The organism is Uliginosibacterium sp. TH139 (assembly GCF_002855595.1).
GTDB classification, from domain to species: domain Bacteria; phylum Pseudomonadota; class Gammaproteobacteria; order Burkholderiales; family Rhodocyclaceae; genus Uliginosibacterium; species Uliginosibacterium aquaticum.
This window is the reverse complement of record NZ_PKRR01000001.1, coordinates 229,291-454,402: the sequence shown is the minus strand read 5'-3', so window position 1 is coordinate 454,402 and position 225,112 is coordinate 229,291. Positions and strand designations below refer to the sequence as shown.

The 225,112-nt window shown below is 63.2% G+C and carries 225 protein-coding genes and 1 tRNA gene (2 of these 226 running past the window's edge); 109 read left to right on the top strand and 117 right to left on the bottom strand.

Annotated elements, in window-relative coordinates; translation table 11 throughout:
- Positions 1-873, bottom strand: partial view of a putative acyl-CoA thioester hydrolase gene (locus C0V76_RS02130; protein WP_101940696.1) — the 5' portion only. 393 nt of this gene lie to the left of the window's left edge; only the first 873 of its 1,266 coding nucleotides appear in the window; it begins with the start codon at positions 871-873; its stop codon lies beyond the left edge, outside the window.
- Between the two features lie 242 nt (positions 874-1,115).
- Here C0V76_RS02130 and ydiK point away from each other — a divergent pair, with 242 nt between their 5' ends.
- The 8 genes from ydiK to yecR all read left to right on the top strand — a co-directional run bounded on the left by ydiK (position 1,116) and on the right by yecR (position 12,636).
- The gene (gene ydiK / locus C0V76_RS02125) at positions 1,116-2,228 is read left to right on the top strand and encodes an AI-2E family transporter YdiK (RefSeq protein ID WP_101940695.1); all 1,113 of its coding nucleotides are present in this window, start codon (positions 1,116-1,118) and stop codon (positions 2,226-2,228) included.
- A 12-nt stretch (positions 2,229-2,240) separates the two neighbouring features.
- A complete protein-coding gene (locus tag C0V76_RS02120) occupies positions 2,241-3,962 on the top strand; it encodes an autotransporter assembly complex family protein (RefSeq protein ID WP_101940694.1) in 1,722 nt (573 codons plus the stop codon).
- On the top strand, positions 3,962-7,762 hold the full coding sequence (locus C0V76_RS02115; RefSeq protein ID WP_101940693.1) for a translocation/assembly module TamB domain-containing protein: 3,801 nt from the start codon (positions 3,962-3,964) through the stop codon (positions 7,760-7,762). The genes C0V76_RS02120 and C0V76_RS02115 overlap by 1 nt, the downstream gene beginning before the upstream one ends.
- 150 nt (positions 7,763-7,912) lie before the next feature.
- Positions 7,913-8,926, top strand: a complete 1,014-nt coding sequence (gene dusB, locus C0V76_RS02110) for a tRNA dihydrouridine synthase DusB (RefSeq protein WP_101940692.1) — start codon at positions 7,913-7,915, stop codon at positions 8,924-8,926.
- Positions 8,923-9,159 (top strand): helix-turn-helix domain-containing protein, encoded by a 237-nt coding sequence (locus C0V76_RS02105; protein ID WP_101940691.1) that lies wholly within the window; start codon positions 8,923-8,925, stop codon positions 9,157-9,159. Before dusB ends, C0V76_RS02105 begins: the two co-directional genes overlap by 4 nt.
- A gap of 55 nt (positions 9,160-9,214) precedes the next feature.
- Complete coding sequence (purH, locus tag C0V76_RS02100) at positions 9,215-10,810, top strand: bifunctional phosphoribosylaminoimidazolecarboxamide formyltransferase/IMP cyclohydrolase (protein WP_101940690.1); 1,596 nt, start codon at positions 9,215-9,217, stop codon at positions 10,808-10,810.
- Between the two features lie 160 nt (positions 10,811-10,970).
- Entirely contained in the window at positions 10,971-12,239 is a 1,269-nt protein-coding gene (gene purD / locus C0V76_RS02095; RefSeq protein WP_101940689.1) for a phosphoribosylamine--glycine ligase, read from the top strand.
- 67 nt (positions 12,240-12,306) lie between these two features.
- A complete protein-coding gene (gene yecR, locus C0V76_RS02090) occupies positions 12,307-12,636 on the top strand; it encodes a YecR family lipoprotein (RefSeq protein WP_101940688.1) in 330 nt (109 codons plus the stop codon).
- A 62-nt stretch (positions 12,637-12,698) separates the two neighbouring features.
- Here yecR and C0V76_RS02085 read toward each other — a convergent pair whose 3' ends face one another.
- A complete protein-coding gene (locus C0V76_RS02085; protein ID WP_101941022.1) occupies positions 12,699-13,616 on the bottom strand; it encodes a hydrogen peroxide-inducible genes activator in 918 nt (305 codons plus the stop codon).
- A gap of 235 nt (positions 13,617-13,851) precedes the next feature.
- On the opposite strand from C0V76_RS02085, the gene C0V76_RS02080 reads away from it, so the two are divergent.
- Entirely contained in the window at positions 13,852-15,306 is a 1,455-nt protein-coding gene (locus C0V76_RS02080) for a DegQ family serine endoprotease (protein WP_101940687.1), read from the top strand.
- Between the two features lie 72 nt (positions 15,307-15,378).
- Here C0V76_RS02080 and C0V76_RS02075 read toward each other — a convergent pair whose 3' ends face one another.
- The 9 genes from C0V76_RS02075 to C0V76_RS02035 all read right to left on the bottom strand — a co-directional run bounded on the left by C0V76_RS02075 (position 15,379) and on the right by C0V76_RS02035 (position 23,878).
- The gene (locus tag C0V76_RS02075) at positions 15,379-16,074 is read right to left on the bottom strand and encodes a transposase (RefSeq protein WP_101940686.1); all 696 of its coding nucleotides are present in this window, start codon (positions 16,072-16,074) and stop codon (positions 15,379-15,381) included.
- A 7-nt stretch (positions 16,075-16,081) separates the two neighbouring features.
- On the bottom strand, positions 16,082-17,209 hold the full coding sequence (locus tag C0V76_RS02070; RefSeq protein ID WP_101940685.1) for a deoxyguanosinetriphosphate triphosphohydrolase: 1,128 nt from the start codon (positions 17,207-17,209) through the stop codon (positions 16,082-16,084).
- Positions 17,210-17,211: 2 nt separating this feature from the next.
- The gene (aroB, locus tag C0V76_RS02065) at positions 17,212-18,294 is read right to left on the bottom strand and encodes a 3-dehydroquinate synthase (RefSeq protein ID WP_101940684.1); all 1,083 of its coding nucleotides are present in this window, start codon (positions 18,292-18,294) and stop codon (positions 17,212-17,214) included.
- Entirely contained in the window at positions 18,276-18,812 is a 537-nt protein-coding gene (locus C0V76_RS02060; protein WP_303564058.1) for a shikimate kinase, read from the bottom strand. The genes aroB and C0V76_RS02060 overlap by 19 nt, the downstream gene beginning before the upstream one ends.
- Before the next feature lie 90 nt (positions 18,813-18,902).
- Entirely contained in the window at positions 18,903-21,035 is a 2,133-nt protein-coding gene (gene pilQ / locus C0V76_RS02055; protein ID WP_101940683.1) for a type IV pilus secretin PilQ, read from the bottom strand.
- Entirely contained in the window at positions 21,032-21,562 is a 531-nt protein-coding gene (locus C0V76_RS02050) for a pilus assembly protein PilP (protein WP_254048175.1), read from the bottom strand. The genes pilQ and C0V76_RS02050 overlap by 4 nt, the downstream gene beginning before the upstream one ends.
- An 8-nt stretch (positions 21,563-21,570) precedes the next feature.
- On the bottom strand, positions 21,571-22,215 hold the full coding sequence (locus tag C0V76_RS02045; RefSeq protein ID WP_101940682.1) for a type 4a pilus biogenesis protein PilO: 645 nt from the start codon (positions 22,213-22,215) through the stop codon (positions 21,571-21,573).
- Complete coding sequence (locus tag C0V76_RS02040) at positions 22,212-22,805, bottom strand: PilN domain-containing protein (RefSeq protein ID WP_101940681.1); 594 nt, start codon at positions 22,803-22,805, stop codon at positions 22,212-22,214. Before C0V76_RS02040 ends, C0V76_RS02045 begins: the two co-directional genes overlap by 4 nt.
- Positions 22,802-23,878 (bottom strand): pilus assembly protein PilM, encoded by a 1,077-nt coding sequence (locus tag C0V76_RS02035; RefSeq protein ID WP_170022233.1) that lies wholly within the window; start codon positions 23,876-23,878, stop codon positions 22,802-22,804. Before C0V76_RS02035 ends, C0V76_RS02040 begins: the two co-directional genes overlap by 4 nt.
- A gap of 217 nt (positions 23,879-24,095) precedes the next feature.
- Here C0V76_RS02035 and C0V76_RS02030 point away from each other — a divergent pair, with 217 nt between their 5' ends.
- Positions 24,096-26,387: a penicillin-binding protein 1A gene (locus C0V76_RS02030; protein WP_101940680.1), complete on the top strand. Its 2,292-nt coding sequence runs from the start codon at positions 24,096-24,098 to the stop codon at positions 26,385-26,387.
- A gap of 1 nt (position 26,388) precedes the next feature.
- On the opposite strand, the gene cyaY is transcribed toward C0V76_RS02030, so the two are convergent.
- Complete coding sequence (gene cyaY, locus C0V76_RS02025) at positions 26,389-26,721, bottom strand: iron donor protein CyaY (protein ID WP_101940679.1); 333 nt, start codon at positions 26,719-26,721, stop codon at positions 26,389-26,391.
- A gap of 56 nt (positions 26,722-26,777) precedes the next feature.
- On the opposite strand from cyaY, the gene C0V76_RS20415 reads away from it, so the two are divergent.
- The 3 genes from C0V76_RS20415 (at position 26,778) to C0V76_RS02010 (ending at position 32,611) form a co-directional block, all read left to right on the top strand.
- The gene (locus C0V76_RS20415; RefSeq protein ID WP_101940678.1) at positions 26,778-26,897 is read left to right on the top strand and encodes a lipoprotein; all 120 of its coding nucleotides are present in this window, start codon (positions 26,778-26,780) and stop codon (positions 26,895-26,897) included.
- 200 nt (positions 26,898-27,097) lie between these two features.
- Positions 27,098-29,356: an EAL domain-containing protein gene (locus tag C0V76_RS02015; RefSeq protein WP_254048174.1), complete on the top strand. Its 2,259-nt coding sequence runs from the start codon at positions 27,098-27,100 to the stop codon at positions 29,354-29,356.
- Between the two features lie 39 nt (positions 29,357-29,395).
- Complete coding sequence (locus tag C0V76_RS02010) at positions 29,396-32,611, top strand: PAS domain S-box protein (RefSeq protein ID WP_101940676.1); 3,216 nt, start codon at positions 29,396-29,398, stop codon at positions 32,609-32,611.
- Here the strand turns inward: C0V76_RS02010 and C0V76_RS02005 are convergent, their stop codons facing one another.
- The 8 genes from C0V76_RS02005 to C0V76_RS01970 form a co-directional block, all read right to left on the bottom strand.
- A complete protein-coding gene (locus C0V76_RS02005) occupies positions 32,612-33,529 on the bottom strand; it encodes a DMT family transporter (RefSeq protein ID WP_158239109.1) in 918 nt (305 codons plus the stop codon).
- Positions 33,513-34,280 (bottom strand): SDR family oxidoreductase, encoded by a 768-nt coding sequence (locus C0V76_RS02000; RefSeq protein ID WP_216821621.1) that lies wholly within the window; start codon positions 34,278-34,280, stop codon positions 33,513-33,515. Before C0V76_RS02000 ends, C0V76_RS02005 begins: the two co-directional genes overlap by 17 nt.
- The gene (locus tag C0V76_RS01995) at positions 34,277-34,885 is read right to left on the bottom strand and encodes a thiol:disulfide interchange protein DsbA/DsbL (RefSeq protein ID WP_101940674.1); all 609 of its coding nucleotides are present in this window, start codon (positions 34,883-34,885) and stop codon (positions 34,277-34,279) included. The genes C0V76_RS02000 and C0V76_RS01995 overlap by 4 nt, the downstream gene beginning before the upstream one ends.
- Positions 34,886-34,919: 34 nt before the next feature.
- On the bottom strand, positions 34,920-35,480 hold the full coding sequence (locus C0V76_RS01990) for an SPOR domain-containing protein (RefSeq protein WP_101940673.1): 561 nt from the start codon (positions 35,478-35,480) through the stop codon (positions 34,920-34,922).
- 100 nt (positions 35,481-35,580) lie between these two features.
- Positions 35,581-36,237, bottom strand: coding sequence for a carbonate dehydratase (gene can / locus C0V76_RS01985; RefSeq protein WP_101940672.1), 657 nt, complete (start codon positions 36,235-36,237; stop codon positions 35,581-35,583).
- 52 nt (positions 36,238-36,289) lie between these two features.
- Positions 36,290-37,006, bottom strand: a complete 717-nt coding sequence (gene rph, locus C0V76_RS01980) for a ribonuclease PH (RefSeq protein ID WP_101940671.1) — start codon at positions 37,004-37,006, stop codon at positions 36,290-36,292.
- Positions 37,007-37,207: 201 nt separating this feature from the next.
- A complete protein-coding gene (locus C0V76_RS01975) occupies positions 37,208-38,137 on the bottom strand; it encodes a PP2C family serine/threonine-protein phosphatase (protein WP_101940670.1) in 930 nt (309 codons plus the stop codon).
- On the bottom strand, positions 38,134-39,087 hold the full coding sequence (locus C0V76_RS01970; RefSeq protein ID WP_101940669.1) for a serine/threonine-protein kinase: 954 nt from the start codon (positions 39,085-39,087) through the stop codon (positions 38,134-38,136). Before C0V76_RS01970 ends, C0V76_RS01975 begins: the two co-directional genes overlap by 4 nt.
- 87 nt (positions 39,088-39,174) lie before the next feature.
- Between C0V76_RS01970 and C0V76_RS01965 the strand changes: the two genes are divergently transcribed.
- From C0V76_RS01965 to C0V76_RS01940, 6 genes are all read left to right on the top strand, one after another.
- Complete coding sequence (locus C0V76_RS01965) at positions 39,175-40,041, top strand: YicC/YloC family endoribonuclease (protein ID WP_101940668.1); 867 nt, start codon at positions 39,175-39,177, stop codon at positions 40,039-40,041.
- A 3-nt stretch (positions 40,042-40,044) separates the two neighbouring features.
- Positions 40,045-40,653: a guanylate kinase gene (gene gmk, locus C0V76_RS01960; protein WP_101940667.1), complete on the top strand. Its 609-nt coding sequence runs from the start codon at positions 40,045-40,047 to the stop codon at positions 40,651-40,653.
- A 17-nt stretch (positions 40,654-40,670) separates the two neighbouring features.
- Positions 40,671-40,877 carry a DNA-directed RNA polymerase subunit omega gene (rpoZ, locus tag C0V76_RS01955; protein ID WP_101940666.1) on the top strand — a complete coding sequence of 69 codons (207 nt, stop codon included), beginning with the start codon at positions 40,671-40,673 and terminating at the stop codon, positions 40,875-40,877.
- 100 nt (positions 40,878-40,977) lie between these two features.
- A complete protein-coding gene (locus C0V76_RS01950; RefSeq protein WP_101941017.1) occupies positions 40,978-43,176 on the top strand; it encodes a bifunctional (p)ppGpp synthetase/guanosine-3',5'-bis(diphosphate) 3'-pyrophosphohydrolase in 2,199 nt (732 codons plus the stop codon).
- Between the two features lie 26 nt (positions 43,177-43,202).
- Positions 43,203-43,388, top strand: a complete 186-nt coding sequence (locus C0V76_RS01945) for a DUF3460 family protein (RefSeq protein WP_101940665.1) — start codon at positions 43,203-43,205, stop codon at positions 43,386-43,388.
- 66 nt (positions 43,389-43,454) lie between these two features.
- Positions 43,455-44,831, top strand: a complete 1,377-nt coding sequence (locus tag C0V76_RS01940) for an exonuclease domain-containing protein (protein WP_101940664.1) — start codon at positions 43,455-43,457, stop codon at positions 44,829-44,831.
- Positions 44,832-44,834: 3 nt separating this feature from the next.
- On the opposite strand, the gene C0V76_RS01935 is transcribed toward C0V76_RS01940, so the two are convergent.
- From C0V76_RS01935 to C0V76_RS01925, 3 genes are all read right to left on the bottom strand, one after another.
- A complete protein-coding gene (locus C0V76_RS01935; protein WP_101940663.1) occupies positions 44,835-45,698 on the bottom strand; it encodes a DMT family transporter in 864 nt (287 codons plus the stop codon).
- 12 nt (positions 45,699-45,710) lie between these two features.
- A complete protein-coding gene (locus C0V76_RS01930) occupies positions 45,711-46,616 on the bottom strand; it encodes an EamA family transporter (protein WP_101940662.1) in 906 nt (301 codons plus the stop codon).
- A 63-nt stretch (positions 46,617-46,679) separates the two neighbouring features.
- On the bottom strand, positions 46,680-47,408 hold the full coding sequence (locus C0V76_RS01925; RefSeq protein WP_101940661.1) for a YebC/PmpR family DNA-binding transcriptional regulator: 729 nt from the start codon (positions 47,406-47,408) through the stop codon (positions 46,680-46,682).
- A gap of 122 nt (positions 47,409-47,530) precedes the next feature.
- Here C0V76_RS01925 and C0V76_RS01920 point away from each other — a divergent pair, with 122 nt between their 5' ends.
- The 3 genes from C0V76_RS01920 to C0V76_RS01910 all read left to right on the top strand — a co-directional run bounded on the left by C0V76_RS01920 (position 47,531) and on the right by C0V76_RS01910 (position 51,465).
- Positions 47,531-48,187 (top strand): hypothetical protein, encoded by a 657-nt coding sequence (locus C0V76_RS01920; RefSeq protein ID WP_101940660.1) that lies wholly within the window; start codon positions 47,531-47,533, stop codon positions 48,185-48,187.
- 128 nt (positions 48,188-48,315) lie between these two features.
- Complete coding sequence (locus C0V76_RS01915) at positions 48,316-49,845, top strand: helicase HerA-like domain-containing protein (RefSeq protein ID WP_101940659.1); 1,530 nt, start codon at positions 48,316-48,318, stop codon at positions 49,843-49,845.
- A gap of 174 nt (positions 49,846-50,019) precedes the next feature.
- Positions 50,020-51,465, top strand: coding sequence for a lipopolysaccharide assembly protein LapB (locus C0V76_RS01910; protein WP_101940658.1), 1,446 nt, complete (start codon positions 50,020-50,022; stop codon positions 51,463-51,465).
- A 65-nt stretch (positions 51,466-51,530) separates the two neighbouring features.
- On the opposite strand, the gene C0V76_RS01905 is transcribed toward C0V76_RS01910, so the two are convergent.
- Positions 51,531-52,994, bottom strand: a complete 1,464-nt coding sequence (locus tag C0V76_RS01905) for a rhomboid family intramembrane serine protease (RefSeq protein WP_101940657.1) — start codon at positions 52,992-52,994, stop codon at positions 51,531-51,533.
- Positions 52,995-53,076: 82 nt separating this feature from the next.
- Between C0V76_RS01905 and C0V76_RS01900 the strand changes: the two genes are divergently transcribed.
- From C0V76_RS01900 to C0V76_RS01885, 4 genes are read left to right on the top strand one after another with little or no spacing between them, the layout of a single operon-like run.
- A complete protein-coding gene (locus tag C0V76_RS01900) occupies positions 53,077-54,219 on the top strand; it encodes an Eco57I restriction-modification methylase domain-containing protein (RefSeq protein WP_371459958.1) in 1,143 nt (380 codons plus the stop codon).
- Between the two features lie 43 nt (positions 54,220-54,262).
- Positions 54,263-54,718, top strand: a complete 456-nt coding sequence (locus C0V76_RS01895) for a thioesterase family protein (RefSeq protein WP_101940656.1) — start codon at positions 54,263-54,265, stop codon at positions 54,716-54,718.
- A 2-nt stretch (positions 54,719-54,720) separates the two neighbouring features.
- Entirely contained in the window at positions 54,721-55,608 is an 888-nt protein-coding gene (locus tag C0V76_RS01890; protein ID WP_254048173.1) for a DMT family transporter, read from the top strand.
- A 1-nt stretch (position 55,609) separates the two neighbouring features.
- Positions 55,610-56,506, top strand: a complete 897-nt coding sequence (locus tag C0V76_RS01885; RefSeq protein ID WP_101940655.1) for a DMT family transporter — start codon at positions 55,610-55,612, stop codon at positions 56,504-56,506.
- Here the strand turns inward: C0V76_RS01885 and C0V76_RS01880 are convergent.
- The 4 genes from C0V76_RS01880 to C0V76_RS01865 all read right to left on the bottom strand — a co-directional run bounded on the left by C0V76_RS01880 (position 56,443) and on the right by C0V76_RS01865 (position 59,972).
- A complete protein-coding gene (locus C0V76_RS01880) occupies positions 56,443-57,381 on the bottom strand; it encodes a cation diffusion facilitator family transporter (RefSeq protein WP_101940654.1) in 939 nt (312 codons plus the stop codon). The two genes, C0V76_RS01885 and C0V76_RS01880, sit on opposite strands and share 64 nt — an antisense overlap.
- Before the next feature lie 170 nt (positions 57,382-57,551).
- Positions 57,552-58,001: a CBS domain-containing protein gene (locus C0V76_RS01875; protein WP_101940653.1), complete on the bottom strand. Its 450-nt coding sequence runs from the start codon at positions 57,999-58,001 to the stop codon at positions 57,552-57,554.
- A gap of 122 nt (positions 58,002-58,123) precedes the next feature.
- The gene (locus C0V76_RS01870) at positions 58,124-59,020 is read right to left on the bottom strand and encodes a DMT family transporter (RefSeq protein ID WP_173893958.1); all 897 of its coding nucleotides are present in this window, start codon (positions 59,018-59,020) and stop codon (positions 58,124-58,126) included.
- A gap of 52 nt (positions 59,021-59,072) precedes the next feature.
- Positions 59,073-59,972, bottom strand: a complete 900-nt coding sequence (locus C0V76_RS01865; protein ID WP_101940652.1) for a LysR family transcriptional regulator — start codon at positions 59,970-59,972, stop codon at positions 59,073-59,075.
- A gap of 96 nt (positions 59,973-60,068) precedes the next feature.
- Here C0V76_RS01865 and C0V76_RS01860 point away from each other — a divergent pair, with 96 nt between their 5' ends.
- Both C0V76_RS01860 and C0V76_RS01855 read left to right on the top strand, forming a co-directional pair.
- A complete protein-coding gene (locus C0V76_RS01860) occupies positions 60,069-61,274 on the top strand; it encodes an MFS transporter (protein ID WP_101940651.1) in 1,206 nt (401 codons plus the stop codon).
- Positions 61,274-61,489 (top strand): hypothetical protein, encoded by a 216-nt coding sequence (locus C0V76_RS01855; protein ID WP_143707325.1) that lies wholly within the window; start codon positions 61,274-61,276, stop codon positions 61,487-61,489. The genes C0V76_RS01860 and C0V76_RS01855 overlap by 1 nt, the downstream gene beginning before the upstream one ends.
- Before the next feature lie 49 nt (positions 61,490-61,538).
- On the opposite strand, the gene C0V76_RS01850 is transcribed toward C0V76_RS01855, so the two are convergent.
- Positions 61,539-62,648, bottom strand: a complete 1,110-nt coding sequence (locus tag C0V76_RS01850; RefSeq protein ID WP_101940649.1) for an EAL domain-containing protein — start codon at positions 62,646-62,648, stop codon at positions 61,539-61,541.
- A 191-nt stretch (positions 62,649-62,839) separates the two neighbouring features.
- Positions 62,840-64,207 carry an MATE family efflux transporter gene (locus tag C0V76_RS01845; protein ID WP_101940648.1) on the bottom strand — a complete coding sequence of 456 codons (1,368 nt, stop codon included), beginning with the start codon at positions 64,205-64,207 and terminating at the stop codon, positions 62,840-62,842.
- Positions 64,208-64,361: 154 nt separating this feature from the next.
- Between C0V76_RS01845 and C0V76_RS01840 the strand changes: the two genes are divergently transcribed.
- Together C0V76_RS01840 and C0V76_RS01835 are read left to right on the top strand one after the other, a co-directional pair.
- Positions 64,362-65,678, top strand: coding sequence for a pectate lyase (locus tag C0V76_RS01840; protein ID WP_101940647.1), 1,317 nt, complete (start codon positions 64,362-64,364; stop codon positions 65,676-65,678).
- Between the two features lie 72 nt (positions 65,679-65,750).
- Positions 65,751-66,617 carry a TIGR02285 family protein gene (locus C0V76_RS01835; protein WP_101940646.1) on the top strand — a complete coding sequence of 289 codons (867 nt, stop codon included), beginning with the start codon at positions 65,751-65,753 and terminating at the stop codon, positions 66,615-66,617.
- Positions 66,618-66,643: 26 nt separating this feature from the next.
- On the opposite strand, the gene C0V76_RS01830 is transcribed toward C0V76_RS01835, so the two are convergent.
- The 4 genes from C0V76_RS01830 to C0V76_RS01815 all read right to left on the bottom strand — a co-directional run bounded on the left by C0V76_RS01830 (position 66,644) and on the right by C0V76_RS01815 (position 72,069).
- The gene (locus C0V76_RS01830) at positions 66,644-67,075 is read right to left on the bottom strand and encodes a hypothetical protein (protein WP_143707324.1); all 432 of its coding nucleotides are present in this window, start codon (positions 67,073-67,075) and stop codon (positions 66,644-66,646) included.
- Positions 67,076-67,214: 139 nt separating this feature from the next.
- Positions 67,215-68,678 (bottom strand): M12 family metallopeptidase, encoded by a 1,464-nt coding sequence (locus C0V76_RS01825; protein ID WP_158239108.1) that lies wholly within the window; start codon positions 68,676-68,678, stop codon positions 67,215-67,217.
- Positions 68,679-69,003: 325 nt separating this feature from the next.
- A complete protein-coding gene (creD, locus tag C0V76_RS01820) occupies positions 69,004-70,350 on the bottom strand; it encodes a cell envelope integrity protein CreD (protein WP_101940643.1) in 1,347 nt (448 codons plus the stop codon).
- 210 nt (positions 70,351-70,560) lie between these two features.
- On the bottom strand, positions 70,561-72,069 hold the full coding sequence (locus C0V76_RS01815) for an efflux transporter outer membrane subunit (protein ID WP_254048172.1): 1,509 nt from the start codon (positions 72,067-72,069) through the stop codon (positions 70,561-70,563).
- Between the two features lie 39 nt (positions 72,070-72,108).
- Between C0V76_RS01815 and C0V76_RS01810 the strand changes: the two genes are divergently transcribed.
- The 6 genes from C0V76_RS01810 (at position 72,109) to C0V76_RS01785 (ending at position 79,955) form a co-directional block, all read left to right on the top strand.
- Complete coding sequence (locus tag C0V76_RS01810) at positions 72,109-72,726, top strand: TetR/AcrR family transcriptional regulator (RefSeq protein WP_101940641.1); 618 nt, start codon at positions 72,109-72,111, stop codon at positions 72,724-72,726.
- Positions 72,727-72,813: 87 nt separating this feature from the next.
- Entirely contained in the window at positions 72,814-73,938 is a 1,125-nt protein-coding gene (locus C0V76_RS01805; protein WP_101940640.1) for an efflux RND transporter periplasmic adaptor subunit, read from the top strand.
- Entirely contained in the window at positions 73,935-77,039 is a 3,105-nt protein-coding gene (locus tag C0V76_RS01800) for an efflux RND transporter permease subunit (protein WP_254048171.1), read from the top strand. Before C0V76_RS01805 ends, C0V76_RS01800 begins: the two co-directional genes overlap by 4 nt.
- A gap of 39 nt (positions 77,040-77,078) precedes the next feature.
- Positions 77,079-77,885 (top strand): oxidoreductase, encoded by an 807-nt coding sequence (locus C0V76_RS01795; protein WP_101940639.1) that lies wholly within the window; start codon positions 77,079-77,081, stop codon positions 77,883-77,885.
- A 46-nt stretch (positions 77,886-77,931) separates the two neighbouring features.
- Positions 77,932-79,368, top strand: a complete 1,437-nt coding sequence (locus tag C0V76_RS01790) for a DHA2 family efflux MFS transporter permease subunit (protein ID WP_101940638.1) — start codon at positions 77,932-77,934, stop codon at positions 79,366-79,368.
- 41 nt (positions 79,369-79,409) lie between these two features.
- A complete protein-coding gene (locus tag C0V76_RS01785; RefSeq protein WP_101940637.1) occupies positions 79,410-79,955 on the top strand; it encodes a PaaI family thioesterase in 546 nt (181 codons plus the stop codon).
- A 246-nt stretch (positions 79,956-80,201) separates the two neighbouring features.
- Here the strand turns inward: C0V76_RS01785 and creC are convergent, their stop codons facing one another.
- Positions 80,202-81,632, bottom strand: a complete 1,431-nt coding sequence (gene creC / locus C0V76_RS01780; protein ID WP_101940636.1) for a two-component system sensor histidine kinase CreC — start codon at positions 81,630-81,632, stop codon at positions 80,202-80,204.
- A complete protein-coding gene (gene creB, locus C0V76_RS01775; protein WP_101941012.1) occupies positions 81,629-82,309 on the bottom strand; it encodes a two-component system response regulator CreB in 681 nt (226 codons plus the stop codon). The genes creC and creB overlap by 4 nt, the downstream gene beginning before the upstream one ends.
- Before the next feature lie 152 nt (positions 82,310-82,461).
- On the opposite strand from creB, the gene C0V76_RS01770 reads away from it, so the two are divergent.
- Positions 82,462-83,250 (top strand): NPP1 family protein, encoded by a 789-nt coding sequence (locus C0V76_RS01770; RefSeq protein ID WP_101940635.1) that lies wholly within the window; start codon positions 82,462-82,464, stop codon positions 83,248-83,250.
- Positions 83,251-83,275: 25 nt separating this feature from the next.
- On the opposite strand, the gene C0V76_RS01765 is transcribed toward C0V76_RS01770, so the two are convergent.
- The 3 genes from C0V76_RS01765 to gatB all read right to left on the bottom strand — a co-directional run bounded on the left by C0V76_RS01765 (position 83,276) and on the right by gatB (position 85,846).
- On the bottom strand, positions 83,276-83,923 hold the full coding sequence (locus tag C0V76_RS01765; protein WP_101940634.1) for a glycine zipper 2TM domain-containing protein: 648 nt from the start codon (positions 83,921-83,923) through the stop codon (positions 83,276-83,278).
- Between the two features lie 162 nt (positions 83,924-84,085).
- On the bottom strand, positions 84,086-84,358 hold the full coding sequence (locus C0V76_RS01760; protein ID WP_143707323.1) for a hypothetical protein: 273 nt from the start codon (positions 84,356-84,358) through the stop codon (positions 84,086-84,088).
- Positions 84,359-84,394: 36 nt separating this feature from the next.
- Positions 84,395-85,846, bottom strand: coding sequence for an Asp-tRNA(Asn)/Glu-tRNA(Gln) amidotransferase subunit GatB (gene gatB / locus C0V76_RS01755; protein ID WP_101940632.1), 1,452 nt, complete (start codon positions 85,844-85,846; stop codon positions 84,395-84,397).
- A 111-nt stretch (positions 85,847-85,957) separates the two neighbouring features.
- Here gatB and sbcB point away from each other — a divergent pair, with 111 nt between their 5' ends.
- Positions 85,958-87,388, top strand: a complete 1,431-nt coding sequence (sbcB, locus tag C0V76_RS01750) for an exodeoxyribonuclease I (RefSeq protein ID WP_101940631.1) — start codon at positions 85,958-85,960, stop codon at positions 87,386-87,388.
- A 124-nt stretch (positions 87,389-87,512) separates the two neighbouring features.
- Here the strand turns inward: sbcB and C0V76_RS01745 are convergent, their stop codons facing one another.
- The 5 genes from C0V76_RS01745 to C0V76_RS01725 all read right to left on the bottom strand — a co-directional run bounded on the left by C0V76_RS01745 (position 87,513) and on the right by C0V76_RS01725 (position 90,438).
- Entirely contained in the window at positions 87,513-87,740 is a 228-nt protein-coding gene (locus C0V76_RS01745) for a hypothetical protein (protein WP_216821619.1), read from the bottom strand.
- Positions 87,741-87,857: 117 nt separating this feature from the next.
- Complete coding sequence (locus tag C0V76_RS01740) at positions 87,858-88,790, bottom strand: alpha/beta hydrolase (protein WP_101940630.1); 933 nt, start codon at positions 88,788-88,790, stop codon at positions 87,858-87,860.
- 108 nt (positions 88,791-88,898) lie between these two features.
- Positions 88,899-89,114: a hypothetical protein gene (locus tag C0V76_RS01735; protein WP_101940629.1), complete on the bottom strand. Its 216-nt coding sequence runs from the start codon at positions 89,112-89,114 to the stop codon at positions 88,899-88,901.
- Entirely contained in the window at positions 89,111-89,713 is a 603-nt protein-coding gene (locus C0V76_RS01730; RefSeq protein WP_101940628.1) for a TMEM175 family protein, read from the bottom strand. Before C0V76_RS01730 ends, C0V76_RS01735 begins: the two co-directional genes overlap by 4 nt.
- Before the next feature lie 23 nt (positions 89,714-89,736).
- Complete coding sequence (locus tag C0V76_RS01725; protein ID WP_101940627.1) at positions 89,737-90,438, bottom strand: rhamnogalacturonan acetylesterase; 702 nt, start codon at positions 90,436-90,438, stop codon at positions 89,737-89,739.
- 179 nt (positions 90,439-90,617) lie between these two features.
- Here C0V76_RS01725 and C0V76_RS01720 point away from each other — a divergent pair, with 179 nt between their 5' ends.
- The 3 genes from C0V76_RS01720 (at position 90,618) to C0V76_RS01715 (ending at position 91,626) form a co-directional block, all read left to right on the top strand.
- Entirely contained in the window at positions 90,618-90,974 is a 357-nt protein-coding gene (locus C0V76_RS01720) for a NirD/YgiW/YdeI family stress tolerance protein (RefSeq protein WP_101940626.1), read from the top strand.
- A gap of 27 nt (positions 90,975-91,001) precedes the next feature.
- Positions 91,002-91,145: a hypothetical protein gene (locus C0V76_RS19825; protein WP_158239107.1), complete on the top strand. Its 144-nt coding sequence runs from the start codon at positions 91,002-91,004 to the stop codon at positions 91,143-91,145.
- A 73-nt stretch (positions 91,146-91,218) separates the two neighbouring features.
- The gene (locus C0V76_RS01715; protein WP_101940625.1) at positions 91,219-91,626 is read left to right on the top strand and encodes a hypothetical protein; all 408 of its coding nucleotides are present in this window, start codon (positions 91,219-91,221) and stop codon (positions 91,624-91,626) included.
- A gap of 48 nt (positions 91,627-91,674) precedes the next feature.
- On the opposite strand, the gene C0V76_RS01710 is transcribed toward C0V76_RS01715, so the two are convergent.
- Positions 91,675-93,309, bottom strand: coding sequence for a PAS domain-containing methyl-accepting chemotaxis protein (locus tag C0V76_RS01710; protein ID WP_101941010.1), 1,635 nt, complete (start codon positions 93,307-93,309; stop codon positions 91,675-91,677).
- A 395-nt stretch (positions 93,310-93,704) separates the two neighbouring features.
- Between C0V76_RS01710 and C0V76_RS01705 the strand changes: the two genes are divergently transcribed.
- Together C0V76_RS01705 and C0V76_RS01700 are read left to right on the top strand one after the other, a co-directional pair.
- On the top strand, positions 93,705-94,202 hold the full coding sequence (locus tag C0V76_RS01705; protein ID WP_101940624.1) for a LexA family transcriptional regulator: 498 nt from the start codon (positions 93,705-93,707) through the stop codon (positions 94,200-94,202).
- A gap of 104 nt (positions 94,203-94,306) precedes the next feature.
- Entirely contained in the window at positions 94,307-94,750 is a 444-nt protein-coding gene (locus C0V76_RS01700; protein WP_101940623.1) for a hypothetical protein, read from the top strand.
- 14 nt (positions 94,751-94,764) lie between these two features.
- On the opposite strand, the gene C0V76_RS01695 is transcribed toward C0V76_RS01700, so the two are convergent.
- Both C0V76_RS01695 and C0V76_RS01690 read right to left on the bottom strand, forming a co-directional pair.
- Positions 94,765-95,340, bottom strand: coding sequence for a DUF5610 domain-containing protein (locus C0V76_RS01695; RefSeq protein ID WP_101940622.1), 576 nt, complete (start codon positions 95,338-95,340; stop codon positions 94,765-94,767).
- 198 nt (positions 95,341-95,538) lie between these two features.
- On the bottom strand, positions 95,539-96,933 hold the full coding sequence (locus tag C0V76_RS01690) for a right-handed parallel beta-helix repeat-containing protein (RefSeq protein WP_101940621.1): 1,395 nt from the start codon (positions 96,931-96,933) through the stop codon (positions 95,539-95,541).
- A gap of 300 nt (positions 96,934-97,233) precedes the next feature.
- On the opposite strand from C0V76_RS01690, the gene C0V76_RS01685 reads away from it, so the two are divergent.
- Complete coding sequence (locus C0V76_RS01685) at positions 97,234-97,686, top strand: DUF441 domain-containing protein (protein WP_101940620.1); 453 nt, start codon at positions 97,234-97,236, stop codon at positions 97,684-97,686.
- 31 nt (positions 97,687-97,717) lie between these two features.
- Here C0V76_RS01685 and bla read toward each other — a convergent pair whose 3' ends face one another.
- Entirely contained in the window at positions 97,718-98,572 is an 855-nt protein-coding gene (gene bla, locus C0V76_RS01680) for a class A beta-lactamase (RefSeq protein WP_158239106.1), read from the bottom strand.
- A gap of 221 nt (positions 98,573-98,793) precedes the next feature.
- Between bla and pelA the strand changes: the two genes are divergently transcribed.
- The gene (gene pelA / locus C0V76_RS01670; RefSeq protein ID WP_158239105.1) at positions 98,794-100,518 is read left to right on the top strand and encodes a pectate lyase; all 1,725 of its coding nucleotides are present in this window, start codon (positions 98,794-98,796) and stop codon (positions 100,516-100,518) included.
- 75 nt (positions 100,519-100,593) lie between these two features.
- On the opposite strand, the gene C0V76_RS01665 is transcribed toward pelA, so the two are convergent.
- The 4 genes from C0V76_RS01665 to polA all read right to left on the bottom strand — a co-directional run bounded on the left by C0V76_RS01665 (position 100,594) and on the right by polA (position 106,722).
- Positions 100,594-101,619, bottom strand: a complete 1,026-nt coding sequence (locus C0V76_RS01665; RefSeq protein ID WP_216821618.1) for an alpha/beta hydrolase — start codon at positions 101,617-101,619, stop codon at positions 100,594-100,596.
- Between the two features lie 121 nt (positions 101,620-101,740).
- On the bottom strand, positions 101,741-102,796 hold the full coding sequence (locus tag C0V76_RS01660) for a serine endopeptidase (RefSeq protein WP_101940617.1): 1,056 nt from the start codon (positions 102,794-102,796) through the stop codon (positions 101,741-101,743).
- Between the two features lie 150 nt (positions 102,797-102,946).
- Positions 102,947-103,933 carry a hypothetical protein gene (locus tag C0V76_RS01655; RefSeq protein ID WP_101940616.1) on the bottom strand — a complete coding sequence of 329 codons (987 nt, stop codon included), beginning with the start codon at positions 103,931-103,933 and terminating at the stop codon, positions 102,947-102,949.
- Between the two features lie 2 nt (positions 103,934-103,935).
- Complete coding sequence (gene polA, locus C0V76_RS01650) at positions 103,936-106,722, bottom strand: DNA polymerase I (RefSeq protein ID WP_101940615.1); 2,787 nt, start codon at positions 106,720-106,722, stop codon at positions 103,936-103,938.
- Positions 106,723-106,835: 113 nt separating this feature from the next.
- Between polA and C0V76_RS01645 the strand changes: the two genes are divergently transcribed.
- From C0V76_RS01645 to C0V76_RS01630, 4 genes are all read left to right on the top strand, one after another.
- Complete coding sequence (locus C0V76_RS01645) at positions 106,836-107,564, top strand: TIGR00730 family Rossman fold protein (protein ID WP_101940614.1); 729 nt, start codon at positions 106,836-106,838, stop codon at positions 107,562-107,564.
- A gap of 101 nt (positions 107,565-107,665) precedes the next feature.
- Complete coding sequence (locus C0V76_RS01640; RefSeq protein ID WP_254048170.1) at positions 107,666-108,022, top strand: hypothetical protein; 357 nt, start codon at positions 107,666-107,668, stop codon at positions 108,020-108,022.
- Positions 108,019-108,369 carry a hypothetical protein gene (locus tag C0V76_RS01635; RefSeq protein WP_101940613.1) on the top strand — a complete coding sequence of 117 codons (351 nt, stop codon included), beginning with the start codon at positions 108,019-108,021 and terminating at the stop codon, positions 108,367-108,369. Before C0V76_RS01640 ends, C0V76_RS01635 begins: the two co-directional genes overlap by 4 nt.
- Positions 108,370-108,387: 18 nt before the next feature.
- Positions 108,388-109,377 carry a Gfo/Idh/MocA family protein gene (locus C0V76_RS01630; protein ID WP_101940612.1) on the top strand — a complete coding sequence of 330 codons (990 nt, stop codon included), beginning with the start codon at positions 108,388-108,390 and terminating at the stop codon, positions 109,375-109,377.
- A gap of 65 nt (positions 109,378-109,442) precedes the next feature.
- Here the strand turns inward: C0V76_RS01630 and C0V76_RS01625 are convergent, their stop codons facing one another.
- Entirely contained in the window at positions 109,443-109,928 is a 486-nt protein-coding gene (locus C0V76_RS01625) for a nucleoside 2-deoxyribosyltransferase (protein ID WP_101940611.1), read from the bottom strand.
- A 123-nt stretch (positions 109,929-110,051) separates the two neighbouring features.
- Positions 110,052-110,951 carry a recombination-associated protein RdgC gene (locus tag C0V76_RS01620; RefSeq protein ID WP_101940610.1) on the bottom strand — a complete coding sequence of 300 codons (900 nt, stop codon included), beginning with the start codon at positions 110,949-110,951 and terminating at the stop codon, positions 110,052-110,054.
- A gap of 87 nt (positions 110,952-111,038) precedes the next feature.
- Between C0V76_RS01620 and C0V76_RS01615 the strand changes: the two genes are divergently transcribed.
- Positions 111,039-111,251 (top strand): hypothetical protein, encoded by a 213-nt coding sequence (locus C0V76_RS01615; protein WP_101940609.1) that lies wholly within the window; start codon positions 111,039-111,041, stop codon positions 111,249-111,251.
- Entirely contained in the window at positions 111,248-111,496 is a 249-nt protein-coding gene (locus C0V76_RS19820; RefSeq protein ID WP_158239104.1) for a hypothetical protein, read from the top strand. The genes C0V76_RS01615 and C0V76_RS19820 overlap by 4 nt, the downstream gene beginning before the upstream one ends.
- Here the strand turns inward: C0V76_RS19820 and C0V76_RS19815 are convergent.
- Positions 111,490-111,678, bottom strand: coding sequence for a hypothetical protein (locus tag C0V76_RS19815; protein WP_158239103.1), 189 nt, complete (start codon positions 111,676-111,678; stop codon positions 111,490-111,492). The genes C0V76_RS19820 and C0V76_RS19815 overlap by 7 nt on opposite strands.
- 45 nt (positions 111,679-111,723) lie before the next feature.
- Between C0V76_RS19815 and murB the strand changes: the two genes are divergently transcribed.
- The gene (gene murB / locus C0V76_RS01610) at positions 111,724-112,746 is read left to right on the top strand and encodes a UDP-N-acetylmuramate dehydrogenase (protein WP_101940608.1); all 1,023 of its coding nucleotides are present in this window, start codon (positions 111,724-111,726) and stop codon (positions 112,744-112,746) included.
- Here the strand turns inward: murB and C0V76_RS01605 are convergent.
- Complete coding sequence (locus C0V76_RS01605; RefSeq protein ID WP_101940607.1) at positions 112,743-112,916, bottom strand: oxidoreductase-like domain-containing protein; 174 nt, start codon at positions 112,914-112,916, stop codon at positions 112,743-112,745. The two genes, murB and C0V76_RS01605, sit on opposite strands and share 4 nt — an antisense overlap.
- Positions 112,917-112,990: 74 nt before the next feature.
- Here C0V76_RS01605 and C0V76_RS01600 point away from each other — a divergent pair, with 74 nt between their 5' ends.
- The 5 genes from C0V76_RS01600 to purU all read left to right on the top strand — a co-directional run bounded on the left by C0V76_RS01600 (position 112,991) and on the right by purU (position 115,807).
- Positions 112,991-113,449 carry a hypothetical protein gene (locus C0V76_RS01600; protein ID WP_101940606.1) on the top strand — a complete coding sequence of 153 codons (459 nt, stop codon included), beginning with the start codon at positions 112,991-112,993 and terminating at the stop codon, positions 113,447-113,449.
- An 80-nt stretch (positions 113,450-113,529) separates the two neighbouring features.
- Positions 113,530-114,150, top strand: a complete 621-nt coding sequence (gene thrH, locus C0V76_RS01595; protein ID WP_101940605.1) for a bifunctional phosphoserine phosphatase/homoserine phosphotransferase ThrH — start codon at positions 113,530-113,532, stop codon at positions 114,148-114,150.
- A 37-nt stretch (positions 114,151-114,187) separates the two neighbouring features.
- On the top strand, positions 114,188-114,580 hold the full coding sequence (locus C0V76_RS01590) for a hypothetical protein (protein ID WP_101940604.1): 393 nt from the start codon (positions 114,188-114,190) through the stop codon (positions 114,578-114,580).
- Positions 114,581-114,583: 3 nt separating this feature from the next.
- The gene (locus C0V76_RS01585; RefSeq protein WP_101940603.1) at positions 114,584-114,943 is read left to right on the top strand and encodes a 5-carboxymethyl-2-hydroxymuconate Delta-isomerase; all 360 of its coding nucleotides are present in this window, start codon (positions 114,584-114,586) and stop codon (positions 114,941-114,943) included.
- Between the two features lie 3 nt (positions 114,944-114,946).
- Positions 114,947-115,807 carry a formyltetrahydrofolate deformylase gene (purU, locus tag C0V76_RS01580; protein ID WP_101940602.1) on the top strand — a complete coding sequence of 287 codons (861 nt, stop codon included), beginning with the start codon at positions 114,947-114,949 and terminating at the stop codon, positions 115,805-115,807.
- Positions 115,808-115,893: 86 nt separating this feature from the next.
- On the opposite strand, the gene C0V76_RS01575 is transcribed toward purU, so the two are convergent.
- The 4 genes from C0V76_RS01575 to C0V76_RS01560 all read right to left on the bottom strand — a co-directional run bounded on the left by C0V76_RS01575 (position 115,894) and on the right by C0V76_RS01560 (position 120,415).
- A complete protein-coding gene (locus C0V76_RS01575) occupies positions 115,894-117,543 on the bottom strand; it encodes a pectate lyase (RefSeq protein ID WP_101940601.1) in 1,650 nt (549 codons plus the stop codon).
- A gap of 199 nt (positions 117,544-117,742) precedes the next feature.
- Positions 117,743-119,218: an ammonium transporter gene (gene amt, locus C0V76_RS01570; RefSeq protein ID WP_101940600.1), complete on the bottom strand. Its 1,476-nt coding sequence runs from the start codon at positions 119,216-119,218 to the stop codon at positions 117,743-117,745.
- Between the two features lie 19 nt (positions 119,219-119,237).
- On the bottom strand, positions 119,238-119,576 hold the full coding sequence (glnK, locus tag C0V76_RS01565; RefSeq protein ID WP_101940599.1) for a P-II family nitrogen regulator: 339 nt from the start codon (positions 119,574-119,576) through the stop codon (positions 119,238-119,240).
- Positions 119,577-119,629: 53 nt separating this feature from the next.
- Positions 119,630-120,415: a TorF family putative porin gene (locus C0V76_RS01560; protein ID WP_101940598.1), complete on the bottom strand. Its 786-nt coding sequence runs from the start codon at positions 120,413-120,415 to the stop codon at positions 119,630-119,632.
- A gap of 269 nt (positions 120,416-120,684) precedes the next feature.
- Here C0V76_RS01560 and C0V76_RS01555 point away from each other — a divergent pair, with 269 nt between their 5' ends.
- The 7 genes from C0V76_RS01555 (at position 120,685) to C0V76_RS01525 (ending at position 125,196) form a co-directional block, all read left to right on the top strand.
- Complete coding sequence (locus C0V76_RS01555) at positions 120,685-120,936, top strand: accessory factor UbiK family protein (RefSeq protein WP_101940597.1); 252 nt, start codon at positions 120,685-120,687, stop codon at positions 120,934-120,936.
- A gap of 53 nt (positions 120,937-120,989) precedes the next feature.
- A complete protein-coding gene (locus tag C0V76_RS01550) occupies positions 120,990-122,492 on the top strand; it encodes a YifB family Mg chelatase-like AAA ATPase (protein ID WP_101940596.1) in 1,503 nt (500 codons plus the stop codon).
- Positions 122,493-122,542: 50 nt separating this feature from the next.
- Entirely contained in the window at positions 122,543-123,442 is a 900-nt protein-coding gene (locus tag C0V76_RS01545) for a hypothetical protein (protein ID WP_101940595.1), read from the top strand.
- Between the two features lie 69 nt (positions 123,443-123,511).
- Entirely contained in the window at positions 123,512-124,051 is a 540-nt protein-coding gene (locus C0V76_RS01540) for a DUF2628 domain-containing protein (RefSeq protein WP_101940594.1), read from the top strand.
- A gap of 79 nt (positions 124,052-124,130) precedes the next feature.
- A complete protein-coding gene (locus C0V76_RS01535; protein WP_101940593.1) occupies positions 124,131-124,511 on the top strand; it encodes a hypothetical protein in 381 nt (126 codons plus the stop codon).
- Positions 124,508-124,894 (top strand): YchJ family protein, encoded by a 387-nt coding sequence (locus C0V76_RS01530; protein ID WP_101940592.1) that lies wholly within the window; start codon positions 124,508-124,510, stop codon positions 124,892-124,894. The genes C0V76_RS01535 and C0V76_RS01530 overlap by 4 nt, the downstream gene beginning before the upstream one ends.
- Complete coding sequence (locus C0V76_RS01525; protein ID WP_101940591.1) at positions 124,891-125,196, top strand: hypothetical protein; 306 nt, start codon at positions 124,891-124,893, stop codon at positions 125,194-125,196. The genes C0V76_RS01530 and C0V76_RS01525 overlap by 4 nt, the downstream gene beginning before the upstream one ends.
- A gap of 24 nt (positions 125,197-125,220) precedes the next feature.
- Here C0V76_RS01525 and queC read toward each other — a convergent pair whose 3' ends face one another.
- The 10 genes from queC to C0V76_RS01475 form a co-directional block, all read right to left on the bottom strand.
- Entirely contained in the window at positions 125,221-125,901 is a 681-nt protein-coding gene (gene queC, locus C0V76_RS01520) for a 7-cyano-7-deazaguanine synthase QueC (protein ID WP_101940590.1), read from the bottom strand.
- A 104-nt stretch (positions 125,902-126,005) separates the two neighbouring features.
- Positions 126,006-126,401, bottom strand: coding sequence for a group II truncated hemoglobin (locus C0V76_RS01515; protein ID WP_101940589.1), 396 nt, complete (start codon positions 126,399-126,401; stop codon positions 126,006-126,008).
- Positions 126,402-126,413: 12 nt separating this feature from the next.
- Positions 126,414-127,439 (bottom strand): RNA 3'-terminal phosphate cyclase, encoded by a 1,026-nt coding sequence (gene rtcA / locus C0V76_RS01510; RefSeq protein WP_101940588.1) that lies wholly within the window; start codon positions 127,437-127,439, stop codon positions 126,414-126,416.
- Positions 127,440-127,571: 132 nt separating this feature from the next.
- Positions 127,572-127,898 (bottom strand): low molecular weight protein tyrosine phosphatase family protein, encoded by a 327-nt coding sequence (locus C0V76_RS01505; RefSeq protein ID WP_101940587.1) that lies wholly within the window; start codon positions 127,896-127,898, stop codon positions 127,572-127,574.
- Positions 127,895-128,713: a nucleotidyltransferase domain-containing protein gene (locus tag C0V76_RS01500; RefSeq protein ID WP_101940586.1), complete on the bottom strand. Its 819-nt coding sequence runs from the start codon at positions 128,711-128,713 to the stop codon at positions 127,895-127,897. Before C0V76_RS01500 ends, C0V76_RS01505 begins: the two co-directional genes overlap by 4 nt.
- A 152-nt stretch (positions 128,714-128,865) precedes the next feature.
- Positions 128,866-129,561, bottom strand: a complete 696-nt coding sequence (locus C0V76_RS01495; RefSeq protein ID WP_101940585.1) for a hypothetical protein — start codon at positions 129,559-129,561, stop codon at positions 128,866-128,868.
- 3 nt (positions 129,562-129,564) lie between these two features.
- A complete protein-coding gene (locus C0V76_RS01490; protein WP_101940584.1) occupies positions 129,565-130,782 on the bottom strand; it encodes an RtcB family protein in 1,218 nt (405 codons plus the stop codon).
- 11 nt (positions 130,783-130,793) lie between these two features.
- Positions 130,794-131,204 carry a zinc-ribbon domain containing protein gene (locus C0V76_RS01485; protein WP_101940583.1) on the bottom strand — a complete coding sequence of 137 codons (411 nt, stop codon included), beginning with the start codon at positions 131,202-131,204 and terminating at the stop codon, positions 130,794-130,796.
- A gap of 75 nt (positions 131,205-131,279) precedes the next feature.
- Positions 131,280-132,419, bottom strand: a complete 1,140-nt coding sequence (locus C0V76_RS01480) for a slipin family protein (RefSeq protein ID WP_101941007.1) — start codon at positions 132,417-132,419, stop codon at positions 131,280-131,282.
- Between the two features lie 261 nt (positions 132,420-132,680).
- Positions 132,681-132,751 (bottom strand) — tRNA-Ile (locus C0V76_RS01475).
- 326 nt (positions 132,752-133,077) lie between these two features.
- Between C0V76_RS01475 and rtcR the strand changes: the two genes are divergently transcribed.
- The gene (rtcR, locus tag C0V76_RS01470) at positions 133,078-134,673 is read left to right on the top strand and encodes an RNA repair transcriptional activator RtcR (protein ID WP_101940582.1); all 1,596 of its coding nucleotides are present in this window, start codon (positions 133,078-133,080) and stop codon (positions 134,671-134,673) included.
- On the opposite strand, the gene C0V76_RS01465 is transcribed toward rtcR, so the two are convergent.
- Positions 134,660-135,238, bottom strand: a complete 579-nt coding sequence (locus C0V76_RS01465) for a 5-formyltetrahydrofolate cyclo-ligase (RefSeq protein WP_101940581.1) — start codon at positions 135,236-135,238, stop codon at positions 134,660-134,662. The two genes, rtcR and C0V76_RS01465, sit on opposite strands and share 14 nt — an antisense overlap.
- 68 nt (positions 135,239-135,306) lie before the next feature.
- On the opposite strand from C0V76_RS01465, the gene C0V76_RS01460 reads away from it, so the two are divergent.
- The 4 genes from C0V76_RS01460 (at position 135,307) to C0V76_RS01445 (ending at position 138,804) form a co-directional block, all read left to right on the top strand.
- Complete coding sequence (locus C0V76_RS01460; protein ID WP_158239102.1) at positions 135,307-137,259, top strand: lytic transglycosylase domain-containing protein; 1,953 nt, start codon at positions 135,307-135,309, stop codon at positions 137,257-137,259.
- Between the two features lie 121 nt (positions 137,260-137,380).
- A complete protein-coding gene (locus C0V76_RS01455) occupies positions 137,381-138,019 on the top strand; it encodes a glutathione S-transferase family protein (protein ID WP_101940579.1) in 639 nt (212 codons plus the stop codon).
- A complete protein-coding gene (locus tag C0V76_RS01450; RefSeq protein ID WP_101940578.1) occupies positions 138,019-138,417 on the top strand; it encodes a VOC family protein in 399 nt (132 codons plus the stop codon). Before C0V76_RS01455 ends, C0V76_RS01450 begins: the two co-directional genes overlap by 1 nt.
- A 3-nt stretch (positions 138,418-138,420) precedes the next feature.
- Entirely contained in the window at positions 138,421-138,804 is a 384-nt protein-coding gene (locus C0V76_RS01445; RefSeq protein WP_101940577.1) for an RNA-binding S4 domain-containing protein, read from the top strand.
- 81 nt (positions 138,805-138,885) lie between these two features.
- Here the strand turns inward: C0V76_RS01445 and C0V76_RS01440 are convergent, their stop codons facing one another.
- From C0V76_RS01440 to dksA, 3 genes are all read right to left on the bottom strand, one after another.
- The gene (locus tag C0V76_RS01440; RefSeq protein WP_101940576.1) at positions 138,886-139,761 is read right to left on the bottom strand and encodes an AEC family transporter; all 876 of its coding nucleotides are present in this window, start codon (positions 139,759-139,761) and stop codon (positions 138,886-138,888) included.
- 148 nt (positions 139,762-139,909) lie between these two features.
- Positions 139,910-141,133 carry an STAS domain-containing protein gene (locus C0V76_RS01435; RefSeq protein WP_143707321.1) on the bottom strand — a complete coding sequence of 408 codons (1,224 nt, stop codon included), beginning with the start codon at positions 141,131-141,133 and terminating at the stop codon, positions 139,910-139,912.
- Between the two features lie 83 nt (positions 141,134-141,216).
- Positions 141,217-141,624: an RNA polymerase-binding protein DksA gene (gene dksA / locus C0V76_RS01430; protein ID WP_101940574.1), complete on the bottom strand. Its 408-nt coding sequence runs from the start codon at positions 141,622-141,624 to the stop codon at positions 141,217-141,219.
- Between the two features lie 141 nt (positions 141,625-141,765).
- Between dksA and ybgC the strand changes: the two genes are divergently transcribed.
- The 9 genes from ybgC to C0V76_RS19810 all read left to right on the top strand — a co-directional run bounded on the left by ybgC (position 141,766) and on the right by C0V76_RS19810 (position 147,841).
- Positions 141,766-142,197, top strand: a complete 432-nt coding sequence (gene ybgC / locus C0V76_RS01425; protein WP_101940573.1) for a tol-pal system-associated acyl-CoA thioesterase — start codon at positions 141,766-141,768, stop codon at positions 142,195-142,197.
- Positions 142,194-142,871, top strand: coding sequence for a protein TolQ (tolQ, locus tag C0V76_RS01420; protein ID WP_101940572.1), 678 nt, complete (start codon positions 142,194-142,196; stop codon positions 142,869-142,871). Before ybgC ends, tolQ begins: the two co-directional genes overlap by 4 nt.
- A 3-nt stretch (positions 142,872-142,874) precedes the next feature.
- Positions 142,875-143,285, top strand: a complete 411-nt coding sequence (gene tolR, locus C0V76_RS01415; RefSeq protein ID WP_101940571.1) for a protein TolR — start codon at positions 142,875-142,877, stop codon at positions 143,283-143,285.
- A 20-nt stretch (positions 143,286-143,305) separates the two neighbouring features.
- Positions 143,306-144,118: an energy transducer TonB gene (locus C0V76_RS01410; RefSeq protein WP_254048169.1), complete on the top strand. Its 813-nt coding sequence runs from the start codon at positions 143,306-143,308 to the stop codon at positions 144,116-144,118.
- Positions 144,115-145,416 carry a Tol-Pal system beta propeller repeat protein TolB gene (gene tolB / locus C0V76_RS01405; RefSeq protein WP_235943840.1) on the top strand — a complete coding sequence of 434 codons (1,302 nt, stop codon included), beginning with the start codon at positions 144,115-144,117 and terminating at the stop codon, positions 145,414-145,416. The genes C0V76_RS01410 and tolB overlap by 4 nt, the downstream gene beginning before the upstream one ends.
- 51 nt (positions 145,417-145,467) lie before the next feature.
- Positions 145,468-145,995, top strand: coding sequence for a peptidoglycan-associated lipoprotein Pal (gene pal, locus C0V76_RS01400; RefSeq protein ID WP_101940569.1), 528 nt, complete (start codon positions 145,468-145,470; stop codon positions 145,993-145,995).
- Positions 145,996-146,067: 72 nt separating this feature from the next.
- The gene (gene ybgF / locus C0V76_RS01395; protein WP_101940568.1) at positions 146,068-146,838 is read left to right on the top strand and encodes a tol-pal system protein YbgF; all 771 of its coding nucleotides are present in this window, start codon (positions 146,068-146,070) and stop codon (positions 146,836-146,838) included.
- Positions 146,839-146,840: 2 nt separating this feature from the next.
- Positions 146,841-147,494, top strand: a complete 654-nt coding sequence (gene queE, locus C0V76_RS01390; RefSeq protein ID WP_101940567.1) for a 7-carboxy-7-deazaguanine synthase QueE — start codon at positions 146,841-146,843, stop codon at positions 147,492-147,494.
- A gap of 182 nt (positions 147,495-147,676) precedes the next feature.
- Positions 147,677-147,841, top strand: coding sequence for a hypothetical protein (locus C0V76_RS19810; protein ID WP_158239101.1), 165 nt, complete (start codon positions 147,677-147,679; stop codon positions 147,839-147,841).
- 215 nt (positions 147,842-148,056) lie between these two features.
- Here C0V76_RS19810 and C0V76_RS01385 read toward each other — a convergent pair whose 3' ends face one another.
- The 4 genes from C0V76_RS01385 to C0V76_RS01370 all read right to left on the bottom strand — a co-directional run bounded on the left by C0V76_RS01385 (position 148,057) and on the right by C0V76_RS01370 (position 155,189).
- Complete coding sequence (locus C0V76_RS01385) at positions 148,057-149,430, bottom strand: efflux transporter outer membrane subunit (RefSeq protein WP_254048168.1); 1,374 nt, start codon at positions 149,428-149,430, stop codon at positions 148,057-148,059.
- A 2-nt stretch (positions 149,431-149,432) separates the two neighbouring features.
- Positions 149,433-151,388, bottom strand: coding sequence for a MacB family efflux pump subunit (locus C0V76_RS01380; RefSeq protein ID WP_101941005.1), 1,956 nt, complete (start codon positions 151,386-151,388; stop codon positions 149,433-149,435).
- 105 nt (positions 151,389-151,493) lie between these two features.
- Complete coding sequence (locus C0V76_RS01375) at positions 151,494-152,816, bottom strand: efflux RND transporter periplasmic adaptor subunit (protein ID WP_254048167.1); 1,323 nt, start codon at positions 152,814-152,816, stop codon at positions 151,494-151,496.
- Between the two features lie 393 nt (positions 152,817-153,209).
- A complete protein-coding gene (locus tag C0V76_RS01370) occupies positions 153,210-155,189 on the bottom strand; it encodes a UvrD-helicase domain-containing protein (RefSeq protein ID WP_101941004.1) in 1,980 nt (659 codons plus the stop codon).
- A 266-nt stretch (positions 155,190-155,455) separates the two neighbouring features.
- Here C0V76_RS01370 and C0V76_RS01365 point away from each other — a divergent pair, with 266 nt between their 5' ends.
- A complete protein-coding gene (locus C0V76_RS01365; protein WP_101940565.1) occupies positions 155,456-155,968 on the top strand; it encodes a hypothetical protein in 513 nt (170 codons plus the stop codon).
- 94 nt (positions 155,969-156,062) lie between these two features.
- Here the strand turns inward: C0V76_RS01365 and C0V76_RS01360 are convergent, their stop codons facing one another.
- Positions 156,063-157,307, bottom strand: coding sequence for a TIGR03862 family flavoprotein (locus C0V76_RS01360; RefSeq protein ID WP_101940564.1), 1,245 nt, complete (start codon positions 157,305-157,307; stop codon positions 156,063-156,065).
- Between the two features lie 340 nt (positions 157,308-157,647).
- Between C0V76_RS01360 and C0V76_RS01355 the strand changes: the two genes are divergently transcribed.
- From C0V76_RS01355 to C0V76_RS01325, 7 genes are all read left to right on the top strand, one after another.
- Positions 157,648-158,625 (top strand): DmsE family decaheme c-type cytochrome, encoded by a 978-nt coding sequence (locus C0V76_RS01355; protein WP_254048166.1) that lies wholly within the window; start codon positions 157,648-157,650, stop codon positions 158,623-158,625.
- Between the two features lie 16 nt (positions 158,626-158,641).
- Positions 158,642-160,804 carry an MtrB/PioB family decaheme-associated outer membrane protein gene (locus C0V76_RS01350; RefSeq protein ID WP_101940563.1) on the top strand — a complete coding sequence of 721 codons (2,163 nt, stop codon included), beginning with the start codon at positions 158,642-158,644 and terminating at the stop codon, positions 160,802-160,804.
- Between the two features lie 65 nt (positions 160,805-160,869).
- Positions 160,870-161,796 (top strand): cytochrome c3 family protein, encoded by a 927-nt coding sequence (locus C0V76_RS01345; protein ID WP_158239100.1) that lies wholly within the window; start codon positions 160,870-160,872, stop codon positions 161,794-161,796.
- The gene (locus C0V76_RS01340; RefSeq protein ID WP_101940561.1) at positions 161,789-162,460 is read left to right on the top strand and encodes a cytochrome b/b6 domain-containing protein; all 672 of its coding nucleotides are present in this window, start codon (positions 161,789-161,791) and stop codon (positions 162,458-162,460) included. Before C0V76_RS01345 ends, C0V76_RS01340 begins: the two co-directional genes overlap by 8 nt.
- A 31-nt stretch (positions 162,461-162,491) precedes the next feature.
- A complete protein-coding gene (locus C0V76_RS01335) occupies positions 162,492-162,830 on the top strand; it encodes a c-type cytochrome (protein ID WP_101940560.1) in 339 nt (112 codons plus the stop codon).
- 219 nt (positions 162,831-163,049) lie between these two features.
- Positions 163,050-165,101, top strand: coding sequence for a phosphate acetyltransferase (gene pta, locus C0V76_RS01330; protein ID WP_101940559.1), 2,052 nt, complete (start codon positions 163,050-163,052; stop codon positions 165,099-165,101).
- 132 nt (positions 165,102-165,233) lie between these two features.
- Complete coding sequence (locus tag C0V76_RS01325) at positions 165,234-165,635, top strand: hypothetical protein (protein ID WP_143707320.1); 402 nt, start codon at positions 165,234-165,236, stop codon at positions 165,633-165,635.
- A gap of 89 nt (positions 165,636-165,724) precedes the next feature.
- On the opposite strand, the gene C0V76_RS01320 is transcribed toward C0V76_RS01325, so the two are convergent.
- Positions 165,725-165,991 carry a DUF2917 domain-containing protein gene (locus C0V76_RS01320; protein ID WP_101940557.1) on the bottom strand — a complete coding sequence of 89 codons (267 nt, stop codon included), beginning with the start codon at positions 165,989-165,991 and terminating at the stop codon, positions 165,725-165,727.
- A 106-nt stretch (positions 165,992-166,097) separates the two neighbouring features.
- Here C0V76_RS01320 and gcvA point away from each other — a divergent pair, with 106 nt between their 5' ends.
- Entirely contained in the window at positions 166,098-167,042 is a 945-nt protein-coding gene (gene gcvA / locus C0V76_RS01315; RefSeq protein ID WP_101940556.1) for a transcriptional regulator GcvA, read from the top strand.
- A gap of 175 nt (positions 167,043-167,217) precedes the next feature.
- Here the strand turns inward: gcvA and C0V76_RS01310 are convergent, their stop codons facing one another.
- The 3 genes from C0V76_RS01310 to ybaL form a co-directional block, all read right to left on the bottom strand.
- A complete protein-coding gene (locus tag C0V76_RS01310; protein WP_101940555.1) occupies positions 167,218-167,721 on the bottom strand; it encodes a DUF6622 family protein in 504 nt (167 codons plus the stop codon).
- 125 nt (positions 167,722-167,846) lie between these two features.
- Positions 167,847-168,266, bottom strand: coding sequence for a helix-turn-helix domain-containing protein (locus tag C0V76_RS01305; RefSeq protein ID WP_143707319.1), 420 nt, complete (start codon positions 168,264-168,266; stop codon positions 167,847-167,849).
- A 226-nt stretch (positions 168,267-168,492) separates the two neighbouring features.
- The gene (gene ybaL / locus C0V76_RS01300; protein ID WP_101940553.1) at positions 168,493-170,181 is read right to left on the bottom strand and encodes a YbaL family putative K(+) efflux transporter; all 1,689 of its coding nucleotides are present in this window, start codon (positions 170,179-170,181) and stop codon (positions 168,493-168,495) included.
- An 83-nt stretch (positions 170,182-170,264) separates the two neighbouring features.
- Here ybaL and C0V76_RS01295 point away from each other — a divergent pair, with 83 nt between their 5' ends.
- The 4 genes from C0V76_RS01295 (at position 170,265) to C0V76_RS01280 (ending at position 172,850) form a co-directional block, all read left to right on the top strand.
- The gene (locus C0V76_RS01295; protein ID WP_101940552.1) at positions 170,265-170,561 is read left to right on the top strand and encodes a helix-turn-helix transcriptional regulator; all 297 of its coding nucleotides are present in this window, start codon (positions 170,265-170,267) and stop codon (positions 170,559-170,561) included.
- A gap of 111 nt (positions 170,562-170,672) precedes the next feature.
- Positions 170,673-171,698 carry an ACR3 family arsenite efflux transporter gene (gene arsB / locus C0V76_RS01290; RefSeq protein ID WP_101940551.1) on the top strand — a complete coding sequence of 342 codons (1,026 nt, stop codon included), beginning with the start codon at positions 170,673-170,675 and terminating at the stop codon, positions 171,696-171,698.
- A 117-nt stretch (positions 171,699-171,815) separates the two neighbouring features.
- Positions 171,816-172,235: an arsenate reductase (glutaredoxin) gene (gene arsC / locus C0V76_RS01285; protein WP_101940550.1), complete on the top strand. Its 420-nt coding sequence runs from the start codon at positions 171,816-171,818 to the stop codon at positions 172,233-172,235.
- 51 nt (positions 172,236-172,286) lie between these two features.
- On the top strand, positions 172,287-172,850 hold the full coding sequence (locus C0V76_RS01280) for a sigma-70 family RNA polymerase sigma factor (RefSeq protein WP_101940549.1): 564 nt from the start codon (positions 172,287-172,289) through the stop codon (positions 172,848-172,850).
- A gap of 26 nt (positions 172,851-172,876) precedes the next feature.
- On the opposite strand, the gene C0V76_RS01275 is transcribed toward C0V76_RS01280, so the two are convergent.
- Genes C0V76_RS01275 through C0V76_RS01265 form a run of 3 tightly spaced genes read right to left on the bottom strand, consistent with a single transcriptional unit; the run spans position 172,877 to position 178,653 of the window.
- Positions 172,877-174,343 carry an efflux transporter outer membrane subunit gene (locus tag C0V76_RS01275; RefSeq protein WP_305798468.1) on the bottom strand — a complete coding sequence of 489 codons (1,467 nt, stop codon included), beginning with the start codon at positions 174,341-174,343 and terminating at the stop codon, positions 172,877-172,879.
- Positions 174,340-177,474 (bottom strand): efflux RND transporter permease subunit, encoded by a 3,135-nt coding sequence (locus C0V76_RS01270; protein ID WP_101940548.1) that lies wholly within the window; start codon positions 177,472-177,474, stop codon positions 174,340-174,342. Before C0V76_RS01270 ends, C0V76_RS01275 begins: the two co-directional genes overlap by 4 nt.
- A 12-nt stretch (positions 177,475-177,486) precedes the next feature.
- A complete protein-coding gene (locus tag C0V76_RS01265; RefSeq protein ID WP_101940547.1) occupies positions 177,487-178,653 on the bottom strand; it encodes an efflux RND transporter periplasmic adaptor subunit in 1,167 nt (388 codons plus the stop codon).
- Positions 178,654-178,805: 152 nt separating this feature from the next.
- On the opposite strand from C0V76_RS01265, the gene C0V76_RS01260 reads away from it, so the two are divergent.
- On the top strand, positions 178,806-180,200 hold the full coding sequence (locus tag C0V76_RS01260; RefSeq protein WP_216821616.1) for an ATP-binding protein: 1,395 nt from the start codon (positions 178,806-178,808) through the stop codon (positions 180,198-180,200).
- Positions 180,197-180,910, top strand: coding sequence for a winged helix-turn-helix domain-containing protein (locus C0V76_RS01255; RefSeq protein WP_101940546.1), 714 nt, complete (start codon positions 180,197-180,199; stop codon positions 180,908-180,910). Before C0V76_RS01260 ends, C0V76_RS01255 begins: the two co-directional genes overlap by 4 nt.
- Here C0V76_RS01255 and C0V76_RS01250 read toward each other — a convergent pair.
- From C0V76_RS01250 to C0V76_RS20160, 3 genes are all read right to left on the bottom strand, one after another.
- Positions 180,897-181,763, bottom strand: coding sequence for an NAD(P)-dependent oxidoreductase (locus C0V76_RS01250; RefSeq protein WP_101941000.1), 867 nt, complete (start codon positions 181,761-181,763; stop codon positions 180,897-180,899). The genes C0V76_RS01255 and C0V76_RS01250 overlap by 14 nt on opposite strands.
- Before the next feature lie 2 nt (positions 181,764-181,765).
- Complete coding sequence (locus C0V76_RS01245) at positions 181,766-182,278, bottom strand: polyketide cyclase (protein WP_101940545.1); 513 nt, start codon at positions 182,276-182,278, stop codon at positions 181,766-181,768.
- Between the two features lie 144 nt (positions 182,279-182,422).
- Positions 182,423-183,292: a LysR family transcriptional regulator gene (locus C0V76_RS20160; protein ID WP_101940544.1), complete on the bottom strand. Its 870-nt coding sequence runs from the start codon at positions 183,290-183,292 to the stop codon at positions 182,423-182,425.
- 100 nt (positions 183,293-183,392) lie between these two features.
- Here C0V76_RS20160 and C0V76_RS01235 point away from each other — a divergent pair, with 100 nt between their 5' ends.
- Both C0V76_RS01235 and C0V76_RS01230 read left to right on the top strand, forming a co-directional pair.
- Entirely contained in the window at positions 183,393-184,094 is a 702-nt protein-coding gene (locus C0V76_RS01235; protein WP_101940543.1) for a type 1 glutamine amidotransferase domain-containing protein, read from the top strand.
- Between the two features lie 75 nt (positions 184,095-184,169).
- Complete coding sequence (locus tag C0V76_RS01230; RefSeq protein ID WP_101940542.1) at positions 184,170-185,273, top strand: NADH:flavin oxidoreductase/NADH oxidase; 1,104 nt, start codon at positions 184,170-184,172, stop codon at positions 185,271-185,273.
- Between the two features lie 96 nt (positions 185,274-185,369).
- Here the strand turns inward: C0V76_RS01230 and C0V76_RS01225 are convergent, their stop codons facing one another.
- Together C0V76_RS01225 and C0V76_RS01220 are read right to left on the bottom strand one after the other, a co-directional pair.
- Entirely contained in the window at positions 185,370-186,278 is a 909-nt protein-coding gene (locus C0V76_RS01225; protein WP_101940541.1) for a LysR family transcriptional regulator, read from the bottom strand.
- A 21-nt stretch (positions 186,279-186,299) separates the two neighbouring features.
- Positions 186,300-186,812 (bottom strand): disulfide bond formation protein B, encoded by a 513-nt coding sequence (locus tag C0V76_RS01220; protein ID WP_158239099.1) that lies wholly within the window; start codon positions 186,810-186,812, stop codon positions 186,300-186,302.
- A gap of 190 nt (positions 186,813-187,002) precedes the next feature.
- Here C0V76_RS01220 and C0V76_RS01215 point away from each other — a divergent pair, with 190 nt between their 5' ends.
- A complete protein-coding gene (locus C0V76_RS01215; RefSeq protein ID WP_158239098.1) occupies positions 187,003-187,938 on the top strand; it encodes a DMT family transporter in 936 nt (311 codons plus the stop codon).
- Here C0V76_RS01215 and C0V76_RS01210 read toward each other — a convergent pair.
- From C0V76_RS01210 to crcB, 6 genes are all read right to left on the bottom strand, one after another.
- Entirely contained in the window at positions 187,923-189,077 is a 1,155-nt protein-coding gene (locus C0V76_RS01210; protein WP_101940539.1) for an HPP family protein, read from the bottom strand. The two genes, C0V76_RS01215 and C0V76_RS01210, sit on opposite strands and share 16 nt — an antisense overlap.
- Before the next feature lie 123 nt (positions 189,078-189,200).
- Positions 189,201-189,542: a hypothetical protein gene (locus C0V76_RS01205; protein WP_101940538.1), complete on the bottom strand. Its 342-nt coding sequence runs from the start codon at positions 189,540-189,542 to the stop codon at positions 189,201-189,203.
- Positions 189,543-189,560: 18 nt separating this feature from the next.
- Positions 189,561-189,791: a thioredoxin family protein gene (locus C0V76_RS01200; RefSeq protein WP_101940537.1), complete on the bottom strand. Its 231-nt coding sequence runs from the start codon at positions 189,789-189,791 to the stop codon at positions 189,561-189,563.
- Positions 189,792-189,803: 12 nt separating this feature from the next.
- Positions 189,804-190,847, bottom strand: coding sequence for a permease (locus tag C0V76_RS01195; protein WP_101940536.1), 1,044 nt, complete (start codon positions 190,845-190,847; stop codon positions 189,804-189,806).
- A 66-nt stretch (positions 190,848-190,913) separates the two neighbouring features.
- A complete protein-coding gene (locus C0V76_RS01190) occupies positions 190,914-191,231 on the bottom strand; it encodes a DUF190 domain-containing protein (RefSeq protein WP_101940535.1) in 318 nt (105 codons plus the stop codon).
- A 67-nt stretch (positions 191,232-191,298) separates the two neighbouring features.
- A complete protein-coding gene (crcB, locus tag C0V76_RS01185; protein WP_101940534.1) occupies positions 191,299-191,682 on the bottom strand; it encodes a fluoride efflux transporter CrcB in 384 nt (127 codons plus the stop codon).
- An 89-nt stretch (positions 191,683-191,771) separates the two neighbouring features.
- On the opposite strand from crcB, the gene C0V76_RS01180 reads away from it, so the two are divergent.
- Positions 191,772-192,203, top strand: a complete 432-nt coding sequence (locus C0V76_RS01180) for a copper chaperone PCu(A)C (RefSeq protein WP_101940533.1) — start codon at positions 191,772-191,774, stop codon at positions 192,201-192,203.
- Between the two features lie 304 nt (positions 192,204-192,507).
- Positions 192,508-194,061, top strand: a complete 1,554-nt coding sequence (locus C0V76_RS01175; protein WP_173893957.1) for an amino acid permease — start codon at positions 192,508-192,510, stop codon at positions 194,059-194,061.
- Positions 194,062-194,149: 88 nt separating this feature from the next.
- Here C0V76_RS01175 and C0V76_RS01170 read toward each other — a convergent pair whose 3' ends face one another.
- From C0V76_RS01170 to C0V76_RS01160, 3 genes are all read right to left on the bottom strand, one after another.
- Complete coding sequence (locus C0V76_RS01170) at positions 194,150-194,338, bottom strand: LysR substrate-binding domain-containing protein (protein WP_254048165.1); 189 nt, start codon at positions 194,336-194,338, stop codon at positions 194,150-194,152.
- Between the two features lie 57 nt (positions 194,339-194,395).
- Complete coding sequence (locus C0V76_RS01165) at positions 194,396-195,256, bottom strand: TylF/MycF/NovP-related O-methyltransferase (RefSeq protein ID WP_101940530.1); 861 nt, start codon at positions 195,254-195,256, stop codon at positions 194,396-194,398.
- A 210-nt stretch (positions 195,257-195,466) separates the two neighbouring features.
- Complete coding sequence (locus tag C0V76_RS01160; protein WP_101940529.1) at positions 195,467-196,384, bottom strand: LysR family transcriptional regulator; 918 nt, start codon at positions 196,382-196,384, stop codon at positions 195,467-195,469.
- Between the two features lie 94 nt (positions 196,385-196,478).
- Between C0V76_RS01160 and C0V76_RS01155 the strand changes: the two genes are divergently transcribed.
- On the top strand, positions 196,479-197,480 hold the full coding sequence (locus C0V76_RS01155; protein ID WP_101940528.1) for a sodium-dependent bicarbonate transport family permease: 1,002 nt from the start codon (positions 196,479-196,481) through the stop codon (positions 197,478-197,480).
- An 11-nt stretch (positions 197,481-197,491) separates the two neighbouring features.
- Here C0V76_RS01155 and C0V76_RS01150 read toward each other — a convergent pair whose 3' ends face one another.
- Genes C0V76_RS01150 through C0V76_RS01140 form a run of 3 tightly spaced genes read right to left on the bottom strand, consistent with a single transcriptional unit; the run spans position 197,492 to position 200,670 of the window.
- The gene (locus C0V76_RS01150; RefSeq protein ID WP_101940527.1) at positions 197,492-198,547 is read right to left on the bottom strand and encodes a chemotaxis response regulator protein-glutamate methylesterase; all 1,056 of its coding nucleotides are present in this window, start codon (positions 198,545-198,547) and stop codon (positions 197,492-197,494) included.
- Positions 198,548-198,554: 7 nt separating this feature from the next.
- Entirely contained in the window at positions 198,555-200,294 is a 1,740-nt protein-coding gene (locus C0V76_RS01145; RefSeq protein WP_101940526.1) for a chemotaxis protein CheA, read from the bottom strand.
- Positions 200,295-200,316: 22 nt separating this feature from the next.
- A complete protein-coding gene (locus C0V76_RS01140; RefSeq protein ID WP_328824907.1) occupies positions 200,317-200,670 on the bottom strand; it encodes an STAS domain-containing protein in 354 nt (117 codons plus the stop codon).
- An 89-nt stretch (positions 200,671-200,759) separates the two neighbouring features.
- Here C0V76_RS01140 and C0V76_RS01135 point away from each other — a divergent pair, with 89 nt between their 5' ends.
- The 3 genes from C0V76_RS01135 to C0V76_RS01125 all read left to right on the top strand — a co-directional run bounded on the left by C0V76_RS01135 (position 200,760) and on the right by C0V76_RS01125 (position 203,479).
- The gene (locus C0V76_RS01135; protein ID WP_158239097.1) at positions 200,760-201,626 is read left to right on the top strand and encodes a fused MFS/spermidine synthase; all 867 of its coding nucleotides are present in this window, start codon (positions 200,760-200,762) and stop codon (positions 201,624-201,626) included.
- A gap of 4 nt (positions 201,627-201,630) precedes the next feature.
- Positions 201,631-202,839 carry a radical SAM family heme chaperone HemW gene (hemW, locus tag C0V76_RS01130; protein ID WP_101940523.1) on the top strand — a complete coding sequence of 403 codons (1,209 nt, stop codon included), beginning with the start codon at positions 201,631-201,633 and terminating at the stop codon, positions 202,837-202,839.
- 148 nt (positions 202,840-202,987) lie between these two features.
- On the top strand, positions 202,988-203,479 hold the full coding sequence (locus C0V76_RS01125; protein ID WP_101940522.1) for a GNAT family N-acetyltransferase: 492 nt from the start codon (positions 202,988-202,990) through the stop codon (positions 203,477-203,479).
- 63 nt (positions 203,480-203,542) lie between these two features.
- Here the strand turns inward: C0V76_RS01125 and C0V76_RS01120 are convergent, their stop codons facing one another.
- From C0V76_RS01120 to rpmH, 14 genes are all read right to left on the bottom strand, one after another.
- Positions 203,543-204,334, bottom strand: a complete 792-nt coding sequence (locus C0V76_RS01120; protein WP_101940521.1) for a polysaccharide lyase family 7 protein — start codon at positions 204,332-204,334, stop codon at positions 203,543-203,545.
- A 17-nt stretch (positions 204,335-204,351) separates the two neighbouring features.
- Entirely contained in the window at positions 204,352-204,750 is a 399-nt protein-coding gene (locus C0V76_RS01115) for a hypothetical protein (protein WP_101940520.1), read from the bottom strand.
- A 30-nt stretch (positions 204,751-204,780) separates the two neighbouring features.
- Positions 204,781-205,113, bottom strand: coding sequence for a cupin domain-containing protein (locus tag C0V76_RS01110; protein WP_101940519.1), 333 nt, complete (start codon positions 205,111-205,113; stop codon positions 204,781-204,783).
- 322 nt (positions 205,114-205,435) lie between these two features.
- Positions 205,436-206,290, bottom strand: coding sequence for a ParB/RepB/Spo0J family partition protein (locus C0V76_RS01100; protein ID WP_101940517.1), 855 nt, complete (start codon positions 206,288-206,290; stop codon positions 205,436-205,438).
- 13 nt (positions 206,291-206,303) lie between these two features.
- Positions 206,304-207,074, bottom strand: a complete 771-nt coding sequence (locus tag C0V76_RS01095) for a ParA family protein (RefSeq protein WP_101940516.1) — start codon at positions 207,072-207,074, stop codon at positions 206,304-206,306.
- Between the two features lie 4 nt (positions 207,075-207,078).
- Positions 207,079-207,705 carry a 16S rRNA (guanine(527)-N(7))-methyltransferase RsmG gene (gene rsmG / locus C0V76_RS01090; protein WP_101940515.1) on the bottom strand — a complete coding sequence of 209 codons (627 nt, stop codon included), beginning with the start codon at positions 207,703-207,705 and terminating at the stop codon, positions 207,079-207,081.
- A complete protein-coding gene (mnmG, locus tag C0V76_RS01085; protein WP_101940514.1) occupies positions 207,702-209,609 on the bottom strand; it encodes a tRNA uridine-5-carboxymethylaminomethyl(34) synthesis enzyme MnmG in 1,908 nt (635 codons plus the stop codon). Before mnmG ends, rsmG begins: the two co-directional genes overlap by 4 nt.
- A 141-nt stretch (positions 209,610-209,750) precedes the next feature.
- Positions 209,751-210,503, bottom strand: a complete 753-nt coding sequence (locus C0V76_RS01080) for a TSUP family transporter (protein ID WP_101940513.1) — start codon at positions 210,501-210,503, stop codon at positions 209,751-209,753.
- Positions 210,504-210,527: 24 nt separating this feature from the next.
- Positions 210,528-210,860 (bottom strand): hypothetical protein, encoded by a 333-nt coding sequence (locus tag C0V76_RS01075; protein ID WP_101940512.1) that lies wholly within the window; start codon positions 210,858-210,860, stop codon positions 210,528-210,530.
- A 1-nt stretch (position 210,861) separates the two neighbouring features.
- Entirely contained in the window at positions 210,862-212,214 is a 1,353-nt protein-coding gene (mnmE, locus tag C0V76_RS01070) for a tRNA uridine-5-carboxymethylaminomethyl(34) synthesis GTPase MnmE (RefSeq protein ID WP_101940511.1), read from the bottom strand.
- Positions 212,189-213,916 carry a membrane protein insertase YidC gene (yidC, locus tag C0V76_RS01065; RefSeq protein WP_101940998.1) on the bottom strand — a complete coding sequence of 576 codons (1,728 nt, stop codon included), beginning with the start codon at positions 213,914-213,916 and terminating at the stop codon, positions 212,189-212,191. The genes mnmE and yidC overlap by 26 nt, the downstream gene beginning before the upstream one ends.
- A 42-nt stretch (positions 213,917-213,958) precedes the next feature.
- Positions 213,959-214,168 (bottom strand): membrane protein insertion efficiency factor YidD, encoded by a 210-nt coding sequence (gene yidD / locus C0V76_RS01060; protein WP_101940510.1) that lies wholly within the window; start codon positions 214,166-214,168, stop codon positions 213,959-213,961.
- Entirely contained in the window at positions 214,165-214,566 is a 402-nt protein-coding gene (rnpA, locus tag C0V76_RS01055; RefSeq protein ID WP_254048164.1) for a ribonuclease P protein component, read from the bottom strand. Before rnpA ends, yidD begins: the two co-directional genes overlap by 4 nt.
- A 2-nt stretch (positions 214,567-214,568) precedes the next feature.
- Positions 214,569-214,703, bottom strand: a complete 135-nt coding sequence (gene rpmH / locus C0V76_RS01050) for a 50S ribosomal protein L34 (protein ID WP_018604832.1) — start codon at positions 214,701-214,703, stop codon at positions 214,569-214,571.
- A gap of 272 nt (positions 214,704-214,975) precedes the next feature.
- Here rpmH and dnaA point away from each other — a divergent pair, with 272 nt between their 5' ends.
- The 7 genes from dnaA to C0V76_RS01015 all read left to right on the top strand — a co-directional run.
- Positions 214,976-216,400, top strand: a complete 1,425-nt coding sequence (gene dnaA, locus C0V76_RS01045) for a chromosomal replication initiator protein DnaA (protein ID WP_216821615.1) — start codon at positions 214,976-214,978, stop codon at positions 216,398-216,400.
- 640 nt (positions 216,401-217,040) lie between these two features.
- Positions 217,041-218,144 carry a DNA polymerase III subunit beta gene (gene dnaN / locus C0V76_RS01040; RefSeq protein ID WP_101940509.1) on the top strand — a complete coding sequence of 368 codons (1,104 nt, stop codon included), beginning with the start codon at positions 217,041-217,043 and terminating at the stop codon, positions 218,142-218,144.
- A 2-nt stretch (positions 218,145-218,146) separates the two neighbouring features.
- On the top strand, positions 218,147-218,539 hold the full coding sequence (locus tag C0V76_RS01035) for a hypothetical protein (protein WP_101940508.1): 393 nt from the start codon (positions 218,147-218,149) through the stop codon (positions 218,537-218,539).
- Between the two features lie 43 nt (positions 218,540-218,582).
- Positions 218,583-221,060, top strand: coding sequence for a DNA topoisomerase (ATP-hydrolyzing) subunit B (gyrB, locus tag C0V76_RS01030; RefSeq protein ID WP_101940507.1), 2,478 nt, complete (start codon positions 218,583-218,585; stop codon positions 221,058-221,060).
- Positions 221,061-221,144: 84 nt separating this feature from the next.
- Entirely contained in the window at positions 221,145-222,779 is a 1,635-nt protein-coding gene (locus C0V76_RS01025; protein WP_101940506.1) for a type I restriction-modification system subunit M, read from the top strand.
- A 42-nt stretch (positions 222,780-222,821) separates the two neighbouring features.
- The gene (locus tag C0V76_RS01020) at positions 222,822-224,000 is read left to right on the top strand and encodes a YhcG family protein (protein WP_254048163.1); all 1,179 of its coding nucleotides are present in this window, start codon (positions 222,822-222,824) and stop codon (positions 223,998-224,000) included.
- Positions 224,001-224,028: 28 nt separating this feature from the next.
- On the top strand, positions 224,029-225,112 hold the 5' portion of the coding sequence (locus tag C0V76_RS01015) for a restriction endonuclease subunit S (RefSeq protein ID WP_216821614.1). The gene runs 107 nt beyond the window's last position; only the first 1,084 of its 1,191 coding nucleotides appear in the window; its start codon is at positions 224,029-224,031; its stop codon lies beyond the right edge, outside the window.

Here is a 225,112-nt window from a genome sequence, read left to right as displayed (position 1 = left end):
ACAGCGCTGGAACACGGCGCTGGCACTGCCGAACACATAGTCGGTATCGCCTTCGATGTAGCACTCGGTCGCCAGCAGGCGGGCATCGCGATCACGGGCGTAAGCGCCCATCGCATTGGCGGCACGCGGGGCCTCGCCGGCATTGCAGAAGAAGGTGTCCTGCCGGCTGATCAGGCGCAGGCCTTCGAGCTGGCAGCGATCGCCATCGCTGCGCAGGGCCACGGCCTGGTGAGTGCTGCCATCCACCGTGTCGAGCTGGCTGTTCACGATGCTGAAATTCTTCAGCTGCAGATCGCTGGCCTGGCTCCAGAACACGGCCGCGCTAGGCGTGTCGATGCTCTTGCCGTCCGGACGCCCGGCGCAGGCCTGATACATATGCCAGGCCGGATCTCCGGGCTGGAATTCAGCGGCCGGATTCACGCGCTGAATGTACTCCGCCACCGTCATACGCGAATCGAGGCATAGCTCGATGCGCACGTCGGAGCCATGGCAGCCGCAGCCGACGAGGCTCAGTGGCGGTGCAAAGGCCGGGATGTAGACCGCTCCGCAATACACGCCGGGCAGGATGTGGATGTACTGACGCTCGATGCGGCCACTGCGGATCGCCGCATTCACTGCGGCCTGCACACTGGCATGACTGCCGCCGGGGCCGACGACGAAATCGGCACGCGAATCGGCAATGGCGGCGGGCCGCCAGGGGCCGTCCGGCGCGGCGTGCAGGCCGCCCTCGGCGAAATACGCCGTCGGCACGAACGCCGCCGCTTCCGCCGCACTGAGCTGAGGACGCTGCGCCGTGTTGGGCGGGCTCAATCGCCCGGCAATTCCGGGCAAGGCATCCCGGTGCGCGAGTTCGGGAGAGGCAAGGTGATTCATGAGGGGAAATACTCCAGCGTCAGGCCACGCCGGAAGTGAAGGCATGATACCGGTCGCAACCCTAGCATCGGCAGTGGTATTGCTCAAGGCTTCGAACCAACACTTTTGATCCGCGTCTGCAAATTGATGTAGCAGCGCCAACGCCCGGCCGCTGCGGCTGTGCACCATGCGGGCAGCAGCGCCTACAGCCGATTCGCTTATCATGGAACACTCGTCCATTGCCATCCAGCCGGAGCGCCCCCATGCCTGCCTTTCCGCCCCGCCGTGATCTCGCCCAGATGCTCCTGAGCGTTACCCTCACGAGCGGCCTGCTGCTCGCTTCGCTGTGGGTGCTGTCGCCCTTTCTGCTGGCCCTGACATGGGCGACGATGATCGTCGTGGCATCCTGGCCACTGATGCTGCGCCTCGAACAATGCCTGTGGGGGCGCCGCAGCCTGGCCGTACTGACCATGATCGGCGGACTGCTGCTGGTGCTGTTCCTGCCCTTCATGGCTGCCATCACCACCCTGCTCGATAATTCAGACCGTCTGATTGCCCTGCTCAGCAACTTCGATGGCGAGCACATTCCCAGCGCCCCAGGCTGGCTCGGCAGCATTCCTCTGGTGGGCGAACGCCTCGCCGAGCTGTGGGCACAGATCGCTGCGCTGGGCGTGAAGGGCCTCACCTCCAAGCTGGTGCCGCACCTGGGCAGCCTCAGCAAATGGTTCGCCGCCAAGATCGGCGGCCTGGGCCTGATCCTGCTGCAGATCCTGCTCGCCATCGTGCTGGCCGCCATTCTCTACATGAACGGCGAAGCCACGGCCAGCGCCCTGCGCCGCTTCGCCCACAAGCTCGGCGGCAGCCGCGGCGAAAGCATGCTGGAGCTGGGGGCCGGTGCCATCCGCGGAGTGGCGCTGGGCGTTGGCGTCACCGCCGTGGTGCAGGCCCTGCTCGGGGGCATCGGTCTGCTGATCGCGGGCATCCCGCTGGCTCCGGTGCTCACCGCCCTGATGCTGATCCTGTGCATTGCCCAGCTGGGCGTGCTGCCGGTGCTGGCGCCGGCCGTGATCTGGCTCTACAGCAGTGATCAGAGCGGCATGGGCACTTTCCTGCTGGTGTGGATGCTGATCGTGGTCAATCTCGACAATGTGCTGCGCCCCTGGCTGATCCGACGCGGTGCGGATCTGCCCTTGCTGCTGATTCTCGCCGGCGTCATTGGCGGCTTGATGAGCTTCGGGCTGCTCGGCATCTTCCTTGGTCCATTGCTGCTGGCAATCAGTTACACCCTGGCCGGCTCCTGGCTGACCGAAGACACTGCGCCGACGTCGGACGCCCCGCTGCTGCCCGAGCCCCCCGCTCCGCCGGTCACGGACTGAACCCGGCCGCGCATGATCTTCCCGCCGCACCCGACATGCCGCCTGCTCGCCGGCCTGCTCGCCCTGTGCTGGGCCGGCGCGGCCGGCGCGGCGCTACAGATCGAAGCCGATGCTGAGCTGCTGCCGCTGCTGCAAACCCATCTCGAATATGACGCAGACGAGATCGCGCGCGGCGGCGAATGGCGTGAGGCGCAGCAGCACAGCCTGCTGCGCCAGGCGCGCGACCTGCTGGCCACGGCCGGCTACTTCAGCCCGCAGCTGAGCGGCGAAGACCAGGGCTCAGATTTGCTGCTGAAGGTGGACAGTGGACCGCGCAGCCGCGTCAGTGCAGTGGACATCCGCGTAGAAGGCAACCTCAGCCCGGAAGAGCTCGAGCAGATCCGCGCGAGCTGGCTGCTGCCGGTCGGCGCCGCCTTCACGCAGAACGACTGGGATCGCGCCAAAACGGCTCTGCTGGCCCGCCTCGGCAGCGAGGCCTTCCCCGACGCCCGCCTCGCCAGCAGTGATGCCGAGGTGGACCCGGCCAGCGCCAGCGTACAGCTGAGCCTCGTGTTGCGCAGTCAGGCGCGCGTGCTCTTCGGCGCCATCCACTACAGCGGCCTGCAACGCTATTCCGAGAATCTTGCCGCACGCTATGCCATTGGCGTGAAACAGGGTGATCCCTTCAGCACCGACGCGATGCTGGAGCTGCAGCAATCCCTGCAGCGCACACCCTATTTCTCGACCGTGCAGCTGGAGCTGCAGCCCCCCGCGGCCGACAGCCCCGAGCCCCAGGTACGCGACGTGCTGGTGCGCCTCACCGAGCGCGAAGCGCATGCGCTGAGCAGCAGCGTCGGCTACAGCTCCAACACCGGCGCCCGCGTCGGCCTGGCCTTCGATACCGCCGACCTGTTCGGGCGCGGCTGGGAAATGCACACCGGCGCGGACATCGAGCAGCGCCGCCAGGCCGCCTTCGTGGACGTGTTCATGCCGCGTACCCGCTTCGGCGCCAACTACGGCGTCGGCGGTGGCATGGAGCGCTCGGACATCGAGAACCTCTACACCGAGTCCACCGCCTTCGGCCTGATCCGCACCCACTCGCGCGGCGCGCTGGAAATGCGTGACACCCTCAACTGGCAGGCCGAGACCCAGTCCAGCCCGGACCGCGACACCCAGGACAACCGAGCCATCACGCTCAACCGCATGTGGTCCTGGCGCCATCTCGATTCCGCCACCGCCCCGCGTCGCGGCGTGGCCCTGATGGGCCAGCTCGGTGGCGGCATACGCCCCACCCGGCCCGATGAAGGCTTCTTCCGTCTCCACGGTCGCGGTCACTACTACCTGCCCGTCGGCAGTGTCGACACCCTGGCCCTGCGCACCGAGCTCGGCGCCACCCTCACCCACGAAACCGAGGGCATCCCGAGCGACTGGCTGTTCCGCACTGGCGGCTCGCAATCGGTGCGCGGCTACCGCTACCAGAGCCTCGGCATCCAGGAAGGCAGCACCGTGTACGGTGCGCGCTACCTCGCCGTAGCCAGCGTCGAATACACCCACTGGTTCGGCCCCAGCTGGGGCGCGGCGAGCTTCATCGACCTTGGTGACGCGCGTGATGCCCTCGGCGACTTCCGCCTCGCCCGCGGCATCGGTTTCGGCCCGCGCTGGCGCAGCCCGGTCGGCCCGCTGGCGCTGGACCTGGCCTGGGGCGAACGCGAGCACGAATGGCGCGCCCACTTCTCGCTGGCGATTCCGTTCTGATGTCCAGACGCCCACAGCCCCGCCTCTTCGCTGCCGCGCTGCGCCATGTGCTGTGGACCAGCGTCGCCAGCGCCTGCGTGCTGGCCGGCACCGTGGCCTGGCTGGTGGCCAGCGACAACGGCCTGCAGACCCTCGCCCGCGCGGCGCAAGGCCTCGTCCCCGGCCTGCAGCTGCAAGGCCTGCACGGCCGCGTGCTGGGCCCGCTGCAGCTGGCCAGCCTGCGCTGGCGGGGTGCCGGCGGCAGCCGCCTCGAAATCGACGCCCTGAACCTCGCCTGGCAACCTGCAGCCCTGCTGCGCGGCCAGGTCGAGATCGAACTGCTGCAGGCCGCCCGCCTGCACTTCACTCCGGGCACCGGCGACGACAGCCCGCTGCAGGCACCGCAGATCCCTGCCTCGCCCGTAGTCGTGACGATCCAGCGCCTGGCCCTCGGCACGCTCGAAGTCGCCGGCCTACCCGCCGCCCTGCAGGGCCTTGAAGCCCAACTCGCAGCCGACAAGGCCGGCTATCACCTGCAACTCGCCAATCTGCGCAGCCAGCGCCTCAAACTCAGCGGCGAAGCCCGCCTCGCCGCGCCCGCCCCGCACACCCTCACGGCGCGCCTGCAACTTGAACAGCAGGGCGAACAGGCCTTCGTGCTGCACGCCAGCGCCACCGGCGAACTGAGCGCCCTGCAATTGCAGCTCAAGGCCAGCGGCAGCGTTGCCGGCGCCGGCCAGCTCCAGCTCGAGCCCTTCAAGCCCCAGCCTCTGCGGGCCGCCGAACTGCAACTGCAGGGCCTTGATCCACACAGCTGGTTCGCAGCCGCCCCCGAAGCCCGCATCGACATTGAAGCCCACAGCGATGCACAGGATTTCCGCCTCGACGCCCGCAACCAGCGCCCGGGCCTGCCCGAACGCGGCCTGCTGCCACTGCAGCGCCTGAGCCTCGCCGGCCGCTGGCAGAACGAACGCCTGAGCCTCAGCCACTGGCTGCTCGATCTGGGCCGCGCCGGCCAGCTCGCGGGCACCGGTGAATGGCAGGCGGGCCTGCTCGACCTGGCCGGCCGCATCAGCGCCCTGAACCCCGCCGCACTGCACTCGAAGGCCTTGCCGGCGAGCCTCGGCGGACACTTCAGCAGCCGCCTTGCGGCCGGCGAGCAAGCCCTCGATCTGCAACTTGCCGACGCGCGTCTGCAGCTCAACGCCCGCGCGCGCCGCGATGCCCGCGCCATCCGCCTCGAAACGCTGGCGCTCTCCAGCGGCCCGGCCCGCCTGCACGCCAGCGGCCAGCTCGACCAGGCCTCAGGTGAATTCAGCCTGCAGGGGCACATGGAGCAACTCAATCTGGCCCGCTTCGCCGCCCTGCCAGTCACCCACCTGAACGCCCAGCTCAGCGCGCACGGCCGCCTCGGCCCCGCGCTACGCGCCGAAGCCAGCTTCAGCCTGCAGGATTCCAGCGTGGCAAACCACGCCCTGAGTGGCGAAGGCCAGCTCATCTTGGCGGGCGAGCAACTGGAAATCCGCCGCCTGCAGCTCCTGGCCGGCGACAACCGCCTCGATCTGCATGGCCGCCTCGGCCAGCGCGGCGACCTGCTCGAATTTGCCCTGAACGCACCGAGCCTGGAGCAGCTCGGGCTCACCGGCAGCCTCACGGCCCAGGCGCGCCTGCATGGCACGCTGGCCGCCCCGGCGCTGGAGCTGCAGGCCAGCAGCCCGCAGCTCGGCGTGCCGGGCTACGTCCAGCTGGAACAGCTCACGGCCGTGCTGAATTTCTCGCCACAGCCAACCGCCCCGCTGCGCCTGAAGCTGGATCTGAGCCGCCTGCAGTTGCCCGGCCAGAGCGCCATCGAAGCGCTCAGTGCCCGCATTGACGGCAGCCTGCAGCAGCATCGCGCCAGCCTCGGCGCGCGCCAAGGGCCGATGGCCGTGCAGATCGCGGCGGAAGGCTCAGCCGACCGCCCGGCACAGGTCTGGCAAGGCCAGCTGAGCCAGCTCAGCCTGGACGGCGCGCCGCTGCCGCTGCAACTCGTCAGCAACGAGGCCCTGCGCGTCTCCGCCCAAGGTCTGCAACTGGGCCGCAGCAGCTTCCGGCTCGGTGAAGCGAGCCTCGATCTCGCCGCGCTGGACTGGCTGGCCGGCCAGCTGCACAGCCGCGGCAGCCTGCAGAACCTGGCCCTGGGCCCGCTCCTGAAACTGCCGGGCGACTTGCGCATCGGCGGCGACTGGGATCTCCACTACCCGCCGGTGCAGCCCGGCCGCCTGAGCCTCGCGCGCAGCAGTGGCGATCTGCAGCTGGCCGACGGCCGTAAGCTGGGGCTCGACACGCTGGAAGCAAGCGCCCGCATCGACAGCCCGCGCAGCAGCCTGCAACTGAGCGCTCACAGCCAGCTGGCCGGCCAGCTCAAGGCCAGCCTGAGCGTGCCCAGCGGGCCGGACGCCGCAGCGCTGGCGCAGCGTCCGCTGCAAGGCCAGGCCGAGCTGAGCCTGCCAGACCTCAGCGTGCTCTCAGCCCTGTTCGGCCGCACGCTGCGCGCCAGCGGCAGCCTGCACGGCCAGGCCAGCCTCGCCGGCAGCCTGCAGGACCCGCAATGGCAGGCCCGCCTGCAGGGCACGGCACTTGGCCTGCAATGGCCGGACACCGGTCTGTGGCTGGACAAGGGCGCGCTCGACCTTGAACTCGCCGGCGAGCAGCTCAAGGTAAGCCAGCTCCACTTCGAAGCCCCCCATCGCGCCCTGCCACGCGATCCCCGCCTGCCGCTGGAGCGCCTCACCGCACAGCCCGGCAGCCTTGAGGCCAGCGGCACGCTGAACCTCGCCAACGGTCGCGGTGACCTGGCCCTGAGCGCCGAACGCGTCGGTGTGATGCAGAAGCCGGGCAGCTGGCTGCTGCTCTCGGGCCAGGCCGAAGCCCGCGTCGAGGAAGAGCGCTTGACCCTCAGCGGCCAGCTCAAGGCCGATGCCGCGCGTTTCGAAATGCCGCCGGCCAGCCGACCTCAGCTTTCGGACGACGTACGCATCCGCGGCAAGGAAGTGCGCAAGCCCTCCAGCTACGGAGTCCGTATTGACCTCAGCGCCGATCTGGGGCCTGCCTTCTACTTCAAAGGCGCCGGCCTCAACACACGGCTGGCCGGCGAGCTGCGCCTCAGGAGCAACGAGACCGACCCACTGCGCGTGAATGGCTCGGTGGACGCCAGTGGTGGCCTCTTCGAAGCCTACGGCGCACGCCTGAACATCCGCCGCGGCCTGCTCAATTTCGTCGGTCCAGTCGGCAACCCGGGCCTCAACATCCTCGCCCTGCGCAGCAGCCCCACGGTGGACGCCGGCGTCGAAGTCACCGGCAGCCTGCAGAAGCCGAGACTGCGACTGGTCTCCGAACCAGATCTGCCGGACCAGGAAAAACTCAGCTGGATGCTCTTCGGGCGCGGCCCCGACCAGGGCTACACCGGCACCGACGCCAGCCTGCTGGTTTCGGCCGCCGCAGGCCTGCTCGGCGACACTCAGCTCGTGCGCACCCTCGGCATCGACCAGTTCGAGATGCGCTCGGGTTCGCTCAGCGGCAGCAGCAACGGGCGTGGCAGCCGCATCGCCAGTACCGGCGGCTTCAGCACCAACAGCACGGAGACAAATGACCAGATCCTCAGCGTCGGCAAGACCCTCTTCAACCGCTTCTCCATCGCCTACGAAGAATCCATGCTCGACGCCGGCAGCGTCGTGAAGCTCAGCTACCGCCTGTCACGCGCCCTGACCCTGGTCGGCCGCACCGGCAGCGACAACTCACTGGACCTACACTACGCCCTGCGCTTCGGGCGCAGCAAGTAGACGCGGCGCCCTCTGCCTGCCTGCGTGCAACACCACTTGTTGATACGCCACATTTGCTGCGCAAAAAGTAAGCAATCCTCACCGCGCTTCGGGTAGAATCGCGCCCCTTCCCTGCTCCATTTCTGCGCAGCGCCGCGCCTGCCCGTCGCCATGCAATTCGCTGGATTCCAGTTACAAAACAACCTCTTCCTCGCGCCCATGGCTGGCGTGACGGATCGCCCCTTCCGCCAGCTGTGCAGGCAGCTCGGTGCGGGCCTGGCCGTGTCTGAGATGGTCACCTCCAACGCACTCCTCTACGCCAGTAACAAGACCCGCCGGCGCACCGACCACGCCGGCGAAACCGGGCCGATCTCGGTACAGATCGCAGGCTCGGACCCGGCTATGATGGCTGCCGCCGCCCGCCACAACCGCGATCACGGCGCGCAGATCATCGACATCAACATGGGCTGCCCGGCCAAGAAGGTCTGCAATGTGGCCGCCGGCTCGGCCCTGATGCGCGACGAGGCGCTCGTCGCGCGCATCCTCGAAGCCGTGGTGGCGGCCGTGCCGGAGTTGCCGGTCACGCTCAAATTCCGCACTGGCTGGGACCGCGAGCATCGCAACGCGCCGACCATCGCGCGCATCGCCGAGGAGTCCGGCATCCGCCTGATCGCCATCCATGGCCGCACCCGCGCCGATCTCTACATGGGCGAAGCCGAGTACGACACCATCGCCGCGGTGAAATCACGCGCCGGCATCCCGGTGATCGCCAACGGCGACATCGATTCGCCGCAGAAGGCGAAACTCGTGCTCGATCACACCGGTGCCGACGGCGTAATGATCGGCCGCGCCGCGCAAGGTCGACCGTGGATCTTCCGCGAGATCGCCCACTACCTCGCCACCGGCGAAACCCTCGCCGCCCCTGCGCTGGCCGAGATCCACGCCATCTGCCGCAGCCATCTGGCTGAGCTGCATGCCTTCTACGGCGAACTCGGCGGCGTACGCGTGGGCCGCAAGCACATCGGCTGGTATACCAAGGGCATCGCCGGCGCGCAGGTCTTCCGCCAGCACCTGAACCAGCTCGAAACGCCGCAGGAGCAGTTCGACGCCATCGACGAATTTTTCATCCAGCAGGCACCCAGCCTGCAAGACGACAACAATCAGCCTGAGGCATTGGCCGCATGAACAAGAAAAACGATATCGCTCTGTGTGTGACACAGGCACTCGATCGCTACTTTGCCGATCTGGACGGTGAGAAACCCGTCGACATTTACGACATGGTCATCCGCCAGGTGGAACGCCCGCTGCTCGAATCGATCATGGGGCGGGTCAGCAACAACCAGACCCAGGCGGCCGAACTTCTTGGCATTACCCGCAACACCCTGCGCCGCAAGCTGACCGATCACGGTCTGCTCTGAATCTGCTACGCATCCACGTCCGAATCTCCACTCTTACGCTCTACAGGCCCACACCATGAAAGTCACCCAAGCCCTCCTCAGCGTCTCCGACAAGACCGGCGTAGTCGAGTTCGCGCGCGAACTCGCCGCCCTCGGCGTCGAACTCCTGTCCACCGGCGGCACCGCCAAGAGCCTGCGCGATGCAGGGCTGGACGTGACCGACGTGGGTGACTACACCGGCTTCCCCGAAATGCTCGACGGCCGCGTCAAGACCCTGCATCCGAAGGTGCATGGCGGCATCCTCGCCCGCCGCGATCTGAAGGAGCACCTCGACACCATCGACGCGCACAACATCCCGCGCATCGATCTGGTGGTGGTGAACCTCTACCCTTTCCAGGCCACGGTGGCCAAGGAAGGCTGCACCCTGGCCGACGCCATTGAAAACATCGACATCGGTGGCCCGACCATGGTCCGCGCCGCAGCTAAGAACCACGGCAACGCCTGCGGTGGTTGCGGCATCGTGACCGAGCCGAGCGACTACGCTGCGATTCTTGCCGAGCTGAAGTCCAACGCCTGCACCCTTTCGCACAAGACCCGCTTCGAGCTGGCGCGCAAGGCCTTCACCCACACCGCGCGTTACGACTCGATGATCGCCAACTGGCTGACCGCCGTCGATGCCGATCAGCTCAACGAAGCCGCCGCCCCGGTGCGCGCCGAGTACCCGACCCGCCTGCAACTGGCTTTCGACAAGGTGCAGGACCTGCGCTACGGCGAAAACCCGCACCAGACCGCCGCCTTCTACCGCGATCTGGCCTCGCCCGCCGGCGGCATCGGCAGCTACACCCAGCTGCAGGGCAAGGAACTCTCCTACAACAACATCGCCGACTCTGATGCGGCCTGGGAATGCGTCAAGGCCTTCGATACCTCGGCTGTTGCCTGCGTGATCGTCAAGCACGCCAACCCCTGTGGCGTGGCGCTCGGCGCCAGCGCCGAAGAAGCCTATCGCAAGGCCTTCTCGACCGACCCGACCTCGGCCTTCGGCGGCATCATCGCCTTCAACGCCGAAGTCGACAAAGCCACGGCCGAAGCCATCTCCGGTCAGTTCATGGAAGTCTGTATCGCCCCGTCCTACACCGCCGAAGCGCTCGAACTGCTGGCCGTGAAGAAGAACGTGCGCGTGTTGACCTGCCCGCTCGGCAAGATCAGCCAGACCGACTACAAGCGCGTCGCCGGCGGTCTGCTGGTACAAACCTACGACGACGCAGTGCTGACCGAAGCCGACCTGAAGGTCGTCACCCAGCGTGCCCCAACACCGAAGGAAGTCAGCGACCTGCTCTTCGCCTGGCGCGTGGCCAAGTACGTGAAGTCCAACGCCATCGTGTATTGCAAGGACGGCATGACCGTCGGCGTCGGCGCCGGCCAGATGAGCCGCGTGGATTCGGCCCGCATCGCCAAAATCAAGGCCGAGAACGCCGGTCTGGTGATCCCGGGCTGCGTGGTGGCATCCGACGCCTTCTTCCCGTTCCGTGATGGTCTGGACGTGCTGGCCCAGGCCGGCGCCACCGCCGTGATCCAGCCGGGTGGTTCGATGCGTGATGCGGAAGTGATTGCTGCGGCCGACGAGCAGAACGTCGCCATGGTGTTCACCGGCTTCCGTCACTTCCGCCACTAAGAAGCCGTAACAAAATGGTTCTGGCGTTGTTGCGCTGCCTTGCCGTACTGAATGTACTGTCTGCGGCAGCGCGTCTAGCCAGAACCGCGTTGCTCCATTTTGTTCCAGCTTCCCGCCGCGTCAGGGCTCAAGTCCTTCTATTTCATAAATCAAAGTCACCATGAAAATTCTCGTTATCGGTTCCGGCGGTCGTGAGCACGCCCTGGCCTGGAAGCTGGCCCAGTCGCAGCGCATCCAGAAGGTCTATGTAGCGCCGGGCAACGCCGGCACCGCTACCGAGCCCGGTCTGGAGAACGTTGCCGCTAACAGCATCCCGGAATGGATCGCCCTGGTTCGCCAGGAAGGCATCGGCCTCACCGTGGTGGGCCCCGAAGCACCGCTGGCCGCCGGTGTGGTGGACGCCTTCCGCGCCGAGGGTCTGCCGATCTTCGGGCCGACCAAGGCCTGCGCCCAGCTCGAATCCTCCAAGGATTTCGCTAAGCAGTTCCTGATCCGTCACGGCATCCCCACCGCCAAGTACCAGACCTTCTCCGACGCCGCACTAGCCCACGCCTACGTGGATCGCGAAGGTGCACCGATCGTCATCAAGGCCGATGGCCTCGCCGCCGGCAAGGGCGTGGTCGTCGCCATGTCGCTGCAGGAAGCGCATGAAGCCATCGACATGATGTTGCTCGGCAACAAGATGGGCGACGCCGGTGCGCGCGTGGTGATCGAGGAATTCATGGCCGGCGAGGAAGCCAGCTTCATCGTGATGGCCGACGGCAAGCACGCGCTGGCCATGGCCACCAGCCAGGATCACAAGCGCCTGAAAGACGGCGACGAAGGCCCCAATACCGGCGGCATGGGCGCCTACTCGCCAGCGCCGGTGGTGACGCCGCAGATCCACGCCCGCGTGATGCGCGAAATCATCAACCCGACGCTGGCCGGCATGACCGCCGACGGCCTGCCCTACAGCGGCTTTCTGTATGCCGGCCTGATGATCGACGAAGCCGGCGCGCCGCGCGTGGTGGAGTTCAATTGCCGTTTCGGCGACCCCGAAACCCAGCCGATCATGATGCGTCTGAAAACCGACCTAGTCGAACTGATCGAGGCCGGTATTGCCGGCAAGCTCGATACCGCCGAAGCCGACTGGGACCGCCGTGTGGCGCTGGGCGTGGTGCTTGCCGCCGGTGGCTACCCGGATGATCCGAAGAAGGGTGACGTGATCTCAGGGCTGGATGCCAAGGTGGAGGATGCCCATGTGTTCCATGCTGGCACCACCCTGCGAGACGGCAAGGTAGTCTCCAGTGGCGGTCGCGTGCTGTGTGTGACCGCACTTGGCGACTCAGTGAAGGAAGCGCAGACCCGCGCTTACGAGCTGACCAGCCAGATCCAGTTCGACGGCATGCAGTACCGCCGCGACATCGGGCACCGCGCCATCAAGCGCTGAAGCCAGGATCAGACCTGCAGTGCGCCCACCGCGCACTGCGCCGCATATTCACGACGGGGGTTGGAAGATGCACAAGAAGGTGAAGGTATTGGGCGCAACGGTTTTCGGCCTGCTCCTGCTGGCCGCCTGTGCCACGCTGGATCAGAGCGACTTTCTGCGTAGCGGCGGCAGCAAGGATGCCGGTTTCGTCGAAATCTCCTGGGATCAGACCCGCATCGACAATGGCAAGGGCGCCAGCACTGGCAGTCTTAATGAAGCCAGCGCCGCATGTCGCGAATGGGGCTTCACTGGCGGGGCAGAACAACCCATGAGCCAGCCCGAAGAGCGCTGCGTGTCGCTGCGCGGAATGGGCTGCGGGCGCTTCGTGATGAGCCAGAAGTTCCGCTGCCTGCGCTGAGCGCTTGTGCGTGAGAACGGCTGACCCGCCCGGGTCAGCCCTGGCTCACGCCGGCCAGCCGTTCAGCCGCGTACCGGCATGGCGCCGGGCAAGCCACTGTCGAGGATTGCCGCGCGCAAGAGGTCGATGACCTTGGTGCGCGGGTAAGTCACCCGCCAGGCAATCGCCACCCTCCGCGTCGGCTCCGGCGCGGCAAAGGGCCGGATAGCCACCAGCTTCTGGCTATCCACCAGCGGGTCAGCTGCCGAGCTCGGCAGCACCGTCACCCCCAGTCCAGTCGCCACCATGTGGCGGATGGTCTCCAGCGAACTGCCTTCCATGGTCTTTTGCAGACCCGTGCCATGAGCACAGCGCGGGCAGGCTTCCAGCACCTGATCGCGAAAACAGTTGCCGGCCCCCAGCAATAACAGCGGCTCTTCCTGCAGCTTGGCAGTCGTCAGGGCTTCTTCCTTCACCCAGGGATGCGCTGCGGGCATCACCACGCGGAAGGGTTCGTCATACACGGCCTGGGTCACGATGCCTTGCTCGGCAAAAGGCAAGGCCAGGATGGCCACGTCGATTTCCCCCTTCTTGAGCTGATCAGCGAGACGATGGGTGTAGTTCTCCTGGATCATCAGCGGCATGCGCGGCGCGCGCTCAGCCAGCAGCGGAATCAGCGAAGGCAGCAGGTAAGGCGCGATGGTGTAGATCACGCCTATGCGCAAGGGGCCGGACAAGGCATCGCGCCCGGCCTCGGCCAGATCGCGGATCTGGCTCGCCTCGCGCAACACGCGCTCGGCCTGCTCGACGATGTGGCGGCCAATCTCGGTAACTTTCACGTCCACCGCGCTGCGCTCGAAGAGCAGCACACCGAGCTGTTCCTCAAGTTTCTTGACGGCCACCGACAGGGTCGGTTGGGAGACATGGCATTTCTCGGCAGCACGCCCGAAATGGCGTTCCTGCGCGAGCGCGACGATGTAACGCAGATCTGTGAGGGTCATGGGAATGCCCGGCTCCGGAATCCGGCTAAAGCGCATGAATAGGATTTTCCAATTATATGCACTCCGCTAGATAGCTTGCTTGATCGATGTCGACCGGACTTGAAGTTTCTGCAGGCCACCCCACTTTTTGTAAGCGGATGTAATCGGTGGAACCTCTCCCGACCCGCACAGTCCGACACTTCGCGCTACAACAAAGCGCTCGTCATCCCACAAACCCTCATTCCCGGAGGACCCGATGCGTCGTTCCTTCTTCCGCGCAAGTCTCGTGGCCAGCGTCGCCACCGTTGCGTTTACCGGCTGCCTGCAAGAGTCCGGCATGCCCTCGTCCCACGCCAGCACGCCGGCCGTCAGCCCGGCCGCCGTGAGCGCAGCCCGCGCCGGCCTGCCCGACTTCAGCGGGCTGGTCGAAGCCATTGGCCCGGCTGTGGTCAACATCAGTGTTACCAGCATCGAAAAGCCCAGCCGCGGCGGCTTTCCGATCGATGAGAACGATCCCTTCTTCGAATTCTTCCGCCGCTTCGGCATTCCTGGTCAGGGCCAGGGTCAGCAAGCGCAACCACGCGTGCAGCAAGGCGTCGGTTCGGGCTTTATTCTGAGCGCAGATGGTTACATTCTGACCAACGCCCATGTGGTGGACGGTGCCAGTGAAGTCACGGTCAAGCTCACCGACAAGCGCGAATTCAAGGCCAAGGTGATCGGTGCGGACAAGCGTACCGACGTGGCCCTGATCAAGATCGATGGCAAAAACCTGCCTACGGTGAAGACCGGCAATCCCGATGCCAGCAAGCCCGGCCAGTGGGTGATCGCCATGGGTTCGCCCTTCGGCCTGGAGAACACGGTGACGGCCGGCATCATCTCGGCCAAGGCACGCCGCCTGGATGGCGACAGCTATGTCAATTTCATCCAGACCGACGTGGCCATCAACCCCGGCAATTCCGGCGGCCCGCTGATCAATCTGGATGGCGAAGTGATCGGCATCAATTCGCAGATCTACTCGCGCTCCGGCGGCTACATGGGAATCTCGTTCTCAATTCCGATCGATACCGCCTTGAAGGTGAAGGAGCAGTTGCAGAAGCACGGTAAGGTTTCGCGCGGCCGCCTCGGGGTGGTGATTCAGGGAATGGACAAGGATCTGGCCCAGTCTTTCGGTCTCGACAAGCCTAGCGGTGCGCTGGTGAACTCGGTCGAGCCCGGTGGCCCGGCGGACAAGGCCGGCCTGCAGGCGGGTGACATCATTCAGCAGGTGGATGGTGCAAAGGTGGAAGACTCCACGGATCTGCCGCGCATCATTGGTGAGCGCAATCCGGGTGACTCGGTGAAGCTCAAGGTATGGCGCGACAAGACCAGTCGCGACCTCAGCGTGAAGCTCGGCGAACAGGCCAGCGAGCGCGTTGCGGTGAACAACGATGATGCGGCCACACCGGGCGGCAAGCTGGGTCTGGTGGTACGCCAGCTCAATGCTCAGGAAGCACGCCGCAGTGGTGTGACGGCCGGGCTGCTGGTCGAGGAAGTTTCGGGTGCGGCGGCCAAGGCCGGTATCCGTCAGGGCGATCTGATCCTCGGCGTGAGCAACCAGAAGGTCACCAGCGCTGAACAACTGCGCAAGGCTGTTGAAGCAGCAGGCAAGAACGTACCACTGCTGATCCAGCGCGGCGAAAACCAGCAATATGTAGTGGTTCGCCTGAACTGATTTTGTCTCCTCCCCGGCAGAGTGCAGGACGGGCTCTGTGTTGCAACGGCCGCCGCAAAGCGGCCGTTTTTTTCACCCCTCCAACGGCTTCTTGCGCGGACGCCCCTTGGGCAAGGGGCTCAGGCGCCGGTTGGGGCTCAGCTCCCCACCCGCCAGCGGCAACTCACCCAGCATCCAGCCCCGGTTGGCGGTATAGCGGATAGCATCCAGCTCATCCAGCGGCGTACCGGCCTCCAGCAAAGCACGATAGGCCGCCTGGCGTTCAAAGGGCGTATTGCCTAAGGCCCAGTAGCGCGCATGGTCGGTAATGAGTGGATCCGGCTCAAGACCGAGGTGATGGCGGCAGCTGGACCAAGGGTAATGCTCGGCGCTGGCCGCATGTCCCGCCCGCAGCGGATTCAGTTCGATATAACGGCTGGCCGCCAGCAACCAGTGCATGGGTTCAATCACGGTGGAACGGTAACGCCCCTCCCACAAGGTACCGCTGCGCAGATGGCGATCATTAAACCAGCGTACATAGCGCCGGCCAAGACGCTGCATCATGTTGCCCGCAGCGCCCTCGTCGGGCGGGGTGATCAGCAGGTGAGCATGATCGGGCATCAGTACATAGGCATGCAACGCGACACCAGCCTCGCGGGCAGCCTCGCGCAGGTGCAGGCGATACTGCTGGAAGTCCGTCTCGTCGAGAAAGACAGGGGCTCGATTATTGCCACGCTGCAGCACCAGCTGTGGCATGCCTGGAATGTAGAGGCGCGGCAGGCGGCTCATGGGTGTTCTATTTGCCGTCGGCCAGCGAGAAGAGACGGCGGTGTTCTTTCATTGCGTAGCGATCAGTCATGCCCGCGATATAGTCAGCAATTGAGCGCGCCTTGTCGTCCCGAGCCATGGCCTGATACTGCGGCGGCAACAAACGGGTGTCCGCCATGAAAAGCTCGAACAAATCGGCAATGATCCGCCTCGCCTTGCTCATCTCGCGCAGCACCTGATAGTGCCAGTAAAGGTTATCACGCAGAAACTGCTGCAATTGTTGCAACTCACGGCCCATCGCTGGCGAGAAAGCCACCAGCGCGGAGGCACTCCGTACATCGTCGAGCGTGGAGATGCCATTAGCATCAATATTGGCGCGAGTCTGTTCGATCAGGTCGACGGCTTGCGCATTGATCATGCGCCGCACTGTTTCGTGGATCAGGCGTCGGCCGGCCAGTGCGGGATAACGCGCCCTCACTGCTGCACTATGCCGTGCAAAGGCCTCGACATGCTCCAGTTGCTCAAGCGTCAGCAGACCAGCGCGCAAACCGTCATCCACGTCGTGGTTGTTATAGGCAATGGAGTCGGCCAAATTGCACAGTTGCGCTTCCAGCGAAGGCTGCTGCTTCTCTATAAAGCGCTGCCCCAGCTCACCAAGCTTGTGAGCGTTGGGCAGAGAGCAGTGCTTGAGGATGCCTTCGCGGGTCTCATACATCAGGTTGAGGCCGTCGAACTCCGCATAGCGCTCCTCAAGCTGATCAACGATGCGTAGGGACTGCAGGTTGTGCTCGAAACCGCCATGGGGCTTCATGCAATCGTTGAGTGCGTCCTGCCCCGCATGGCCGAAAGGCGTGTGGCCCAGATCGTGTGAGAGCGCGATGGCTTCGACCAGATCTTCGTTGAGCGCCAGCGATCGTGCCAGCGAACGGCCAATCTGCGCCACTTCGATGCTGTGGGTCAGGCGGGTCCGGAAGAGGTCGCCTTCGTGATTCACGAAAACCTGAGTCTTGTACTCCAAGCGTCGAAATGCGGAGCAATGGATGATGCGATCACGATCGCGCTGGAATTCACTGCGCGCGCTCGGTGCCGCCTCGCACACCTGGCGTCCGCGGCTGTTGGCCTCGCCGACGGCATAGGGCGCAAGTGGGATCTGCATCGTCAAGCGCAGCAGCTGTCGATGGCTGCGGCGATATCCTCGAGTGAGGCGGAGTCGTGAATGACGCCTTTCCCGACCTGCTGCAACAGGATCAGACGCAAACGCCCCGCTTCAACTTTCTTGTCATGACGCATCAGCTCGATGTAGCGCTCGGCGCCGAGCTTTGGCCCCACGGAGGGCAGACCGGCGCGTTCCAGAATGCGCCGCACGCGCGCCACATCAGCTGAATTCAACATCCCCAGGCGTGCAGAAAGCTCTGCCGCCATCACGGTGCCCGCCGCCACGGCTTCACCGTGCAGCCACACGCCAAAGCCCAGACCGGCTTCGATGGCGTGGCCGAAGGTATGGCCCAGATTCAGCAGGGCGCGCTCGCCTTGCTCGGTCTCGTCTGCCGCCACAACCTCGGCCTTGTTGATGCAACTGCGCTCGACGGCGTAGGCCAGCGCAGCCGGATCCCGTGCCAGCAAGGCATCCAGATTGGCTTCCAGCCACTCCAGGAAAGGCAGGTCGCGAATGAAACCGTACTTAACGACCTCGGCCAGGCCAGCTTTGAGCTCCTGTTCAGGCAGAGTCTGCAGGGTGTCGATATCTGCCAGTACCAGTTTCGGCTGGTAGAAGGCGCCGATCATGTTCTTGCCTAGCGGATGGTTGATGGCCGTCTTGCCCCCCACCGAAGAGTCGACCAAGGACAACAGGGTGGTCGGAATCTGGATGAAAGGCACCCCACGCTGGTAGGTTGCAGCCGCAAAGCCGGTCATGTCACCAATCACGCCGCCGCCGAGGGCGATCAGGGTGGTCGAGCGCTCACAGCGCGCGCCCAACAGACCATCAAAGATCAAGTTCAGGGTCGGCCAGTCCTTGTGCGCCTCGCCATCCGGCAGCACGATTTCGGTCAGGCTTACGCCGGCGGCCTTCAGGCTGTTGCGCAGAGTGGCCAGATGCAGAGGCGCAACCACTTCGTTGGTCACAATGGCCGCACGCGAAGTCTTCAGATAAGGCACAAGCAGATCAGCCGAGGCCAGCAGGCCACGTCCGATCCGGATCGGATAGCTACGCTCAGCCAGCGCTACGTTGACAGTTCGCATCGTTTTTCCCATTCAGCAAGGATCTTGCTCACCGCAGTCTGTGAGTTCAGGCGCGAGCCATCAATCACCAAGCCGGCGATTTCCCGGTACAGCGGATCACGTTCAGTACGCAAGGCATTCAGTTTGGCCGCCGGATCCGCAACCTGCAGCAGCGGACGATTGGTGTCGTGGCGGGTACGCTCAAGCAGGATATGGGTCGGCACATCCAGATAGATCACCCAGCCAGACTCCTTCATGCAACTGCGGTTGACCGGGTCAAGCACAGCACCACCGCCAGTGGCCACCACCACGCCACCTTCTTGCGCCAACTCGGCAATCACCTGCGTCTCACGGCGACGAAAACCCGCCTCACCCTCGAGTTCGAAAATGATCGGGATCCTTACGCCAGTGCGGTGGACGATTTCATGGTCGGAATCATAGAAGGCACGCCCCATGCGACGCGCCAACTGGCGCCCGATGGTGGTCTTGCCCGAGCCCATCAGTCCGACCAGATAAATGTTGGCTTGAGTGGTATTCACGCACCGATTTTAACAGCGCCGCGATTGCTACCGGCAAGAAAAAACCCGCCGGACCATCAGGTGCGGCGGGTTTGTGCGAAGCCTAAAGACTCAGCGCGAAACGACTTGATCGGTCAGAACCTTCGGCGTGATGAAAACCATCAACTCGACCTTCTTGTCGCTCTTTTCGTCATTGCGGAACAGATAACCCAGCACAGGGATATCGCCCAACAGCGGCACCTTGGTCACTACACCGCTGGTGGTCTGCTGGAAGATACCGCCGATTACCACAGTGCCGCCGTTCTCAACCAGAACCTCGGTCTTGACGTGCTTGGTATCGATCGCCACGCCAGCACCCGTAGCGATAGAGGTGTTCGGGGTGTCCTTGTTGATATCCAGCGACATCGCCACGCGCCCATCAGGCGTGATCTGCGGCTTAACCTTTAATGACAGGTTGGCCTTACGGAATTGCACCGAGGTAGCACCGGAACTGGTGGCGTTTTGGTACGGAATTTCCACACCCTGTTCGATCAAGGCTTCGATTTGATCGGCCGTCATGACTCGCGGACGAGACACCACACGACCACGGCCATCAGCCTCCAGTGCCGAAATTTCAAGATTCAGGAATCGGGTAGCGGCGCTGTTCCAAAGAGTCAGGGCGAACTGACCGGCTGACTTGCCAGCAATTGAAGATGCTGGGTTGTTGAAGCTAAGTGAATCCGTTAAGAAATCTGGAGTGTCCGCCACTTGACCAGTTTGATATCCCGTTGCGACGGAGCTCCCACCCAAGTTATAGCGGCCAGCAGCGCTACTGGTTGTATTGACACCGAATCGTGCCCCCAAATTGCGGCTGAAACCATCTTCTGCCTCAATGATCTGTGCCTCGATCAGCACCTGGCGCGCAGGAAGATCGATATCTCCCAGCATCCGACGCACATCATCCAGACGCTGAGCCGTATCTGTCACGATCAGCTTGTTGCTGCGCTCATCCATGATCACGGCGCCACGCTTGGACAGGATGGTCTTTTCCTTGTCCTTCAGGATTCCATCAAAAATGGCCTTAGCGCTGTGGTAATTGATCTGGAAGGTCTCGGTGCGCAGCGGCTCAAGATCGTTAATCTGCATCTTGGATTCGAGCTCAAGTTTCTCGCGCGCAGCAAGCTCTTCACGTGGCGCAATCCAGATCACATTGCCGTTCTTGCGCAGGTCCAAACCCTTGGCCTGAAGGATGATTTCCAGCGCCTGATCCCAAGGCACGTCCTTCAAACGCAGGGTCAGGGAACCAGTCACTGAGTCACTGGTAATGATGTTGAAATTGGTGAAGTCAGAGATAACCTGCAGCACCGAACGCACATCGATATTCTGGAAATTCAGAGAGAGCTTCTCACCCGCATATTTCACGGCACGGGAACTGCCCTGTACCAGTTTGCGCGGATCCTCCTGACTGGGCTTCACCTCCAGCACGAACTGGTTATCAGTCTGGTAAGCGTTGTGCTCCCACATACCAGTCGGGGTGATGGTCATGCGCACCGCTCCGCCCTGCTGGATCGTCGTGACATTGGTGATCGGCGTGCCGAAATCAGTCACGTCAAGGCTCTTGCGCAAACGATCTGGCGCCGAAGTCTTGAGAAAATCAACAATCAGCTTAGTGCCGGACTGACGAATATCAATCCCGGTATTGGCGTCTGACAGATCAATGACAACACGACCTTCGCCATCCTTGCCGCGGCGGAAATTAATGTCTCGAATCGAATGCGTGTCGGGACCACCCTTTTGCTCAGCAAAACGAGCGGTTGTCGTTGCCTCCGGCGATTTGGCCGTGGCCACAGCCAGATTGATCAGCAACTCGCGGCCCTCGATTTTCGTGTCGTAAGCCAGAGGGCGCAGCAAGTTGATAACCAAACGGGTGCGATCGGCGACCTGAACGATATTCACGCTGCGAACATCTCCCTCACCGATAGTCTGGGCGGTCTTGCCCGTACCATTCGAAGTCGAGGGCAGATCGATTGCTACGCGTGCAGGATTCGACACACTGAAACTGCCAAGCTGACCTTCCAGTGGCTGCTTGAGGGTCACCTTGAGAGTGATGCCCGTGGCAGACTGGACTGCTTGAATAGACTCAATACTGTTTTTGGCTTCGGCAGCAGCGGCGGCCGGCGAGCCCTGCGCGCTGGCAGTGCCACTCGCAACGATGCCAACGAGCACACACAATACCGGCGCAATCAGACGCGTTACGGTTTTCATTTCTTCGTCTCCTGCTCTTGCAGCTGCATGGTGCTGAAACGCTCGATCCAGTCGCCGTTGGCGTCCTCGATCAGCTCTTTCAACGTGAGGTCGTTTTCGGTGATTTTGGTCACCACTCCAAAGTTCTGGCCCAGATAATTACCCGCACGAACCTGATGAATGGTCTTGTCCGCCTTCACCAGCGCAACCGGCTTACCATTCATCAACATCATGCCGACCATGTTGAGCGTCTCGAGAGGATAGGATTCCAGCGGTTCGCGGCGGCGCGTGTCATTGCGCGGACTGGCCTTCCCGCCCCGCTTCTCGGGCTCCAAACGACTCGCCTGAAAGGGGTCAACCTGGCCCACCACCTCGTATTCCACTACTGGGAACTGAGTCAGTTTGGGCAAAGGCTGTATCTTGCCCTGCATGCCCTGAGTCTCGTTTGCCATCCAGGCACGCAGATCCTGATGCTCATCGCTGCTGCAAGCACTCAGCAAAAGAGCAAAAGACAGAATCAGCCAGACAGGTTTCATGATTTTCTTCATCCCTGGCCTCAATTCTTCTTCTCGCCAGCCTTGGAACGCTTCTGTTTGGCCACTTCCTCGTCATCAAGATAACGATAGGTAACGGCAAAAGCATCCATCTTCAGCTGCCCATCCTTACCAGGCGCCACGTTAAGGTCGCGCAAGGTCACGATCCGCGGCAGCTTGGCCACATCACTCACGAACTGTCCAAGGTCATGATATGACCCGGTAATCGCAAGAGCGATCGGCAGCTCGGCGTAAAAGTCTTTGATGGCCTCCTGGCCCGGCTTCCACAATTCGAATTGCAAACCTCGACCGCGACCAGCCTGGTTAATGTCGATCAACAAGGTTTCCATCTCAGACTTGTTCGGCAACTGCTTGAGCAACGCACCAAACTGACGGTCCATCTCGGCCAATTGCTTGCGGTATTCATCAAGGTTAACCGCCTGACGCTTCTTGCCGAGCCACTCATCCTTGAGCTTGACCTCTTCCTGCTGAGCCTGCTCCAGCTGCTCCAGCTTGCCCTTCCAGTCAAACCACCAACCAGCAGCAATCACGGCAGCAAGAATCAGTACCAGAGCTAGAACCTTGGGCGCCAGCGGCCAGACACCAGGGTCGTTCGGGTCAAGCTGACGGAAATCGCTGATGATGCGATCGAGGCGAATATCTTTCATGACTTGCCCCCCGCAGCAGGCGCTTTTGCTGCATCCACACCCTCAATTGGCGCACGTTCGATGCTGACCCCCAGGATGAACTCGCCCACCTGACGCCCCTTGTAACTAACAGCCTTGATCTCCTGCAGCATCGGCCGCTCAAAGATCGGTGAAGCGTCAAGGTTGCGCATCAACTGGGAGACACGGGCATTAGATTGCGACAAGCCGACAAACACGATCCCGTTGCCGGTCTGCTTGACGGACTTGAGGAATACCCCTTCCGGCATCTGCTTGACCAATTCGTTGAATACCGTAACCGTCTCGGTCCGGTTTCCTTGCAGGGATTCGATTACCTGCTTGCGTGCCAGCAGCGATTGGGTCTGCTCCTTTAGGCGCGCAATTTCAGCGATTTCCTTGTCGAGAGAAGCAATCTCGCGCTTGAGGAAGTCATTGGAGGAGTTCTGTGCGTCGATCTGGCTGCCGATCAGGGTGCTGCCGACAAACCATACCGCGGCGCCCGCCAGAACCATCAGCACAGCGAGACTAATAAACTGCTGACGACGGTCTTTGCGCGCCTCTTCACGGTGCGGTAACAGGTTGATGCGAATCATGCGTCAAACCTCCGCAAAGCCAAACCGCATGCGACAAGCAAGGCGGGCGCCTCGGCAGCCAGATTTTTGGGGCGTACGCGCTGCGAAAGCGCCATCCCTACAAAAGGATTGGCCACTTCGGTCGTGACCTGAGTCCGCCCGGCCACAATCTGGTCAATACCCGGAATCACGGCACAGCCTCCGGAAAGAATGATGTGGTCAACCTGATTGAACTGGGTCGAAGTGAAGAAAAACTGCAAGGCACGCGAGATCTCAAGCGCCACGCTTTCACTGAACGGCCGCAACAGATCGTGCTCGTAGTTTTCCGGCAAGCTGTTAGAACGCTTGGCAGATTCAGCTTCCTCTGTACTCATGCCGTAACTGCGGGAAATATCCTGAGTCAGCTGATTGCCGCCGAATGCCTGCTCACGCGAATACAGAACATTCTCATCGCGCAGGATGGTGACCTTCATCATCTGCGCGCCGATATCCACCAAGGCAACAACCTTACCCCTACCCGCCTCAGGCAGACGACGCTTGATCAGATCGAAAGCAGCTTGCGAAGCGAAAGACTCGACGTCCATCACCGTAGCCTTGAGACCTGCGGCCTCAGCAGCAGCCACACGATCCTCAACCTTCTCCTTGCGAGAGGCTGCGATCAACACTTCGACTTCATCCGCGCCTGTATTGGCGGAACCAAGCACCTGGTAATCAAGATTGACTTCTTCGATCGCAAATGGAATGTACTGGTTAGCCTCAGACTCAACCTGAACCTCCATTTCCAACTCACGCAGGCCCGCGGGCAAAGTAATCTTCTTGGTGATCACGGCCGCAGCCGGCAAGGCCAACGCGACCTGGCGAGTAGAGGAGCCCAGGCGTTTCCAGGCGCGCCGGATGGACTCTGCCACCGCTTCAAGGCTGGCAATATTGCCATCCGTGACGGCATCGCGCGGAAGCGGCTCAATCGCATAGCGCTCGAGCCTGTACTGGTTCGAGCCCGCTTCGGCCAATTCCACCAATTTGACTGCGGAAGAGGAAATGTCCAGCCCTATCAAGGCTTTCGATTTTCCTCCCAGCAAGGTTTTGATATCCATAACGTCTGGCTGTCCTCTAAATATCGTTAAGAATCAGATACTTGGGCGCATTTACAATAAATTACTTTAAATCCTAACAGTAACTCGCGATACAAGTAAAGCATATGGACGCCGAACGGTAGGCAGCCTGGCGCGAAAGACAACTCCGTCCGTCCTGCGCTTCAAGCCCGCTCCGACAGGGCCGCATATAATCGCCCTTCAAACAATCGGGGCCACCATGCGAAACCGCCTGCTCATCCTTTGTCTTGCTGTAATGCTCGGACTGCCTTTGCTGGCAGCCGCAGGGATTGCTGTTGCAGCTGCCTTTGCCTGGCCGCAACTGCCGTCGCTTGAGGCTCTGGCTGATTACAAGCCACGTATTCCTTTGCGCATCTATACCTCGGATGGCGCACTGATTGGGGAATTCGGCGAGGAACGTCGTACATTCGTCGCCATACGGGATGTGCCAGAGGGTCTCAAGCACGCCATCCTAGCAGCGGAAGATGATCGTTTCTTTGAACACGGTGGTGTCGATATTGCCGGTCTGATGCGCGCAACCCTGTTGAATCTGGTCGGAAGCAGCAAGCAGGGCGGTAGTACGATCACCATGCAGGTCGCACGCAATTTTTATCTGAGCCGCGAGAAAACAGTCAGTCGCAAGCTGTATGAAATCCTGCTCTCTTTCAAGATAGAGCAAAGTCTGAGCAAGGATCAGATTCTTGAGGTCTATATCAACCAGATCTATCTGGGCCAGCGTGCCTATGGCTTTGCTGCAGCGGCACAAACCTATTTTGGCAAGGATCTGCAAGCGCTCAGCAACGCCGAATTCGCAATGCTCGCTGGATTGCCCAAAGCACCATCCCGCTACAATCCGGTAGTAAACCTATCACGCGCGACAGAGCGCCAGCACTATGTACTTCGCCGCATGCGCGAACTGGGCTTCATTGATGAAAAAGCACTTGAGCAAGCACGTGGCGAGCCCCTACGTCTGGCTCAGGGCCGCCATGCAGTTCAGGCCGCAGCACCTGCCCTACATGCCGAGTTCGTCGCCGAAATGGCCCGCCAGCTAGCCTACGAGCAGTTCAAGGATGACGTTTACAGTAGCGGTATCAAGGTCATCACCACCATCAGCAAACTCGACCAGCAGGCCGCCTACGAGGGGCTACGGCGCGGCTTGATCGACTACGAACGCCGGCATGGCTACAGAGGCGCCGAAGGCAGGGTCGATCTGGCGCAACTCAAGGCCGAAGGATCGGAGGAAACACTGGAAGATCTGATCGAGCCATTCCCGGACCTGGACGAGATGCGTGCAGCCATCGTGCTGGAAGCTTCGCGCCAGAAACTGGTGGCCTATCTGCGGGGCGGCGAGCAGATCGAGATCAGCGGCGATGCGCTCAAATACCCGACGCCCATGATGGCGGAGAATGCGGCTCAGGCAAAACGCGTGTCCCCCGGGGCAGTTATCCGGGTGGCGAAATACGCCAAGGGCTGGCAGGTTGTACAGCCGCCACAGGTTGAAGGTGCCTTCGTGTCACTAGATCCACGCGACGGCGCCATCAAATCGCTGGTGGGCGGCTTCGATTTCAATCGCAACAAGTTCAACCACGCCACCCTGGCCTGGCGTCAGCCTGGCTCCAGCTTCAAACCCTTCATTTTCTCGGCGGCTATCGACAAGGGCTTTACGCCTGGCAGCGTATTCGATGATGCACCCTTGAGTTTCTCCGCGGAGCAGACGGGCAGCCAAGCATGGAATCCAGGCAACTACGATGGTAAGTACGAAGGCCCGATGAGCCTGCGTACTGCCCTAGCGAAGTCCAAGAACATGGTTGCCATCCGAGTGCTGCAAGCGATCACGCCGGCCTACGGGCAGGATTACGTAACCAGTCGTTTCGGTTTCGACCCGGTCAAGAATCCTCCCTACCTGACCCTGGCTCTGGGCTCCGGCGCCGTCACCCCCTGGCAGATGGGAGCTGCTTACTCGATCTTCGCCAATGGGGGTTATCGCATCCGCCCCTATATCGTGAAGGAAATGCTCGACAGTGAAGGGCGGGTGCTGGCGAAGGTTGAACCGCAGCGCGCGGGTAGCGACGAATCCGAACGCGTACTGGATCCGCGCAATGTTTACCTTTCGGACCTGATGATGAAGGACGTGGTCCGTCGCGGCACGGCCGGCAAGGCGATGGCACTGGGCCGGGGCGATCTTGCAGGCAAGACCGGCACGACCAACGAGTATGTCGACGCCTGGTTCTGTGGCTACCAACCCAGTCTGGTCGGCATTGCCTGGGTGGGTTTCGACCAGCCCAAGAAGCTTGGCTCAGGTGAAACTGGTGGTGCGCTGGCACTCCCGATCTGGGTCGACTACATGCGTCGCGCTCTCAAGGACAAGCCGGAGCAGTATCTCGCGGCGCCGGAGGGCCTCGTCGAGGTCAAGCCGAGCTTCGAGCGCGAAGGACCGGACTACATCTACGCTGAACATTTGCCGCAGGCAGCGACACCTGAGGCGTCAGCCCCGGCAGCTGCCCCGGAGTAAGTCACGACAGGAGCTGAACCCGCTCTCCCGCCTGTTCGCTGATCAGGCGGGAGAGCATGGCGTACAGCTCGGCACCATCACGCGTTCCAACCCACTGTTCGCCCTCACTACGGAAATGAAAACCACCGGAGCGTGCGGCCACCCAGATCTCACGCGCCGCGGCATGGCGATTGATGATGATCTGGCTACGGTTGTCGAACTCCAGCTTGAGAATGCCGCCTTCCTGAGGCTCCAGATCGATATCCACACCCGCCGCCTCGGCGGCCTGCTCAATGCTGGCCTCCAGCCTTGCCAGCACCGCCTCGGCCAATGCCAGGAATTCCGCTTCGTCCATACTGCTGCACTCCTTGTTAAGATGGGCGCCCATCTCCCTGTCTGTGTCCGGATACCATGCGCCCGATGATTCTTCTCGCCTTCCTGAGCCTGAGCTTGGCTGCCTGTGGCATCAAGGGCCCGCTTGAGCACCCCCCGGCGCAACGCCCTGCCCCGACTCAGTTCGCGCCTGCCTGAAGCATTCTAGCGACTTCTGCCCTTGCGGGCAGATGCATACCAGGACGGCGCGCAGCCAGTCCTGCACCAGGTGCTCAGTGGTAGAAAGCAGCTCAGACCCTGCCTGAGGCTTCAAGTCCGGCCTAGCGTGGGCCGATAAGCATTGATAGCCCCGGAAGTCTGGTCTTCCGCGCGCTACAAGCAAGCTACGGGAGACGATCGTGGTAGACAAGGCTGCTGACGACGAGCTGGTATTTGCCGGAGACCCCGGGCCGGAGCGGGCTGCCCCGAGAATCCCTGCCAACAATACCCCCTGGCGCATCCTGATCGTTGACGACGATCCGGATGTGCACACCACCACCACGTTTGCACTGCGCGGCACCGATATCCTCGGCTGCCCACTGACCTTTCTGCATGCTGATTCCGCCGCCCAGGCGCGTGACCTGCTGGCGCGCGACCGCGACATCGCGGTGATCCTGCTCGACGTGGTGATGGAGGAGGAAGACTCCGGCCTGAAGCTCGTACGCACCATCCGCGATGAATTCGGCATGGGCGAGACCCGCATCATCCTGCGCACCGGCCAGCCCGGCTACGCACCAGAAATGGATGCGATCCGCGACTACGACATCAACGATTACAAAACCAAGTCTGAACTCACCCGCAACAAGCTGTTTACCGCCCTCACCTCAGCTGTTCGCTCGTATCGCCAGATCCGCACCATCAATGCCAATCGGCGTGGGCTGGACATGATCGTGCGCGCAAGCGGCGAGTTGCTGGCCTTGTCCGGCATCCGCAACTTTGCCGCCGGTGTGATTACCCAAATGTCAGCCCTGCTCGGCGTACAACCCGAAGGCCTGATCTGCGTGCAGCGCCCACCCGAACTCGAAAGCGGTGAGGACAGTACCGTAGTGATCGCAGCAGCCGGGCGCTATGCCTCGCTGATCAATCTGCCACTCGACGAAATCGGGGACGAGCGCGTACACCGCGCCCTGGATCGCTGCCTCGACGCAGGCCATCACATTTTCGCCGAAGACTGCACCACCCTCTTCTTCGGCAGCCGCACCCAGCGCAACATGGCGGCCTATCTGGACGCACCACTGGCCGTGGATGACAGTTGCCGTCAGCTCCTCGAGGTGTTCTGCGCCAATATCTCGATCGGGCTGGAAAACACCCTGCTGTTCTCTCAGTTGCACGACTACGCCTATTTCGATTCGCTGACCGGCCTGCCCAACCGCCGCAGCCTCATCAACAAACTCGACGAACGCCTGCTTGGCGGCGAGCGTGGCCGCTACACCCTGGCACTGCTTGATCTCGACGGTTTCGCCGAAAGCAACGATGCTCTCGGTCACCAGTATGGCGACGAGTTGCTCAAGGCTGTCGCCGAGCGCCTGCATGGCGCCCTTGGTTCCCAGTGCGTACTGGCCCGTCTGTCGGCCGACACCTTCGCCATTCTTGGCCAGATCGAGCAATTGCTGCCGGCCAACCTGCAGGGGCTGTTCCGCGAGGCCTTCCTGATCCAGCAGCAGGAACTGATGATTTCCGCCACGATGGGTATCGCACATCTGGCCGATATCGATGGCAATGGCGCAGAAGCGCTCAAGAGCGCCTACCTCGCCCTGCGTCGCGCCAAGGTACAGGCACGCGGCGAATATGTATTCTTCACGCGCGACATGGCGCTGGAAATCCGAGAACGCTCCAAGCTGATGCAGGCCCTGCGCGTAGCGATCGAGCGCCAGCGCCTGTTCTTGTGCTATCAACCACAGATTTCGCTGCACAGTGGTCAGGTCTGCGGCATCGAGGCGCTGCTGCGCTGGCGTGCAGAGGATGGTCGCCTGATCGAACCCGCCCGCTTCATCCCGATTGCCGAGCACTCAGGCATGATCGTCGGCATTGGAGAATGGGTCCTGCGCATGTCCTGCTTCCAGCAAGCGGAGCTCGCGCGCCACGGCTACCCGCAGTTGTCGATGGCCATCAACGTTTCAGTCAGCCAGCTCCGCCACCCGCGCTTCCTTGCCACCCTGCAGTCGGCGCTGCATGACAGCGGAGCCAGTCCGCAGTTGATTGAACTCGAGATCACCGAGTCGATGGCCATGGAGGAAGCTGATTTTCTCGCCCGTACGCTGGAGAGCATCAAGGCCCTGGGGGTGAAGATCGCAGTGGACGACTTCGGCACGGGCTTCTCCTCGCTCTCCTATCTGCAACGGCTGCAGGTGGACCGGCTCAAGATTGATCGCACCTTCGTCGGCGAGATCGGTAGCAACGAGCGTTCGCGGCGAATTCCCGAACTGGTCATCCAGCTCGGACACAAGCTGGATCTCTCAGTGCTTGCCGAAGGCGTCGAAACAGCCGAGCAGGCCAACATCCTGCGCGAACTGGGTTGTGACGATGCTCAGGGCTACCTGTATGCCCGCCCGATGGAGCCTCAGCATCTGGTCGAATGGCTACGCAATCACGGAGCCCGCAATGACGCAGCGGACTGAGCCCGCTGCGTCCGACCGCTGGAGGGTTCCGGTTTGAACATGACCGTCCGCCGCGCTGTCGTCACGGCCGTCCTGCTGGGCATGCTGCTTCCTGCACTGGTGGTCGGTTTCTACCTGGCCCGCGTCTCATACGCCGACAAGCTTCGCAGCGAGGTAGCTCTGACTTTGCAACACGATGCCGACGTCATTGCACTGGGTGTGCGCGAAAGCCTGTGGGCGCTCGACAGCGAGTCCGCTGCAGCGCTGGTCGAAGCCGTGATGAAGGAGTCAGCGCTAGTCACCGTCGAGATTCTCGACCCCCACCTCGGCCGCTTCGTATTCCGCGAATTTCCGGAGCGCCGCGAGGGCGTGGTGCACGTTCTCGAGCGTCAGGTCATGCACCGTGGTGAAACTATCGGCCGGGTGCGCATCGAACTCTCCGAAGCGCCTCTGCGCAGCGCCCTGCTCAACCAGATCCTCGGTTTTGCCAGCCTGCTGGCGCTGCAGGTGATCATCAGCGTCATACTGATCCTGGTCGTGCTGCAACGCCGTGTCGGCCGCCCGCTGCTGAGGCTCGGTGAGGAAGCGGTATCGCTGGCGCGGGGCGAACTCGACAAGCCGATCATTCCCTCACGCCGCGACGAAATCGGCGATGTAGAAGCCCAGCTCGAGGTCACTCGCCAGGCACTGCAGGGCTTGTTCCACACACTGGAGCAGAAGAACCGGGCGCTGGAGGTCGACCTGCGCGAACGCATGCGGGTCGAGGCGGCCCTGCGTGATCGCGAACAGCGTCTGCGCACCCTGGTCGAACAGAGTCCATTGGCAGTAATCGAGTTCGATCTTGGCTGGCACATCCTGGACTGGAACGAAGCTGCCGTGCGCATCTTCGGTTGGCGCCGGGAGGAGGTGCTCGGACGCCATGCCGGCATGCTGGTGGCCAACAGCAAGGACGCACGCGATAATCTGAGCGTTAACCAGCTGCTCGAACGCAGCGTGGCCAGCCCACACATCAAACTCGCCTGCAAGCGTTCGGATGCAGCCGGCGTAACCTGCCAGTGGTACAACAGCCTGATCCGCGACAGCGCCGGCACCGGTCAGCGCATCGTCGCAATGGTTGAAGACATCACCGAGCGTCAACGCTCGGACGACGAAATCCGCCGACTCGCCACTGTGGTACGCCTGACCAGCAACCTTGTGGCCCTCACCGACGCCAGCGGACGCATCGAATGGATCAACCATGCCTTCGCCGAACGCTGCTCCGGCCACGCTAGCGAGGTACGCGGACAGGCGCTGGTCGACGTGCTGCAGGCCCAGGAGCTGACAGGCGAAACTTCGCGGGCCTCGGCCATCGAAGCGGCAATGAACAACGGGCGCCATCTGACCGAACTGGAGATGCCCTGCCGCGGGCAGGACGGGCAGAGCTTCTGGGTATCCCTGGAGTTGCAGCCGCTGCGCGACGACAACGAACAGATCATCCAGTGGGTTGCCCTGATGACCGACGTCACCGAGCGCCGTCACACCACTGATGCGCTGCGGGCCATTGCCCGCCTTGGTGGCGAACTGAGTCCGGGCATGTTTCTCGAGCAACTGCTTGGCGTGATCGCACGCGGCTGCGGGGCCCAGGCCGCCTATTTGGCTACCCATACCCGCGACGGCGTGGACATCAGTGCCAGCCTCTGCGCACCGGGCTGGTCGCTAGTGGGGGGGCATCACCCGGGCCGTACCACGCTGGCCGCCTATGCCGAGCGCACCGGCGCCCTGCTCCTAAATACGGGGGCCTATGAAGCGATATCACGCGACGCCGTGAGCTGGGGCTGCAGCCTCACCCAGGCCCTGATTCTCGAGCCCGTGGTGGACAGCCAGCAGCAGGTCAGCGGCCATCTGGCCCTGCTTTTCGACTCCCCTCTGGTTGCCACCGAAGCAGCCCAATCCCTCGCCGCACTCGGAGCGGCACGCGCCAGCACCGAGTTCCAGCGCCTGCTGACGCTTGAAGCGCTGCGTCACAGTGAGCAGAAATTCTCATCGATCTTCCAGTACTCGCCGATCCCGATCGGGGTCCTGCGCCGCAGCGACAGCGTCTGCCTCGACGTGAATCCGAGCTTCCTGCAGAACTTCGGCTACCCGCGCAATGAGGTCGTCGGTCAACCTGTTCTGGCCACCCCGATCTATACCGATCAGCGCGAGCGTGAATGGGTATTGCAGTTGCTGAACGAGGCAGGCGAAGTATCGGGTGCGGACATGCGCCTGCGCACCTGCGACGGAGAGATCCGTGACTGCCAGATCTATGTACGCCAGATCAGCATGGATGAAGAGCCCTGCCTGCTGGTGGCCACCGTGGATGTCACCTCCCTGCTCGAAGCACAGCGTCAGGTGGAAGAGCTCAATCAATCGCTTGAGAAGCGCGTCACCGAGCGCACCCATGACCTGGCCACTACCAATGCCGAACTGGAAAAAACCCTTGAACGCCTCAAACGCACCCTGGACGAACTCGTGCGCTCCGAGAAGCTTGCCGCGCTGGGCTCGTTGGTAGCCGGAATCGCCCACGAACTCAACACCCCCATCGGCAACAGCCTGATGGTAGCCAGCACGTTGCACGACGTGAACCAGAGTTTCCGCGAACAGATGGAGGCCGGCCTGCGCCGCTCCACGCTGGATAACTACGTCGCCGAGTCCGAATCCGCTGCCGACATCCTGTTGCGCAACCTGCAGCGTGCTGCCGAGCTGATCAGCAGCTTCAAGCAGGTAGCCGTAGATCAGACCAGCTCACAGCGTCGCCGCTTCGAACTGGCGGAGGTCGTCAGTGAAATCGTCGTCACCATGCAGCCGGTATTCCGCAAGACCAGCCACAGCATCGAAACCGAGATCCCGGCCGGCATCAGCCTCGACAGCTATCCGGGCCCGCTCGGCCAGGTCATCGCCAACCTGCTCAACAACACCATCCTGCACGCCTTCGAAGGCCAGGAGCGTGGCACGGTACGGCTGCGCGCCGAACTCGATGGCGCCGGGGGGGTCATCTTCACCTGTCAGGATGATGGCATCGGGATTCACGCCAACAACCTGCGGCGCATTTTCGATCCCTTCTTCACCACCAAGCTTGGACGCGACGGCACCGGGCTGGGCCTGAACATCGTGCATAACATCGTCACCGGCATTCTCGGTGGCGAAATCACGGTGGACAGCAGCCCTGGACAAGGCAGTTGTTTCCGTATCTGCATCCCACTCAAGGCCCCCGCACAGGAGGACACGCTAGTGCCTCCCAAAGCCAGCGCAGCCTGATCAGGTGTGCGCGGCCCGGTTCACCCACATCACCCCGGCCACCACCAGCAGGCCACCTCCCAGGCTTGACCAGACCAGGCTTTCGCCCAGCAGCATCACCGACAACAGCACGCCGAACACCGGCACCAGATTGGTGAACTGCGTAGCGCGCGCTGCGCCGATCACGGCCACGGCTTGCGAATACCACACGAAGGCTAGTGAAGTCCCCAGCAGCCCCATGTAAGCCAGCGCCAGCCAGGCCTGCCAGCCCAATGCGGGCCAACCCGTCGCCACCAGCTCCCCACTGGCTGGCACGGCCAGCAGCAGGGTGCCGCACAGGATGGCAAAGAAAGTCATCGACAACGCCTCGAAGCCGCGCGCGTAGTAACGCATCACAAGGGTGTAGACCACCCAGGCCACCACCGCCCCGAAGATGAACAGCTCGCCCTGCCCCACCGCACCATGCAGCAAGCCCGCCAGATCACCGTGCGACACCACCAGCACCGCCCCGCAGAAGGACAGCAACACCCCGCTGATCTGCCGAGCTGACCAAACAGCGCGATTGAGCCATTGCACCGTGCACAGGGTTATCACTGGGCTGGCGGCCACCAGCAAGGCCGCGCGGCTGGCTGCTACCTGAGCGAGCCCGGCAAAGAAACCGGCGTTGTAAGCAAAGATGCCACTCGCACCCAGCGCCAGCGCGACACCCCACTGGCGCCGATCCGGCCAGTACAGGCGCTGACCTGTGCTAAGTGCATACAGCAGCAGGCCGAGCAGGGCAAAACAGAAACGCAGGGTCGCCGCCAGAAAGTGCGGCATGCTCTGGGCCAGGAAACGTCCCGCAATAAAAGTACCGCCCCAGAAAAAAGTGGTCAGCACCAAGCGAAGGTAAAGACCACCGGGCACAGCCTGCTTCATCTGCTCAGAGCTTGAGGCCACGTGGTTTGCGCCCGGCGCGGGCTGCAAAACGGTCATACAGAAAACTCGGCAACGCGGCCAGCAGGCGCGCCACGATGGCCATCTGCCAGGGAATCGTGGCCCGCGCGGGTGCGCGCTCAATGGCCCGGATGAAGCGTCGGGCGGCCTCGTCCGCATCAATGATGAAGGGCATACGATACGTATTCACATCGGTCATCGGCGTCCGGATATAGCCGGGGCGGATTTCGCTCACCTTGACTCCCGTGCCCCGCAACTCGACCCTCAAGCTCTCCAAATAGCGGCTGGCGGCCGCCTTGGAAGCACTGTAGGCCCCGGCACCAGGCAGACCACGCACCCCCGCCACCGAGGAGATACCGACCAGCTGACCGCGCCGCTCACGCCGCATCGGCACAATAAAAGGCTGAAAGGTAGCCACCATGCCCAGCAGATTGGTGCGCAGGATACCGTCGAACACAGCCAGATCGCCCTGCTCCTCGCTGAGCGTGCCAGCAGACACGCCCGCGTTGGCAATCACGACATCCGGCACACCAAACCGCGCCATGAAACTGCGTGCGGCAGCAGCCAGCTCCTCAGGACGGGCCACGTCAGCCACCAGCACCAGATGTTCGCCCGGCAGGCTGGCGCACAAGGCTTCGAGCGCCTCGCCACGGCGCCCAAGCAAGCCCAGGCTCGCCCCCCTTGCGGCATAAGCGCGCGCCAGTGCGGCGCCGATGCCACTGGAGGCGCCGGTGATGAAGACCTTCAGACTCACTTGCCGGCGCGGACCTTGGCGATCAGGCCATCCACAGTGCTCAGGCCAGCAGGATCACCGCCTTCAACCAGATACTTGCCGGCCACCACCAGATTCGGCACCGACATGACCTTGTAGCTCACCGACATCTGTTCAGCACGCTTGTACTGAGCATCCACGCTGAACGAGCGCCAGGTGTCATTGAATTTCTTGACGTCCACGCCCTTCTTGGCGAGCCAGTCATTGCGCACCTTTTCATCTTCCAGACGGATGCGATCCTTGTGTACCGCCTCGAATACTGCCGGAGTCAGATTGTCAGCTTGTCCCAGGGCACTCAGGGTGATGTACAGACGCCCCAGTGCGGCCCATTCGGCACGCCCGAAAGAAACCGGCACCTTCTTGACCACCACGTCCGGCTTCTGCTGGGCACGCCACTTAACCAGCAGGGGCTCAAAATTGCTGCAGTGCGGGCAGCCGTAGGAAAAGAACTCGATCACTTCGATCTGGCCGGCCGGTAGGGTTGGCTGCGGCGGGCTGAGTTCCTTCACGCCCTCGGCATGAGCAATCAGGCTGGCACCGGCGAGAAGGCCGGCGAGAAGGACTTTGAGGGTGCTACGACGTTGCATGCTGGGTCTCCGGATAGGCTGGGATGAGTGCGGTTCAGGGCTTGGCCTTGACTACACTGGCTTCGATTCCTTCTGTGAGCAAACGGGCGCGCATCGCGTCCGTTGCATCAGGCGTGGCGAAAGCGCCAAGCCTCACGCGATAGAAAATGCCCTTCTCGGACAGATCTACGCGCTGAACGTTCGATTCGATGCCGAGCAAAGCCAATCTGGCCTTCAGATTGTCGGCGTCAGAGGGATTCTGGAAGGCGCCAGCCTGCAGGAAAATCTTGTCCGCAGCAGGCGCCTCCGCCGGCTTGTTGCTGACCGGAGCCGAAGCCGCCTCGCCACCAGGCAGAATCTTGTAGAAATCGTACTTGGGCTTTTCAACCGGTGCATCGCCCGGTTTTCCCGGCAGCGCGATCGGCGCGCTCTGGGCTGCCGGCGCACTGGCGGCAGGACGCGGCGCCTGCTCGACCTTGGTCACAAAAGGCTTGGGGCCGAAATTGATGTAGAGCGCCACGCCGGCAGCAATCAGCACGCCGATCAGCAAGCCAACCAGCAGCCCTGAAGCCGTACTGCCGCGCTGCGCGTGACGGAAACTGATTTGACTGGACATTCAGGAACCCCTGGGAAAATTTCGCCGAGTATAACCGCAGCTCATGCCCGGCTTGCGCCACGGGGCCGGGCGGCACCGCCACCCGGCACGAAAGCCACATTCAGCTGCGCTGCATGATCTGAGCGACGGTGGCCTCATACACATCATGGGCATCATCTTCTCGCAACAGATTGCTGCCCAGTTCGCTGACGATACCGTCGGCGAGCCCGTAGATCCAGCCATGCACGGCCACATCTTGACCCCGCGCCCAAGCGTCCCGCAGCACCGTGGTTTCACTCACATTGAGCACCTGCTCGGCCACATTGAGTTCGCACAGGCGCTCGCAACGCTGCAGCGGGTCGTCGATCCCAGCCAGCCAGCTGCGGTACTTGTCACGCACGTCCTGAACATGACGCAACCAGTTGTCCGCCAAGCCCACGCGAACGTTATCCATCGCCGCACGCACCCCACCACAACCATAGTGCCCCACCACCAGAATGTGCTTTACCTTCAGCACGTCGACTGAATACTGGATCACGGACAGGCAGTTCAAGTCGGTGTGCACCACCACATTGGCGATATTCCGGTGCACGAAAACTTCACCCGGGGCCAGACCGATGATCTCATTGGCCGGCACGCGGCTGTCCGAACAGCCGATCCACAAAAACTCCGGGCTCTGCTGCTGAACCAGACGGGAGAAATACTCCGGATCGTTATCGCGCTCCTTCTGTGACCAGGTGCGGTTGCGTTCGAAGAGTTCGCTCGGTGAAATGCTCATGGGCAGATTCAAAAAAATAGACCGGGTTCGGATTCTAACGCGGCCCGAAAGTTCAGGCCGCGACAGCGGCCTTCTGGAGCTCGACCAACTGCGCAATACCCGCACCCGCCAAGGCCAGCAGACTGTCCAGCTCGGCACGCGCAAAAGGCGCGCCTTCTGCCGTACCCTGCACTTCGACGAAGCCGCCACTGCCCGTCATCACCACATTCATGTCGGTATCGCAGGCAGAATCTTCCGGGTAATCCAGATCCAGCACCGCTTCGCCCTCGAACACGCCCACCGAGATCGCTGCCACCCAGTCCTTCAGTGGGCTGTGCGCCAGCTTGCCGGCAGCCACCAGTCCCTGCAAGGCATCGTACAGCGCCACACAGGCGCCGGTGATAGAGGCCGTGCGCGTCCCGCCGTCAGCCTGCAGTACATCGCAGTCGATGGTGATCTGACGCTCGCCGAGCGCCTTCAGATCAACCACCGCACGCAGACTGCGGCCAATCAGACGCTGGATTTCCTGGGTGCGGCCACTCTGCTTGCCCTTCGCCGCTTCGCGGGCCATGCGGGTGTGCGTGGAGCGCGGCAGCATGCCGTATTCCGCAGTAACCCACCCTTCACCCTTGCCACGCAGGAAGGGCGGCACGCTCTCTTCAACGCTGGCGGTGCACAGCACCTTGGTGTTGCCGAACTCGATCAGCACCGAGCCTTCGGCGTGGCAGGTGTAATTCCGGGTGATGCGCACATCGCGCAGCTGGTCGGGGAGGCGGTTGGAGGGGCGCATGATGGAATATCAGAATTGTTGAAAGGTAGAAAACAGGCGGCGCAAAGCGTTTCGCTTCGATTGCGCCCTACGAAAACGCCAAGGCTGTAAATGAGGCAGCCGGCGTAGCGAGCGGACGGCGACTGAAAGGAGAAGCGCAGCCGTACTAGAGTACGGCGAGCATCGCAGTTTCAGGCCCCGTTCGCGCAGTAGCCGGACGCCTTATTTACCCGGGTCGAACTTGGAATACTTCTGGATCGCGAGGTTGATCTCGTCGATCGCCTTCTCGATATCCGAGTCGCTCAGGCTGCCAGCTTCATGATGGCGGCCCCGGGCGAAACCTTCCATCTTGGTGGTGATGCCATCGGCCGGCATGGTCTCGGTGGAGATCGTCGAAGCCTGCTCATCGGCGTAATCATCATGCCAGCGCATGGACAGCATCGACAGGTTGTCACAGGTCAGCCCGCCCTGGCTCTCGGCCAGATCCAGCAGGCGGGGCGAGGTATCGAGGATATTGCTGTCGCCGAGACGGTCGATGAAATCCTCATTGGTGAGATTGCCCCACACTCCGTCGGTACACATTACGAGCAGGTCGTTAGCAAACAGCGGCACCGGCGAGGAAAACTCGATCTGCGGTGAGTGGGTGCCGCCCAGGCAGCTGAAGATACGGTTGCGCGCCGGATGGCGGGCAGCGGCCTCTTCGTCGATCAGGCCCTGATCAAGCATCATCTGCAGACGCGAGTGATCCTTGGTCTGCTGGGCAATCCGGCCACGGCGGATCAGATAAAGGCGCGAATCACCGGCGTGCGCCCAATACGCCACGCTGTTCTGGATCAGGCAGGCAACGATGGTGGTGCGTGGCGCTTCCGGCAGGCTTTTGTCGAAGGCGTAGTCCTGGATTGCGGCATGGGCATTCCCGAGGCAACGCGAGAGGAACATCAGTTCGTCCTGCACCAGCGGCTTGGCCGCACGCTGGAAGGACTCGATGATGTACTGCACAGCGATCTGGGCAGCAATCTCGCCGTGCAGATGCCCCCCCATGCCATCAGCCACCACCAGCAGCAAGGATTCGCGTGTATAGCTGTAGGCCACCCGATCCTGATTGTTGGGGCGGGCACCGGGGCGGCTTTCCTGGTAGATCGTGAACTTCATGCTTTACCTGTAAGGGCTCGCAGGCGGTGCATCACCTTGCCGAGCACGGTCGTAGGTGCCTCATGGGCGATGAAGCGGGTACGGGTGAGGAGTTCCTTCTGCAGTGCATACACGCTTTGCGGGCGTTGCAGCGGATCGAGATTGAGGCACCAGTCGATCGTCTGCAGCAGATGAGGGGAGTACTGACCGGGCCAGCGTTTGACGGCCGGCTCCATCAGGTCTTTCTTGAGGCGTTCATCCGAGCGCTGGGGTGCGACACCCGCCAGGCAGGCATACATCGCCGCACCAGTGCTATAGATGTCACTCCAAGGACCGAGGTGTTCGCGATCATTGAACTGCTCGGGCGGCGCAAAACCCGGGGTATACATCGGTTTCAACATCGGCTGGTCCTGCGCCAGGGTCTGGCGGGCAGCGCCGAAATCGAGGAGCACCGGCGTGCCATCGTTACGCAGGTAAATGTTGGAAGGCTTGATGTCGAGGTGCAGCAGCTTGTGCGAGTGCACTTCACGCAGGCCATTGAGCATGCGGGTGAACACGCCGCGAATGAAACGCTCCTTGATATGCCCCTTGTTGCGCTGGATGAAGTCCTGCAGGGTACGGCCGCGCTCGAACTGCATGACCATGTACACAGTGCCGTTGGCGCGGAAGAAGTTCAGCACCCGCACCACATTCGGATGCATCAGCTTGGCGAGCGAGCGCCCTTCCTCGAAGAAGCACTTCATGCCGTAACGGAAGGCGGCCTGATGCTCCTCATCAATCTGCGGCTCAATCTCGCCGCCCTTGCGCAGCGCCAGCGAGTTCGGCAGGTATTCCTTGATCGCGACCGGCTTGCCGTCCTGATCCGTCGCCAGATAGACGATCGAAAACCCGCCCAAGCTGAGCTGTTGCTCGATACGGTATTGCTCCAGCTGAAAGCCGGGCGGCAGGGCGCTATTAACTTGAGACGGCATGTATCCGGGCGTTATGATCCGCGTTCAATCAATTCTCAGGCTTTGGCTGCGGCAAGTAAAGGCGGTCGCCTGTCCAGGAAAGTTCCCATGGTATTCAGCATGACCGGCTACGCCGCGCTTTCGCGCGACGTGGGCAAAGCTTCTCTTCAGATCGAACTGCGTAGCGTGAATTCCCGCTACCTGGATCTGGCGTTCCGCATCGTCGAAGATCTGCGCTTTGCGGAGCCTATCGTCCGCGAACAGATCAACGCCAGCGTATCACGCGGCAAGATCGAATGCCGCATGAGCTTACAGGCGGTGGCAAGCGGAAACAGCGGGCTTTCCATCAACGGCGACATGCTGGAACAATTGCGCGTCGCACAAAACCGGGTCCGTGAAAGCTTCCCGGATGCCAGTCCGCTGTCCACTGCAGAGATCCTCCGCTACCCTGGCGTGCTCGCCGAGGAAGGCCTGGATCATGAGCGCCTCACCGCTGCCGTGCATGAGATTGCCCGCGCTGCACTGGGCGAACTGCGCGCTTCGCGGGCCCGCGAAGGCGAGAAGCTGGTGGCCATGCTGCGCGAGCGTGTCGGCCTGATCCGCGAGCGCGTGGCCGTAGCCGCCCCAATCGTGCCAGCCGCCGTAAGCGAATACCGCGAGAAGCTCACCACGCGCCTGCGCGAAGCAGTGGCCTCGCTGGACGAGGACCGTATCCGCCAGGAAGTGACCCTGTTTGCGCAACGCGCTGACGTGGCCGAAGAAATCACCCGCCTGAACGCCCACCTTGACGAAGTCGAACGCGTACTCGGCAAGGGCGGTGCCGTCGGCAAGCGCCTGGACTTCCTCATGCAGGAGCTCAATCGCGAAGCCAACACCCTCGGCTCGAAGGCCGTCTCGCCTCAACTTACGGAGATTGCGGTCGATCTCAAGGTCTACATCGAGCAGATGCGCGAACAAGTGCAGAATCTGGAGTAAGCCATGTCCGGTAGCCTCTTCATCGTCGCCGCGCCTTCCGGTGCCGGCAAGACCACCCTGGTGCGCGCCCTCCTTTCGCGCGATGCGGCCGTGCGCCTGTCTGTCTCCTTCACCACCCGTGCACCGCGCGAAGGCGAGGTGAATGGCGTGCATTACAACTTCACCAGCTCGGCCGACTTTCTTGCCCGCCGCGATCGGGGTGAATTCCTGGAGTGGGCCGAAGTTCATGGCAATTTCTACGCCAGCTCGCGCCCCTGGCTGGAGGAACAGCTCGCCGCCGGGCATGATGTGTTGCTGGAAATCGACTGCCAGGGTGCGGCCCAGGTGCGCAACATTTTCCCGGACGCGGTGAGCATTTTCATTCAACCACCGAGCTTCGACGTGCTCGGCAAACGCCTGCGCGGGCGTGGTACGGACAGCGAAGAAGTCATCGCGCAGCGCCTTGCGGCGGCCGAGGACGAAATGCGTCAGGTAGATCACTTCGACTACGTTATAATTAACAATGACTTGCAGGTCGCGCTCGACGAGCTGTGCTGTGTCGTGCGCTGTGCACGGTTGCGCACCGCAGTTGTCCGAGCGCGCCACCCGCTGAGTTTTCTCCCCGCTGTTTGACGAAAAAGGATTCCGCCATGGCCCGCATCACGGTCGACGACTGTCTGCACATGATCTCCAACCGCTTTGAACTGACCCTGGCTGCAACCTACCGCGCCCGCCAGCTCACCGCCGGCAACACCCCACTGGTGGAAGCCGGACGCGACAAACCCACCGTCGTGGCCCTGCGTGAAATCGCTGCCGGCAAACTCGGCCGCGAACTGCTCACCCGCAGTCAGTCCTGAGCCCCACAGGGGCCTGTCGCCAGCACCCGGAGAGCAATCGATGGAGCCCAGGCCTCTTGCCCCACTCAGCCCGCCGCAGCCGGCCCTGCCCACCTCGGGCATGTTCGGCGCAGCGGCTGACAACGGCTTCGACGAAGCCGTAGAGTTCGCCCGCCTGCGTACCCAGGCTGCACGCTATCTCAAACCCGAAGATGTCGAACGTCTCGAAGCTGCCTTTGAGCTGGCTTCGCATGCTCACGCCGGGCAGTTCCGCATCAGCGGAGAGCCTTATGTCTTCCATCCGCTGGCTGTAGCGGAAACCCTAGCCCAGTGGCACCTCGATGCCCAGGCCCTGATCGCCGGCCTGCTGCACGACGTGATGGAAGATTCGCACGTCACCAAGTCCGACATCGAAGGACAGTTTGGCAAGACGGCCGCGGAGCTGGTCGATGGTGTCTCCAAACTCGACCGCATCGAATCCCAGACTTATCAGCAGGCCCAGGCCGAGAACTATCGCAAGATGTTCCTCGCCATGGCCCGCGACGTACGCGTGATCCTGATCAAGCTGGCCGACCGCCTGCACAACATGCGCACGCTGGACGCCGTGCGGCCGGACAAGCGCCGCCGGATTGCACGCGAAACGCTGGAAATCTTCGCTCCAATCGCCAATCGCCTGGGCCTCAACACGCTCTACCGTGAGCTACAGGAACTGGCCTTCAAGAACACCCACCCGATGCGCTATCGCGTGCTGGGCAAGGCTCTGCGGGCCGTGCGTGGGGATCAGCGCGAGCTGATCATGCGCCTGATGACCAGCATCCGTGAACGCATGCCGGTCTGGGGCGTGGATGCCGAGGTGTATGGGCGCGAGAAGCATCTGTTCGGCATCTATCGCAAGATGCTCGAGAAACGCCTCAGTTTCGAGCAGGTGCTGGATATCTACGGCTTCCGCATCCTGGTCAAGGACATCCCCGGCTGCTACCTCGCCTTGGGCGCCCTGCATGAGCTTTACAAGCCGGTGCCGGGCAAGATGAAGGACTACATTGCCCTACCCAAAGCTAATGGCTACCAGTCCCTGCATACCACGGTGATCGGCCCCAACGGCCTGCCGGTGGAAGTACAGATCCGTACCAACGAGATGCACGCCGTAGCCGAATCCGGCGTGGCTTCGCACTGGCTGTACAAGGATGGCACGGCGCAATCCCTGTCCGATCTGCAGCACAAAACGCACAACTGGCTGCAATCCCTGCTCGAGCTGCAATCCACCTCGGGCGACTCTTCCGAATTCCTCGAGCACGTGAAAATCGACCTGTTTCCGGGCGAAGTCTTCGTGTTCACCCCGGCCGGGCAAATCCGCAACCTGCCGCGCGGCGCCACCGCCGTCGATTTCGCCTACTCGGTTCATACCGATGTGGGCAACCGCTGCGTGGCCTGCCGCATCAACGGCGAGCTGCGCCCTCTGCGCAGCGAGCTCAAGAATGGCGACCAGGTCGAAATCACCACTGCCCAGCATGCCCACCCGAATCCGGCTTGGCTCTCGTATGTACGCACTGGCAAGGCACGGGCCGAGATCCGCCACTTCCTGAAGACCGTGCATCAGGAAGAGGCCACTCATCTAGGTGAGCGCCTGCTCTCGCAATCTCTGCGGCACATCGGCCTGCACCTGTCGGATATCGGCACCACGGCCTGGGATCGCTTCCTGAAGGAGTTCTCGTGCAAGCTGCGCGAGGAGATCTTCACCGACATTGGCCTTGGCAAGCGCCTGGCCGCGATGGTGGCGCGGCGCCTGGCCGACCTGCAGGAGGAGAAGGCCATCAGTGACGGCGAAACACCGGCCCGCCCGCGCACCCCCACTCCGGTGCTGATCCAGGGTGGCGAGGGCATGGCGATACAGATGGCGCGCTGCTGCCGGCCAATCCCGGGCGACCCGATCGTGGGCCTGCTGCGCAAGGATCAGGGGCTAGAAGTACACCTCAACGATTGCCCGGTGCTGACCCGCAATCACTCCTCCGAGCGCGACCGCTGGGTGGACGTGGAGTGGGAGGCTGGCGGCGATCGCCTGTTCGATGTCGGCATCCGCGTGCTGATCCACCATCGCCGTGGCGTGCTGGCCCGCGTGGCCTCGGCGATCGCCGATCAGGAAGCCAACATCCAGAATGTGAACATGGAAAGCGAGCATGGTGGCGATACCATCATCCACTTCACCATCCAGGTAAAGAACCGCCCGCATCTCGCACGCATCATGCGCGCGGTGCGCCACATCCCGGATGTGGTGCGCATCGTGCGCGACCGCAACGGCGACAAAGCCGCCGAAAAACGCTGACCCCCAAGAAACAGAGAGAGAAGACCATGCCCTACGTTTCCGAATTCACCCAGTTCATGAACAGCTGGCTCGAGCAGCATCCGGAAGAGCTGCAGGAAAAGCAGAAAGGCCGCGCCCTGTGGTGGGACAAGCCGCAAGCGCCCGCTGAGCAGCAGGCCAATGCCGAATCGAAAGTGGCGCAAAAAGCCTATCCGTATTTCTCTCAGGAATGATGTTTGCGGGAGTGGCAAGTCGGGCCTCATACGCTCCGATCCACTGCTCCCCATGCCCGACACCGCATGCATTTCCCCCGCCTCGCCATCGTCGACCTCGAAACCACCGGCGCCGACCCCAGCCGTGACCGCATCACCGAGATCGCAATCCTTGTCGTTGAGGACGGAGAACTCATCGAGCAGTGGAGCAGCCTGGTCAATCCAGGCATGCCGATCCCGGAACGCATCCAGGAACTGATCGGCATCACTGACGCGATGGTGGCCGATGCGCCGGGCTTCTCGGCGCTAGCCGAGAGCGTGCGCGAGAAGCTCGCGAATGCCGTTTTCGTCGCCCACAACGCACGCTTCGACTACAACTTCCTGCGTGCCGCCTTCGAGCAACTGGGTCTCGCCTGGGATGCACCGGTGATGTGCTCAGTGAAGTTCTCGCGGGCCCTCGACCCGGAGTTCGCCAAACACGGGCTGGATGCCATCATCGCGCGCCATGGCTACACCATCGATGCCCGCCACCGCGCACTGGATGACGCGCGCATCGTCTGGCAATTCCTGCAGGACGCACGCGGGCGCGCCGACAGCGAACGCCTGCAGCGCGCCTGGGACAAGGCCTTTGCCACCAGCAGCGTGCCACGCCTGCCGATCGGCGATCTCGAAGCCCTGCCGGACAGCCCCGGCGCTTACGTCTTCCGCTCCACCACCGGGCAGGTGCTGGAGATTGGTCGCGCTCGCGATCTGCGCTCACAGGTGCTGGGTTTCTTCACCGCCGGGCGCGCCAGCGCCAAGAACAAGAAGATCGCGGCAGCAGTGCATGACGTGGCAAGCTTCCCCTGCGCTGGCGAATTCGGCGCCCAGCTCAAAGAGTTGCAGCTAGCCCGCGAATTGCGCGAGCAGCCGGCCACTGCCGCGTTTGGCTGGCGCTGGCTGCGCCACAGCCTGAAAGCGCCGGTACTGGAACTGGCCGATCTGAGCGGCACGGACCCGGCCGGCTGGACCGACATCTCCGGCTGCTTCCGTGGCGAACGCGAAGCACGCACCGCGCTGCAGGAGCTGGCCCGCCAACACAAGCTGTGCGCCAGCCGGATCGGTCTGGAAGTGGGTGGTGGCCCTTGTCAGGCAGTACATCTGGGGCGTTGCCACGGCGTCTGCGTGGGCCGCGAAGACACCCGCGTACACGATCTGCGCCTGGCGACCGTGATGGCAGCCCTGCGCCTCACGGCCTGGCCCTGGCGTGGTGCTGTACTGCTGGCGGAAACCCATGAAGGCACTCAGCGCAGTGAAGTCCAGGTCTTCGATCACTGGTGCCGCCTCGGCAGTGCCTGCGACGAGACCACTCTGGCCGAACTGCTGGCCAGCCCACCGCCCCGCCGCTTCGATGCCGACGTCTACCGCATGTTGACGCGTTGGCTCAATGTGCCCGGCAATCAGGCGCGCATCCAGCCGCTCTGAGACTCAGCTGGCGCGGGCGCGCCACACCCCGAACGCGCCCAGCGCCATGCCCAGCAGGGCCAAGGCTCCGAGGCGTTCGTCAAACAGTAGCCAGGCGCACAAGGCCGTCACGCCCGGGGTGAGATAGAACAGGCTCGTCACCTTCACCACCGAGCCGCGCCGGATCAAAAGATTCAGCACGCTGATCGACGCCACCGACAGCATCAGCACCAGCCACAGCAGCGCGAACCAGAAACTACTCGTCCACTCGATGCTGCGCGGTTCAAAGCTGAGGGCCAACGGCAGGGTCACCAGCAGGCTGGCGGCAAACTGGATCACCGCCCCGCTGCGCAGATCGAAATGCGGGCAGAAACGCTTCTGGTACAGCGTGCCCAAGGTGATGCCCAGCAACGCAATCACCGCCGGCCACAATGCTGACCATTGCCAGGCCTGATTGAGGCCGGGGTTGCGGCTATTGCTCACCACCAGCAGCACACCGATGAAACCCAAAGCCAGGCCTTGCCACTGGCGGCCAGTGACCCGTTCGCCCAGCAGAATGCCAGCCGCCAGCGCGGTGAGGATGGGTTGCAAGCCCACGATCAGGCTGGTCAGCGCTGCTGGCAGACCTTGCTGGATGGCCACGAAAACCCCGCCCAGATAGGTCGCCTGGATCAGCACACCCGCCACCGCAATGTGCAGCACCCGGCGCGGATCGCGCGGCCAGGGCGCCCGGAAGATCAACGCCGCCAGCCCCATGAAGACGATCACCAGCACATAGCGGGCGCTCAGGAAATGCAGAGCATCGGCATAAGGCAGACCAAATTTCGCACCGATGAAACCGGTACTCCAGAGCAGGACGAAGACGGGGGCCAGCAAACGTTCAAGCATGATGATTCCGGTTCAGGATTGGGTCAGCAGCAGCACGCCCAGCGCAATGCAACTTGCGCCGAGCAGGCGGATGGGGGCATCGCGCTCGCCCAGCAGATGGCCGCCCAGCAAGGCAGCAAAGAGCATCGACAACTCACGCGCCGGTGCGACCTGCGACAGCGGCGCCATGGTCGCTGCGTACAGGACCATGACATACGACACCGGAGAAATCGCGCCGACCAGCAAAGCCGGCTTCCACATCTGGCGCCAGTACGCCGGCAGGCTCATCACGGCTTCACGCTGCGTCAGCAGCATCAAGCCCAGCAAGAGTGGCAAGCGCGCCAGGTTCCCCAGGTAGTCGAGCAGGATCGGCGACACCGCTGCATGCTTGACGGCATAGCCATCCAGCAAGGAATAGGCGCCAATGAAAATGCCCGTCAATACGCCGTACGCGAGACCGGCGCGCAGCCGTGCCTGCTCGGACACCGAATCGGTTTGGGCGCGCAGCCTGCTCAACAGGGCGGGGCCCCCCGCAATCAGCAAAGTGCCGCCAACAATTCCCGCCACCCCGAACCAGCCCAGCGCACGCAGGCTCTCGCCCATGAAACTCGTTGCAACGAGTGCCGTGATCAGCGGCCCGGTGCCGCGCGCCAGGGGGTACACCACCGACAGATCACCCAGCCGATAGCCCCGCAGCAGGCACAGGTAATAGACGATGTGAAGCACGCCACTGGCGACGATCAGGGCCCACTGCAGCGCTCCGTAAGCACCGGCATCGCGCCAGGCCATGAAGCCCCCCAGCGGTGCCCACACCACGGCCAGCGTCAGGCAGGTCAGCACGGCAAAGCGGGCGTCGCCGCCGGATTTCTTGGCAATCAGATTCCAGCTGGCATGAATCAGAGCGGCCAGCAGAACGAGCAGCAACGGGGTCAGGGGCATTCGGCTTCCAAACAAAAGGCGGCGCAGAATGCGCCGCCTTCCGGGCAAAGCATGAACGAGGGATCAGGCTTCGTCCATCACTGCGGACGTATACACATCCTGCACGTCGTCGAGGGATTCCAGCGCATCGAGCAGCTTCTGCATGCGCACGCTCTCCTCCGCCCCCAGTTCGGTTTCGTTCAGCGCCTTCATGGTGACTTCGCCGAATTCAGCCTTGAAGCCTGCAGCCTCAAGCGCCTCCTTCACCGCCGTGAATTCCCAGGGCCCGGTGATGACTTCGATCGAACCGTCGTCATTGGTCACCACATCTTCGGCACCGGCTTCGAGGCCGGCCTCCATCAGCGCATCTTCATTCGTGCCCGGGGCAAACAGCAAGGTGCCGCAGTGCTTGAACTGGAAGGCCACGCAGCCATCGGTGCCCATGTTGCCACCGTACTTGGAAAAGGCATGGCGTACATCCGCCACGGTGCGCACCTTGTTGTCGGTGAGGCAGTCCACGATCACTGCGGCGCCAGCAATGCCGTAACCTTCGTAGCGCGCTTCTTCATACACCACGCCTTCGAGCTGCCCAGTACCGCGCTTGATGGCGTTTTCGATGTTGTCCTTGGGCAAGGACTCGGCCTTACCCTTTTCCACGGCCAGGCGCAGGCGCGGATTGCTGCCCAGGTCGCCGCCGCCCAGTTTGGCGGCAACAGTGATTTCCTTGATCAGCTTGGTGAATACCTTACCCCGCTTGGCATCCTGACGCCCCTTGCGGTGCTGGATATTGGCCCATTTGGAATGACCGGCCATGGTGCTCCCCTGTTAAATTAGGCTGGATTTGCAAAGGTCCGGATTATACAGCCGCCTATCAGTCAGCCAGCCGAAGGAGCAGGGGTTCCCTGCTAGATTCAGTTCATCCGCCGGAGAAAGTCATGAAAACCCTGTTCCACCTGTTCGCCAGCCTGCTGCTGTGTCTGGGCAGCGCCCAAGCGCTGGCCGCCCCCACCGTTAACTTCAGCTTCGCCGGCTGCACCGACGGCATGAATCGCCCGGTCGCCAGCAAAGCAGATCCGGCCCTGCCCCAACTGGTCGACGTCCTGCTGCTGGAAGGCAACCGGGTGATCGCCTACAACCCGAGCCTGATGCCGCAATTACTGCCCGAAACCCGCGCCTTCTTTTATGCCCACGCCTGCGCGATCACCCGCCTGGGCCAGCCGATTGATCGCGAGCGCAGTACTGAGCAGGTCAAGCGCGCCGACTGCTGGGCCTTCGACACCCTGCAACGCTCCGGCCTGCTCAAAGGCAACGCCGGTGTCGAAGCCATCCAGAGCGATCTGGAGCTCTCGCCGGAAGTCTGGCCGCTGGTGCCGGGCCCGGCACGCAGCCTGGAACTCGCCGGCTGCTCCGGCGCCCAGCCCGCCAAGGCCAAGGCAAAAACAAGCGGTAACGCACTCAAGCTCGATGCGCCGAATGCCACGCCACAGTGGAACAACTGCACCCTGGCGTGCGGCAACAAGCTCTACAGCTGTGGCCGCGCCGCAAACTGCCAGAGCGCCTTCGAACAATGCACGGCGAGCTGCAAGGAATAGCCGCTCGTATCCTCCCGGTTTCCCCCCTTCTGGGCGCGTTCATCGCGCCCGTTTTTTTTGCAGTCTGCAACAGCGGGGATTACATTCCGCAGGTATCAGTACGCTCACTCTTTCCGAGGCCAGAATCCATGTCCAAGCCCCTCGTCATTGCCCGCAGCGGAGAACTTGATCTTGCCCTGCTGCCCCAGTTTGCCAACCGCCACGGCCTGATCACCGGCGCCACCGGCACCGGCAAGACAGTCACCCTGCAGAAGCTGGCCGAGTCCTTCGCTGGCATCGGCGTGCCAGTCTTTTTAGCCGACGTGAAGGGCGATCTTTCCGGCATCGGCGCAGCGGGCGAACTCAAACCCAAGCTCAAGGAGCGCCTGGATGCGCTGGGCGTGACGGACTGGGAGCCCGCAAAATTCACCACCACACTGTGGGACGTGTTCGGTGAGCAAGGCCACCCGGTGCGCGCCACCATTTCGGACATGGGTCCGCTGCTGCTGGCCCGCCTGCTGTCACTGAACGAGACCCAGGCCGGTGTGCTCCAGATCGTGTTCAAGGTCGCCGATGACAACGGCCTGCTCCTGCTGGACCTCAAGGATCTGCGCGCCATGGTGCAGTGGGTCGGCGAGCACGGTCGCGAGTTGACCACCGACTACGGCAACGTCTCCGCCGCTAGCGTCGGCGCGATCCAGCGCGGCCTGCTCACGCTGGAAGAGCAAGGTGGCGACAAGTTCTTCGGCGAGCCAATGCTCAACATCGCGGACCTAATGCAGACCGACCAGCAGGGCCGCGGCGTGATCAACATCCTCGCCGCCGACAAGCTCTACAACTCGCCCAAGCTATACGGCAGCTTCCTGCTGTGGCTGCTCGCCGAGCTGTTTGAAAACCTGCCCGAGGCGGGGGATCTGGAAAAACCAAAGCTGGTGTTCTTCTTCGACGAGGCCCATCTGCTGTTCTCGGATGCGCCGGAGGCCTTGGTCGACAAGATCGAGCAGGTCGTGCGCCTGATCCGCTCCAAGGGCGTGGGCGTGTACTTCGTGACCCAGAACCCGCTCGATGTGCCCGAGAAAGTCCTCGGCCAGCTTGGCAACCGGGTGCAGCACGCGCTGCGCGCCTTCACCCCGCGCGACCAGAAAGCCGTCAAAGTCGCCGCCGAGACCATGCGCGCGAATGCGAAGTTCAGCACCGAAACCGCGATCATGGAGCTTGGCGTGGGCGAAGCCCTGCTCTCCTTCCTTGACGCAAAGGGCACACCCGCCATCGTCGAGCGAGCCTTCGTGCTGCCACCGGCTTCGCGCATCGGTCCGCTGACGCCGGACGAGCGCAACGCCGCCATCAACGGATCGTTGGTGTATGGCGCCTATGAAGAAGCACTGGATCGCGAATCGGCTTATGAAAAGCTGCGCGCCGGTGCCGGCGCAGCCCCCGCGACAGGCGCTGCCCCCGCCGGCAGCCCGGCGCCCGGCGCCCCAGCCGGGCAAGCGGGCGGAGGTCTGCTTGATGGCGCGCTCGGCGAGATCCTCTTTGGCAAGACCGGCCCACGCGGCGGTCAGCACGACGGCCTCGTACAGACCGCCGCCAAGACCCTGACCCGCACCATCAGCAGCTCCATCGGCCGCGAGATCGTACGCGGCGTGCTGGGCTCCATTCTGGGCGGCAAGCGTCGCTGAGCTCAGTCCGGGGGGCCAGAGCCTCTGGGCAAGGCATCAAAAGCCCCTGCCGAAATCATGGCCGGGGCGTGAAATTTGCAGCATCTCGCACCGGAATGCCCCTAAGCCAAGTGGGCAGGGTGGCATCTGCTAGGCATAATCCGGGGTTTACCGGATTCGCGCGGAGCGCACAGCATGGTTAGCAGCACCTCTTCCCTGATTGCGCCGTTCTGGACCCGCGTGCCGCGCTTTTTCCTGTTCCCGCTGCAACCCTCCGCCCTGTGGCGTGTGCTGGTATTCGCGGCCATCCCGGCACTGGGTGCCTTCGGCACCAGCCCCGGCGCACTGGTCGTGCTGATCGGCGGCCTGTCCCTGCTGGCCTGGGTCTTCCTGCTGCGCTTCGGCAGCCGCGTGCTGCACGAAACCTCGGTCGGGCGCCTGTCGGTGTCGGATTACTCGCCCCTGCCGGACGATTCGCTGGCCCACATGCCCTACAAGATCATGGCCCTGTTCGTGATCCCGGCCTTCTTCGTCGGCCTGATCGCGGCGCTGCTGGGCGAAACCATGGGCATGTTCGCCAACTTCGCAGTCACCGTGGTGACCCCGGCCGCGCTGATGGCCATGGTGGTCAGCCGCAGTCTCGGCACCGGTCTGAATCCGGCCGCCAGCTGGGATGTCATGAGCGGCGTCGGCAAGCCCTATGCGCTGCTATGCGTGTTCCTGTTCTTCCTGTCAGCCGGACAGATGTTCCTCGTCATGCAGATGGGCGAAGCCAAGCTGCTGCCGCTATTCATGAAATGGCAGGCTCTCCAGGCGGCTGCCCAGCAGGCCTTCCAGGCGCAGGATGAAGTGGCTTTCGAGGCTGCCATGGAAGGCATCCGCAACTTCTTCCCGGCCATCAAGCCAACCCTGGCGGGCGTGATCTGGCTGATCACGGCAGTCGCCATGCACTTCACCCTGATCGCCTTCAACATGCTGGGCTATGTGCTCTACCAGTATCACGAGGCGCTGGGGCTGGAAGTGGAAGTGCTGCCGGGCCGGCGCGGCAAGGCCCCGGTGAAGTCGCAAAGCGATGAGGAATCCGAGCGCATCGCGGCCTTCATTGCAGAGGGACAGATCGATCAGGCGCTCGAAGTCGCTTACGAGGCGCAGCGCCTTGATCCGCAGAATATCGCCGCGCAGGAGCGCTACAACAAATTACTGCACCTGGCAGGCAAGGATGATCGCCTGATCAACCACTCACTGCGCCTGATCCCGCTGATGTTGCGCAACGCCCAGGGCAAGGGCGCGCTGGAGGCCTGGCAGCGCTGCCGCGAGCGCCAGCCCGAGTTCCGGCTGGAAGAGGCCAGCCACGTGCTGCAGCTGGCCGAAGCCGCCCGTGCCAATCGTGAGCCGAAGCGTGCGATGGACATCCTCAACGGCTTCGACAAGCAGTTCCGCAATCATCCTCTGCTACCCGAAGTGTATTTCCTCGGGGGCAGCATCCTCTGCGACGATCTGCACAAGGACGAGCTGGCCGACAAGTTCCTGCTGACCCTGTGCAACCGCTATCCGCAACACCCGCGCGTGGAAGAGGCGCTGCGCCTGCGCGACATCATTCGCCGCATGCGCAAGAACGCGGCTTCAGCCCCCGCAGCTTGAGAAGTCGGGCCGGCTTCGGCCGGCGTAGCCCGGCGAGGTAACAGGAGCTGCGGCTGCAGCCCCACCTACATGGGCTTTGCGCTGCGTAGCTGAGCAATCTCCATCGCGGGCTGCAAGGCCCCACCTGCACGCAAGACCTGCACGCAGCGAGCCAGGATCACATCCAGCCCCGGATGCGCCGGTGCACTCGCCTGCAGCAGGCGGGCGCAACGTTCCAGCTCCGGCAGGCTGCGACTTTCAGCAAAGCGCTCGATCAGCACGGCGATCAGCTCGGGCGCCAGTTGCGGCCGCGGCTTGGCCTGCTTGAGGTATTCCGTGAAGCATTCGCGCACCAGGGTCTGGCTGGCTGCATCCTGACCCTTGCTGGCCAAGGCGCTGGACACGATGGCGTGGTACTCGGCACTGGCAGGCGCCAGCCGTGCCACATTGAGGCTCTCGCGCAACAAGTCGACGCGACTGCCAGCTTCCCGCGCCACCCGCGCGTAGGCACGCCGGGCATCGTCGAAACGCTGCGCAGCCATCAGGCGGCGCGCTTCGAGCACGGCCAGTTCGGCCGCCGGGCGTGGCGCCGGCTTGCCGTCCGCCGTTTCCTCATCGCTCCCCTCCTCGTCTACCGCCTGCAGCCGGGCCAGAGCGGCGCGGCGTAGCGGCAGCACCAGCAAAGCCCCCGCCAGCAGGCCACCGAAGTGCGCGCCATAGGCCACGTTGGAGCTGCCGGAGAACCACACGAACTGGATCGCCTCATTGGCCAGCCAGAGCGGCAAAGCCAGCAAGGCGGGCGCACGCACCACGTCGAAGTAGAAGAAGACGAAGTAGAAGAAGGGAATCCGGCGCATGCCCAGCAGCACCGCAAAAGCGCCCATCACGGCCGATATCGCGCCCGAAGCGCCGACCAGCGAACCGGCCGCGCCAGACATCAGCAGCCAGTGCATGCCCACCGCGCCGAGCCCGCCAAGCAGGTAGACGACGAGGAAGGGCACGGTACCAAGCAGTGCTTCCACCGCCGGTGCGATCAGGATCAGCACCACCAGATTGCCGGTAATGTGGCCCAGATCGCCGTGCAGGAACTGGTGGGTAATGGCGGTGTACCACTTCGGATGCTCACCGTCGAAAGAGAAACGTTCGGTGAACAGGCGCGCCTGCATGGCCTCGAACTGGTGACGGGCACGCAGCCAGTCCTCGTACTGCAGATGGGCATCGGTGACCACCTCCCCGGCATGCAACGCACGCATGAACTTGTCGTCGGCTTCCATCATGCGCAGGGCGGGGAACAAGGCCTTGGCCTGCTTCATGGCCTCGAGGCGCTTGAGCTTCTTGCTCTCGCCCTCCTTGCGCAGATGGGCTTCAAAGGCCGGCAACTCGATGTTCGGCAGTACGCTGCCGGCGTAGTAGTCGACCATCAGCTCGTAGCGCTTCTCGTCCCGCGATTGCAGGGCGAAGAACACGAAGAGATTGATCAGCACCAGCAGGATCACCCCCAGCGGCAGGCGCGAGCGGGTGAGGCGGGCTATCCAGGGCATCATGAACATGGTGACGGCATTCTACCGGCTGGCGCGCCGGGGGGCTCGCCCACGCGAGTAGAATGCGCGCTTTGCTTCGCGCACCACCGCCGTGCCCTTCCACCCCGTCGAACATTTTGGTCAGGTCTTCACGCCACCCGCCGTGGTGACGCAGATGCTGGCCTTGCGGCGCAATCGCGGTCGGGTGCTGGAGCCTTCCTGTGGCGACGGCGCCTTTGCAAACGCATTGCCGGGCTGCGTAGCGATCGAGCTGGATGGCCGGGTGGCCCCAGCCGGCGCCCTGCAGATGGATTTCTTCGCCTACCCGCCAAGCGAGAAGTTCGACACCATCATCGGCAACCCGCCCTATGTGCGCTATCAGGACATCCTGCCCGAGACTCGCGCCCGGCTGGACATGGCGCTGTTTGATTCGCGCAGCAACCTCTACCTGTTCTTCATCGAGAAGTGCATCCGCCATCTGGCACCCGGCGGCGAGCTGATCTTCATCGTGCCGCGCGACTTCATCAAGCTCACCGCGGCGCGCAAGCTCAACGCCTGGATTTTCGAACAGGGCACGATCACCGATTTCATCGAGACTGGCGACAGCGGCATCTTCGGTGCCTACGTGCCGAACTGCGCGATCTTCCGTTTCGAGAAGGATCGCTTCGACCGCCGCCTGCACGACGGCCGCCGTTTCGCGCTGGTCGACGGCCAGCTGATGTTCCTGCGCGGCGAATATGCCCTGCCACTGGCCAGCCTGTTTGACGTGAAGGTGGGTGCGGTCTCCGGCGCGGATGCGATCTTCACGCACCCGGAAGGCAATCTCGATTTCGTCTGCTCGCGCAGCATCGAAACCGGCGAAACCCGGCGCATGTTCTACGAGATCCAGCACCCCCACCTCGAGGCTCACAAAGCGGCGCTGCTAGCCCGCCGCATCAAGCCCTTCGACGAAAGCAACTGGTGGCGCTGGGGCCGGCGTCATCCGGTAAGCGATGCACCACGCATCTATGTGAACGGCAAGACGCGCCGCGCCCAACCCTTCTTCACGCATCCCTGCCGGAATTTCGATGGCTCCATCCTGGCCCTGTTCCCGCACCATGCCGGGCTGGACCTCGACCGCGCCATCGCGCTGCTCAATACCGCCGTCGACTGGCAAGAGCTGGGCTTCGTCTGCGACGGGCGTTTCCTGTTCACCCAGCGTAGCCTGCAGACCTGCCTGCTGCCGGAGGCCTTCAGCGAACTGCTGCCGGCTTGATGCATGGCACAATACGTGCCGGTATGTCTTTCCCCCGCCGGCCATGACCCGCATCTACCGCCATCGCTTCACGGTTCCGCCCGAATCCATCGACATGCTCAAGCATGTCAATAACATCGAATACCTGCGCTGGATGCAGGATGTGGCGATTGCTCACTCCACCGATCTGGGCTGGCCGATGGAGCGCTACTTCAAGGAGCGCTGCAGCTGGGTGATCCGCTCGCACTTCATCGAATACCTGCGCTCTGCCGTGCTGCATGACCCGATCACGCTGCTGACCTGGGTGGCTGGCGTAGGCGAGCGCAGCAGCACGCGCAAATACCTGTTCTGGCGTGAGAGTGACCGGCAGGTGCTGGCCCGCGCCGAAACCGCCTGGGTCTTCATCGACCTCAAGAGCGGTCTGCCGATGCCCATCCTCGACTCGGTACGCGCCAGCTTCCCGGTGGTCGAGGAAGACGGCGAGGCCGCAGAGATCGACGCCTTGCTGGGCAGCAGCTGAGGATGTTCACGCGACGCCTGAATCGCCCAGCCGCGATCGCGGTGATGCTGCTCTGCACCCTGCTGTGGAGCATTGCCGGCGTGCTCACGCGCCATCTGGATGCGGCCCGCAGCTTCGAGGTGACCTTCTGGCGCAGCGCCTTCTGCGCGCCCTTCGTGATCGCCGCGCTGGCCGCCACCAACGGCCATGCCGCCCTGGCCAGCCTGCGCCGGCCGAGCCGCTCGCTGCTCGCCTCGGGGCTGATGTGGGGCATCACCTTTTCCTGCTTCATGCTCGCCCTGACCCTCACCAGCACCAGCAACACCCTGGTCGTGAGCAGCGCCACCCCGCTAGTGACCGCCCTGCTGGCCTGGCTGGTGCTACGCGAGCGAGTGGCGCTGGCGACCTGGCTGGCCATTGCTTTGGCCGTTGGTGGAATGGCCTGGATTTTCGCCGGCGGGGTCGCCGCCGGTAGTGCACGCGATCTGCTCGGCATGGGCGTGGCTTTCGTGGTGCCGCTGGCGGCCTCGACCAACGTGATCCTCTTCAAGCGTTCCGGGCATGCCGTGGATCTGGTGCCGGCGGTATGCCTCGGCGCCTGTTTCTCGGCGCTGGCCATGCTCCCATTTGCCTGGCCGCTAGAGGCTACGGCGCACGATCTGCTGATCCTCGCCAGCCTCGGCTTCTTCCAGTTGGGTCTGCCCTGCATGCTGATGGTGGTCGCCGCGCGCAGCCTCGCGGCACCACAGATTGCCTTGCTGGGGCTGCTCGAAGCCCTGTTCGGACCGCTATGGGCCTGGCTCGGTGCCGGCGAAGTGCCCTCGATGGCGACCCTGCAGGGCGGCAGCGTGGTCATCGGCGCACTGCTGCTCAACGAGCTGCAGGCCTGGCTGCGTACGAAAAACCGCTGACATGCTGCGTCTGACCCAGGCTTCCGGTTTCGCCTTCGCCGTACTCGGTGCGGTGTGCTTTTCCTTCAAGGCAATCTTCGTCAAGCTGGCCTACCGCTACGGCGTGGATGCCGAAACCCTTCTGGCGCTGCGCATGGGTTATGCCCTGCCCTTCTTCATTGCGATGGGCATCTCGGTATCACGGCGCGAACCACGCCCGCTCTCGCGTCGTGATCTGGGCATGCTGGGGGTGCTGGGCCTCACCGGCTACTACCTCGCCAGCTATCTGGATTTCCTCGGCCTGCACTACATCACGGCTGCGCTGGAACGCCTGATCCTGTTCATCTACCCGACCCTGGTCGTGATCCTCTCGGCAGTGTTCCTGAAAAAACCGATGGCCCGTGCGCTGTATCTGCCGATGGGCCTGTGTTATCTGGGCATCGCGCTGGCCGTGGGCCATGATCTGGATCCGGCCCACGCTGGCAGCAATGTGCTGCTTGGCTGCGCGCTGGTCTTCGGCAGCACACTTTCGTATGCGCTATACCTGATGCTCAGCGGCGAGGAGGTGAAGACCCTCGGAGCAACGCGTGTCGCGGCCTTCGCCTCGACCATCGCTTGCCTCCTGAGCCTCGCCCAGTTCGCCGTGATGCGGCCCTTGGCGAATCTCATCCAGCCCTGGCAGGTACATGCGCTGGGCCTCGCCATGGCACTGGTGTCGACGGTGCTGCCGATCTGGCTAATCGCGGTGGCCATGCGCCGCATTGGCGCCGGCCCCACCTCGATGATCGGCACCCTCGGCCCGGTGCTGACCATCCTGTTCGGCTGGATCTTCCTTGGTGAGTCGCTGGGTACGATTCAGCTCGTCGGCGCAACGCTGGTCATTGCCGGCGTGCTGCTGATCGGGCGCAAGAAGGCCTGATCGCTACAGGCACAACCGGGCTTGCAGGGATCGGCATGGATCAGCACCTTGGCGTGCTCGACGCTACGCACGATCTCTGACTCCAGGCGGTCGCACAGGACATGCACATTCTCCAGCGTGGTGTGGCGGTGCAGGCGCACATGCAGGTCAACATGGCGGATCTTGCCGGACTGGCGCGTACGCAGCTCGTGGTAATCGATGAAATCCTGCGCATGGCGAGACAGTGCCGCGTGGATCGCCTCGATCTCTTCTTTCGGCAGGCTGGCATCGATCAGCGGCGCGAAGGCCTTGGCGATCAGCTCGACCGCTTCTTTCAGGATGAACAGCGCCACGGCGATCGCCACCAGCGGATCAAGCTGATGCCAGCCGGTCGCCCAGATCGCGGCCAGGCCGAACCCCACGCCGAGTGAGGTGTACACGTCGGCCTTGAGGTGCAGGGCGTCCGCTTCCAGCGCCATCGACTGCTCTTCACGCGCCACCTTGTAGAGCTGGTGCGCCACCAGGGTGTTGACCAGGGCCGACACGAACATCACTGCCACGCCCCAGCCCACCGCCTGCATCGGCTCGGGGCTGCCCAGCTTGTGCACCGCTTCAATGATGATCCACAGCGCGGCCACCACGATCAGCACGCCTTCAATCACGCCCGACACGTTTTCGAACTTCTCGTGACCGTAAGGATGATCCTCATCAGGCGGTACATCGGCCAAGCGCACGGCGAAGAAGGCAATCACCGCCGCAACCAGATCCATCATCGAATGGATGGCTTCGGAAATAATCGACACCGAGCCGGACAACACCCCTGCCGCCAGCTTGAGAACGATCAGCAGGGTATTGGAAGCAACGGAAAGGAGGGCGACGTTCTTCTTGCGACTCATGGGGCACACGCTTGAATTTGAGCGGCGGCGATTATCCCACCGCTTGACTCAAAAAACCCGGCCACCATCAAAATTAATCAATAAAATCAACGCTGTATTGAGAATCAGACTCATCTTCAGGGCAAAACAAAGGCCGCCCGCGGGCGGCCCTGAGTGGCGGATGACGAAACTCACATGCCAGGCGCGATATCCCCCGAGATGTAGCCGGCCAACTGCTTGATGGTTTGCTGCTGCTGATCGATCACGGCCTTCACCGCATCGCCGATGGTGACGATGCCGATCAACTGGCCACGCTCCACGACCGGCAAGTGGCGGAAGCGGTTCTCGGTCATGATTGCCATCACGTCATCCACTGTCTGCGAGGGCGAGATGGTCAGCAGGTTCTGGGTCATCAGGTCGCCAATCCGCGTGTCCTTGGAGCTGCGGCCCTGCAGGATCAGTTTGCGAGCGTAGTCGCGCTCGGTGAAGATCCCCACCAGGCGCTCGTTCTCGAGCACCAGCACGGCACTGACATCCTTGCTGGACATCAGCGTCAGGGCATCAAAAACCGTAGAGGCCGGGCTCACGGAAATGATCTGGGCGGACTTCTTGCTGTCGAGAATCTGGCGGACTGTGGTCATGGTCGGGCTCTCTGGACGGTTTTTTGGGGCCGCACACTGCGGTGCGTATGGCTACTTTAGCGCGGAACGCCGCACATTGCTCAACCTGCCCGAATCGTCCGCGCTGACTGGCGCTGGCGACTTCAGGCGCGCCGCGTAGAGATGAAAATCCCGCCGATGATCAGGCTCATACCCGCCAGATGGTAGAGCCGGGGCGCCTCGCCGAGGAACAGCGCTGACAGCAGTGGCGTAGCCACCGGCATCAGGTGGATGAAGAGGCCGGCCGTAGCCGCGCCCACCTGGGCCACGGCACGATTCCAGAAGACATAGCCGAGAAAGGCCGGAAAGATGCCGGTATAGGCCATGCCAGCCAGCGCTCCGGCCGAAAAATGAATGTTGCGCCCTTGCGCCAGCTCCCACAGGTAGAAGGGCGCCAGCCCCAGCACGCCGATGGCGGTGAGCAAGGCCAGCAGCAGCATCGGCTCCAGCCCGGCCGGGCGGCGCGTCAGCAGCAGAGTGTAAGCCGCCCACACGAAGACCGAGACCATGATCCACAGGTCGCCCGGATTGAAGCTCAGGCCCAGCAGGCGGGCGAACTCGCCATGCGCCACGATCACCAGCACACCTAGCAGCGAGGCGCCAAGGCCTAGCAGCGCACGCCCATGCACCGGTTTGCCGAGAAAACCCCAGCCGAGCACCAGGATCACCACCGGGATGAAGGAGTTAAGCAGCACGCCATTGGTGGCCGTGGTGTATTGCAGGCCCAGATAGGCCAGGGTGTTGTAAGCGGTAATGCCCAGCAGGGCCAGGATCAGAAGGATCGGCCAGTGCTCACGCAGCGCGGGCCAGGCCTGAGCGCGACAGGGCCAGGCAAATGGCAGGGTGCAGGCAAAAGCGATCACCCAGCGCCAGAAGGCCAGTGCCACCGGCGGCACATCGGCCCGCAAGCCACGCCCGACCACCCAGTTGCCGGACCAGAACAGAACCGTCAGGACCAGCAGGAGCAGCGGTTGATCGAGGCGACGCAGCAGCGCAGGCATGATGGCGGACGGACAGTCAGGGGCCGTGATTGTTGCACAGGCGCGCGCCGCCTCAACCGAGCAGACGCACCGTGTCGCGCATAGCCTCGACGAAAGCGCGCAGCTTGGCGGGATAAAACGCGGCATAGGGATAGGTGACATATACCGGCAGCGGTGCGCCATGCCACTCCGGCAACAGCTGGATCAGCTCGCCACTGGCGAAGGAGTCGCGCAACAGCCATTCCGAGGCCAGCACCACGCCGACCCCCAGCAGCGCGGCATTGCGCATGGCGTAGAGGCTGTCGGTGGTGACGCGGGGCTCAATCGCCAGCAGATGAGTCTCACTGCCACGCTGCAGGCGCACCTCCTTGCGGTAGAAGGGCAGCAGTGCGAGCCAGGGCAGTTCGGCCAGGGCTTCCGGCGTTTGCGGCAGGGCACGTCCGGCCAGCAGGGCCGGCGCGGCGGCCAGCACCCGCGGCACTTCGCCGATGCGGATAGCCACCGCAGCAGGATCGCTGACTTCGCCAACGCGGACCGCGCAATCGATCCCTTCGGCAACAAAGTCCGGCGGCGTGTCATGCAGCAGCCATTCAACCGACACGCGCGGATGGCGCGCCAGGAAAGCGGCCATTGGCCCGATCAGGTGATTCTGGCCGAAGGCATGCGGCACCACTACGCGGAGCAGGCCTTGCGGCTCATCCACCGCGCCACGCAGATCGGATTCGAATTCGCTCCAGGCCAGGGCCAGTTCCCTGGCTCGGGTGTAATAGCGCGCGCCGGCCTCAGTCAGGCGCAAAGCATGGGTAGAACGCAAGATCAGGCTCAGGCCCAGCGAGCGCTCGAGCGCCTGTAGCCGACGGCTGATGGTCGGTTGGCTGGTATTCATCTGCGCAGCCGCCGCGGACAGGCTGCCGGCTTCAACGATGCGGATGAAGGTCTGGGTCAGCAGCAAACGGTCGGGCGAAGTGCTCATGCACGAAATGTATAACAGTTCTGCACAACATACGTCTTCCGTGCTTTACGGCTACACGACACACTCTGCCCACCCCTTCCCCACCCCAAACGCATCATGACCCCCCCTGCTTCCTCCACCACCGCCGATGGCCTGGTTCTCCCGCGCGGACTCGACAACATGCTGGTCGTGCTGCTCGCCTGTGCGGCGGGCCTGACCTGCGCCGCCCTGTATTACAACCAGCCCATCCTTGGCCTGCTGGCCAGCGAGCTGGGCGCCTCGCCCGCCGCTATCGGCCGCATCCCGACCCTGACCCAGATCGGCTACACGATCGGCATCCTGCTGCTGGCACCACTGGGTGACCGTTATGACCGCCGCCGGGTGATCCTGGTGAAACTGGTGGTCCTGGCCGCCGGCCTGTTCGCCATGGCCATGACCCAGTCCCTGCTCCAGCTCTGCGCCGCCAGTCTGGCCATCGGGATCGCGGCTTCGGTGGCACAGGACTGCGTACCCGCCGCGGCCACGCTGGCCCCCGAAGCGAAGCGCGGCAAGATCGTCGGCCATGTGATGATGGGCCTGCTGCTGGGCATCCTGCTCTCGCGCGTGGTCTCCGGCACGGTCGCTGCGGCCTTTGGCTGGCGCAGCATGTTCATTGCCGCGGCCCTCACGGTGCTGGGCCTTGCCGTAATCATGCAGCGCCGCCTGCCGGCCTTCGCGCCCACCACCCGCGAACCCTATCTGCGCCTGCTCGGTTCGCTGGTGACGCTCTGGCAGCGCCATCCCGCGCTGCGCCGCGCGGCACTGGCCCAGCTGTGCCTGTCCGCCGCCTTCAGCGCCTTCTGGTCAACGCTGGCCGTGATGCTGTTACAGCCACCCTTCGGATTCGGCAGCGCCATCGCCGGCGCCTTCGGCCTGGCGGGTGCCGTGGGTGCCCTGGCGGCCCCCCTGGCCGGGCATTTTGCCGACCGCCGCGGACCCGAGCCGGTCACCCGCGCGGGCGCCGTGCTGGTCATCGCAAGCTTTGCCGCCTTTGCCACCGCCCCGCATAACCTTGGACTGCTGATCGCCGGCACCCTGCTCTTCGATCTGGGCGTCCAGGCCGCGCTGATCGCGCACCAGAGCATCATCTACGGGCTGGAGCCGGCAGCCCGCAGCCGCCTCAACGCGGTGCTGATCGGCGGCATGTTCGTGGGCATGTCAGCCGGTTCGGCCATCGGCAGCCTGGCACTGGCACACGCCGGCTGGCGCGGGGTTGCGCTCGTCGGCCTGATCTGTGGCGTCGCTGCGCTGATCACCCGACTGTGGCCGGCACGCCACGCCTGATGGGCGACTTGTCCGGCAAGAAAATCACAGATGGCTACTCAAGCGTGCTCGACGCGGACAACTCGCGCTGGGTCGGAACCGGCGGTCAGGATACCTACCGCGAGAATGGCTACAGCATCATCGCCCGGCACGCCTACGATGCCACGACGGCCAATGACGCGCCGAAGCTGCTGATCAGCGATCTGAAATTCTCGGGTGGCTGGCCAAGCTACTGAGGCCACAGGCCTGGAGACACGCCGTGCCGGCCGCGCGGCGTTTTCACACTCAGAACTGTTCGGCCGGAATCGGCTTGCCGGTGAGAAAGCCCTGGATCAGCTGGAAGCCCATTTCGCGGCAGATCTCGGCCTCGGCCTGCATTTCGATGCCTTCAGCCAGCGGCACCGAACCCAGATCCAGCACCAGCTTGACGAGATCACTGACCACGCGGCGCTTGCGCGGGCTGGCGAGATGGATGTCGTGTACCAGGCCCATGTCGAACTTCACGAAGTGCGCCGGCGCATCACCCAATTCGTTGAGGCGGGCCTGACCGGCCCCGAAATCGTCATACGCAAAACGCACGCCGATATCCTTGAACTGAGCCGTCAGCTCGCGCAGGCGATTGAGATCCGTCACCGCGGTTTCATGGATCTCCACCACCAGATCCAGCTCGGGCATGCTCTGGCGCAACTCGATCAGCGAGGCGAAAAACTCCGCGCTGAAGGTTTCCTTGGGATGGGTGTTGGCAAACAGGGGAAAACCCAGCAGGCGCGGTGCGATGCTGGCAATGCCGAAGCGGCGGAAAGCCCGCGACAGCTCCACTTCACGATCAAGCGAACTGGCCAGTTCGAACAGGCGGATCGGCGAGGGCGGCAGCAGGGGATGATTGGCACGCCCGAGTAGTTCGTAGGCGAAGATCGAGTTGTCGATCGCACTGACGATGGGCTGGGCGGCGCCGGAGAGACCGTGACCATCGAGCAGCTCCATGAACTCGGCCTCGTTCGGCACGAAGTACTCGGACAGCAGCATGCCATTGGGCACCAGCATGGTCCGCATGTCATTGGCGGTGATGACCTGAGCCTGCTCCGATTCGAGCTCGCGCTGACGCAGGCGGAATTCGGCCGTGCCGAAGTGGATGATGTCATGCTCCTTAAGCAGGCGAGAGCCTTCCACCCGTTCACGGTTCACGAAGCTGCCATTGGTGCTGTTCAGATCCGTGAGGCGCAACAGACCGCTGATATCGCGGGTCAGCATGGCGTGATGGCGCGACAGGCCCAGGGTGGTCACCACCAGCTCGTTCTCGGAGTCGCGGCCAACACGGAAGGGCAGCGCATTCACGGTATACGTGATGTGCGAGCCATCCGCGGCGATCGACTCCAGAAACCACTGCTTTTCCACGCATCTCTCCATTCGGGGCGGGCAGGCTTAGGTCCGCCTCATTCAGTGTGTGCAGCAGCCTTCAGGCAACCGCAGCTTTCACCCGTAAGGGTAGCGCCATCAGGCCTTCCGGCAACGACCGTTCAGCCTGTTGACACAGATGCAGGTAAGCAAGCTTGAAGCCCGGCTGATCTCCCTTCGTCGCCCCGCACTCAGGCCGCCAGACGCCGCCCGCGCCAGCGCCCGCTACCAAGACGCCATAGGTATAGCGCGCTGCGCAGCAGCCAGTCGGTGAACATGCCCAGCCACACCCCGACGATGCCCCACCCCAGCAGCAGGCCGAACACATAGCCCAGCAGGATGCGGAACAGCAGCATGCCGATGATGGTGGTGATCATCGCGAAGCGCGCGTCACCCGCACCGCGCAGGCCGTTGGGCAGGATGAAGGTGGTCGGAAAGGCGATCAGGAAGGCGCAGTTGAGCCACACCAGCACACTGGTCTGGTGCTGCACGGCCGCTTCGGTGGCGTAGAGACTGACCACCGTCGGCACCAGCGGGCTGAAAACCAGCGCGATGGCGGCCGTCACGCACCAACCCAGGCGCAGCATGTAGCGCATGCTGGCGGCAGCCGCATCCTCGTCGCCGCGGCCAACAGCCTGCCCGACCAGGGTGGTGCTGGCCACCGACAGGGAATTGCCGGGGATATTCATGATCCCGGCGATCGAGAACGCGATGTAGTTGGCCGCCACGGCCACCGGCCCAAGGCTCATCACCACCACCTGCACCAGCAGCTTGCCGCCGTTGAAGGCCAGCGACTCGACGCTCGCCGGAATCCCGATGGAATACAGCGAGCGGAGCAGACGCGTATCGAAGCGGAAGCTGAGCCAGCCCTGCTGCGGAAACAGCGGCCCGCTGCGACGCCAGGCCCAGATCAGGAAGATCACTCCGCCCAGGCGCGCCAACCACTGGGCAAGCCCCGCCCCGAGCACTTCGAGGCGTGGCACACCAAGCGTGAACCAGCCGGTGTGCAGCTCGAAACCATAGATCAGCGCATAACCGAGCAACACATTGAGCAGGGTGACCAGCGAATTGACCTGCATCACCAGACGCGTATCGCCCGCGCCGCGCAGCACGCCACAGGCCAGCAGGGTCAGTGCAGTCAGCGGATAGGTAGCCGCGGCGCACAGCAGGTATTGGTGCATGTGCTCCACCATCACGCTGCTCGCCCCCGGATACAGCAAGGCCAGCAGCTCGCGCGCCCACAGCCCGGCCGCCGCTGCGACCAGCAGTGCCATCAGCAGGCCCGAGGCCAGCGCCTGCTGGGCAGCGCCCGCAGCCCGCTCGCGCTGCCCACCACCGATGCACTGCGCCACAACCACCGTCGCCCCGATGGCCAGCGCCGAGAACAAGGAGCTGACCACCAGCGTGAAGGCTTCAACGTTACCGATCGACGACACCGGCTCACTGCCCAGGCGCGCCGCCATGATTGCGCCGAGGCTGCCCAGCAGATTCACGAACAGCTGCTCGACCAGCACCGGGGCGGCGAGCTTCCAGACTTCAGGACGAATCAGCCGCGACATGCCCGCGCCACCCAAAAAAACGAAAGTCCAGACCTTAGCGCAAAGCAGCCTGACGGGTGCTGCCTGATGTCAGACAAACTCGCGGGAAAACGCCCTCGCCTCGCCCTGTCATTCCTGTTCCAATGGCGCATCCCATCCTGTTCCCGGTTACATCATGTTGCTCAAGCCGATTGTTACCGTACTTCTCGCCGCCATCCTGATCCCTGCCGCCCAGGCCCTGCCGGCCTTTCCCGGCGCCGAAGGCTTTGGCGCCAACGCCTCGGGCGGGCGCGGCGGCAAGGTGATCTACGTCACCAACCTCAAGGATTCGGGCAGCGGCAGCCTGCGCTGGGCGCTGCTCGGCTGGGGCGCGCGCACCATCGTGTTCAAGGTGGGGGGCGAGATCCAGCTGGAGTCGCCGCTCAAGATTGATGGCAGCAACGTCACCATCGCCGGCCAGACAGCCCCGGGCGACGGCATCACCCTGCGCGGCGCACCGCTGATCATCAGCGGCAGCAACATCATCGTGCGCTACCTGCGGGTGCGCATGGGCTCCACCGCGCGCGGTGAACATGACGCGGTATCGATCACTGACGGCCACGACATCATCCTCGATCACCTGTCGGCAAGCTGGTCGATCGACGAAACCCTCTCGCCCTCCGGCCCGATCCGCGACATCACGATCCAGTGGAGCATCATCAGCGAGAGCCTCAATTACAGTCACCACAAGAAAGGCGCCCACGGCTACGGCAGCCTGCTGCGCGCTACTGGCGGAGTGAGCCTGCACCACAATCTGTGGGCCCATCACCGTGGCCGCAACCCGCGCTTCGGCGACAACTACGGCGGAATGTTCAATCCCACCCCGACCTTCGACTTCCGCAACAACGTGATCTACGACTGGGGTGACTACGCCAGCGGGATGGTCGATGGCGACATCCGCGTCAACTACGTGGCCAACTACCTCAAGCCGGGGCCGGACACCAAGCTGCTGCAGGCCGTGACCTTTACCGACGGCGTCGGCCCGAAGACCCGTTTCCACGTCACCGACAACCTCTTCGAAGGCCACCCCGAACTCTCCGACCCCGAAGGCGGGCGCTTCTTCGGCTTGTCCACCGGCGAAGCCGTCAACCGCCACACCCTCAGCAAGGACGCCTTCGCCGCGCCGCCGCTCACCACCCAGAGCGCCTCCGAGGCCTATGCCCTGGTCCTTTCCAAGGCCGGCGCCAGCCTCGCCCGCGATGGTGTGGACCAGCGTGTCATACAACAGGTACGCAGCGGCACCGGACGCCTCATCAATGATCAGGAAGATGTCGGTGGCTGGCCGGCCTTGGCGGGTGGCCCGGCCCCGCTGGACAGTGACGAAGACGGCCTGCCGGATGAATGGGAAAACGCTCATGGCCTTGACCCACAGAACCCGAAGGACAGTGCCGCCCCGCACGCCAGCGGCTACACCTGGCTGGAGGTCTACCTGAGCGAGCTGGCAGCGCGCTGAGCCGACCCGCTGAAGCAACGACGGCGGCGGGGCGACGGCTCAAGAAAGCGGCCGTCCTGCCGGTAAGTTCTGATGCGCCGGATTTCCTACGCCCTCTTTCTCAGCCTTGTAAGCCTGCGCCTTGCTGCGGCCGAAAGCGTGAGCTGGTGCCAGTTCGATCTGCCGCCGATGTATATCGCCAGCGGCCCGGAAGCCGGCAGCGGCATCGTGGACGGGCATGCCGCTTTCCTGATGAGCAAGATGCCGGAGTTCGAGCATAAGTGGCAATACTCCAACATTGCCCGCGCCCAGGCCGACATCAAGGCCGGCCACCCACTCATCTGCGGCGGTTTGCAGCGCAACGCCGAGCGCGAAAGCTACATGCTCTTCGCCGAACCCTTCTACGCCAGCACCGCGCCGCAGCTGATCCTGCCGAGCAGCCGGCGCGCCAGCCTCAAGCCCTGGCTCAACGCCGCAGGTGAGGTGAAACTGAGTCAGGCCGTGAGCGCCAGTGGCCTGACCCTCGGCATCAGCAGCGGTCGCTCCTACGGCCAGGCCATTGACGAGCAACTCGGCGCCCTGCGCAATCACCCCGCCATCATCAGCCGCCCCGCAGCCGACGACGTGGGCGAAGGCCTGATCCGCATGATGCAACTGGGCCGGCTCGACATGGCCATCGCCTTTGGCAGCGAACTGCGCATCTACCGCCAGCATTACCCCAACCCGGCGGACCCGCTGGTCACGCTGCCTATCGCCGGCATGCCGCGCCTGATCCCGGCCTACTTTGTCGCTCCGCAAACCGACTGGGGCCGCCAGATGATCGCCCGCATCAACGCCTTGCAACGCCAGTACTGGAACGATCCGGATTTCCGCCGCAGCGCCTTCCTGCGCCAGGATGCCGAAGGCCGCAAACGCACCGAGGCCTATCTGCGCGAGCTCGATCCCAGGCGCAAACGCTGAACCCGGTGTCTTGGCGGTCGAGCCGCTCAGCGCCAGCGTGAAGGCAGGGGCGCGGCTTCGTAACGGGTAGCAGGCAAGGCGTCGAACTCGATCTGCAGCGCCTGCATCGTGGCCGGCTCACCAACTGGGCAGGTTGATGCGGCCTCTGCACCACAACGGCCGGCATGGCTGCGCTGACCCTGAAGAAGGATGTAGGCCGTGAAGTAGTAGCGCTCGCCGGCCTGGTACTGGCGAGCCTGGCCAAGACTGAAAGGCAGACGGGCTTCCGCGCCCCGGACATGGGCTGGGAGCGGCAAGCTGCGGCGCTCGATGAGCTCAGCCGCCCGATCCGGCGGGCCGATGCGGTAAAGGCTCAGCTCCAGCTCACTGACCGGGAAATCTTCCAGCGCCGTCGCGATGCGAGCCTCGCCCTGCAGCCAGGGCAAAGCATCCGGCGCGGCATTGAGACAGGCCGACATGCTCAGGCACACCGCCGGGAGAAGGATCCTGCGCAGAAAGCTGACCATGGGTGCATTCAATCCATTCTTCATTCAAGAGCCGGAACTGCAGTGTTGCCGTAATCGCGGCCAGGCTCAAGCGCCCGGCCGCATACGGCGTTCAGCGCACCGTGAGCGTCACGGCAAAACTACTCATCCGTCCACTGGCCGCTGTCGCGTAGAGGCGGATGGTCGAAGTGCCGCGGCGCACTGGCGTCACCGTCAGCCACTTGTTGCTGGCGCTGCTGCCGTTGGCGAGACGCAGGCCACTGATGCCCACCACCGTCGTATTGCTGATGCTGGCCGCATAGCGGATGCTGCCGCTGAGCTCAGCCGGCGTGCCTGCCAGGGTAAAGGCAAAGGCACCGGTCTGGCCCAGATTCACGGTCAGCGCAGAATTGGCCGGGGTAATCACGAAGGCCTGGCTGGCAGTGCTCGACGCGCTGGAAGCACTACGCGACGAACTGCTGGCACGGCTGGAAGACACGCTCGAAGCGCTGCTCGCACTCGACGCACGGCTGCTCGCTGCCGAGGATGCCGCAGCAGCAGATGAAGCGCGTGACGAAGAGGACGCAGCGCGGGACGAAGCGGCGCTCGACGAGACACTGCTTGAAGAGCTGCTGGAAGAACTGCTGCCCGGATAGTAGTGGTTCAGCGCAGCGATGTCGCCCGTACTCAGGTTGGTCGAATTGCCAAAGGAATTCAGGCCAACGCTGCTGGAGACCGGCACCATGGTGGGTTGGCCGTTGCTGGAGAAGGCATAGGCGTCGTAATGCATGATCGAGGCGAAATCATAGGCCCCGAAGGCATCGGCGCTGGTGGCGGGCAACTTGTCGAAGTTGTACTCCATGCCACTGCTGATGTTGGCGACGTTGATGGTGAGGTGCTGATCCCGGTCCGAACGCTGATGCTCATGTTGCCAACCCAAAGCGTGCATGACTTCGTGGGCAACAACGAATGAATACTCGCAGCCCGAACCCAGCGAAATATCCTGCTTTCCGCCAATCATGCCCACATAAGACCAGCAGCCACTGCCGGCGGTGAAGTTCACATAGTTGCTCTCCGCCGTCCGGGGCACGAAACGGATTGCGCTGCGCCCGCTGATCATGGCCAGACCATCCGTGATGGCCTGACGGCCCTTGGCATTCATCGAAGCATCGATGACGTAGTAAAGAACATTGTTCGGCCAGCGGCTGACTGCACGGGTCACGCCATTCGAAGCCGAGCCGGTGGGCGCGGCAAGCGAAACATTGCTGGCGGCAATCTGGGCTTCACGCGCCTTGAGTGCCTCGCGCGAGCGGTGATTGAGCAGATGGCGGAAATCCGGCATGCCGTGCTGGCGAACGAATTCCGCATCGCCCAGCATCATGTCCCCACCCAGCATGGCCGCGCCATCGATCACCTGATACCGGAGCTTCTCGCTGCGCCCCTGGATGCGCGCCTCCCTGATCTGGCCATGGCGTGCTTCCGCCTGCCTGGCGGCAAACAGCTCCTTGCGCGCCTCCACCATCGGATGCTGTGCGGCCGCCGTGCCACACAACATGAGTAGCCCCAGCAGCACACTGAGTCTGGATGAAATATGCATGTTCAATCTCCCTGAATGAATTGTTTTGTTGTGTGCGACGCGCAGCTCACGTTGCGCGTGCCGCAAAGCTTGAAAATTCGGGCACAAGCGCCGGCGAAAGCCCCCTGCGCTTGAGCAGTTATTGAATTGATTTGCATGGATTTTCATTGATCCGAGAGCGATTGATGCGGCATTTGCCGCTAGTCGCCGCTGAAAGTCATCCTCGTGGAATGAATGGCCGTTTCTGCCGACTGAGCGGCGCTCAGACAGATCAAATGGTGCAAGTTGCACAATGCAAAAACCCGGTGCCGCGTAAGCGGACACCGGGTTTTCAACGCGCCGAAATTCAATCCATCAGCTCAGGCGCAGGGCTGGGCGCCAGCAGCGCGTTCCAGTCCACCTTGCGGGTGCCCACCATCACGCAAGCCAGCAAGGCGAAGAGCAGCAGGCTACCCATCAGGAGCGCGTTCTGCTCGGAGAGCAGGATCATGTACAGCGCCCCGTACAAAGCGCCCAAGCCCAGCGTAAAGCCGCTCGCCAGCCACAGGCTGCGCAGCAGATGCGCGCTGTAGAAACCGATCAGCAGCACGCAGGCGCTTGCCGCCGAAAGATAGGCCAGCCCGAAACCCAGACGCTCGGAGAGCGAGAGCAGCATCAGGAAGAAGATCAGCAGCGCGGCCGCAATCAGCAGGTAGTTCATCGGATGCAGGCTCAGGCGGCGCAGCAACTCGAAGAGCAGGAAGGCACCCAGGGTGATCGCGATGAAAAGCTCAGCATACTTGCTGGCGCGGTCGGACATCGAATAGACATCCACCGGATCGATCATGCTCACCACCAGCGTATCCACCGGGCGAGCGGCCCCCTCCGGCCCCATCGGCCAGCTCTGGCGGGCATTCGAAGCCAACGCGCTGACATGCCATTGCGCTTCGAAACCCTTTTCCGTCACAGTACGCCGCTCCGGCAGGAAGCGCCCGCCAAACGAAGGATGCGGCCAGCGCGAATCGAGACTCACGTTCGTATCCCGCGCCAGCGGCACCATGCTGAATGAATCCGTGCCGGCCAGATCCAGGGCCATCTCGAAAGGCAGCAACTTACCGGCCAGCGTCGGCGCATCCGGCAGCCGCGCGCGCGCGCCACTGCCGGCCCGCTCCATGCCGGTACCGGGCTCCAGCGCCAGCGGCCGGCCATCCACCTTCAGCTCCAGCTTGCGCAGGCCACGCGGATCCGTCACCGAGAGCAGCAGCTCCACCGAATCGATCACCACGCTAGAATCCGGCTCCTGCCGTGAAAGCCCAGCGAGTGCCGGCATCTTCAGCGTGCCGGCCAGCTTCCCGCTCAAGACATAAGCATTGATGTGGAAGATGCCGCGCTGGCGCGGGTCACTGATCAGCCCCCCGCTCAGTTGCACCGTCTCCGGCAACACCAGCAGCTCATGCCGTGCGGTGCAGGCCTCCTGCCGCAGCACGCGGCCCTCCTTGTCCGTCACCGGACGTTGCCAGTACTCGGTGTAGCTCACACGAAGCAAGGGCCCGGCGAGCGTCTGCCGCTCCGCCAGCCCCTCGCTGATCGACTGGCGCGCCACCTCGCGGTTCATCATCCGGTCCGCCACCACGCCGCGCACCATCGTGCCCGCCACGAACAACACCACCGCCAGCACGCTGATCATCAGCATCTTGAAAAAGAAACTGCGCATGAAAATCTCCCACAAGGTTAAACACCGCTGCAGGATGCAATTTCACTTTGAGGCGCGAATGAGGGCTGTGTGAAGTGGGGGTGAAGTGGAGGTAGAAGGGTGCGCATTGCGCACCTACAAGACTGCTTCCGACCATAGCTGCCGGTCACCTCACTTAACCCAAACGATGGCTGCTACATCATAACCAGACAGCGCTCTCCCTCCGATCTGCTACTTGCTTGCCACCGCGTCTAACCCGCTTGGCTGCCAGCCGCCACCCAGCGCCCTGAACGCCGCGACCGCAGCGCGCGCCGATTCGGTTTGCGCCTGCGCCCGCGCATCGGTGACGCGCAACAGGTTTTCGTCGGCCAGCAGCACTTCGATCAGGCTGACGACGCCCCTCTGGTAGGCGGCAAACGAGGCGCCGCGCGCGCGGCCGAGCGAATCCACGCCCTGAGTCAGTTCGGCCGTCTGCGCTTCGCGCTTGACCAGGGTCAACAAGGCGTTTTCCACATCCTCCGCCGCCCGCAGCACGGCCAGCCGATAAGCCGCCAGCATCTCGGCCTCCTGCCCCTTGGCCTGCTCGATCTGCGCGTTGATGCGGCCGAAGTCGAACAGGCGCCAGCGCAGACCCAACATGCCGGAAGCCTGGTTGGCGCCAGTGGTGAACAGATTGCCGCTCGATACCGTTGTCGCGCTGCCGACCAGCCCGCTCAGCGAGAGCTTGGGGTAGTACTCGGCGATGGCGACGCCGATGCGCGCGTTCGAGGCGGCCAGGCGGCGCTCGGCCACGATCAGGTCGGGCCGGCGGCGCAGCAGATCGCCCGGCGAGCCGGTGGCGGCGATCTGCGGGGCGACAGGAATGTCGGCGCTGTCGTTCAGCTCGGCGCGATGCGTGCCGGGCGCCGTGCCCAGCATCACATCCAGCGCGTTCATGGCCACCTCCAGACCGGCTTCCAGCGCCGGGATCGACGCCCGCACCTGGGCCAGCGCGCCTTCGGCCTGGCGTACCTGAAGCTCGGGCGCCAGGCCCTTGCCGTAGAGCAGCTTGATGGTAGCGAGCAGTTCTTGCTGCGTGCGTTCCTGTCGACGCGCGACGTCCAGACGGGCTTGCAGGCCACGGATGCTGATGTAGATGTCGGCGGTCTGGGCTGCTACGGCCAATCGTGTAGCGACTGCGCCGGCTTCCGAGGCCCGGTACTCGGCCAATGCGGCTTCGCGCCCCCGGCGCAGACCGCCGAAGGCGTCCAGCTCCCAGCTCGCGCCCAGATTCGCTTCATAGGCATTGCCGTAACGGTCGAAGCCGGGCGTCGAGTTCAGCACCTGCCCCAGCGGCGTTTCTACTGATTGATAAGCGCGGGCCGCCTGGCCGCTCACCGTGCCGGAGGGCAGCAGCGCGGCATTGGCCGCGCCCAGCCCGGCGCGCGCTTGCGTGACGCGCGCCGAAGCCTGGGCGAGATCGAGGTTCTGCGCCAGCGCGAGCGTCACGAAGTGCGTCAGTTGCGGGTCACCGAACCCCGCCCACCAGGTGGCGAGCTCGGCGCTGGCTTTCGTCGTCCTCTGATCCACCGCCGCCTGCCCCTGGAAGCGGCCGGGCAAGGGCGTGTCGGGGCGGACATAGTCGGGACCGACGGCGCAGCCGGCCGACAGGCCGGCGACCAGCAAGGCGATGAGTGTGAGTTTGGGCGACATGGGTTTCTTTCTAACGTCAGACGAGTGACCATAATACCAATTGGTCACTAGTTGTCTAGTCTTTCCTGCTGGCGTAAGCTGGCGCCCATGAAAAAAACCAGTACCTATGCCGCCTCGGCGCGGGGCCCGGCCGACCACGAGGTGCGCGACCAGATCGTGCTCGCGGCCACCGAACACTTCAGCCGCTACGGCTACGAGAAGACGACCGTTTCCGATCTCGCCAAGGCCATCGGCTTCTCGAAGGCCTACATCTACAAGTTCTTCGAGTCCAAGCAGGCGATTGGCGAAATGATCTGCGCCAACTGTCTGGGCCAGATCGGCACCGACATCAAGGCCGCCATCGACCAGGCCGACCGACCGCCCGAGAAGCTGCGGCGCATGTTCAAGGCCATCGTCGAGTTGAGCCTGCAGCTGTTCTCCCAGGACCGCAAGCTGTACGAGATCGCGACCTCCGCCGCCACCGAGCGCTGGCAGTCCACGCTCGCCTACGAAGAGCAGATCCGGACCTTGCTGCGAGGCATTCTGGAAGAGGGGCGGCAGAGCGGGGATTTCGAGCGCAAGACGCCGCTGGACGAAACCGTGATGGCGATCTATCTGGTGATGCGTCCCTTCCTGAACCCGCTGATCCTGCAGCACAGCCTGGACTACACCGAGGACGCGCCGGGCCAACTTTCCAGCTTGGTGCTGCGCAGTCTGTCTCCGTGAAATAATGCAAAATCAGCAGTGACTATTGACTAATTTGGTCACAAGAATGATGATGAAGGTCCCGATCACTTCGCCAAAGGGACTTTCATGCTCCGGCTCGCCACTCCTTTATTCATTTGCGCCTTGCCCCTGGCGCTGGTCGCTTGCGGCGAACAGGCTCCGGCCGATCCGCGCACCGGGCAGCCTCTGGTGCGCGCCGCCATCGCCCGCGAGGCGGGCGCGGCTTCACGCTCCTTCACCGGGACCGTAGCGGCCCGGGTGCAGAGCGAGCTCGGCTTCCGCGTTCCCGGCAAGGTACTGGAGCGTTTGGTGGACGCCGGGCAAAGCGTCAAGCGCGGCCAGCCGCTGATGCGCATCGACCCGGTCGATCTGAAACTGGCGGTGCAAGCCCAGCAAGAGGCGGTGGCCGCCGCACGGGCCCGCGCCCTGCAAACGGCGGAAGACGAGGCCCGCTACCGCGATCTGCTCGGCACCGGCGCCATCTCGGCATCCGCGTATGACCAGGTCAAGGCTGCGGCCGATGCCGCCAAGGCGCAGCTCAGCGCGGCGGAGGCCCAGGCAGATGTGGCCCGCAATGCCAGCCGCTATACGGAGCTGGTCGCCGATGGCGACGGCGTGGTTATGGAGACGCTGGCCGAACCGGGCCAAGTCGTCAGCGCGGGGCAGGCCGTGGTGCGCCTGGCCCATGCCGGCCGCCGCGAAGCGGTGATCCAGTTGCCGGAAACGCTGCGCCCGGCCATCGGCTCAGCGGCGCAAGCCACCTTGTTCGGCAAAGAAGGCACGGTCGTTCCGGCCAGGCTGCGCCAGCTTTCCAGTTCGGCGGATCGCCTCACGCGCACCTTCGAGGCGCGCTATGTGCTGGAGGGCGAGTTGTCGAACGCGCCGCTGGGTAGCACGGTAGCGATCCAGATTCCGGAAGAGTCGTCTTCAAAACAGGGCAGTCAGCAGACTGCCGGTCTGCATGTGCCCATCGCAGCCCTGTTCGACCCGGGCAAGGGCCCTGGGGTGTGGGTGATCCAGGGCGAGCCGGCGAAGGTGTCCTGGCGGCCGGTCGCGGTTCAGCGCATCGACGACGCCGGCGCTTATGTTTCGGGCCCGCTCAAGCAGGGCGAGCGCATCGTCGCGCTCGGCGCGCATCTGCTGCGCGAGGGTGAGCAGGTCCGCGTAGCGGGTCTTGCCTCGGGTAAGGCGACAGAAGGAGCGCGTCCGTGAGCGAAGGTCGTTTCAACCCCCCGGCGATCGCGGAGAGCGAGAGCCGTTTCAACCTGTCGGCGCTCGCGGTACGCGAACGCGCCATCACCCTGTTCCTGATCTTCCTGATCTCGGCCGCGGGCATTCTCGCTTTCTTCAAACTGGGGCGCGCGGAAGATCCACCCTTCACGATCAAGCAGATGACCATCGTCACCGCCTGGCCGGGCGCGACCGCGCAGGAGATGCAGGACCAGATCGCCGAGCCGCTGGAAAAGCGCATGCAGGAACTGCGCTGGTACGACCGCGCGGAGACCTTCACCCGCCCGGGCCTGGCCTTCACCATGGTGTCCCTGCGCGACAGCGCACCGCCGTCCGAGGTGCAGGAGGAGTTCTACCAGGCGCGCAAGAAGATCAGCGACGAGGCCAAGAAGCTGCCTGCCGGCGTCATCGGCCCGATGGTCAACGACGAATACGCCGACGTGACCTTCGCGCTCTTCGCCCTCAAGGCCAAGGGCGAGCCGCAGCGCCTGCTGGTGCGCGATGCGGAAACGCTGCGTCAGCAACTACTGCACGTCGCCGGCGTCAAGAAGGTCAACATCATCGGTGAGCAGCCCGAACGCATCTTCGTGTCCTTCTCGCACGACCGTCTGGCGACGCTGGGCGTCGCGCCGCAGGACATCTTCGCCGCGCTCAATAGCCAGAACCTGCTGACCCCCGCCGGCTCCATCGAGACCAAGGGGCCGCAGGTCTTCGTGCGCGTCGACGGTGCTTTCGACACGCTGGAGAAGATCCGCCAGACGCCCATCGTCGCGCAGGGGCGCACGCTGAAACTGTCGGATGTGGCCAGCGTCGAACGTGGTTACGAAGACCCCGCCACTTTCATGGTGCGCAACGGCGGCGAGCCTGCGCTCTTGCTGGGCGTGGTGATGCGCGACGACTGGAACGGGCTGGACCTGGGCAAGGCGCTCGAAGCGGAAGTCACCAAGATCAATGCGGAACTCCCGCTGGGCATGACGCTGACCAAGGTGACCGATCAGGCGGTCAACATCAGCTCGGCGGTGGACGAGTTCATGGTCAAGTTCTTCGTTGCCCTGCTGGTGGTGATGGTGGTGTGTTTCGTCAGCATGGGCTGGCATGTCGGCATCGTGGTGGTGGCGGCCGTGCCGCTGACGCTGGCGGCGGTGTTCGTGATCATGGCGGCCACCGGCAAGAACTTCGACCGCATCACTCTCGGCTCGCTGATCCTGGCGCTGGGCCTGCTGGTGGATGACGCCATCATCGCCATCGAGATGATGGTGGTGAAAATGGAGGAAGGCTACAACCGCATCGCGGCCTCGGCCTATGCCTGGAGCCACACCGCTGCACCCATGCTGTCCGGCACGCTGGTCACGGCCGTCGGCTTCATGCCCAACGGTTTCGCACGTTCTACCGCCGGTGAGTACACCAGCAACATGTTCTGGATCGTCGGCATCGCGCTGATCGCCTCGTGGGTGGTGGCGGTGGTGTTCACGCCCTACCTCGGCGTGAAGATGCTGCCCGACATCAAGAAGGTCGAGGGCGGCCACGCGGCCATTTACGATACGCCGCGCTACAACCGCTTCCGTCAATTGCTGGGGCGCGTCATCGCCCGCAAGTGGATCGTCGCCGCTACAGTGATCGGCCTGTTCGTGACGGCGGTGCTGGGCATGGCCGTGGTCAAGAAGCAGTTCTTCCCCACCTCCGACCGGCCGGAAGTGCTGGTCGAGGTGCAGATGCCTTACGGCAGCTCTATCGAGCAGACCAGCGCCGCGACGGCGAAGGTCGAGGCCTGGCTTGCCAAGCAGGCGGAAGCCAAGATCGTCACCGCCTACATCGGCCAGGGCGCGCCGCGCTTCTTCCTGGCCATGTCGCCCGAGCTGCCCGATCCGTCCTTCGCCAAGATCGTGGTGCTCACCGGCAACGACAAGGAACGTGAGGCCCTCAAGTTCCGGCTGCGCGAGGTGATCGCCGAGGGCCTGGCGCCGGAGGCGCGGGTGCGCGTGACCCAGATCGTGTTCGGGCCGCCTTCACCCTTCCCGGTGGCCTACCGCGTTACCGGGCCGGACCCGGACAAGCTGCGCGAGATCGCCGCCGAGGTCGAGGCCGTCATGCACGCCAGCCCGATGATGCGCACCGTCAACACGGACTGGGGTCCGCGCGTCCCGACCCTGCATTTCACCCTCGACCAGGACCGGCTCCAAGCCGTGGGGCTGAGCTCCAGCTCAGTAGCCTTGCAGTTGCAGTTCCTGCTCAGCGGCGCGCCGCTGACCGAGGTGCGCGAGGATATCCGCTCGGTGCAGGTGGTCGGTCGCTCGGCCGGCGACACCCGTCTCGACCCCGCCAAGATCGCCGGCTTCACGCTGGTCGGCTCGGCCGGGCAGCGCATCCCGCTGTCTCAGGTGGGCAAGGTCGAGGTGCGCATGGAAGACCCGATCCTGCGGCGACGCGACCGCACGCCGACGATCACAGTGCGCGGCGACATCGCCGAAGGCTTGCAGCCGCCCGACGTATCGACCGCCATGACCCAGCAGCTGCAGCCCATCATGGCCAAGCTGCCGAGCGGCTACCGCATCGTGGAGGCCGGCTCCATCGAGGAAGCCGGCAAGGCAACGGTCGCCATGCTGCCGATCTTCCCGATCATGTTGGCGGCCACTCTGCTGATCATCATCCTGCAGGTGCGCTCGATCTCCGGCATGGTCATGGTCTTCCTGACCAGCCCGCTGGGGCTGATCGGCGTGGTGCCGACGCTGCTGCTGTTTCAACAACCATTTGGCATCAACGCGCTGGTCGGCCTGATCGCGCTGTCAGGCATCCTGATGCGCAACACGCTGATCCTGATCGGCCAGATCCGCGAGAACGAAGAGGCCGGGCTCGATCCCTTCCGCGCACTGGTGGAGGCCACCGTGCAGCGCGCGCGGCCGGTGATCCTGACCGCGCTGGCCGCGATCCTGGCCTTCATCCCGCTGACCCATTCGGTGTTCTGGGGAACGCTGGCCTACACGCTGATCGGCGGCACGCTCGCCGGCACGGTGCTGACGCTGGTGTTCCTGCCGGCCATGTATTCCATCTGGTTCAAGATCAGGCCCGCGCCTTCGCAGGGCTGATTCCTTTACCCCAACTTACCCGCATAAAAAGGATCTGCCATGTCTAATTCAAAAGTTGTCGTTGTGACCGGCGTGTCGTCGGGCATCGGGCGCGCCGCCGCCAGCAAGTTTGCCCAGCAAGGTTGCCGGGTCTTCGGCACCGTGCGCAATAAAGCCAGCGCGCAAGCTATTCCGGGTGTCGTACTGGTCGAGATGGATATCCGCGACGAAGCGTCCATCGAGCGCGGCATCCAGACCGTCATCGGCCATGCCAAACGCATCGACGTGCTGGTCAACAGCGCAGGCGTGACGCTGCTGGGCGCGACCGAGGAAACCTCGATCGACGAAGCACGGACCTTGTTCGACACCAATCTGTTCGGCCTGCTGCGCACCATCAAGGCCGTGCTGCCCTACATGCGTGGTCAGGGGTCGGGGCGCATCGTCAACGTCAGCTCGGTGCTGGGCTTCTTGCCCGCGCCGTATATGGCGCTGTATTCCGCCTCCAAGCATGCGGTGGAAGGCTTGTCCGAGACCCTGGATCACGAGGTGCGCCAGTTCGGCATCCGCGTGGCGCTGGTCGAGCCTTCCTTCACCAAGACCAATCTGGATCTCAACGCGCCGCAGACCATCGCCAGAATTCCGGCCTACGGCAAGGAGCTGGGCGTCGTGTCTCAGGCCATCCAGAACAACGTGCAGAAAGCGCCGCTGCCCGATGGCGTCGCCAAGACGATTGTCGATGCCGCCCTGGGCCCCTGGAAGATGCGTCATACGCCGAAAGGCGAAGCCTCGCTGCTGGCCAAGCTGCGCCGCTTCATGCCCGCCGGCCCGGTCGAGAAAGGCTTGCGGAAAACCTTTGGGCTTGCCTGAGTCCTCGCTGCAGGCATCCCGTCCTCGCCAACATTCGAAGCGCCCCATGAGCACCCCCGACAAGCAGATCGTTCTCTCCCCGCCGGCCTCCGCGAAGCAGGCCTCGCCAGACACCGCCTCGCCCTGGCCGGTGTTCTGGGTGGCCAGCATCGCGGTGTTCCTGGTGTCGATGGACGGCACCATGCTGTTCGCCGCCTTCAGCGCGCTGCGGGCCGGTTTTCCGCAGGCCACGGCGGCCGATCTCTCGTGGGTGCTGAATGCCTACACGGTGGTGTATGCCGCGATGCTGATCCCCTCCGGCGGTCTGGCCGACAGACATGGGCGCAAGAAGGTGTTTCTGCTGGGCGTGACGCTGTTCCTGGCGGCGTCGGTGGCCTGCGGTCTGGCACCGAACGTGGCCTGGCTGGTCGCGGCCAGAGCGTTGCAAGCCCTGGGCGCGGCATTACTGACGCCGGCTTCGCTCTCGCTGGTGCTGGCGGCCTTCCCGGCCAACAAGCGTGCGGTGGCGGTCAGCCTGTGGAGCGCGGTGGGTGGTCTGGCCGCCGCAGTCGGGCCCAGCCTGGGCGCCTTCGTCGTGGCCTCGCTCGGCTGGCCGTGGGCCTTCTACCTGAACCTGCCGCTGGGCATGTTCGCCATCTGGCGCGGCGTCACGCTGCTGAGCGAAGCGAAGCAGCCCAACAAAGGACGGCCACTCGATCTGGTGGGCATGGGCTTGCTGATCGTCGGCATCGGCGCCTTGGCGCTGTCCATCGTGCAGGCCGAGTCGCCCGACTGGTCGCGCCATGAACTTCTGGAAGTGGCCGGACTCGGGCTCGCCAGCATCGCCGGCTTCATCGCCTGGGCGCGGTTTGCCCGCGCGCCGCTGGTGGATCTGAGCCTGTTCCGCAACGCCACCTACCGCTATGTGAACCTCGCGAGCCTGAGCTTCGGCATCGCCTTCTCGATGATGTTCTTCGCCTTCTTCTTCTACATGAATGCGATCTGGCACTACTCGCTGCCGCTGGCGGGCATTGCGATGGCTCCCGGGCCGCTGTGCGTCGTGCCGGTGGCGGCACTGTCGGGGCGATTGGCGGGGCGCTACGGCCACCGACCCTTGCTGGTCGTCGGCTGCCTGATCTACGCGCTGAGCGGACTATGGTTCTTGCTGGTGCCGGGCACCGAGCCCGCCTACCTGACGCAATGGCTGCCGGGCGCGCTGCTCAGCGGCACGGGCGTGGGCATGGTGCTGCCCTCATTGTCGGGCGCGGCCGTCAGCCACCTACCTGCACAGCACTACGCCGTCGGCAGTGCCGTCAATCAGGCGATACGCCAGATCGGCTCGGTCATGGGCGTCGCGCTCACCGTCTTGCTGCTGGGCAGTGCAGTTCTGCGCCGCGCCGACTTCGATGCGGTCTATCTATGCCATATGGGTCTGGCGCTGCTAACCGCCGCATTGTGTCTCCCGGTCAGAACCGGTCCAGCAAACCTTGCCAGGAAATCGTAAGTTGACCCAGCATCAAGCGGCATTCACCAAGCGGAAAGATCATGGAAATTGAAAAGAGCCCGGCTGGCTGGGCGAGCCAGCAATCGGATGCCATTCAACGCGCGCTCGACGGCGGTGGATCGCCTGGTCTGGCCCGCATGGAGCAGCTCGCCGGCAAGAGCGGACGGGCCATTCTCGAAGCCATGCTGGCCGGTGAGCTGCCCTATCCACCCATGAACGACACCCTGAACATGACGCTGCTGGAAGTGGGCGACGGCCAGGCCGTGTTCCAGGGTATCCCGCTTTTGCAGCACTACAACCCGCTGGGCACCGTGCACGGCGGCTGGTTTGCCACGTTGCTGGATTCCGCGCTGGGCTGTGCCGTTCAAACGACGCTGCCGGCCGGGCGCACCTACACGACCGCGGGGCTGAGCATCAATATCGTGCGATCCGCATCGCACACAACCGGCCCACTGCGCGCCGTCGCCACGGTGGTACACCGGGGCGGTCAAATGGCTACAGCAGAAGCACGCGTCGAAGACGAGCAAGGCAGGTTGTACGCACACGCAACCACAACCTGTTTTGTTTTCAAGGCTCAAGCTGCTTGACGGCAAGCGTGCACGAAGCTGTTCAGCTCAAGAGCGGGTGCATTAGCAAACCGCTAAATACCAGATGCCGTCGCTCATAAGAGGCGCTTCGACGAGCGGCTATGGCCGACTTGTCGGCAGGGGCTGTCTGGCTGGTTTCCGAGGCGAAGCAGCCACCTGAATGGCGGGCTTGAAGAAGAAAATGCGACCGGCCGCAGCGGGCCGATTGTACGCATTCAGCCTTCCACAAAGCCGCACCCATCGGACTCACCCAAGCGCCACCCGCAGACACGCCTCGACTCCGCCCTCGGAGTGATTCGCCAGGCTGACGCTGCCGCCATGCAGGCGAGCAACCTCCTGAGCGATGGCGAGGCCTAGGCCTGAGCCCTTGCTGCCATCGGGGCGCGGCAGGCCGTAGAAGCGCTCGAAGAGATGCGGCAGGGCGTAATCAGGAATGCCGGCGCCCTGATCGCGGAGGCGGAAGCAGCATTCACTAGCCTCTATGCTCGCGGACAGGCGGATCAGGCTGCCGGCGGGGGCATGGTCGAGTGCATTGTCGAGCAGATTGCCGAGCGCCAGCAGCAGACGCTCGCGTTCGCCGCGCAGGGCGATGGAGGTCTCCGGCACAAGCGTTTCGAAGCTGATGCCATGCGCATCAGCGCGCGGTTGGCGCACACGGCACAAATCCTCCAGCAACTCACCAGCCTCCAGCGTCTCCAGCTCGCCCAGCCTACGTCCGGCTTCGAGGCGGGAAAGGGAAAGCATGCGCTCGACGCATTCCTGCATGCGTGCGCTTTGGCTTAGCACATGGCCGGCGAAGCGCTGGCGCTGCTCGGCCGGCAACTCGGCTTCGGCGAGGATTTCACCGGCGCCGCGCAAGGCGGCGAGCGGGCTCTTGAGTTCGTGGGTCAGCGCCTGCACGGTCTGCTCGACGTATTGCTTGCCTTCAAGCTTCTGGCGCATCGCTTCCATGGCGCGGGCGAGATCGGAAAGCTCCTGCCCGCCGCCTAGCGGAGGATTGGCCGCTTCGCCGGCGGCCACGGCCTGAGCATAGCGACGCAGGCGGCGGATCGAGCCGGTGAGCCACAGGGTGACCAGCAGACCGATCAGCGCCGCGCCGCCCATCAGCCAGAAGCCGTGCTTGAGGATGGTTTGCTCGCTGCGGGTAATGATGGGCTGCACGGTGCGCACCGGCTTGGCCAGGGTGAGCACGCCGATGATGCGCTCGCCATCACGCACCGGCGCGGCGACATAGAAGACCGAGGAGCCATCGTCGTCCGGATCATCACGCGTGGAGCGAGCACCATATTCGCCGCGCAGAGTGCGGTAGACATCGTTCCAGCGTGAGTGGTCGGCGCCGACGCTGCGGTTGTCGGAGTCGAAACGCACGATGCCCTCGGCATCGGTGACGGTGACGCGAAAATCCAGCGTGCTCTTGCGGAAGTGCCAGATCGGCGCATCCACGCCGCGCCTGCGGTAGTCAGCAATCCGCGCGGCGAACTCCCCCTTGCCGATGCGGCCGGCACGCAACTCGTCGGCCGCCATCACGGCGAGAATGTTGGCGCTATCGACCATGGTCTCTTCGATGGCCTCACGCACGCTAGGCTGCACCTCGCCCACGAAGATGCGCAGCACAAAAAAGGCGGCAAGGCCGACGACCAGGAAGTAACCAAGCAGAATGCGCAGCGGCAGGTTCATGCCAGCGCCAGCGAGTAGCCCATGCCGCGATGGGTGAGGATCGGGTCCAACTCGGGCGCCACCGCGCGCAGCTTGGCGCGCAGGGTCTTGATATGGGTGTCGACGGTGCGGTCGGTGCTCTCGCTGCCCGCGCCCCACACCGCGTCCAGCAACTGGTCGCGCGAGAACACGCGACCGGGCTGCTTGAGCAAATGGCGCAGCAGCAGGTATTCGTAGCGGGTCAGCGGCAGCGGCTGACCGGCATGCAGGACGCGCGCGCCGGCTTCGTCCAGCTGCAGACCCGGCACGGCTTGAGCAGGCGCAGCCAGCGCGCCGCTACGCCGCAGCATCACGCGCAGCCGGGCCACCACCTCGCGCGGGCTGAAGGGCTTGGCGACGTAATCATCCGCGCCGATCTCGAAGCCCAGCACCCGGTCGATCTCCTCGGAGCGCGCGGTGAGGAACATCACCGGAAGGGCCGCGTCCTGTGCACGGATGCGCCGGCACAATTCGAAGCCGGAGAGATCCGGCAGGCCCACATCCAGCACCGCCACCGCGATCCCGCCCTGCGCCAGCCGCGCCAGCGCCTCACCGCCGGTGGCGACATGGCAGGGCTCGAAGCCTTCGCTCCGGAGCGCCCAGGCCAAGGTGTCGGCAATCGCCGGTTCGTCTTCAACAAGCAGGATCACGGGAGTCATGCCGGCATTCTCCGGCACCGGCCGGTACAGCAGCAAGGCACAAACTGCGGAGCAGATGTCATGTGCGCTTCATGGCGACGTAATCAGGGCTGGTGAAACTTGCTGGCGTACCGGCGCTCGCGCCGGGAAAACCACACCAAGGAGACCCAAACATGCCCCGCCACCCACAGCTCAGCGCCTTGCTACTGACCCTGGCCTTCACCGGCAACGCCCATGCCGACCTCTTCGGCAAGCTCGACCAGGCCTTGCCCGCCAAAATCAGCATCACGGCCAATCACCCGGTGTTTGATTTCGATAGCGATGGCTGCCTGCCCAGCGCCGGTATCAGCCGCGAGGGCAAGCAGAACGGCGGCCTGAATCCTTCCGGCAGCCTCGGTGGCGGTTGCCGCGCCACCAGCTTTCTCGACAGCTCGAACACCCTGCACCGCTACGCCTGCATCGCCAGCGGCAGCGACACCTATTGCGGCCACTTCTACGCGCTCTACTTCCTGAAGGATCAGATCAGCACGCTGGGCGGCGGCCATCGCCACGACTGGGAGCATGCCGCCGTATGGACCAAGAATGGCGTCGTCACCCATGCCGGTTACAGCGCCCACGGCAAGCTCTACAACGCCGAGATTGGTACGCTGGCCCAGCAGAGCGGGCATGTGAAGATCGTGTATCACAAGGATGGCGTCTCGACCCATGCCCTGCGCTTCGCTTCCAGCGGCGAAGCGGCCGAGAACAGCTATGGCAGCTTCGTCGCGCCACAGATCATCAGCTGGTATGCGCTCAAGGGCGATGGCGTGAGCAATGCCACGATGCGCGCCAATCTGAACAGCTTCGACTACGGCTCGGCCAGCATCCCGCTCAAGGACAGCAACTTCCTGAGCAATCTGAACACCTACAAGCCGGCGAGCTACCCGAGCTTCACCCAGGCCAGCATCGACGCTTCCCAGTAAGCCCCTGAGCCAGCGGCCTCGCGCCTCAGCGGTGGTGCGGGCCGTAGGGGCCGTAGGGGCCGCGCGGGCCAGGCCACAGATCCCAGTGCAGCACCACCGGCGGCGTCACATACACCGGCGCCGCCCGGCGCGTGACCACCGCCGGCTCTTCGATCACGGTTTCAGTCGTGTCATAGGCCTGATCGTCGTCCTGCACCACCGAAGCGGCCGGGCCGATCTGCAGCGGGATGCGCTCGCCGGGCTCGTTGGCCAGACGCGTCGTGTAACGGCGGCCGGCGTATTCATAGACCACGTCATAACCGATGATCTGCTGGCTGCGCACCTGCCGCGTGCTGCAGCGGCGCACCGTACGCGTGGTCGTGCCCTTGTCGGCATTCGCCACCTGATCACCGACCACCGCACCGGCAATCACACCGGCCGCCGTGGCCGCAGCATTGCCGGCGCCGCGGCCGACAGTACTACCCAGAATGCCCCCGGCCACCGCGCCGATCACCGAGCCTGCGGCATTGTGAGGCTGCTCGACTTCGACCTGCTCATCACGGCAAGTGCGCTGCGGCGTAAGCACTTCGCGGGTAACTGCTGTACTGGAAACTACCTGGCCGTATTCAGCGGCAGCAGCCAGGCTGCTCAGGCAGGACAGGAGGGTCAGGGTAATGATCTGCTTCTTCATCATGATGGAACTCCTTCTGGCGGATTCGCCATGAGTCCATCTTGCTGCAGGCAGATGTAAAGCGCGTTTGCGCGAGATGTGCAGAGAGTTAAAGAAGTGTGTCCAGTTGTAAGCGAACCCGGCCCGGCTTCTTCAACGCCCTGATCGGCACAGCAGGGGGAGCGACTAAGGCGCGTTGGCCTGCATGGTCTCCAGCGCTTCCTGACATTGCTTGCGCGTGGCATAAACCATGTATTCGCTCTGCGGGCTGACCCGGCAAGCCCGTCCAGGGAAGTCCAGCCCGAAGGCCTTGCTGACATCGGCCGGACTGCAGTGCTTAAAGCGGGCGATCAAGGCCGGCTTGATCGCCACGCACCGCGTGGTTTCGGGCTTGAGCCAGTCGAAGCCGTATTGCCCAGGGGATGGCAAAGCCTCGGCAGCGGCCAGCTGAGCGCCCATCAAAAGGAGCCAGGCGACTCCTGACTTCAGCATCGCTCAGCCGAGCTTCTTCTTCAGCAGCTCGTTCACCTGCGCCGGCGAAGCCTTGCCCTTGCTGGCCTTCATGACCTGACCCACCAACGCGTTGAAGGCCTTTTCCTTGCCGGCCTTGTATTCGGCGACGTTCTGCGCGTTGTTGGCCAGCACCTCGTCGATGATCGGCTCGATGGCCGAAGCGTCAGTCACCTGCTTGAGGCCCTGCTTCTCGATCACTTCGTCGGCCGTGGCGCCCTCGCCATTCCACAAAGCTTCGAAGACCTTCTTGGCGATGTTGTTGGAGATGGTGTTGTCAGCAATCCGGGCGATCAGGCCAGCGAGCTGGGCGGCCGCAACCGGACTGTCGGCCACACTCTTCTCTTCCTTGTTGAGGCGCGCGGCGAGTTCGCCCATCACCCAGTTGGCGGCAATCTTGGCCTGCGCGGCGCCGGCCAGCTTGACGACTTCGACGTAGTACAGCGCGGTGTCGCGACTTGAGGTCAGGCCAGCAGCATCGTAGGCAGACAGGCCGTATTCGCTCTGGAAGCGGGCGGCGAGTTGCACCGGCAGTTCCGGCATGCTGGCCGCCACTTCAGCTTTCCACTCGTCACTGATCACCAGCGGCAGCAGATCGGGGTCCGGGAAGTAGCGGTAGTCGTGCGCGTCTTCCTTGGTGCGCATCACGCGGGTCTCGCCCGAGTCCGGGTCGAAAAGTACCGTGGCTTGCTGGATCTTGCCGCCGTCTTCGATCGTCTCGATCTGCCAGTTGATTTCGTAATCGATGGCCTGCTGCAGGAAGCGGAAGGAGTTCAGGTTCTTGATCTCGCGGCGGGTGCCGAGCGGCTCGCCGGGGCGGCGCACGGAGACGTTGGCGTCACAGCGGAAGCTGCCCTCCTGCATGTTGCCGTCGCAGATGTCGATCCACTGCACCAGCGCGTGCAACGCCTTGGCGTAGGCCACGGCTTCGGCCGAGGAACTCATGTCCGGCTCGGTCACGATCTCCAGTAGCGGCGTGCCGGCACGGTTCAGATCGATGCCGCTCTGGCCATGGAAGTCTTCGTGCAGGCTCTTGCCGGCGTCTTCTTCGAGGTGGGCGCGGGTCAGGTGCACGACCTTGGTGTAGGCCTTGTCACCCTCGCCGACCTGAATGGTGATTTCACCGCCCACGACGACCGGCAGGTCCATCTGGCTGATCTGGTAGCCCTTGGGCAGGTCGGGATAGAAGTAATTCTTGCGCGCAAACACCGAGCGCGGCGCGATTTCAGCGCCGATGGCGAGGCCGAAACGGATCGCGCGTTCCACGGCGCCGCGGTTGAGCACCGGCAGCACGCCGGGCAGGGCGATATCCACGGCGCAGGCCTGCACATTGGGCTCGGCACCGAAGGCAGTACTGGCTCCGGAGAAGATCTTGGAGGTGGTGTTGAGCTGGGCGTGGGTTTCCAGGCCGATGACAACTTCCCAATCGCGACGCATGGCAGGCTTTCAGACAGGTATTTGCTAACCCGTAATGGTAACGCAGAGCTGCCCGCACCGGCCCGACGCGTAGAATCCGCCCTGCCCTCCTTTTTGCCCGCCCCGCCCGCAATGAGCCTTTCCTTCTACTGGCACGACTACGAAACCTTCGGCATCTCGACCCGCCGCGACCGCCCGGCCCAGTTCGCCGGCATCCGCACCGATGCCGAGCTGAACGAGATCGGCGCGCCGCTGATGATCTACTGCCAGCCGGCACCGGATTACCTGCCGGACCCGGAATCCTGCCTGCTCACCGGCATCCTGCCGCAGACCTGCCTCGCCCAGGGCGTGCCTGAAGCTGAGTTCGCTGCCATCATCGAACGCGAGTTGGGCGAGCCGGGCACCATCGGCCTGGGCTACAACACCATCCGTTTCGACGACGAAGTCACCCGCCACCTGTTCTGGCGCAACCTGATCGATCCCTATGCGCGCGAGTGGCAGAACGATTGCGGCCGCTGGGATCTGCTCGACGTGGTGCGCACCGTCTATGCCCTGCGCCCCGAGGGCATCGAGTGGCCGAAGCACGAAGACGGCCGCCCTTCCTTCAAGCTGGAGCACCTCTCCAAGGCCAACGGCCTGCTGCACGAAGCCGCCCACGACGCCTTGTCGGACGTGCGCGCCACCATCGCCCTGGCGCGCCTGATCCGCGAGAAACAGCCGCGCCTGTGGGACTTCTGCCTCAAGCTGCGCAAGAAAGACGCGGTCGCCGCCGAGATCGACCTGCTTAATCCGAAGCCCTTCCTGCACATCTCCGGCATGTTCGGCCCGGAGCGCGGCTGCCTGGCGATCTGCTGGCCGCTGGCGCAGCACCCCACCAACAAGAACGAGATCATCGTGTGGGATCTGGCCGCCGACCCATCCGAGCTCGCCGGGCTGGACGCCGACACGATCCGCCTGCGCATGTTCACCAAAACGGATGAGCTGCCCGAGGGCATGAGCCGCCTGCCGATCAAGACCATCCACATCAACAAGTCGCCCATCGCGATCAGCAACCTCAAGGTGCTGGACGCCGCCACGGCTGCCAAATGGGGCGTGGATTTTGCGCTCGTCGAGCAGCACGCCGCTGCCGCCCGTGCCCTGCCGCCGCTCGCCGCCAAGTGGGCGGCCGTGTTCCAGCGCCCAGCCGGTGCAGACCGGGCCGATGTGGATGAAGACCTTTACGGCGGCTTCGTCGGCAATGGCGACCGCAAGAAGCTCAACGAGCTACGCGGCCTCGATCCAGTCGAGCTCGGCCAGACCCCCATCAGTTTTCAGGACGAACGCCTCGAGGAAATCCTCTTCCGCTACCGCGCCCGCAACTTCCCGCACACCCTCACAGAGGACGAGCTGCAACGCTGGGAAACCCATCGCGTGGCCTGCCTGCATGAAGGCGCTGGCCCGCGTGATCTGATGAGCTTCTTCGAAAAGATCGATGCGCTGAGTGAAACGGTGGATGAGCGCGGCGAGGAGATCCTCGGCGCGCTCTACGACTACGCCGAGAGCATCGCACCGCCAGCACCTTGATTACACCAGGGGGAGCGACGCCCACGCCGTAAACGAAAACGCCACCCTTGCAGGGGTGGCGTGGGGCGGAACACAGCGGTACCGATGGAGGAGGAGCGGCGCCCGCTGTGAGCCCGGACTCGCCTTACTTGGCGGCCGGTGCCGAGGCGGCCGGGGTTGCAGCCCCGTGCGCCTTTTCAGTCTTGTGTTCGGCCTTCTTCTCGGTCTTGTGGACCGGTTTGGCTTCCTTCGTTGCCGGAGCGGTCTTGGCAGGCACTGCCGCCGGAGCGGAAGCGGCGGCCGGTACATCGGCGGCGAACACGCTGCCGGCAGCGAAGGTGGCGATCAGGGCGGTCAGGATGGTCTTGTTCATGGTCAGGCTCCTTGGGTTTGATGGCCCGGACTCGCTGTGTGCTTGTCCGATGGGTTCATCATGGCCTTGCAAGCTGACCGAAGCCTGAGCCGGAGCTTGCATGAAGCTGACATGCGCTCAGGGCGCCAGGGCCGCCCGCCAGGCGGGTGCCAGGCTCGCCAGAAAGGCCTCCACCGCGTCGGTATAGGCGCCTGGCAAACCGAGTTGCTCGTTGATCTCGCCGTGGCTGGCGGCCTGCTCCCGCAGCTCCACGCGCAGACCGAGGCTGCGTGCCTGCTGTGCATAGCGCCGGGTGCCGGCGCAGGGTTGGTCCGGCCGCTGGCTGGAGCACACCGCCAGCAAGGGTGGCGCCTCGCGGGTGAGCTGCTGGTAGGGCGAGCTGGCCTGCCACACCATGGGGTCGCTGCCGAACGCCTTGTCGTAGAAGCCGTAATGCTTGCCCTCCATCGTGGCAACAATATCCATCGCGGCGGTGTCGAGCGATATCGTGCCCAGCCAAGGGCGGGCCCCCTGCCCCAAAGCGATCTGCGGGGCACTGTTGAGCAGACTCACCAGATGCGCGCCGGCCGAATGCCCCATCAGCGCGAAGGCCGCCGGATCACCGCCCCAGCCGGCCGCCTTGCCCTGCGCGAAGGCAAGCGCGCGGGCCACGTCTTGGGCCTGCTCGTGCGGGGGGGTGGGCAGCAAGCGGTAGTTGGTCGAGATGAAGATCACGCCGCGTGCCAGCCAGCGCGCCGCCTTGTTGTCCACCACCCGGCTCATGGCCTTGTCGCCAGTACGCCAGGCGCCGCCATGCACCATCAGGATCACCGGCGCTTGCTTCGGCGCGGCCGGCAGATAGACGTCCAGACGCTGGCGGGCATCCGGACCGTAGGCCAGATCGCGCAGCGCCCGGCTACCGGCAGGCAGCTTGCCGGCGCTCGCGCCATCGGCCTCCTCGCCCCACTCCGCACGCTCGGCACGGCGCTCACGCAGGCGATCGAGCAAAGGGCCGGCCTGGGCGGCCTGCAAGCCCAGCACGATCAGGGTCACGGATAGTACGGCTCGCATCGTTAACTCTCCTCGGAAGCGATTCACGATTCATTCGCAAAAGCCTGCAGGGCTGACCTCGGCCCGCCAGCACCAGAGGGGCTACGGAGCTCGCACCTGCGTTCTTGTTCAGCCAAACAGACCGCTGCCGGCCACAAGCATCAGGCCTAGCAACAGGATCAGGGCGGCAGCCTTCAGGCTGCGTGGCCAGTCCCGCGCCAGGTGCTGCAAGGGGCGCGCCCGGGTAGGTGGGGTGGCCGCGGCCAGGCGCGCCCGCAACTTCAGCAGTGCCGCATCCTTGGCCTGATCATCGCGCGCGAAAAGCTCGCGCTCAGGCTGGGTCATGGCGCGCTACCGTTTTGCTCGCCCCGCGCACGCAGGACTCGTTCGATCCGCGTATCCGGCACCAGCCACAGAATCGCCACCAGCACGTAGATCGCGCAGGCCAGCCAGGCCGACACAAAGGCCAGGCCAATCGCCACGGCGTACAGCAGGACCGAGCCATAGCCCTTCCAGTCTGGTCCGATAGCCTTTTTCAGGAGCGAGCCCGAGCCCTGCGCACAGATGATGACGTGGGCCAGGATCCAGTAGGCCACCGCCGCCATCAGCAGCACAAAACCATACAGCGCTGCCGGTGCGGCGGCAAAGTGGTTCTCGCCGAGCCAACCGGTGGCGAAGGGAATCAGCGACAGCCAGAACAGCAGGTGCAGGTTGGCCCACAGGATGCCGCCAGTCACCTCGCGCACCGTGTGCAGCATGTGGTGATGGTTGTTCCAGTAGATGCCGATGTAGATGAAGCTCAGCAGGTAGCTGAGAAACACTGGCAGCAGAGGCTGCAGCACCGCCAGTTCGCTGCTGTGCGGCACTTTCAGCTCCAGCACCATGATCGTGATGATGATGGCGAGCACGCCATCACTGAAGGCTTCAAGCCGGGTTTTGCCCATCTTGCGTCTCCTTTCTGCAGGGCTCAGTCCAGCCCGCTGACGCGCTGCGCCAGGGGCGTATCAAGACCTTTGATCGCCCGCGCCATCAGCTTCGCGATTTCGGCTGCGCCGGCGGGCAGGAAATGGGTGTCGTCCTTGCCGTCCTGGGCGGCGACAAAGAGCTTGATCGTCGCGCTATAGCCGATCTTGCTGTAGTAGGCCTCGCTCAGCGCAGTGAGGTCGATGGCCAGCACGCCCTTCTTCTTCGCCAGCTCCAGCATGGCATCCGGGTATCGCCCGTGCGAGCCCGGCCCACTGGAGCGTTTCAGCCCGCCGCGTCCGACCGGCGTGACCAGCACCGGTATGCCGCCGGCCTTCTGCGTGTCTTCCACATAGCGCGAGAGAAATTCCTGGTAGCTGCCGAAGGGATCGGTGCTGCGCGCTGCATCGCGCTTCTGGTCGTTGTGGCCGAACTGGATGAAAACGTAATCGCCGGGCTGGACCGCGGCAGCCACCGGTGCCCATGCGCCCTCCTCCAGGAAGCTCTTCGAGCTGCGCCCGGAGAGGGCGAAGTTCTTCACCGCCACCTCCGGCGTGAAGTACTGACCGATCACCTGGCCCCAGCCATTGCGCGGATCCGGCGGGGTGTAGCTGGAGACGGTGGAATCCCCGATCAGGAACACGGTTTCTGCGGCCGCGCTGGTCGCCACAAAGGCCAGCGCGAGGAGGAGGGAATGGAGTTTCATGCCGGGCTTTCGTGGATCAGGACTCGATCAGCCGGAGCATAACGGCATCCGCAGTCCTCGCAAGCCCTAAGCCGCCGGAACGCGCCGGCAGGCATTCATCCGACGTTCAGGATCCGCTCACTAGACTGGTTTCCATGCCGCGCTGAAGACCAGCCGGCCCCATTCCAAAGGAGTTGAAAATGAAATCCCTGCTCGCCCTCTGCAGCTTGTCCGCCCTGCTCTGCGCCGCCCCGGTCACGGCGCAATACGTCGGCCCGAACAGCGCGGCCACCCATATCAATCAGCTGAGCGGCCTGTCCAGCCACGACCAGTTCGTCACCCTCCAGGGCCACATCACCCGCCGCGCCAGCAAGGATCTCTACGCGTTCACCGACGGCAGCGGCAACATCTATCTCGATATCGACGACAAGCACTGGGCCTGGCCCCTAGGCAGCCCGGTAGATGCGAAGACCCGGCTCGAAATCCAGGGCAAGTACATCGGCAAGGCCTTCGGTTTCAGCAAGGTGAAGGTCATCGGCATGCGCGTGCTGAACTGAGCCGACGCAATCCAAGGGGCTGACATCATGTTCGACCTGCTGTGCTTCGCGCTCTGCTTCATCCGCTGCCCCTCCGCCACCGGCGCGCTCCTGGGCGCCGTATTGCGGCCGGCCTCCTTGCCCCGGGCGAGCGTCAACGAAAGCCTTCGCCAGGCAGCCCGCAGGATTTGACCTGCATCGATTCCCCGCCTGCCCACTTGCGCCAAGCTGACGTTTTCCGATGCTTCAGCGAAAGGCGCAGGCGATGAAGATAGCTATCCCGACCAAGGATTTCCGGACGGTCTGCGGCCACGCCGGTCAGGCCCGCCGCTGGCTGCTCTACACCCTGCCCGCACCGGTGGGCCTTACCCAGACCCTGCCTGCCGCCGAGGAAATCGAGCTGCCGAAGGAGATGGCCATCCATCATTTCAATGATCAGGGGCCGCATCCGCTGGATGGCGTCGACCTGATCCTGAGCTTCAGCGCCGGCGATGGCTTCTTCCGGCGCATGGAGCAACGCGGCACTCGCGTGCTGCTCACCGGCGAGCCTGATCCGGTGATCGCGATCCGCAACTTCCTGGCCGGAGACGCGCAGCCCAAACCGCCTTTCGATATCACGGCAAAGTTCTGCAAGATTCACGACCTCTTTTCGCGCCATCGCAAACCGGCCTGAGCCTGTGATGGGTGAATGGATAGCCATCCAAAGTTCGTGAGCGGCCGCTCACACCCGGTACTGGGTCACTGCCCGCCGCATGCGTTCCACGCTGCGTTCCAGCTGATGGGTGGTGTCGTCCGTGGCGTGTGCCACCCCCAGATTGCTTTCGGTCTGCCGCGCAATAGCTTCGATGCCGCCGGCCATGTGCTCCATCGCACCGCGCTGCTCCTGGGTGGAATGCGCGATTTCGCCGATGCGCTCGAGCATGGTGTCCACCTCTTGCGTGATGCGGCGCAGCGCAGCCTCGGCATCATGCACCAGCGCCACGCTCTGCCCCACCTGCTCGGCGCTGCGACGCATGCCTTCGACGGCCTCGCCGGTATCGCCCTGAATCCGGCCGATCATGGTGTCGATCTCCTGGGTGGCCTGGCGGGTACGCTCGGCCAGCTTGCGCACCTCGTCCGCCACTACCGCAAAGCCGCGGCCCTGCTCGCCGGCCCGCGCGGCCTCGATGGCGGCATTCAGCGCGAGCAGATTGGTCTGGTCGGCAATATCCTTGATCACCCCAGCGATCTTGCCCACCTCCTGGGTGCGCTGCCCAAGCTGCTCCACCGTTTCGGCGGAGTGCCCGACCGTGACCGACAAGGCGCTGATGGTCTGGCTGGCCTCCACGGACAGGCGCGCGCCGGCTTGCGCTTCCTCTTCCACCTGACGCGAGATGCGATGGGTTTCCTGCACATGCGTGGCCACCTCGCCGATGGACACCGTCATTTCCTCCACGCTGGCCGCCGCACCTGAAGTGTCGCGGCTCTGCTGTTCGGAGGAAGTGAGCAGCCCGGCCATGTCACTGCCCAGCCGCGTCGTGGCTTCGGCCACCTCACGGGTGGTATCGCCAATGATCTGCAGAGTGGCGCGGGTGGCCGCCAGCAGGCTGTCGACACGCCGGGCGATATCGCCGATCTCATCGTTACGCGTCGAATTCAGATTGCTCAGCAGATCGCCATGGCTCAGCACATCGTCCAGACTGCGCCGCATGCTGCGCAGCTCGCCACACACCCGCGGCATCTGCCAGACCACCAGCCACAGGCTGGCGAGCAGACTCAGCCCGGCCAGAGCGCCAGCCAGCGTGCGCGTGAGCGCCCCGGGCCACAGCAGCAAAGCCAGGCAGCTCAGTGCGGCCAGGCAGGCCAAGGCCGCCACGGCTGCCATCTGCACCGGGAAGGCCGTTGCCGCGCGCACCAGCGGGCCGTGATTGCGCCGCACCAAGCCCTGCTCCACGCGCAGGCTACGATCGCCAGCACGCAGGCGGGCGTAGGCCGCGCTGGCCGCTGCAATCTGCTGCGCCGTGGGGCGCGTACGCACCGACTGAAAGCCGACCACCTGGCCGTTTTCGCGCACCGGCGAAACATTCGCCTCCACCCAGTAGAAACCGCCATCCTTGCGCCGGTTCTTGACCACTCCGCGCCAGGGCGTACCGGCCTTGAGGGTGCGCCACATGTCATCGAAAGCGGCTTCCGGCATGTCCGGGTGGCGCACGATGTTGTGCGGCTCGCCGATCATTTCCTCGCGCAGAAAACCGCTGATCTCGGCAAAGGCTGCATTGGCCTCGGTAATGCGTCCCTTGAGATCGGTACGCGAATAGATGAACACCCCGCTGGGGATGATTGTCTCGACTTGAGTGACGGGAAGGTTGCTGCGCATGTTGGGGGGCTCCATTGGATTATTGCCTGTCTTCTGGCCGCCCCTGTGCAGGTGATCTTGCCTGTCAAACTTTGCATGTCTTGCTGCTTGAAACTAACGAAAAGTCGTCAAACAACTTTAGCCCGGATACCTTTCATATAGGCCTTTGGATATAGATGGTCATTCCGCCCAAAAGCGCCCTTAAATATCCAACATTCCATTTATTAACAATGCGTTGCATTAAAATTTCAATACCCACTCAAGCACTGTGTGCTTGTGAAAACATTTGTCATACCAATTGCATGGATCTGCAGCCTTAAGCACGAGCCGACCCAAGCCACGCTTACAACCCACACGGTGCTTGACAGCAACAGCCCCACACTCGGATACTGTATTTATTTACAGCATCTGCCGCCATGACCGATCAGATCCCGCTTCCCTTCGTCAGCCTCGTCGGTGCCTCGCCGTCCGCGCCGCCGGAAGCGCTGCCGGGCATCCGCCGAACCCGTCGCAACCCTGCACGCAGCCGGCCCTTGCTGGTGGCAGGCCGGGCGGCAGAAGCGCCGCCGCTGACAAGCGCCGACGACGACAGCAACAGCCTCGATGTGCACGACTATCTGGTGCGTCGCGACGAAGCGAGTTTCGTCTTCGAAGCGCGTGATGACGCGATGACCGGCACCGGCATCTTCGAGGGCGACCTGCTGATCGTGGACAAGCGCATCCAGCCGGTGCACGGACACATCGTGCTGGCCTTCGTGAACGGCGAGCGCCTGGTGCGCCGCCTGCACCACCGCGGGCATAAAACGGCGCTGCAGGCCGACCACCCGGATCTGCCCGAATTGCTGCTCGAAGCCGGCAGCGAGCTGACGATCTGGGGCGTGGTGGTCGGCAGCTTCAAACGCTTCTGGGCCTGAGCAAAAGAGCCCAGGCCAACCTGGAGCCCACAGGATCAGCCCTGATGGCAAGCCAGGCACCGCCGGATCTATAGTGCAGTTCAGCGTATCCGGCGAGAAATGCCATGTCCCATCCCCCTCATGGTGAATGCAAGGTTTACTGGTGCGATCAGGCATGCTTTGCCGTACTGCAAGGCAGCTTCAACCGCGAAGGCGTGCTGGTCATGACGGCCACGATCCAGCAAGCCTGGCGTGACGCTGGGCAGCCCACGCATTGGGCGCATGTCATGGATCTGCATCAATGGCAGGGCGGCACCGAAAGCGGCTTTGCCGCCTCGCACGATCTGCTGGTATGGGCCACCAGTCATGGCGCAAATGCCATCATCCGCATCCACACCGTGGGCTTCCTGGCCCGCGTGACTGAAAACCAGGGAGTGTTCGACGGCATCGAAGTGCCGGTCATCACCGTCAGCACGCGTGAGCAGGCCTGGGAATGGCTCAGCGCGAACGGCTTTGAGTGTGAAGCCTGCAAGAGGCTCGCAGCGGCCGGAGACTGTCCGGTCGCGTAAAGCAGGCGCTCCGCCTACCCCGCCCGGTCTGCCAGAGGCTCAGCAGCTCTGGCGGTGCGCGCCGCTTCAAAATCGGCATAGCCTTGCAGCACCAGCGCATGGGTCTTTTCGATATTGCTCGCGATATCGCCCTCGAACACCTTCAGGCCTTTGAGGATATCGACGGCTTCCTTGAAGCCTCTCTCAAAACCGCTACGGATCGTGGCCATGAAGTTCTGCAGCACCTTGGCTTCGTCTTCCCCCGCGTGCTGGGTCTTGAAAGCCTCCAGAAAGCCAGTGGAGAGAGCCACGATGCGCCCGGCGGTGCCTTCCGGCGTGTTGTCCTGACTCATCGCCGCCTGCAGCGCGTTGTCACCCAGCTCCGGCTGCAGAGCTTCATTGATGGCATCAATCGCCGATCTGTACAGCAGCGCCAGTGGCTCATTCCTTGAACTGATCGACACATCGAGCGATGCCTTCAGGATCGAGGCATTCAGCTGGGCCAGCGATCGCGCACCGGTAGTGGTGTATTCCTCCGGCGTTCCCACCGCATCAATACTCCGCAGGCGGGGAACAGCACTTGAATCAATGGCATGCACAGGCATCGTCATACGGGCCTCCTGACCGGGCGCCAGAGAGGCGCCCTGCCCGCTTTGAGTATAGGTCCGCACAAATAGCGTGCTGCGTTCATTTCCCCCGGCAAGCACCCGGTGCATCTGGCCAGCCCTGGGCAGGTATCGCAACTCACGAAAAAGCCCCGCCGGGCGAACCAACGGGGCTTTTCATCAGTGTCTGCCGGAAGGCTTGGGTCAATAGACCCGGTAGGAGCACTTGTTCGGCCGGCCACCCGGATCAGAACCAAAGCTGGCGATCGTGCAGCTCACCGCATGGCCGGTTCCGATGTACTTGGTGACCCAGTTGCCCTTGCGGCCAAAGGCCACCCAGCCAGCGCCGGTCTTGACCTTGCAGATCTCGCCAGCGTCGGCACACTTGGTGTAATTCTCCATGTAGTCACCTGCCGGAGCATGACGATCATGCATGTCGTGTTCGTCATCATCACGCCCCAGGCAGGCAACAGGCGTCAGCTGCTTGAGCTTCTTGCCCACGCCGGCGTACTTGCGCAGCTTGTTCTTCACGCACTGCGCGCTGACCGATTCGTACACATAAGGCAGTGTCTTCGGGAAAACAGCGGTGGTCTTCCACTCGATGGCAGTCACGGTATTGATGCCGTCATCCGGCGTCCAGCTGATGCCATAGCGCTTGAAATCGGCCGGGCTTTTCACGTTGTTGTTGCGCAGATCCCACCAGCCGCACAGCGTGGCGTCATAACGGCAGACCACCGGATTGACCGAGTTCTCGAACCAGTTCTGCTCGATCAGCGCATAGCCTTCACGGCGCACGTTGATGCCGGAATCGGTGATGCCGCTGTAGAGGTTGTTGTACATGTGCGTCCAGCCACCGCGCTGCAGGGGCAGGCGCTGGCTCACGTTCGAGTACAAATTGTGGTGGAAGGTGATCTCGCGGCCGCCGGCGATGTCGGTGCCGGAGGAGCCATCCAGGCCGACCTTCTTGTGGTCATGGATGTAGTTGTAGGAAACGGTGACGTTGTGCGAGTTCTTCTTGATGTCGATCGCGCCTTCGAAGGTCAGGTCGCCTTCGGGCGAACCGTTGCATTCGTGGCTGTTGCTGAGCAGCTCGTTGTGGTCGATCCAGACATTCGAGGAAGAATCGACGCGCAGCAGATCGGCATCCTTGGCCGCGCCGCCGAGCGCGCCGAGCTTCATGTTGCGGATGACGACATTGCTGGAGTTGGTCAACGTGATGCCGAAGTTGCCGGAGGAGCCGTCGGCCCCGAGGATGGTCAGGCCGGCGGTATATCCGGTGACGGCCACCTGGCGGTAAGCGTCGTTCCAGTGCGGGTTCGGGCAATTGCCGGCGGCATCTGGATTGTGATCCATCACGATCGTGGCGATCGCGGCATCCTCGTTGCCGGTGTAGGTAATGACCAGCGGATAGGCGCCACCGGGGACGGTGGATGCGCTGGTGATGATGTTGTTGATCTCCTGGTAATTCGCGGCAGTGAAATACCGTGCGCCAGGCAGATCACCGCCATCAGCGGTTGCGAAACCACCGGTACGGGCGGCAAATGCGTTGCCTGCCAACAGCAGGATTGCTGTGGCAAGGATTGTGGGGGTGAGCTTCATGCGCTAGGTCCCGGGCAAGGGTGATGTTGAAGAAATCTGCCGGCGTGGCAGTGCCAGACAGGCATTCCCTCCGCGCTGCTGACACTCAAAAGTACGGGTTTACTCTTACATTTTTAGCATCGAGCTCAGCGCAGGCCCGATGAACGGGCGTAAAGCAGGCTCAGACGGACAGGCGGCATCGATTTGCCCTGAACAGGCCGGCCAGCTTTCTTGGCTAGATCCGCCAGACATGCTCAGGCAAGGGCGACTAGACTCCACACATCCCCAGTACGACGGTGGCCCTTGATGGGTCGGATCCCCATGAGTTTCGAAAACCTGCCCCTCCTCCTGATTCTTGCGCTGGCCGTGGTCGGCAACAACAGCTCGGTTGCCATCGCGGCGAGCGCCCTGCTCCTGCTGAAATTGCTCGGGCTCACGAGCTGGCTGGGCACGGTGGAAACGCATGGCCTCACCATCGGGGTGATCATCCTGACCGCCGCCGTACTGGCGCCCCTGGCCTCAGGCAAGATCGACCTCGCCGGGCTCGGCAATACCTTCAAATCACCGGCCGGCGTGATCGCGGTAATCACCGGGCTCGCCGTCGCCTGGGTGGCCGGGCGGGGCGTGGGCTATATGCAGGCCTCACCCGAGATCGTCACCGCCCTGATGGTCGGCACACTGATCGGCGTGTGCTTTTTCAAGGGACTCGCAGTTGGCCCGCTGATCGCCGGCGGCATGGTGGCCCTCATCGTTGGCCTGTTTCACCTCAAGTAAGGGCAGCACACACACGCCCTGACCCGCGCACTCAGGGACGATAGGCAGCGAAAACCTCACGGCCGATTTCTGCCACGCTGCGATTGAGCTCGGGCATGTCAGCACGGGTCCCGGTCAGGTACAGGCTGACAATCAACGGCGCGCGCTGCGGCGGCCACAGGATCGCCGTGATGCCGCGCGAGCCGTTGTCGCCTGCGCCGGAGCGATCAGCGATCGCCCAGCCAGGGGGCAGCGTAGCGCGAAACAACGGGCCGGCCACCTCGTTGCCCCGCATCCACTGCAGCAGCCGGTCGCGCGAAGCCGGCCTCAGCACATCCCCGAAGAACAGCGCTTGCAAGCTGCGCACCATTGCCACCGGGCTGCTCGTATCGCGCGGATCATCCGCCAGAGCGGAGTTGAGCTCTGGCTCGATGCGGTCCAGCCGGGTCACATCGTCGCCAAGGCCGCGCATGAAACGCGTCACCGCCGCCGGACCACCGATGGCCTCCAGCACCAGATTGGCTGCCGTGTTGTCGCTCGTGTGCATCGTTGCGTCACAGGCCTGCTGCAGGCTGAAGGACTGGCCGACAAATTTTCCGGTCACCGGCGAGTAGCTCAGCAAGGCCTCGCGCCTGATCTCCACCTGTGTCTCCAAACGCAGACGCCCGGCATCGACCTCCGCTAGCAGCGTTGCGCACGCCAGCGTCTTGAAGGTGCTCATCATCGGAAACCGCTGCGTACCCTTTACCGTCTGCAGCGCGCCGCTACCGGTATCGAGAATAGCCAGACCGATGCGCCCGCCCAGACGCGCCTCATGGCTCGCCAGGATGTCTTCGAACGAAGCCGCCTGCGCAAATGGACCGAGAAGCATCAGGAACAAAACCCACAAGCGGAAGGAATGAAGCATGCGGTTATCCGTCATGAAAGCTGATGCGGGTATTTTCGGTCAGGGACGGCGAAAGAAGTGGCCGAAACTCCGCCGCCGGGCCGCAAAAACATAACCAAGGCTTGCCAGAATTCATTTGTCCGACTACGTTAGCATTCCTTATGTAAGAACTTTTCTTATAACCAAAGTCTTATCACACGAGCGCGCCCGAAGAGTCGCGCCATCCATTCCGGAGACAAGCAATGCAGAGCAAATGGTTGTTGGGCGGTGCTGCCGCCCTGATTCTGTCGCTGCCGGCGCATGCCGCAAGCGATGCGCCCACGGGCTACACGAAGTGCGCACAAGTGGGCGGTGCCTGCAGCATGAGCGGCACGCACAGCGTCGCGCTGGGCAAGTCCGGCAGCTTCGTCTACGCCACCTTGAGCGGCAATTTCACCTGTTCGAAATCCCTGTTCACCGGCGGCAGCGCCCTCTCCGACTCGGCCTGGTGCTCGGTTGGCCCGGTCAGCAGCAGTGCCTCCTCTGCAGCCCAGTCCTCAGCAGCAGCGTCATCCGCAGCGGCCGCCTCGACAGCCGCGTCCTCGATTGCAGCCTCGTCCAAAGCCTCTTCCGCTGCATCGTCGGCCGCGGCTTCTTCCAAGGCAGCCTCTTCTGCCGCAGCAAGCAGCACCGGCAATGACGGCGCCTGTGTCAGCGCCTGCACGGATTACATCCGCCAGAACGTGAAGGCCAAGCCCCTGACCCAGGCGCGCATCGACAGCGAAGCCGGCAGCCTCAAGAGCGCCTTCACCACCTACCTGAGTGCCTCGAACTCTGCCCTGGCTGCCGACAAGGCCGCGCTGAAGGCCGAACGCGCGGGCCTCTCCTCGGTGCCCTCGGCACGCGGCTCGGACAAGACCGGCCCGGACACCATGCCGCTCTCGGAAACTGCCTCCTACTACGCCGGCAGCAAGGCCCTGTCGATTGCACGCGAGATCGTCAGCTTCCAGATTCCCTCGGGTGGCTGGGCCAAGAACATGGTGCGCACGGGTGTTGTGCGTGCCAAGGGCCAGTCCTGGACCGGCGGCGGCATCGACCCGAACAGCTCGGATCCGGCCAATTGGCCCTATGTCGGCACCATCGACAACGGCGCCACCATCACCGAGCTCCGCTACCTGGGCAAGGTGCAGGCCGCCCAGAGTACTGATCGCGCCAGCATCCAGGCCTCGATCACCAAGGGCCTGAACTACCTGCTCGCCGCACAGACTCCCAACTGGGGCTGGCCGCAGGTCTACCCGCTCAATGGCGACTATCACGACGCCATCACGCTGAATGACGACGCCATGCTTAACGTCATCAAGCTGCTGCGCGAAATTGGCACCAGCGCCAACAGCGACTTCGCCTTCGTCGACACCCCGCTGCGCAACAAATGCGCTACGGCAGCGAGCAACGGCACCAGCTGGCTGCTCGCCAATCAGGTCTTCGTGAATGGCAAGCGCACCGTATGGGGCCAACAGCATGACGTACTGAGCGGCGCCCCGACCCCGGCCCGTGCCTACGAAATGCCGTCACTGACCTCGCAAGAAAGCGCCAAGATCGTCAGCTTCCTGATGAGCCTGCCGAACCCGGATGCCACCACGCGCGAAGCGGTCTATGCTGCGGCCGACTTCTTCAAGGCCAGCCAGATCAACGACAAGAAGTGGTCCAGCGGCGTGCTCTCCAGCGTGTCGGGCACCAACTCCTGGTCGCGCTACTACGATCTGTCGGTCTACAACCCGACGGCCAGCACCGTCACCGCCCGCGTGCGCATGCTCTTCGGTGATTTTGCCGACCGCCACGGCAGCGCCAGCACGGTGTACGGCCTGATCTTCGGCTCGACCACTTCAGTGTCTGCCGAACGCCTCACCGGCTACGCGCAGTACAACAGCACCGCCCAAGCCATGCTGACAAACTTCGCCAGCTGGAGCAGCAAAAACGCCCGACCGTAAGCTTCGCTTGGCGCGCCAAAAGAAAACCGGGCCTTGCGCCCGGTTTTTTTTGTCTCGCGAATCAGCACATCCGACTCACAGATTGGCCTTGTCATCCCGGATAGCCGGCCCACGCTTGAGGGGCTGGCCCAGGGTCTGCCGGAACCAGCTGGTAACCCGCTCGATCACCGGGGCCTGAAACCAGGTCAGATCTCCATGGCCCGCGCCTTCTACCAGCACATACTCGGCCTTGTTGCCACCCGCGATCAGCGCCCGATAGAACTGGGCACTCTGCTCCGGGGAAACATGTTGGTCGGCGCTGCCGTGGAAGAGCAGGAAGGGCGGCTTCCTGCCCTTCACGTGTCCCATAGAGCTTGCGTCTAGCGCCTTCTCAGGCGTGCTCTGCACCGACGCGCCCGCAAAGCCCGCAAACGCCGGGCCATTCAGCAGCAGGGCTTCGGTCACCGCAGGCGATTCATGAACCGACCGGAGCTTGTCCGGAAAACCGGCGCCAATGTTCAGCAGGCTGGAAATGCCATACAGGCTGACCACGGCCTGCACGTCACCGGACTTGTCGAGAAAGACTCCCTTGTCGAAGCGTTTTTCGCCCGTTGCTGCACCGAGCAACTGCGCCACATAGCCCCCAGCCGAATCCCCCAGCGCGCCAATCCGCGCCGGATCGATGCCGTACTCCGCCGCGTGCTCACGCAAGTAACGCACGGCCGCGCGGGCATCCTCAAGCGGCGCCGGGAAGCGATCGGGCACCGTGCGGTACTCAACCGCCGCCACGACAAAACCCGCCCGGGCCAGTGCCATGCGCATCTCGATGAACTTCTCATGTTCAGACGAGATAAAGCCTCCTCCCGGGAAGTACACAATCGCAGGCTTCAGCTCATCAGTGCGGGGCACAAGCAAGGCCATGCGCATCTGGCGAACCGATCGCGTCGATTTCCATTGTGCATAGATCACCCCGCTGATGCTGTCGACCTGGCCCGTCTCCTGCGCAATCCGGATCACTTGGGCCCCCTCGGTATAGCCCGGCAAGTCGGCAGGCCCGCTGGCCTGCGCCCACTGGGTCGAACCCAGCATCCCGATCAGCAGCAGCAAGAGGGAGCGAAACATGATGGCAATCCTTTCAGATAGAAGCTTGTGGCGATCGGCTCGGGTTAGCGCAACCCGGCCTGGCTGGGTTGTCATTCTGCTCTTTGTCCTGCCCGCGCGAGCCCGGAAATGAGCGCGAATTTCATGCGGCCTTGGCGACCGAAGCCTTGGCCGAGGCCCCGCACGCGTAGCAGTAACGCGCAAACGCGTTTTTGCGCGTGTTGCACTGGCCACAGTGATCGAACAGGCTCAGGCCGCAGTGCGGGCAGAAGTCGGTTTTGCCGTCGCTCATATTTACCGTGCGCTCGCAGCCTGGGCAGATGTTTTTCGACATGCGTGTCTGCGCCAGGTCGTAGTCCATCTCGCGTTGGCGCTGCTGTGCCGGTTGCGCCTCGGCCTGCTTCTGCTGCTCCAGATAGCGCTGCAGGGCCTGAATCGCGTAACGCCCGCCCACCACCGTGATCACGATGCCCACGATGTAGCGCACATAGCCGCCATAGCTGGGCAGGTAAGGCACCAGCTCCACAAAGAAGGCGAACAGCGCAAAGATGATGAAGCCCCACACGAAGGGCCAGGAGCTCGTCTTGCGCTTTTTCGCAAACAACCAGCCCGCCGCCACCAGCAGCGGCAGGGTCAGCAACAAGCGATAGCCAAACACGCGCAATTCCTGCGCGCGCAACGCGCTCAAGTATGCGTCGCGAGCGCTGTCCTGCAAGGTCTGCAGTTCGCGCTGGGCGCGCTCCTTGGCCTGACGCGCATCCAGCGCCGCCTGCTGTTGTTTCTCCATCCCGGCCAGCGCATCGCGTTCGGCTTGGCGCAAATCATCCAGCTGCTTCGTGCGGGCAATCAGCTCCTGATCCTGCTCGGGCCGCGCCGTGGCCTTGCGCGTCGCCAGCCAGTTGCTGAAGGTTTCGCGCGCGGCGCGGTTATTCGCTTGGGCGGACTGATGACCCAGCTGCGCCTGATCGAGTGCGTCCTGCGCCTCCCGGGCATTGATCTCGGCCACGCGGATGGCCTCTTTCACGGCTGGGGCACGCGCCGGATCCAGATAATCATCCAGCGAGCGCCGCACCTCCACCTGCGGCAAATCGCCCACGATGGTATTGCCCAGCCCCACCAGAAACCACGCAAACAACAGTGCCACCAGCCACAGGCCGCGATGAAACCATTTCTCGGACAAACGCAGGGTTTTGCTCATGAAAACTGCTCCTTGTTGTTGTTGAATCCAATGGCCTTGTTTTCAGGTTCGTCCCGGCTTGCGGCCTTGCGCGGCGCATCGGGCAGGATTTTGTTGGGTGGACACAGTGTGCCCACCCTGCGACAGAGATGCAGCCCAGAACGCGTGGGCTCAATTGCCGCTCAGAGATTGACCGAAATTTAGCATCAGCCGTATTTCAGAACGTCGTGCGATTAACTCATGAGCTGTTTCTATAGCCAACTGAATGTCGCCAGCAGACAAGCGGCTCCCACCTTTGTGCACTATCTTGTTTCTAAGCTTACGAAGCCGATCAATATTTTTTAGAAGCTGACAATCTACTAGCCCAAACAGCTCAAGAACATGCGACGTCACCGCGGCCACAAAAGAATTTCCCGTTAGGAATTCCATTCTTTCTGCATTTATTCTTTTTGAGCCACCCGAAACTTCGGCATTCAATCTGTCCAGATGGCTTTTCCATACTTCATTGATTGATCTCTCAATCAACAACCATGCAACGACCAGCGAAATTTCATAGTTCCCATTCTTGTATTCAGAAAGGCTTCTCCCTAGTTCTGAAAAGTCCTTCTCGAGCACACTCTTATTGCTATTGAGTAAATTAGAAAAAACAAGGCCTGCGTAAGCAATAGCATCGATCGAGATTGACTGCCTTACCTGAGAAGCAAGGCGATTACTTGAGTAGCGTGTCCGTTGAAACTCCGAAGTCACACTTTGGGAAGCGAACGGTTCATACAGCAATTTCCCATCAACGTACTCCAGCGCGAAAGTATCTCGGCTCGTTATTTCCCTAAAGTTGAAATAGGAAAGTCTGTCAATCTCTTGGACCGCAGAGTCAAGAATAAGATAGAACGAATTCAAGTAGTTCAGATGCGTAACGCCGCGCTGAAGCGCCGCATCGAACTGTTCTGAATTGACAGCAGGTTCATAGCCTTCCAGTTCTCGAATGCGCAAAGCAATTCGGCCATCCCGGCAGATAATTAGTTCATGCAAATAATCTTTCTGGACATACACATGCTCAGCCATTTTCCCACTGACTGATTCCGCATCAGCATCATCAGGTTCTTCACCAACCCAAAATGGCAGCGACGGATAAAACGCCAAGTAGAGCGTTCTCGACATGCTCAATGCGCCTCATCCCAATTAGCGCCTACTCCAACTTCCGCCAGCAAGGGCACCTTCAACTCCGCCACGCCGGCCATCAGTTTCGGCAGCATTTCCTTCACCAGCGCCAGCTCTGATTCCGGCACTTCGAGGATCAGTTCGTCATGCACCTGCAGCAGCAGTTTGCTCTGCAAACCTTCGGTGTTGAGCCAGTCGTACACGCGGCGCATGGCGAGTTTGACGAGATCCGCCGCCGTGCCTTGCATCGGGGCGTTGATGGCGGCGCGTTCGGCGCCTTGGCGGCGGCCGGCGTTGCTGCTTTTGATTTCGGCGAGCCACAGGCGGCGACCGAAGACGGTTTCGACATAGCCCTGGGTGCGCGCGGCGATGCGAGTGTGCTCCATGTAGCGGGCGACACCGGGGTAGCGGGCGAAGTAGCGGTCGATCCAGCTTTGCGCGGCGCTGCGTTCGATTTCCAGTGATCGCGCGAGGCCATGCGCGCTCATGCCGTAGATCAGGCCGAAGTTGATGGTTTTGGCATAGCGGCGCTGCTCGCTGGTGACTTCTGCGGTGCTCACGCCGAAGACTTCGGCGGCGGTGGCGCGGTGCACGTCTTCCCCCTTGGCGAAGGCGTCGAGCAGGCGCTCGTCTTCCGAGAGATGGGCCATGATGCGCAGCTCGATCTGCGAGTAGTCGGCCGAGACGATGCTGTGGCCAGCCGGGGCGATGAAGGCCTGGCGGATGCGGCGGCCTTCCTGAGTGCGCACGGGGATGTTCTGCAGGTTCGGCTCGCTGGAAGCGAGGCGGCCGGTGATCGCGCCGGTCTGCGAGAAGCTGGTGTGTACGCGGCCTGTAGCCGGATTGACCATGCGCGGCAATTTATCGGTGTAAGTGTTCTTGAGCTTGGCCATGCTGCGGTATTCGAGCAGCAGGCGCGGCAACGGGTAATCGAGAGCCAGCTCGGCGAGCACTTCTTCGTCGGTGCTCGGCGCGCCGCTGGGGGTCTTTTTCTTCACCGGCAGCTTGAGCTGCTCGAAAAGGATTTCGCCGAGCTGCTTGGGGCTGTTGAGGTTGAAGGGCTGGCCGGCCGCGTCATAGGCCTGCGCTTCGATGGCCATCATCTTGCGGCCGAGTTCATCGCTCTGCTGCGCAAGCAAACCGGAGTCGATCAGCACGCCCTGGCGCTCCATGGCCCACAGCACTTCCTGCACCGGCAGCTCGACTTCGCGGTAGACGCGGGTGAGGCCCGGCTCGGCTGCAATCAGGGGGCTGAGCTTCTGGTGCACGCGCAAGGTGACATCGGCATCCTCGGCGCCGTAAGCGGTGGCGAGGGTGAGATCCACGTCGGCAAAGCCGATGGCTTTCGCACCCTTGCCGCAGACATCGGCGTAGGAGAGGGTTTCCATGTTGGTGTAACGCTTGGCGAGGCCGTCCAGATCGTGGCCCTTGTCGCTCTCCCACGCGGCGGATTCGAGCAGGGTGTCTTCCGCCACGCCGCGCAGGCGGATGCCATGGTTGGCAAGCACATGCATGTCATATTTCAGATTCTGACCGAGCTTGGGCTTGCTCGCGTCTTCGAGCCAGGGCTTCAGCGCGGCGAGCACTTCATTCAGCGCTAACTGATCCGGCACACCGGGGTAACGATGGGTGAGCGGCAGGTAGGCGGCCTCGCCCGGGGTGACGCAGAAACTCATGCCCACCAGCAGCGCCTGCATGCCATCAAGGCTGTCGGTTTCGGTGTCGAAGGCGGTGAGCGGCGCGGCATTGATTTTCGCCAGCCATTTCTCCAGCGCCTCGCGGGTGAGGATGCATTCGTAGGCCTCGCGGTGGGCGGCACTGCGCTCGGTGGGCGCTTCATCGGCTTCGCGCACCGGCGCGGCGGGAGCACGCAAAGCGGGCGCGCCGCTGTCACCGAAGAGGCCACCCTGCTCGCCGACTTCGGCTTTCGGGGCCGTGGGTACCTCGCCTTGCAAGCCGCGCAGCCAGCTGCGGAATTCCCAGCGGGTGTAGTGCTCGATCAGGGTGGCGGTATCCGGCTCGCGCCAGGTGAGTTCGTCGAGCTTTTCGGCGAGCGGCACATCGGTGACGATGGTGACCAGCTTCTTGCCCATGGGGATGAAGTCCAAGGCCTTGCGCAGGTTCTCGCCGACCACGCCCTTGACCTTGTCGGCGTTGGCGATGAGGTTATCGAGCGTGCCGTATTCGGTGAGCCATTTCACGGCGGTCTTGGGGCCGCATTTCTCGACGCCCGGCACGTTATCGACGGTGTCGCCCATCAGCGTGAGGTAGTCGACGATGCGCTCGGGCGGCACGCCGAATTTCTCCAGCACGCCGGCGGAATCGAGTGATTCGTTCGTCATGGTGTTCATGAGCGTCACGCCGGGCTGCACGAGCTGGGCCATGTCCTTGTCGCCGGTGGAGATGATCACCTCGAAGCCGCGCTCCACGGCCTGGCGCGTGAGCGTGCCGATCACGTCGTCGGCCTCCACGCCGGGCTCCACGATCACCGGCCAGCCGAGCGCACGCGCGCAGGTCTGGATCGGCTCGATCTGCGGAATCAGATCCTCGGGCGTGGGTTTGCGGGTGGCCTTGTATTCGGGGAACCAGTCGTTGCGGAAGGTCTTGCCCTTGGCATCGAACACGCACACCGCGTGGGTGGCGCCGATGGAATCCCGCAGCGGCATGAGCATGCTGAGCACACCGCGCAGCGCGCCGGTGGGCTCGCCGGCCTTGTTGCGCAGATCAGGTAGCGCATGGAAGGCGCGGAACAGGTAGCTGGAGCCGTCGACGAGCAGGAGTTTGGACATGGTGGATTCTGGAATACGGACTGGGAAAGAGTGAAAGCCGGGCAAGCGGCTTGCCTGATACGGCGAATTGCACGCAGACTGTCTGCTCAAGTCCGACAAGAACAGGATGAGCCATGAGTACCAAACACAAGCTGCCGCCGTTTCGCGCCCCTTCGCTTGCCGAGCAAGGCGAACTGGCCCGCGAGGCCTGGCGGATCTTCGGGATTATGTCAGAGTTCGTGGAGGCCACTGAGCGCCTGAAGCCGATCCGCCCGGCCGTTTCGATCTTCGGCTCGGCCCGCACCAAACCCGATCACCCTTATTACGAACTCACCGAAAAGATCGCCCGCCTGCTGTCGGACTCCGGCTTCTCGGTGATTTCCGGCGGCGGCCCCGGCATCATGGAAGCGGCCAACAAGGGCGCCTTTGCCGGCAAGAGCCCCTCGGTGGGCCTGAACATCCAGCTGCCGCACGAGCAGAGCGGCAATCCGTATCAGGACGTATCGCAAACCTTCCGCCACTTCTTCCCGCGCAAGGTGATGTTCGTGCGCTTCGCCCAGGCCTATGTGGTGATGCCCGGCGGCTTCGGTACGCTGGATGAAGTGATGGAAGCGCTGACCCTGATCCAGACCGGCAAGGGCCGCAAGATTCCGGTGATCCTCGTCTGCAAGGATTTCTGGGCGGGCCTGATCGACTGGTTCCGCAATACGCTGGTGACCGAAAAGATGATCAACCCGGCCGACATGGACCTGATCCAGATCATCGACGACCCGGAGGAGATCGTTGCCGCGATCTTCAAGCACTACGAACAGCGCGGTTTCAATGATCTGCCGGACGAGCACGAGCTGATGCTCAATCTTTGACACTGCGCGGGGCACCCTCTGCCCGCGCATGGCAAACTGCCGGCCGCCCTGCGAGGCATGCCCCGCCATGGGCACTGATATTCAAACCACAGGAGACACACTTGATTGCCAGGAAACTTCAGGGCCTCGCCCTGCTGCTGCCTGCGTGCCTGCTGCTGCAGGCCTGCAGTTCAGCCCCTACCATGGTCGCTCCGCAGCCGCCGGCCAAATACCAGAAGCTCGGCCGCGCTGAGGGCCAGGCTTGTGGTGCGCTGGGCATGGTCGCCACGGCTTACTACGCCATCCCTATGGGCCTCAACAGCCGCGTGGAACGCGCCTACGCTACTGCGCTGGAGAGCGTGCCGGGTGCCACCAGCCTGATCAACGTGGAAATTCAGGAGCAATGGACCTGGGCCGTGCTGGCCACCGCCCGCTGCACCACCGTGACCGGCGACGCGATCAAGGAGAACAAGGAATGAAGAAGACTCTCACCCCCCTCCTGCTCGCCCTGAGCCTGCTAATGGGTGCCTGCGCCAGCCCGGTGGTGAAGCTCGGCAGCGTGAGCTCGCTGGAGCAGATCGACACCAGCAAGGGCGAGAAGCTCACCGCCTCGGCCTCCGGCTTTCAGCTGCTGCTGTTCATCCCGATCGCGGTCAACGGCCGCCAGCGCAATGCCTACGACAACCTGCTCGAACAGGCCGGTGATCGGCTGCTGACGGATGTGAAGATCACGGAATCGTGGACTTACGCTTTCATCGGCACGGTCTATACCACCACTATCGAGGCCACCGCGTATCCGAAACGCACGGCCGACGTGAAGCAATAAGCAGCAAGGAGCGTGACGATGACGGCGAACGGCAATCCTGCACTGAAAATCCGCTGGGGCATTCTCGGCTGCGGTGAAGTCACCGAAGTAAAAAGCGGCCCAGGCTTCCAGAAGGCGGCCGGCGCCGAACTCGTCGCGGTGATGCGCCGCAATGGCGAGCTCGCCGCCGATTACGCGCGTCGCCACGGCATCGCACGCAGCTACGACGACGCGGCCCGTCTGATCGCCGATCCGGAGGTGGATGCGGTCTATGTCGCCACCCCTCCCGGCGCCCACCTGCCGCTCGCCCTGTTGTGCGCCGAGGCCGGCAAGCCCTGCTATGTGGAAAAACCGCTGAGCCTGAACCATGCCCAAAGCCTGCAGATGGTGGAAGCCTTCTCTGCACGCGGCGTGCCGCTGTTCTCCGCTTATTACCGGCGTGCCATGCCGCGCTTCCAGAAAATCCAGGCCTTGCTCGCCAGTGGTGCCATCGGCGCACCGCGCTATGCAAACCTGCAACTGCATCAGCCGATCCCGGCCGAGGACCTCGATCCGGACGGACCGGGCTGGCGCGTAAATCCAGCCCTCTCCGGCGGCGGACGCTTTGTGGACATGGGCTCGCACCAGCTCGATTTCTTCGACTACCTGTTCGGCCCGGTGAAGGATGTCCACGGCTTTGCGGCCAGCCATGCCGGCCTGCCGGCGGAAGACACGGTGAGCGCCGTGCTGCGCTTCGAAAACGGGATATCGGCCAGCGCCAGCTGGTGTTTTGCGGCCGGTGACCGGCTTGATCGCTGCGAGATCGTGGGCGATGCGGGGCGCATCGTGTTCGCTACATTCGACGACAGCCCGGTACGCCTCTTCAATACCGAAGGCGAACAGGCCTTCGCCATCCCGAATCCGGCCCATGTGCAGCAACCACTGATCCAGAACGTGACGGACTGTCTGCTGGGCCGCGCCGAAGCGCTCTCCACCGGTGCAAGCGCGGCACGCACGGACGCGGTGATTGACCGGATTCTGGGGCGCTGATTTTGCCGCTGCGGGCTTGGCCGCAGACGCGATGACTGCCTGGGCCCGGCCGGCTGAAGCCGGCCCTACAAGCCGACCGGCATCGCAGCCAGAGCCTCGTCCAACCCGCCCACCACAATCTTCGCCGGCACGGCCAGCATGAGGTTGAGCGGCAGGCCGAAGTTCTCCACGCTCAGGCCGTCGCGATCAAGCACGTGACCCTCATTCTGAGTCAGTTCAGCCCCTTGCCAACGCGCAACGCGCGCGGCATGGCTGCAGGCTTCGTCCACATAGCCAATCACCGGCTTGCCTAGCGCCAGCGCAAAGCCGACCTCGAAGCTGGTGCCGGAGTCCGGCTCGGCGCCACGAAAGGCATTCAGGTTGGCCAGCACCACGTCGGCCGCTCGGATCATGGCGATGTTCTGCGCGTAGATGCCGGCCGGGGTGGTGGCATCCCCATCCAGCGGGATCAGGGCCTCAACGCCCCGCGCCGCACACAGGGCACGTGCGTCTTCCGCCCAACGCAAAACGTCGGGGCGGAACACATCAGGGCCGGCCAGGTAGGCTTTCATTTGTCGCTTCGCGAAGTGCTGAGTACTGAGTGCTGCGTGCTGCGTGCTGAGTGATCATTTCCGTCGGCAATGCCGACGCATGCTTTGACTCAGTACTCAGAACCCAGCACTCGGCACTGATCGTCAGATCGTCTTCACTTCCCCACCCAGCGCGTCCAGAAGCGCCGGGAAGAGCTTGCCGAGTTCCAGGCTCATCAGTGCGAAGTCGGCGTCGAACTGCTCTTCGCGGCTCTTGGCATCGCCCTCTTCCTTGCTATTGAGGGTGTCCAGCGCTTGCACACGCTTGACCTCGAACTTGTCGGTCAGGATGAAGCTGATGCGGTCATCGAAGGTCAATGCAAGCTTGCTGACCTGCTTGCCGCTGGCGATATGCTCGCGTATTTCCTCGCCTTCGAGGCTGTGGCGCACATAACGCACGGCACTCGCTTCGTCGGTGAGGGCACGTAGTTCGCAATCCTGATCGATGGTGAAACCGGCCGGGGCTTCGCCGCCGGCGAGCCAGTCGGTCATCGCGGCGCCGGGGCTGCGCTCGGTGTTGAGCAGTTTGAGGGGCAGCTCATCAAGTGCCTTGTGCAGAGCTTCAACCAGCGGTTCGGCAGAGGTACGGCTGGAGGCGTCGACGGCCAGCCAGCCATTCTTCGGGTCGATCCAGGCGTAGGACTTGCGGCGGCGCGTGAAGGCGCGCGGCATCAACTCCATGGTGACCGCTTCCTTGAGCTCCTTCATCTGCTTGCGGCCGGGCTTGAAGCCTTGCTGGGCTTCGATTTCCTCGGCGCGATCATCGCATTCCTGCTTGATCACCGAGGAGGGCAGCAGACGCTGCTCCACCCCGAGGGCGATCAGCCACTGGCCACCCACGCTGTGGACCAGACTATCCTGAATCACCGGCGCCCAGCCCTGGCTGGACAGATCCTGGCTGCCGCAAGGCTGGAAAGTGAGGCGTTCGAGTTGCTCGGAGAGGCGATCAGCGGTCATGTCCCACTGTTCGGGCAGGCGGTAGAGTTGAACGTTACGGAACCACATGGCGGGATCAAGGGTATTTGAAGGAAGGCGGCATGATACGTGTCCGCTTGCCCCCGGTCATCCTGCTTGACGCGAAGGAGCTCGAGAATGAAGAAGTCGATTTGTGTATCCTGCCTGCTGCTGGTGCTGAGCGCCTGTGGCGTTTCCGAGACAGCCGTGACGGCCGCCGCCGTGGGCAAGAGCAAGGCCGAGGAGATCAAGCAGGGCCAGCAGACCATGCAGAAAGTGCAGCAGGACATCGATGCTGCCAACCAGCAGGCCGAGGCCCAGCGTAAGGCTGCCGAGTCAGCCGCTCAATGACCCTGCTCTGGATTTTTGCCGGCTTGCTGGGCGTAGCTGTTTTCGCGCTGGCTTATCAACGCTGGAAAATTGCGGCGATGCGCAGAAACGGGCTGTACCCTGCTGCGGGTCAAGCCACAATAGATGACGTTCGTAGGTTTGCCGCGACAGGCCATACGGCATGGGCTATCCGCTGCCACCGGGAGATTCATCCTGTGGGGCTCAAGGAGGCACACGCAGCCATAGCAAAACTTGCAGATCAATAGCGCTTTTCCATAAAACCTTCAGAAGGGGTAGAAAAATGCAGTTCAAACCCAGAAATCCGATCGTGCCGGCCATGGCACAGCGCCGCGGTGCCGGCGCGCACAAAAAAACCGCCAAGGCTCGCCGCCAGGATGAGAAGCGCGCCCTGCGCCGCGCACGTGACGAAGCGGGTTTTGTTCAGCACATGCGTGTGTGCTGAACAAAACCCGCTTCACTACCCACTGACCCGATGCCCTTTCCCTTCCAGCCAGACTTTGCGCTCGACGCGCTGAACACTTTCGGCCTGCCCTGCGTGGCTCGCCGCTATGGCGAGATTCTGTCCGCCAGCCAGCTCGCCAATCTGGTCCGCAGCGGCGAACTAAACGGGGATCGCGTGCTGGTGCTGGGGGGCGGCAGCAACATGCTGCTGCCGGAAAAGTTCGAGGGCACCGTGTTGCGCATGGCCATCCCGGGCCGGGAGCTGATCGGCAGCGACGACGATCACCACTTCGTGCGTGCCGGCGCCGGCGAGAACTGGCATGAATTCGTGCGCTGGACGCTGGAGATGGGCTGGCCGGGTCTGGAGAACCTGTCCCTGATCCCCGGCACGGTGGGGGCTGCACCAGTACAGAACATCGGCGCTTACGGGCTGGAGATGTATGAGCGCTTCCTGGTGCTAGAGGCCGTGGACCTGAAAAGCGGCAGCACCGTGAGCTTCGATTTCGACAGCTGCCATTTCGGCTACCGCGATAGCGTGTTCAAACAGGAGGCGGCCGGCCGCTTCGCGATCTGCTCGGTGACTTTCCGCCTGCCCAAGCGCTGGACACCGCTGACCCGTTATCTCGACGTGAGCAAGGAACTGGCCGCACGCCACATCATCGATCCGAGCCCGCTGGATGTCTCCGATGCGATCATCGCGATCCGCGAGCGCAAGCTGCCGGACCCGGCCCGCATCGGCAATGCCGGCAGCTTCTTCAAGAATCCGGTGGTCAGCGCTCCGCACCATGAAAAGCTGCTGGCGACCTTCCCGGCCCTACCTAGTTACCGCCAGCTCGATGGCAGCTTCAAGCTTGCCGCCGGCTGGCTGATCGAGCAGGCGGGCTGGAAAGGCAAGGCGCTCGGCCCGGTCGGCATGTACTCGGAACAGGCGCTGGTAATGGTCAATCAGGGCGGCGCCCGGCGCGCCGACGTGGAACAGCTCACCGAAGCCGTGCGCCGCGAAGTCGACACCCGCTTCGGCGTGAAGCTCGAAGTGGAACCGGAACGCGTCTAGTCTTCCTGCTCCAGCTGGCGCAACTGCCAGGCTTCCAGCTCCAGTGCATAGCGCCGCTGGGCATGCTGGTAGATGGTCCACACACAAGCCTCGCCGCATTCATTGCCACAGCAGGCAAAGGCATCCGGCTCACGCGGCGGTTCGGGGCGGGGGTCAGGTATCTGGCTCATGGCCTGATCTTACCCGGTGGTGCTGGCGCGCATAACTGCTACATTTCCGGGGTCTTTCACGGAAGGATTTCCTCATGCGTATTCCCATCCTGCTGGCCGCCCTGCTCGCTTCCGCCAGCATCCAGGCCCAGACGCCGCCCATGCCCAAGCTGCTGCCACTCACGACAACGGACATCCCGCAGGAGTGCGGCTGCAGCTTCGGCGTGAAGAAGGGCGAGACGCTGATGTTCTGGAGCTGGGAGAACGACAAGCAGCACGCCCTGATCCGCGAGGAAGGCGGCGGCCTGCGCAGCCTGCGCCTGTTCAGCGAAAAGTATTTCCCGGCCCAGCACGAACCACCGCGCCCCGGCGAGCGCATGACCCTGCAGCTCTCCTACGGCAACTGGAGCATCCAGAGCGCCAGCGAAGTCACGCGAGCCTGCTCGCCCAAGGCCAAGAGCTGCACCGGCACCGATTACCGCAACCTGATGGTGCTGCAGTGGGCCGGGCGCCAGCGCCTGGAGCTCAAGGGCTGGGCGCACTGCGGCTGTTGAGTGCGGCTGCAGCACACATGATCCCGCTTGCCCGGACGGGTACAATGCCGGGTTTTCGACTTTAGCTCCGAAGGTTCATCGTGCAGATCGTTTGTCTCGACATGGAAGGCGTGCTGGTCCCTGAAATCTGGATCGAGTTCGCCGAACGCACCGGCATCCCGGAGCTACGCCGCACCACCCGCGACGAGCCGGATTACGACAAGCTGATGCAGTACCGCCTGGCTATCCTGCGCGAGCACAAGCTGGGCCTGCCGGACATCCAGAAGGTGATCGGCGAGATGGGCCCAATGGAGGGCTGCGTCGAGTTCCTCGATGGCCTGCGCCGTGATTACCAGGTGGTCATCCTGTCCGACACCTTTTACGAATTCGCCAAGCCGCTGATGGCGCAGATGGGCCAGCCCACGCTCTTCTGCCACCGCCTCGAAGCCGATGCGGCGGGCATGCTGGTGAATTACCACCTGCGCATGCCGGACCAGAAGCGCCACGCCGTGGAAGCCTTCAAAGCTCTGAACTTCACCGTGATCGCCGCCGGTGACAGCTACAACGACACCGCCATGCTCGGCGCCGCGCACGCCGGCATCCTGATGCACCCGCCCGAAAACGTGGTGCGCGAGTTCCCGCAATACCCGGTGGTGCGCGATTACACCGCCCTGCGTGCCGAGATCGACAAGGCCGCGGCGCGCCTCGGCGAAGCGGCCTGAGCCTCCCCATTCCAATCGGTACCAACAGGAGTCGTTCATGAACACCCCGGTGAATCCTTATCAGGCCCCCAAGGCCAGCGTTGGCGATATCCATGATGGCCTGAACACTTCCGGCGGTGGCAAGGATGCCGTGATTCCGGAAGGCGTGAAGGGCTGGAGCTGGGGAGCCTTCCTGCTCAACTGGATCTGGGCCATCGGCAATAAGACCTGGATCGGCCTGCTCGCGCTGGTGCCCTACATCGGCTTCATCGTAGCCATCTACCTGGGCATCAAGGGCCGCGAGCTGGCCTGGCGCAACAAGGAGTGGGACGACCTCGAGCACTTCAACCGGATCCAGAAACGCTGGTCCGCCTGGGGCGTCGGCCTGATCATCGTGCCGGCCCTGATCGGCATCCTTGCCGCCATCCTGATCCCGATGTTCAATCGCTGAACCATGCCGCATCTCGTCCTTGAATACACCGCCAACCTGCTGCCGGAATTCGAACCGGCCCAGGCCCTGCATCGCATGAACACGGTACTGCTGGCGTCCGGCGAATTCATCCCGGATCACATCAAGAGCCGCGCCGTGCGCCTCGACGATTTTCTCGTCGGCGATGCCGCTCCGGGCGGTTTCCTGCATGCGCGCCTGCACCTGCGCGCCGGGCGCAGCGCTGAAACCAAGCAGGATCTGGCCGAAGGTCTCGTCGCCGCCCTGCGTTCCTGCGTGATGAGCAGCCCGGTGCTGCCGGTGCAGATCACGGCCGAATCACGCGACATGGATCAGGCCTACGCCAAGGCCATCGTTCAAAGCTGAATCATGCACACCCAACGCTTCTACACGCTGACCGCCTCCTGCCCAGACCGCAGCGGCATCGTCGCCCGCGTCTCCGGCTTCCTCGCCGAGCACGGCGGCTGGATCTTCGAATCCAATATGCACACCGATCACGACACGCAGCGCTACTTCCTGCGCATCGAGATCCGCGCTGACTCCATCCCCTTCATGCTGGCCGAGTTCCGCGAGCGCTTCCGCCCGATCGCCGAAGAGCTGAAGATGGACTGGAAGATCACTGACAGCACGGTGAAGAAGCGCGTAGTGCTGATGGTCAGCAAGCAGGAACACTGTCTGTACGACCTTATCGGCCGCTGGCAGAGCAAGGAACTCGATATCGAGATCCCCTGCGTGATCTCCAACCACGAAACCTTCCGTGGTCTGGTCGAATGGCACGGCATCCCCTTCCACCATGTGCCGGTCACCGCCGACAACAAGCCTGCCGCCTACGCCGAAGTACGCCGCATCTTCGAGGAAGTGCGCGGCGATGTGATGGTGCTGGCGCGCTACATGCAGATCATCCCGCCGGACATGTGCCGTGATTACCCGGGCCAGATCATCAATATCCACCACAGCTTCCTGCCCAGCTTTGTCGGCGCCAAGCCCTATCACCAGGCCTACACACGCGGCGTGAAGCTGATCGGCGCCACCTGCCACTACGTGACGGAAGAGCTGGATCAGGGCCCGATCATCGATCAGGACGTGATCCGCGTGGACCACTCCGACTCGGTCGATGACATGGTGCGTTATGGAAAGGACATCGAGAAAGCCGTGCTCGCCCGCGGCCTGCGCTACCACCTTGAAGACCGGGTGCTGGTGCACGGCAACAAGACGGTGGTCTTCCGCTGACAACTGCAGGCGCAGTCTCCAACTTCGAGCAGCATCGCACCCAATAAAAAACCCGCCACAGCGGGTTTTTTATTGTCCTCAGGGCTTCAAGCTACCGTCAGCGGGTAAATGTCCTTGATGTCCATGATGTTCTTCTTGCTGCCATCCTCGATCTGGATATCGCCGTGGATGTAGCCACCCTGTGAGCGGAAGCCCGGAACGACTTCGGGGCAGCCGCGCTCGGTAGCGATCAGGGTCAGCAAGGCCAGCGCATCGGTGTCGTCGAAGCGGCAGTGGATGTGCTTCTCACTCGGCACAAACATGCCGCGATGGGCATGCTTTTCCATGATCCGCTCGCCGATGCTCCTGGCCAGTTCCAGATAGGCCGCCGCGCCAGTACTGCGAGCAACTTCCAGCACCGCGAAGAGCAGGATCGCGTCGGCTTTGGTGGCCACCAGCGGCCCCTTGGGCGCTTTCGGGTCGGCGACATTCCATTCGCCAAGGCCGAAATTCTTTGCCATCGCCACCACGTGCTGCCACAGCGAATCGCGTCCGGAGATGGCCCAGGCCGTCACGGTGCTGAGGAACACGATGGTATTGATCGGCTTGCGCTCGAAGACCCAGCCCTTCTTACCGTAGAAACCACGGCGCTTGAATTCCTGGCCGGTAAGGTCCTTGCCATCGGCGAACATCGGCTTGATCTGGTTAGTTTCCGGCACGTAGGCATAGTGGAGCCAGGCTTCCAACCCATCTACCGCCCATTTCTTGAGCTTCTCGCCTTTGACGCCGAGCTGGCGCGCGAGGGTCAATTGCGCCAGGGTGCTATCACCATAGATGCCTTCCGGTCCGTTCATGGCGTCCGGGTCCATCTTGAAGAGCACCCAGGCTTCCTTGGCGACTTCGCCATACTCCGGGCCGAACTGGCGCTCGGCACGATCGCCGTAGAAGGAATAGGTGAATTGCGGATGGTTCTCGTCGGTCGGTGCTTCTTCGCGTTTGACCGGGCGGTTGAACTGGTAGCAGCCCAGGCCGGTCGCCGGATAGCGTGTGCGCACATATTGCCAGGCCATGAATTCGGCCCAGTCGAGCGCCTTCTCCTCGCCCGGCACCATCTGGCCCAGCAAACCGGCGGAATAGATCAGGTCATTGCCGATATTCACGAAAGACAGGCCCTTGGCCTCGCGCATGATTTCGAGATCCGGATGCATCGGCTTGTCCCAGAAGCCCTCTTCGACCAGCGGACGGCCGTAGCTGCCGTGGCGGGTGAGTTCGAGGGTTTCCCAATTGTCGATGTGACAGTTCCACTCGGCTTTAATGAGCTTCGCCGCAGCCTGCGGATCGACTTCGAACATCAGTTCGTAGAAGGGGTAATGGTGCTTGATCTCATGCACCTTGTTCTTGCCCTCCGGGCCAACGGTGTCGAGGGTCTTCAGATCAAGGAAGCAATGGCCGCCCCAGGTCAGCAGACCACTCGGGTCAGCATGCTCGAAGTGCCACTGGATGGCAGCCTTGGCGGCCTCCTTGTATTTCGCGTCACCGGTCAGCGCAGAGAGCGCCGCCAGGGTGCGAAACAGGTTCTGCTGCGAGGCGATATTGGAGGGTTCCCAGTCGGTCCCCTCCATGTTGCGCCATTTCACCGGCTCGCCGGTGAAGGTATTCATGCCGTCGAAAAACAGCGGCGTGCCGTGATAGGGGTCGCGATACTTCTCAAGAATGGTATCGGCGTACTGGCGAATGTAATCAAGCATCGGGGTCATGGCGCATTCCTGATCTTCTGGAAGGGTGCGCTGCAGCAAGCGGCAGTGCGGGTCTTTCGTTCCATAGCTTACGACATTCGTAGCAGCCGACTTGAGCATTGGCTCAACTATTGATTCGATAAACGAAAAAAACGGGCAGCCCTGAGGCTGCCCGCGGATCCTGGATCCGCCGCTCGCGCGACGGACTCCTTTCATATGCTCAGTAGTGGTAAGCCGATTCGCCGTGGCTGGTAACGTCCAGACCTTCGCGCTCTTCGTCTTCCGGCACACGCAGACCGATGAACATATCGACCAGCTTGTAAGCCACCACCGCCACGATACCGGACCAGATGATGGTCAGGCCGACAGCCTTGGCCTGAATCCACACCTGACCAGCGATCGAGTAGTCAGCCGAAACTGCGTTCGCAACGTAGTCGAAGATGCCCATGCCGCCCAGCGAAGGTGCAGCGAACACGCCGGTCAGCAGGGCGCCGAGGATACCGCCCACGCCATGCACGCCGAACACGTCAAGTGCGTCATCGGCACCGATCAGGCGCTTCAGGCCATTCACACCCCACAGGCAGATCACACCGGCAGCCAGACCAATGATCAGTGCGCCACCCACGCCGACGAAGCCGGCAGCAGGCGTCACGGCAACCAGACCCGCCACGGCACCCGAAGCGGCACCCAGCATGGAAGGCTTGCCCTTGATCAGCCATTCAGCGATCAGCCAGGACATGGTGGCAGCAGCGGTGGCAACCCAGGTATTCACGAAGGCCAGACCAGCGTAGCCGTTGGCTTCCAGAGCGGAACCGGCGTTGAAACCGAACCAGCCCACCCACAGCAGCGAAGCGCCGATCATGGTCATGGTCAGGCTGTGCGGAGCCATGGATTCGCGACCGAAACCAATACGCTTGCCAACCATGAAGGCGCCGACGATGCCGGCCACTGCGGCGTTGATGTGCACCACGGTACCGCCCGCGAAGTCCAGCGCGCCCAATTGGAACAGATAACCTGCGGTGGCACCGGCAGCAGCACCCGCTTCAGCCGAGGTGTAGGCATCGGGACCCGCCCAGAACCAGACCATGTGGCAGACCGGCAGGTAGGAGAAGGTGAACCAGATCACCGAGAAGGCCAGCACGGCGCTGAACTTGATGCGCTCGGCAAAGGCGCCGAGGATCAGGGCCACGGTGATGGCAGCGAAGGCACCCTGGAAAGCCACGTAGATCAGTTCGCTGACATAGGAGCCCTTCGAGAAGGTGCCCGCTACGCTCTCCGGCGTCACGCCGGCGAGGAAGAGCTTACTGAAGTTGCCGATAAAGGCATTGCCTTCAGTGAAGGCCAACGAGTAACCGTAGACGATCCACAGCACGGTGATCAGCGCGAACACCACGAAGACCTGGATCAGCACCGACAGCGCATTCTTGGTGCGCACGAGGCCGCCGTAGAACAGGGCCAAGCCAGGAATCGACATCAGAATCACGAAGGCGGCAGAAACCAGCAGCCAGGCGTTGTCACCCTTGTTGGCCACGGGCACGGCGGCAGCTGCCGGAGCCGAGGCTTCAGCCGCCGGAGCGGCGGCCGGGGCCGCAACGGCCTCAGCAGCAACCGGGGCACTGGCGGCTTCCTGAGCCAGCGCAGCGCCGGAAAGCATGACGGAGAAAGCCGTCAGTGCAATGGCGAGAAACTTTTTCATTGTCTCTACTCCTGAAAGATCACAGAGCTTCCGAGCCGGTTTCACCGGTACGGATGCGGATGGCTTGCTGCAGGTCGAACACGAAGATCTTGCCATCGCCAATCTTGCCGGTGTTAGCAGCCTTCTCGATGGCTTCGATGACCTGATCGAGCAGCGCATCGTCGATGGCGATTTCAACTTTGACCTTGGGCAGGAAGTCGACGACATACTCAGCGCCACGGTACAGCTCGGTGTGGCCCTTCTGACGACCGAAACCCTTCACCTCGGTAACGGTGATGCCCTGCACGCCGATGGCGGACAGCGCCTCACGCACTTCGTCGAGCTTGAAGGGCTTGATGATGGCGGAAACGAATTTCATGGGTGGCTCCTTTGTTGGGCGCACTGCGAAGCAGCCCGCCCTGGTTGGAATGATCAGAAGGTCTTGCCGACGGTAAACACGACACGGTCGGAGCCCAGATCACGGTTCAGTGCGCTGCGGTAGAAATCGCCAGAGCTGGCCTTGGCCGTAGTGGTCACGTAAGCCGCGCCGAGTGCCCAGCCCTTCAGGTCATAGGTCACGCCAACCTTGTAATCGTTGTAGGAGGCGCCAGGGAAGTTGGCGACCAGCTGACGACCGGCATGCAGGTTCAGCACGAAGCCAGCGCCCAGTTCAGGATTCAGAGAGAGATCAAAGTACTGGCTGCCTTCGGACTTCTTGGTCGAACCATCTTCCTGAACGGCCTGGGCACCGAACAGGTTGGTGAAGGAGTAGGAATACTTGAAGGTGGCGAACTTGTAGCTGGTACCGAAGTAACCTTCCAGCGTTTCCGGGTTCACGAAGCCGGCCGGGTAGGTACCCGGATACCAGTACTTCAGCACGCCCACATCAAGGGTCACATCGCCCACCGGCAGCTTGAAGCCGCCATAGGTGTCCACTTCAACCGAAGAGCTGACCTTGGCATCCGTGGCGCTCAGGTCCGACAGCCAGCTGATGTTTGAAGCCCAGGCACCGGCATACACGCCGCTGCTGTGGCTGTAATCCGCACCACCCTGGATGGCCGGCTTGCGATTGGTCTGGGCGATGCCGCGATAGATGTACTCGGAGGCCAGCGTCATGTTGCCGGTAAAAGTGTGAGCCGAAGCCGGCTCGTCAGCCGCAAAGGCCGGAACAGCAGCAAAAGCCGACAGCAGGGATGCAGCAATGATGGACAGACGCATGTGATTCGCTCCTTGAAAGAAAGAGACCAGAAACTGGTGTGCGGAGTCCTTAGCCGGTTTCGTGCCACTTTATCGAAACCCTCTCCAAATGGTCGTTTCTGCTCTTTATCCAGTCTCTGCCCGAAAGGGCTGGCGCACGCTTGTTGAGCATCATCAAGAAGGCTGCACCAAAGCCATGCATCAAGCTGGTGCATCCTCTGCGGCGTGTCGCAGTGTAAGCAAAAGCACTACACTGCCGGCGATTCCCCACCCTTCCGGAGCACGAAACCATGATTGATCCCAGCAAACCCGCGCAGATCTTCGAAGAAATGGGCAACAAGTTCAGCGAACTGATGCAAAGCGGCCCGGCCAAGGATTTCGAAAAGAACGCTAAGGCCATGCTGGCCGCCGGCTTTTCACGTCTCGATCTAGTCACCCGGGAAGAGTTTGAAGTGCAGAAAGCCCTACTCGAGGCAGCCTGTGCCCGGATCGAGGCACTGGAAAAGCGCCTCGCTGAGCGCGACAACCAGCCCCCTGCCTGATACCCATGGGCAGGCCACGGCCTGCCCCGTACGGACGGCTTAGACTCGGGCGCATGTCACTTGCCCTGATCAAAAGCCGCGCTCTGGCCGGCATGGATGCGCCGGAAGTCACCGTCGAGGTGCATCTGGCGGGTGGTCTGCCGGCCGTGTCGCTGGTCGGCCTACCGGATACCGAAGTCAAGGAAGCGCGCGACCGGGTACGCGCGGCCCTGCTCACCGGTCAGTTCGAATTTCCCAACAAACGCGTCACGGTCAACCTCGCACCGGCCGATCTGCCCAAGGAATCCGGGCGCTTCGACCTGCCGATCGCCATCGGTATCCTGGCAGCCTCGGACCAGATCAAGGCCGCCACGCTCGACCAATACGAACTGGCAGGCGAACTCTCGCTCTCCGGCGAGCTGCGCCCAGTGCGTGGCGCCCTGGCCATGGCCTGGCGCGCGGCGCAGGCAGGCCGTGCGCTGATCCTGCCCCTTGAAAACGCGGCCGAAGCAGCGCTGGTGCAAGGCATCACCATCCTGCCGGCGCGCAACCTGCTTGAAGTAGCCGCCCATTTCAACGGTCACGCCACACTCACGCCCTATTCCGGTGCGGTGCTCGGGAACGAGCCGGTATACCCGGATCTGGCGGACGTCAGAGGTCAAGCGCAGGCGCGTCGCCTGCTCGAAGTCGCAGCCTGTGGCCTGCATTCACTGCTGCTCTACGGCCCACCCGGCACCGGCAAATCGATGCTGGCGAGCCGCCTGCCGGGCCTCCTGCCACCACTATCGGAAGCCGAGGCGCTCGAATCGGCGGCCATCCAGTCATTGGAGGGGCGCTTCGATCCGGCGCGTTTTCGTGCCCGCCCCTTCCGCAGCCCGCATCACTCCTCGTCCGCACCTGCACTGGTTGGCGGCGGCATGATTCCGCGGCCCGGCGAGATCAGCCTGTCGCACCACGGCGTGCTCTTTCTCGATGAGCTGCCGGAATTCGACCGGCGCGTGCTCGAAGCCCTGCGCGAGCCGCTCGAGACCGGCCAGATCACGATTTCGCGCGCGACCAGCCGGGCCGAATTTCCGGCCCGCTTCCAGTTCGTGGCGGCCATGAACCCCTGTCCCTGTGGTTTTCTGGGACATCCTAAACGAGCCTGCCGGTGTACGCCGGATCAGGTCGCACGCTATCGCGGCAAACTCTCCGGCCCCTTGCTCGATCGCATCGATCTGACCATGGAGGCCGGCAGCCTCAGCGCTGATGAGTTGCAGGCTGCTCCCTCAGGTGAAGCCACCAGCGCCGTACGCGCCCGCGTGATCGCCGCCCATGCACGCCAGCACGCACGCCAAGGCAAAGCCAACGCCCATCTTGCGGCGGGTGAGGTCGAAACCCACTGCGTAGCTGACGATAAGGCGAAGGCGCTGTTGAGACAGGCCATCGAGCGCCTGGGCCTCTCAGCCCGCGCCTATCACCGCAGCCTGCGCGTGGCGCGCTCGATTGCCGACCTTGCCGGTGCAGAAGTAATCGGCGCCGCCCACGTGGCCGAAGCCGTGCAATACCGGCGTGGCCTGCCCGGAGGCGGGCCATAGCTCAGGCGCCTCCGGCATAATGACGGCGCTTTCTCCCGTGCCTGCCTCTCGTGCTCCTGCTGCGCCTTCTCACCTTACTGTTCTGCCTCACTAACCTGCCCGCCACAGCCGCCAGCCTTTTCTGGTGCAATGGCCGCTTTCTTGATCCGGCCGCCAAACCTTTCGACAACCAGCACCTGAAGGTTGCGCAGCGCGGCTATCTGTACGCCGTGGCGGCGGCACTGGTCCTGCAACAGGACAATGCCGAAAGCCGCGCTCATTACTTCAGCCGGCCCGAACGCCTGCGCGAAATCGATCGCCCACGCCGCGACCGCTCGGGGTTTGAGGCAGCGGCCTTCGAAGTGCTGGACGCTCCGGGCGGCAGGCCCAAGGAGCTGGTGATTGCCTTCGCCGGCTCGAATGACAACGCGGACTGGCAGAACACCAATTTCGGGTTTGACACCCGCCAGTACACGCTGGCCCGCGCCTATTTCAAGCGCCTCGCCAGCCGCCCGGAGTACGCGGGTCTGCGCGTGATTGCCAGCGGCTTTTCACTCGGCGGGGCACTCGCTGTGCACGTCACCAAGCACCACGACACGCGTACCCTGGTCAGCGAGACCTGGGCCTTCAACCCCAGCCCCAAGATCTACGCCAGCAATCGGCAGGACCCGCGCATCTGGCTTGCCGCCACCGCCAACGATGGCGTCGGCCTCGCCCGCGAATGGGCTGCCGCCGCCGGCCTGCTGCCGGGTCTGGCCAGCATCGGCGCACCGGCCAGCCAGCGCGCCGAAGGCTACTACCTGCTCGACGCCAACCCGGTGATCAGCCACTACCGCTGGGTGCTCACACGCAACCTGCTCCATGCGGCCGATCTGGCCGTGCAGGAGGAACAAGGGCCAGACGCCCCCAGTGAGCCGCTGGCCATTCTGGAAGCCTCTCACTTCAGCGCCTGTGCCAAGGGTAGGCACTGAAACCGACATATGCCGAAAGCAATACTAATGTCATAATCCCGCGATTCTCAGCAATCTGCCGGATCCGTCATGAATCAGCCGCTCAATCCCTATCAGCCGCCCACTGCAGAATTGCTGCATGTGCCCGTCATCGAGCAGCTTGATCTGCAGGAACAGCGTCTGGCCAACTTCGTGGGCACCCAATACCCCATCTATCGCGACAAATGGGCTGCCGCCGCGCTCAAGCGCCAAGCCACTAGCTGGAATTGGGCAGCCTTCGTGCTCGGCCTGTCCTGGCTGGCCTACCGCAAGATGTACGCCTACTGCGCCATTTTCATCGCCATCATCGGCCTGGAAACCCTGCTGGAACTGGTCATCGGACTACCGGACAGCCTCAGCTACGCCATGAACATCGGTACTTCGGTCATGTTCGGCTTGTATGGCAACACCCTCTATCGCCACTTCGCACAAAGCCGCATCGCCGCGATCGAGGCCGCAGGCGGGCCCCCGGAGCAGATCGAGGCCGAGATCACGCGTGCAGGCGGCACCCATCTTGGCGCAGCCTTCGGCTTCATGCTGCTGCTTTGCGTGCTGCTCGTCTGCCTGGCGCTGATGTTTCCGGGCGACTGAGCTGGCGACTGTTTCCTTGCGCACAGTTCCTGCTTTAAGTCGCTAAACTCGATCTCTCGAACGCACTGGACTCTCGCTCATGCCCTCCTCACACCAACGTGGCGCAGCCCTGCTAATCCTCGCCCTGATCCTCGGCGGCCTGATCCTTCTCGTAACGCTCTATACCTGGATCGCCCTGAGCTACAACTACTCCGATGGCGAACGGGCTGGCTACGTGCAGAAGCTTTCGCGCAAGGGCTGGGTCTGCAAGACCTGGGAAGGCGATCTGGCGCTGGTCAACCTGCCGGGCCAGCCTGCGGAAATCTTCCAGTTCTCGGTACGAGATGATGCGATTGCCGAGCAGATCAACAAGCTGGTCGGCAAACGCGTCGCACTGACCTACGAGCAGCATATCGGCTTGCCGACCACCTGCTTCGGTGAAACCCAGTACTTCGTCACTGCCATCCAGGCGGTGGAATGAAAGCCGGGCTACCCTGCCCCTGCGGCCTGCCCGCAAGCTATGAGCACTGTTGTGGCCGCTATCACGGTGGGCAGGCTGCGCCCACGCCAGAAGCGCTGATGCGCTCGCGTTACAGCGCTTTCGCGCTCGGCCTCGGTGACTATCTGATTGCGAGCTGGCATCCCGGCAGCCGGCCCACCGAACTGGATCTGAGCACCCCGCTGCTGGCGAAATGGATCGGCCTGAAGATCGTGAGCACCGCGCTGCAGGATGCCGATCACGGCACGGTGCACTTCATCGCCCGCTGCCGCGTGGGTGGCCGCGCCGAACGTCTGGAAGAGCTCAGCCGCTTTGTGCGCGAAGACGGCCGCTGGTTCTATCTGGACGGGAAAATCGCAGCATGAAAGGCTGGCAATCAGGCCTCCTGACCCTGCTTCTGGCTGCCTGCGCGACCGAACCTGGCGAACGGCACGAGGCGCCACGCCCGCTGGAGCATTGCGACGCCTTCGGCTGCTGCGTGGACGATTTCGGTCGGCGCTACTGCTGTGACCCGCGCTTCGACCCTTACTGCTCCCCCTACTCCGACCGCTACCGGCGCGAACACGAAACCACCCGTCAGCGCTCCCAGGACAACGAGCGCAACCGCAACAGCCTGCCGCTGCCGCCTGTGCCCCGGCTTCCGGTGCCAGGCCTGCCTCGTCTGTAAAACTCAGCCCCTTGCGGGCAAGGCTCAGGCGTAGCGCGTCGGATCAAGCAGCCCGGCAGCCTCAAAGCCAGCCCGGCGCAGGCGGCAGGCATCACACTGGCCACAGGCACGACCTTCGTCGTCCGCCTTGTAGCAGGACACAGTCATGCCGTAATCCACGCCCAGCGCGCTACCGCGCTGCACGATCTGGGCCTTGGAGAGCGAGATCAGCGGCGCGTGGATGGAAAGCTTGAGGCCTTCCACGCCAGTCTTGGTGGCCAGGTTGGCCATCTTCTCGAAAGCGGCAATGAATTCGGGGCGGCAATCCGGATAACCGGAGTAATCCACCGCATTCACGCCCACGAAGATCGCATTAGCCTTCAGCACCTCGGCCCAACCCAGGGCCAGCGAGAGCATCACGGTATTGCGCGCCGGCACGTAAGTCACCGGGATACCGCCGGCTTCCACGCCCGAGGTCGGCACTTCGATGCTCGCATCGGTCAACGCCGAACCGCCGAACTGCCCCAGATCCACATGTCCCACACGATGTTCTTTAGCGCCCAGCGCGGCGGCCACACGCTCAGCGGCGGCCAGCTCGGCGGCATGGCGCTGACCATAAGCCACCGACAGGGCGTAGGTTTCGAAACCCTCGGCACGAGCAATGGCGAGGCAGGTGGCGGAATCGAGTCCGCCGGAGAGCAGGACGACGGCGCGGGGAGCAGACATGGGGCTTACTTCCGGGGAAATGCGATGAACAGGACGGGATTATCCCCCGCACGAGGCCACAGCCGCCAGCCGCGTTTACACATGTCCATCATTCAGGAAGCCATTCAGCCTTCCCGATTACGCATCCAGTCAGCCAGCCCCACCACCCTTTGCCAGAACGCATCGCGCGGCTCTCCAGGCGGCAGCACCTCATCAAAGGCCTGCGCCATGCACAGCAGCCAGGCATCGCGCTCAGCCTCGCCGATGGCAAAAGGCATGTGCCGCGCGCGCATCCGCGGATGGCCATACTTCGCCTCATACAACGCAGGCCCGCCGAGCCAGCCGCAGAAGTACTCAAAGAGCTTCTGGCGCGCACTGGCGAGATCGTCCTGATGGATCTTGCGGATCACGTAAGCCTCGGGCAACGCGTCCATCAGATCGTAGAAACGATCCACCAGGCGGCGCACGGTGGCCTCGCCACCGAATTCTTCGAAGGGCGTTTTTTCAGTGCTCACAGCCATTCCCGGTCAGGATCAAGAGAGCGCAATTCTATGTGCACTCGCTTCTGCTGCAATCGAGAATTCCACCGGCAGGAATTTCTGGATGACTTCAATGTTCGTCTGCAGGTGCGAAGAGAGCGTGCTGGTGCAGAACGATCCCGCCCCCGCCAGTGCAATCGGCAGCAGCAACTGATCGGCCAGATGCTCGCCCACGGCCGAATTGCTGCGGTGAAAGGCCACTACCTCCTGCGCCAGCCGGCAAGCCACGGTCTGCGCGGGTAGCCCCTTCTCACCAAAGGCCGTGAACAATTCGGTGGCGCCTGCATACTGCAACTCAAGCAGCAGGGCATTACCCGGCCCTTCGCGTGAGGACAGGCCTCGAATCTCGCCTGCCACCTCACCCAGCGCGCCGGCCAACGCCTCGTTCAACGTATCCAGCTCACGTTTCGCTACATCGCCAGGCACACCCGCCACAATCGCCGTGGCGCGCGCCTGGAGCAGTTCGCCGCGCTCCGACAGATGCAAGGGTTGCAATGCCTTGAGCGGCTGCACGCGCGCCTGCAGCTCACCGCCCCCCGCCGGGTAGAAACCGTGCCGCAGCAGTTCCAGCTCCATCTGCACGCCCATCCGCAGCATCAGCGGCAACCAGGCGCGCTGCAGGAAGTCCGCCGGCGGCGCGGCGGAATTATGCGTGCCACCGCTCAGCGTCACCGTGCTCGGCGCATCGGCGAACCACAGCGCCGGCAAAACCGTCTGCAGCACCAGCGTGCAACTACCTGCCGTGCCGATGGCATAACGGTAGTCGCCGCCGCGAATCCTGCCCGGCACGAAGCTGAGGCTCAGCGAACCAGCCTCGGCGCCTTCCACCTGGGCACCGCAGATCTCGGCCGCAGCCTTCACGGCCGTCAAATGCTGCCGCAACAGCCCCGGCTTGCTGCGCTTCGCGCGAATGCGTTCGATGCGAAACGGCGTGCCGGTGATCATCGAAAGCGTGAGCGCCGTGCGCAGAATCTGCCCGCCGCCTTCGCCCTGCGAACCATCGAGTTCAATCATGTTCATGTCGTGGCCTTTTCAGGCACACGCCTTAAATAATTTTCGTCGTTCCAGCGCAAGCGGGAACCCAGTGTCTGGGTCCCGCGAACTTCACGTCGCTGGATTCCAGCCTTCGCGGGAATGACGGCCGCCGTCGCATCACGCCGGCAAATGCGGCGCCACCTTCTTCTCCAGCAGCGCAACCAACGCCGGCTCCATGAAGCGGTAGTTGTCCGGGATGTTCAGGCACACCACGCGCTTGTCGTGCAGGTGCTCGCCAAAGCGAGCCTGCAGCTTGCTGCGCTGCGCCTTCTCCATCACGAAGATCAGCTCCGCCCATTCCAGCAACTCGGCGGTGAGCGGATTCTCGGCGTCGTGGTTGAGCCCTGCCGACGAACAGGCTATGCCCGGATACTCCGCAAATACCTGCTCGGCCGTCGGGCTACGCAGCTTATTCTGGCTGCAGAGGAACAGCACGTTTGTCATCGTGATGCTTCCTGCGCCATCACCACATCCATCAGGAAACGATCCAGCTCGCGCGCATCGCCCTGCGGCCGCTTGTAATCCGGGTTGCGCTCGGCGTTGGCTAGTTCCTGCTCGATGAAGGCGTGGATTGCCGGCCAGCGCGGGCTGAACTCCGCCTCACCCGCGCGCATCTTGATTGCCAGCAGGCGGTTGATCTCTTCCAGCAGCGCATGGTCGTCGAGCACACCCGCTGCCAGATCGGCAAAGCGCATGGGTGGCATGCCCAGGCCCGCGTCGATCCAGCGCACCGCCAACAAGGGGCGTAGCACGTACAGGTACTTCTTCAGCCGCACCGATTCGCCCTGCAGATAGCCACGGAAGTTCTTCTTCGCCATCGCCAGGTAGTGGTAACGCCCACGCAGCGACGAAAAGAACACCGGCGCCAGCGCGCGCATGCGTGCGGCCACCTCGGTGTCCTCGCGATACACCACGGGCGAATCCAGCCACTCCAGCAAGGTCGGGTTCGACTTGCGCAGCAACTGCAGCGCCTTGCGCAACTCCCAGCCACTCACGTCCAGCTCGTCGCTGATCGGCAACTCGATCACGTCGCGCTGCGGCTCCACCGTCAGGTACCAGGGCAGGCGATGCACGTAGACGAAGCGCACGTCGTAGTCGCTATCGGGCGAGGCAAAGCCCCAGCCGCGACTGCCGGACTCGCAGGCGAACAACACCTTCACGTCATGCTCGGCCTCGATCTGGGTCAAGGCCTGCATGACGCGTGCGCGGATGCTGTCGTCGATGGGGTGGGCACTCAGGAGCGTGGGTTTCGTGTTCATTTCAATTGCTCGTTGTTCTGGCGTTCGCAAACCGCCGACGTAGCCCGGATGCAGGCCGAAGGCCGAAGGCCGGAATCCGGGGTTGTTGTCATTGATCGTTCACCTGCCCCGGATTTCGCTGCGCTGCATCCGGGCTACCTGCTACTTGCTGGTTAGTCCGTGGTGGAGGCGCCAATCACAGCTAAGCGTTGCAAGCTCGGGTTGTGTACTGACCAAAAGTATGCCCCCCACCATTCCTTTCCTGCATCGAAGTAATTCGACCAGTCATGTCCCCACGAGAAGATCTCCAGCTGGCGGTTCAATCCACCAAAGAGTTCGGCATTTATCAACTCAAACCACTCTTCGAGCGCAGATGTTGTCGCTCCGATGCTGTGAGGGGGTTCGGCAAAACATCCAGCGTAACCATCGCAGTTGAACTCTCCTCCATGTCGTGGAAACCGCTCGAAGACATTGGCCTCTTCAAACCCGGCCAAAAAGTACCTATTGAGATTTGGCTTCTGCGTCCCGCGCACGATCAATTTCCTAGCCACAAGGTCAAAATGAGAGCCCAGAAATTTTTCTAATGAGATGAGTTCGGGTTGAGCCTTTGCGAGATCAAACTCAAACAGTGCTAGTTCCTTGTTCTCTCGCGTAATCTGGCCTTTGGCCCAGAGCTGTTCAAGACACTCAACTTGGTCTCTCTCAATGCTATCAGTGACGAGCTTCACTGCATTTCGATGGAGGATGAGAGTCTCTAACTGAGAATCCGCTTGATCAAGCTCAAGGGCAAAGAAGTCCAAACATCCTCCAGCCTCACAGTAGCTGTGAAACGCGCTTTCATACCCACTGGACAAGCTCGCTAACTTCATCCCTCACCCCTTCACACAAACAACCTGCCGCAGCGTATGCACCACCTCCACCAGCTCACGCTGCGCCTCCATCACCGCATCAATGTCCTTGTACGCCATCGGGATTTCATCAATCACTTCGGCGTCCTTGCGGCATTCAACGTGGGCCGTCGCGGCGACCTGGTCGGCAACCGTGAAGCGGCGCTTCGCTTCGTTGCGGCTCATGGTGCGACCCGCACCGTGGCTGCATGAGCAGAAGGCTTCTTCGTTACCTAGCCCGCGCACGATGAAGTTCTTCGCCCCCATCGAGCCGGGGATGATGCCGAGCTGGCCTTTCTGTGCCGACACGGCGCCCTTACGGGTGACGAGTACCTCGGCGCCGAAGTGGGTCTCCTTCTGCACGTAGTTGTGATGGCAGTTCACGGCCTCCACGTCGGCGTCGAAGGGTTTGGCGATCACCGTGCGCGCGGCAGCGATGACGTTCTGCATCATCACGGCGCGGTTGCGGCGGGCGAAGTCCTGCGCCCAACCGACGGCCTCGACGTAGTCGTCGAAGTGCTGGCTACCTTCTTCGAAGTAGGCCAGGTCCTTGTCGGGCAGGTTGGCGATGTGCTGTTGCATGTCTTTCTGCGCGAGTTCGATGAAGTGCGTACCGATGGCGTTACCCACACCGCGTGAGCCGGAGTGCAGCATGAACCACACGCGGTCGACCTCGTCGAGGCAGACTTCGATGAAGTGGTTACCCGTTCCCAGCGTTCCGAGGTGCTTGTGGTTGTTGGTCTTCTTCAGGCGCGGGTGCTTTTCGCAGATGCGCCCGAAGCCTTCAACCAGTTCGCTCCACATGTTGTCGACCGTCGTGGGCGGCGTATCCCAGGCGCCCTTGTCGCGACCAGCACGTGTGTTGCTGCGGCCATGCGGCACGGCGCGTTCGATGGCGCTGCGCAGGCCGGCGAGGTTGTCGGGCAGGTCGCTGGCGACGAGCGTGGTGCGCGCGGCCATCATGCCGCAACCGATATCCACACCGACAGCGGCCGGGATGATGGCGCCCAGTGTGGGGATCACGCTGCCGATAGTCGAGCCCTTACCGAGGTGCACGTCGGGCATCACGGCCATGTGCTTGTAGATGAAGGGCATCTTCGCCGTGTTCATGAGCTGCTGACGCGCTTCGTCTTCGACGGGCACGCCTTGCGTCCACATCTTGATGGGCTTGCCGTTTTCGACTTCGAGAAGCTGGTATTCCATTTCACTTTCCTTTACTTCACAGCGGCAGCCTGCTTTGCCAGCAGACCTGCATGATGAACTTCGCGAGCCTGCGCCTTGCGAGCCCGCTCGATGGCGCGGCAGGACTTGCATCGTACTGCGCGCGTTTCCACATTGCCCTTGGCCACTTCGTACCACCACTTCTGCCGCGCGGCTGTCCAGATGCCTTCGGCATCGCAATCCTTGCAGCGGAAAGCGGTATCAACGTAGTAGCCGCGAAACACGAAGGCGGGTATTCCATAGCTATTGCTGGGCGCAAGCTGGTTTGCATCGCACACCACCACGCCTGCAGGCAAGCGCTTGGGCTTGATCTTGGGCGTGCAAGACACACTGGCCTTAAATCGGGCTACGCGTTGCAGGCGAGCCGCCTTGATTTCTGCCTTGCGTTGTTTTCCGCTTTTCATTTTCAAACCCGATCATGGCGATGGGCTTCTCTGGCCTCTCATCCTCCCCCGCTCATGCGAGGGAGGATGAGAGGCTCATGCGCCCTTGATGCTGACCAATCCGTTCAGAACCTGATCCAGCCCACCGAACACGGAGATGCGGTCGATCCTTTCGGCCACGCGCTCAAGGGTTTCCAGCTCCTTGAGACGCAGGGCGGTAGGGTTGTCTTCCATCACCTTTGCCGTGTTGAGCAGCGAGCGGGTCGCGGCGGTTTCTTCGCGACGACGAATCACGTTCGACTCGGCGGCCTTTTCGGCTTCTACGACCTTGGCGAGGATGGTCTTCATCTCGCCGGGCAAGACGATATCCTTCACACCGATACTGCCAACCTCGATGCCAAAACCATCGAGCTTGCGTGCCACGTAAGTGCTCACCACCTCGTCGATCACCTGTTTGTTTTCAAGCAGCTCATCAAGCGTCCGCGTACCCACTGCAGCACGCAAACCGAACTGCAATTCGCGGTAGAGGTGATCTGCGGGTTTGGCCAGCTTCTCGAACGAGAGCAGCACATCGGTGTAACGCCAGGTCGCGGCAAGGTTGAGACGCAGGCTCACCTTGTCGCGCGTCAGGATGTCCTGTCCGCTCACTTCCATGCTCTGCAGCCGCGTATCGACCAGCTCGACCTGCACCTCGCGGTTGAAGCGCCAGAAGGCTTCCGCACCCGGCTTGAGCAGACGTTCGATCTTGCCGTCGACACGCAACACGCCGAGGTGATACGCCGGCACCTGCGCCAGCAGCACGCCGTTCAGGCCACTGATGGCACGGCCGCGCAGATTGGGCTGCACGAGGCGCGCAGTCAGCACGGCCGGCAAACCATAGCCTTCGCTTAGCCGAAGCTTCTCCAAACGCTGCGCCAGCAAGCCTTTCCAATACACACGACGCGAACCTGGCGCCAGAACCTCAACCAGAAATTCGTTCTCGTATCGCAACCCGGCTTCGTCTTCACCCAGCTCCATGGATTCGAAACACTCGGCGGCGGTATCGGGGTCGTTCTGCACAAGGTAGTCGACCAACGCCACATCGTTCATGGGCGTGTCGAGCTTCCAGGTTTGCACCGCGAGGCTGCCAAGCGGGTCGAAGAAGTAGTGACGACCGGCATTCAGGATGCGTTGGTAATCGCCGTCCCTAAGCAACACACCACGTTCGTTCTTCTTGATCACAAAGCGCTTCAACATTTTCATTCCCCTTTTGATTTCAGTTTGTGCCGGTCTTCACCGGCCCGGAGGGCCTGCCCTTCGACACGGACGGGGAGGCGGGCGGTGGAGGCTTCAGTCCGGGTTGCGGTAAGGGCCAAAAGGCCCGCACCACTCCAGACGTCTGCCTCTCACCGGACGCCCTGCCACCTGTGTGGGCGGGAGGCCGATCCGGGCCGGTGGCGGGTGCTCACGCATTCCGCGACCGGCGGGTACTGCATTTCCAACACTGCCTTGTTAAGGCTGGAGCGGGATTCGAACCCGCGACCCATCGGTTATGAGCCGATTGCTCTACCCAATTGAGCTATCCAATTTGGGGGTGACCCGGGAATCGAACCCGGCCAGCTCCCAACGAGATCACCCGTTCATCACAGTCGTCTGCGGCGGCATACCGGCGAACGACAGATCGGAATCCGGCTCTCCGGCACCAGCGGGGCTTTGATCCCCTGCTCGTGGGCTGTTGCTTCAGGCTGCAATGCACTCTGTATTGCGAGTTGCGTGCCAGTGCATGCGCCAAGTGCTACCGGGCTTACAGAGTGTTGTTTTGATTGATATTTTTGTTCTTGCGACAAATCCTGCTCGCTGATCAATGCCCTGCGTTGATAGACTTAAATATCGCCTCTTATCTTTTTAGATAGCCATGAAGAAAAATGTCGTCATCGGATTCCTCGGCACTCAGCTCGACTACGGCGGCAAGGGTTCCCAGCGCTGGGAGAAGTGGCGGCCGACGGTGGGCCTGTGCCAGCAGGAAGATCTGGTGGTGCATCGACTGGAGCTGCTGCACGACGTGCGCAGCCAGAGCCTGTTCGATCGCGTGAAAGGCGACATCGCCGCCGTGTCGCCCGAGACCGAGGTGGTGAGCGTGCTCACGGCGCTGCGCGACCCCTGGGATTTCGAAGAGGTCTACACGACACTGCACGACTTCGCGCGCGGCTATCGCTTCGACGCCGACAGCGAGGACTACCTGATCCACATCACCACGGGCACGCACGTGGCGCAGATCTGCTGGTTTCTGCTGGCCGAGGCGCGTTACCTGCCGGCGCGGCTGCTGCAGACATCGCCGCCACGCAAGAAGGAGGTGGCGGACACGATTGGCAGCTATGCGCTGATCGACCTCGACCTGTCGCGCTACAACAAGATCGCGCAGCGCTTTGCGCGCGAGCATGACGACACGGTGAGCTTTCTGAAGTCGGGCATCGCGACGCGCAACGCGGCTTTCAACCAGATGATCGAGCAGATCGAGAAGGTGGCCGGGCGTTCAAAGGCGCCAATGTTGATGGTGGGGCCGACCGGGGCGGGCAAGTCATTCCTGGCGCGACGGGTGTATGAACTAAAGCATCAGAAGCAGCGCCTGGCCGGGCGCTTTGTGGAGGTGAACTGCGCAACGCTGCGCGGCGACTCGGCGATGTCCACACTCTTCGGCCATGTGAAGGGCGCCTTCACGGGTGCGCAGAGCGAGCGGCCGGGCCTGCTGCGTGCGGCCGATGGCGGCCTGCTGTTCCTCGACGAGATCGGCGAGCTGGGGCTGGACGAGCAGGCCATGCTGCTGAAGGCCATCGAGGAGAAGCGCTTCTTCCCCTTCGGCGCTGACCGCGAGGTGGAGAGCGACTTCCAGCTCATCGCCGGCACACATCGCGACCTGCGCCAGTGGGTGAGCGAAGGGCGCTTTCGCGAAGACCTGTTCGCGCGCATCAACCTGTGGACATTCGACTTGCCAGGGCTAGCGCGGCGGCCTGAAGACATCGAACCGAATCTGGACTTCGAGCTGGAACGCTTCGCGCGCGAGCACAACCTGCAGGCGCGCTTCAACGTCGAGGCGCGGCGCCGCTATCTCGACTTCGCCAGCTCGCCCGATGCGCGCTGGAGCGGCAACTTCCGCGAGCTGTCGGCATCGATCACGCGCATGGCGACGCTGGCCGAGTCGGGCCGCATCACCGAGCAGAATGTGCAGGACGAGGTGGCCCGGCTGCGCGCCGGCTGGTCAGGCGGCGCGGCGCGCGATGCCGTGGCTGACGTGCTGGGCGAAAAAGCTGACGCGCTGGACCTGTTCGACCGTTGCCAGCTCGACGCCGTCATCAAGGCCTGTCGTGCTGCGAGCAGCCTGTCGGAGGCTGGGCGGCGCATCTTTGCGGTGTCGCGCCAGGAGAAGAAGGTCGCCAACGATGCCGACCGACTGCGCAAGTATCTGGCGCGCTTCGGGCTGGCCTGGCAGTCGGTTCGGGCTAATCAGGGCTGACGACGACGCCATCCTCGGTCAGGATCCAGTCCAACGGCACGTCGTGCGGCTCCGGCCGCACGTCTTCAAGGCGGGCGATTTCAAAACCCACGCCGACAGTGACCGGCTTCGGCTGCAGCGCGGCGAGGGTGCGGTCGAAGAAACCGCCGCCGTAACCAATGCGGTAGCCGCGCGCATCGAAGCCATTTACTGGCACGATCAGCACATCCGGATGCAGGACGGCCGTGCCTTGCGGGGCGGGAATGCCGAAGCGGTCTGGCGCCATTGGCACGCCGGGGCGCCAGGCATGGAAGGCCATACTCGCCGCCTGCTCATGCACCACCGGCAGGGCCAACTCACGACCACGCCCCTGGGCGCGCCAGAGGCTGAGGAATTCACGCAAATCGGGCTCGCCACGATAAGGCCAGCAAAAACCCAGCACACTCGGCTCAAGGCGATCCAGCAAGTCCCCTAGCGGCGGGAGCAAGGCGTGGGTCAGCTGCAGGCGCAACATCGGCGCTTGTGTTTCGCGCTCGGCTATCAGGGCTTCGCGCAGGGCGCGGCGGTCAAGGGCGGCGGAACTCACGTAACATGCGGCTTTCTAAGTTGGTTAAGGGTCGCAGCATGCGATCCGGCTGCAGGGGATGTTACGTGATGAAGTACAGATTGTGCGTGGCCTGGCTGGTATTGAGCGGCTTGAGTGGAGCCTCTTCGGCCGAAACGGGCGACGCACGCATCCTGGCCGCACGGGATGCCGCCACACGGGGCGATGCCGCAGCCCTCAGCAAGCTCGCTGACCAGCCCTCCAGCCACACGCTGGAGCCCTATGTGCAGTACTGGCTGCTCAGCAACCGGATTTCCCGCCTCACCGAAGCGGTGCCAGCAGGCGCCGTCAGCGCCTTCCTGCGCAGCAACAGCGGCAGCTGGCTGGCCGAAAAGCTGCGCAATGAATGGGTGCGCCGCCTCGGCTTCGAAAAGCGCTGGAGCGAGATGGATGCCGAGTACGGCCTGCTGATGCAGCCCGATCAGGCCGCGCAGTGCTACGCGATCCAGTCCGGCGGGCCAGCCGCCGACGCGGCGCGGACCGCCCTTGAAGCCCAATGGCTGAGCCTGCTGGATGTACCAGACAGCTGCATTCAGCCCCTGCAGGAACTCGTGCTGCTGGGTCGCCTGGGCAACGAGGAGGTGTGGCAACGCTTCCGCCGCCTAGTCGAAGGCAAGCGTTTCCCTGCTGCCCGGAATGTCCTCAATCTCCTGCCGGAAAGCCAGCAGCCAGCCGGCAGCAGCCTCGCTCTGGCCCTCGACAGCCCGGCCCGCTTCCTGGCCTCACCCGCTGCGCGCAATCCACAAGGCCGTGCCGGTCGCGAACTGGTTCTGGCCGCCATCGCGCGCCAGGCGCGCAGCAATGTGCGCGAGGCTGCGTCGATCTGGCAGGACCTGGCTGACAAGGGCTTCCGCGACGAAGAACGCGCCTATGCTTGGGGCCAGCTTGCCTGGCTGGCCGCCCAGAGCCACCTGCCCGAGGCCAGTGCCTGGTTCGCACAGGCCCAGGCCACCAGCATGGTGCCGGAGCAACGCGCCTGGCGCGTGCGTGCCAATCTGCGCAGCGGCAACTGGGCCGGCGTGCGCCAGGCCATCGAAGCCATGCCGGGCGAGCAACGCGATGCGGCCGACTGGAGCTACTGGTACGGCCGTGCCCTGCAGGCCCAGAACCGGCCGCAAGAGGCCCAGCAATACTTCCTGCGTAATGCCGATGCAGCGAGCTTCTACGGAATCCTGTCCACCGAAGCCCTCGGCCGCAGTTACCAATGGCCCAGCGCCAGCGCACCGATCACGGCCCAGGAGCTCGGCCGCGTCCAGCAGAGTGGAGACTTCCGCCGCGCCGAAGCGCTTTACCGACTCGAAATGCGCACCGAAGGCATGCGCGAATGGAACTGGGGCATCCGTGGTGCGGACGACCGTTACCTGCTTGCCGCTGCCGAGCATGCCCGCCGCCTCGGCCTGTATGACCGCGCCATCAATACCGCCGAGCGCACCCGCAATGAACACGATTTCGGGCTGCGCTATCTCGCCCCCTACTACGACGTTTTCTCGCGTGAAGCGCAGACGCAGCAGCTGGATCTAGCCTGGGTGTTCGGTCTGGTGCGGCAGGAAAGCCGCTTCCAGCCGGTGGCACGCTCCGGGGTCGGCGCCCAGGGCCTGATGCAGGTGATGCCTGCCACCGGTAAGTGGATCGCCGGCAAGCAGGGCTGGAAAGACTACGAACCGGGCTGGCTGACCCGCATCGACACCAATGTAAAGCTCGGCAGCGCCTATCTGCGCCATGTGCTTGATTCGCTCAGCAATCACCCGGTGCTGGCTTCGGCGGCCTACAACGCCGGCCCCGGCCGTGCCCGCAAGTGGCGCGATACGCGGCCGCTCGAAGGCGCGGTCTATGCCGAAACCATTCCCTTCACCGAAACCCGCGATTACGTGAAGAAGGTGATGGCCAATGCCGAGCTCTATGCCACCTTGCTGGAGCGCCGGCCAGCGTCGCTGAGCAGCCGTCTCGGGCGCGTCCCGGCCTCTGGTGGCCCGGAACTGGCGCTGTCGAGCGATGAGCCTTGAGCCTTGAGCCTTGAGCCTTGAGCCTTGAGCCTTGAGCCCAGAGGAACCGGGAACATCCGAAGACACTTGAAACCTGCCCCTTCGGGCATGCCATAATCATGGGTCACATGAAAGTCATGCCATGAAACTGATCATTGCCAACAAGACTTACTCCTCCTGGTCGCTACGCGCCTGGCTAATGCTCAAGGCCAGCGGACACACCTTCGAGGAAATCAGCATTCTGCTGCGCCAGCCCGAGACGCACAGCCAGATCCTGCGCTGGAGCCCGTCAGGCAAGGTCCCCTGTCTGATCGACAGCGGCATTGCCGTCTGGGACTCGCTGGCAATTGCCGAGTATCTGGCCGAAGAAAGTCCGCCGCTGTGGCCGCTGGATGGCGCTGCACGCGCTATCGCCCGCTCGGTGTCGGCCGAAATGCACAGCGGCTTCCAGGCCCTGCGCAACCAGATGCCGATGAACCTCAGGCGCGCAGCACCACTCGCCAGCCATAGTCCTGAGCTCGCCGCCGACATCCGCCGCATCGAACAGATCTGGAACGAGAGCCGCGCCCAGCATGGCAGCCACGGCCGCTTCCTGTTCGGCAGTTATTCGATCGCTGACATGATGTTCGCTCCAGTGTGCTTCCGCTTCGACAGCTATGGCGTACGCCTCCACGGCGCAGCGCAGGATTATCTGCAAACCATGCTGGCCCATCCGCACATGCAGGAATGGAAAGAAGCGGCGGCAGATGAAACGGCCGTCATCCCGGATTACGACGTGTAATGGAGGCGCGCCTCTCGCTCGTCACCCTGGGCGTAAATGATCTCGCCCGTGCCCGTGCCTTCTATCTGGCGCTGGGCTTCCCGCTGCGCCCCGAGAGTCGGGACAGCGTTGCCTTCTTTCAGCTGCACGGAATGTGGCTCTCGCTCTACGCCCGCGAGGCGCTGGCCGAAGATGTGGGCTGCGACGCAATCGGCAGCGGTTTTCGCGGCATCACCCTGGCCCACAACGTGCGCACGAAAGAAGCCGTCGCTCAAGTGCTGAATGAAGCCGAAGCGGCCGGCGGACGCATCGTGAAGCCCGCACAAGACGTGTTCTGGGGCGGCCATTCCGGCTACTTCGCTGACCCCGACGGCCACCTGTGGGAAGTGGCCTTCAATCCCTTCTTCTGGATCGAGTGAAGCATGGCTGAGCTTTCGGCAGTCCGGGTCGACAAGTGGCTATGGGCCGCGCGCTTCTTCAAGACCCGCTCGTTGGCGACCGACGCCGTCGATGGCGGCAAGGTGCAAGTGAACGGAATGCGCGTGAAACCGGCCAAGGACGTGAAGCTTGGCGACCGCATCGAACTCACGATCGGCGACATGCACTGGGAGCTGATCATCGAAGGTCTCTCCGAAAAGCGTGGCCCGGCGCCCGAAGCACGCAAGCTCTATCGCGAAACAGAAGCCAGTGAAGCTGCGCGGCAGAAGGTCGCGGAGGCGCGCCATCTGCGCGTCGAACCCTCGCTCGAAATCCACGGCCGCCCGACCAAGCGCGACCGACGTTCGCTGGACCGCTGGCGCAGCTGAAGATTTTCGTAGGAGCGGCCAGAGGCTGCTCCTACGAACACCACTCGATCTGCGGGCTGCACTCGAAGCGCAGCAGCCGGTCTAGCGCAAAGCGAAATACAGCGCCACCGGCAGTACCGCGATGCTCAGCAGATTGCCCAGCAGAACGATGGACGCCACCCGGTCCGGCTCGGCGTCATAGCGCTCGGCGAAGATGTAATTCATCACCGCCGGCGGCAGGGCGCCGTAGATCACCAACAGACCTTTCTCGAAGCCCTGCAGACCCAGCAGATCCGCCACCCCCCAGGAAAAGAGCATCCCTGCCGCCGGCCGCAGTAGCCCGGAAATCGCGCCGACGCTCCAGTCCTTGAAGGAAATGTCGGTCATGCGCACACCCAGCGAGAACAGCATCAGCGGGATACAGATGTCGCCCAGCATGCGCAGCGCCACCACCGCCGGCTGCCACACCTGAATGCCCGCCAGTGACACCACCAGCCCGGCGATCATGGCCAGCAGCGACGGCACTCGCCACATCTGCGAAATGCGTGCCTGGTGGTCCAGCAGCCACAGGCCGTAGGAGTAATGCAGCAGGCTGGAAATCAGGAACAGCACGATGGCAGGCTGCAAAGCCTGGTCACCGAAAGCCAGCACGGCCACCGGCACGCCAAGATTCACCGAGTTCGAGAACATCATCGGCGGCACCAGCACCCGATGACTCACGCCCAGGCCACGCGCCAGCGCGAAGCCCAGAGCGCCGCAAGCAATGGTCACCAGCAGCATCGCCAGCGCCAGCCAGCGAAACTCGGCAATATGGAAGCTGCGATCAGCCAGTGCGCCGAATACCAGCGCCGGCACAAATACATCGGCAATCAGGCGATTGGTCTGGGCCATGTCCGGCTTGCGCTGCCGCGCCACCAGATAGCCGATGGCCGGGATCACGAAGACCGGGAAGAGGATGGCGACGATGCGCTCGATCATGACGGATAAGGGAGAAGAGTCCGCCACATTCTGCGCCCGAACTCAGCCGACAAGTGGCTGAGTCATGCAGCAGGCGTCGCGAGCGGGTCGAGATCTGGCCGAGGAGCGGAGGCCGGAGATCGGCCCGCGCTTAGCCTGATGCGTGGCTCTAGAACTTTTTGTGTTCGATCTGGGCAACCTGATCGATGCCCATCACCCGCATCAAGGCCGCCACCATCTCGTTGGGATGATGGATCACATTGAGCTTGCCCTGGGTCTGGAACGTGGCGAGCTGATTGAACAACGCACCGGCACTGACGAATTCGAGACGCTTGAGCTTGCTGGCATCAATCTCGATGGCATTGCGCTCAGAGCCGTATACCGCAAGCTTGCGCAACACCTCGGGCTGGCCGCCGGCCACCACACCGTCCATCACGAAGCCATCCTTCAGCAACGGGCCTTCTTCAGCCTTGGGCGTGATGCCACCGGTATCCGTGGGGCTGGACTGCAGGATCTCGGGCGGATCCCAGGAAGGGGGAGATTCCTCGAAGGTGATGGCGAAATTCACGGCCATATCTTCAAAAGGAGCCTGCTCGCCCAGCTGCTGCAGCATGGCCAGCGCACACAGCCAGAACACCCGGCCCTGCGGCTCGCCCACCTTGAGTTGCGGCTCCAGCAAGCTGAAGGCCTGACGTGCGCCAAGCAGTGCAACCTTGACTTTGGCCCGCCGCAACGCGTCCAGCGTGTCGCTGAGCAGCGTCGCGCCGGCTTCATCGACACCGCGCAAACGTGACAGGTCAATACGCAGCTTGCCCATCTTGGCGCCGATTCGCACCAGTTGCTCGAACTGCGGGCGGGCGTTGCCAGAGAGATTGCCGGAAAGATTCACCGCCGGCGCCGCATCCTTGGGCGCGGCCGGAGCAGCGGCCACTGGCGTGGCTTCGTCCCAGATCGGTGGAGATTTTTCGAATAACTCGGCGAACACTACGCCACGTGCTTCAAAGGACGGGCGATCGCCCATCAGACGATAGAGATCGAAGAGCATCCGCCAGAGGCGATCAGAACTCTTGCTGGCGCCATCCAGGGCCTCTTCCAGCACCTCCTTGGCACCGGAGTCATTGGCATTGGCATACAGGACAGCCGCTTCCTCAATCGCCGCAACATCCTCGACCGAAACTTCCAGTACCTGGATCTTGCCGGCTGCGGCCGCAAGCGAGCGCCCGATATCACCGACATGGGTGAATTCGAGCGAGGTCGTGACATCGCCACGGTCAGTTTTACCAGGCCGCGAGTCATCCGCGGACTTGCCACCGCCGGAGGGCTTCTTGCCGAAAAGAGAGGTCAACACCATCTTGTCTTGCACCCGGTGCAGCCGGCAGACGGAGTCTGCCACGGCGAAACACCTTCATCAGGCTAGGCTGCACGCAAAAACGCAACAGCGGCCGTTCCCGTGAGGGTGGCCGCTGCACGCAGCGCTCAGTCTGCGTACATCTTCTGCAGGCGTTCGCGACGCGCCTGCGCTTCTACCGAGAGAGTAGCCGTCGGCCGTGCCAGCAAGCGCGCCAAGCCAATCGGTTCTCCCGTCTCTTCACAATAACCATAAGACTCGTCGGCAATCCGTGCCAGCGCCTGCTCAATCTTCTTGAGCAGTTTGCGTTCGCGATCGCGGGTACGCAACTCGAGCGCGTGCTCCTCTTCCACCGTAGCGCGGTCTGCGGGATCGGCAACGGTTTCCTGCTCGCGCATGTGTTCAACGGTTTCGTCGACCTTCTGCTGCAACTCGTCGCGCATGGCGATCAGGCGTTCGCGGAAGAATCCCAGCTGCGCCGCGCTCATGTAATCCGACTCGGGCATTTTCAGCAGTGCTGCTTCGGTCAGAGCCATGGAAAAACTCCTCCATCAGTTATACGACTGCAAATTTAATCCGGCATTGTGCCGGACTGGCGTGGCATTTCACAGCCCGGCGGCCGGTTTTGGGCGATCCGCCCGTCCCGGCCCGGCGGTCCGGGGCGGTACAATAGCAGGATGGCTCCGATTCACAATACCAGCAGCCCCCGTCAGTCCGTCTGGCCCGTCCGCGTATACTATGAAGATACTGACGCTGGCGGCGTTGTCTACTACGCAAACTACCTACGCTTCTGCGAGCGTGCCCGCACCGAGTGCTTGCGCGCACTGGGCATCAACCAGCACAGCCTGCGTGGCGATCTGGGCCTCGTCTTCGTGGTCCGGCGCGTGGAAGCAGATTATTTGCGCAGTGCGGAACTCGACGACGAATTGCAGGTCATGTCCACGATCTACGACATCGGTGCCGCTTCCCTGAAGTTCGAACAACACGTCCTGCGCGGTGACACCTGCCTGTTCAAGGCTCATGTGACCATTGCCTGTCTCGATGTCGAGCGCTGGCGCGCCACCCGCATCCCTGATTTCCTGCGTACCCTCTTCGAAAGCGAAGCATGATCCATACCGGAGATATGTCCATTCTCAGTCTGATCGTCCAGGCCAGCCTGGTCGTCAAATGCGTCATGGCCATGCTGGCCGGCGTGTCCTTCATGTCCTGGTACTGGATCTTCCGCAAGGGACTCGCGATCAGCGCTGGACGCAATGCCACCAGTGATTTCGAGCAGCAGTTCTGGAGCGGCTCCGACCTCGTCCAACTCCATCGTCAGGTTTCGCAGAACCGCGAAACCGCAGGTTCGCTGGGGCGCATCTTCGAGGCTGGCTTCCGCGAGTTTTCCAAGCTGCATGGTCAGAAGGGCCTGGAACCGGCCGATATCATCAATGGCGCGCGCCGCGCCATGCGGGCCACCTACCAGCGCGAAATCGACGATCTCGAAGCGCATCTCGCCTTCCTGGCCTCGGTCGGTTCGGTGAGTCCTTATGTGGGCCTGTTCGGCACCGTGTGGGGGATCATGAACTCCTTCCGTGGCCTGGGTAACGTCGCTTCCGCCACCCTCGCCCAGGTCGCTCCGGGCATCGCCGAAGCGCTGGTGGCGACTGCCATCGGCTTGTTCGCTGCCATTCCGGCCGTGGTGGCCTACAACCGCTACATTCATGACGTGGATCGCCTGTCGATCCGCTTCGAGAGCTTCATCGAAGAGTTCTCCAACATTCTGCAGCGCCAGTTGAGATAAGCCATGCGCCAACGCCGCCTGATGAACCAGATCAACGTCGTGCCGTATATCGACGTGATGCTGGTGCTGCTGGTGATCTTCATGGTCACTGCCCCGATGTTGCCCACCGGCACGGTCGATCTGCCCAGCGTGGCCAAGACCAGCCAGGTCAAGACCGATCCGGTCACGCTCACCGTAAAGGGCATGGACAAGATCGATTTCGAGGACAAGGAGACCCAATCGCGCTTCTCGTCCGTTTCAGAGGATGAACTGCTGGAAAAACTGCGCACTATCCAGGAAACGAACCCGGACCGCGCCGTGGTGATCGCCGCAGACAAGAGCGTGCGCTACGAGGCCGTGATGAAGCTCATGGATCTGCTCCAGCGCAACAACATCAACAAGGTCGGCCTGCTCGTGCAGCCGGCCGGCAAGTGAGCACGGAAGCCTTTCGGACAGTGGAACACTCTCTCCAGCGCCCCCCGCAGCAACCCGGCAAGTGGAGCTCGGCCGCTTTCAGCGTGACGATGCACGCGCTGCTGGTCGCTGCGCTCTTCTGGGGCGTGCAGTGGCAGCGGCGCCCACCGGAGCCGGTCAGTGTGGAGCTGGTGCGCGCCGCGCCGCCAGTTGCACAGCCGGAGCCGGAAGTAGTCAGGCCCCAGCCGCCCAAGCCCGTCGAGATCAAGCCGCCCGAGCCGCCCCCCAAACCCATCGCCAAGCCGGATATCGCGCTCAAGGAGCCAGACAAGAAGCCGCCGGTCAAGAAGGAAGAGCCCAAGCCCGAGCCACCCAAGCCGGAAAAAAAACCGGAGCTGAAGCCGCTTCCGGAGAAGAAGCCCGACGCGCCCAAGCCACCACCGCAGAAAAGCCTGATGGATCGCGAACTGGAGAAGATCCAGGCCGCCAAGAGCCAGAAGACACAGGACTCTGACCGGCTCGACAAGATGCTCAATGCCGAAGCGACCACGGCCTCGCTGGGCCGTATCTCGGCCGACTGGGGGGCGCGCATCAGTCAGAAAGTGAAGTCCAACTTCATCCGCCCGCCGAGCCTCACGGGGGACCCCAAGCTGGTATTCCGCATCCAGCTCCTGCCTTCCGGCGAAATCCTCGGCGAGCCACAACTGGTCTCCAACAGCAGCGGCAACGCCAATCTGGAAGAAGCCGTGCGACGGGCGATCCTGAAATCCTCGCCGCTGCCCCGGCCGGAAAAGAACGAAGCCTTCCAGCGCGAAATCGTATTCACCTTCTATCCCACGCGGGATACGCAATGAAGCAAGGAAAACTGACCAAGATGAAACTGATCCGCACACTGATCGTTCTGGGCAGCGCCCTCGCCGGCCTGCTGCTGAGCCCGCTGGCGAGCGCCCAGCTGAACGTCGAAATCTACGGCGCTGGCGCTGACCGCATCCCGGTGGCCGTCTCCAGCTTCGCAGGCGAGGGCCTGATGCAGGGCGGCGGCGTAACAGCCATCGTACGCAAGGATCTGGAGCTCTCCGGCCTGTTTCGCATGATCGACACCGGCGCCACCGCTGAAGGTCTGCGCCCGGATCTGCCGGGCTGGCGTGGGCGTGGAGCCGACGCCGTACTGGTCGGTAGCATGAGCCCTGGCGCAGGTGGGCTGGTGGATGTGCGTTTCTCGCTCTTCGATGCACCGCGCAACACCGAATTGTTTGCGCTCAAAGTATCCGTCAATCCGAATCAGGCACGTCCGCTGGGCCACCACATCGCCAACAAGGTGTATGAAAAGCTGATCGGCCAGCCCGGCATTTTCTCGACCCGCATTGCCTACGTCGAGAAGCGCGGTCAGACCTACGACCTCGTGATCGCGGATTTCGATGGCGAGAACCAGCACCGCCCGGTCACCCTGCAGGAGCCGATCATGTCTCCGGTGTGGTCGCCGGACGGCCGCCAGCTGGCCTTCGTTGATTTCCATTCGCGCAAGCCCATCGTCAAGGTACTGACCCTGGAAACCGGCGCCGTGAAGGTGATCGCAAACTACCGCGGTTCGAACTCAGCTCCGGCCTGGTCGCCGGATGGTCGCCGCCTGGCTCTGACCCTGACCAAGGACGGCCAGTCCCAGATCTACATCCTGAATGCTGATGGCAGCGGCCTGCGCCGCCTGATGAGCTCCAGCGGCATCGATACCGAGGCCAACTGGTCGCCGGATGGCAACCAGATCTACTTCACTTCGGATCGTGGCGGCAGCCCGCAAATCTATCGTGTGAATGCTGATGGCAGTGGCGTGCAGCGCATGAGCTTCAACGGGGCGTACAATGTGAGCCCACGGATTTCGCCGGACGGCAAGACCCTGGTGTATGTATCGCGCAACGAAGGCCGCTTTCAGGTGACCATGCAGGATCTGGCCACCCAGCAAGTACAAGCCCTCACCGATTCACAGCGCGACGAGTCGCCGAGTTTCGCCCCGGATGGCCGCACCCTGCTCTATGCCACGGAAGTGGGTGGGCGTGGCGTGCTGGCTGTCACCTCGATTGACGGACGTACCCGCTACCGGCTCAACAACCGGGCTGGCGATGTGCGCGAGCCGGCCTGGGGTCCGTTCGAGAAGTAAGCTGGTTTGTCTCATCCACAACAACACCCCCTTTTGATCAAGGAGAAACGCATGAAGAAGTCACTCATCATTACCGCTACCCTGGCCGCTCTGCTGGCCGCCTGCTCCAGCACTCCGACCGCTCCGGTTGAAGATCGCAGCGCCGCTCAGTCCGCACCGAAGTCTGACCTCCAGACCAAGGAAGTGCCGAAGGCCAACATCGATCCGTTCAAGGAAGCCGGCGCACTGGACAAGATCCCCCTGCTGCAGAAGCGCTCGATCTACTTCGAATACGACAAGTACGACATCTCGCTCGACTACGTGACCATCATCGAAGCCCACTCCAAGTACCTGAAGGCCAACCCGGCCGCCAAGGTGCTGATCCAGGGCAACGCCGACGAACGTGGCTCGCGCGAGTACAACCTGGCTCTGGGCCAGAAGCGTGCTGAAGCTGTGGCCAGCAACCTGAAGCTGCTGGGCGTGAAGGCTGATGCCGTGGAAGCCGTGTCGCTGGGCGAAGAAAAGCCCAAGGCCACTGGCCACGACGAAGCCTCCTGGGCTGAAAACCGTCGTGCCGATCTGGTCTACGGCGCCAAGTAAGCTGCGTCTGTTGTTGCTGTAACAAGAAGCGGGCCCTGTGCGGCCCGCTTTCCTCATCTGCGGAGAAGTGCCGTGAAACTGCGTGAATTGTCCCTGTGTCTGCTGCTTGCCAGCGCCCTGCCGGCCCATGCCGGCCTGTTCGACGATGAAGAAGCGCGGCGGCGCATTGAGCAGATCAAGCAGGATCTCGACAACCGCCTGCTGAAAGTGGAAACCTCCGCTGACACCACCTCGCGTGCCCAGGTTGAACTCAACGGCCAGCTCGAACGCATGCGTCAGGAAGTCGCTCAGCTGCGCGGCCAGCTGGAGCTGCTCAGCAATGAAAACGAGCAGGCCCAGAAACGCCAGAAGGACTTCTACGTCGACCTCGACGCCCGCCTGCGCAAGTTCGAAGGGCAATCAGGCAGCGCTGCGGCAACGGCCACCAATCAGACGGCAAGCTCCAACACCGAAGCCAAGCCGGCCGATCAGGGCCAGGAGGCCCGCGATTACGAAGCGGCCATCAACCTGCTGCGTAGTAACAAGCATGTTGACGCCATCTTCGCCTTCAAACAGTTCATCAAGAGCTGGCCCAAGAGCAGCTTCCAGCCCGGCGCTCATTTCTGGGCCGGTGCAGCGCTGCTGCAGGCCCGCGATTTCGAAGGCGCCAAGGAGTATTACGCCAAGCTCGTGAGCATCTGGCCGGAAGACACTCTGGCCCCGGATGCCATGCTGGGTCAGGCCAATGCCGAAGAGCAGGCCGGCGCCGCCAAGACTTCGCGTGCCACGCTCGAAAAGCTCGTCGCGGCTTATCCCAACAGCGAAGCGGCCAAGACCGCCAAGCAACGCCTGAAAAAGAAGTAAGCATGGCTGCAGCAGCACCCCGCCTGCGCATCAGCGAGATTTTCCACTCGCTGCAGGGCGAATCCACCCGTGTCGGCCTGCCAACGGTGTTCGTGCGCCTCACCGGCTGCCCGCTGCGCTGCGTGTGGTGTGATACCGAATACGCCTTCACTGGCGGCAAGATGCGCGAGCTGGAAGACATCCTCGCGGAAGTTGCCGGTTATGGTGCGCGCCATGTCTGCGTCACCGGGGGCGAGCCGCTGGCGCAGAAGCCCTGCCTCACACTGCTCACCGCGCTGTGCGACGCGGGCTACTCGGTGTCGCTGGAGACCAGTGGCGCGCTGGATGTAAGCGAAGTCGATGCGCGCGTCTCCAAGATCATGGATCTGAAGGCGCCCGGCTCCGGCGAAGTAGACAAGAACCTGTGGAGCAATCTCGCCCACATCACGGCACAGGACGAGATCAAGGTCGTGGTCGCAGATGAGGCCGACTATCAGTGGACCCGCGCGGTGCTGGCCGAGCACGGCCTCACCTCGCGCTGCACGGTGCTGCTGTCGCCGGTGCAGGGCAAGCTGGACCCGCAGGACCTGGCTGCATGGATCCTGCGCGATCGCCTGACGGTACGCATGCAGCTGCAGATGCACCGCATCATCTGGGGTGAGCGCACCGGCGTCTGAAGCTGGCCACACCCTGCCCGAACGGCCGGGCGGTTCGGAAAGCCGCGCTCCGGCTGACGTTGGCAGAGGCAGAAAGCAATTTTCTGCCGCGATTCAAAAGCGCTATTGGCTGTGCCCTGATTGCTCAACCAAGCTGGAAACAGCGGGCCGCACCGAGCCTGCCCCAGCCAGAGATGACGATCATGCCCTCCCTCCGCGCCCGCCGCCCAAAAACCCCTTTTTCTGCCTTCCAGCCCGTGCCGCTAGTCAGCGTGCTGATGAGCCTGCTCGGCCGGCGCAAGCGTAAGTTGCGCGCCAAGACCGACCCGGACTGGGAGCGCGACGAACCGATGACCGGGCTCTCCTGAGAGCTTACTTTTGCATGTAGCCCGGATGCATTTCGACGTGCCCGTGCCAGTCGGTGCGGCTTCAGCCTCATCCACGCAAGTTTTTGGCTCGGGCCCGGCCGGCTGAAGCCGGCCCTACAGATCCAATGCGAAGCTGGCTGGATCCCCTTTTGCAGGTGCGGCTTCAGCAGCGTCCATGCAAATCTTGGCTCGGGCCCCGGCGTCCGAAGCCGGCCCTACAGACCCGCACTGCCGCCCAGTGCGAGGCTCAGGCTGGCGTGCGCAGCGAACTGGTTGTAACGATTGTCGGCCAGCGCCGCCTCGGCGCTACGGCGTGTCTGCTGTGAATCGAGCCAGGTCTGCAGCGGGATGGCGCCGCTACGGTAGCGCAGCTCGTTGATTTTCTCGGCAGCTTCGGCTGCGCGCAGCGAGCGCTCCAGATGTTCGCCCTGGGCCCGGTACTGGCTGCGCGCCGACAGGGCGGTATCCACCTCGCCCAGCGCGGCATACAGACTTTGGCGGAACTGCAGCGCGGCCAGTTCGTAATCCGCCCGCGCCACCCCGTTTTTGAGCTTCATTTCCTGATATTGCAGGAAGGGCAGGCTCAGTTCGGCCATCACACCCGCAATCGGATTGTTCAGCAGCTGCAGCAGGCTGGTGCTGCTGGTGCCGAGCGAGCCGGTGAGGCTCAGACCGGGGTAGTAGCTGGCGCGAGTGGCGTCAGCCGTGGCCAGCGTGCTGCGCAGACGCAGCTCGGCCGCGGCAAGATCCGGGCGCCGGGCCAGCAAGCTCGCCGGCAGGCCGGCATCCACCGCCGGCAAGGCCGCTTCAGGCAGATGCGCCGGCTCGGCGAAATCCTTGCTGACGCCATCGAAGAGCAAAGCGAAGGCGCTGCGACTCTCCTCGCGTTGCTGCAGCAGCTGGGTATGGCTGGCGCGCAGGCTGGCCAGATCCTGCTCGGCCTGCAGCACATCGAGCTTCGACACCGAGCCGGCCTCAAACTTGCGCAGGGCCAGGGCCAGGGTGGTTTCGACATGGCTGATGTTCTGCCTGGACAGATCGATGCGCTGGTTCAGCCAGGCCAGCTTCCAGTACAGGCTGGCAACGCTGCCGGTGAGGGACAGCGCGGTCGCCTCGCGATCCTGTGCGGTGGCCAGCGCTTCCCAGTCTGCGGCATCGCGGGCATGTGCGAGCTTGCCCCACAGATCAGCCTCCCAGCTCAATGCAAGGCGGCCGCTGGCACTGCGAGTGGATTCCTGACCGTAACGCAGCTGCTGGCCACGCGTATCGCTGGCACTCGCGGAAAGCACCGGGTTCATCGCATCCGCACTGAGGCCAGCCTGCAGGCGAGCACGCTTGAGTTTGATGGCGGCAGCGGCGAGATCGGGATTGCGCGCCAGGGCCTCCTCGATCAGGGCATTCAGGCGTGGATCACCGAAGGCCAGCCACCAGCGGGCCGGTACGGCTTGCGGCACGGCTTCGCCGGCATGCTGCCACTGCGCCGGTACCTCAGCGGCAGGCGTCTGGTAGTCCGTGCGGGTGAGGCTGGCGCAGCCGCTGAGCAGACTCAGGGCGATCAGGGCGGAGAGGGAGGTGCGCTTGAAGTTCATGTTCATTCCCGCGCCAGCGCATCGACCGGGTCGAGACGGGCGGCATTGCGTGCCGGCATGAAGCCGAAGATCAGGCCGATCAGGGTGGAGCAGCCGAAGGCGGCGATGATGGCGGCAGTGGAGTAGAGCATCTGGAAATCCGGCGCGAATTGACTGACCAGCACGCCGACAAGGCGCGCCAGCAGAACGCCGAGCACGCCGCCAGCGAGGCACACCAGCACAGCCTCGATCAGGAACTGCTGCATGATGTCGCCCTGACGTGCGCCGACCGCCATGCGCACCCCGATCTCGCGGGTACGCTCAGTCACCGACACGAGCATGATGTTCATCACCCCGATGCCGCCCACCACCAGCGAGATCACGGCAATCGCCGAGATCAGCAGGGTCATGGTGGCGGTAGTCTTCTCGATGGTCTGGCGCACACTGTCGGAGTTGAAGAGATAGAAATCCTCGCGGCCATGGCGCAGCAGCATCAGCTTATTGATGCCCTGCTCGGCTGCGGCGGTGGAGATCCCGTCATTCATCCGCACGGTGATGCTCTTCAGGTAGTACTGGCCGAGGATGCGAGCCTGGGCGGTGGTGTAGGGCACCCACACGTTGAGGCTGTCGTTGTTACCGAAGCCGCTTTCCTTCTTCTTGGTGACGCCCACCACCCGTGCCGGCAAGGCACCGAGCAGGATCACCTCGCCAACCACCCGGCGCTGATTGCCGAAGAGGGCCTTGCGGGTGTTTTCGTCAATAACCACGTCCTGCGCCAGTTCCTCCTCGCTCTGCTTGTCGAAGGCCCGCCCCTCGGCGAACTCGAGGCCGCGCACGCGGAAGTACTGGGCACCCACGCCATTGACGTTGCCGCTGGCGGAGATGTTGCCGAAGCGCAGGGTCTTGGAGCCGGATACGCTGGGCGTGACGCTGTCCACATAAGCCTGCTCGGCCAGCGCTTCAGCATCGGCCGAGACGAGGGTGCGCACTGCGCCCGAGCGCATGTCGCCAAAGCCAGCGCCGGGATAGACATCGATGGTGTTGGTGCCCATCGAGGCGATGTCCTTCAACACACTGGCCCGCGTACCCTGCCCCAAGGCCACGACCGACACCACCGAGGCGATACCGATGATGATGCCGAGCATGGTCAGGAAGGTGCGCATGCGGTGTGCGGCCATCGCCACCAGCGCCATCCGGAAGGCCTCGCCGAGGCGGTCACGCAGCGCCAGCCACGGGCGTGCGACGGGAGGCACCGGCGGCGGCGCAGGACGGGCCGCTAAGGCGGCGGCCGGCACGCTGCTACGGTCGGCCGTGATACGTCCGTCACTGATCTCGATGATGCGATGGGCATGACTCGCGACCTGCATGTCGTGGGTCACGATGATGATCGTATGGCCCTCGGCGTGCAGCTCCTTGAGCACCGCAATGACTTCCTGACCGCTGTGCGTGTCGAGCGCGCCGGTCGGCTCGTCGGCAAGGATCACCTGGCCACCGTTGACCAGCGCCCGCGCAATCGACACACGCTGCTGCTGGCCGCCAGAGAGCTGGCCGGGGCGGTGATGAAGGCGATCGGCGAGCCCCAGGCGCTCGAGAATCCGACGGGCGCGCTGGTGGCGCTCGCGCCGCTCACTGCCAGCATAGATCGCCGGAATCTCGACGTTGCCCTGAGCATCGAGATCCGCAAGCAAGTGGTAGCGCTGAAAGATAAAACCGAAGTGTTCGCGGCGCAGCTGCGCCAGCTCGTCCGGCGCGAGGCTGCCGGTAGCGCGGCCGGCCACACGATAGCTGCCCTCAGTGGGCCGATCGAGGCAGCCGAGGATGTTCATCAAGGTCGACTTGCCAGAGCCGGAGGCACCGACGATGGCCACCATCTCGCCGGCCTGGATGGCGAGATTGACCTGGTCGAGCACGCGCAGCTTGCCTTCGCCAGCGGGGTAATCGCGGCAGAGATCCTGCAGTTCGAGAAGAGGGGTGTTCATGCTGATGGCCTGCGTATCCAGGAAGCGCTGCAAAGTGGGGCGAAGTGACACGAAGCGGTTCTGGCCAGGCGCGACGAGGCCGCCAGAACCATTTCCGGCGTTCCCTTACATTGGCGGCGGGCCCATGCGGCGGCGCGTGGTAGAGGTCGGCGTATCTGCGGTGGCCTCGCCCAGAATCACCTGCTCACCCTCGCTCAAGCCTTCCAGCACCTGGGCATTGGTCTTGTTGTTGATGCCGATCTTCACCTGACGCATTTCAGGCTGACCATCCTTGCCAAGCACCCGCACGCTGTAGAGGGCGCTAGGCGCTTCAGCCTGCTCGGTTGCTGGGCCGTTCCGCTCTCGGCTCGGCTCACCCGGCGGAACATCCGAGGGAGGGTGGCCGGCCTTCGGCGCGCGAGCCGGGCTATCCGGACGAAGGCGCTCACCCAATGCAACTGCCGGAATGCTGAGTGCTTCCTTTGCTTCCGCGAGCAGCACGCGGACCTGGGTGGTCATCGAGATGCGCAGCTTGTCATCGGGGTTGGGCACGTCGAGCAGGCCGTTGTAGTAGATCGCGGTGCTGGTGGAGGTGGTGCTGGTCGTGCTGCTGGTAGTGGAATCGGTGCTGATCGAATCGGGCGCCGGCTCAAGCGCGCGCAAGGTGCTGCTGTACCGCTTCCTCGGCTCGCCGAGAATCGTGAAATACACCTTCTGGCCTGGCTTCACGCGGGTCACGTCGGCCTCCGAGATCTGGGCCTTGATCGTCACGGTATCCATGCGCGCCAGCTTGATGATGGTCGGCGTGCTCTGGTTGGCATTTACCGTCTGCCCTTCCTGGTTGATCAGGGCCACCACGGTACCAGCCATCGGCGCCACGATGCGGGTGTAGCCGAGGTTCAGGCGGGCAGTGTCGACGCTGATCCTGCCCTGGGCGATCTGGGCTTCGAGCGCGCGGATCTCGGCGCGGGTTGCGTTCAAGGTGGCCTCACTCGCCTCGAAGCTCTCGCGTGAGCCGGCATCCTGCTGCAGCAACTGCTCGGCACGCTGGAAGGCGAACTCGGCCTGCTTCAGGGTGGCCTGCTTGGCAGCGAGCTGAGCCTGGGTGTTCTGCAGCGCGGCTTCAGCGTTACGCAGGGTGTTCTGCTGGGTCAGCGAGTCGATCTCCGCGATCAGATCACCGGCCACCACCTTGTCGCCCAATTTCACGGCCAGACGCTTGATCTGCCCGGAGACCTGGGCGCCCACGTTGACCTGCTTGTAGGCCTGCACAGTGCCAGTGGCCAGCACCGCTTCCTCCAGATCCGCCTTTGTGACTGGCGCAGTCAGGTAAGAAGGGCGCGGAGGCGGCGCCAGAAAATAGGCGGCGAGCCCGCCGAACGCCAGCAGAGCGACAAGCGCCAGCACGACGTTGCGCAGGCGGAACCAGCTTGAAGGAAGGTTTTTCACGATGAGGCGGGTGGCCGGCGGGCGGCCGGCGCATGACGGAGGAAAGTAGGCTCATTATTCCCGCGGCCTGGGTTAATTGCTGATAACCGCGGGTAAGGAAAGGTCAAGGAAGGGTCAGGAAATGTGGCGCTGATTCCATTTCCAGGCCAAGGATGTCGCGAAGACGAAACGCAGATCAGTGCTGGAGTACGGCAAGCGGAAGTCGACAAAGACAGGCTAGTGCAGTGTTTCGCGTAGATTGCGACTTATAAAAATGATGGCTGTCTCGTCGAAACGAGGCGAAAACCACAGCAATAGCGAGCTATTGCGCGGATTTTCAACGAAGTATCGGCGGGAAATACGCATTTTATGTCGCAAGAAGAGCAAAACGCTGCACTAGGTCTGGAAATGGAATTACTTCTGCAGCATTGCCATCAGGCCAGCAAAGCGAGCTTTGCCTTCTTCCTTGCTGACAGGCGCGTCGTCCTTGCCGGCGCGCTTGAGGCCATCGCCCATTTCATCAATGAAACGTGAAGGGTCGACCAGCTTGCGCTCGCCGGCCACGCGACGCGTCTCACACACGGTGATGGTGAGGCTCCTCTGTGCGCGGGTCACACCGACGTACATCAGGCGGCGTTCTTCCTCGATCTTGTCCTCATCAATGCTCGATTGGTGCGGCAACATGCCTTCTTCCACGCCGATCAGGAACACATGCGGCCACTCCAGGCCCTTGCTGGCGTGGAGCGTGGCGAGCTGAACCGCATCCGCCTCGTCCTCGTTGCCTTTGTCGAGCATGTTGATGAGTGCGATGGTCTGCACCAGATCATGCAGGGTCTTCTGATCCTCATCGCCCTTGCGTGAAAGCCAGTCGACGAAGTCGCGCACATTGCGCCACTTGGTTTCGGCTTCCTTGACCTCGCAGCTTTCCATCAGCCAGGCCTGATAGCCGATGGTGCGCAGCAATTCCTCCAGCAACACGCCGGCGGACTCCTTGTGGGCGCGATGGGCGAGTTCCTTGATATAGCCGCCGAACTTTCGCACGCCTTCAAGCTGGCGCGCCGCCAGATGCTCGGCCACCCCTTCTTCGAAAGAAGCAACAAACAGGCTGCTGCCGCGCGTGGCGGCGTAGCTGCCCAAAGCTTCCAGGGTGGCAGCGCCGACGCCGCGGCGCGGCGTGGTGATCGCGCGGATGAAGGCCAGATCGTCATCCTCATTGGCCATCAGGCGCAGGTAGGAAAGCAGGTCGCGGATCTCGGCGCGGTCGAAGAAGCTCTGCCCGCCGGACATCACGTAAGGGATGTGGTGGCTGCGCAGCTTCTGCTCGATCACGCGGGCCTGATGATTGCCGCGATAGAGGATGGCGTAGTCGGAAAAAGCCGTCTTGAACTCGAACTTGTGCGCGGTGAGCTTCATCGCCACCAGCTCGGCCTCGTGATCAGGCTCGCGCGCCATGCTGATCTGGATCGGTTCGCCAAGGCCGTGCTCGCTCCACAGCTTCTTCTCGAAGAGTTTTTCGTTATTGGCGATCAGGGTGTTGGCGGCGTTCAGGATGCGGTTCGAGGAGCGGTAGTTCTGCTCCAGCTTGATGATGCGCAGCTGCGGGTAATCGCGCTGCAAAAGATGCAGATTTTCCACGTCCGCGCCGCGCCAGGCGTAGATGGCCTGATCGTCGTCGCCCACGGCGGTGAAGGCACCGCGCTCGCCGGCAAGCTGGCGCAGGAGCTTGTACTGGGCCTTGTTGGTGTCCTGATACTCATCGACCAAGAGGTAGCGCAGCTTGGAGCGCCAACGCTCCAACGCCTCCGGTTCGGTATCAAACAGCCGCACCGGCAGCGCGATCAGGTCGTCGAAGTCCACGCCCTGATAGGCGCGCAGGGTCTTCTCGTAAGCCGGGTAGATCTTGGCGGCAGCGTGGCTCATCTCGTCATTGACCAGCTTCACCGCCTCGCCCGGCGTGATCAGCGCATTCTTCCAGCCCGAGATGGCCCACTGGATGCCCTTCAGCATGGCCTTGTCGGCATTGCCGGAGAGCTCGGCGAGGATCTGGTGGATGTCCGAGGTGTCGAGGATCGAAAACTGCGGCTTGAGTCCGACCAGCTTCGCCTCCTGGCGCACGATGCGCACGCCCAACGCATGGAAGGTGCACACCGTGAGCTGGCGCGCCGAGCGGGCGTCGAGCAGCTTGCCGACGCGTTCCTGCATCTCGCGCGCGGCCTTGTTGGTGAAGGTGATGGCGGCGATGTTGCGCGCCTCCAGCCCGCACTCCTGCACCATGTAGGCGATCTTCTGGGTGATCACGCGGGTCTTGCCGCTGCCTGCGCCAGCCAGCACGAGGCAGGGGCCGTCGAGATACTTCACGGCTTCGCGCTGGGGAGGATTCAGGTGGGACAGCATCGGAACAACAACCGGTGAAACGAAGGCTGCCATTGTAGCCCGCCAACCCCTCTGGGCAGGCTGAAGCGGGCACCGGAAAGCCTGCCGGCACACCCTGCCCTTCGGTCTGTTTTCATTATAAATCAGTCACTTGAATTTGTTTTTTGGCAGGAATAAACCGCTCGTCGTGCTCGCCGGCACAAATCGAATTTATCTATTCGCTATCGCTCTGCTGCTTCGCACAATTAAGTGACTTTTGTCACACATTTTTTGTTCAGGAGCTCCGGATGTCCAGCGTCTTCCCCAACGATTTCGTGCCCCGCAAAAGCCCCTTCGGGGCCCGCCTGATTGCCAATCACGATACCAGCCTGCCCGCCGGCTTGCGCCGCCTGCTCCTGCTGGCGGACGGCCAGCGCACCGTCTTTACCCTCGGCAGCATGGTGCCGGACCGCAACGTGGCCGCCGACCTGCATGAACTGATGCAGCGCGGCCTGATCGAGGAAGCCGGCCAGACCCCGCCCGCCTCGCTTGCCGAACGTATCAACAATATGGCTGACCCGGATCTGCCCGACGGCTGGGAAAGTGCTTCGGACTTCATGGTCAGCCGTGCCCGCGAGAGCCTCGGGGTGACGGCCATTGACGTGATCGATGCACTTGAACAGGCCAACGGCCCGGAAGCCGCCCGCGCCGCCATGAGTCAGTGGTATCGCGCCATGCGCAGCTCGCGCGAAGGGCGCGAGCAGGCCGATCTGGACCGCATCAAGGCCAACGCCATGCTGCGCGGCCAGAGCCCCTCTTAAGAAGCTATTCAGTTCCTCCCGTAGCACCCTGCGCCCTGTCAGTGAAAGCTGGCAGGGCTTTTTCTCGTTCAAGCGGCGGCCGCTGGCCGCTTGCTCAACGCCCGGCCAGCCAGCGCAGTGTGCCCTGCCCGGCCGCCCGGCCAGTCGCAAAACAGGCAGTGAGCAGATAGCCGCCGGTAGGCGCTTCCCAATCGAGCATCTCGCCGGCCACGAACACCCCAGGAAGCCGGGCCAGCATCAGGTTCGCATCGCATTCTTCGATACGGATGCCTCCGGCCGTACTGATGGCTTCGGCAATCGGTCGTGGCGCCACCAGTTCGAGCGGCAAGGCCTTGATCGCAGCTGCCAGCTGCACCGGATCTCGCATCGCGGCCTTGCCAAGGCATTCGTAGAGCAGACCCAGCTTCACGCCTTTGAGGCCCAGGCGGCTCTGCAAATGGGACGAGAGCGAGCGGGCGCCGCGTGGATGGGCAACCTCGGTCGCCACCCGCTCAGCACTGAAATCCGGCAGCAGATCCAGCGCCAGCCTGGCGCGGCCCTCCACCCGCAAGAGCTCGCGCAGCGGCGCGGACAGCGCATAGATCAAGCCGCCCTCGATGCCCGTGGCACTGATCAGACACTCCCCGGCACGCTGCCAGAGGCGGCCATCCGGCCCGCCGCAGCGCGCCACCACGTTCTTCAGGGGCTCGCCGACGAAACGCGCGCGGAAGTGTTCGCTCCAGCCCACGTCGAAACCGCAGTTCGCCGGCTGCAGGGGCTCGATCACCACCCCGCGCGCGGCCAGCCAGGGCAGCCAGGCCGCGTCCGAGCCCAGTTGCGGCCAGCTCGCCCCTCCCAGGGCCAGCAGCGTAGCGGCCGGGTTCCGCCGCACTTCGCCCTCCGGCGTCGAAAAGCGTAAGTCGCCCGAATCGGTCCAGCCCAGCCAGCGATGCCGCACATGGAAGACCACACCCGCTTCGCGCAGGCGATGCAGCCAAGCCCGCAGCAAGGGGGCGGCCTTCATTTCAGTCGGGAAAACGCGACCGGAGCTACCGATAAAGGTGTCCACGCCGAGCCCATGAATCCAGGCCCGCAGGGCTTCCGGGCCGAAATCCTGCAGCAGCGGCGCCAGCCAGTCCGCACGCGCACCGTAGCGAGCGATGAAATCCGGCAGCGGCTCGGAGTGGGTGATGTTCATGCCGCCCTTGCCAGCCATCAGGAACTTGCGCCCCACCGAAGGCATGGCATCGAAAACCTCGACAGCATGGCCGGCCGCGGCCAGTTGCTCGGCCGCCATCAGCCCGGCAGGGCCGGCGCCAATGATGGCAAAGCGACAGGAAGGAAGAGGATTCGGGGGCATGCGCGATTGTGGCGGATCAAACGGGGCAGCGAATTCTAGCCCCAGCCCTCAAGCCCGCAGCACTTTGACCGCAATGGCTGCAGACAGAGCTCCTCAGGGGTGCTGTTAACAAAAAGCAACACGCCTTGCAGGGGCTGTAAAAAATTCCCTGCTTTAGCGCAAGGGCATTCCTATAGTTCATGGGCGTGTCTTGATAAAAACTTACTTGATCTTGCAAGTTATTACCGTCCGAATCCGCCATCAGAGGCGCGAAACAGGGCGGACAACAGCAGCGGTGACAGGCGAATGTCCGGACGGACATCTACGCGGCGTTGAGGTGAGGGGCGGACAAATGACGAGCATGCGCAAACTGATGGGCATCTGTGTGCTGCTGGCGAGCCTGGTGAGCGCCGCAGACTTGGCGGCGGCCGAACCTGTCTTGCCCGATCTGGGTAGCGCCAGCGCGCTCTCGTCCCGCACGGCCGAGCAGGCCGCCAGAAGCGACGCTGTATGTACGCGCTGCCACGACGAGGACGAGGCAGTGCCCGTGCTGTCGATCAACCAGACCCGGCACGGCATGAAAGCCGACACGCGCACCCCGACCTGCCAGGCCTGCCACGGCGAAAGCCAGCAGCACCTGAAGTCGACCTCCGGCGGCAAGCGGGCGGCAACGGATGTGGTGTTCAAGAAGGGCGCTTACGCACTGACGGACGAACACAGCCGTTCCGAGCAGTGCTTCAGCTGCCACAAGGGCGGCGCCAACCACAACAACTGGCCGACCAGCCAGCACCAGCTCAGTGGCGTGGCCTGCAATGACTGCCACAAGGTGCATACCCCGCGCGACAAGGTCCTCACCAAGCAGACCCAGCCGGAAGTCTGCTTCAGTTGCCACAAGGAGCAACGCAGCCAGGTCAATAAGTTCTCGCACCACCCCATTGTGGAAGGCAAGATGAGCTGCACCTCCTGCCACAACGTTCACGACGACAATCCCAAGCTCCTGACCAAGAGCAGCACCAATGACACCTGCTTTACCTGCCACATGGAGAAGCGCGGGCCCTTCGTGCATAACCACCAGCCCGTCACCGAGGATTGCGGCATCTGCCACCAGCCGCACGGCACCAACTCCGCTAGCCTGCTGAAGGAGCGCGTGCCCTTCCTGTGCCAGGACTGCCACTCTCACACCAGTCACCCCGGCCAGGCCGCCGGGTTGCCTACCGCACCATCCAGATCAACCAGCGCCATGGGCAGCGTGGCACGTGGCTGCCTTAACTGCCACACGAACATCCACGGTGGCAACAGCACCGTGAACAACGCCACGGCTGGCCGCTTCCGCCGCTGAGCAGGAGGGATGAACGATGAAAGCCCAACCCAGGATGTTCAGGCTCAGCACAGTCTTCCTTGCCGCGATCAGCACTTGCGGAGCCGCCTCGGCCGAAGAGAGCGATGCCTACACCGAGCTGACCCGGCCGGCCAGCACGATCTCGGCAGGCGCGGGCTACTGGTCGAATGCCCGCCCCCATCAGGGCATGTATGACGGCATGCGCAACAAGGGCGCTTACGGCGGGCTGGATTTCAACCTCGTCCAGCGTGACGATGAAAAGGGCGACTGGCTGCTGCTGCGCAGCACCAACCTCTTTCTTGATACGCGCGAAATGCGTGTGGACTACCTCCGTCAGGGCCGCGGTGGCGGCTTCTTCGAATACGTCCGCACGCCCTACGACAACCCCTACACCATCAACACGCCCCTGCAGGGCATTGGCAGCAACCGGGTCACCATGGGCACCACCCTCGGCGCCAGCCCGTCACGCGAAGTCGAGCTGGGCACCGTACGCGAGCTGTTCCGCCTCGGTGGCTTCAGGAGTCTGGTACCCGGCCTGGAGTTCAAGGTGGACTTCAAGAACGAGGACAAGACCGGCACCCGCATGACCGGCTGGGGCAGCGCCCCCCAGTTCTCCTCTGAAACCATCGACAGCACGATCCGCCAGCTCGACACAATCCTCCAGTACACCGGTGGCAATCTGCAGCTCTCCGGCGGCTATGCCGGTAGCTGGTATGACAATCGCAACACCCAGACCCTGCAAACGCTCAGCGGCGTGAGTGGCGGCACCAGCGCCAGCTTCGCTTCGGTGACCCCCCTGTCCCAGCCACTCAGCAACCAGGCACACCAGGTTTTCATGAACGGCGGCTATGGCTTCGGCCCGACGACGCGCGCAACCTTCAAACTCTCCTATTCGCAGGCTACGCAGGACGAACGCATCCCCTCCTACGACCTCACCGGTGCCAATGCACCCTATGCCCACGCGCCTTCGCATCTCGACGGCAAGGTCTTCACCACCCTTGCGCAGTTGGGGCTGACCTCCCGCCCGACCTCCAAACTCACCCTCACCGGCAGCCTGCGCTACTACGACGTCAATGACCAGACGCCACTGGCAGGCTACGTCGGCAACAGCAGTACGGGGGTGGCCAGCGTCTATAACACGCCCTACTCCTACACCAAGAACACCGGCAAGCTCGAAGCCAACTACCGCCTGCCCCTGAGCCTGAGCCTCACCGGTGGTGTCGACTACTCCGGGCAACAGCGCTCCACCCCCGTGGCAGGCACCGTATACGTGCCCTTCCGCGAGACCCTCAACGAGATCACCTACCGCACCGAATTGCGCCGCAGCATGGGCGAAAACATCGCTGGCAGCCTCGCCTATTTCTACAGCGAGCGTGATGGCTCGAACTACAGCGCCGCCGACGGCACAAGCCCTTATTCCAACCAGATCAACCCCATCCATATCTCCGACCGCAAACGCAACAAGTGGCGCGCCAAGCTGGACTGGGATGCGCTGGAGCAACTCACCCTGCAGTTCCGCGTCGATCACATCAGTGACGACTACCCGCAGGGCGACCGCTTCTATGGCGCCAGCTCAGGCAGCGGCCAGGTCTATGCGGTGGACGCCAGCTATGCCATCAACGACAACTGGAACCTGTCCAGCTGGTACGCCCGTGATGCCTCCGGCACAAAGGCCAGCGGTTTCCGCGAGGCCAGCGGCGGCGGCGCCAACGCCGTGCGCGAGACCGACCTCAAGGAACGGGGCGACTCCTTCGGCTTCAACCTGAACGCACGCCTGGCGCAGAAAATTGACACCAGCTTCGGCTTCGACTTGTTCAACAACACCAGCCGCTTCGACCAGACCCTGAATCTCAGCGGCACCGGCACGACCTACCCCACCGGTGTCAGCGGCCCCCTGCCCGACGTCACCAGCAAGCTCATGCGCTTCAAGCTGATCTCCCGCTATACCCTCGACAGGAGTTCAGCCATCCGCCTCGACCTGATCTACGAGCGCTGGCAGAGCAACGACTGGAGCTGGACGCTGGCCGATGGCTCGGATTTCTCCTACGCCTCCGGCACCCAGACCTGCACCGGCTGCAGTACAACAAGCCCAAATTTGATCGACGGCACAACTATCACGCAAAAAGACAAGCAGACTTCGGCTTTCATCGGCATCCACTACATCTACACTTTCCGCTAGTCAGCCGCTCACGAAAACAACTTATGCCCGATGCCGGACTGAAATATCTGATCAGAGGACTTGGCGTGGCCCTTGTCGGGCTGCTGTTGCCGCTTGCAGCCCTGGCCGCCGGCCCTTCACCCGAGGCCATCGCCAAGGCCAAGCTGGCCAACGAGCAATGCTTTGCCTGCCATTCGCAGGAAGGCCTGGCCCACCCGCCGCAAGCCGATCTCGATCTGGCCAAGCTGCGCGGCCTGCTGGTCGACAAACCGACCTTCGAAGATGCCGACCACGGCAAATTCGCCTGCACCAAGTGCCACAACGAAGGCTACGACGACTTCCCGCACGAGAAAGACGCGGCGGACAACACTTCGACCTGCCAGGACTGCCACGCCAAGAAAGCCGACAAGATCCAGGCCGAGTTCGACAAGTCGGTACATGCCAAGCACCTCGCCGACAAGTTCAGCTGCACCACCTGCCACGACCTGCACTCGATCAAGGTCGCCAAGAATCAGGACGGGGCGCGCAAGATCGTCGCCCAGGACAACCGCATCTGCCTCGGCTGCCACGACTCCGATCAGACCTTTGCCCGCTTCGCGCCGGAGAAAAAAGCCCGTCCGCCGATCGACGAGATCCACGACTGGCTGCCCAATGCGCGCACCCACTGGAAAGCCGTACGCTGCGTGGAATGCCATACCCCGCTCGGCGGCGACATGCTCTCCCACGAGATCCTCAACAAGGATCGTGCCGAGCGAAAATGCGTAAGCTGCCACAGTGCGGATACCAGCCTGAAAGTGCGGCTCTACCGCCATCTGGCCAAGCAGGAGCAGGAAAAGCTCGGCTTCATGAACAGCGTAGTGCTCAGCGAGAACTACGTCATCGGCGCCACGCGCAATCTGGCCCTGGATTCCGTGATGATCGGCCTGGTGGCCCTGACCCTGCTCGGCGTGCTGGTCCATGCCGCACTGCGCGTGCTGATGCACACCCTGCGCCGGAGGAAGAAGGATGACTGAAGAGCATCGCCACGGCGAACGCCGGCACGCTGACCGGCGCCATCCGGAAGATGGCGGCCGGATCTACATCCTGCCGGGCTGGGTACGCATCTGGCACTGGTGCAATGCCCTGCTGATCCTGACCCTGATCGCCACCGGCATCAGCCTTCACTTTGCGGGCGGCAAGGCTCCGCTGATCGAATTCTCGCTGGCCGTGCGCATCCACAACGTGGCCGGCCTGCTGCTCGTCGTTCTCTACATTTTCTTCGTTGTCGCCAACGCCGTAACCGGCAACTGGTGGCAGTTCGTACCCCGCCCGCCAGGCATCCTCGAGCGCTGCCTCAAGCAGACCCGTTTCTACCTGTGGGGCGTATTCAAGGGGGAGGCCGAGCCTTACCCGGTCACCCGCGAAGAGAATTTCAACACCCTGCAGGCCATCACCTACTGGTTCATGATCTATCTGGTCATGCCCGTGCTGGTCGGCAGCGGCCTGATCTTCATGTTTCCGCAGTTCGCACCGGGCGAAATGTTCGGTCTGGATGGCCTGCTGCCGGTCGCGGTGCTGCACTACGCCTCGGCCTGCATCGTGCTTGCCTTCCTGATCGCGCATGTCTATCTGTGCACTTTCGGCAAGAAGATCAGCTCGACATTCAAGACCATGATTACCGGTTGGCATGAGCATTAGCCACTTACAGCAGCACTGAAGGAGTCACACGATGAAAATGAAACTGTTGGCAGTCTCCGGCGCGCTTCTCGCCGCCCTCGCATTCTCGCCCGTGGCCAGCGCGCTGGACGCCGCAGGCGCCGAAGCCCTCGCCAAGAAAGAGGGCTGCCTCAAGTGCCACGGCATCGACAAGAAGAAGGAGGCGGACTCCCTGATCTCGATCTCCGCCAAGCTCAAGAAGCTGAGCGATGCCAAGATTCTCGAGCACCTCACCACGGGCCCCAAGGTCAAGATGGCCGATGGCAGCGAAGAAGAGCACAAGATCCTCAAGACCAAGGACAAGGGCGACATCGATAACCTCATCGCCTGGCTGCGCTCGCTCGCCAAATAAGCCTGTCTAGCCCACCAGCGGCCCGTCATGCGACGGGCCGTTTTCTTGTCTGCGGCAGACACATCTGCTGGCAGCCGGTCAGCGTCTGGCCCAGATCAAAACTTGGCTAAATTGCCCGCCCTTATGGGCAAGCTCGCTCTAAGATTGCTCCGCTTTTGGTGATTTTGTGGCAATGCAGCAAAATATCGTCCTAGCTCTCCCCCTCCAGGAAATTAAAAAATGCAAACCTTCTTCCTTGCTCCGACCCGCCAGAACGTGGGTCTTACCTCCGTCGCGCTCGGCGTGGTGCGCGCCCTGCAGCGCCAAGGCCTGCGCGTAGGCTTCGCCAAACCGGTCACGCAGGACGACACCGCCAACGAACGCTCGGTGCATTTCGCTCGCGAAATCTGCAAGATCGAGTGCCCGAATGCCCTCTCCACCGCCCAGGTGGTCGGCCGCATCTCCGAAGGCCAGATCGACGAGCTGCTCGAAGACATCGTGAGCCTGTGCATGAGCGCCGCTCAGGATGCCGATGTGCTGGTGATCGAAGGTCTGCACACCGACCCGAGCTTCTCCTACACCACCCGCCTGAATGCCGACATCGCCCGCAGCCTGCAGGCCGAAATGGTGCTGGTCGCTTCGGCGCAGGATGAAGTACTGGCCGCCTCCGAAGTGCACCTGACCGCCAGCCAGTTCCGCGCGGCCGGCTGCAAGGTTGCCGGCACCATCTTCAACAAGGTCGGCGCGGAGTTCGATGCCGCCAAAGCCGCAGCAGCGCTGGAAGACATCGCACTGTGGGGTGCCATCCGCAACAACCCGGCCCTGCTCGCCCCGCGCACCCTGGACGTGGCCCGCCACCTGAATGCCGAAATCCTGGTGCCGGGCGAAATCGCCAAGCGCCGCGTGCTCGAAACCGTTGTATCGGCCCGCTCCGCCGCCGATATGATCAACCGCCTGAACCCCTGTGCACTGGTCGTCTGCCCCGGCGATCGTGACGATGTGATGCTCGCTACCGCACTGGCCGCATCGCGCGGTATTCAGCTGGCCGGCCTGCTGCTGACGCACTCCACCTCGATCGATCCGCGCATTCAAGACCTCGCCGCCAAGGCTTTCGATAACGGCCTGCCGATCCTGCGTGTGGATACCGACAGCTACGTCACCGCTACCAACATCAGCCGCCTCTCGCCGGCAGTGGCGGAAGACGACTATGAACGCATGGAACAGGTGCTCGACGGTGTGGCCGAAGAGCTGGATACCGACGCCATCCTGACCTGCGTGAAGCTGCCGGGCACCACCCGCATGAGCCCGCCGGCCTTCCGCTACCAGCTGATCCAGAAGGCCCGTGCCGCCAAGAAGCGCATCGTGCTGCCGGAAGGCGACGAGCCGCGCACCATCAAGGCCGCCGTGATCTGTGAAGAAAAGGGCATCGCACGCTGCGTGCTGCTCGGCAAGCCGGAAACCATCAAGGCCGTGGCGGCCGCCCAGGGCGTGACCCTGCCGCCGACGCTGGAGATCCTCGATCCGGACGACGTGCGTGAAAAGTATGTCGACCCGATGGTCGAGCTGCGCAAGAGCAAGGGTCTCACCCCGGGTCAGGCACGTGAGCAGATGCAGGACACCGTCGTGCTCGGCACCATGATGCTGGCCACCGACGACGTGGACGGCCTCGTCTCCGGCGCGGTGCACACCACCGCCAACACCGTGCGTCCGGCCCTCCAGCTGATCAAGACCGCACCGGGCAACTCCATCGTGTCCTCGGTGTTCTTCATGCTGATGCCGGATCAGGTGCTGGTGTATGGCGACTGCGCCATCAACCCGGACCCGAACGCCGCCGAGCTGGCCGAAATCGCCCTGCAGAGCGCACATTCGGCCAAGGCTTTCGGCGTTGATCCGAAGGTCGCGATGATCAGCTACTCCACCGGTACTTCCGGCGCGGGTGCAGATGTGGTGAAGGTGGCCGAAGCCACCGCGATTGCCAAGGAAAAGGCGCCGGATCTGGCGCTGGACGGCCCGCTGCAGTACGACGCCGCCTCGGTGGCCGACGTGGCTGCTTCCAAGGCACCGAACTCCAAGGTCGCCGGCAAGGCCACCGTGTTCATCTTCCCGGATCTGAACACCGGCAACACTACCTACAAAGCCGTGCAACGCAGCGCCAACGTGGTCTCCGTGGGCCCGATGTTGCAAGGCCTGCGCAAGCCGGTGAACGATCTGTCGCGCGGCGCGCTGGTCGATGACATCGTGTTCACCATCGCCCTCACCGCCATCCAGGCGGACGCTCAGAAAAAAGCCTGAGTCTGGCCTGATGGCTGATTGAAGAACGGCCCTCGCAAGAGGGCCGTTTGCTTTGGTGGGCAAGGCTGCGCTCTGGTCAACGACCGCCTCACCCAGACGTTAAGCAAGCACACGTCACGAAGAATATCCCCGATGCCTCCGCTAGCTCGCCTGCTCCTTTCTACGCTCTTGCTGACCAGCCCTGCCGTACACGCTGCGAATTGGTCCGGTGTGTGGATGGAATCCGAAGCACAGGAGCTTGTCGCAAAAGGCCAGCTCTTCCCCATCCTACTGACGCCTGAAGAGTTTGGCGGTCAGGACTCCACTTACAACACGATCTACGTTCCAGCCGGTATCGCACAACAGCAGCGAGAGGTCACCCAGCTCCTGCTGGGGGGCGTGATACAGGGCAATCTGGATCAGGTACGCTTCGAAACCCAGCGTGCTGGCGCGAGCATCGTACCCGTCAATATCGTGATCCGCGCCTGGCGGGCCGGGCCGCCAGGCAAGCGCTTCGAATACGTACGCACGATCCGGGTGTGGCAGCCCGACTAGACGCTCGCTCTCAGGACGGTGGCGGCCTGTAGCAGCGCAAGGCCGGCCAGCGCCGCATAAGCATCCGGGCCTGTGCACCTTTCCCTTGCTCAGGCCATCTGCGGCTCTGCCGCCCGCGCAAGCGGACCCGGCACTTCCTGCAGACAGGTCTGCAGCCGGGCTTCGTCTGCCGCATCAAGCAGCAGGCGCCCGCCGAGCTGCACGCAGTACGTGGCGCCACTGCCGAGCACGAAATCCTCTGCCACGCCGGCCTCGGTCAGCCACACCTCGCCCTGCAAAACCTCCAGCCGCGCCCCCGCTGGCAAGTCCAGCCGCGTGAGCCTGCCCTGAGTGACTATGATGATCTGATCTTGCATTTTCCGCCCTCGCCCGGCCAGGATTCTGAATACATCCCTATTTTTGCTGCCACAGGCGCTCTCCACAAACGATAATATCTACACAACATGTGAGATGGACTCACCTATGGAAAAGCCCGCCCGACTCCCACCGCTGGGCATGCTGCGAGTGTTCGAGGCCGCCGCCCGCCTTGGTAGCTTCTCTGCGGCAGCCAGCGAGCTCTCCGTGACCCACAGTGCCGTGAGCCACCAGATCCGCGCCCTCGAAGAACAGCTAGGGTTTGCGGTCTTCCTGCGCGAGGGTCGTGGCGTGCAACTCACACCACTGGGGCAGGAGCTGGCCCGCCAGGTTAATGAATCCCTCTGCGGCATCGGACGCACACTGGCCTTGTTGCGCCAGCGCGCCAATCCACGCCGCCTCACCGTCACCACCATGCCGTCGTTTGCCTCGCGCTGGCTGGGGCCGCGCATCGGCAGCTTTCTGGATCAGGAGCCGGACATCGAGTTCAACGTAATCAGCACCGCCTCGGTACTGGATTTCGCACGTGATGGCGTGGATGTCGCGATCCGTTTCGGCTTTGGCGACTACCCCGGTCAGCAATCCGAATTTCTCATGGGCGACGAGATGCTGGTGGTCGCCAGCCCCGCCCTGCTGGCAGGCCGCCGCCTGAACCATCCGGAAGCGCTGCGCGACTGGCACCTGCTGCGCTCGGACGGCGAATTCTGGCGCGGCTGGTTCGAACGCGCCGGGCTGGACTGGCCCGAGCCCCAGGGTGGTCTCTACATCAATGATTCGGCGCTCGTGCTACAGGCCGCCCTGGATGGCCGCGGCATCGCCCTGAGCCGGCGCAGCCTGTGTCAGCTGGAACTCGATGCCGGCCGCCTGCAGCAGGTATTCCCGCTGACCCTGCCGAACAGCCGCGCTTACTGGTTCGTGACGCCGGAAGGGCCGGACATCTCTCCGCTGACCCGGCGCTTCCACGCCTGGATATTCGCCGAAGCGGCGCGTTGCCCGCCCATTTCGGACAGCCCACCGGTCGATGACGCCGAGCTGGATCGCTGCGTGCATTAGCCCCACTCAGGGCTGCGGAGGCCTGCTGTTGCGGCGGCGGATGACGGCCCCCAGCGCAGCCGCCGCGCCAGCCACCCGCAGCGCGAAACCGAGGGCGAAAAGTGTCGTGGCCATGCGTCAGGGCGCGTTGATTTCGAGCACCAGAATAGCCTGGTCGAGGGAGCTCACAGGCTTGCTACGGAAGTCTGGCCTGATCCTTTGCCGCTTTCAGCACCCGCAGCGTACGCGTCAGGAACAGACCGCTGAACAAACCGTAGCCAAGACTCACACAGACCACGAAAGTCGACTCAGTCGCAAGCGGAAGTTGCCTTACCACGACCACCGCAACGGCAAACTTCATCACGAAGATCGCCATCATCAAAACCAGTGGCAGCCAACTGCCCGGCACGCTGAACTCCCGGGTCTGCTCAGACCAGGTAACAGCGCCCGGAGATGCAAAACGCAGGCCCACCACGCTGCTCGCAGCGGCGCTGATCGTCCAGCACACGAGCGCAGCCCATGCCAGGCCGAAATCCGCGACAAGCCCGAAGAAGGACAGACCGGCCATGACAAGGGGAAGGGTCGAGACGCGAACGCGACCGAGCCGCCTGTCCTTGCTTTGCGCCAGCCCCGCTGCGAGCAGAAGCGCGAAAAGCAGATAGACCCAGAGTGGTGTGTGTTTGAGAATCTCGATCAGCAAACAAGCCTCCTTGCCGCACGGCAGGCAGCGCTTCACCGGAACGTCGGGGAAAGGCTCGCCCAGCCTGCCGGATCAGGCGCGCTTCAACGCCAGGGATGGCGCCGACAGAATGACCGGAAGCCGGCTCAGATTTCGCGCGGCGCCACGAAGTGCCGCTTGAACCAGCGCAGGCCCAGCACCAGCAAGGCGCCCAGCAGCACCCAGCGCGACCAGGTCAGGCTGGCATGGCGATACAGGTCGACACCCACCACACCGGTCAGCACCAGTGCCAGACGCAGCAACTGGTACTGGGCCCGGCTCAGCTGCCAGCGTGTCGGCTCCTGAACCGGCGCCGGAGCCGAAGCCTCCTGCGCCGTCAGCAGCGCCAACTCCACGCCGAAAGCGCCCGCCAACGCCAGGCGCGTTTCGGCCGAGGCCTTGCCTTCCGCCTCCACCCGCTGGATGGTGCGCAGACTCAGCCCGGCTGCTGCCGCCAGATGCTCCTGCGACCAGGCGCGCGCTTCACGTAGTTTGCGAATCTGCTGTCCATTCATGATCAGGTCCATGTTCTTGCCCTCCGGCTGAAAGATGAGGGCAGTATCGGCATCAAACGCGGATGGCACCCCGCCAGAATGCCGCCAGTCTCACGTCAGCATAGCGCCAGAGCGTGCCAAGACTGTTCACGATCTGTAGCGAGAGACCGTCAGCGGGGGCGAGGCCGGGTAAGCACGGAGCATGCTCCGTGCTGCCGCAGCCGGTTTGCTGCGCAAAGCAAAGAGTAGGGATAGTCTCTCAGGCATGCCCGAAACGCCCCAGCACATGCTGGCTGACCGCCTGTGCCATCTCGTCCTCGGCCGAGAACACCCGCTCGATCCGCTCCTGTGTGAGGAGGGCTGCGGCATCTGCGCTATCGGCGAGTACGGCGCATTCAATGCCCGGATTGAGCTCGCGCGCGCAGCTCACGGCCTGACGCGCCAGCACCGCATCCGGCACGGTCACCAGCAACATGCCGGCTTTGGCCACATGTGCCTGTACCAGCGCCAGCGGATCGGCCGCATCGCCCCACACGGCGGCGATGCCCGCTTCGCGCAGGCGCGCCACCCGCTCCCGCTGCTGCTCCACCACCACATAGGGCACGCCCTGGGCGGCAAGCGCTTCAGCCACCCTGCGGCCCAAGCCGCCGTAGCCGAGCAGAACCACCTGACCGGAGAGAAATTCGGGCCGCGTCTCCTGCGGCAGGCCGGCCAGCGGGTCTGCCCCAGCTTCGAGGCTGCGCGCCAGCGCCGAACGTTCGCGCAACCAGCCCAGCAGCGGCCGTACGCTGCGGAAGAGCAAGGGATTCAGGGCAATCGAGATCAGCGCGCCAGCCAGGATCAGGCTCTGTCCTTCAGCCGGCAAGAGCCCCAACTGCATGCCAAGGCCGGCGAGGATGAAGGAGAACTCACCGATCTGCGCCAGCGCCGCCGACACGGTCAGCGCCGTGTTGAGCGGATAGCGGAAGGCCAGCACCAGCATCGCGGCGGCCAGCGACTTGCCGAACACGATGATCGCTACCACCGCCAGCACCTGCAGTGGCTGACGGATCAGCACCATCGGGTCGAAGAGCATGCCCACCGACACAAAGAACAGCACCGCGAATGCCTCGCGCAGCGGCAGCGATTCCTCAGCTGCACGATGGCTGAATTCGGATTCACGCATCACCATGCCAGCGAAAAAGGCCCCCAGCGCGAAGGACACGCCGAAGAGTTGGGAAGCAAAGTAGGCGATGCTGATCGCCGCCACCAGCACCCCCAGTGTGAACAGCTCGCGCGAGCCACTCGCCGCCACCCACCACAGCACGCGTGGCAGCAGCTTGCGGCCGGCCAGCAGCATCAGCGCGATGAAGGCGCCGATCTGCAGCAGGGTCTTGCCCAGCACCGGCCACAGCTCGCTGAAGGACACGGCGCCGCCGCCTGCCAGCACTCCGGCCAGAGGCGGCAAGAGCACCAGCACCAGCACCATCGCAAGGTCTTCCACCACCAGCCAGCCGACCGCGATGCGGCCATTCATCGAATCCAGCACGCCCGCCTCTTCCAGCGCCCGCAAGAGCACCACCGTGCTCGCTACCGACAGGGCCAGGCCGAAGATCAACGCAGCCCCCGGCGCCCAACCCCAGCTCAGACCCAAGGCTGCACCAAGCGCTGTGGCCACCGCAATTTGCAGCACCGCCCCTGGCAGCGCGATGCGTTTCACCGCCAGCAGATCATCCAGCGAAAAATGCAGGCCGACGCCGAACATCAGCAACATCACGCCGATTTCGGCCAGTTGTGCGGCAATCTGGCCATCGGCCACCAGGCCCGGCGTGAAAGGGCCGATCACCACCCCGGCAAGCAGATAACCAAGCAGCGCCGGCAAACGCAGGCGCATCGCCAGCAGGCCCAGCAGCAGGGCCAGACCGAAACCGGCCGCCAGCGTGGTGATCAGGGGGTAGTCATGGTGCATCCGGCAATCCTCGCGTTATTCATGTCTTATGAATGAGTGAGTGGGCTTTACTGCCTTTGGTTCATTTCCATATAATTGGAAATATGGAAACCAATCAAGCCGTCAGTCAGTTAGCAGCCCTCGCTCAGGAGCACCGCCTGGCCATCTTCCGCCTGCTCGTGCAGCAGGGGCAAGACGGCCTTGCAGTCGGCCGCATCGCCGAAGCCCTGGGCCTCGCCAACGCCACCCTGTCCTTCCACCTCAAGACGCTGGCACAGGCCGGACTGATCGAGGCGCGGCAAGACGGGCGCTTCATCCACTATTCGGCCAATTTCACTGCCATGAACAGCCTGATCGGCTTCCTCAGCGAAAACTGCTGCGGGGGCCAAAAATGCTGTTGAACACTGCCCACAACCAACGCCAAGCCTGTGTAGATGCAACTTAAGTCGCACTCCGAGCACGCCGGCGGACTGAAGTCCGCCCTACGCCCCTCCACTCACGACTTCCGAAAAATGAATCTCTTCGAACGCTATCTCACCCTCTGGGTCTTCCTCTGCATCCTCGCTGGCGTGTTGCTCGGTCAGGCTTTCCCCGCTGCCGTGCAAGCCGTCGGCGGCATGGAAATCGCCCAGGTCAATCTGCCGGTGGGCCTCTTGATCTGGGTGATGATCATCCCGATGCTGCTCAAGGTGGATTTCGGCGCGCTGCATCAGGTGCGCCAGCATGTGCGCGGCATCGGCGTGACGCTGTTCGTAAACTGGCTGGTTAAGCCCTTCTCGATGGCCTTCCTCGGCTGGCTGTTCATACGCAATGTGTTCGCGCCGCTGCTGCCCGCTGATCAGCTCGACAGCTACATCGCCGGCCTGATCCTGCTGGCTGCCGCGCCCTGCACCGCGATGGTCTTCGTGTGGAGCCGGCTCACCAACGGCGAGCCGCTGTTCACTCTGAGCCAGGTCGCCTTGAATGACACGATCATGGTCTTCGCCTTTGCCCCGCTGGTGGGCCTGCTGCTCGGCGTAGCGAGCATCTCGGTGCCGTGGGACACGCTTTTCATCTCGGTGCTGCTCTACATCGTGATCCCGGTGATCCTCGCCCAGCTGATCCGCCGCGCACTATTGGCCCGCGGCCAGGCCGCCTTCGAGGCCGCGCTGGCCAAGATCGGCCCCTGGTCGATCAGCGCGCTCCTCGCCACGCTGGTGCTGCTCTTCGCTTTCCAGGGACGCGCGATCATCGAGCAACCGCTGGTGATCGCGCTACTGGCCGTGCCGATCCTGATTCAGGTCTTCTTCAATTCGGCGCTGGCCTATTGGCTCAACCGAAAGCTCGGCGAAAAGCACAATGTGGCCTGCCCCTCGGCCCTGATCGGCGCGAGCAACTTCTTCGAGCTGGCGGTAGCCGCCGCGATCAGCCTCTACGGCTTCGAATCCGGCGCCGCGCTGGCCACCGTGGTCGGCGTGCTGATCGAAGTGCCGGTGATGTTGCTCGTGGTACGCACCGTGAATGCCAGCAAGGGCTGGTACGAACAAGAACAAACCTGAGTTTTCCGCAGATGCGGCTGCAGGTGCGACTTCAGTCGCACACCCTTCGTGGATGGCGGGTTAAAACCCGCCCTACACCCATTCGCGGCTGAAGCCGCTCCTACGCCTCCCGAGACCATGACAACGATCTATCACAACCCCGCCTGCGGCACCTCGCGCAACACCCTAGCCATGATTCGCAATGCCGGCATCGAACCCACCGTGATCGAGTACCTGCAAACTCCGCCGGATCGCGCCACGCTCGTGAAGCTCATCGCGGATGCCGGCCTCACGGTGCGCGCCGCCCTGCGCGACAAATGCGAGCCCTACGAAACGCTGGGGCTCAAGGAAGACCGCTTCAGCGACGAGGAGCTGCTGGACTTCATCGGCCAGCACCCGATCCTCATGAACCGCCCCTTCGTGGTCACCGAGCGCGGCACCCGCCTGTGCCGCCCCTCCGAAGTGGTGCTGGACATCCTGCCCGCCGCGCAGCAAGGCGCCTTCAGCAAGGAAGACGGCGAAGCGGTGGTCGGTGCGGACGGTCAGCGCCTCAAGTAAAGCTGCGCTGGCTCAGGGACGCTGGCGCCGCCCTCGACTACGCTCAGTAGCATGAACGAGAGCGCTGCCGTCCCCTGTCTGCTCACCGCCTGGCATGCCCATGAACATGCGCTGCGCGGCTGGCTGGTTCATCAGCTGCACGACAAGGCACTGGCCGAGGATCTGCTGCAGGACGTGTTCCTCAAGGCCCTGCGCCAGGGCCAGCACTTCTGCACGCTGGAGAACCCGCGTGCCTGGCTCTTCGCGGTGGCACGCAACACCCTCAGCGACCAGCTGCGCCGCCAGCACGACAGCATCGAGCTGCCGGACGATCTGCAACTCGAGCATGACGAGCCAGCGGCCGTCGACAGCCTCGCCCAGTGCCTGCCGCGCGTACTTGGCGAACTCTCACCGGCCGACCGTGACGCCATCACCTGTTGCGACATCGAGGGCATGAGTCAGGCCGACTACGCCGCCCGCCTCGGCATCAGCCTGCCCGGGGCCAAATCACGCGTGCAGCGCGCCCGCCAGCGCCTCAGGAGGCAACTCGCCAGCGCCTGCAAAGTACAGCTGGATGAAGCCGGCAAGGTCTGCTGCTTCACGCCGCGCCCACCGCTGGACGGCCGCCACCGCTGAGCCGAGCCCAAAAGAGGGTTCGTGACTCAACCCGCCGCGCCCCCGCTCTCCGCGCTGCCTCCACCGAGCACCTTGAACAGGGTGATGCGGTTGCTCTGCTCGGCCAGACGCAGGCTGATCAGGCTCTGCTGCGCGGTGAACAGCGCGCGCTGGGCCACCAGCACATCGAGGTAGCTGCCGCTGCCTTGGCGATAGAGTTCGGTGGCGAAATCCAGGGCCTGCTGGCTGGCGGCCACGTACTCGCGCTGCGCGTCGAGCTGCTCAGCAACATGGCTGCGCACCGTGAGTGCATCGGCCACTTCGGCAAAAGCGGTCTGGATGGCTTTTTCATAGCTGGCAATATCGGCCGCCTGCTGGGCCTTGCGAGCATCAAGGGTGGCGCGGTTGGCACCGGCATCAAAGATCGGCAGGCTGATCGCGGGCGCAAAGCTCCAGGCGCCGCTCCCCGAGCTGAACAGATCACCCAGCGCACGGCTGCTGCTGCCCCCGGCGGCGGTCAGCGAGATGCTCGGGAAGAAGGCCGCGCGGGCCGCGCCGATGTTGGCGTTGTCGGCCCGCAGGGTGTGCTCGGCGGCCAGCACATCCGGCCGGCGCAGCAGCACTTCCGAGGAGAGTTCGGCCGGCACGCTGAGCAGTTGCGCGGCACGCTCGGCCTCCTCGCCCGTTCCGGCCGGCGGCAGCAGCTCTTCACCAAGACGGGTGCCGACCAGGAGCTCCAGCGCGGTGCGATCCTGGCCAACGCTGCTGGCATAGCTGGCCACGCTGGCGCGGGCGGCTTCGCGGCTGGCGCGGGCCGAGGCGAGATTGGGGCCGGATTCACCGCCAAGAGCCTTGGCCTGCTGCATCAGGCTCAGGCTCCGCTCGCGGGACGCCAGGGTGGCTTGCGCGAGGGCCAGCTGCTGCTGGTCTGCGGCAAGCGTCAGCCAGGCCGTGGCAACTTCTGCAACCAGGCTCAGGCGGGTGGCGCGGCGGGTTTCCTCGAGCCCCAGATAGGTCTGCAAGGCCGCTTCGCTAAGGTTCTGGACGCGCCCGAAGAGGTCCAGCTCGAAGCTGCTGATGCCCAGCTGGGCCTTGAAGCTGGAGCTCGTGGCAGCCTGGCCGGAGCTGCTGGCGGTTTTCGAGGTGTGCTCGCGGCTGGCGCTGGCCGTGCCATTGAGGCCCGGCAGCTGGTCGGCACGCTGCACACGGTAGGTAGCGCGGGCCTTGTCGACATTCGCCAGGGCCACGCGCAGGTCGCGGTTCTGCTCCAGGGCGAGACGGATCACGGCGCGCAGACGGGCGTCGACGATCACCGCCTGCCAGTCACTATCGACCACCTCACTGGCCGTCAGCGCGGCGCTGCCGCTGACGGCTGCGCCGCCCAGGCTGGCCGGCACCGGAGCCGCCGGGCGCTCGTATTGCGGCGCGAGATTGACGCAGGCCGCAAGGCTCAGGCCGAGGAGCAGGGGGAGTACGCGCGGGGCGTGGTTCAGCAGGGGTTTCAGGGCACTCACGATGCAATCTCCGCAGGGGCGGTGGCCGGGGCGCGGCGCTTGAAGATACTGCGCACCAGCACATAGAAGAGGGGGATGAAGAACACGCCGAGCAGGGTGGCCGAGACCATCCCGCCGAGCACGCCGACGCCGATGGCGCGGCGGCTTGCCGAGCCGGCACCCGTGGACAGGGCCAGCGGCAGTACGCCGAACATGAAGGCCAGCGAGGTCATGATGATCGGGCGCAGGCGCAGGCGCAGCGCTTCGAGGGTGGCGTCAAGCAGGCGCATGCCTTGCTCCTCGAGGGTCTTGGCGAACTCGACGATGAGGATCGCGTTCTTCGCCGAGAGGCCCACGGTGGTCAGCAGGCCGACCTGGAAATAGACATCGTTGTGCTGCCCGGCGAGCCAGCTCGCAAACACCGCACCGAGCACGCCCAACGGCACCACCAGCACCACCGAGAAGGGCACCGACCAGCTCTCGTAGAGGGCGGCCAGGCACAGGAACACAAACAGGATCGAAACCGCGTAGAGCAGCGGCGCCTGCTGGCCGGAGAGGCGTTCCTGATAGGACGCACCGGTCCATTCGTAGCCGATGCCGCGCGGCAGCTGGGCCACGATACGCTCGACCTCGGCCATCGCGGTGCCGGAGCTTACGCCCCGGGCGGGATCGCCAACCAGCTCGAAGGACGACAGGCCGTTGTAGCGCGTGAGCTGCGGCGAGCCGTAGCTCCAGTGCGCGGCAGAGAAGGCCGAGAAGGGCACCATGTCGTCATTGGCATTGCGCACGAACCAGTTCTGCACGCTGTCCGGGCTCATTCGGAAAGCTGCGTCGGCCTGGATGTAGACCTTCTTGATGCGTCCGTCGTAGATGAAGTCATTCACATACTTGCCGCCCATGGCATAGGACAGGGTGCTGTTCACATCACCCGCTGAGAGGCGCTGGGCCACAGCCTTGGCATCATCGATGTCCACCTGCAGCTGCGGCGTGTCATCGAGGTTGTTGCTGCGCGTCTGGGCCAGCAGCTTGCTCTGCCGGGCCAGGCGCAGGAACTGGTCGCGGGCGGCCGTCAGCGCCTCGTGGCCGAGGCCGCCAAGATCCTGCAGCTGCACGTCGAAGCCGGAGTTGGAACCGAGGCCACGCACGGCCGGCGGCTGCAGCATGAAGACTGTGGCATCCTGCATCTCGGTGCCGAGTTCCTGCGAATAACGGCGCACCAGGCTGGCGGCGTCCTGCCCCTTGGCCGTGCGCTCGCTCCAGTCCTTGAGCATGATGAAGGCGCGCGCCGAGGCCTGATCGCCATCGATGCCGGTCACCGTCATGTAGGCCTTCACTTCGGATTGCTGCGAGAGGTAATGCTCGAAGCTCGTCAGCGATTTCATCAGGCGTTCGTTGGTAGAGCCGGCCGGCAGCTTGATCTGGGCCATCAGAGTGCCCTGATCTTCATCGGGCAAAAAGGAAGTCGGCAAGACCTTGAACAGCAGCGCCGTGAGCGCCACCAGCAGCAGATAGGCCAACACGCCCAGGCCACGCCGGCCGAGCAAACCCGCCACCCCTGTGCGGCAGCCCTCGCTGCCCTGCAGGAAGCCCTTGTTGAAGCCGCCGAAGAAACGCCCCAGCCAACCCTTGTGGCTGACATGGCCGCCCTGCGGGATGGCCTCCAGCAACGTGGCGCACAAGGCCGGTGTAAGCGTCAATGCAACCACGACAGACAAGACCATGGCCGACACGATGGTAATCGTGAATTGACGGTAGATCACGCCGGTGGAGCCGCCGAAGAAGGCCATCGGGATGAACACCGCCGAGAGCACCAGCGAGATGCCGATCAGTGCGCCGGTGATCTGGCCCATCGATTTCTGGGTGGCCTCGCGCGGCGAGAGCCCCTCCTCGCTCATGATCCGCTCGACGTTTTCGACCACCACGATGGCGTCATCCACGAGCAGGCCGATGGCCAGCACCAGGCCGAACATGGTGAGGGTGTTGATCGAGTAGCCGAAGGCCGCCAGCACCCCGAAGGTGCCCAGCAGCACTACCGGCACGGCCACCGCCGGAATCAGCGTGGCGCGCAGGTTCTGCATGAACAGGTACATGATCAGTACCACCAGCGCGAGCGCTTCGAGCAGGGTCTTGACCACTTCTTCGATCGAGATTTTCACGAAGGGCGTGGTGTCATAGGCCACCACGGCCTGCATCTTGTCCGGAAAGAAGGGCTGCAGCTCGGCAATCTTGGCCTTCACGGCAGCGGCGACCTTCAGCGCGTTGGCACCGGAGGCCAGAGTGATGCCAAGGCCGGCCGAGGGGTGGCCGTTGTAGCGCGTGCTCACGGTATAGCTCTCGCGGCCGAGCTCGATGCGGGCCACATCGGACAAGCGCACCACGGCGCCGTCGGCGGCGGACTTGATGATGACCCGGGCGAACTGATCCACCGACTTGAGCTTGCTGCGCGCCGTGATCGTGGCGTTCAGGCTCTGGCCTTCGGCCGCCGGTAGCGCGCCAACCTGGCCGGCCGACACTTCGGTGTTCTGCGCGCTCAGGGCACTGCTGATGTCGGAAGGCATCAGGGCGTACTTCTGCATCTTGGCCGGATCCAGCCAGATCCGCATGGCATAGCCAGAGCCAAGCGCCTGGGCCTCGCCCACGCCGTCGACGCGGCTCAGGGTGTCCTTCAGGCTGGTAGCGATGTAGTTGGCGATATCAGTGGAGGTCACGGCCGGATCCTCCGAGATCAGGTTCAGCATCAGCATGAAATCCGAGCTGGACTTGGTAACCGTCAGGCCCTGATCCTGCACCGCGTCGGGCAGCTGCGATTCGGCCTGCTGAAGCTTGTTCTGCACCTGCATCTGGGCCACATCCGGATCGGTGCCGGCCTCGAAGCTCAGCTCGACGCGGGCACTGCCGTCGGACTGGCTCTTGGAGGAGATGTAGGTGAGGTGATCGAGGCCGGTCATCTGCTGCTCGATGACCTGGGTCACCGAGTTCTCGATGGTTTCGGCCGAAGCGCCGGGATAGGTGGTCTTGATCGAGATGCGGGTAGGTGAGATGTCCGGATACTGCTCAAGAGAGAGCTGGCTGATCGCGCCAGCGCCGGCCAGCATGATGACAATCGCAATGACCCAGGCAAAGATCGGGCGGTCGATGAAGAAACGTGACATGGATCGGCCTCCTCAGCGCTTGCTGGCCACGGTGGCCGCAGGCGTAACCGGCTTGACCAGCTCGCCAACGCTGACCTTCTTGCTGCCTTCAACAATCACCTGCTCGCCCGGCTGCAGGCCGGCGGTCACCAGCCAGCGATTGCCCACCGCACGCCCCAGCGTGATTTTGCGCGTAGCGACACGACCATCGCGGTCCACCACCAGCGTGCTGGCCTCGCCGGAGGCCTTGCGGCTCACTGCTTCCTGCGGCACCAGCAAGGCCTGCTCCAGCTTGCCGGCTTCCACCACCGCCCGCACATACATGCCGGGCAGCAGCACGCCGTCCGGATTGGGCACCAGGGCGCGCAGGGTCACCATGCCGGTGCTCTCATCCACGCTGACCCCGTCGAACTGCAGGCGGCCGCTCTGGGCGTAAGGGCTGCCATCTTCCAGCAGCAGCTTCACCGCCACCTCCTGGCCACGCGTGCGCGGGCTGGCCGCCTTGAGTTCCTGGCGCAAGCGCAGCAGCTCGGCGCTCGATTGCTTGACGTCCACCACCACCGGATCGAGCTGACGCACCGTGGTCAGCGCCGTGGTCTGGCCTGCGGTGAGCAGCGCGCCGGGCGTGACCGCGGAGAGATCGACGCGGCCGCTGATCGGTGAGGTGATACGGGTGTGCTCAAGATTGATGCGCGCCGTGTCCAGCGCCGCCTTGGCTACGTCCACCGCGGCCTGGTTCTCTTCCATGGCAGCCTGGCTGTCATCCGCCACCTGCTGGCTGATCGCCTCGATGCGCGCCAGGCCTTCATTGCGCTTGGCCGTCACGGCTGAAGCCTTGAGGGTGGCCTCGGCCTTGGCCAGCGTTGCCTTGGCACTGGCATACGCCGCCTCGTAACTGGAGGCCTCGATCTGGTAGAGCACCTGGCCCGCCTTCACGGATTCGCCTTCGGTGAACAAACGCTGGGCCAGGATGCCACCCACCTGCGGGCGGATCTCGGCGCTGACCCGGGCCGCTACGCGCCCCGCGAGTTCGGTGCTGACCGTAGTGTCAGCAGCGGCCACGGTGAACACGCCCACCTGCGGCGGCGTGGCAGCGGCCGAGGCGGCTTGCGAGCCAGCACCGTCGCAGGCGGCAAGCACGCTGCAGGCCAGGAGGCCCAGGAAGAGGCCCGGGCGAGTGGGGAAGGAAATCTTGTACATGGCGCAATCCGGCTTTGTTCAGGGATGGCACCGAGCTTGCGCGGCAATTGTGGAGCGATATTGAAGATACGAAAAAACCGCCCGATGTGGCCGCCGCGCTTGCCAGAATGCCAGCCAGGCGCTCCAATTCAGGCATGAACCGGCTAGCGCGCATGTCCATCTCGACCCGACTCTTCATCGCCGTGCTGGCTGTGGCCGCTGCGGCGGTCGTTGCCGCGGGCTTTGCCTCGCACCGCAGCTTCAGCCACGGCTTCCTCGGCTATCTGAACAAGCTTGCCATCGAGCGCATCGACAGCGCCCTGCCGCGCCTCGAAGCGGCTTACGCCGAACACGGCAGCTGGGAGTTCCTGCGCGAGCAGCCGCGCAACTGGATCCGCCTGATGATCAGGAATGCGGACGACGATCTGCACGCCGAACACGAGGCACCGCCAATCTCGGATCTCACCGGCGCCTTCCTGCGCGTCACCCTGCTCGATGCCGAGCGCCTCTTCGTGATCGGCTACCCCGGCCAGATTGATGACGACCGCATCGAGCGGCCGATCCGGGTGAACGGCCAGATCGTCGGCTGGCTCTCGCTGGCGCGCTTCCAGAGCGTCACCGAAGTCGGCGCGCAGCGCTTCGAGCGCGCCCAGCAGCGTGCCACCTGGCTCATTGTGGCAGCCGCCATCCTGCTCGCCGCCGCAATTGCCTGGTGGGTGGCACGCGCCGTACTCCTGCCGATCCGCCGGGTGGCCCGGGCCACCCACGAACTGGCGGGCGGCAACTATGCCCGCCGCGTGCCCGAGATCGGCGAGGACGAAGTCGGCCAGCTCTCGCGCGACTTCAATCACCTCGCCCTCACGCTGGAGCGCAACGAAACCCTCAGGCGCGAATTCATGGCCGACATCGCCCATGAGCTACGCACCCCGCTGGGCATCCTGCACGGCGAGCTGGAAGCCATCGAGGACGGCATCCGCCCCTTCAGCCGCGAAGCCCTGCACTCGCTGCAGAGCGAAGTCGGCCAGCTCAACAAGCTGGTCACCGATCTCAACGATCTGGCCCTCACCGATGTCGCCGCCCTTGCCTATCGCAAGGAAAACATCGATCTCGCCGCCTGCGTGGCCGAAGTGACCGAGCGCTGTGCGCCACGTCTGGCCCAGCACGCATTGCAGCTGCAGTGCGCACTACCAACGCAGCCGGTGATGGTCTTCGCCGACCCGGCCCGGCTGCGCCAGCTACTCCACAACCTGCTCGAAAACAGCTGCCGCTACACCGATTCCGGTGGTCAGCTGCAATGGCGCCTCGACACCACTGGCCACCCAGCCGAAGCCATCCTGCGCTGTGAGGATTCGGCACCGGGGGTGGCCGTGGAACTGTTGCCGCGCCTGTTCGACCGCTTCTACCGTGTCGAAGGCTCACGCAACCGCGCCAGTGGCGGTGCCGGCCTCGGCCTGGCGATCTGCCGCAACATCGTGCAGGCCCACGACGGCCAGATCGAAGCGACCGCCTCCAGCCTCGGTGGCCTGGCCATCACGATCCGGCTGCCGTTGGCGCGGAGTGGCGCATGAACGCGCCCCGGCCGGCCGACATCCTGGTCGTCGAGGACGAACCGAAAATGGCTGGCCTGCTGCTGGACTACCTGCGCGCCGAAGGCCACCACCCGCGCCATCTGGCCGAAGGCTCCGGGGTAGAGGCGGTGGTGCGCGCCAGCCCGCCCGACCTGATCCTGCTCGACCTGATGCTGCCGGGGCTCGACGGCCTTGCCGTCTGCCGCGCCCTGCGCGCCTTCTGCGCGGTGCCGATCATCATGCTCACAGCCCGCAGCGAAGAAGCGGACCGCCTCGCCGGCCTTGATGGCGGTGCTGACGACTACATCGGCAAGACCCCCTTCAGCCCGCGCGAAGTGATGGCCCGCGTGCGCGCCCAGCTGCGCCGGGCTCAGGGCCGGGTTGCCGCCCTGCCCAGCACGCCGCAGCTGCGCATCGACGACGGCGCCTGGCAGGCCAGCCTCAATGGGCTGCTGCTCGATCTCACCCCGGCCGAGTTCCGCCTGCTACGGGTGCTGGCCGCAGCACCGGGGCAGGTCTTCAGTCGCGAGCAACTGCTCGATCAGCTCCACGATGATCACCGCGCCGTCACCGACCGCACCGTGGATAGCCACATCAAGAATCTGCGCCGCAAGCTCGGTGCGGCCTGCGGCAGCGACCCGATCCACTCCATCTACGGCGTCGGCTACCGCTTCCAGTGGCCGGAGCAGAAGCCCGCTACGCCGGGCTGAACAAGTTGGCAACTGCCGTCATGTTCTGGCCCCCGAGGCCCTGCCCGATGCCACGCTGAAACACCCCACGGGCCGCAGCAAACGTCGGGGCGGCCTCTTCAGCGCCGACAGCAGCCAGCAGATAGGCAAAGTCCTTCTCGATCAGCTCGACCGGGAACTGTGGCCGGAAATCCTGTTGCAACATGCTGCCCGCCAGCACCTGCGCCACCGGTGACCATACCGGCGTGGCGGCGACCGCCTGCAGAACCTGGGCCGCGTCAACGCCACTGCGCTGCAGCCAGCCGATCAGCTCAGCCAGTGCGGTGACCTGGATGCCCAGCAAGGCGTTGGTCGCCAGCTTCGCCATGCAACCGGCACCGAGCGGACCAACATGCCGGATGGCCGCGCCCATGGCACCCAGAACGGCTTCGGCCCGGCCTAGAACAGCCGCCTCGCCCCCCACCAGATAAACCAGCTTGCCGGCCTCGGCCGCCGGGCGTGATCCCGAAACAGGGGCGTCAAGCAGGGCTATGCCGCGCAGCTGAGCCGCCTCGCCCAAAGCGCGGACGCCTTCCAGCGACAGGGTGGAACTCTCGATCGCCACAGCGCCGGTCGCCATCGTGCTGAACGCACCCGACTCCGGATCGCACCACACGGCGCGGGAGGCCTCATCGCCGCGCAACATGGCAATCACGAAATCAGCCTCGACAGCCGCCTCGGCCGGACTGGCAGCGAGCCGCGCACCTGCCTGGACCAGTGCTTCGGCGGCCTGCGGGCTGCGATTCCACACCGTCAGTGCATGACCGGCCTTGAGCAGATTAGCGGCCATGCGGCTGCCCATGGCGCCCAGGCCCAGAAAAGCGATGCGTGCCATGTTCAGCCCTTCGCCTTCAGCGCTGCCGCCACCATGCCCTTGAGCCATTGATCGTGGCCATTGATCATCGGGTTCGGCTCGGCCGCAGCAAGCGCCTTGGCCGGTTCGCCGCACTGGGTCTCCTGGGTCAGGATACGCACCCGGCCACCGGCGAGGTCTTCGAGCAGCCAGGCGTGATGCACATCGAGGCGATCTTCCTGCGTGCTGCCCGCCCAGCCATGCCAGGCCACGCGTGCCGGCTCGCCGGCCTTGGGCGCAACGTGTTCCACCACCTGCGCCTCGACCGGGAAACCGAAGGTCTCGAAATAGAAGCGGACACCGTCTTCCAACTCGGGGCCCTTGCCATCGTAGAAGCGCACATTGGCCGAATTGGCGTAGTAGCTGGGCCAGCGCGCGGGGGTGTTCAGGAAGGGCCAGACCTCGGCCACGCTGAGGCCGGCCACGATCATTTCATTGGAGGCGAAGTTGTCGGTGAAGCCGGGGACATAGCCTTGCGGCCAGAAGATCTCGTTCATGCGGGATTCCTTGTGTGAGGGAACCTGGCACCCGGTCGGGTAGCAGGCCGTGTTCACATCATGCGAATCCGCGAGATATCAATCAAATCGAAAAAAAGCATTCAACACATAAGCTGGATAGATATCTGGCTTTGCCTGCCGCCCTCAAGCCTCCCGCATCGCGACGCGCAACTGCTCCAGCACGAAGCTGGCCCGCGCCGACAGGGGCCATTCGGCGCGCTGCACCAGCCACAGCGGATAGGCTTCGCCGCTCAGGGCCACGCTGATCGCCGCCGGCTGGGCATAGGCCTGGCGAGCATGGCGCGGGATCACCGTGAAGCCGAAGCCCTGCGCCACCGCGTCGAGGATCAGGCTGACCTGATTGATGTAGCCATGACGCGGCAGGCTGCGCACCCCCGGATTGGCCGGGAAGGCCCGGCTGAGCAGCCGGGTGGCCATCGCCGGGCCATCCGGATGCTCGATGAAGCCGAGGCGCACGAGGTCTTCCCACTGCTCGACCGCCACTCCGGCCGGCACGACCAGCTCCAGCACCTCTGCGGCAAATTCGCTGGCAGCAAAACGCGGGTCATCCGGGCGCAGGGTCACCACGCCGAAGTCGTACTGCTTCTCCAGCAGGGCCGCGAGGATCTCGGTATCGGGTGCGAAGCGATGACGGATCACCAGCCCGGGATGCGCCGCCTGCAGCACCAACAACGGGCCGTGCAGGGCCAGGCCAACACTGCCCGGGGTTGTCAGGCCCACCTCGCCGCTGAAGGCCTCGGCGTCGGCGAGACGCACCTGCAGACGCCGGCCGGCCTGCTCAACATCCCTGCAGTAGTCGAGGAAGGCCAGGCCAGCCGGCGTGAGTTCCAGTGCGCGCGGGCGGCGCAGCAGCAAGGACCCGAGCTGCATCTCGAGCTGGCGCACATGCTGGCTCACCGCTGCCTGAGTGAGGCCCAGGTGCTCGGCAGCACGGGTGAAGCTGCCGCTCTCGGCGATGGCCAGAAAGGTGTGGATCCACTGCGGGCTGAACACAATGAACTCTTATGGATTCAATAAGGATCTATCAGTTTATCTAAAGTCCGCAGGCTCGTAGGCTGAAGGGGTTAAACAAACCTGCCTTCAGGAGATCCGCATGAGCCCCGTTTTCAAGATCCTCGTGATCCTCACCTCTCACGCCACGGCCGGCACCAGCGGCCAATCCACCGGCCTGTGGCTGGAGGAATTCACCACCCCTTACTACGCCTTCGTCGATGCCGGCGCGCAGGTCGAAGTGGCCTCCATCGCTGGCGGCCAGGTACCGGTCGACCCACACTCCATCGAAGCCGTCGGCAAAAATCCGGCCAGCGTCGAGCGCTACCTGCAGGATGAAGCGCTGCGCACGCGCCTCGCCACCTCGATAAAAATCGATGGCCTCGCCGCCGCCGACTATGACGCGGTCTTCATGCCCGGCGGCCACGGCACGATGTGGGATCTGCCCACGAGCGACACACTGGCACGCCTGGTGAGCACGGCCTGGGGCGAGGGCAAGATCGTGGCAGCGGTTTGCCACGGCCCGGCCGGGCTCGTGAACGCAAAGGACGAAAAGGGCCAGCCGTTGGTGGCCGGGCGCCGTGTGGCCGCCTTCAGCAATACCGAGGAAGTCGCTGCCGGCATGGACAAGAGCGTGCCCTTCGCACTCGAAACACGCATCCGCGCCCTCGGCGCTCACTATGAGAGCGGCCCGGACTTCCAGCCCTTCGCCGTACGCGACGGCCGCCTTGTCACCGGTCAGAACCCGGCCTCCTCCGCCAAGGTCGCCGAGCTGGTGCTGCAGGCGCTGCGCGAGGCCAGGTAAGCCATTATCCGCGTGATAACCAGGCCCCGGCGGATGCCGGGGCTTTCCCGTTCACCTTTCCGCTCAGGACACACCATGTCAGCCCTGTTCTCCCCCTTCCAGCTCAAGGACGTCGCCCTACGCAATCGCATCGCCGTACCGCCGATGTGTCAGTACAGCGCCAGCGACGGCCTCGCCAACGACTGGCATCTCGCCCACTACACCGGTCTCGCACGTGGCGGTGCAGGTCTGGTCATCGTCGAAGCCACCGCCGTGTCACCCGAAGGCCGCATCACCCCAGCCTGCCTGGGATTGTGGAACGATGCCCAAGGCACCGAACTGGCACGCATTGCAGCCGCCATCAAGGCCGCCGGCGCAGTGCCCGGCATCCAGATCGGCCACGCCGGCCGCAAGGCCAGTGCCAACCGGCCCTGGGAGGGCGACGACCATATCCCGGCCGGCGACGCCCGCGCCTGGGACACCCTCTCGCCCTCGGCCAGCGCCTTCGGCGCCAACCTGCTACGCGTGCCGAAGGCAATGACGCTGGCCGATATCGCCCGCGTCACCGGCGACTTCGCCACCGCCGCGCGCCGTGCCCGCGAAGCCGGCTTCGAGTGGCTGGAGCTGCACTTCGCCCACGGCTATCTCGCCCAGAGCTTTTTCTCGCCGCATGCCAACCAGCGCACGGATGGCTACGGCGGCGAGCATGCCGGCCGAGCCCGCTTCCTGCTCGAAACCCTGGCCGCGGTGCGCGGCGAATGGCCCGAAAACCTGCCGCTCACAGCCCGCTTCGGGGTGATCGAATACGACGGCCGCGACGAGGAAACCCTGGCGGACTCCATCCAGCTGGTGCGTGAATTCAGGGCGGGCGGGCTGGACCTGCTGAATGTGAGCGTCAACTTCTGCACGCCGGAAGCCCAGGTGCCCTGGGGCCCGGCCTTCCTCGCCCCGATCGCGGCGCGCGTGAAGCGCGAAACCGGCCTGTCGGTGGCCTCGAGCTGGGGCATCGAACGCGCCAGCGATGCCGAACGCGTGGTGGCCGAAGGGCAGATGGATCTGGTGATGATCGGCCGTGCCTTGCTCGCCAACCCACACTACCCCTATGCGCTGGCAAAAAAGCTGGGCGTGGCCAAACCCTCGTGGGTGCTACCGGCGCCCTATGCCCACTGGCTGGAACGCTACCGGCTGGAGGCGGACTGAGCGAGGTGACGCGCCGGCTTTCTCAAGGTCGGCAGCTGCCGGCCAGGCCCGGGACAACGCAAAGCCCATGCGGCTGAAGCCGCACCTACAGCCCCCTCAGCGAGCCTCCGCGCCACAGCGCTCCACCAGCAGCTCGCGCAACCAGCGCTGGCCGGGGTCGCTATGGCTGCGCGGATGCCAAACCAGCAGCTTGGTGAAGCCCGGGATCGCCAGCGGCGGCTCGCACAGGACGAGCCCCGCCAAGCCCGCCACCAAGCGGCGCGGCAGCACCGCCACGAGATCGCTGGCACGCAGGATCTCGGGCAGAACCAGGAAGCTCTGCACCGACAGGCTGACCCGCCGCGTGCGCCCCAGCTGAGCCAGTGCCACATCGGTCACGCCGCTGAAGCCCCCGCCGGTGTAGGACACCAGGGCGTGCTCCAGCGCACAGAACGCGTCCAGGCTCAGCACCGGCGCTTGCGCCGCCGGGTGATCGGCGCGCATCACGCAGACATAGCTTTCGTCGAACAGACGCCGCGCATGCAACTCAGGCGGGCTGCTCTCAGGCGTGAGCAGGGCCAGATCCAGCTCGCCGCGCTCCAGCTGCGCCGACAGTTCGCCCTCACGCAGCGGCAGCAGGGCCAACCGGATGCCAGGCGCCCGCACCCTCAGGGCAGCGAGAAACGGTACGGCCACCGCGCGTAAGGCATAGTCGGTAGCTGCTACCCGCAGCGTGAAATCTGCCGCCAGCGGATCGAAGCGCACCGGCTGCAGCAAGGCATCGATCTCGCCGAGGATCTGCTTGAGCGGCGCAGCCAGTTCCAGCGCACGCTCGGTCGGCACGATGCCGCGCTGGCTGCGCACGAAGAGCGGGTCAGCAAAGCCATCGCGCAGCCGCGTGAGCATGCCGCTCATGGCCGGCTGGGTGACATTCAAGCGCTCGGCTGCGCGGGTCACGCTGCGCTCGTCGAGCAGGGCATCGAGCGCCTTGAGCAGGTTCAGGTCGGTAGTTTTGAGGTCGCGCATGGCCTCAGGATAGCCTGCCGTTCAGCGCGCCGGCAGGGCCCGGCGCTGGCTCAGCCACCAGATCAGATACAACGCGCCGATGCTGCAGAAGGCCAGCAGGCTCCATTGCGGCAGATACAGGCCCAGCAGCAGGGGCTGGTTTTCGGCACACTCCACGCCACCGAGCAGGCCTGCCTGCAGGAAGGCTTCGTAGTTACCAATCTGCAGGTAATAGAGCAGGCCGGCACCACAGTGGCCGCTGGCCTCGGCCGGATGCAGCAGCAACCAGCTCTGGCGCGCCGCGCTGGCCAGCCCGATCAGCAGGCCCAGTTCGCCGAGGCGCTGGGTCAGGATCGCAGCACGCGGCGCGGCCGCCGCAAGCAGAAAGCCGGTCCCGGCGGTGAGGAAAGCCAGGCGCTGGAACCAGCACATCGCACAGACTTCGAGCGCGAAAAGATGGCCCAGCAGCACCGCTGCGCCAACAGAAACCAGACAGAAAATGCCCAGGGCCAGCAGCACCAGGCGGGGACGCGCATGAATCAGCTCGGACAGCATGGAGGCCACTCCGGAACAAGGTTTGCAGGGTTGCTGCGCTTCGAGCCGGACGCCACGCAATGGTTCCGGCCTTCTGTCAGGCGAATGCAGCAAACTGTGCCGGCGGCGGGACCGGGCCACCGCGGCGCCACTGTCCATAGCCATCAGAGATGCACACGTGCAGACTGCGTTTTTGTGTGTGGAGCACGCCGTGCCTGCCGTTCTGCCGAGTTCCTTCCTGTATGCCATCGCCAGCCTGATCTGGGGTTCGACCTGGATGGCGATCACCTTCCAGCTCGGCACGGTGGACCCGGCCGCCTCGGTGGGCTACCGCTTCCTGCTCGCCGGTGGCCTCTTTCTGCTGTGGAGCCGCTGGCTCGGCGAGGCCTGCCGGCTGCCGCTGCGCACTCTGCGCTGGGTAGCGCTACAGGGGGTGCTGCTCTTCGGCATCAGCTACACGCTCACCTACGAGGCCGAGCGCCACATCGCCTCGGGCCTGATGGCGGTGCTCAATTCGAGCATGCTGCTGTTCAACCTGATCGGCATGCGTCTGGCCTTCGGCCGCACGCTGGACAACAAATCCCTGCTCGGCGCGGGCCTCGGCTGCCTTGGCATCGTGCTGGTGTTCTGGCCCGAGCTCAGCACGGTGGATGACGCCTCCGGCTGGCTCGGCGTGGCCTGTGGCCTCTCAGCCGCCGTACTGGCCTCGATCGGTAATCTGGTCGCCCAACGCCAGCATCAGCACGGCGTGCCGCTGCTGGCCGGCACCGGCTGGGCGATGATCCTCGGCGGTGCTACCGCCCTGCTGATCGCGCTGGCCAAGGGCCAGAGCCTGGCATTCGATACGCGCCCCGGCTACATCCTCTCGCTGCTGTATCTGGCGCTGTTCGGCTCGGTGTTCGCCTTCGCCGCCTACTTCACCCTGCTCGGCCGCATCGGAGCCGGGCGCGCCGGTTACGTGGCGGTGGCCGTGCCGATCCTGGCGCTGATCCTGTCGGCTTTCTTCGAGGGCTTTGTGTGGCAGCTGTGGACCGTGCTGGGCATCGCCTGCGCGGTGGCCGGCAACCTGATCATGCTGCTGGAGCCAGGCCAGCTGCGCTGGCTGGAGCGGCTACGCCGCAAACCGGCCACTCAGCCCGCGCCCTGACCGGCCCGGCTCAGCGCCGTCACCAGATCAGACTGGGTGATGATGCCGACCAGGCGCTTGTCTTCGGCGATCACCGGAATATGGTGGTGGCCGGTGCTGGCGAAGAGCGGCAGCAACTCGGCGAGATGACGCTGGGCGCTGATGACCCGCACGGTGCGGGCCATGATCTGGCCCACCACCTCCGGCTTGCTCGACTTGAAGCCCGGCGTAGGACGCAGCAACTGGCGCAGCTTACTGTCCATGCCGTCGAAGGCGTCCAGCTCGGCGGCGCGCATGAAGTCCGCCAAAGTCACAATGCCGACCAGACGCTGGAAGTTGTCCACCACCGGCAGGGCCTTGATGCGCTTCTCGCGCAACAACGCCCAGGCCTCCTGCAAGGAAGTGCCGAACTCGACAGTAATCAGCGTGCGCGACATCACATCGCTGCAGCGCAACTCAGCGAGCTGGCGCTGATAGCTGCGCAGACTGGTCTCGGCGAGCAAGGCCTTGAGGTCGTCGCGGCTGATGTCCAGCACCTGGTTGTAATGCGCCAACACCGCGTCAAGGTCCGCATCCAGCCCGGCCTCGGCCGGCTTCGGCGCCACAATCTGGGGATGCGGATAGGGCCGCCGCGTGGCGTGGTTGTAGGCAATGCCGGCGGCCACCAGCAGCACGGAGTTCAGCAGCACCGGATACAACGCGAAGAGCGGGCTGCTAATGCCGTTCAGTGCCATCAGCAACGCACTCGCCCCGCCCGGCGGATGCAGGCAGCGCAGGGCCAGCATGGCGGCCATCGCGCCGGCCACGGCGAGGCCGGCGGTGAGCTCAGGCATGCCCAGCGCGGCCGTGAAATGGAACATCGCGATGCCGACCAGCGCCGACACCGTATTGCCGGCAACCACCGCCCAGGGCTGGGCCATCGGGCTGGCTGGTGCGGCGAAGACCAGCACCGCGCTGGCCCCCATCGGCGCCACCAGCCACACCGCCGCGCCGAAGCTGCGGCTGGCGAGATGGCTCAGCAAGGCCGTGAGCGCGATGCCAAGCAGGCCGCCGACGACGGTGCGCAGGCGTTCGCGGGCATTGATCGGCGTGCGGGCAGGCAGGAAGGCCCGCCACCAGGCCGGCGCGGTGGCGCCGTCCGGACGATGTGGAGTATTCATAGTCTCTGCTTCAGGGCTGCACCCGTGGTGCGGAATGCGGGCTGCTGATCACGACGGCAGCCTCTCTTTTCAGGACCACAGGATAGCGCAGCGCCACGCCCGGGCGCCGTGGCCGCAGCCTACTCAGGACTTAGGAGCCTGCCCGGCATCCGGCAGCGTAGCCGGTGGCCCGGCTAGGCAACGGCCCTGCTTTTCGAGCCAGTAGATGGTGTTGCCGACGATCACGATGCTGCCGGAGATCACCGCCGAGGCGGCCGACACCCCACCGATCAGGACCAGTGATCCAAGGCAATCCGCACTGGTGCGGCAATTCAGGCCCGCACCACCACCGCTGCCCTCCAGCACGTCAAAACGCATCTGCTTGAACTGGATCTGGCACTGCGGATCGTAGATCACCTCGGTGCGCGGCACCACGATGCAGGAGGCGAGCAGAAACAGGACGGGCAGAAGCAGGTAAGCGCGCATGTCGGCAGTGTAGCCGCTTCAGCCCAGCCAGCTCTCCACCTCGGCCACTGTCGGCAGTTTGCCAGTGCTCACCAGCCGGCCATCCAGCGCCACGCCGGGCGTGGCCATCACGCCAGCCACGGCCATCGCCGCGTAATCGGTGACCTTTTCGAGCTCAACGGGGATGCCGCGCGCAACGAGCACCTGCTGCACGACTTCGGCAGTTCTCTGGCAACGGGCACAGCCCGGTCCGTAAACGGTAACTTTCATGGTGATGCCTCCTTACAGGACGAGGTTGAAAACATAGCCAACAAGCATGATCCCGCCCGCCACCACCCCGGCAAAAGTAGCGATCAGGCGTGGTTTGAGTGCGCGGCGCAGGATAATCATCTCGGGTGCCGAAAGCGCGATCACGCTCATCATGAAAGCCAGCACGGTGCCCAGCGCAGCACCTTTTCCAAGCAGGGCCTGCACCACCGGAATGATGCCGGCAGCATTGGTGTACATGGGCACGCCGAGCAGCACGGCCACCGGCACGGACCACCAGGCATCACGCCCCATGATCGCGGCCATGAAATCCTCCGGCACATAGCCGTGGATACCGGCACCCAGCGCGATGCCGGCCAGCACGTATGGCCACACCTTGCCGACGATCTCACGCACATGGCGCGCACCGGTCTCGAAGCGGGCCACCCAGCTGATCTGCTCATCCGGCACGTACGCCGCACCCCGCGCGATCTGCTGCACCCAATCTTCGAGATGAGCCTCCATCTTCAGGTGGCCGATGACCAGCCCGGCAATGATCGCCACCGCCAGCCCCAGACCCAGATACAGCGCCGCCACCTGCCAGCCGAAGAGGCCGAAGAGCAGCACCAGCGCCACTTCATTGACCATCGGCGCCGAGATCAGAAAAGAGAAGGTCACCCCCAGTGGCACGCCAGCCGACAGAAAGCCGATGAACAGCGGCACCGCCGAACAGGAACAGAACGGAGTGACGATGCCCAGCGAAGCGGCGAGGACATTGCCGACGCCCAGACGCTTGCCGGAGAGCAGCACACGCGTGCGTTCCGGCGCGAAGAAGGTCTGCACCACGCCCATCACGAACACCACGCCGAAGAGCAGCATCAGCACCTTGGGCGTGTCGTAGAAGAAGAAATGCAGGGCTTCGCCGAAGTGGGTCTGACGCGTGAGGCCCAGTGCGCTCACCAGCCCGTTGGCGGCGGCATCAAGCTGGCCGTAGACAAACCACCACAGCGGAATCAGCAGCGCGAGCGCAGCGAGCCAGCGATGGAGTGGATTCAGGGCGGGAAAACGGCGGGCCAGCATGGCTGCATCCTCGTTGAAAAACAGATGTGTTCACCGGGGAGACGCAGCAGGATGAAAAAGGATGCGCTAGCCCGCACCCGTGATGCCGAACTCGATCGGCGTCTTCACATAGAACACCTTGATGCCTTCTTCCGCGAGACGCGCAAAGAAACGTTCGGCATCGGCTGCACTGACCGCCAGGGTAACCTCCTGCGGCTGGTCGGCGAGCTCGACGAAATGTGCCGAATGCAGCTTGCCGTGATGACCGAAGCCTTCGCTGGCGGCAATCAGGGTGGCGCCGCCGAGGCCGAGACGGCGCGCCTCCTGCAGCAGCCATTCGGCCAGCGGCAGACCCGCATGCTTGTGGTCTTGGCGGGTGAAGAAACTCAGTTGAAAGCCTTGCATCACACAGCTCCTGTTGAAAGTGCTGGCGCTGCTTTCAGTAAAGCCTGTGCGCAGACTTCGCGCTGGCTCAGTTGGCGCGAAACAGCGCGAAACTGGCCAGCCCGGCCAGCGTGGCGGCCAGCGAGCCCAGCACATGCACGGCAATGGCCCCGCCCGCCATCAGCATCCGGCCCTGCTGCAGGAGCGTGGTGACTTCAGCGGAGAAGGTCGAGAAGGTGGTCAGCCCGCCAAGAAAACCGGTGATCACAAACAGCCGCCACTCCGGCGCCAGCCCGGCATGCTGGCCGAAGAAGGCCACCGCGAGGCCGATCAGGTAGCCACCGATCAGGTTCGCCAGCAAGGTGCCGGGCGGGATGGCCGGGAACAGCGCGTTCAGCGAAGTGCCCAACAGCCAGCGCAGCACGGCACCGAGTGAAGCGCCGGCACTGATGGCGAGAATGGAGTTGAGCATGCGGGCTCCGGCGAAATCGGGACAGGAATGCCCGCAAGCATAGCGCGAGCACGGTTTATCATGCGACGCAAAGCTTGAAGGGGAAGATCATGCGCAAACTCGGCGCCGCGTTGTTACTGGGGCTGCTCGCCAATCTGGCGCAGGCAGGCGAAATCAAGGTTAGCCAGCCTTGGGCCAAAGGCATTCTCGAATCCTCGCGCACCACCATGGCCTACATGGAGCTGTTCAGCGAAGAAGAAGCCGTGATCGTTGCCGCCAGCTCGCCATTGGCAAATCAGGTGGAAATGCGCGACATGCAAATCACCTTTGATGGTGGGCCGATGCGCTCGGTCAAGGTCGATTCGATCACCCTGCCCGCCCGCAAACGGGTGCAGCTCACACCGGTCAGCGAGCACTTCGTGCTGCAAGGCCTCAAGCAGGCCATCAAGGCCGGCGACAAGCTGCCGCTGATCCTCAGCGTACGCATGAAGAACGGCGAGACGCGCGAGCTGAAGCTTGAAGTCGTCACGCGCGGGATGTAGCCGCAGCAAACCACGCATCACCTGTGCAAGACATCTGACCCTGCTCTGAGCAAGGCATACGTGGTCGCATGGTGCTAGCATCCGCGCTTTTCCTGCCCTGCTGGCTTGTGGTGTCGGCGGCCGGAAAGGGTCTGCTGACCTGTATTCGTCGGTCGCGCTCGCGGTGATTGGGGTGCGGAACAAGGCGCGCGACACAGTGTGGAGTGGGTCTCCACACAAGGAGCGCAACGCAGTGCCACGGGCCATACGCTTCAACGCGATCCGCCGAATACAGGCCAGCAGACCCTAGCACATGGAACATGCCATGAATGCTCCCGCATCCGCCCCGTCCGGGGCCACCGGGCTGCGCCGCAGCCTCAAAACCCGTCACCTCACCATGATCGCCATCGGCGGCTCGATCGGCACCGGCCTCTTCGTGGCCTCCGGCGCCACAGTTGCCCAGGCTGGCCCCGGCGGAGCCCTGCTCGGCTATGCGCTGATCGGCCTGATGGTGTACTTCCTGATGACCAGCCTCGGCGAGATGGCCGCCTACATGCCGGTGGCCGGCTCCTTCGCCACCTATGGCGCACGCTTCGTGGAACCGGGCTTCGGCTTCGCGCTGGGCTGGAACTACTGGTACAACTGGGCCGTAACCATCGCGGTGGAGCTCTCCGCCGCCAGCATCGTGATGAAGTACTGGTTCCCGGAGATTCCGGGCGTGGTGTGGAGCGGCGTTTTCCTTGCCGTGATGTTTGCCCTCAACGCGATCTCAGTGAAGGGCTTCGGCGAAGGCGAATACTGGTTCTCGCTGATCAAGGTCGTCACCGTGCTGTGCTTCATCGGCGTCGGCCTGCTGATGGTCTTCGGCATCCTGCAGGGTGGCCGCGAGCTGCCGCTGGAAAACTTCACCACCGGCGACGCGCCCTTCGCGGGCGGCATCATGGCCCTGATCGGAGTGGCGATGATCGCCGGCTTCTCCTTCCAGGGCACCGAGCTGATCGGCATCGCCGCCGGCGAGTCGGACAACCCCGGCAAAAACATCCCGCGCGCCGTGCGCCAGGTGTTCTGGCGCATCCTGCTCTTCTACGTGCTGGCGATTGCAATCATCGGTCTGCTGATTCCCTACACCGATCCGAACCTGCTCAAGACTGACGTGACCGAAATCGGCGTCAGCCCCTTCACGCTGATCTTCGAGCGCGCCGGCATCGCTTTCGCCGCGAGCGTGATGAACGCGGTAATCCTCACCGCCATCCTCTCGGCCGGCAACTCCGGCATGTACGCCTCCACCCGCATGCTCTATGCGCTGGCCCGCGAGGGCAAGGCACCGGCCATCTTCGCCCGCCTCACCCGCAACGGCGTGCCGCTCAACGCGCTCTACGCCACCACGGCGGTCGGCGCGCTGTGCTTCCTGACCTCTATCTTCGGCGACCAGACGGTCTACCTGTGGCTGCTCAACACCTCGGGCATGACCGGCTTCATCGCCTGGCTCGGCATCGCCGTGTGCCACTACCGCTTCCGCCGCGCCTGGCTCGCACAGGGCCGTGATCTGGCGGAGCTGCCCTACCGCTCGGCCTTCTTCCCCTTCGGCCCGCTGTTCGCCTTCGGCCTGTGCCTGCTCATCGCGCTGGGCCAAAACTGGCAGGCCTTCAGCGCCGACAAGATCGACTGGATCGGGCTGGCCGCCACCTACATCGGCATCCCGCTGTTCCTCGTGATCTGGTTCGGCTATCGCCTGCGCCATGGCAGCCGATTGATTGCGCTCACCACCATTGATCTCACCAGCGACGCTCAGGCTGCCAGCGCCAAGGATCAGCGCACAGAAGTCGACGATGACGACGACGATTTCATTGGTGAAGCCGTGCCAGTCGCCGCAGGTTGAGCGCCCCTCTCTCACCCCGGATAGCAAGCCCGGATGAAGGCAAAGCCGGAATCCGGGGCTTTTTGAGGGAGGGAAGCCCCCGGACGCCTCAGGTCTGCACCGGAAACCGCCCGCGCAGCTCTGCCGCGCTCGCTTCCAGATGGCGCAAAAACTCCTGCGCAATCGGCGAGAGGCGCTTGCCGCGCGGGTAGAGAATCCACCAGCTGCAGCGCACCGGGAAGCCTTCCACCGGCAGCACGACAAGCTGATCGTCTTCCAGATGGGACAACACGATCACGCCCGAGCCGCCAATTAAGTATTGGCTCGTGCTTTACACACAATTTCGCTTGCATGCTCAGGCTTTGATGATGAGCCCTTGGCCAGTCGGAAGGCTTACGATAGGAGAATTGTTGCGTTCGCTCCAAGCATCCATCCCCTCTTTCTGGGGCTGATAGCCATAGTACGCATAGTCATCAAGCAAGACGATTCCTCCAACGGAAATACGGTCCCACATGGATTCGAGTGCGGCGACTTCGGGGGGGCTGCAATTAAGATCGATGTGCAGGAATGCGATCCTGCTTGATTCAACTGCGGCCAGTGTTTCAGGAATGCTGCCAGCAACTATTTCCATATTTTTCCACTCGGAAAAATTACGCTCAACGATATCGAGATTGCTCGTGTAGAAACCGGACGCTAGCTCAGCTCGGTTCCTTTCGAGCACGCCGCCTTTCTTTTCGATGTCTGACACAAAACGCGCATCCAGGCCCTTGAACGTATCAAGAAGATAGAAGGTGCGCCCCGTTTCGTCCCAGCGCAGGTCTTTCATGATTGCCGAACTAAGGAATCCGCGATTCACGCCGCACTCCACGAAGTCCCCAGCTACCCGCAAGGCGGAACGTGCTGCCCATAGCCCGATATGAACGCGCCAGTGCCACTTGTAATCGGTGCCACATGCCTGCACGCCACGCGCATAGGCTGCCTTGAAACGGGCCTCTTCCATGAAGTCATGATTGTGGCTTGAGATCAGGCCATCGAACACATAGGGCGCGTCAATTTTCGGGCGCAGGATTGCCGCAATTTTTTTGTAGGCACGCTTCTCAATGCAACCAAAATTAAGGTAGTGCTCCACCGGATCCATGCCCGCCGCTTTGACGTCCGGATTGAGATCCAGATAATCGTCTGCGTCGAAATCATCGGGAATTGCGACTTTCAACATTGATTTTCCTTATTTATCCAGCTCGAAAGGAATAAAAATCTCTTCCATTATTGTTTAAAAAGCAAATATTCCGGAACGCTCTATTGGTGCCCTTGATTTCCTGCGATAACCGACCTGCCTAGTGAAACCAGCTCAGCCATCCGGAAAAAACGTCTGGTCAATAAGAATAAAAGCATACCAGCCATCGATTCGTTCGCCGCCGCCTCTGCCTCACGCCTGCACCGGAAACCGCCCGCGCAGCTCTGCCGCGCTCGCTTCCAGATGCCTCAGGAATTCCTGCGCGATGGGCGACAGGCGCTTGCCGCGCGGGTAGAGAATCCACCAGCTGCAGCGCACCGGGAAGCCTTCCACCGGCAGCACGACAAGCTGATCGTCTTCCAGATGGGTCGACAGTGAGTGCTGTGACAGCACCGAAAGGCCCAGGCCACCAGACACAGCCTGCTTGATGGCCTCATTGCTGCCCAACTCCAGCCTCACTTTCGGGCTGAAGCCGGCACTGCGAAAGTGGGCATCACAGGAAGTGCGCGTGCCGGAGCCGCGCTCGCGCAGGATGAAACGCTCGTCGGCCAGATCGCTTAGCACCAGCTTGCGGCGCTTGGCCAGCGGGTGATTGAGCGGAGCGATCACCACCAGCGGGTTGGGCAGGAATGGGTGACGTTCGATGTCCATGTCATCCGGCGGGATGGACATGATGTAGAGGTCATTCCGGTTGGCACGCAGATTGGCGACCACGCCGTCGCGGTTCTGCACCTCGAACTCGATGTCGATCTCCGGGTAGCGCTGGCAGAAGCTGCCCAGGATGCGCGGCACGAAGTATTTGGCAGTGCTCACCACCGCTACGCGTAGGCGCCCGCGGGTGAGGCCTTTCATCGCGTCGATGTGCTGCTCGAAGCGCGCCCATTCTTCAACCATGGCGCGCGCGGTTTCGGCCAGTGCCTCACCGGCCGGTGTGAGATCGAGCCGTTTGCCGACCATTTCGTAGAGCGGCAGGCCGACCGATTCGGTGAGCTCCTTGAGCTGCATGGAAACCGAAGGCTGGGTCACATGGCAGACCCGCGCCGCAGCGGTGATGCTGCGCTGCTCGGCGACGGCGAGAAAGAGCTTCAACTGGCGAAAACTGGCATTCATCAGAAATTCCTTATTCCAGACATCAGGATAATAGATTTTTAATGATCCGCTTCAGCCGCTAGGATCAGCCCGTCTTCATCCGCAGGGCTGCGCCATGCAAAACCTCATCGACCCGGCGATCCTGTTTTTCGCCTTCGGCCTGCTGGCCGGTGCCGTACGTTCCAACCTCGAAATCCCGCCGCAGATCGCGCGCTTCCTTTCGCTCTACCTGCTCATGGCGCTGGGCCTGAAAGGCGGCTTCGCGCTGGCCGCTTCCGGCCTCACCAGCGAAGTGGCAACCAGCCTGGCCTGCGCGGTGGCCCTGGCCTTCATCGTGCCGGCCTGCGGCTATCTGCTGCTGCGCCGCTACCTGCCGGGCTTCGATGCCGCTGCGATTGCGGCGACCTATGGCTCAGTCAGTGCAGTGACCTTCATCACCACCATCCAGTATCTCGAAAGCAATGGCGTGGCCTATGGCGGCCATATGGCGGCGGCGATGGCACTGATGGAATCCCCCGCAATCATCATGGCGGTGCTCTTCGCCAATGCCCTGCGCCAGCGTGCGCAGCCGGTGTTGGCTGTGGGTGGCGGGGCGGCCGCACTAGGCGGCCCGAATGAGTCGTTCTCGCTGCGCAAGGTACTACACGAATCCTTCACCGACGGCGCACAACTGCTGCTGCTCGGCGCGATGCTGGTCGGCCTCATCACCGGCGAGGCCGGCAAGCATGCCATGCAGCCTTTCTCCGGCGACTTGTTCAAGGGCATGCTGGCTTTCTTCCTGCTGGACATGGGCCTGCTCGCCGCCCGCAACCTGCGCGAGCTGAAGGACGTGCCGCGCTGGCTGATGCTCTACGCACTGGCCGGCCCGCTGTGCCATGCCAGCCTGGCCTTGCTGCTGGCCCACGCGGCAGGCCTCGGCGCCGGCAACACCACCCTGCTGATGGTGCTGGCCGGCAGCGCCTCCTACATCGCGGTGCCGGCGGTGCTGCGCTACGCGATTCCGGAAGCCCGGCCCTCGCTGTATCTGGGCATGTCGCTGGGGATCACCTTCCCCTTCAACATCCTGCTGGGAATTCCGCTCTACGCCGGCGTGGCAGAACGTCTGGCGGGCAGCTGAGGTGATCCTGCTCAGCCCACCCAGGCGCGGACGCGCTCGGCAATCTTGTGCAAAGGCTGCACCTCACGCACACCACCACGCGCAATCGCTACCCGCGGCATGCCAAAAACCACGCAGGTCTCCTCGCTCTCGGCAATGGTATGGGCGCCGCAATCGAACATTTCCTTCATGCCCAGCGCACCGTCGTCCCCCATGCCGGTCATGATCAAACCCAGTGCGCGCGGCCCGGCAACCTTGGCCACCGAGCTGAAGAGGCAATCCACCGAGGGCCGGTGGCGGTTGATGATCGGCCCCTCCACCACTTCCACGATGTAGCCGCTGCCACTCTTTTGCAGACGCATCTGCTTGCCGGCCTCGGCCAGCAGCGCGAGACCCGGCTCGACACGCTGGCCGTGCTGGGCTTCGCACAATTCGATCCGGATGTCCTGATTCAGGCGGTCGGCAAATTTCTTCGAAAAGCCCAGCGGCATGTGCTGCACGATCACCATGCCGGGCAGATCGGTGCCGAGTGCGCCAAGCACTGTTTCCAGCGCCTGAGTGCCTCCCGTAGACGAGCCAATTGCGATCACCCGGCCATCAGCACTCAGCGTGCCCGGGCGTGCCGGCTTCACCAGCGGGGGAATCGGGCGCAGGGTGGTGGCGATCTGACGCAGACGGGCAAGGTTCGTATGTGAGGCCGCGCGCACGGCCGCCACGAGGTTGTCGCTCTCGTTCTCGAAGAAGGCACTGACACCGGCCTTGGGCTTGCTGATCAGACTCACCGCGCCCGCCCTCAGCGCCTCCACGCCAATCTGGGCACCATTCCCCACCAGCGAGGAGCAGATCACCACCGGTGTGGGCCGCTCGGCCATGATCTTCTTCAGGAAGCTGATGCCATCCATGCGCGGCATCTGGATATCCAGCACGATCACGTCCGGCCATTCCCTGGCCATCTTTTCCATGGCGTAGAGCGGATCCATGGCGGTATCCATGACCTCGACGCCGGGCTGGCCGCTCAGCGCCTGGCGGGCTGCCTCACGCACCAGAACGGAGTCGTCGACGATCAGGACACGGATCGGCTTCGGCATGGCCGCTTCAGGCCGCGGCGTGAAGTGCTGGCAAGGCGCTCTGCGGCGGCGCGGCCGGCACCCGGATTTCGAAGCAACAACCTTGGCCCGACCTGCTCTGCAGCTTAATTTCACCGCCCAGCGCGTGGATCGCCGCGCGCACGGCATCCAGGCCGACACCGCGCCCGGAGTAGTGGCTGAGGCGTTCGGCGGTGGAAAAACCGGGCGCGAAGAGTTGGGCCAGCAGACTCACCTCATCCGCCAGCTGATCCGCAGTGAGCAGGCCACGCGCTTCGGCAGCGGCCCGCACACGCGCCAGATCCACCCCGGCACCGTCGTCGCTAACCCGCAGCAAGACCCAGTCGGCCTGCGGCTTAATACTCACACTGAGGCTGCCGTGGGCGGGCTTGCCGGCAGCCTGGCGGACGTCTGGCGCTTCGATGCCATGATCGATGGCATTGCGCAGCAGATGCATCAGGACGTCACCGAGGGCATCGGCCACCGCCCGGTCCATCTCGACTTCACCGCCGGAAACGAGCAAATCGGCGCGCTTGCCCAGCTCCAGGCTGGCATCGCGCACGAGGCGGTGAAAACGCCGGAACTGTTCGCCAAAGCGCGCCATGCGCAGGCCTTCGGCGAGCCGCCGGGCCTTCTCCAGCGCATGCTGCAAGGCCACCATTTCGACGGCCGAGACGCGCGTGCCACGCTGGGCAAGCTGAGCCAGCGAGCCCTGCATGCCCGCCAGCGAATTGACGAGCTGATCAAGACGTTCAGCGGAGACGCGCAACTGGGCCGCCTCCCGTTGCAAGGCAGTCTTGATCTCGTCCTGCCGGCGCAAGGCAGCATCCACCACCTGCGGCGGCACAAAGCCTTCATCGACCAGGATGCGGCCAATTGGCCCGGAGCCCTCACCTTCACGCTGAGCACGCAAGCCGCTGGCCAGCTCATCCGGCGTCAGCGCGCCAACCCGCACCAGCATCTCACCGGTCTGCAATTCGTCTTCAGGCAATGAATCGAGGCGATCCACCCAGTCATCGAGCTGACTCGCTGGCGGCTCGATCTGCAGCGTGCAGGCATCGCGCATGAAGGAGAACACGTCTTCGATGGCCTGCTTGTCAGCGCCTGTGTCGAGCAGCACTTCGAAACGCAGGTAACAGGCTTCGGGATCGAAGCCCTCGCTGGGCGGAATTTCGTCATCCACTACGCGCAGGCTGTGCAGGCGACCCAGAGTTTCGAGATGGCGCAAGAAGTTCAGCGGATCCAGCCCCTGACGCAGGGATTCAAAGCCCGGCTGCAGGCAGATGCGCCAGCAATCTTCCTCGCTGCGCCGAGGCGTGGCAGCCGCATGCGGTGCCACCTCCTCCAGCTCGTCACCCAGCCAGGGCACCAGCAGGCCAATCAGGCGGGCCCGGTCTTCCTCCGCGAAGGCCGGGCTGGCATCTGCGCCAAAGCTGGCATTGGTAACCAGATACCGCAGGTGATCCGAGCAAGCCAGCAGCAGCGTGATCAGCTCGCAGCCGGCCAGCAGCTCACCGCTGCGCAGGCGTTCCAGCACGCTCTCGGTCACGTGCGCAAACCACTCGACCTCGCCGAGCTGCACCACAGCGGCATTGCCCTTGATGGTGTGGGCGGCACGGAACAACGCATCGAGTGCGGCATGGTCGGCCGGGTCACGTTCCAGCGCCAGCAACTGGCCTTCCAGCACGTCCAGCTGCTGGGTGCTGTCGGCCACGAAGAGGGCGAGAGTTTCGTCGATGCTGCCATCCATGCTGGCGGCCCTGGTTCCGGCTTCAGGCGGGTTCGCTCACGATGTAACTGGCGAGCACCCGATCCAGGCGGTAGAAGCTCAGCAATTCGCTGACGGCCGGACTAGGGTTCTCCAGCGCCAGCGGGGTACAGGCCCGCGCGGCTTCGCGGCGAATCGCCAGCAGCAACTGCATGCCGGCCGTGTCGATATGGCATACGCCAGACAGGTCCAGCGCCAGCGCATCACCGCTGCGAGCCAGATCGATCAGGTGCGGCGTGATCGCACGTACCTGGTGGAGGGTCAATTCTTCGGGTACGGCAACAGAGCTCATGGCATCGTTCTCCCTGGATGACGGTCCGTCTTTTGCACAGACGTGGCCAGTCTCATTACGGAACAGCCGCCGAAAACTTTCGCCCGGCTTGCCCTTTCGTGGCGCTACCCTTGTGGACGCTCACCGGCCCGCGAAGTGCCACGCATATTCAAGCCATGAACCCCGACAGCTACGACCGCTTCCGCGAAACCCTCGGCCCTGCGCTCGATTTCGACTGCGCGGGCCACCTGCTGGCCGGCGGGCGCAGCGACTACCAGAGCTGGGAGGTGTGGCAGACCGCCGCTTTCGGCCGGCTCTACCGGCTAGACGGCCGCAGCATGGCCTCTGAAGCCGACAGCTTCCTGTGCCACGAGCCGCTGGTGCACATCGCCGGTCTGGCTCATCCAGAACCGCGCCGCGCGCTGGTACTGGGCGGCGGCGACGGGGCCACGGCGGCCGAGCTGCTCAAGTATCCGACACTGGAAGAGGTGGTACTGGCCGAGCTGGATCCAGCCGTGCTGCGCCTGGCGCGCGACTTCCTGCCGATGCTGCATGACGGTGCGCTGGACGACCCCCGCCTGCAGATCGTGCTCGGCGACGCGGCCGCTTATGTACAGCGCTGGCAGCCCGCTGACGGCCACTTCGACCTGATCGTGTTCGACCTCACCGATCCGGACACCACCGCCGCGCCCTTGTTTACCGCCGATTTCTTCCGCGCCTGCCGCCGCCTGCTCAGCCCGCAGGGTGCGCTGAGCCTGCATCTGGGCTCACCACTATGGCAGCGCGAGCAGATCGACAGCCTGCTTGAGCGGCTCCGCGAAGTCTTCCCACTCGTGACGCCCTTGTTCCCGGCGATTCCGCTCTATGGCGGCCTGTGGAGCATGGCCGTGGCCTCCGATACGCTGGACCCGACCACCCAGCCCGCCACCACGCTCGCCGCCCGCATCGAAGCACTGCTTGGCAACCTGCGTCTGGTCGACGTGAGCCAGTATCATGCGTTGCTCGCCTGCCCGCCCTGGCTTGAGTCGCTTGAAGGTATTTAGCCCCATGTCCCGCACCATCCCGATCATTCCCCGCGCCGCTGCCGCACTGAAAAGCCACGCCCCGCAGCTTTCCGCGCCGCCGCCGCTGTCGCTCTACATCCACTACCCGTGGTGCGTGAGGAAGTGCCCATATTGCGACTTCAACTCGCACAACGTGAAAGACACGGGCATTCCGGAACAGGCCTATGTCGACGCCCTGCTGCGCGACCTTGAAACCAGCCTGCCGCGCGTGTGGGGCCGCCGGGTGCACAGCATCTTCATCGGCGGCGGCACGCCCAGCCTGCTCTCGCCGGAAGGCCTCGATCGCCTGCTCACCACCACCCGCACCCTGCTGCCGCTGGAGCCCGACTGCGAGATCACCCTGGAGGCCAATCCCGGCACCGTCGAATCGGCGCGTTTTGCGGCCTTCAGAGCGGCCGGCGTGACGCGGGTGAGCGTGGGCATCCAGAGCTTCAATGAAACGCACCTGAAGGCGCTGGGACGCATCCACGACCGTGTCCAGGCCATTCAGGCCCTCGAAGCGGCCGCGACCCACTTCGACACCTGGAACGCGGACTTGATGTACGCCCTGCCACAGCAGACGCTCGCCGAAGCCGAGGCCGATCTGGCTCAGGCGCTGCAATTCGCCCCGCCTCACCTCTCCTGCTACCACCTCACGCTGGAACCCAACACCCTCTTCCACCGCGACCCGCCCAGCCTGCCGGACGACGAGACCTCGGCGGACATGCAGGAAATGATCGAGGCGAAACTGGCGGAGGCCGGCTACAACCACTACGAAACCTCGGCCTTCGCCCAGGCGGGCCATAAATGCCGCCACAACCTGAATTACTGGCGCTTCGGCGACTACCTCGGCATCGGCGCCGGCGCGCACGGCAAGCTCTCAGACCATCTGGGCGTGCATCGGCAGATGCGTCACAAGCATCCGAATACCTACCTCGAACGCAGCGCGCAGGATGATTTCATTCAGGAACAGCACACCGTGGAAGCCCACGAGCTGCCCTTCGAATTCATGATGAATGCCCTGCGCCTCACCGAAGGCGTGCCGCGCAGCCTGTTTCAAGAACGCACCGGCCTGCCGCTGGACGCCATCGAGGACAAGCTCATCGGTGCCCGCCAGCGCGGCCTGCTGGAGATCACCGACAGCCTGATCCGCCCCACCGAACGCGGCCAGCGCTTCCTCAATGATTTGCTGGAGCACTTTCTGGCGCATTGACCTTGTAGGGACAGCCTGTGCCCGCGAGAATGCTGGTTCGCGGCCGCAGGCCGCTCATTGAATTATCAAGTCACGTTCTCGTAGGGCCGACTTCAGTCGGCCGTTACGCTCCGCGTGCAACCGAAGTCGCGCCTACAAGATCAACACCATGACCGATACCGACGAACCCTTGCACGAAGTCAGCACCCGCGATTACCAGCCCGCCGACGCACCCGCGCTGGCTGCGGTCTATCGCACCGCCATTCTTGAAACCGGCCGCAGCGCCTACAGCGCCGAGCAATGCGCCGCCTGGGCCGCCACAGCCGACGACGCCAGCGCTTGGGCCGCCCGCCTGCAGGACAACTGGGTGCGCGTGGCGGTGGATGAAGAAGGCGAGATCGTCGGCTTCGGCGGCATCCTGATGCCGGGCCAGATCGATCTGCTCTTTACAGTTCCGGACGCTAATCGTCAGGGCATCGGCAGCCTGATCCTCGAAGACCTGCTGGAGCTGGCTACCGCCATGGGCGCGAAGAAGGTCACGGCGATTGCCAGCGAACTCTCGAAACCCTTCTTCGAGAAGCACGGCTTCAAGCTGGTGGAGAGCGGCGAACACGAGCGCTGCGGCCAGAGTCTCACCTGCCACAAACTGGTGAAGGGCTAAACGCTCGGGAATCAGCAGGTCGTAGGTGCGACTTCAGTCGCACATGGCGGGTTGAAACCCGCCCTACATTTCAATCCGCTGGATCAGCACTTCCGCATATGCCTCAGGTGCATCGTAACGCCGCGCATCCCAGCCCTTTTTCTCGCACACCGCGTTGGGTTTGCCGTAAGCGTCCAGCTTGCTGCAGGCCTGGATATACACCCCGACCTTGAAGAAGCAGGCGCCCACAATACTGGTCGGATCAAGCCGTGCGGCGACCTGTTTTTCAAGGCCACTGACGAGGTTGCGGTAAGTCACCTGCACTGCACCCTTGTTCACTGCCACCTTCACCCGCATCGGCTGGCCGAGGGTATAGGCCGCATCCAGCACTTCGCTCTGCGCAGCATCGTTCCACAAGAGTTCGATGCGGCCGGTATCGGTGCTGCCGTTAGCACCGGCCGGGCCCACGTACTTGAACATCAGGTTGTCGTTTTTGGCATCGTGGATCTGGCCGATGGTGGCCTCGGGCTTGGCCGTGGTGGTGTGCAGCACGACTTGCTCCAGCTTCAGGTTGCGCGTATCGCCCAGGCAATCCCAGGCGGCTGGCCGTCCTGATTCATCCAGCTCACGCAACTCGGCGCGTGCGTAGGCGGTACTGCCACTGGTGCGCGCGCCACCGGCATTGGCCCGGAACAGGATGCCTTCGGTAGTCGGCGTGAACCAGGGCGGATTACGGTAGCCAGCCAGACGGGAAATTTCATCGGCTTTGCCGTCACCGTCGGCATCCAGCGGCAGGGTGAGCTTCCAGTGCCTCAGCTCGCTGGTTGTCAGCAGAGCTTGCTGTGCTGCAGCCGGACCGCAGATAGCGATCAGCATGCAGCACAGTGTGCGTTTCACTTGCGACGGGTCCAGAAATCCGTGCGCGGCCCCTTGGGGGTCGAGTATTCGTCGCGCAGCAGATCAGCATTCTCAACGCTCAGGCGGCTACGCGTGCTCCACTTGGTCGAAGGCAGGTAGAAGCCGATCTCCAGCACCTTTCCATCCCATTGCAGTTCCGGGATCTCGAAGTACTCATCGGCCTGCACGTCGCGGGCATACACGCACACTTCACGCCCCTTGGCACGGATCGAATAACGCACATTGAGCGGAGCAACTTCCCAGTTGCCGGCCAGACGGTTGTCGAATTTCTTGCCCGGCACGAAACAGGTGGGTTCGGGCAAAGGCGCAGCCTGTGCCGCAGCAAGGCAGGTCAAGGCAAGAAGAGCGAACAGGCGGTGGCGGATCATGGTCATCGAAGAAGGATTTTCAGGGCAGCCGCGATATTACCGCGCCGCGGCGACCTCAGCCGTACAGAACACCGCCAGCCACACACTGCGGGGTGCCGTAAAGACCACGCGATGACGACAAGCGGCAGGAATCAGCAGGGTGTCGCCCATCACCAGCGCCACCTGCTGGCCATCTTCATACTCCAGCACAGTCTGGCCGGCCAACAGCAGCAGCCATTCGTCCTCGGCCTGCTCGTACCAGAAGCCGGGCGGACTGACCTGACCATCCGACACGATGCGCTCAATGCGCAGGCCGGGGCGGGTCAGCAGGGTCTGGAAGTGCTCGACTTCGGTCGCAAGCGGCAACTCGTTCAACAAATTGGAAGGCATGGCACGGCCTTTTTACGCACAACATGGAGCACAGAAACGATTGCCTCACTTCGGCCTGCGGAAGCGCAACCAGCAACCCGAAATAACCAATCCAAGACCCATGACGGCGAGCGCTTGAGCGGCCATTTGAATGAGCGCTCCCGAGGCATCAGCGGGAACGACTCTTACGTAAGCATGCGGGGATGGGCTGGAAGAAAACCCGCGAGAAAGCCAGTCCAAGAATTCAATCAGCATAAAATCCAGCCCCAGCAGCAACAGGCCAGGCACCACAAGCAGCCAGCCCGTTCGTATCAGCCATCGCTCCATTCGGACGGACAGACCTTCAGGCTTGCAGCTTGCCGATCAGCCCGTCGAGCTGATCAAGGCTCGCAAATTCGATGGTGAGGCTGCCGGCGCCTTTCTTGTTGGCCTTGATCTTCACCACCGCGCCGAGCTTGTCGGCCAGCTCTTCTTCCAGCCGCGCCACATCGCGATCAGCGGCGGGCTTGGCCTTGAGGCTGTCGTCCTTGGGCTTGGTCTGGCTGTTCACCAGCTTCTCGGTTTCACGCACCGACAGGCGCTTGGCGACAACTTCGTTGGCGGTAAGGATCTGCTCGGCAGACGGCAGGGCGAGCAGGCTGCGGGCATGGCCCATTTCGATGTCACCGGCCATCAGCAGCTCCTGCACCGGCTTGGGCAGGTGCAGCAGACGCAGCAAGTTGCTGGTGGCCGGGCGCGAGCGGCCGACCGCATCGGCGGCCTGCTGGTGGGTCATGCCGAATTCGTCGATCAGGCGCTGAATGCCAGTGGCTTCTTCGAGCGGGTTGAGGTCTTCGCGCTGGATATTTTCGATCAGCGACATGGCCAGCGCGGCTTCATCCGGAATCTCGCGGATGATCACCGGCACTTCGGTCAGCTCGGCGATCTGCGCAGCACGCCAGCGGCGCTCACCGGCGATGATTTCGTGGCGGCCACCGGCGATAGGGCGCACGGTGATTGGCTGCATCAGGCCCTGAGCACGAATCGAGGCGGCCAGCTCTTCGAGCGAACCAGCATCCATGCGCGTGCGCGGCTGGTACTTGCCGGGCTGCAGGTCTTCAACGCGCAGGGTGGTGAGGTTGCCGGTGTCAGAAGGCAGCGCGTCGCCGCCGAGCAGGGCTTCCAGGCCGCGGCCGAGGCCTTTCATCTTGGGTTTCATGAGGAAATTCCGTTCAGATTGTCTTGATCCGCTCGATCATCTCGGCGGCAAATTGCAGATAAGCCTGCGAGCCCTTGGCGGCCTTGTCGAAGACCACACCGGGCATGCCATGGCTGGGCGCTTCGGCCAGACGCACATTGCGCGGGATGATGGCTTTGAAGACCTTGTCACCGAAGTGTTCTTCCAGCTGGGCCGACACCTGCTGGGAGAGCGTGCTGCGGGTGTCGAACATCACACGCAGCAGGCCAATGATCTTCAGGTCGCGGTTGAGCTTGGCATGCACCTGCTTAATGGTGTTCACGAGATCCGACAGGCCTTCGAGCGCGTAGTACTCGCACTGCATCGGGATGATCACGCCGTGAGCCCCGCAGAGGCCGTTCAGGGTGAGCATGGAGAGGCTGGGCGGGCAATCCACCAGCACGAAGTCGTATTCGCCATCAACAGCAGCCAGCGCATCTTTAAGACGCTTCTCGCGGTTATCCATCCCCACCAGTTCGATCTCGGCCCCCGCCAGTTCGCGATTGGAAGCCAGTACGTCGTAGCCACCGGATTCCGAACGCGCACGCGCTTCCGTAACGCTGTGCTGGCCAATCAGCACCTGATACACCGTGGAAGCCACGGTGCGCTTGTCCACGCCGGAGCCCATCGTGGCATTGCCCTGCGGGTCTAGATCCACCAGCAGCACACGCTGACCATGCGCGGCCAGCGCGGCCGAGAGGTTGACGGTGGTGGTGGTCTTGCCGACACCACCCTTCTGGTTTGCGACTGCGAAAATGCGAGCCATGAGGTCAGGTCCGGGTAAGGAAGAGAAGATGTCGTTCCGCCTCGACGCCGGGCACCTGCAGGCGGCGCGATTCACGCAGCTGGATGCCGGGCGGCAGGGCATCGAGTTCGTCCTGAGGATACTGACCCTTCATTGCAATCCATTCGCCACTTGGGGCGAGCAGATGGTCGGTCAGGCTGACGAAATCGTAGAGACTGGCAAAGGCGCGCGAGCTGATCGCCGGATACAGCTCGGCCGGTTTGAAATTCTCGACGCGCAGGTTGTGCACCGAGAGATTCGCAAGCCCCAGCTGGGCCTTGGCCTGCAGCAGGAAGCTGGTTTTCTTGCCAACAGTTTCGACCAGCGCCACCTCGCAATCCGGCCGGCAAATCGCCAGCGGAATGCCGGGCAAGCCACCGCCGCTGCCGATATCGGCGACGCGCGTCACATGGGCCAGATGCGGCAGGATGGAGAGCGAATCGAGCAAGTGCAGATCGATCATCGCCGCCTCATCGCGGATCGCGGTGAGGTTGTAGACCTTGTTCCACTTCATCAGCAGCGCGCCGTAGGCCAGCAGCTGCTCCTGTGTTTCTTCATTCAGATTCAGACCGAGCTGCTTGATGCCGGTGGCGAGGCGCTTGGCTGTGCTCATGCGCCCTCCCCTTTCACCGCACGTGCGGCAATCTCAAGCTTCTTCAGGTGAATCAGCAGCAGCGAGATCGCGGCCGGCGTGATCCCCTGGATGCGCGAAGCCTGGCCGAGGGTTTCCGGTTTGTGCAGGCGCAGCTTCTGCTGCACTTCATTCGAAAGCCCGCTCACCACGCTGTAATCGAGGTCCGGCGGCAGCACGGTGTTTTCCTGCCCGGCCGCACGCTGCACCTCTTCCTGCTGGCGCTCGATATAGCCCTGATATTTCGCAGAAATTTCAATCTGTGCAATGACTTGCGTATCCGTTTCGGGATTTTCCGGGGCCACCGACAGCGCCATCAGCGCGGCGTAAGTCATGTCCGGCCGGCGCAGCAGATCGAAGAAGCGGGTTTCGCGCTCCAGCGACTTGCCGAACGTAGCCTCGGCCTCACCTTCCGCCAGTTTGTGCGGAATCGCCCAGGTGGCGCGCAGACGCGCCGTTTCGCGCTCGATGGCCTCGCGCTTGGCGCTGAAGGCCGCCCAGCGGCGCTCGTCGATCAGGCCCAGGGCGCGGCCCTGTTCAGTCAGGCGCAGGTCGGCATTGTCTTCACGCAGGGAGAGGCGGAATTCGGCGCGCGAGGTGAACATGCGGTAAGGCTCGGTCACGCCGCGCGTGATCAGGTCATCCACCATCACGCCCAGATAACTCTCGCTGCGCGCCGGGCACCAGGCCGGCTTGCCCTGCGCCAGCAGCGCGGCATTCACGCCGGCGAGCAAGCCTTGCGCGGCGGCTTCTTCGTAACCGGTCGTGCCGTTGATCTGGCCAGCAAAAAAGAGACCGGCAATGGACTTGGTCTCGAAGCTGGACTTCAGGTTGCGCGGGTCGAAATAGTCGTACTCGATGGCGTAGCCGGGTCTCAATATGTGCGCGTTCTCCATGCCACGGATCGAGCGCACCAGCGCCAGCTGCACATCGAAGGGCAGCGAGGTGGAGATCCCGTTCGGATAGATCTCGTGCGAGCTGAGGCTCTCCGGCTCAAGGAAGATGTTGTGGCTATCCTTGTCCGCAAAGCGGTGGATCTTGTCTTCGATGGAAGGACAGTAGCGCGGGCCCACGCCTTCGATCACGCCGGTGTACATCGGCGAGCGGTCCAGCCCGCCGCGGATGATCTCGTGGGTTCGGGCATTGGTCTGGGTCACCCAGCAAGGCATCTGCTTGGGGTGCTGAGCGGCATTGCCGAGGAAGGAAAACACCGGCAGAGGATCGTCGCTGTGCTGCTCCTGCATCACCGAGAAATCAATGGTCTTGCCATCGATGCGCGGCGGCGTGCCGGTCTTCAGACGCCCCACCGGCAAGGCCAGCTCACGCAGACGATGGGAGAGCGAAATTGCGGGCGGATCCCCTGCCCGGCCACCGGAATAGTTTTCCAGGCCGACGTGAATCTTGCCATTCAGGAAGGTGCCGGCCGTCAGCACCACGGTCGGCGCCTCGAAGCGCAGGCCGATGGCAGTAACCACGCCAGTGACGCGCTCGCCCGCGACAGTGATGTCGTCCACAGCCTGCTGGAAAAGGGTCAGATTGGGCTGATTTTCGAGGCGGCGGCGGATTGCTGCCTTGTACAGAATGCGGTCAGCTTGAGCGCGCGTAGCGCGGACTGCCGGGCCTTTCGACGCATTCAGGATGCGGAACTGAATACCGCCTTCGTCCGTGGCTTCCGCCATGGCACCGCCCAGCGCATCTACTTCCTTGACCAGATGGCCCTTGCCGATACCGCCGATGGAAGGGTTGCAGCTCATCTGACCGAGGGTCTCGATGTTGTGCGTCAGCAAAAGCGTCTTGCTACCGGTACGGGCGGCCGCCAGAGCAGCCTCGGTGCCGGCATGGCCACCACCTACCACAATCACATCGAAACGTTCTGGATACAGCATCGGATCAAGTTCCACAACAGGGCTCGCAATGATACGCCGCGAGGGTTTTCGGGCCTAGTGGATAGATCTGTGGAAAAGCTGTGTGTAGCGCTGTATAAGCGCGGGACAACCCGAGGTTTCAGGTGTGTTTCACGTGAAACATTACTTGGCCAGATCCCAGCCCAGTTTCACGATAAGAACCGAAACCACCACAAGCAGGAGCCAGCGGATGAAATGATTGCCATGGCGTACGGCCAGGCGTGTCCCCACCTGTGCCCCCACTACATTGGCACAAGCCATGGCAAGGCCCAACTTCCACATTACGCCTTCATGCAATAGAAAGAAGCTCAGAGCAGCCAGATTGGTCGCGAAGTTCACCAGTTTGGCGCTGGCTGAAGCATGCAGCATATCCATACCGAACAGGCGCACAAAACCAAAGATCAGGAAACTGCCAGTTCCTGGCCCGAAAAATCCATCGTAGAAACCGATCCCTGCGCCCAGCAAACTAGCCAGCACACGAGGATGGCGCCGTTCATGTTCCACTCTGTTCTTGCCGAAATCAGGCTTGAACCAGGTGTAGGCACCAACCACGATCAATAGAATTAGCACCATCGGGCGCAAAGCCGCAGGCGGCAGAAAGGAAACCGTCGCTGCCCCTGAGGCAGCACCGATTAGTGCTGCAGCACTTGCTGGAAAGGCAAGTTTCCAGGGAATCGAAATCTTGCGCGAGTACTGCCAGACCGCACTGGCAGTACCCGCAATACTGGAAAGCTTGTTGGTGCCAAACAGCACCGGGATCGACATTCCAGGAAAGACTGCCAGCAACAGAGGCAGCTGAACCAGGCCACCGCCACCAACCACAGCATCAATCAGACCAGCAAGAAAAGCTCCGCAGAGCAGAAGCGCGTATTCCACTTAGAGTTGTTTCACGTGGAACATCTACTTCGCAGCAGCTTCTTTCTCTGCCCACAGCGCACGGGCAACAGCTTTCCACAACTCAGTGCCGTGAATATGCTCGCCCTCCTGCGCTCCCTCTTCCATGGTCTGAAACATCAATGCCACCAGACCATAAAACTTCAAACGGGCATGAGCCTCGAAATCAGTTGCCTGAAGATGCTGACCGATCTGTTCAGATTTGTAGCTCAGTGCTTCACGCGCAAGCTTGCGTAGCTCCGTGTGATTACTCCAGTCAACATTCAAAGCGATCAGGCAACGCGCTAGTTCGCTGGAAATCTGCAGAGCATCCGCCTGCTGGTTTTCAAGTTCAGACATATTACTTGCCTATACAGAAACGGGAGAAGATCACACCGAGCAGATCGTCGGCGCCAAACTCACCAGTAATGGTATTCACAGCTTCTTGAGCCAATCTCAATTCCTCGGCCAGGAGATCAAGCTGTTTCACGAGTTGCAAGGCCAGACTCACATGCTCAGCAGCCTCGCGCAAGGCAATCAGGTGACGCTCACGGGCGAGATACACATCTTCGCCATGTGACTCCCAACCTGCAATCTGCAACAGGGTCTGACGTAGTAGTTCTACACCACTCCCCTGCTTGGCAGACAGCCACACACCTGTTCCACCTTCGAGTACATCCTTGCGAGGCGACTCACCATTACGGTCAATCTTGTTGAAAACCCAGATTACCGGCACACCTGCCGGCAAGCGAGCATCAATCTGATGGTCAGCCGTCGTGATGCCGACACCAGCATCCACCATGCGCAGGATGACATCTGCGCCGGCAATCTCTTGCCATGAACGTTCGATACCAATCTTCTCGACCACATCCTCGGTCGTACGCAAACCCGCCGTATCAATGATGTGGAGCGGAATACCCTCGATCTGGATGGCTTCACGCAGCACATCGCGGGTCGTGCCGGCCACGTCTGTAACGATGGCCCGATCCTCACCCGAAAGCTGATTGAGCAGGCTGGACTTGCCCACATTGGGCTGACCCGCCAGCACCACCTGCAGTCCCCGGCGCAGCAAGCTCCCTTGTTTGGCCCGAACCAGGATCGATTGCAGCTCGACACCCAGCGCTTCAAGACGTGGAATCGCTCGCGCAGCTTCCAGGAAGTCGACTTCCTCTTCGGGAAAGTCCAGCGTGGCTTCGACCAGCATGCGCAGATCGACCAGCTTGTCGCACCAGGTATGGATTTCGCCAGAGAAACGCCCAGACAGAGAGCGCACGGCTGAACGCGCAGCCGCGCTGGTCGTCGCATCGATCAGATCTGCTACACCCTCAGCCTGAGCCAGATCGAGGCGTTCGTTCAGAAAAGCTCGGCGGGTGAATTCCCCAGGCTCGGCGATTCGCGCTCCGAGTTCCACACAGCGTGCGAGTAGCATCTGCATGACGACCGGACCACCGTGACCTTGCAGCTCAATCACGTCTTCACCGGTATAGGAATGCGGCGCAGGAAAATACAGCAGCAAGCCCTGATCGATGGCTTGCGTATGCGCATCAAGGAAATTGGCCAGCGAAGCGTGGCGAGGCTTGGGAGAGCGCCCGGTGAGGGTCTGTGCAAAGCCGGCAAGATCCGGGCCGGACACCCGGACCACGCCGATCCCACCGCGACCGGGAGCGGTCGCGATGGCGGCAATTACATCACTTTGCTGGCTTGGCACCTGCATTCTCGATGGACCGTGTGATGTACCACTGCTGTGCGATCGACAGCACGTTGTTGAGCACCCAGTACAGCACCAGACCGGACGGGAACCACAGGAACATGAAGGTAAACATGATCGGCATCAGCATCATCACCTTGGCCTGCACAGGATCCGGCGGCGTCGGGTTGAGCTTGGTCTGGATCAGCATCGTCACGCCCATGATGATCGGCAGCACGAAGTAGGGGTCCTTCACCGACAAGTCAGTAATCCAGAATTCCCAGGGAGCCTGACGCATCTCGACCACGCCCAGCAGCACCCAGTACAGCGCGATGAACACCGGCATCTGCACCAGAATCGGCAGACAGCCACCCATCGGATTGACCTTCTCAGTCTTGTAGAGCTCCATCATGGCCTGATTGAGCTTCATCTTGTCGTCCTTGTAACGCTCCTGCAGCGCCTTCATGCGCGGCATCACGTTCTTCATCTTGGCCATGGACTTATAGCTGGAAGCAGACAGCGGATAGAAGGCCGCTTTGAGCAACAGGGTCACGATAATGATGGCCCAGCCCCAGTTACCCACCAGCTTGTGGATCACGGACAGCACCCAGAACAGCGGCTCGGCAATCACGGTCACCCAGCCATAATCCACCACCAGATTGAAGCCGGGGGCGAGTGCCTTGAGTTTGTCCTGCTCCTGCGGGCCAACATACAGCGGTACCGACAGCTTAGCGGTCTGACCAGCTGCAGCAGTCAGCGGCAGTTTGATGCCAGCACCAAACACACCCTCGGAAATCTTGTGGGTATAGAAATCGCGTTGCAAGCCCTCAGCCGGCAGATAAGCGCTCACGAAATAGTGCTGCACCATGGCCATCCAGCCATCCTTGGCACTTTTCACATACTTGGCTTCATCCTTTGCGATCTTCTTGAAATCGATTTTCTGGAACTTGCCTTCCTGAGTGAATACAGCCGGACCAGTATAGGCACTCACCCCACCAAACATGCCACCACTACCTTCAGTAGCCTTGTCATCGCGCGCCAGCTGGAAGTAGGCCGTCGTGGCAAGCGGATTGGCTGAAGCGTTGTTTACTTCGTAGCTCACATCGATCAGGTAAGAACCGCGCTTGAAAGTCAGCACCTTGGTGACAGCCACGCCATTGACGGCTGGCGCACTCATGCGCAGCTGCACTTCATCCTTGCCATCCTGCAACGTGTATTCACCTGCCTTCAGTTCAAACAGGGTCTTGTGGGTCGGCAAACCTTCGCCAATCAAACCTGTGTTGGCGACATAGAAATGTGCGCCCTCTTCCTGCAGCACCACAAAATTCTTGCGGCTATCCTCTTGCTGAGAACCTTGACCAAAGATCGATTTGGCCAGATTCAGCCAGCTACGATGATCTTCGTTGGTCTTGTGTTGAGTCAGCTCGACACGAATGATGTCACCACCTTGAGCGGAAACCGTCGCGATCATCGTATCGGTCTTCACCACCGCCTTCGCTGCACTGGCATAGACGCCAATCTTGCTGTCGGTCGCACCGGGTACTGCACCGGCAGCTGGAGCATTACCAGCCGTAGCCGATGCCATCGGTGCCGGAATAGACCCATCCTGCGCAGCAGACTGGGCAGCTACTGGAACTTGCGGCGGATTCTTGTAGACCTGCCAACGCTCCCACAGCATGACCAGGGAGAAGGCAAAAATTGCCATCAGGATAAGACGCTTGAAATCCATCTGCATGATGAAGACTCGGGTGAGGGATGTTTGAAACCTGATTCAGGGAACCGGATCGTGGCCGCCATCGCACCAAGGGTGACAACGGGCCAGACGAAAGACCGCCAGTTTAAGGCCTTTCAGCAAGCCGTGCCGCTGCAAGGCTTCGGCCGCATAGGCCGAACAACTGGGGTAAAAACGGCAGCGACTGCCCAGCCACGGACTGACGAGATATTGATAGATCTTGATGAGCGCAAGCAGGAGTGTTTTCACTTCGGCAGACGCTTGAAGAGAGCAGCCAGATCCTGACGCAGATCGGCACGCGTTACGCCCAGCGCAGGAGCGTTGAGGCGCAGGATCAAATCATGGCGCGGCAAGGTTTCACGCGTATGGCGAAACCATTCGCGAGCCATGCGTTTGATCAGATTGCGCAGCACGGCGCGACGGGCCAGTTTCTTGGCCACGACGACACCGAGACGGGCAGTGGGGCTTTCAGAAGGACGGTAGTGGAGCACAAAGTAGCGCCCACGCACCGCCTTCCTGAAAGCAAAAACGGATGAATACTCATCCGTTTTGCACAAGCGATAGGCAGGTCTGAAAGACCGTGCCCCTGTCTGCGGTTGGACTGAACCGGCCGGTGCCAAGTGCAGCTCCGAACCCGCGACGAGCACGCTCAGACTGCCAGGCGATGACGGCCCTTGGCGCGACGAGCAGCAATCACCTTGCGACCACCCTTGGTGGCCATGCGAACCAGAAAACCGTGGGTGCGCTTGCGACGAACCACAGAAGGTTGATACGTGCGTTTCATGATCTTTCCCTAATCGAACTGATGCGGCGAACTCGCGATTAGATATTTTCTCAAGCGGTTTGTCAATAGAGACTTCCTTCAGCGGCGCAGTCTGCCTGTGGATAAATCTGGGGTAAAACTGTAGAATTCTCCCTCTTGGCACCAATCTTCCGCCACGCCGGAAGACACAGCCTGCAGCCCTTGCCGCACACGGCAGGGCTGGATTGATCAACCCGGGGCAGCCCCCTCCAGCCGCAGCAGCGCTGGACACAAGAACAAGATCCGAACAAACCGTGAGTCAAGCTTTCTGGAATGCCTGTCTGGCCCGCCTGGAGAATGAACTGCCCGCACAGCAGTTCAACACCTGGATCCGTGCGCTCGAGGTAGCCGAAGCTGGAGAAGCGGGCGGTATCAAACTCTGCGCGCCCAACCGTTTCGTCCTCCAATGGGTGCGCGAGCGCTATCAGCGCCGCCTTGAAGAACTGGCCGCTGAATTTTTCGGCGCCCCCACCGTACTGAGTCTGGAACTTGGTACTCCCGGCAAGAAGCCAACTGCAACACCAGCCCGTCCGGCTGCGGCACCAAGTTCTCCACAGTCCATTTCCAACAGCCTGCCCAAGACTGCAAGCCAGGCTTCAGGCAATGTGATCGAAGCCCCGGCGATTCATACCGGTGGCAGCACTGCCTACGAAAAGACTCGCCTCAACCCGGCCTTCACCTTCGACACCCTGGTGACCGGCCGCGCCAACGATCTGGCCCGCGCAGCCGCCATCTCGGTCGCCAACAACCCTGGCAGCAGTTACAACCCGCTCTTCGTATATGGCGGTGTTGGCTTGGGCAAGACGCACTTGATCCACGCCATCGGCAACGAAGTGTTGCGCCACAATCCGAAGGCCGTGGTGCGCTATGTACATGTGGAGGACTATTTCTCCGACGTGCTGCGTGCCTATCAACAAAAGAACTTTGACGCATTCCAGCGCTACTACCGTTCGCTGGATCTGCTGATGATCGACGACATCCAGTTCCTCGGCGTCGGCAACAAGGATCGTACACGTGAAGAATTCTTCCACGCCTTCAATGCGCTGACTGAAGCCAAGAAGCAGATCGTGATCACCTGCGATACCTATCCTAAGGATATCCAGGGTCTGGAAGACCGCCTGATCTCCCGCTTCGACTGGGGCCTTACGGTGCAGATCGAACCGCCCGAGCTCGAGATGCGCATTGCCATTCTCAAGAAGAAGGCTGAGTTCGACAACGTGCCGTTGCCGGATGACGTGGCCTTCCTGATCGCCAAGAACCTGCGCTCCAACGTGCGCGAACTCGAAGGTGCGCTCAAGAAGGTCGTGGCTTACGCCCGCTTCCATGGCCGCGAAATCAGTCTGGAGCTGGCCCGTGAAGCACTACGCGACCTGCTCGCAGCGCACAACCGTCAGATCACCTTTGAACTGATCCAGAAGACCGTGGCGGACTTCTACAAGATCAAGCTTGCCGAGCTGCTCTCCAAGAAACGTACGCGCAACATTGCACGTCCGCGTCAGATCGCCATGTACTTGGCCAAGGAGCTCACCCCGGCTTCACTACCGGCCATTGGTGATGCTTTTGGCGGGCGCGACCATACAACGGTGCTGCATGCCTGCCGCACGGTGACTGAACTGCGCCTCGGCGACCAGCAACTCAACCATGATTTGCACGTCCTGACCCAGACCTTGAGGGGATAAAAAGCGACAAACAGCCTGTGTACAAGCATGGGAGTGGCAGCGGAGCAAATGTGGACAAGAACGGGTTTGCCGCTTGTGCCAGAAATCATCCCCACTCCCCCACAAGCTTCAAGTGCTCCTGCACACAGGCTAATGAACAGGGTTAAGCTGTTGAATAAAAAAGAATTTAAAGGCTTATCCACAGAAAAGTGGCTGATATATTAGTAGTAATAGGTTTATATAAGAACTCTTGTTAACAACAGAACAGTCAGCTGCAAAGCCTGCGGCCTCCGTCCAGATGGAAGCTAGGTGAGTGGATTGGCAAACTGAAAATTCCTGAAAGACTGCTGACGATCTATTGCAAGAAATCGTCAGCGGAATGAAGAACGCCCGGAACTCCCGATCGCTGCCTCGCAGTAAGATCATGAACAAGCTCCGGAACGCGGCAGGAATGTGGACAAGAGCAGGCAAGCCCTGGGAAGGAATTGTGAACAAGTAGGTTTCAAGCTAGTCAGGCAAAAACGCTCCACATTTGCACACACACTTGTCCCTACCCTTTCCAACAGCTTCATGAACATGGTCAAGCTTTTGAATCAATTGCTTTTTTTGTGCTTATCCACAGAAAATGGCGCGATATATAAATAATAGGAGGTTTATATAAATGCTCTTGTTAACAAGCAGTCGTGATGCCTTGCTGGCGCCTTTGCAGTCGGTTTCAGGCATCGTTGAAAAACGCCATACCCTGCCGATCCTGTCGAATGTGCTGATCGAGAAGCTAGGTGACACGCTCACCCTGCTGGCTACAGACATCGAGATCCAGATCACCACCCACCAGATTTCTCAAGGGGGCGGTGAGGATGCTTCGATCACAGTGGGCGCACGCAAACTGCAGGACATCCTGCGCGCCCTGCCTGATGGCGAAGTGAGCCTGCTGCTGGACGACAAGCGCCTTACGCTGAAGGCCGGCAAGAGCCGCTACAACCTGCAGACCCTGCCTGCCGCCGATTACCCGCGCATGCAGCTCAACACGGGTGAAAGCCTCACCCTGCGTCTGCCACAGAAAGATTTCCGCCGCCAGTTGGCCCAAGTAGCCTATGCTATGGCCGCTCAAGACATCCGCTACTACCTGAACGGCCTGCTGATGCAGGTGATGGGCACAGAATTGCGTCTGGTGGCCACGGATGGCCACCGCCTGGCCCTGTCGTCCAACACACTCGAAGAGGAATTCCAGAAAACCGAGGTGATCCTGCCGCGCAAGACCGTGCTGGAACTCACCCGCCAGCTTGCCGACAGCGATGATCCGGTCGAGATCGTGATTACCGGCAACCAAGCCTGCTTCCGCTTCGGCCCGATCGAGCTGATCACCAAGCTCATCGACGGCAAGTTCCCGGATTACGAACGGGTGATCCCGCAAGGCAATCCGAAGCTGGTCACGGTGCATCGTGCTAGCCTGCTCTCTGCCCTGCAGCGAGCTGCGATCCTGACCAACGAGAAGTTCCGTGGCCTGCGTGTGGTGCTCGAAGCGGGCCTGCTGCGCATCATCAGTTCCAACGCCGAGCAGGAAGAGGCCCAGGAAGAGCTCGAAATCTCCTACTCGGGCGACAGCCTGGAGCTGGGTTTCAACGTGACCTACCTGCTCGATGTGCTGAACAACGTGGTCACCGATACCGTCGAGATCCACCTCAACGAGCCGATGTCCTCCGCACTATTCACCCTGCCTGGCAATGAGCAGTTCAAGGCTGTCGTGATGCCGATGCGAATCTGAGCATGGATGCAGCCTTGCTTCGTTGCCTCCTGATCCTTTGCGCGGCCATCCTCACGGCTTGCTCTGCGCCTGCTCCCTTGCCGCCTCACGCAGCCCGGGAGCAGGTACGCGAGATCAGCGGACGTGAGCAGCTGGCCGGTCGTATCGTGGGTCAGCCACTTGCTGGCGGGCGTTTTGTCCGCCTCGAGATCGGCATGAGCCGCAGCGAAGTCGAGCAGTTGATCGGCAGGCCTGCTGCCGTGGATGCCCAGTCCGGTGGCGTGGGCTGGTTGCCCTACTACTTCGGCTCGGATGCCTGGAGTACCGAAAGCTACTACAAGGGTGAGGGCCGGCTGGTATTCAACGCCGACAGCCGCCTGATCCTCATCGACGCTAGCGAACAGGCGCGCAAGTAAGCGCCTGATCCTGCCCATCGAATATCCCTGAAACAGGAACACCATGTCCGAACAGAACCAGCAACCCGCCTACGACGAAGACAGCATCCAGCAGCTCGAAGGTCTGGAAGCCGTGCGCAAGCGCCCCGGCATGTACATCGGCGATACCTCCGATGGCACCGGTCTGCATCACATGGTGTTCGAGGTGGTCGATAACGCTATCGATGAAGCACTGGCCGGCCACTGCGACGACATCGTGGTGACCATCCACACCGACAACTCGATCTCGGTCACCGACAACGGCCGCGGTATTCCGGTCGGCATCAAGTTCGATGACAAGCACGAGCCCAAGCGCTCGGCAGCTGAAATCGTGATGTGCGTGTTGCATGCTGGCGGCAAGTTCAACCAGAACAGCTACAAGGTCTCTGGCGGCTTGCACGGCGTGGGCGTGAGCTGCGTGAATGCGCTCTCCAAGTTTTTGCGTCTCACCGTGCGTCGTGATGGCAAGAAGCACTTCATCGAGTTCAACAAGGGCAAAGCGATCAACCGTGAGATCGAGATCCAGAACGGCGTCGAAGTCTCGCCGCTGAAGGTGATTGGTGACACTGAAAAGCGCGGCACCGAAGTTCATTACCTGGCTGATGAGGAAATCTTCGGCAAGATCGAATACCACTACGAAATCCTTGCCAAGCGCCTGCGCGAGCTTTCGTTCCTGAACAATGGTGTGAAGATCAAGCTGGTCGACCAGCGCAACAACAAGGAAGAGGATTTCGCCTTTTCCGGTGGTGTGAAGGGCTTTGTCGACTACATCAACCGCGCCAAGACCACCCTGCACCCGAACGTTTTCTACGCCGCGGGCACTACGCTGGTGACTACCGGCCAGGTTCAGAACGTCGAGTTAACGGTCGAAGTTGCCATGCAGTGGAACGACAGCTACCAGGAACAGGTACTGTGCTTCACCAACAACATCCCACAGTCCGACGGCGGAACCCACCTCACCGGCCTGCGCGCGGCGATGACCCGCGTCATCAACAAGTACATCGAAGAAAACGAGATCGCCAAGAAAGCCAAGGTCGATATCTCAGGTGATGACATGCGTGAAGGCCTCGCCTGCGTGTTGTCGGTCAAGATGCCGGATCCGAAATTTGCCTCGCAGACCAAGATGAAGCTGGTGTCCGGCGAAGCCCGTCCGGCGGTGGAAGAAGTTGTAGCCGCCAAGCTAGCCGAATTCCTGCTCGAAAAGCCGATCGATGCCAAGACCATCTGCGGCAAGATCGTCGAAGCCTCGCGTGCCCGCGAAGCGGCCCGCAAGGCTCGCGAAATGACCCGCCGCAAAGGCGTGCTGGACGGCATCGGCCTGCCCGGCAAGCTCGCCGATTGTCAGGAAAAGGATCCCACCAAGTGCGAGATCTACATCGTCGAGGGCGACTCCGCCGGTGGTTCCGCCAAGCAAGGCCGTGACCGTAAGTTCCAGGCCATCCTGCCGCTGCGCGGCAAGGTGCTCAACGTCGAGCGGGCGCGTTTCGACAAGCTGATTTCCTCCGAGCAGATCACCACCCTGATAACCGCGCTCGGCACCGGCATCGGCAAGGACGACTACAAGCCCGAAAAACTGCGTTACCACCGCATCATCATCATGACCGATGCGGACGTTGACGGTGCCCACATCCGTACCCTACTGCTCACCTTCTTCTACCGCCAGATGCCCGAGCTGGTCGAAGGTGGCCACATCTACATTGCTCAGCCGCCGCTCTACAAGATCAAGCACGGCCGCAACGAGATGTACATCAAGGACGATCACGAGCTCTCTGGTCACCTCCTCAAGCTTTCCCTTGATGGCGCTTCGCTGCTGCCGCGCGAAGGCGCAACGCCCATCGAAGGCACGGCCCTCGAAGAAATGGCCCGTGCCTACCTGCTCGCCGAAGCCGTCATCAACCGCCTCACCAGCTGGATCGATCCAGACGTGCTGCAAGCCGCCATGGCCCACGATATCGAGCTGAGCCTTGTGGATGAAGCCGCTACCCGGGCCTCCGCCCAGCGTCTGCAGGTCGTTGCACCGGTCAATGTCACGGTGATTGCCGAGTTCAACGAGATTCACGAAGCCTGGCAACTCACGCTTGAGCGCATGCATCACGGCAACATCAAGCGCACAGTGATCGATCCGGAATTCATCGTCTCCGGCGATTACGTCACCATCCGCCGTGCCAGCCAGCTCATCAACGGTCTGATCGGTGAAGGCGCAACCATGCGCCGCAACGACAAGGCCAGCCCGGTGAAGAGCTTTAGCGAAGCCATCACCTGGATGCTCAACGAAGTCGAACGCAACCTTGGCAAGCAGCGTTACAAGGGGCTCGGCGAGATGAACCCCGAGCAGCTGTGGGAAACCACCATGGACCCGGCCGTGCGCCGCCTGCTCAAGGTGCAGATCGACGATGCGATTGCTGCGGACGAAATCTTCACCACGCTTATGGGTGATCAGGTTGAGCCACGCCGTGATTTCATCGAGCGCAATGCGCTGAATGCTCGCAACATAGACGTATAACTATTTCTGGCACAATGAACGGGCGCCTATGGCGCCCGATTTTTTTGTGCTTAAGGGACTCTGCCTGAAAGCTTTCAACACCCAATGAATAACGAAGAACAGCAATTCCTGAACAATCTCGACAAACAGCTCTGGTCTGCGGCTGATCGTTTGCGTGGCTCAGTCAACCCCAGCGAGTACATGCACGTCGTGCTGGGGCTCGTCTTCCTCAAGTACATCTCCGACGCTTTCAAGGAACGTCGCACCGAGCTGGAAGCCGCATTCAAGGACCCCGCCAACGACTACTACCTCGGTGACGATGCAGGCGAGCTGATCGAGCAGGAGCTCGAAGCCCGCGACTACTACACCGAGAAAAATGTCTTCTGGGTACCCGCCCTCGCGCGCTGGGATTTCATCAAGGACAACGCCAAGGTCGCCATCGACACCGTTCTCGAAGTGAAGAACGGCAAGACCTACGAGTACAAGTTCAAAGGTATCGGCCGCCTGCTGGACGATGCGCTCGAAGCAGTCGAAAAGGAAAACCCCAAACTCAAGAACGTGCTCGACAAGAGCTACGCACGCTGGCGTGTCGACGAATCCCTGCCGGGCCTGATCGACGAGTTCTCCAAGATCCCCTTCAACCACGCCTCGCTCAAAGCCAAGGACATCCTCGGCCACATCTACGAATACTTTCTCGGCGAATTCTCGATTGCCGCAGGCAAGCGCGGGGGCGAGTTCTACACGCCCAAGAGTATCGTCAGCCTCATCGTTGAAATGCTGGAACCCTACGAGGGTCGCGTGTATGACCCCTGCTGCGGCTCGGGTGGCTTCTTCGTGCAGAGCGAGCGCTTCGTCGTCGAGCACGGCGGCAAGATCGGCCAGATCAGCATCTATGGGCAAGAAGCCAACCCCACCACCTGGCGCCTTGCCTCGATGAACATGGCCATTCGCGGGCTGGATTTCGACTTTGGCAAAGAGCCCGCCAGCACCTACACCAAGCCTCAGCACCTCGACCTGCGCGCCGACTTCATCATGGCCAACCCGCCCTTCAACATGAAGGCCTGGAAAGAGGGCGTGAAGGAAGACGACCCGCGCTGGAAATACGGCACGCCGCCTGATGGCAACGCCAACTTCGTGTGGATGCAGCACATGATCCACCACCTTGCACCGCATGGTTCGATGGCCCTGCTGCTCGCCAACGGCTCGATGAGCAGCAACACCAACAACGAAGGCGAAATCCGCAAAACCATCGTCGACGCCGACCTCGTCGAATGCATGGTCGCGCTGCCCGGCCAGCTCTTCACCAACACGCAGATTCCCGCCTGTATCTGGTTCCTCACCCGCAGCAAGGCGCAGCGCAAGGCCAGCCGCAATCGCAAGGGCGAAGTGCTGTTCATCGACGCACGCAATCTCGGCTACATGAAAGACCGCGTGCTGCGCGACTTCAAAGTCGAAGACATCGCGAAGATTGCTGCCACCTTCCATGCCTGGCAGCGTGGCGAGAGCTACACCGACGAAGCCGGCTTCTGCAAGGCCGCCAGACTCGAAGACATCCGCAAGAGCGATTACGTCCTCACCCCCGGCCGCTACGTTGGCGCCGCCGCGCAGGAAGTCGACGCCGAAGCCTTCGAAGACAAGATGGCCCGGCTTACCGCTGCCCTCGGCGACCAATTCAAGGAAAGCGCCCGTCTCGAAGCCGAGATTCGCAAAAACCTCGCCGGGCTGGGCTATGCACTCTGAAGCCATCACTTGTGCAACGAAGCTTTGCACAAGCACCACACCATGATCGCGCCAAAGAAAGCATCCGCCCGCAAGGCCGCTAAGGCGCCGACAGCAAGCGTGGCGACCGACGACGCAACGCCCGACGAACGCCGCCAACTCGGCCGCGTCGACCGCAGCGCCATGTTCCCGGTGGCCGCTCCGGCCGGCGACCTGCCCGCCGACTACGCCGCATGGTTTGCCGAGATCAAGCAATGCATCCAAGGCGAACGCCTGCGTCTAGTGCTCGCCAGCAACAGCGTGATGATCCAGCTCTACTGGGACATCGGCCAGCGCATCCTGCACAAGCAAGCCGAGCAAGGCTACGGCAGCAAGGTCATCGACCGGCTGGCCGCCGACCTGCGCGCGGCCTTCCCCGACATGAAAGGCTTCTCACCGCGCAACCTCAAGTACATGCGCGCCTTTGCCGCCGCCTGGCCGGATCGCGAACTTGTGCAACGGACCGTTGCACAACTGAGCTGGGGGCAGAACATCGTGCTGCTCGAAAAGCTTGAGCACGACCAAGACCGCCTCTGGTACGCCGCCCGCACGCTCGAACACGGCTGGTCGCGCGACGTGCTCAACCTGCAGATCCGCAGCCTCGCCCACCAGCGCCAGGGCAAGGCTCAGCACAACTTCGCCGCCACCCTGCCGCCGCCCGAATCCGACATGGCCGCGCAGGTTTTCAAAGACCCCTACCTGTTCGACTTTCTCGGCACCGACGCCCCGCGCCGCGAGCAGCAACTCGAACAAGGGCTGATCGAGCACATCCAGAAATTCCTGCTCGAACTCGGCCAGGGCTTTGCCTTCGTCGGCCGCCAGGTGCATCTCGAGATTGGCGACGACGACTTCTACCTCGACCTGCTCTTCTACCACCTCAAGCTGCGCCGCTATGTCGTCATCGAACTCAAGGCACGCAAGTTCGCCCCCGGCGACGGCGCCCAGCTCGGCATGTACATGACAGCCGTCGACCGCCTGCTTGCCCACCCCGACGACAAACCCACGCTGGGCCTGCTGTTGGTGCGCGAGAAGAACCGCGTGCTCGTCGAATACGCGCTGGCGGGCAGCACCCAGCCCATCAGCGTCGCCGAATGGGAAACCCAGCTCACCCGCGCCCTGCCGCAGGAACTGGAAGGCAGCCTGCCGACGATTGAGCAGATTGAGGCGGAGTTGAGTGGGGATGTAGGGGGCAGCGATGAGTGAGTGGCAAACGCTTGCCTTGGAAGATTGCATGGAAGCAATCATCGACTACCGTGGCAAGTCACCGAACAAGACGACATTCGGCGTGCCATTGATTACTGCAAAAGTGGTCAAGGGTGGACGGATAGAAACTCCAGACGAGTTCATTGCCGAGACTGACTACGACGATTGGATGTCACGCGGTATACCGCAGGCTGGCGATGTGGTGATGACCACTGAGGCTCCATTGGGTGAAGTCGCTCAGCTTGATGGCCGCAAGGTAGCACTCGCTCAACGCATCATTACGTTGCGCGGGAAGCCTGGAGTTCTCGATCAGAATTTCTTGAAGTTCTTGCTGCAATCACAGTCAGTTCAGGAAGAGCTTCGCTCACGTGCAACTGGAACTACGGTTGTTGGAATCCGACAAAGCGAGCTACGAAAAGTCAATCTGACTTTACCTTCATATGAAGCTCAAAAATACATTGGACATATTCTCGGCTCTCTCGACGACAAAATCGAAATGAACCGTCGCATGAACGAAACGCTGGAAGCCATGGCGCGGGCGATCTTCCAGTCCTGGTTCGTCGACTTCGATCCCGTCCGCGCCAAGGCCAGCGGCGAACCCACCGAATCCATCTGCCAGCGCCTCGGCCTCACCCCCGAACTTCTCGCTCTGTTTCCCGATAGTTTCGAGGACTCGGAGCTTGGAGAGATTCCTCAGGGTTGGTATCCAACAAGATTGGATGATGTTCTGGAGCTGGCCTATGGCAAGGCGTTGAAGGCAGCGGATCGAGTAGAAGGACCATTTCCAGTCTATGGGTCCGGGGGAGTAACGGGCTTCCACAACGAATCCCTCGTCGACGGGCCTACGGTCATTGTTGGCCGCAAAGGCACTGTGGGAAGTTTGTATTGGGAAGACGGAGCTTCTTTTCCGATTGATACGGTTTTCTACGTAAAACCTAAAGCGCAACTGACTTACTGCTATTACCTGCTACAGACCTTGGGTTTGGAGGACATGAATACAGATGCTGCTGTACCGGGGCTCAATCGCAACAATGCATATCGGTTGTTTACTTCATTTCCGTGCGGCGAGTTACGAGAAGCATTCGACAATATTGCGATGAGTATTCGTAGGC

Coding starts and splice junctions, on each gene's coding strand:
- ydiK (WP_101940695.1), top strand. CDS start 1,116: ATGCCTGCCTTTCCGCCCCGCCGTGATCTCGCCCAGATGCTCCTGAGC.
- C0V76_RS02120 (WP_101940694.1), top strand. CDS start 2,241: ATGATCTTCCCGCCGCACCCGACATGCCGCCTGCTCGCCGGCCTGCTC.
- C0V76_RS02115 (WP_101940693.1), top strand. CDS start 3,962: ATGTCCAGACGCCCACAGCCCCGCCTCTTCGCTGCCGCGCTGCGCCAT.
- dusB (WP_101940692.1), top strand. CDS start 7,913: ATGCAATTCGCTGGATTCCAGTTACAAAACAACCTCTTCCTCGCGCCC.
- C0V76_RS02105 (WP_101940691.1), top strand. CDS start 8,923: ATGAACAAGAAAAACGATATCGCTCTGTGTGTGACACAGGCACTCGAT.
- purH (WP_101940690.1), top strand. CDS start 9,215: ATGAAAGTCACCCAAGCCCTCCTCAGCGTCTCCGACAAGACCGGCGTA.
- purD (WP_101940689.1), top strand. CDS start 10,971: ATGAAAATTCTCGTTATCGGTTCCGGCGGTCGTGAGCACGCCCTGGCC.
- yecR (WP_101940688.1), top strand. CDS start 12,307: ATGCACAAGAAGGTGAAGGTATTGGGCGCAACGGTTTTCGGCCTGCTC.
- C0V76_RS02085 (WP_101941022.1), bottom strand. CDS start 13,616: ATGACCCTCACAGATCTGCGTTACATCGTCGCGCTCGCGCAGGAACGC.
- C0V76_RS02080 (WP_101940687.1), top strand. CDS start 13,852: ATGCGTCGTTCCTTCTTCCGCGCAAGTCTCGTGGCCAGCGTCGCCACC.
- C0V76_RS02075 (WP_101940686.1), bottom strand. CDS start 16,074: ATGAGCCGCCTGCCGCGCCTCTACATTCCAGGCATGCCACAGCTGGTG.
- C0V76_RS02070 (WP_101940685.1), bottom strand. CDS start 17,209: ATGCAGATCCCACTTGCGCCCTATGCCGTCGGCGAGGCCAACAGCCGC.
- aroB (WP_101940684.1), bottom strand. CDS start 18,294: ATGCGAACTGTCAACGTAGCGCTGGCTGAGCGTAGCTATCCGATCCGG.
- pilQ (WP_101940683.1), bottom strand. CDS start 21,035: ATGAAAACCGTAACGCGTCTGATTGCGCCGGTATTGTGTGTGCTCGTT.
- C0V76_RS02050 (WP_254048175.1), bottom strand. CDS start 21,562: ATGAAGAAAATCATGAAACCTGTCTGGCTGATTCTGTCTTTTGCTCTT.
- C0V76_RS02045 (WP_101940682.1), bottom strand. CDS start 22,215: ATGAAAGATATTCGCCTCGATCGCATCATCAGCGATTTCCGTCAGCTT.
- C0V76_RS02040 (WP_101940681.1), bottom strand. CDS start 22,805: ATGATTCGCATCAACCTGTTACCGCACCGTGAAGAGGCGCGCAAAGAC.
- C0V76_RS02035 (WP_170022233.1), bottom strand. CDS start 23,878: ATGGATATCAAAACCTTGCTGGGAGGAAAATCGAAAGCCTTGATAGGG.
- C0V76_RS02030 (WP_101940680.1), top strand. CDS start 24,096: ATGCGAAACCGCCTGCTCATCCTTTGTCTTGCTGTAATGCTCGGACTG.
- cyaY (WP_101940679.1), bottom strand. CDS start 26,721: ATGGACGAAGCGGAATTCCTGGCATTGGCCGAGGCGGTGCTGGCAAGG.
- C0V76_RS20415 (WP_101940678.1), top strand. CDS start 26,778: ATGCGCCCGATGATTCTTCTCGCCTTCCTGAGCCTGAGCTTGGCTGCC.
- C0V76_RS02010 (WP_101940676.1), top strand. CDS start 29,396: ATGACCGTCCGCCGCGCTGTCGTCACGGCCGTCCTGCTGGGCATGCTG.
- C0V76_RS01995 (WP_101940674.1), bottom strand. CDS start 34,885: ATGCAACGTCGTAGCACCCTCAAAGTCCTTCTCGCCGGCCTTCTCGCC.
- C0V76_RS01990 (WP_101940673.1), bottom strand. CDS start 35,480: ATGTCCAGTCAAATCAGTTTCCGTCACGCGCAGCGCGGCAGTACGGCT.
- can (WP_101940672.1), bottom strand. CDS start 36,237: ATGAGCATTTCACCGAGCGAACTCTTCGAACGCAACCGCACCTGGTCA.
- rph (WP_101940671.1), bottom strand. CDS start 37,006: ATGCGCCCCTCCAACCGCCTCCCCGACCAGCTGCGCGATGTGCGCATC.
- C0V76_RS01975 (WP_101940670.1), bottom strand. CDS start 38,137: ATGAAGTTCACGATCTACCAGGAAAGCCGCCCCGGTGCCCGCCCCAAC.
- C0V76_RS01970 (WP_101940669.1), bottom strand. CDS start 39,087: ATGCCGTCTCAAGTTAATAGCGCCCTGCCGCCCGGCTTTCAGCTGGAG.
- C0V76_RS01965 (WP_101940668.1), top strand. CDS start 39,175: ATGGTATTCAGCATGACCGGCTACGCCGCGCTTTCGCGCGACGTGGGC.
- gmk (WP_101940667.1), top strand. CDS start 40,045: ATGTCCGGTAGCCTCTTCATCGTCGCCGCGCCTTCCGGTGCCGGCAAG.
- rpoZ (WP_101940666.1), top strand. CDS start 40,671: ATGGCCCGCATCACGGTCGACGACTGTCTGCACATGATCTCCAACCGC.
- C0V76_RS01950 (WP_101941017.1), top strand. CDS start 40,978: ATGTTCGGCGCAGCGGCTGACAACGGCTTCGACGAAGCCGTAGAGTTC.
- C0V76_RS01945 (WP_101940665.1), top strand. CDS start 43,203: ATGCCCTACGTTTCCGAATTCACCCAGTTCATGAACAGCTGGCTCGAG.
- C0V76_RS01940 (WP_101940664.1), top strand. CDS start 43,455: ATGCATTTCCCCCGCCTCGCCATCGTCGACCTCGAAACCACCGGCGCC.
- C0V76_RS01935 (WP_101940663.1), bottom strand. CDS start 45,698: ATGCTTGAACGTTTGCTGGCCCCCGTCTTCGTCCTGCTCTGGAGTACC.
- C0V76_RS01930 (WP_101940662.1), bottom strand. CDS start 46,616: ATGCCCCTGACCCCGTTGCTGCTCGTTCTGCTGGCCGCTCTGATTCAT.
- C0V76_RS01925 (WP_101940661.1), bottom strand. CDS start 47,408: ATGGCCGGTCATTCCAAATGGGCCAATATCCAGCACCGCAAGGGGCGT.
- C0V76_RS01920 (WP_101940660.1), top strand. CDS start 47,531: ATGAAAACCCTGTTCCACCTGTTCGCCAGCCTGCTGCTGTGTCTGGGC.
- C0V76_RS01915 (WP_101940659.1), top strand. CDS start 48,316: ATGTCCAAGCCCCTCGTCATTGCCCGCAGCGGAGAACTTGATCTTGCC.
- C0V76_RS01910 (WP_101940658.1), top strand. CDS start 50,020: ATGGTTAGCAGCACCTCTTCCCTGATTGCGCCGTTCTGGACCCGCGTG.
- C0V76_RS01905 (WP_101940657.1), bottom strand. CDS start 52,994: ATGTTCATGATGCCCTGGATAGCCCGCCTCACCCGCTCGCGCCTGCCG.
- C0V76_RS01895 (WP_101940656.1), top strand. CDS start 54,263: ATGACCCGCATCTACCGCCATCGCTTCACGGTTCCGCCCGAATCCATC.
- C0V76_RS01890 (WP_254048173.1), top strand. CDS start 54,721: ATGTTCACGCGACGCCTGAATCGCCCAGCCGCGATCGCGGTGATGCTG.
- C0V76_RS01885 (WP_101940655.1), top strand. CDS start 55,610: ATGCTGCGTCTGACCCAGGCTTCCGGTTTCGCCTTCGCCGTACTCGGT.
- C0V76_RS01880 (WP_101940654.1), bottom strand. CDS start 57,381: ATGAGTCGCAAGAAGAACGTCGCCCTCCTTTCCGTTGCTTCCAATACC.
- C0V76_RS01875 (WP_101940653.1), bottom strand. CDS start 58,001: ATGACCACAGTCCGCCAGATTCTCGACAGCAAGAAGTCCGCCCAGATC.
- C0V76_RS01870 (WP_173893958.1), bottom strand. CDS start 59,020: ATGCCTGCGCTGCTGCGTCGCCTCGATCAACCGCTGCTCCTGCTGGTC.
- C0V76_RS01865 (WP_101940652.1), bottom strand. CDS start 59,972: ATGAGCACTTCGCCCGACCGTTTGCTGCTGACCCAGACCTTCATCCGC.
- C0V76_RS01860 (WP_101940651.1), top strand. CDS start 60,069: ATGACCCCCCCTGCTTCCTCCACCACCGCCGATGGCCTGGTTCTCCCG.
- C0V76_RS01855 (WP_143707325.1), top strand. CDS start 61,274: ATGGGCGACTTGTCCGGCAAGAAAATCACAGATGGCTACTCAAGCGTG.
- C0V76_RS01845 (WP_101940648.1), bottom strand. CDS start 64,207: ATGTCGCGGCTGATTCGTCCTGAAGTCTGGAAGCTCGCCGCCCCGGTG.
- C0V76_RS01840 (WP_101940647.1), top strand. CDS start 64,362: ATGTTGCTCAAGCCGATTGTTACCGTACTTCTCGCCGCCATCCTGATC.
- C0V76_RS01835 (WP_101940646.1), top strand. CDS start 65,751: ATGCGCCGGATTTCCTACGCCCTCTTTCTCAGCCTTGTAAGCCTGCGC.
- C0V76_RS01830 (WP_143707324.1), bottom strand. CDS start 67,075: ATGTCGGCCTGTCTCAATGCCGCGCCGGATGCTTTGCCCTGGCTGCAG.
- C0V76_RS01825 (WP_158239108.1), bottom strand. CDS start 68,678: ATGCATATTTCATCCAGACTCAGTGTGCTGCTGGGGCTACTCATGTTG.
- creD (WP_101940643.1), bottom strand. CDS start 70,350: ATGCGCAGTTTCTTTTTCAAGATGCTGATGATCAGCGTGCTGGCGGTG.
- C0V76_RS01810 (WP_101940641.1), top strand. CDS start 72,109: ATGAAAAAAACCAGTACCTATGCCGCCTCGGCGCGGGGCCCGGCCGAC.
- C0V76_RS01805 (WP_101940640.1), top strand. CDS start 72,814: ATGCTCCGGCTCGCCACTCCTTTATTCATTTGCGCCTTGCCCCTGGCG.
- C0V76_RS01795 (WP_101940639.1), top strand. CDS start 77,079: ATGTCTAATTCAAAAGTTGTCGTTGTGACCGGCGTGTCGTCGGGCATC.
- C0V76_RS01790 (WP_101940638.1), top strand. CDS start 77,932: ATGAGCACCCCCGACAAGCAGATCGTTCTCTCCCCGCCGGCCTCCGCG.
- C0V76_RS01785 (WP_101940637.1), top strand. CDS start 79,410: ATGGAAATTGAAAAGAGCCCGGCTGGCTGGGCGAGCCAGCAATCGGAT.
- creC (WP_101940636.1), bottom strand. CDS start 81,632: ATGAACCTGCCGCTGCGCATTCTGCTTGGTTACTTCCTGGTCGTCGGC.
- creB (WP_101941012.1), bottom strand. CDS start 82,309: ATGACTCCCGTGATCCTGCTTGTTGAAGACGAACCGGCGATTGCCGAC.
- C0V76_RS01770 (WP_101940635.1), top strand. CDS start 82,462: ATGCCCCGCCACCCACAGCTCAGCGCCTTGCTACTGACCCTGGCCTTC.
- C0V76_RS01765 (WP_101940634.1), bottom strand. CDS start 83,923: ATGATGAAGAAGCAGATCATTACCCTGACCCTCCTGTCCTGCCTGAGC.
- C0V76_RS01760 (WP_143707323.1), bottom strand. CDS start 84,358: ATGGGCGCTCAGCTGGCCGCTGCCGAGGCTTTGCCATCCCCTGGGCAA.
- gatB (WP_101940632.1), bottom strand. CDS start 85,846: ATGCGTCGCGATTGGGAAGTTGTCATCGGCCTGGAAACCCACGCCCAG.
- sbcB (WP_101940631.1), top strand. CDS start 85,958: ATGAGCCTTTCCTTCTACTGGCACGACTACGAAACCTTCGGCATCTCG.
- C0V76_RS01745 (WP_216821619.1), bottom strand. CDS start 87,740: ATGAACAAGACCATCCTGACCGCCCTGATCGCCACCTTCGCTGCCGGC.
- C0V76_RS01740 (WP_101940630.1), bottom strand. CDS start 88,790: ATGCGAGCCGTACTATCCGTGACCCTGATCGTGCTGGGCTTGCAGGCC.
- C0V76_RS01735 (WP_101940629.1), bottom strand. CDS start 89,114: ATGACCCAGCCTGAGCGCGAGCTTTTCGCGCGCGATGATCAGGCCAAG.
- C0V76_RS01730 (WP_101940628.1), bottom strand. CDS start 89,713: ATGGGCAAAACCCGGCTTGAAGCCTTCAGTGATGGCGTGCTCGCCATC.
- C0V76_RS01725 (WP_101940627.1), bottom strand. CDS start 90,438: ATGAAACTCCATTCCCTCCTCCTCGCGCTGGCCTTTGTGGCGACCAGC.
- C0V76_RS01720 (WP_101940626.1), top strand. CDS start 90,618: ATGAAATCCCTGCTCGCCCTCTGCAGCTTGTCCGCCCTGCTCTGCGCC.
- C0V76_RS19825 (WP_158239107.1), top strand. CDS start 91,002: ATGTTCGACCTGCTGTGCTTCGCGCTCTGCTTCATCCGCTGCCCCTCC.
- C0V76_RS01715 (WP_101940625.1), top strand. CDS start 91,219: ATGAAGATAGCTATCCCGACCAAGGATTTCCGGACGGTCTGCGGCCAC.
- C0V76_RS01710 (WP_101941010.1), bottom strand. CDS start 93,309: ATGCGCAGCAACCTTCCCGTCACTCAAGTCGAGACAATCATCCCCAGC.
- C0V76_RS01705 (WP_101940624.1), top strand. CDS start 93,705: ATGACCGATCAGATCCCGCTTCCCTTCGTCAGCCTCGTCGGTGCCTCG.
- C0V76_RS01700 (WP_101940623.1), top strand. CDS start 94,307: ATGTCCCATCCCCCTCATGGTGAATGCAAGGTTTACTGGTGCGATCAG.
- C0V76_RS01695 (WP_101940622.1), bottom strand. CDS start 95,340: ATGACGATGCCTGTGCATGCCATTGATTCAAGTGCTGTTCCCCGCCTG.
- C0V76_RS01690 (WP_101940621.1), bottom strand. CDS start 96,933: ATGAAGCTCACCCCCACAATCCTTGCCACAGCAATCCTGCTGTTGGCA.
- C0V76_RS01685 (WP_101940620.1), top strand. CDS start 97,234: ATGAGTTTCGAAAACCTGCCCCTCCTCCTGATTCTTGCGCTGGCCGTG.
- bla (WP_158239106.1), bottom strand. CDS start 98,572: ATGCTTCATTCCTTCCGCTTGTGGGTTTTGTTCCTGATGCTTCTCGGT.
- pelA (WP_158239105.1), top strand. CDS start 98,794: ATGCAGAGCAAATGGTTGTTGGGCGGTGCTGCCGCCCTGATTCTGTCG.
- C0V76_RS01665 (WP_216821618.1), bottom strand. CDS start 101,619: ATGTTTCGCTCCCTCTTGCTGCTGCTGATCGGGATGCTGGGTTCGACC.
- C0V76_RS01660 (WP_101940617.1), bottom strand. CDS start 102,796: ATGAGCAAAACCCTGCGTTTGTCCGAGAAATGGTTTCATCGCGGCCTG.
- C0V76_RS01655 (WP_101940616.1), bottom strand. CDS start 103,933: ATGTCGAGAACGCTCTACTTGGCGTTTTATCCGTCGCTGCCATTTTGG.
- polA (WP_101940615.1), bottom strand. CDS start 106,722: ATGTCCAAACTCCTGCTCGTCGACGGCTCCAGCTACCTGTTCCGCGCC.
- C0V76_RS01645 (WP_101940614.1), top strand. CDS start 106,836: ATGAGTACCAAACACAAGCTGCCGCCGTTTCGCGCCCCTTCGCTTGCC.
- C0V76_RS01635 (WP_101940613.1), top strand. CDS start 108,019: ATGAAGAAGACTCTCACCCCCCTCCTGCTCGCCCTGAGCCTGCTAATG.
- C0V76_RS01630 (WP_101940612.1), top strand. CDS start 108,388: ATGACGGCGAACGGCAATCCTGCACTGAAAATCCGCTGGGGCATTCTC.
- C0V76_RS01625 (WP_101940611.1), bottom strand. CDS start 109,928: ATGAAAGCCTACCTGGCCGGCCCTGATGTGTTCCGCCCCGACGTTTTG.
- C0V76_RS01620 (WP_101940610.1), bottom strand. CDS start 110,951: ATGTGGTTCCGTAACGTTCAACTCTACCGCCTGCCCGAACAGTGGGAC.
- C0V76_RS01615 (WP_101940609.1), top strand. CDS start 111,039: ATGAAGAAGTCGATTTGTGTATCCTGCCTGCTGCTGGTGCTGAGCGCC.
- C0V76_RS19820 (WP_158239104.1), top strand. CDS start 111,248: ATGACCCTGCTCTGGATTTTTGCCGGCTTGCTGGGCGTAGCTGTTTTC.
- murB (WP_101940608.1), top strand. CDS start 111,724: ATGCCCTTTCCCTTCCAGCCAGACTTTGCGCTCGACGCGCTGAACACT.
- C0V76_RS01605 (WP_101940607.1), bottom strand. CDS start 112,916: ATGAGCCAGATACCTGACCCCCGCCCCGAACCGCCGCGTGAGCCGGAT.
- C0V76_RS01600 (WP_101940606.1), top strand. CDS start 112,991: ATGCGTATTCCCATCCTGCTGGCCGCCCTGCTCGCTTCCGCCAGCATC.
- C0V76_RS01590 (WP_101940604.1), top strand. CDS start 114,188: ATGAACACCCCGGTGAATCCTTATCAGGCCCCCAAGGCCAGCGTTGGC.
- C0V76_RS01585 (WP_101940603.1), top strand. CDS start 114,584: ATGCCGCATCTCGTCCTTGAATACACCGCCAACCTGCTGCCGGAATTC.
- purU (WP_101940602.1), top strand. CDS start 114,947: ATGCACACCCAACGCTTCTACACGCTGACCGCCTCCTGCCCAGACCGC.
- C0V76_RS01575 (WP_101940601.1), bottom strand. CDS start 117,543: ATGACCCCGATGCTTGATTACATTCGCCAGTACGCCGATACCATTCTT.
- amt (WP_101940600.1), bottom strand. CDS start 119,218: ATGAAAAAGTTTCTCGCCATTGCACTGACGGCTTTCTCCGTCATGCTT.
- glnK (WP_101940599.1), bottom strand. CDS start 119,576: ATGAAATTCGTTTCCGCCATCATCAAGCCCTTCAAGCTCGACGAAGTG.
- C0V76_RS01560 (WP_101940598.1), bottom strand. CDS start 120,415: ATGCGTCTGTCCATCATTGCTGCATCCCTGCTGTCGGCTTTTGCTGCT.
- C0V76_RS01555 (WP_101940597.1), top strand. CDS start 120,685: ATGATTGATCCCAGCAAACCCGCGCAGATCTTCGAAGAAATGGGCAAC.
- C0V76_RS01550 (WP_101940596.1), top strand. CDS start 120,990: ATGTCACTTGCCCTGATCAAAAGCCGCGCTCTGGCCGGCATGGATGCG.
- C0V76_RS01540 (WP_101940594.1), top strand. CDS start 123,512: ATGAATCAGCCGCTCAATCCCTATCAGCCGCCCACTGCAGAATTGCTG.
- C0V76_RS01535 (WP_101940593.1), top strand. CDS start 124,131: ATGCCCTCCTCACACCAACGTGGCGCAGCCCTGCTAATCCTCGCCCTG.
- C0V76_RS01530 (WP_101940592.1), top strand. CDS start 124,508: ATGAAAGCCGGGCTACCCTGCCCCTGCGGCCTGCCCGCAAGCTATGAG.
- C0V76_RS01525 (WP_101940591.1), top strand. CDS start 124,891: ATGAAAGGCTGGCAATCAGGCCTCCTGACCCTGCTTCTGGCTGCCTGC.
- queC (WP_101940590.1), bottom strand. CDS start 125,901: ATGTCTGCTCCCCGCGCCGTCGTCCTGCTCTCCGGCGGACTCGATTCC.
- C0V76_RS01515 (WP_101940589.1), bottom strand. CDS start 126,401: ATGGCTGTGAGCACTGAAAAAACGCCCTTCGAAGAATTCGGTGGCGAG.
- rtcA (WP_101940588.1), bottom strand. CDS start 127,439: ATGAACATGATTGAACTCGATGGTTCGCAGGGCGAAGGCGGCGGGCAG.
- C0V76_RS01505 (WP_101940587.1), bottom strand. CDS start 127,898: ATGACAAACGTGCTGTTCCTCTGCAGCCAGAATAAGCTGCGTAGCCCG.
- C0V76_RS01500 (WP_101940586.1), bottom strand. CDS start 128,713: ATGAACACGAAACCCACGCTCCTGAGTGCCCACCCCATCGACGACAGC.
- C0V76_RS01495 (WP_101940585.1), bottom strand. CDS start 129,561: ATGAAGTTAGCGAGCTTGTCCAGTGGGTATGAAAGCGCGTTTCACAGC.
- C0V76_RS01490 (WP_101940584.1), bottom strand. CDS start 130,782: ATGGAATACCAGCTTCTCGAAGTCGAAAACGGCAAGCCCATCAAGATG.
- C0V76_RS01485 (WP_101940583.1), bottom strand. CDS start 131,204: ATGAAAAGCGGAAAACAACGCAAGGCAGAAATCAAGGCGGCTCGCCTG.
- C0V76_RS01480 (WP_101941007.1), bottom strand. CDS start 132,419: ATGTTGAAGCGCTTTGTGATCAAGAAGAACGAACGTGGTGTGTTGCTT.
- rtcR (WP_101940582.1), top strand. CDS start 133,078: ATGAAGAAAAATGTCGTCATCGGATTCCTCGGCACTCAGCTCGACTAC.
- C0V76_RS01460 (WP_158239102.1), top strand. CDS start 135,307: ATGAAGTACAGATTGTGCGTGGCCTGGCTGGTATTGAGCGGCTTGAGT.
- C0V76_RS01455 (WP_101940579.1), top strand. CDS start 137,381: ATGAAACTGATCATTGCCAACAAGACTTACTCCTCCTGGTCGCTACGC.
- C0V76_RS01450 (WP_101940578.1), top strand. CDS start 138,019: ATGGAGGCGCGCCTCTCGCTCGTCACCCTGGGCGTAAATGATCTCGCC.
- C0V76_RS01445 (WP_101940577.1), top strand. CDS start 138,421: ATGGCTGAGCTTTCGGCAGTCCGGGTCGACAAGTGGCTATGGGCCGCG.
- C0V76_RS01440 (WP_101940576.1), bottom strand. CDS start 139,761: ATGATCGAGCGCATCGTCGCCATCCTCTTCCCGGTCTTCGTGATCCCG.
- dksA (WP_101940574.1), bottom strand. CDS start 141,624: ATGGCTCTGACCGAAGCAGCACTGCTGAAAATGCCCGAGTCGGATTAC.
- ybgC (WP_101940573.1), top strand. CDS start 141,766: ATGGCTCCGATTCACAATACCAGCAGCCCCCGTCAGTCCGTCTGGCCC.
- tolQ (WP_101940572.1), top strand. CDS start 142,194: ATGATCCATACCGGAGATATGTCCATTCTCAGTCTGATCGTCCAGGCC.
- tolR (WP_101940571.1), top strand. CDS start 142,875: ATGCGCCAACGCCGCCTGATGAACCAGATCAACGTCGTGCCGTATATC.
- tolB (WP_235943840.1), top strand. CDS start 144,115: ATGAAGCAAGGAAAACTGACCAAGATGAAACTGATCCGCACACTGATC.
- pal (WP_101940569.1), top strand. CDS start 145,468: ATGAAGAAGTCACTCATCATTACCGCTACCCTGGCCGCTCTGCTGGCC.
- queE (WP_101940567.1), top strand. CDS start 146,841: ATGGCTGCAGCAGCACCCCGCCTGCGCATCAGCGAGATTTTCCACTCG.
- C0V76_RS19810 (WP_158239101.1), top strand. CDS start 147,677: ATGCCCTCCCTCCGCGCCCGCCGCCCAAAAACCCCTTTTTCTGCCTTC.
- C0V76_RS01385 (WP_254048168.1), bottom strand. CDS start 149,430: ATGAACTTCAAGCGCACCTCCCTCTCCGCCCTGATCGCCCTGAGTCTG.
- C0V76_RS01380 (WP_101941005.1), bottom strand. CDS start 151,388: ATGAACACCCCTCTTCTCGAACTGCAGGATCTCTGCCGCGATTACCCC.
- C0V76_RS01370 (WP_101941004.1), bottom strand. CDS start 155,189: ATGCTGTCCCACCTGAATCCTCCCCAGCGCGAAGCCGTGAAGTATCTC.
- C0V76_RS01365 (WP_101940565.1), top strand. CDS start 155,456: ATGTCCAGCGTCTTCCCCAACGATTTCGTGCCCCGCAAAAGCCCCTTC.
- C0V76_RS01360 (WP_101940564.1), bottom strand. CDS start 157,307: ATGCCCCCGAATCCTCTTCCTTCCTGTCGCTTTGCCATCATTGGCGCC.
- C0V76_RS01355 (WP_254048166.1), top strand. CDS start 157,648: ATGCGCAAACTGATGGGCATCTGTGTGCTGCTGGCGAGCCTGGTGAGC.
- C0V76_RS01350 (WP_101940563.1), top strand. CDS start 158,642: ATGAAAGCCCAACCCAGGATGTTCAGGCTCAGCACAGTCTTCCTTGCC.
- C0V76_RS01340 (WP_101940561.1), top strand. CDS start 161,789: ATGACTGAAGAGCATCGCCACGGCGAACGCCGGCACGCTGACCGGCGC.
- C0V76_RS01335 (WP_101940560.1), top strand. CDS start 162,492: ATGAAAATGAAACTGTTGGCAGTCTCCGGCGCGCTTCTCGCCGCCCTC.
- pta (WP_101940559.1), top strand. CDS start 163,050: ATGCAAACCTTCTTCCTTGCTCCGACCCGCCAGAACGTGGGTCTTACC.
- C0V76_RS01325 (WP_143707320.1), top strand. CDS start 165,234: ATGCCTCCGCTAGCTCGCCTGCTCCTTTCTACGCTCTTGCTGACCAGC.
- C0V76_RS01320 (WP_101940557.1), bottom strand. CDS start 165,991: ATGCAAGATCAGATCATCATAGTCACTCAGGGCAGGCTCACGCGGCTG.
- gcvA (WP_101940556.1), top strand. CDS start 166,098: ATGGAAAAGCCCGCCCGACTCCCACCGCTGGGCATGCTGCGAGTGTTC.
- C0V76_RS01305 (WP_143707319.1), bottom strand. CDS start 168,266: ATGGACCTGATCATGAATGGACAGCAGATTCGCAAACTACGTGAAGCG.
- ybaL (WP_101940553.1), bottom strand. CDS start 170,181: ATGCACCATGACTACCCCCTGATCACCACGCTGGCGGCCGGTTTCGGT.
- C0V76_RS01295 (WP_101940552.1), top strand. CDS start 170,265: ATGGAAACCAATCAAGCCGTCAGTCAGTTAGCAGCCCTCGCTCAGGAG.
- arsB (WP_101940551.1), top strand. CDS start 170,673: ATGAATCTCTTCGAACGCTATCTCACCCTCTGGGTCTTCCTCTGCATC.
- arsC (WP_101940550.1), top strand. CDS start 171,816: ATGACAACGATCTATCACAACCCCGCCTGCGGCACCTCGCGCAACACC.
- C0V76_RS01280 (WP_101940549.1), top strand. CDS start 172,287: ATGAACGAGAGCGCTGCCGTCCCCTGTCTGCTCACCGCCTGGCATGCC.
- C0V76_RS01270 (WP_101940548.1), bottom strand. CDS start 177,474: ATGTCACGTTTCTTCATCGACCGCCCGATCTTTGCCTGGGTCATTGCG.
- C0V76_RS01265 (WP_101940547.1), bottom strand. CDS start 178,653: ATGTACAAGATTTCCTTCCCCACTCGCCCGGGCCTCTTCCTGGGCCTC.
- C0V76_RS01260 (WP_216821616.1), top strand. CDS start 178,806: ATGTCCATCTCGACCCGACTCTTCATCGCCGTGCTGGCTGTGGCCGCT.
- C0V76_RS01255 (WP_101940546.1), top strand. CDS start 180,197: ATGAACGCGCCCCGGCCGGCCGACATCCTGGTCGTCGAGGACGAACCG.
- C0V76_RS01250 (WP_101941000.1), bottom strand. CDS start 181,763: ATGGCACGCATCGCTTTTCTGGGCCTGGGCGCCATGGGCAGCCGCATG.
- C0V76_RS01245 (WP_101940545.1), bottom strand. CDS start 182,278: ATGAACGAGATCTTCTGGCCGCAAGGCTATGTCCCCGGCTTCACCGAC.
- C0V76_RS01235 (WP_101940543.1), top strand. CDS start 183,393: ATGAGCCCCGTTTTCAAGATCCTCGTGATCCTCACCTCTCACGCCACG.
- C0V76_RS01230 (WP_101940542.1), top strand. CDS start 184,170: ATGTCAGCCCTGTTCTCCCCCTTCCAGCTCAAGGACGTCGCCCTACGC.
- C0V76_RS01225 (WP_101940541.1), bottom strand. CDS start 186,278: ATGCGCGACCTCAAAACTACCGACCTGAACCTGCTCAAGGCGCTCGAT.
- C0V76_RS01220 (WP_158239099.1), bottom strand. CDS start 186,812: ATGCTGTCCGAGCTGATTCATGCGCGTCCCCGCCTGGTGCTGCTGGCC.
- C0V76_RS01210 (WP_101940539.1), bottom strand. CDS start 189,077: ATGAATACTCCACATCGTCCGGACGGCGCCACCGCGCCGGCCTGGTGG.
- C0V76_RS01205 (WP_101940538.1), bottom strand. CDS start 189,542: ATGCGCGCTTACCTGCTTCTGCCCGTCCTGTTTCTGCTCGCCTCCTGC.
- C0V76_RS01200 (WP_101940537.1), bottom strand. CDS start 189,791: ATGAAAGTTACCGTTTACGGACCGGGCTGTGCCCGTTGCCAGAGAACT.
- C0V76_RS01195 (WP_101940536.1), bottom strand. CDS start 190,847: ATGCTGGCCCGCCGTTTTCCCGCCCTGAATCCACTCCATCGCTGGCTC.
- C0V76_RS01190 (WP_101940535.1), bottom strand. CDS start 191,231: ATGCAAGGCTTTCAACTGAGTTTCTTCACCCGCCAAGACCACAAGCAT.
- crcB (WP_101940534.1), bottom strand. CDS start 191,682: ATGCTCAACTCCATTCTCGCCATCAGTGCCGGCGCTTCACTCGGTGCC.
- C0V76_RS01180 (WP_101940533.1), top strand. CDS start 191,772: ATGCGCAAACTCGGCGCCGCGTTGTTACTGGGGCTGCTCGCCAATCTG.
- C0V76_RS01175 (WP_173893957.1), top strand. CDS start 192,508: ATGAATGCTCCCGCATCCGCCCCGTCCGGGGCCACCGGGCTGCGCCGC.
- C0V76_RS01165 (WP_101940530.1), bottom strand. CDS start 195,256: ATGTTGAAAGTCGCAATTCCCGATGATTTCGACGCAGACGATTATCTG.
- C0V76_RS01160 (WP_101940529.1), bottom strand. CDS start 196,384: ATGAATGCCAGTTTTCGCCAGTTGAAGCTCTTTCTCGCCGTCGCCGAG.
- C0V76_RS01155 (WP_101940528.1), top strand. CDS start 196,479: ATGCAAAACCTCATCGACCCGGCGATCCTGTTTTTCGCCTTCGGCCTG.
- C0V76_RS01150 (WP_101940527.1), bottom strand. CDS start 198,547: ATGCCGAAGCCGATCCGTGTCCTGATCGTCGACGACTCCGTTCTGGTG.
- C0V76_RS01145 (WP_101940526.1), bottom strand. CDS start 200,294: ATGGATGGCAGCATCGACGAAACTCTCGCCCTCTTCGTGGCCGACAGC.
- C0V76_RS01135 (WP_158239097.1), top strand. CDS start 200,760: ATGAACCCCGACAGCTACGACCGCTTCCGCGAAACCCTCGGCCCTGCG.
- hemW (WP_101940523.1), top strand. CDS start 201,631: ATGTCCCGCACCATCCCGATCATTCCCCGCGCCGCTGCCGCACTGAAA.
- C0V76_RS01125 (WP_101940522.1), top strand. CDS start 202,988: ATGACCGATACCGACGAACCCTTGCACGAAGTCAGCACCCGCGATTAC.
- C0V76_RS01120 (WP_101940521.1), bottom strand. CDS start 204,334: ATGCTGATCGCTATCTGCGGTCCGGCTGCAGCACAGCAAGCTCTGCTG.
- C0V76_RS01115 (WP_101940520.1), bottom strand. CDS start 204,750: ATGACCATGATCCGCCACCGCCTGTTCGCTCTTCTTGCCTTGACCTGC.
- C0V76_RS01110 (WP_101940519.1), bottom strand. CDS start 205,113: ATGCCTTCCAATTTGTTGAACGAGTTGCCGCTTGCGACCGAAGTCGAG.
- C0V76_RS01100 (WP_101940517.1), bottom strand. CDS start 206,290: ATGAAACCCAAGATGAAAGGCCTCGGCCGCGGCCTGGAAGCCCTGCTC.
- C0V76_RS01095 (WP_101940516.1), bottom strand. CDS start 207,074: ATGGCTCGCATTTTCGCAGTCGCAAACCAGAAGGGTGGTGTCGGCAAG.
- rsmG (WP_101940515.1), bottom strand. CDS start 207,705: ATGAGCACAGCCAAGCGCCTCGCCACCGGCATCAAGCAGCTCGGTCTG.
- mnmG (WP_101940514.1), bottom strand. CDS start 209,609: ATGCTGTATCCAGAACGTTTCGATGTGATTGTGGTAGGTGGTGGCCAT.
- C0V76_RS01075 (WP_101940512.1), bottom strand. CDS start 210,860: ATGTCTGAACTTGAAAACCAGCAGGCGGATGCTCTGCAGATTTCCAGC.
- mnmE (WP_101940511.1), bottom strand. CDS start 212,214: ATGCAGGTGCCAAGCCAGCAAAGTGATGTAATTGCCGCCATCGCGACC.
- yidC (WP_101940998.1), bottom strand. CDS start 213,916: ATGGATTTCAAGCGTCTTATCCTGATGGCAATTTTTGCCTTCTCCCTG.
- rpmH (WP_018604832.1), bottom strand. CDS start 214,703: ATGAAACGCACGTATCAACCTTCTGTGGTTCGTCGCAAGCGCACCCAC.
- dnaN (WP_101940509.1), top strand. CDS start 217,041: ATGCTCTTGTTAACAAGCAGTCGTGATGCCTTGCTGGCGCCTTTGCAG.
- C0V76_RS01035 (WP_101940508.1), top strand. CDS start 218,147: ATGGATGCAGCCTTGCTTCGTTGCCTCCTGATCCTTTGCGCGGCCATC.
- gyrB (WP_101940507.1), top strand. CDS start 218,583: ATGTCCGAACAGAACCAGCAACCCGCCTACGACGAAGACAGCATCCAG.
- C0V76_RS01025 (WP_101940506.1), top strand. CDS start 221,145: ATGAATAACGAAGAACAGCAATTCCTGAACAATCTCGACAAACAGCTC.
- C0V76_RS01020 (WP_254048163.1), top strand. CDS start 222,822: ATGATCGCGCCAAAGAAAGCATCCGCCCGCAAGGCCGCTAAGGCGCCG.